General features: G+C 74.2%; 196 protein-coding genes, 3 rRNA genes, 5 pseudogenes and 3 riboswitches (1 of these 207 running past the window's edge). Of the genes and pseudogenes, 75 read left to right on the top strand and 129 right to left on the bottom strand.

The features are described 5' to 3' along the window. Window positions 1-26: 26 nt before the first annotated feature. From STTU_RS29540 to STTU_RS29530, 3 genes are all read left to right on the top strand, one after another. Entirely contained in the window at window positions 27-665 is a 639-nt protein-coding gene (locus tag STTU_RS29540) for a ClpP family protease (RefSeq protein WP_043256691.1), read from the top strand. 4 nt (window positions 666-669) lie between these two features. Next, window positions 670-1020, top strand: a complete 351-nt coding sequence (locus STTU_RS29535; protein ID WP_007829764.1) for a hypothetical protein — start codon at window positions 670-672, stop codon at window positions 1018-1020. Between the two features lie 451 nt (window positions 1021-1471). Beyond that, window positions 1472-1647, top strand: a riboswitch (cyclic di-AMP (ydaO/yuaA leader). Between the two features lie 3 nt (window positions 1648-1650). Continuing rightward, the gene (locus tag STTU_RS29530; RefSeq protein WP_007829760.1) at window positions 1651-2127 is read left to right on the top strand and encodes a C40 family peptidase; all 477 of its coding nucleotides are present in this window, start codon (window positions 1651-1653) and stop codon (window positions 2125-2127) included. Between the two features lie 142 nt (window positions 2128-2269). Here STTU_RS29530 and STTU_RS29525 read toward each other — a convergent pair whose 3' ends face one another. Beyond that, window positions 2270-2716: an ATP-binding protein gene (locus STTU_RS29525; RefSeq protein WP_007829759.1), complete on the bottom strand. Its 447-nt coding sequence runs from the start codon at window positions 2714-2716 to the stop codon at window positions 2270-2272. A gap of 220 nt (window positions 2717-2936) precedes the next feature. On the opposite strand from STTU_RS29525, the gene STTU_RS29520 reads away from it, so the two are divergent. The 6 genes from STTU_RS29520 (at window position 2937) to mug (ending at window position 9137) form a co-directional block, all read left to right on the top strand. Beyond that, window positions 2937-3365, top strand: coding sequence for a GNAT family N-acetyltransferase (locus STTU_RS29520; RefSeq protein WP_007829757.1), 429 nt, complete (start codon window positions 2937-2939; stop codon window positions 3363-3365). Window positions 3366-3592: 227 nt separating this feature from the next. Further along, window positions 3593-4927 carry a hemolysin family protein gene (locus tag STTU_RS29515; protein ID WP_007829755.1) on the top strand — a complete coding sequence of 445 codons (1335 nt, stop codon included), beginning with the start codon at window positions 3593-3595 and terminating at the stop codon, window positions 4925-4927. Beyond that, complete coding sequence (locus STTU_RS29510; RefSeq protein WP_043256689.1) at window positions 4924-5952, top strand: hemolysin family protein; 1029 nt, start codon at window positions 4924-4926, stop codon at window positions 5950-5952. The genes STTU_RS29515 and STTU_RS29510 overlap by 4 nt, the downstream gene beginning before the upstream one ends. Before the next feature lie 139 nt (window positions 5953-6091). Next, window positions 6092-6928, top strand: a complete 837-nt coding sequence (locus STTU_RS29505) for an SGNH/GDSL hydrolase family protein (protein ID WP_007829753.1) — start codon at window positions 6092-6094, stop codon at window positions 6926-6928. 177 nt (window positions 6929-7105) lie between these two features. Then, the gene (gene purB, locus STTU_RS29500; protein WP_007829752.1) at window positions 7106-8539 is read left to right on the top strand and encodes an adenylosuccinate lyase; all 1434 of its coding nucleotides are present in this window, start codon (window positions 7106-7108) and stop codon (window positions 8537-8539) included. Between the two features lie 52 nt (window positions 8540-8591). Next, window positions 8592-9137 carry a G/U mismatch-specific DNA glycosylase gene (mug, locus tag STTU_RS29495; RefSeq protein WP_007829751.1) on the top strand — a complete coding sequence of 182 codons (546 nt, stop codon included), beginning with the start codon at window positions 8592-8594 and terminating at the stop codon, window positions 9135-9137. A gap of 8 nt (window positions 9138-9145) precedes the next feature. On the opposite strand, the gene STTU_RS29490 is transcribed toward mug, so the two are convergent. The 3 genes from STTU_RS29490 to STTU_RS29480 all read right to left on the bottom strand — a co-directional run bounded on the left by STTU_RS29490 (window position 9146) and on the right by STTU_RS29480 (window position 11393). Further along, the gene (locus tag STTU_RS29490) at window positions 9146-9583 is read right to left on the bottom strand and encodes a hypothetical protein (protein ID WP_007829750.1); all 438 of its coding nucleotides are present in this window, start codon (window positions 9581-9583) and stop codon (window positions 9146-9148) included. 92 nt (window positions 9584-9675) lie between these two features. Next, entirely contained in the window at window positions 9676-10413 is a 738-nt protein-coding gene (locus STTU_RS29485) for an ABC transporter permease (RefSeq protein WP_007829748.1), read from the bottom strand. 50 nt (window positions 10414-10463) lie between these two features. Further along, window positions 10464-11393 carry an ATP-binding cassette domain-containing protein gene (locus STTU_RS29480; protein WP_007829746.1) on the bottom strand — a complete coding sequence of 310 codons (930 nt, stop codon included), beginning with the start codon at window positions 11391-11393 and terminating at the stop codon, window positions 10464-10466. A gap of 107 nt (window positions 11394-11500) precedes the next feature. Between STTU_RS29480 and STTU_RS29475 the strand changes: the two genes are divergently transcribed. From STTU_RS29475 to STTU_RS29465, 3 genes are all read left to right on the top strand, one after another. Continuing rightward, window positions 11501-12721 carry a sensor histidine kinase gene (locus STTU_RS29475; protein WP_007829738.1) on the top strand — a complete coding sequence of 407 codons (1221 nt, stop codon included), beginning with the start codon at window positions 11501-11503 and terminating at the stop codon, window positions 12719-12721. Further along, window positions 12718-13377 carry a response regulator transcription factor gene (locus tag STTU_RS29470; RefSeq protein ID WP_043256688.1) on the top strand — a complete coding sequence of 220 codons (660 nt, stop codon included), beginning with the start codon at window positions 12718-12720 and terminating at the stop codon, window positions 13375-13377. Before STTU_RS29475 ends, STTU_RS29470 begins: the two co-directional genes overlap by 4 nt. A gap of 252 nt (window positions 13378-13629) precedes the next feature. Further along, window positions 13630-14784 carry an ROK family transcriptional regulator gene (locus STTU_RS29465; RefSeq protein WP_007829735.1) on the top strand — a complete coding sequence of 385 codons (1155 nt, stop codon included), beginning with the start codon at window positions 13630-13632 and terminating at the stop codon, window positions 14782-14784. Between the two features lie 206 nt (window positions 14785-14990). Here the strand turns inward: STTU_RS29465 and STTU_RS29460 are convergent, their stop codons facing one another. Beyond that, window positions 14991-15743 (bottom strand): GntR family transcriptional regulator, encoded by a 753-nt coding sequence (locus STTU_RS29460; protein ID WP_007829733.1) that lies wholly within the window; start codon window positions 15741-15743, stop codon window positions 14991-14993. Between the two features lie 310 nt (window positions 15744-16053). Here STTU_RS29460 and STTU_RS29455 point away from each other — a divergent pair, with 310 nt between their 5' ends. Continuing rightward, on the top strand, window positions 16054-16590 hold the full coding sequence (locus STTU_RS29455) for an AAA family ATPase (RefSeq protein ID WP_007829731.1): 537 nt from the start codon (window positions 16054-16056) through the stop codon (window positions 16588-16590). 79 nt (window positions 16591-16669) lie between these two features. Here STTU_RS29455 and STTU_RS29450 read toward each other — a convergent pair whose 3' ends face one another. After that, a complete protein-coding gene (locus STTU_RS29450; RefSeq protein WP_007829728.1) occupies window positions 16670-17188 on the bottom strand; it encodes a MarR family winged helix-turn-helix transcriptional regulator in 519 nt (172 codons plus the stop codon). An 86-nt stretch (window positions 17189-17274) separates the two neighbouring features. Between STTU_RS29450 and STTU_RS29445 the strand changes: the two genes are divergently transcribed. Further along, on the top strand, window positions 17275-17739 hold the full coding sequence (locus STTU_RS29445; RefSeq protein WP_007829726.1) for a Rid family hydrolase: 465 nt from the start codon (window positions 17275-17277) through the stop codon (window positions 17737-17739). 313 nt (window positions 17740-18052) lie between these two features. Beyond that, complete coding sequence (locus STTU_RS29440; RefSeq protein WP_043256687.1) at window positions 18053-20017, top strand: sigma-70 family RNA polymerase sigma factor; 1965 nt, start codon at window positions 18053-18055, stop codon at window positions 20015-20017. A 19-nt stretch (window positions 20018-20036) separates the two neighbouring features. Here the strand turns inward: STTU_RS29440 and STTU_RS29435 are convergent, their stop codons facing one another. Beyond that, window positions 20037-20762 (bottom strand): MerR family transcriptional regulator, encoded by a 726-nt coding sequence (locus STTU_RS29435; RefSeq protein ID WP_007829723.1) that lies wholly within the window; start codon window positions 20760-20762, stop codon window positions 20037-20039. Window positions 20763-20803: 41 nt separating this feature from the next. Here STTU_RS29435 and STTU_RS29430 point away from each other — a divergent pair, with 41 nt between their 5' ends. From STTU_RS29430 to STTU_RS29420, 3 genes are all read left to right on the top strand, one after another. After that, a complete protein-coding gene (locus STTU_RS29430; RefSeq protein ID WP_043256686.1) occupies window positions 20804-21265 on the top strand; it encodes a DUF6194 family protein in 462 nt (153 codons plus the stop codon). A 100-nt stretch (window positions 21266-21365) separates the two neighbouring features. After that, the gene (locus STTU_RS29425) at window positions 21366-22019 is read left to right on the top strand and encodes a TetR/AcrR family transcriptional regulator (RefSeq protein WP_007829718.1); all 654 of its coding nucleotides are present in this window, start codon (window positions 21366-21368) and stop codon (window positions 22017-22019) included. A gap of 92 nt (window positions 22020-22111) precedes the next feature. After that, window positions 22112-23119, top strand: coding sequence for a zinc-binding dehydrogenase (locus tag STTU_RS29420; protein ID WP_043257842.1), 1008 nt, complete (start codon window positions 22112-22114; stop codon window positions 23117-23119). A 71-nt stretch (window positions 23120-23190) separates the two neighbouring features. On the opposite strand, the gene STTU_RS29415 is transcribed toward STTU_RS29420, so the two are convergent. Continuing rightward, window positions 23191-24852: an alkaline phosphatase D family protein gene (locus STTU_RS29415; protein WP_007829716.1), complete on the bottom strand. Its 1662-nt coding sequence runs from the start codon at window positions 24850-24852 to the stop codon at window positions 23191-23193. 131 nt (window positions 24853-24983) lie between these two features. Further along, window positions 24984-25493: a GNAT family N-acetyltransferase gene (locus STTU_RS29410; RefSeq protein WP_043256685.1), complete on the bottom strand. Its 510-nt coding sequence runs from the start codon at window positions 25491-25493 to the stop codon at window positions 24984-24986. A 329-nt stretch (window positions 25494-25822) separates the two neighbouring features. Between STTU_RS29410 and STTU_RS33615 the strand changes: the two genes are divergently transcribed. Then, window positions 25823-26443: a LuxR C-terminal-related transcriptional regulator gene (locus tag STTU_RS33615; protein ID WP_234019335.1), complete on the top strand. Its 621-nt coding sequence runs from the start codon at window positions 25823-25825 to the stop codon at window positions 26441-26443. A 276-nt stretch (window positions 26444-26719) separates the two neighbouring features. Here the strand turns inward: STTU_RS33615 and STTU_RS36280 are convergent. From STTU_RS36280 to STTU_RS29385, 5 genes and pseudogenes are all read right to left on the bottom strand, one after another. After that, window positions 26720-27271, bottom strand: a pseudogene (locus STTU_RS36280) (ATP-binding cassette domain-containing protein); the annotation flags it as partial. An 896-nt stretch (window positions 27272-28167) separates the two neighbouring features. Next, window positions 28168-29910, bottom strand: coding sequence for an ATP-binding cassette domain-containing protein (locus tag STTU_RS29400; RefSeq protein WP_007829706.1), 1743 nt, complete (start codon window positions 29908-29910; stop codon window positions 28168-28170). Window positions 29911-30048: 138 nt separating this feature from the next. Then, window positions 30049-30180, bottom strand: a complete 132-nt coding sequence (locus STTU_RS29395) for a SapB/AmfS family lanthipeptide (RefSeq protein WP_010272359.1) — start codon at window positions 30178-30180, stop codon at window positions 30049-30051. Between the two features lie 69 nt (window positions 30181-30249). After that, window positions 30250-32943, bottom strand: coding sequence for a class III lanthionine synthetase LanKC (gene lanKC, locus STTU_RS29390; RefSeq protein WP_007829704.1), 2694 nt, complete (start codon window positions 32941-32943; stop codon window positions 30250-30252). A 203-nt stretch (window positions 32944-33146) separates the two neighbouring features. Continuing rightward, the gene (locus STTU_RS29385; RefSeq protein WP_007829702.1) at window positions 33147-33593 is read right to left on the bottom strand and encodes an SRPBCC family protein; all 447 of its coding nucleotides are present in this window, start codon (window positions 33591-33593) and stop codon (window positions 33147-33149) included. Between the two features lie 129 nt (window positions 33594-33722). Here STTU_RS29385 and STTU_RS29380 point away from each other — a divergent pair, with 129 nt between their 5' ends. Together STTU_RS29380 and STTU_RS29375 are read left to right on the top strand one after the other, a co-directional pair. Further along, entirely contained in the window at window positions 33723-35114 is a 1392-nt protein-coding gene (locus STTU_RS29380; RefSeq protein ID WP_063894624.1) for a GNAT family N-acetyltransferase, read from the top strand. Between the two features lie 240 nt (window positions 35115-35354). After that, window positions 35355-37037, top strand: a complete 1683-nt coding sequence (locus STTU_RS29375) for a DUF885 domain-containing protein (RefSeq protein WP_007829700.1) — start codon at window positions 35355-35357, stop codon at window positions 37035-37037. 61 nt (window positions 37038-37098) lie between these two features. On the opposite strand, the gene STTU_RS29370 is transcribed toward STTU_RS29375, so the two are convergent. Next, on the bottom strand, window positions 37099-37569 hold the full coding sequence (locus STTU_RS29370; RefSeq protein WP_043257840.1) for a rhodanese-like domain-containing protein: 471 nt from the start codon (window positions 37567-37569) through the stop codon (window positions 37099-37101). A gap of 93 nt (window positions 37570-37662) precedes the next feature. Here STTU_RS29370 and STTU_RS29365 point away from each other — a divergent pair, with 93 nt between their 5' ends. Next, the gene (locus STTU_RS29365; RefSeq protein WP_007829695.1) at window positions 37663-38133 is read left to right on the top strand and encodes an Lrp/AsnC family transcriptional regulator; all 471 of its coding nucleotides are present in this window, start codon (window positions 37663-37665) and stop codon (window positions 38131-38133) included. A 21-nt stretch (window positions 38134-38154) separates the two neighbouring features. Here STTU_RS29365 and STTU_RS29360 read toward each other — a convergent pair whose 3' ends face one another. Together STTU_RS29360 and STTU_RS29355 are read right to left on the bottom strand one after the other, a co-directional pair. Then, entirely contained in the window at window positions 38155-41160 is a 3006-nt protein-coding gene (locus tag STTU_RS29360) for an AAA family ATPase (protein ID WP_043256683.1), read from the bottom strand. Beyond that, a complete protein-coding gene (locus tag STTU_RS29355; RefSeq protein WP_043256682.1) occupies window positions 41157-42317 on the bottom strand; it encodes an exonuclease SbcCD subunit D in 1161 nt (386 codons plus the stop codon). The genes STTU_RS29360 and STTU_RS29355 overlap by 4 nt, the downstream gene beginning before the upstream one ends. A 308-nt stretch (window positions 42318-42625) precedes the next feature. On the opposite strand from STTU_RS29355, the gene STTU_RS29350 reads away from it, so the two are divergent. Beyond that, entirely contained in the window at window positions 42626-43495 is an 870-nt protein-coding gene (locus STTU_RS29350) for an alpha/beta hydrolase (protein WP_043256681.1), read from the top strand. A gap of 380 nt (window positions 43496-43875) precedes the next feature. Here STTU_RS29350 and STTU_RS29345 read toward each other — a convergent pair whose 3' ends face one another. From STTU_RS29345 to STTU_RS35985, 7 genes are all read right to left on the bottom strand, one after another. Then, window positions 43876-45225: an NtaA/DmoA family FMN-dependent monooxygenase gene (locus tag STTU_RS29345; protein ID WP_007829679.1), complete on the bottom strand. Its 1350-nt coding sequence runs from the start codon at window positions 45223-45225 to the stop codon at window positions 43876-43878. A 27-nt stretch (window positions 45226-45252) separates the two neighbouring features. Then, window positions 45253-46458 (bottom strand): LLM class flavin-dependent oxidoreductase, encoded by a 1206-nt coding sequence (locus STTU_RS29340; protein ID WP_007829677.1) that lies wholly within the window; start codon window positions 46456-46458, stop codon window positions 45253-45255. Between the two features lie 115 nt (window positions 46459-46573). After that, complete coding sequence (locus STTU_RS29335) at window positions 46574-47296, bottom strand: GNAT family N-acetyltransferase (RefSeq protein ID WP_007829675.1); 723 nt, start codon at window positions 47294-47296, stop codon at window positions 46574-46576. A 52-nt stretch (window positions 47297-47348) separates the two neighbouring features. Further along, window positions 47349-48371, bottom strand: a complete 1023-nt coding sequence (locus STTU_RS29330; RefSeq protein ID WP_043257838.1) for a transporter substrate-binding domain-containing protein — start codon at window positions 48369-48371, stop codon at window positions 47349-47351. 92 nt (window positions 48372-48463) lie between these two features. Beyond that, window positions 48464-49279: an amino acid ABC transporter ATP-binding protein gene (locus STTU_RS29325; RefSeq protein ID WP_043256680.1), complete on the bottom strand. Its 816-nt coding sequence runs from the start codon at window positions 49277-49279 to the stop codon at window positions 48464-48466. After that, a complete protein-coding gene (locus STTU_RS29320; protein ID WP_043256678.1) occupies window positions 49276-50298 on the bottom strand; it encodes an amino acid ABC transporter permease in 1023 nt (340 codons plus the stop codon). Before STTU_RS29320 ends, STTU_RS29325 begins: the two co-directional genes overlap by 4 nt. A gap of 329 nt (window positions 50299-50627) precedes the next feature. Beyond that, entirely contained in the window at window positions 50628-50759 is a 132-nt protein-coding gene (locus STTU_RS35985; RefSeq protein WP_007829670.1) for a hypothetical protein, read from the bottom strand. A gap of 168 nt (window positions 50760-50927) precedes the next feature. On the opposite strand from STTU_RS35985, the gene STTU_RS29315 reads away from it, so the two are divergent. Continuing rightward, window positions 50928-51329, top strand: coding sequence for a DUF6153 family protein (locus STTU_RS29315; RefSeq protein ID WP_007829665.1), 402 nt, complete (start codon window positions 50928-50930; stop codon window positions 51327-51329). A 121-nt stretch (window positions 51330-51450) separates the two neighbouring features. Then, on the top strand, window positions 51451-52065 hold the full coding sequence (locus tag STTU_RS29310) for a DUF305 domain-containing protein (RefSeq protein WP_007829663.1): 615 nt from the start codon (window positions 51451-51453) through the stop codon (window positions 52063-52065). A 247-nt stretch (window positions 52066-52312) separates the two neighbouring features. Here the strand turns inward: STTU_RS29310 and STTU_RS29305 are convergent, their stop codons facing one another. Beyond that, window positions 52313-52942 (bottom strand): TetR/AcrR family transcriptional regulator, encoded by a 630-nt coding sequence (locus STTU_RS29305; RefSeq protein ID WP_199785050.1) that lies wholly within the window; start codon window positions 52940-52942, stop codon window positions 52313-52315. A gap of 161 nt (window positions 52943-53103) precedes the next feature. On the opposite strand from STTU_RS29305, the gene STTU_RS29300 reads away from it, so the two are divergent. Both STTU_RS29300 and STTU_RS29295 read left to right on the top strand, forming a co-directional pair. Beyond that, window positions 53104-53664, top strand: coding sequence for an NAD(P)H-dependent oxidoreductase (locus STTU_RS29300; RefSeq protein WP_007829660.1), 561 nt, complete (start codon window positions 53104-53106; stop codon window positions 53662-53664). A gap of 155 nt (window positions 53665-53819) precedes the next feature. Then, window positions 53820-54425 carry an HD domain-containing protein gene (locus STTU_RS29295; RefSeq protein WP_007829658.1) on the top strand — a complete coding sequence of 202 codons (606 nt, stop codon included), beginning with the start codon at window positions 53820-53822 and terminating at the stop codon, window positions 54423-54425. Between the two features lie 52 nt (window positions 54426-54477). On the opposite strand, the gene STTU_RS29290 is transcribed toward STTU_RS29295, so the two are convergent. After that, the gene (locus tag STTU_RS29290) at window positions 54478-55107 is read right to left on the bottom strand and encodes a YigZ family protein (protein WP_007829656.1); all 630 of its coding nucleotides are present in this window, start codon (window positions 55105-55107) and stop codon (window positions 54478-54480) included. An 88-nt stretch (window positions 55108-55195) separates the two neighbouring features. Here STTU_RS29290 and STTU_RS29285 point away from each other — a divergent pair, with 88 nt between their 5' ends. After that, a complete protein-coding gene (locus tag STTU_RS29285; protein WP_043256674.1) occupies window positions 55196-55606 on the top strand; it encodes a CoA-binding protein in 411 nt (136 codons plus the stop codon). Here the strand turns inward: STTU_RS29285 and STTU_RS29280 are convergent. Both STTU_RS29280 and STTU_RS29275 read right to left on the bottom strand, forming a co-directional pair. Beyond that, window positions 55603-56166: a YbaK/EbsC family protein gene (locus tag STTU_RS29280; RefSeq protein ID WP_007829643.1), complete on the bottom strand. Its 564-nt coding sequence runs from the start codon at window positions 56164-56166 to the stop codon at window positions 55603-55605. The genes STTU_RS29285 and STTU_RS29280 overlap by 4 nt on opposite strands. A gap of 10 nt (window positions 56167-56176) precedes the next feature. Further along, window positions 56177-56821 (bottom strand): TetR/AcrR family transcriptional regulator, encoded by a 645-nt coding sequence (locus STTU_RS29275; protein WP_007829641.1) that lies wholly within the window; start codon window positions 56819-56821, stop codon window positions 56177-56179. A gap of 110 nt (window positions 56822-56931) precedes the next feature. Between STTU_RS29275 and STTU_RS29270 the strand changes: the two genes are divergently transcribed. After that, window positions 56932-57684, top strand: a complete 753-nt coding sequence (locus STTU_RS29270) for an SDR family NAD(P)-dependent oxidoreductase (RefSeq protein WP_007829639.1) — start codon at window positions 56932-56934, stop codon at window positions 57682-57684. A gap of 35 nt (window positions 57685-57719) precedes the next feature. Here the strand turns inward: STTU_RS29270 and STTU_RS29265 are convergent, their stop codons facing one another. From STTU_RS29265 to STTU_RS29250, 4 genes are all read right to left on the bottom strand, one after another. Further along, on the bottom strand, window positions 57720-58301 hold the full coding sequence (locus STTU_RS29265) for a helix-turn-helix domain-containing protein (RefSeq protein WP_043256671.1): 582 nt from the start codon (window positions 58299-58301) through the stop codon (window positions 57720-57722). A 78-nt stretch (window positions 58302-58379) separates the two neighbouring features. Beyond that, window positions 58380-59168 carry an acyltransferase gene (locus tag STTU_RS29260; protein WP_007829635.1) on the bottom strand — a complete coding sequence of 263 codons (789 nt, stop codon included), beginning with the start codon at window positions 59166-59168 and terminating at the stop codon, window positions 58380-58382. 99 nt (window positions 59169-59267) lie between these two features. Further along, window positions 59268-59792 (bottom strand): gamma carbonic anhydrase family protein, encoded by a 525-nt coding sequence (locus STTU_RS29255; protein ID WP_009063158.1) that lies wholly within the window; start codon window positions 59790-59792, stop codon window positions 59268-59270. After that, window positions 59789-60685, bottom strand: coding sequence for a DedA family protein (locus STTU_RS29250; RefSeq protein WP_007829631.1), 897 nt, complete (start codon window positions 60683-60685; stop codon window positions 59789-59791). The genes STTU_RS29255 and STTU_RS29250 overlap by 4 nt, the downstream gene beginning before the upstream one ends. Window positions 60686-60928: 243 nt before the next feature. Here STTU_RS29250 and STTU_RS29245 point away from each other — a divergent pair, with 243 nt between their 5' ends. Beyond that, window positions 60929-62170: a hypothetical protein gene (locus tag STTU_RS29245; RefSeq protein WP_007829630.1), complete on the top strand. Its 1242-nt coding sequence runs from the start codon at window positions 60929-60931 to the stop codon at window positions 62168-62170. Between the two features lie 75 nt (window positions 62171-62245). Beyond that, the gene (locus tag STTU_RS29240; protein ID WP_007829629.1) at window positions 62246-63592 is read left to right on the top strand and encodes an MFS transporter; all 1347 of its coding nucleotides are present in this window, start codon (window positions 62246-62248) and stop codon (window positions 63590-63592) included. Here the strand turns inward: STTU_RS29240 and STTU_RS29235 are convergent, their stop codons facing one another. After that, window positions 63593-64441 carry a spermidine synthase gene (locus STTU_RS29235; RefSeq protein WP_007829628.1) on the bottom strand — a complete coding sequence of 283 codons (849 nt, stop codon included), beginning with the start codon at window positions 64439-64441 and terminating at the stop codon, window positions 63593-63595. 139 nt (window positions 64442-64580) lie between these two features. Here STTU_RS29235 and STTU_RS29230 point away from each other — a divergent pair, with 139 nt between their 5' ends. From STTU_RS29230 to STTU_RS29220, 3 genes are all read left to right on the top strand, one after another. Next, the gene (locus STTU_RS29230; RefSeq protein WP_007829627.1) at window positions 64581-65324 is read left to right on the top strand and encodes a TVP38/TMEM64 family protein; all 744 of its coding nucleotides are present in this window, start codon (window positions 64581-64583) and stop codon (window positions 65322-65324) included. A 183-nt stretch (window positions 65325-65507) separates the two neighbouring features. After that, window positions 65508-66380 carry an undecaprenyl-diphosphate phosphatase gene (locus STTU_RS29225; RefSeq protein WP_007829625.1) on the top strand — a complete coding sequence of 291 codons (873 nt, stop codon included), beginning with the start codon at window positions 65508-65510 and terminating at the stop codon, window positions 66378-66380. A 247-nt stretch (window positions 66381-66627) separates the two neighbouring features. Then, entirely contained in the window at window positions 66628-66810 is a 183-nt protein-coding gene (locus STTU_RS29220; protein WP_007829623.1) for a hypothetical protein, read from the top strand. A gap of 63 nt (window positions 66811-66873) precedes the next feature. Here the strand turns inward: STTU_RS29220 and STTU_RS29215 are convergent, their stop codons facing one another. The 3 genes from STTU_RS29215 to STTU_RS29205 form a co-directional block, all read right to left on the bottom strand. After that, on the bottom strand, window positions 66874-67197 hold the full coding sequence (locus tag STTU_RS29215; RefSeq protein WP_009063171.1) for a transcriptional regulator: 324 nt from the start codon (window positions 67195-67197) through the stop codon (window positions 66874-66876). Beyond that, the gene (locus STTU_RS29210) at window positions 67194-67682 is read right to left on the bottom strand and encodes a hypothetical protein (protein ID WP_007829618.1); all 489 of its coding nucleotides are present in this window, start codon (window positions 67680-67682) and stop codon (window positions 67194-67196) included. Before STTU_RS29210 ends, STTU_RS29215 begins: the two co-directional genes overlap by 4 nt. 144 nt (window positions 67683-67826) lie before the next feature. Then, the gene (locus tag STTU_RS29205) at window positions 67827-68468 is read right to left on the bottom strand and encodes an HAD family hydrolase (RefSeq protein WP_007829616.1); all 642 of its coding nucleotides are present in this window, start codon (window positions 68466-68468) and stop codon (window positions 67827-67829) included. Window positions 68469-68878: 410 nt separating this feature from the next. On the opposite strand from STTU_RS29205, the gene STTU_RS29200 reads away from it, so the two are divergent. Next, complete coding sequence (locus STTU_RS29200; protein WP_202531790.1) at window positions 68879-70411, top strand: DHA2 family efflux MFS transporter permease subunit; 1533 nt, start codon at window positions 68879-68881, stop codon at window positions 70409-70411. A 282-nt stretch (window positions 70412-70693) separates the two neighbouring features. On the opposite strand, the gene STTU_RS29195 is transcribed toward STTU_RS29200, so the two are convergent. Together STTU_RS29195 and STTU_RS29190 are read right to left on the bottom strand one after the other, a co-directional pair. Beyond that, a complete protein-coding gene (locus STTU_RS29195; protein WP_043256666.1) occupies window positions 70694-71608 on the bottom strand; it encodes a Gfo/Idh/MocA family protein in 915 nt (304 codons plus the stop codon). Between the two features lie 153 nt (window positions 71609-71761). After that, complete coding sequence (locus STTU_RS29190; RefSeq protein WP_007829609.1) at window positions 71762-72142, bottom strand: VOC family protein; 381 nt, start codon at window positions 72140-72142, stop codon at window positions 71762-71764. A 116-nt stretch (window positions 72143-72258) separates the two neighbouring features. Here STTU_RS29190 and STTU_RS29185 point away from each other — a divergent pair, with 116 nt between their 5' ends. Then, entirely contained in the window at window positions 72259-72705 is a 447-nt protein-coding gene (locus tag STTU_RS29185) for a hypothetical protein (protein WP_043256664.1), read from the top strand. A 14-nt stretch (window positions 72706-72719) separates the two neighbouring features. Here STTU_RS29185 and STTU_RS29180 read toward each other — a convergent pair whose 3' ends face one another. The 5 genes from STTU_RS29180 to STTU_RS29160 form a co-directional block, all read right to left on the bottom strand. Then, window positions 72720-73634: an ROK family protein gene (locus tag STTU_RS29180; RefSeq protein ID WP_007829605.1), complete on the bottom strand. Its 915-nt coding sequence runs from the start codon at window positions 73632-73634 to the stop codon at window positions 72720-72722. A 53-nt stretch (window positions 73635-73687) separates the two neighbouring features. Next, the gene (locus STTU_RS29175; protein WP_043256662.1) at window positions 73688-75448 is read right to left on the bottom strand and encodes a dipeptide ABC transporter ATP-binding protein; all 1761 of its coding nucleotides are present in this window, start codon (window positions 75446-75448) and stop codon (window positions 73688-73690) included. Beyond that, a complete protein-coding gene (locus STTU_RS29170) occupies window positions 75445-76344 on the bottom strand; it encodes an ABC transporter permease (protein WP_043256660.1) in 900 nt (299 codons plus the stop codon). Before STTU_RS29170 ends, STTU_RS29175 begins: the two co-directional genes overlap by 4 nt. Then, the gene (locus STTU_RS29165; protein ID WP_007829600.1) at window positions 76341-77300 is read right to left on the bottom strand and encodes an ABC transporter permease; all 960 of its coding nucleotides are present in this window, start codon (window positions 77298-77300) and stop codon (window positions 76341-76343) included. The genes STTU_RS29170 and STTU_RS29165 overlap by 4 nt, the downstream gene beginning before the upstream one ends. Before the next feature lie 166 nt (window positions 77301-77466). After that, a complete protein-coding gene (locus STTU_RS29160; protein ID WP_007829599.1) occupies window positions 77467-79266 on the bottom strand; it encodes a peptide ABC transporter substrate-binding protein in 1800 nt (599 codons plus the stop codon). Between the two features lie 329 nt (window positions 79267-79595). Here STTU_RS29160 and STTU_RS29155 point away from each other — a divergent pair, with 329 nt between their 5' ends. The 3 genes from STTU_RS29155 (at window position 79596) to STTU_RS29145 (ending at window position 83268) form a co-directional block, all read left to right on the top strand. Then, window positions 79596-80843 (top strand): ROK family transcriptional regulator, encoded by a 1248-nt coding sequence (locus STTU_RS29155; protein ID WP_007829597.1) that lies wholly within the window; start codon window positions 79596-79598, stop codon window positions 80841-80843. A 107-nt stretch (window positions 80844-80950) separates the two neighbouring features. Further along, on the top strand, window positions 80951-82483 hold the full coding sequence (locus tag STTU_RS29150; protein ID WP_007829588.1) for a M81 family metallopeptidase: 1533 nt from the start codon (window positions 80951-80953) through the stop codon (window positions 82481-82483). Continuing rightward, window positions 82480-83268, top strand: coding sequence for a copper homeostasis protein CutC (locus tag STTU_RS29145; protein ID WP_043256655.1), 789 nt, complete (start codon window positions 82480-82482; stop codon window positions 83266-83268). The genes STTU_RS29150 and STTU_RS29145 overlap by 4 nt, the downstream gene beginning before the upstream one ends. A 171-nt stretch (window positions 83269-83439) precedes the next feature. Here the strand turns inward: STTU_RS29145 and STTU_RS29140 are convergent, their stop codons facing one another. From STTU_RS29140 to STTU_RS35730, 7 genes and pseudogenes are all read right to left on the bottom strand, one after another. Next, complete coding sequence (locus STTU_RS29140) at window positions 83440-83958, bottom strand: GNAT family N-acetyltransferase (protein WP_043256653.1); 519 nt, start codon at window positions 83956-83958, stop codon at window positions 83440-83442. 110 nt (window positions 83959-84068) lie between these two features. Then, the gene (locus tag STTU_RS29135) at window positions 84069-84500 is read right to left on the bottom strand and encodes a hypothetical protein (protein WP_007829585.1); all 432 of its coding nucleotides are present in this window, start codon (window positions 84498-84500) and stop codon (window positions 84069-84071) included. 93 nt (window positions 84501-84593) lie between these two features. After that, window positions 84594-85277 carry a uracil-DNA glycosylase gene (gene ung / locus STTU_RS29130; RefSeq protein WP_009063192.1) on the bottom strand — a complete coding sequence of 228 codons (684 nt, stop codon included), beginning with the start codon at window positions 85275-85277 and terminating at the stop codon, window positions 84594-84596. Window positions 85278-85533: 256 nt separating this feature from the next. Further along, window positions 85534-86298 carry an SDR family oxidoreductase gene (locus tag STTU_RS29125; protein WP_007829568.1) on the bottom strand — a complete coding sequence of 255 codons (765 nt, stop codon included), beginning with the start codon at window positions 86296-86298 and terminating at the stop codon, window positions 85534-85536. A 22-nt stretch (window positions 86299-86320) separates the two neighbouring features. Further along, window positions 86321-87082, bottom strand: a complete 762-nt coding sequence (fabG, locus tag STTU_RS29120) for a 3-oxoacyl-ACP reductase FabG (protein ID WP_007829566.1) — start codon at window positions 87080-87082, stop codon at window positions 86321-86323. 240 nt (window positions 87083-87322) lie between these two features. Beyond that, entirely contained in the window at window positions 87323-87673 is a 351-nt protein-coding gene (locus STTU_RS35735; protein ID WP_324607910.1) for a DUF3037 domain-containing protein, read from the bottom strand. Window positions 87674-87736: 63 nt separating this feature from the next. Beyond that, window positions 87737-88543: pseudogene (locus STTU_RS35730) on the bottom strand (HipA family kinase); the annotation flags it as partial. A 77-nt stretch (window positions 88544-88620) separates the two neighbouring features. Between STTU_RS35730 and STTU_RS29110 the strand changes: the two are divergent. Beyond that, window positions 88621-90879, top strand: a complete 2259-nt coding sequence (locus tag STTU_RS29110; protein ID WP_007829562.1) for a S9 family peptidase — start codon at window positions 88621-88623, stop codon at window positions 90877-90879. 75 nt (window positions 90880-90954) lie between these two features. Continuing rightward, window positions 90955-91386, top strand: a complete 432-nt coding sequence (locus STTU_RS29105; protein ID WP_007829560.1) for a Rieske (2Fe-2S) protein — start codon at window positions 90955-90957, stop codon at window positions 91384-91386. 131 nt (window positions 91387-91517) lie between these two features. Here the strand turns inward: STTU_RS29105 and STTU_RS29100 are convergent, their stop codons facing one another. Further along, window positions 91518-92855 (bottom strand): aminotransferase class I/II-fold pyridoxal phosphate-dependent enzyme, encoded by a 1338-nt coding sequence (locus tag STTU_RS29100; RefSeq protein WP_043256651.1) that lies wholly within the window; start codon window positions 92853-92855, stop codon window positions 91518-91520. Between the two features lie 81 nt (window positions 92856-92936). Here STTU_RS29100 and STTU_RS29095 point away from each other — a divergent pair, with 81 nt between their 5' ends. Then, window positions 92937-93599: a pyridoxamine 5'-phosphate oxidase family protein gene (locus tag STTU_RS29095; protein ID WP_007829558.1), complete on the top strand. Its 663-nt coding sequence runs from the start codon at window positions 92937-92939 to the stop codon at window positions 93597-93599. A 72-nt stretch (window positions 93600-93671) separates the two neighbouring features. Here the strand turns inward: STTU_RS29095 and STTU_RS29090 are convergent, their stop codons facing one another. The 4 genes from STTU_RS29090 to STTU_RS29075 form a co-directional block, all read right to left on the bottom strand. Continuing rightward, window positions 93672-94604, bottom strand: a complete 933-nt coding sequence (locus STTU_RS29090; protein WP_043256649.1) for a DMT family transporter — start codon at window positions 94602-94604, stop codon at window positions 93672-93674. Between the two features lie 307 nt (window positions 94605-94911). Next, the gene (locus STTU_RS29085; protein WP_043256648.1) at window positions 94912-95946 is read right to left on the bottom strand and encodes an EamA family transporter; all 1035 of its coding nucleotides are present in this window, start codon (window positions 95944-95946) and stop codon (window positions 94912-94914) included. 120 nt (window positions 95947-96066) lie between these two features. Next, entirely contained in the window at window positions 96067-96747 is a 681-nt protein-coding gene (locus STTU_RS29080) for a Clp protease N-terminal domain-containing protein (protein ID WP_007829555.1), read from the bottom strand. Window positions 96748-96925: 178 nt separating this feature from the next. Then, a complete protein-coding gene (locus tag STTU_RS29075; protein ID WP_234019425.1) occupies window positions 96926-97687 on the bottom strand; it encodes a PadR family transcriptional regulator in 762 nt (253 codons plus the stop codon). A 421-nt stretch (window positions 97688-98108) separates the two neighbouring features. Here STTU_RS29075 and STTU_RS29070 point away from each other — a divergent pair, with 421 nt between their 5' ends. The 4 genes from STTU_RS29070 (at window position 98109) to argG (ending at window position 104379) form a co-directional block, all read left to right on the top strand. Then, window positions 98109-99167, top strand: a complete 1059-nt coding sequence (locus tag STTU_RS29070; protein WP_043256645.1) for a phosphotransferase — start codon at window positions 98109-98111, stop codon at window positions 99165-99167. A gap of 98 nt (window positions 99168-99265) precedes the next feature. Beyond that, window positions 99266-100189: an aminoglycoside phosphotransferase family protein gene (locus STTU_RS29065; RefSeq protein WP_007829552.1), complete on the top strand. Its 924-nt coding sequence runs from the start codon at window positions 99266-99268 to the stop codon at window positions 100187-100189. Between the two features lie 148 nt (window positions 100190-100337). Continuing rightward, window positions 100338-102719: an ATP-binding cassette domain-containing protein gene (locus STTU_RS29060; protein ID WP_007829551.1), complete on the top strand. Its 2382-nt coding sequence runs from the start codon at window positions 100338-100340 to the stop codon at window positions 102717-102719. A 193-nt stretch (window positions 102720-102912) separates the two neighbouring features. Continuing rightward, a complete protein-coding gene (gene argG, locus STTU_RS29055) occupies window positions 102913-104379 on the top strand; it encodes an argininosuccinate synthase (protein ID WP_007829550.1) in 1467 nt (488 codons plus the stop codon). 173 nt (window positions 104380-104552) lie between these two features. Here the strand turns inward: argG and STTU_RS29050 are convergent, their stop codons facing one another. Further along, the gene (locus tag STTU_RS29050) at window positions 104553-105353 is read right to left on the bottom strand and encodes a CPBP family intramembrane glutamic endopeptidase (protein WP_007829549.1); all 801 of its coding nucleotides are present in this window, start codon (window positions 105351-105353) and stop codon (window positions 104553-104555) included. A gap of 323 nt (window positions 105354-105676) precedes the next feature. On the opposite strand from STTU_RS29050, the gene STTU_RS29045 reads away from it, so the two are divergent. Beyond that, window positions 105677-107443, top strand: a complete 1767-nt coding sequence (locus tag STTU_RS29045) for a substrate-binding and VWA domain-containing protein (protein WP_007829547.1) — start codon at window positions 105677-105679, stop codon at window positions 107441-107443. Between the two features lie 177 nt (window positions 107444-107620). Here STTU_RS29045 and STTU_RS29040 read toward each other — a convergent pair whose 3' ends face one another. Then, window positions 107621-109114, bottom strand: coding sequence for a hypothetical protein (locus tag STTU_RS29040; RefSeq protein WP_007829546.1), 1494 nt, complete (start codon window positions 109112-109114; stop codon window positions 107621-107623). Between the two features lie 533 nt (window positions 109115-109647). Between STTU_RS29040 and STTU_RS29035 the strand changes: the two genes are divergently transcribed. Both STTU_RS29035 and STTU_RS29030 read left to right on the top strand, forming a co-directional pair. After that, the gene (locus tag STTU_RS29035) at window positions 109648-110244 is read left to right on the top strand and encodes a hypothetical protein (protein WP_007829543.1); all 597 of its coding nucleotides are present in this window, start codon (window positions 109648-109650) and stop codon (window positions 110242-110244) included. Between the two features lie 255 nt (window positions 110245-110499). Then, window positions 110500-110703: a DUF5999 family protein gene (locus STTU_RS29030; RefSeq protein ID WP_043257834.1), complete on the top strand. Its 204-nt coding sequence runs from the start codon at window positions 110500-110502 to the stop codon at window positions 110701-110703. Between the two features lie 112 nt (window positions 110704-110815). Here the strand turns inward: STTU_RS29030 and gcvP are convergent, their stop codons facing one another. Further along, window positions 110816-113701 (bottom strand): aminomethyl-transferring glycine dehydrogenase, encoded by a 2886-nt coding sequence (gene gcvP, locus STTU_RS29025; RefSeq protein WP_007829537.1) that lies wholly within the window; start codon window positions 113699-113701, stop codon window positions 110816-110818. Between the two features lie 189 nt (window positions 113702-113890). Further along, window positions 113891-113989: riboswitch (glycine riboswitch) on the bottom strand. Between the two features lie 143 nt (window positions 113990-114132). Between gcvP and STTU_RS29020 the strand changes: the two genes are divergently transcribed. Continuing rightward, a complete protein-coding gene (locus STTU_RS29020) occupies window positions 114133-114504 on the top strand; it encodes a PRC-barrel domain-containing protein (RefSeq protein ID WP_010271087.1) in 372 nt (123 codons plus the stop codon). A gap of 47 nt (window positions 114505-114551) precedes the next feature. Here STTU_RS29020 and STTU_RS29015 read toward each other — a convergent pair whose 3' ends face one another. From STTU_RS29015 to STTU_RS28955, 13 genes are all read right to left on the bottom strand, one after another. Beyond that, the gene (locus STTU_RS29015) at window positions 114552-115937 is read right to left on the bottom strand and encodes a DNA polymerase IV (RefSeq protein WP_106432180.1); all 1386 of its coding nucleotides are present in this window, start codon (window positions 115935-115937) and stop codon (window positions 114552-114554) included. A gap of 154 nt (window positions 115938-116091) precedes the next feature. After that, on the bottom strand, window positions 116092-116706 hold the full coding sequence (locus STTU_RS29010; RefSeq protein WP_234019334.1) for a MerR family transcriptional regulator: 615 nt from the start codon (window positions 116704-116706) through the stop codon (window positions 116092-116094). A gap of 192 nt (window positions 116707-116898) precedes the next feature. Continuing rightward, entirely contained in the window at window positions 116899-117372 is a 474-nt protein-coding gene (locus tag STTU_RS29005; protein WP_007829529.1) for a bifunctional nuclease family protein, read from the bottom strand. A 137-nt stretch (window positions 117373-117509) separates the two neighbouring features. Next, entirely contained in the window at window positions 117510-118265 is a 756-nt protein-coding gene (locus STTU_RS29000) for a MerR family transcriptional regulator (protein ID WP_420713568.1), read from the bottom strand. An 18-nt stretch (window positions 118266-118283) separates the two neighbouring features. After that, complete coding sequence (locus tag STTU_RS28995) at window positions 118284-119108, bottom strand: FHA domain-containing protein (protein ID WP_007829515.1); 825 nt, start codon at window positions 119106-119108, stop codon at window positions 118284-118286. Between the two features lie 189 nt (window positions 119109-119297). Beyond that, window positions 119298-120191, bottom strand: a complete 894-nt coding sequence (locus tag STTU_RS28990) for a DUF881 domain-containing protein (protein WP_007829514.1) — start codon at window positions 120189-120191, stop codon at window positions 119298-119300. 7 nt (window positions 120192-120198) lie between these two features. Further along, window positions 120199-120531: a small basic family protein gene (locus tag STTU_RS28985; RefSeq protein ID WP_008749169.1), complete on the bottom strand. Its 333-nt coding sequence runs from the start codon at window positions 120529-120531 to the stop codon at window positions 120199-120201. Further along, a complete protein-coding gene (locus STTU_RS28980; RefSeq protein WP_043256640.1) occupies window positions 120528-121481 on the bottom strand; it encodes a DUF881 domain-containing protein in 954 nt (317 codons plus the stop codon). The genes STTU_RS28985 and STTU_RS28980 overlap by 4 nt, the downstream gene beginning before the upstream one ends. Window positions 121482-121693: 212 nt before the next feature. After that, complete coding sequence (locus STTU_RS28975) at window positions 121694-124189, bottom strand: mannose-1-phosphate guanyltransferase (protein ID WP_009063252.1); 2496 nt, start codon at window positions 124187-124189, stop codon at window positions 121694-121696. Between the two features lie 67 nt (window positions 124190-124256). Continuing rightward, window positions 124257-124865: a CDP-alcohol phosphatidyltransferase family protein gene (locus STTU_RS28970; RefSeq protein WP_007829510.1), complete on the bottom strand. Its 609-nt coding sequence runs from the start codon at window positions 124863-124865 to the stop codon at window positions 124257-124259. Between the two features lie 171 nt (window positions 124866-125036). After that, a 5S ribosomal RNA gene (rrf, locus tag STTU_RS28965) occupies window positions 125037-125153 on the bottom strand. A gap of 101 nt (window positions 125154-125254) precedes the next feature. Further along, window positions 125255-128379, bottom strand: a 23S ribosomal RNA gene (locus STTU_RS28960). A 312-nt stretch (window positions 128380-128691) separates the two neighbouring features. Next, window positions 128692-130220, bottom strand: a 16S ribosomal RNA gene (locus STTU_RS28955). The 16S, 23S and 5S rRNA genes sit together here, the layout of an rRNA operon. Before the next feature lie 663 nt (window positions 130221-130883). Here STTU_RS28955 and STTU_RS28950 point away from each other — a divergent pair. Together STTU_RS28950 and ptsP are read left to right on the top strand one after the other, a co-directional pair. Further along, window positions 130884-131333, top strand: coding sequence for a PTS sugar transporter subunit IIA (locus STTU_RS28950; protein ID WP_007829508.1), 450 nt, complete (start codon window positions 130884-130886; stop codon window positions 131331-131333). Between the two features lie 62 nt (window positions 131334-131395). Continuing rightward, window positions 131396-133066 carry a phosphoenolpyruvate--protein phosphotransferase gene (gene ptsP / locus STTU_RS28945; RefSeq protein ID WP_043256638.1) on the top strand — a complete coding sequence of 557 codons (1671 nt, stop codon included), beginning with the start codon at window positions 131396-131398 and terminating at the stop codon, window positions 133064-133066. Window positions 133067-133106: 40 nt separating this feature from the next. Here ptsP and STTU_RS28940 read toward each other — a convergent pair whose 3' ends face one another. Next, window positions 133107-134081, bottom strand: a complete 975-nt coding sequence (locus STTU_RS28940; RefSeq protein ID WP_052862433.1) for a hypothetical protein — start codon at window positions 134079-134081, stop codon at window positions 133107-133109. A 109-nt stretch (window positions 134082-134190) separates the two neighbouring features. Continuing rightward, entirely contained in the window at window positions 134191-136170 is a 1980-nt protein-coding gene (locus STTU_RS28935) for an acetoacetate--CoA ligase (RefSeq protein ID WP_007829499.1), read from the bottom strand. A gap of 562 nt (window positions 136171-136732) precedes the next feature. Here STTU_RS28935 and STTU_RS28930 point away from each other — a divergent pair. Next, complete coding sequence (locus tag STTU_RS28930; RefSeq protein ID WP_234019333.1) at window positions 136733-138871, top strand: TIM-barrel domain-containing protein; 2139 nt, start codon at window positions 136733-136735, stop codon at window positions 138869-138871. 9 nt (window positions 138872-138880) lie between these two features. On the opposite strand, the gene STTU_RS28925 is transcribed toward STTU_RS28930, so the two are convergent. Further along, window positions 138881-139441 (bottom strand): NUDIX domain-containing protein, encoded by a 561-nt coding sequence (locus tag STTU_RS28925; RefSeq protein WP_043256634.1) that lies wholly within the window; start codon window positions 139439-139441, stop codon window positions 138881-138883. A 73-nt stretch (window positions 139442-139514) separates the two neighbouring features. Next, the gene (locus STTU_RS28920; RefSeq protein WP_007829477.1) at window positions 139515-140342 is read right to left on the bottom strand and encodes a M15 family metallopeptidase; all 828 of its coding nucleotides are present in this window, start codon (window positions 140340-140342) and stop codon (window positions 139515-139517) included. A gap of 107 nt (window positions 140343-140449) precedes the next feature. Between STTU_RS28920 and STTU_RS28915 the strand changes: the two genes are divergently transcribed. Continuing rightward, window positions 140450-140815, top strand: coding sequence for a DUF962 domain-containing protein (locus STTU_RS28915; protein ID WP_007829475.1), 366 nt, complete (start codon window positions 140450-140452; stop codon window positions 140813-140815). Window positions 140816-140860: 45 nt separating this feature from the next. Here the strand turns inward: STTU_RS28915 and STTU_RS28910 are convergent, their stop codons facing one another. From STTU_RS28910 to STTU_RS28895, 5 genes and pseudogenes are all read right to left on the bottom strand, one after another. Continuing rightward, a complete protein-coding gene (locus STTU_RS28910) occupies window positions 140861-141457 on the bottom strand; it encodes a GTP-binding protein (RefSeq protein ID WP_007829473.1) in 597 nt (198 codons plus the stop codon). Between the two features lie 86 nt (window positions 141458-141543). Continuing rightward, complete coding sequence (locus STTU_RS35725) at window positions 141544-141858, bottom strand: DUF742 domain-containing protein (protein WP_406709503.1); 315 nt, start codon at window positions 141856-141858, stop codon at window positions 141544-141546. A gap of 165 nt (window positions 141859-142023) precedes the next feature. Beyond that, window positions 142024-142179 (bottom strand): annotated as a pseudogene (locus tag STTU_RS36275) (DUF742 domain-containing protein); the annotation flags it as partial. A gap of 12 nt (window positions 142180-142191) precedes the next feature. Then, window positions 142192-142635: a roadblock/LC7 domain-containing protein gene (locus tag STTU_RS28900; RefSeq protein ID WP_010277239.1), complete on the bottom strand. Its 444-nt coding sequence runs from the start codon at window positions 142633-142635 to the stop codon at window positions 142192-142194. Then, window positions 142632-145331: a nitrate- and nitrite sensing domain-containing protein gene (locus tag STTU_RS28895; RefSeq protein ID WP_043256632.1), complete on the bottom strand. Its 2700-nt coding sequence runs from the start codon at window positions 145329-145331 to the stop codon at window positions 142632-142634. Before STTU_RS28895 ends, STTU_RS28900 begins: the two co-directional genes overlap by 4 nt. Before the next feature lie 522 nt (window positions 145332-145853). Between STTU_RS28895 and STTU_RS28890 the strand changes: the two genes are divergently transcribed. Next, window positions 145854-146507 (top strand): hypothetical protein, encoded by a 654-nt coding sequence (locus tag STTU_RS28890; RefSeq protein WP_043256629.1) that lies wholly within the window; start codon window positions 145854-145856, stop codon window positions 146505-146507. Here STTU_RS28890 and STTU_RS28885 read toward each other — a convergent pair. From STTU_RS28885 to STTU_RS28865, 5 genes are all read right to left on the bottom strand, one after another. After that, window positions 146435-151357, bottom strand: coding sequence for a hypothetical protein (locus tag STTU_RS28885; RefSeq protein WP_007829463.1), 4923 nt, complete (start codon window positions 151355-151357; stop codon window positions 146435-146437). The two genes, STTU_RS28890 and STTU_RS28885, sit on opposite strands and share 73 nt — an antisense overlap. Before the next feature lie 139 nt (window positions 151358-151496). Next, the gene (locus tag STTU_RS28880) at window positions 151497-152390 is read right to left on the bottom strand and encodes a hypothetical protein (protein WP_007829461.1); all 894 of its coding nucleotides are present in this window, start codon (window positions 152388-152390) and stop codon (window positions 151497-151499) included. A 97-nt stretch (window positions 152391-152487) separates the two neighbouring features. Continuing rightward, window positions 152488-154038, bottom strand: a complete 1551-nt coding sequence (locus STTU_RS28875) for a hypothetical protein (protein ID WP_007829459.1) — start codon at window positions 154036-154038, stop codon at window positions 152488-152490. A 310-nt stretch (window positions 154039-154348) separates the two neighbouring features. Beyond that, window positions 154349-155701, bottom strand: a complete 1353-nt coding sequence (locus STTU_RS28870) for a YhgE/Pip domain-containing protein (RefSeq protein WP_007829455.1) — start codon at window positions 155699-155701, stop codon at window positions 154349-154351. Further along, the gene (locus tag STTU_RS28865; RefSeq protein WP_234011102.1) at window positions 155701-156429 is read right to left on the bottom strand and encodes an ABC transporter ATP-binding protein; all 729 of its coding nucleotides are present in this window, start codon (window positions 156427-156429) and stop codon (window positions 155701-155703) included. The genes STTU_RS28870 and STTU_RS28865 overlap by 1 nt, the downstream gene beginning before the upstream one ends. Before the next feature lie 257 nt (window positions 156430-156686). Here STTU_RS28865 and STTU_RS28860 point away from each other — a divergent pair, with 257 nt between their 5' ends. Beyond that, window positions 156687-157001, top strand: a complete 315-nt coding sequence (locus tag STTU_RS28860) for a hypothetical protein (protein WP_043256625.1) — start codon at window positions 156687-156689, stop codon at window positions 156999-157001. Window positions 157002-157256: 255 nt separating this feature from the next. Here STTU_RS28860 and STTU_RS28855 read toward each other — a convergent pair whose 3' ends face one another. Then, a complete protein-coding gene (locus tag STTU_RS28855) occupies window positions 157257-158678 on the bottom strand; it encodes a hypothetical protein (protein WP_007829450.1) in 1422 nt (473 codons plus the stop codon). Window positions 158679-159104: 426 nt separating this feature from the next. Continuing rightward, on the bottom strand, window positions 159105-159470 hold the full coding sequence (locus STTU_RS28850; RefSeq protein ID WP_037934480.1) for an ankyrin repeat domain-containing protein: 366 nt from the start codon (window positions 159468-159470) through the stop codon (window positions 159105-159107). Between the two features lie 406 nt (window positions 159471-159876). On the opposite strand from STTU_RS28850, the gene STTU_RS28845 reads away from it, so the two are divergent. Further along, window positions 159877-160071: a hypothetical protein gene (locus STTU_RS28845; RefSeq protein WP_009063303.1), complete on the top strand. Its 195-nt coding sequence runs from the start codon at window positions 159877-159879 to the stop codon at window positions 160069-160071. Between the two features lie 113 nt (window positions 160072-160184). Further along, window positions 160185-161819, top strand: coding sequence for an ATP-binding protein (locus STTU_RS28840; RefSeq protein ID WP_007829447.1), 1635 nt, complete (start codon window positions 160185-160187; stop codon window positions 161817-161819). 38 nt (window positions 161820-161857) lie between these two features. Here STTU_RS28840 and STTU_RS28835 read toward each other — a convergent pair whose 3' ends face one another. Beyond that, complete coding sequence (locus STTU_RS28835; protein WP_043256623.1) at window positions 161858-163459, bottom strand: PLP-dependent aminotransferase family protein; 1602 nt, start codon at window positions 163457-163459, stop codon at window positions 161858-161860. A gap of 98 nt (window positions 163460-163557) precedes the next feature. Between STTU_RS28835 and STTU_RS28830 the strand changes: the two genes are divergently transcribed. The 4 genes from STTU_RS28830 to STTU_RS28815 all read left to right on the top strand — a co-directional run bounded on the left by STTU_RS28830 (window position 163558) and on the right by STTU_RS28815 (window position 167085). Further along, window positions 163558-164205, top strand: a complete 648-nt coding sequence (locus tag STTU_RS28830; RefSeq protein WP_007829445.1) for a YczE/YyaS/YitT family protein — start codon at window positions 163558-163560, stop codon at window positions 164203-164205. Between the two features lie 25 nt (window positions 164206-164230). Further along, window positions 164231-165010: a glycerophosphodiester phosphodiesterase gene (locus STTU_RS28825; RefSeq protein ID WP_007829444.1), complete on the top strand. Its 780-nt coding sequence runs from the start codon at window positions 164231-164233 to the stop codon at window positions 165008-165010. 31 nt (window positions 165011-165041) lie between these two features. Next, entirely contained in the window at window positions 165042-166424 is a 1383-nt protein-coding gene (locus STTU_RS28820) for an MFS transporter (protein WP_007829443.1), read from the top strand. Between the two features lie 286 nt (window positions 166425-166710). Continuing rightward, a complete protein-coding gene (locus STTU_RS28815; protein ID WP_008749015.1) occupies window positions 166711-167085 on the top strand; it encodes an RNA polymerase-binding protein RbpA in 375 nt (124 codons plus the stop codon). A 96-nt stretch (window positions 167086-167181) separates the two neighbouring features. On the opposite strand, the gene fxsA is transcribed toward STTU_RS28815, so the two are convergent. The 4 genes from fxsA to STTU_RS28795 form a co-directional block, all read right to left on the bottom strand. Then, the gene (gene fxsA / locus STTU_RS28810; protein ID WP_043256621.1) at window positions 167182-167694 is read right to left on the bottom strand and encodes an FxsA family membrane protein; all 513 of its coding nucleotides are present in this window, start codon (window positions 167692-167694) and stop codon (window positions 167182-167184) included. 160 nt (window positions 167695-167854) lie between these two features. Then, a complete protein-coding gene (locus STTU_RS28805) occupies window positions 167855-168679 on the bottom strand; it encodes a polyprenol monophosphomannose synthase (RefSeq protein ID WP_043256619.1) in 825 nt (274 codons plus the stop codon). Between the two features lie 657 nt (window positions 168680-169336). After that, the gene (locus tag STTU_RS28800) at window positions 169337-170974 is read right to left on the bottom strand and encodes an amidohydrolase (protein WP_007829439.1); all 1638 of its coding nucleotides are present in this window, start codon (window positions 170972-170974) and stop codon (window positions 169337-169339) included. 132 nt (window positions 170975-171106) lie between these two features. Beyond that, complete coding sequence (locus STTU_RS28795) at window positions 171107-171547, bottom strand: Lrp/AsnC family transcriptional regulator (protein ID WP_007829438.1); 441 nt, start codon at window positions 171545-171547, stop codon at window positions 171107-171109. A 262-nt stretch (window positions 171548-171809) separates the two neighbouring features. Between STTU_RS28795 and STTU_RS28790 the strand changes: the two genes are divergently transcribed. Next, window positions 171810-172259 (top strand): hypothetical protein, encoded by a 450-nt coding sequence (locus tag STTU_RS28790; protein WP_007829437.1) that lies wholly within the window; start codon window positions 171810-171812, stop codon window positions 172257-172259. A 168-nt stretch (window positions 172260-172427) separates the two neighbouring features. Continuing rightward, window positions 172428-172877, top strand: a complete 450-nt coding sequence (locus STTU_RS34770) for a hypothetical protein (RefSeq protein ID WP_158678812.1) — start codon at window positions 172428-172430, stop codon at window positions 172875-172877. Here the strand turns inward: STTU_RS34770 and STTU_RS28785 are convergent. Next, window positions 172840-174012, bottom strand: coding sequence for an acyl-CoA dehydrogenase family protein (locus STTU_RS28785; protein ID WP_007829433.1), 1173 nt, complete (start codon window positions 174010-174012; stop codon window positions 172840-172842). The genes STTU_RS34770 and STTU_RS28785 overlap by 38 nt on opposite strands. A gap of 313 nt (window positions 174013-174325) precedes the next feature. Next, window positions 174326-175690 carry a peptidase C39 family protein gene (locus tag STTU_RS28780; protein ID WP_007829422.1) on the bottom strand — a complete coding sequence of 455 codons (1365 nt, stop codon included), beginning with the start codon at window positions 175688-175690 and terminating at the stop codon, window positions 174326-174328. 392 nt (window positions 175691-176082) lie between these two features. Between STTU_RS28780 and STTU_RS28775 the strand changes: the two genes are divergently transcribed. Together STTU_RS28775 and STTU_RS28770 are read left to right on the top strand one after the other, a co-directional pair. Beyond that, on the top strand, window positions 176083-176631 hold the full coding sequence (locus STTU_RS28775; RefSeq protein ID WP_043257827.1) for a uridine kinase family protein: 549 nt from the start codon (window positions 176083-176085) through the stop codon (window positions 176629-176631). 502 nt (window positions 176632-177133) lie between these two features. Next, window positions 177134-179026, top strand: a complete 1893-nt coding sequence (locus tag STTU_RS28770; protein ID WP_043256618.1) for an AAA family ATPase — start codon at window positions 177134-177136, stop codon at window positions 179024-179026. 59 nt (window positions 179027-179085) lie between these two features. Here STTU_RS28770 and STTU_RS28765 read toward each other — a convergent pair whose 3' ends face one another. The 10 genes and pseudogenes from STTU_RS28765 to ribD form a co-directional block, all read right to left on the bottom strand. Next, on the bottom strand, window positions 179086-180216 hold the full coding sequence (locus tag STTU_RS28765; RefSeq protein ID WP_043256616.1) for a hemolysin family protein: 1131 nt from the start codon (window positions 180214-180216) through the stop codon (window positions 179086-179088). Continuing rightward, entirely contained in the window at window positions 180213-181538 is a 1326-nt protein-coding gene (locus STTU_RS28760) for a hemolysin family protein (protein ID WP_043256614.1), read from the bottom strand. Before STTU_RS28760 ends, STTU_RS28765 begins: the two co-directional genes overlap by 4 nt. Before the next feature lie 234 nt (window positions 181539-181772). Then, window positions 181773-182219 carry a PH domain-containing protein gene (locus STTU_RS28755; protein WP_007829415.1) on the bottom strand — a complete coding sequence of 149 codons (447 nt, stop codon included), beginning with the start codon at window positions 182217-182219 and terminating at the stop codon, window positions 181773-181775. Window positions 182220-182330: 111 nt separating this feature from the next. Further along, a complete protein-coding gene (hisG, locus tag STTU_RS28750) occupies window positions 182331-183179 on the bottom strand; it encodes an ATP phosphoribosyltransferase (RefSeq protein ID WP_043256613.1) in 849 nt (282 codons plus the stop codon). Between the two features lie 154 nt (window positions 183180-183333). Then, the gene (locus tag STTU_RS28745; protein WP_008749003.1) at window positions 183334-183606 is read right to left on the bottom strand and encodes a phosphoribosyl-ATP diphosphatase; all 273 of its coding nucleotides are present in this window, start codon (window positions 183604-183606) and stop codon (window positions 183334-183336) included. A 100-nt stretch (window positions 183607-183706) separates the two neighbouring features. Further along, on the bottom strand, window positions 183707-184192 hold the full coding sequence (gene ribH, locus STTU_RS28740; protein WP_009063338.1) for a 6,7-dimethyl-8-ribityllumazine synthase: 486 nt from the start codon (window positions 184190-184192) through the stop codon (window positions 183707-183709). Continuing rightward, window positions 184182-185587 (bottom strand): annotated as a pseudogene (locus tag STTU_RS28735) (bifunctional 3,4-dihydroxy-2-butanone-4-phosphate synthase/GTP cyclohydrolase II). The gene ribH and the pseudogene STTU_RS28735 overlap by 11 nt, the downstream one beginning before the upstream one ends. Then, window positions 185584-186237, bottom strand: a complete 654-nt coding sequence (locus STTU_RS28730) for a nicotinamide mononucleotide transporter family protein (RefSeq protein ID WP_007829406.1) — start codon at window positions 186235-186237, stop codon at window positions 185584-185586. Before STTU_RS28730 ends, STTU_RS28735 begins: the two are co-directional and overlap by 4 nt. Then, a complete protein-coding gene (locus STTU_RS28725) occupies window positions 186237-186857 on the bottom strand; it encodes a riboflavin synthase (protein ID WP_007829404.1) in 621 nt (206 codons plus the stop codon). The genes STTU_RS28730 and STTU_RS28725 overlap by 1 nt, the downstream gene beginning before the upstream one ends. A gap of 1 nt (window position 186858) precedes the next feature. Beyond that, complete coding sequence (gene ribD, locus STTU_RS28720; protein WP_043256609.1) at window positions 186859-187953, bottom strand: bifunctional diaminohydroxyphosphoribosylaminopyrimidine deaminase/5-amino-6-(5-phosphoribosylamino)uracil reductase RibD; 1095 nt, start codon at window positions 187951-187953, stop codon at window positions 186859-186861. A gap of 156 nt (window positions 187954-188109) precedes the next feature. Continuing rightward, a riboswitch (FMN riboswitch) is annotated at window positions 188110-188240 on the bottom strand. A 114-nt stretch (window positions 188241-188354) separates the two neighbouring features. Here ribD and STTU_RS28715 point away from each other — a divergent pair. Continuing rightward, window positions 188355-189251 carry an RNA polymerase sigma-70 factor gene (locus tag STTU_RS28715; protein WP_311676900.1) on the top strand — a complete coding sequence of 299 codons (897 nt, stop codon included), beginning with the start codon at window positions 188355-188357 and terminating at the stop codon, window positions 189249-189251. 88 nt (window positions 189252-189339) lie between these two features. Here STTU_RS28715 and STTU_RS28710 read toward each other — a convergent pair whose 3' ends face one another. Next, window positions 189340-190626 (bottom strand): ROK family transcriptional regulator, encoded by a 1287-nt coding sequence (locus tag STTU_RS28710; RefSeq protein WP_007829398.1) that lies wholly within the window; start codon window positions 190624-190626, stop codon window positions 189340-189342. A gap of 145 nt (window positions 190627-190771) precedes the next feature. Between STTU_RS28710 and STTU_RS28705 the strand changes: the two genes are divergently transcribed. Next, complete coding sequence (locus tag STTU_RS28705; RefSeq protein WP_052862556.1) at window positions 190772-191965, top strand: MFS transporter; 1194 nt, start codon at window positions 190772-190774, stop codon at window positions 191963-191965. A gap of 72 nt (window positions 191966-192037) precedes the next feature. On the opposite strand, the gene STTU_RS28700 is transcribed toward STTU_RS28705, so the two are convergent. Further along, window positions 192038-192502, bottom strand: a complete 465-nt coding sequence (locus STTU_RS28700) for an acyl-CoA thioesterase (protein WP_007829394.1) — start codon at window positions 192500-192502, stop codon at window positions 192038-192040. A 291-nt stretch (window positions 192503-192793) separates the two neighbouring features. Between STTU_RS28700 and STTU_RS28695 the strand changes: the two genes are divergently transcribed. Then, a complete protein-coding gene (locus tag STTU_RS28695) occupies window positions 192794-194209 on the top strand; it encodes a uracil-xanthine permease family protein (protein WP_009063357.1) in 1416 nt (471 codons plus the stop codon). 68 nt (window positions 194210-194277) lie between these two features. Here the strand turns inward: STTU_RS28695 and STTU_RS28690 are convergent, their stop codons facing one another. Further along, window positions 194278-195462, bottom strand: a complete 1185-nt coding sequence (locus STTU_RS28690) for a glycoside hydrolase family 6 protein (RefSeq protein WP_043257823.1) — start codon at window positions 195460-195462, stop codon at window positions 194278-194280. 263 nt (window positions 195463-195725) lie between these two features. On the opposite strand from STTU_RS28690, the pseudogene STTU_RS28685 reads away from it, so the two are divergent. Then, a pseudogene (locus tag STTU_RS28685) lies at window positions 195726-196436 on the top strand (DUF5995 family protein); the annotation flags it as partial. 43 nt (window positions 196437-196479) lie between these two features. On the opposite strand, the gene STTU_RS28680 reads toward STTU_RS28685, so the two are convergent. The 5 genes from STTU_RS28680 to STTU_RS28660 form a co-directional block, all read right to left on the bottom strand. After that, window positions 196480-198171, bottom strand: a complete 1692-nt coding sequence (locus STTU_RS28680) for a flavin monoamine oxidase family protein (protein ID WP_007829379.1) — start codon at window positions 198169-198171, stop codon at window positions 196480-196482. 29 nt (window positions 198172-198200) lie between these two features. After that, window positions 198201-199058 carry a carbon-nitrogen hydrolase family protein gene (locus STTU_RS28675; protein ID WP_007829378.1) on the bottom strand — a complete coding sequence of 286 codons (858 nt, stop codon included), beginning with the start codon at window positions 199056-199058 and terminating at the stop codon, window positions 198201-198203. An 82-nt stretch (window positions 199059-199140) separates the two neighbouring features. Beyond that, window positions 199141-200064 (bottom strand): peptidoglycan recognition protein, encoded by a 924-nt coding sequence (locus tag STTU_RS28670; protein WP_043256606.1) that lies wholly within the window; start codon window positions 200062-200064, stop codon window positions 199141-199143. 99 nt (window positions 200065-200163) lie between these two features. Continuing rightward, window positions 200164-200601: an Lrp/AsnC family transcriptional regulator gene (locus STTU_RS28665; RefSeq protein WP_007829376.1), complete on the bottom strand. Its 438-nt coding sequence runs from the start codon at window positions 200599-200601 to the stop codon at window positions 200164-200166. Window positions 200602-200611: 10 nt separating this feature from the next. Further along, window positions 200612-202027: an amino acid permease gene (locus tag STTU_RS28660; protein WP_043256605.1), complete on the bottom strand. Its 1416-nt coding sequence runs from the start codon at window positions 202025-202027 to the stop codon at window positions 200612-200614. A gap of 341 nt (window positions 202028-202368) precedes the next feature. On the opposite strand from STTU_RS28660, the gene STTU_RS28655 reads away from it, so the two are divergent. From STTU_RS28655 to STTU_RS28645, 3 genes are read left to right on the top strand one after another with little or no spacing between them, the layout of a single operon-like run. Next, the gene (locus tag STTU_RS28655) at window positions 202369-203820 is read left to right on the top strand and encodes a PP2C family protein-serine/threonine phosphatase (protein ID WP_007829374.1); all 1452 of its coding nucleotides are present in this window, start codon (window positions 202369-202371) and stop codon (window positions 203818-203820) included. Next, window positions 203817-204290, top strand: coding sequence for an STAS domain-containing protein (locus STTU_RS28650; protein WP_043256603.1), 474 nt, complete (start codon window positions 203817-203819; stop codon window positions 204288-204290). Before STTU_RS28655 ends, STTU_RS28650 begins: the two co-directional genes overlap by 4 nt. Next, entirely contained in the window at window positions 204290-204682 is a 393-nt protein-coding gene (locus tag STTU_RS28645; protein WP_007829370.1) for an ATP-binding protein, read from the top strand. Before STTU_RS28650 ends, STTU_RS28645 begins: the two co-directional genes overlap by 1 nt. Window positions 204683-204744: 62 nt before the next feature. On the opposite strand, the gene STTU_RS28640 is transcribed toward STTU_RS28645, so the two are convergent. The 3 genes from STTU_RS28640 to rpe form a co-directional block, all read right to left on the bottom strand. Beyond that, a complete protein-coding gene (locus STTU_RS28640) occupies window positions 204745-206187 on the bottom strand; it encodes a GuaB1 family IMP dehydrogenase-related protein (protein WP_007829360.1) in 1443 nt (480 codons plus the stop codon). 359 nt (window positions 206188-206546) lie between these two features. Beyond that, window positions 206547-207587, bottom strand: coding sequence for a sugar-binding transcriptional regulator (locus STTU_RS28635; protein WP_007829359.1), 1041 nt, complete (start codon window positions 207585-207587; stop codon window positions 206547-206549). Between the two features lie 266 nt (window positions 207588-207853). Beyond that, window positions 207854-208540, bottom strand: coding sequence for a ribulose-phosphate 3-epimerase (gene rpe, locus STTU_RS28630; RefSeq protein WP_007829358.1), 687 nt, complete (start codon window positions 208538-208540; stop codon window positions 207854-207856). Window positions 208541-208685: 145 nt separating this feature from the next. Between rpe and STTU_RS28625 the strand changes: the two genes are divergently transcribed. Beyond that, a complete protein-coding gene (locus tag STTU_RS28625; RefSeq protein WP_007829357.1) occupies window positions 208686-209252 on the top strand; it encodes a dihydrofolate reductase family protein in 567 nt (188 codons plus the stop codon). A gap of 103 nt (window positions 209253-209355) precedes the next feature. Here the strand turns inward: STTU_RS28625 and STTU_RS28620 are convergent, their stop codons facing one another. Together STTU_RS28620 and fmt are read right to left on the bottom strand one after the other, a co-directional pair. Beyond that, complete coding sequence (locus tag STTU_RS28620; RefSeq protein WP_043256601.1) at window positions 209356-210801, bottom strand: RsmB/NOP family class I SAM-dependent RNA methyltransferase; 1446 nt, start codon at window positions 210799-210801, stop codon at window positions 209356-209358. A 136-nt stretch (window positions 210802-210937) separates the two neighbouring features. After that, window positions 210938-211870: a methionyl-tRNA formyltransferase gene (fmt, locus tag STTU_RS28615; RefSeq protein ID WP_043256599.1), complete on the bottom strand. Its 933-nt coding sequence runs from the start codon at window positions 211868-211870 to the stop codon at window positions 210938-210940. Between the two features lie 345 nt (window positions 211871-212215). Between fmt and STTU_RS28610 the strand changes: the two genes are divergently transcribed. Further along, entirely contained in the window at window positions 212216-212743 is a 528-nt protein-coding gene (locus tag STTU_RS28610; protein WP_007829352.1) for a hypothetical protein, read from the top strand. A gap of 58 nt (window positions 212744-212801) precedes the next feature. Here STTU_RS28610 and STTU_RS28605 read toward each other — a convergent pair whose 3' ends face one another. From STTU_RS28605 to STTU_RS28550, 12 genes are all read right to left on the bottom strand, one after another. After that, window positions 212802-214955 carry a primosomal protein N' gene (locus STTU_RS28605; RefSeq protein WP_007829350.1) on the bottom strand — a complete coding sequence of 718 codons (2154 nt, stop codon included), beginning with the start codon at window positions 214953-214955 and terminating at the stop codon, window positions 212802-212804. A gap of 112 nt (window positions 214956-215067) precedes the next feature. Then, window positions 215068-216291: a methionine adenosyltransferase gene (gene metK, locus STTU_RS28600; RefSeq protein ID WP_007829349.1), complete on the bottom strand. Its 1224-nt coding sequence runs from the start codon at window positions 216289-216291 to the stop codon at window positions 215068-215070. A 269-nt stretch (window positions 216292-216560) separates the two neighbouring features. Beyond that, window positions 216561-217763, bottom strand: a complete 1203-nt coding sequence (coaBC, locus tag STTU_RS28595) for a bifunctional phosphopantothenoylcysteine decarboxylase/phosphopantothenate--cysteine ligase CoaBC (RefSeq protein ID WP_043256597.1) — start codon at window positions 217761-217763, stop codon at window positions 216561-216563. A gap of 170 nt (window positions 217764-217933) precedes the next feature. Further along, complete coding sequence (gene rpoZ / locus STTU_RS28590; RefSeq protein WP_008748975.1) at window positions 217934-218206, bottom strand: DNA-directed RNA polymerase subunit omega; 273 nt, start codon at window positions 218204-218206, stop codon at window positions 217934-217936. 29 nt (window positions 218207-218235) lie between these two features. Continuing rightward, a complete protein-coding gene (gene gmk, locus STTU_RS28585; RefSeq protein WP_009063391.1) occupies window positions 218236-218832 on the bottom strand; it encodes a guanylate kinase in 597 nt (198 codons plus the stop codon). Window positions 218833-218917: 85 nt separating this feature from the next. After that, entirely contained in the window at window positions 218918-219241 is a 324-nt protein-coding gene (locus tag STTU_RS28580; protein WP_007829338.1) for an integration host factor, read from the bottom strand. 438 nt (window positions 219242-219679) lie between these two features. Then, a complete protein-coding gene (gene pyrF, locus STTU_RS28575) occupies window positions 219680-220516 on the bottom strand; it encodes an orotidine-5'-phosphate decarboxylase (RefSeq protein ID WP_043256595.1) in 837 nt (278 codons plus the stop codon). Next, window positions 220513-221622, bottom strand: a complete 1110-nt coding sequence (locus STTU_RS28570) for a quinone-dependent dihydroorotate dehydrogenase (RefSeq protein ID WP_007829332.1) — start codon at window positions 221620-221622, stop codon at window positions 220513-220515. The genes pyrF and STTU_RS28570 overlap by 4 nt, the downstream gene beginning before the upstream one ends. 121 nt (window positions 221623-221743) lie before the next feature. Then, window positions 221744-225058 (bottom strand): carbamoyl-phosphate synthase large subunit, encoded by a 3315-nt coding sequence (gene carB, locus STTU_RS28565; protein ID WP_043256593.1) that lies wholly within the window; start codon window positions 225056-225058, stop codon window positions 221744-221746. Further along, entirely contained in the window at window positions 225051-226196 is a 1146-nt protein-coding gene (gene carA / locus STTU_RS28560) for a glutamine-hydrolyzing carbamoyl-phosphate synthase small subunit (RefSeq protein ID WP_043256592.1), read from the bottom strand. The genes carB and carA overlap by 8 nt, the downstream gene beginning before the upstream one ends. Then, window positions 226193-226798, bottom strand: a complete 606-nt coding sequence (locus STTU_RS28555; RefSeq protein ID WP_043256591.1) for a hypothetical protein — start codon at window positions 226796-226798, stop codon at window positions 226193-226195. Before STTU_RS28555 ends, carA begins: the two co-directional genes overlap by 4 nt. Continuing rightward, window positions 226795-227747: the 3' portion of a dihydroorotase gene (locus STTU_RS28550; protein ID WP_043257813.1), read on the bottom strand. Its footprint extends 334 nt past the window's final position; only the last 953 of its 1287 coding nucleotides appear in the window; the start codon falls outside the window, past its right edge — the gene reads right to left on this strand; the stop codon is at window positions 226795-226797. The genes STTU_RS28555 and STTU_RS28550 overlap by 4 nt, the downstream gene beginning before the upstream one ends.

Genomic DNA, 227747 nt, shown 5'->3' with positions numbered 1-227747 from the left:
TCGTCCGCGTCCCAGGAGGCCCCGCCTTGCAGCCCACCGACCGGTCCCCTCTCGCTCGTCACGTGCTCCCCGAGTTCACCGAGCGCACCAGCTACGGCACACGCACTCTTGACCCGTACTCACGACTCCTGGAAGGTCGGATCGTGTTCCTCGGCACCCCGCTGGACGACACGGCGGCGGCGGACCTGGCGGTACAGCTCATGCACCTCGAATACGCGGACCCCGATCAGGACATCTCCCTCTACCTCAACTGCCCCGGCGGCGAGTTCACCGCGCTGACCGCCGTGTACGACACGATGCGGCACCTGTCGTGCGACGTCGCGACGTACTGCCTCGGGCAGGCCGTCTCCGTGGGCGCGGTCCTGCTCGCCGGCGGGGCGCCCGGCAAGCGCGCGGCGCTGCCCGGGGCGCGGATCGTGCTGCGGCAGCCGGAGCTGCCCGAGGGGATGCGGGGGCAGCCGAGCGATCTGGCCGTGTGGGCCGAGGAGTTGGCGCGCGAGCGGCGGACGACGGAGCGGCTGCTGGCCGCCGGCACGGGGCGGACGGAGGAGGAGGTGCGCGGCGACATGGAGCGCGACCTCGTCCTGACGGCGGAGGAAGCGGTGACGTACGGGATCGTCGACGCCCTCGCGGACCGCCGCGCGCCGCACTCCGGGCCCAGGTGAGCGCGTGGTGCCGCCCGAACTCCCGCCACTGTCCGCGCTGACCCGTGCCGAGGGTGAACTCGTCGACCACTACCTCGCCACCGCCGAGCTGCTGGGCCGGGTCAACCCCGCGCGCGGTGACGACACGTACGCGGCCCTGCGCGCCGCCCAGGCGCTCGTCGCCGAGGTGACGCGACTGCGGGACGCGCTGGCGCTGATGCACGCGCGCGGCGAGACCGCGCTGCACCGGGCCACGCTGGAGCGGGCCTTGCGCGTCCTGGACGGGGAACGCCGGGCGGGACGGGTCGCCGTGCCGCCGCCCGAGGAGGCCGGGGCGGGCGGCGAGAGCGGGGAAGAGGGCGGGCGGGGGCGCTGAAAGAGCCCGCGGGGGCGCGGGGAAGGCGCGTCAGCGCGGGCCGTTCGCGGTGCGCGCGCGGGGCGTGAAGTCCGCGCGGGACGGCGCATGACCCTTCTTAACCCTTCACATGCATGCGCTCCGCGACCCTTCGTGTCCGCTGCGCGACGCGCGGCGGCCGAACGGAGGACCCCCCAATGACGTACGCCTGAGTCGGCGTCACGTCGCCCGCGGTTGCCCTCGCGGTCCGCGTTCCGCCGCGCCCGCACAGCGTTTGCGCTGGTCGAGGGCTCGCCCCTCGCGACTGGAGTCCCGTCCGACCCCCTTTCGCCACCCGATCGCCATACGGGTGACTAACCTCACATAAGCCGGTTTTCATTCGGAATCCGGCGCTGTCGTGCGTCAAGATCGCTCCCGACGACAAGCCCCCGCCGCAGCGGCGGGGCGGTCCGGGCGGACGCCGAGTCCCGCCGCCGCCCGGACGCCAGGTCGACACGGAGTGGATCGGCGGGAGTGGAGGACCCGAGCACGGCGGGTCGGGCCCGGTAACGGGCGCCGGTCCTTGGGGTGAAGCCGCGTGAGCGGCCGGGCATCTTCGCCAGTCCGAACCCGACAGGTCACCCTTCACAGGCGGTTGACGAAGGGTTACGCATGCTGGTGCGCAATCGAGTTCCCGTCCTGCTCTCCCGGACCGGCGCGGTGTCGGTCCTCACCCTCGCCGCCGTGGGCGGCACCGTCCTCGTCCCCGGCGCCTCCGGGGAGGCCTCGGCCGCCGTCCGGATCTCCACGAAGGCCCTCAAGGTCGCGGCGTCCAAGAAGGGCGCCCCCTACCGCTGGGGCGCGAAGGGTCCGCATCGCTTCGACTGCTCGGGCCTGACGCTCTATTCGTTCAAGAAGGCGGGCAAGTCCCTGCCCCGCACCGCCCAGGCGCAGTACAACCGGACCCGGCACGTGTCGGCGGGCAAGCGCACCAAGGGCGACCTGGTGTTCTTCCGCTCCGGCGGCAGCATCTACCACGTCGGCATCTACGCCGGGAAGAACAAGATCTGGCACGCCCCGAAGACGGGAGACGTGGTCAAGCTCGAAAAGATCTGGTCGAAGCGGGTCTCGTACGGACGCGTGCGGTAGGCGTCGGGCGCGCGCGGGACCGTGCGTGTGTCGTGGGCTCGGGCTCGTGAGCACGGCGTTCGTGGGCTCGGGCTCGTGAGCGCGGGGGTCGCGGGCCCGGACTCGTGAGCGCGGCTCGTGAGCGCGGGCTCGTGGATGGGGCTCAGTCCTCCGGCACGACGCCCGCGCGCGCCGGTCGCCAGGGCAGGGCGACCAGGACGGTCTTGCCGCCCTGGGGCGTCGGCACCACGGACAGCCTGCCGCCGTTCTCCGCCGTGAGGAAGCGGATGATCGCGAGACCGCGCCCGTTGTCCTGCTGGACGGCGGCCGGGAGGCGGCGCGGCGGCCGGGGATGGGAGTCGGTGACCCCGACGCGCAGGAGTTCGTCCCGGTCGAGCGAGACGGTGACAGTGAAGAAGGGGGACCGCCCGTCCGTGTGCAGGACGGCGTTGGTGACGAGTTCGGAGACGATCAGGCGCACCGCGTCGGCCATGTCCGCCCGCGCGGGCAGTCCCCATTCCGCGAGGAGCGCGCAGACGAAGGCGCGCGCCTCGCGGACCGAGGCGGCGTCGCTCGGCAGCGTGGCGGAGGCTTCCTGATGATCGGCCATGACGACCTGCCCCTTTCCACCGGGCGCCCGAACGGCGCACCGGGTCGGTGGTTCGCGACAGCCTGCCACCAGCGAGGGGCGCCCTCCGAGGACTGTGCGCCACTGTCGCCCGAAGCGGTGAAGCCTGCTACGGCCGAGCGGATTCCGGGGTACGCGGCGCGCCGTCCCGCCTCGCGAAAACCGGGTGCCCGCGACGCGTGCCGCCTGCTTGGCTGCTCCCATGAGCACACCTGACGACCTGCGCATACGCCACGCCGAGCCCGCCGATGTCGCGCCCGTCCTCGCCTTCTGGCGCGAGGCGGCCGAGGGGACGAGCATCAGCGACGACACCGCGGGCGTCGGCCGCCTCCTCGACCGCGATCCCGAGGCGCTGCTCCTCGCCGAGCGTGACGGCACGCTCGTCGGCACGGTGATCGCGGGCTTCGACGGCTGGCGCTGCTCCGCCTACCGCCTCGCCGTCCACCCCGCGTACCGCCGCCAGGGCATCGCGACGGCGCTCCTCACCGCGATGGAGGACCGTTTCGCCGCGCTCGGCGGTCGCCGCGTGGACGCGATGGTCCTGGAGGAGAACACGCGCGCGCACGGCGCGTGGGGCGCGGCGGGGTACGTGCGGGAGGAGCGGTGGCGGCGCTGGGTGAAGCCGGTGTGACACGACCCGTCGCGACCCCGCCCCGGCTTTCCGCCGACGGCCGCCCCTTCCCCTTCGCTTTGCTCTTCCTTTACTCTTGCGTGACCGGTCCTTTTCGATCCGCGAATCGTGACCCTCCGCGAGCCCTCTCGCGGGGTTCCCAGCGAAAGGTGTGAGCGTCCGCCCATGGGCGAGCCTCCCAGTCCGCGCTCCGGCGCGATTCCCTTCTCCGCCTCCGGAGGGGTCCGGTGACGGAACTCCTCCTCCTCGGCCTCGCCGTTCTCCTCGCCCTCGCCTGCGGTGTCTTCGTGGCGGCCGAGTTCTCCCTCACGACCGTCGAGCGCGGGGCTCTGGAAGCAGCCGCGCGGCGCGGTGAGCGCGGCGCCCGGCACGCCCTCGCCGCCGTGCGACGGCTCACCTTCCAGCTCTCCGGGGCCCAGCTCGGGATCACGGTGACCAACCTGGTCATCGGGATGTTGGCCGAGCCCTCGGTCGCCAAGGTGCTCTCCGGGCCGCTCGGCGCGCTCGGGCTGCCCGCCGGGGCCGTCACGGTGCTCGCCCTCGTACTCGGCACGGCACTGTCGACCGCCTTCCTCATGGTCGTCGGCGAACTCGTGCCGAAGAACTGGGCGATCTCCGCCCCGGAGCGTGTCGCGCGCGCCGTCGCCGGGCCGCTGCGCCTCTTCTCCTTCGTGCTCCGCCCGCTGATCACACACCTGGACACGACCGCGAACCGCGCCGTGCGCCGCCTCGGCCTGGAGCCGGCGGAGGAGATCGCCCCGGCACGCGGGCCGCGGGAACTCGCCGCGCTCGCGCGGCACTCGGCCCGCGCGGGCACGCTTCCGGCGGGGACGGCCGAGCTGTTCGTGCGCACGCTCGGACTCGGCGCGCTCACGGCGGGCGCCGTCATGACGCCCCGCGTCGACGTCGTCGCCGTCGCGGCGGGCGAGCCCGCCGCGCGCGTGCTCACCGCCGCCCGCCGCACCGGCCTCTCGCGCTTCCCCGTGCACCGGGGCGACGGGCTCGACGAGGTGTGCGGCACCGTGCACGTCAAGGACGTCCTGGCGCTCCCGCCCGCCGCGCGCGCGGCGACACCGGTCCGCGCCCTGCTCGCGCCGCCCGTCCTCGTCCCCGCGACCCTGCCCGTGGACCTGCTGCTCGACCGGCTCAGCGGTGCCGGGGCGATGGCGCTCGTGATCGACGAGTACGGCGGCACGGCCGGGCTCGTGACCCTGGAGGACGTCGTCGAGGAAGTCGTCGGCGAGGTGCGCGACGAGCACGACCCGCGCGCCAGGCCCGCGCTGGTACGGGCCGGGAGCGAGGGCGACCGCGCGGTGTGGGCCGCCGAGGGCTCCCTGCGCGTCGACCGGCTCGCGGGGCTCGGGCCCGCACTCCCCGAGGGCCCGTACGAGACGCTGGGCGGCCTCGTCACCGCCGAGCTGGGGCGGGTCCCACGCGCCGGGGACACCGTGCGCGTCGCCGGGTGGGAGCTGCGGGTCGACAGCGCCGACCGGCGGCGCGCCGGGCGCGTACGTCTCCTCGCACCTGCCCCGGACGCGCGGACGAAGGAGCTGAGCCGGTGATCGCGCTGCAACTGCTCATCGGTCTCGCCACGCTCGTGGCGAACGCCTTCTTCGTGGGCGCCGAGTTCGCGCTCATCTCGGTGCGGCGCGCACAGGTCGAGCCGCGCGCGGAGGCCGGGGAGAGGCGGGCGCGCCGTGTGCTGTGGGGCCTGGAGCACGTCTCCGGGCTCATGGCGGCGGCACAGCTCGGCATCACGCTGTGCACGCTGGTGCTCGGCATCGTCGCCGAACCGGCGATCGCGCACCTCCTGGAGCCCGGCTTCGACGCCGTGGGCCTGCCGCACGGGCTCGTGCACCCGGCCGCGTTCGTCGTGGCGCTCGCGCTCGCGACGTACCTGCACATGCTGCTCGGCGAGATGATCCCGAAGAACGTGGCGCTCGCCGACCCCGTGCGCGCGGCGCTGTGGCTCGGTCCGCCGCTCGTGGCGCTCACGCGGGCGCTCGGCCCGGTGATCGCCGGGGTCAACGCGGTGGCGAACGGGGTGCTGCGGCTGCTGCGCGTCGAGCCGAGGGACGAGGTGGCGGCGGCGTTCTCGGACGAGGAGCTGGCGCGTCTCGTGGGCGACGCGCACGCGGCGGGGCTGCTCGACGCCCGTTCCGGGCGGCGGCTGCGGGACGCGCTGGCGCTCGGCCGCAGGCCCGTACGGGACGTGGCGATCCCTCCGGACCGCCTCGTGACGGCACCGCTCGGGACGACACCGGACGGGCTCGTGGCGCTCGCCGCCGCGTCCGGGTACTCGCGCTTCCCCGTCGCGGACGCGGACGGGCGGCCCCTGGGCTACCTGCACGTCAAGGACGCGCTCGGCCCGCGCCCCGCCGACCTCCCCTTCGCCCCGCGCGAGCTGCGGCCCCTCCCCCGCCTCGCGGCCGGGACCCCGCTCGACGAGGCGCTGACCGCGCTGCGCGCCCAGGGCGCCCACCTCGCGGCGGTCACGGCCCCGGACGAGGGGCTCGTGGGCCTCGTCACGCTGGAGGACGTCCTGCGGGAGCTGATCGGCAGGGGGACGGAGCCGGTGGCGGCCTGAGCGGCGGGCGGCAGCGGCCCGGTACGGGGCGGAGGCGACCGGTACGGGCTGTACCGGCCCGAGCGGCGGTACGGGTCGTGAGCCCTGCCGCCGCCGGGCTCGCCCCGTCCCCGTACCGGCCGGTACGATCGCACTCGCCATGTCGATCAATGCCACCTACACCAGCCTGGTCGCCGTCGGGGACAGCTTCACCGAGGGCATGTCGGACCAGTTGCCCGACGGGTCCTACCGGGGGTGGGCGGACCTGCTCGCCGCCCGCCTCGCGACCCGTGCCCCCGGATTCCGGTACGCCAACCTCGCCGTGCGCGGCAAGCTCATCGAGCAGATCGTGCGCGAACAGGTCGGGCCCGCCGCGAAGATGGGCGCCGACGTCGTGACCCTCGTCGGCGGCCTCAACGACACCCTGCGCCCCCAGTGCGACATGGGCCGGGTGCGGGGGCTGCTCGAAGAGGCGGTCGAGACGCTGGCGCCGAGCTGTAAGCAATTGGTGCTCATGCGCAGCCCGGGGCGTCAGGGCCCGGTGTTCGACCGCTTCCGGCCGCGCATGGAGGCGCTGTTCGCGTGCATCGACGAACTGGCGTCCCGGCACGGCGCGTTGGTCATCGACCTCTACGGCTCGGCGGCGCTCGGCGACCAGCGGATGTGGGGCGTCGACCGCCTGCACCTGACCGACGAGGGGCACCGCAGGGTCGCGGAGGCCGTGTGGCAGGGGCTCGGCCAGGCCGCCGAGGACGACTGGACCAGCCCGCTGCCCGCCCCCGTACCCCCCTCGTGGCTCCGGCGCCGCGTCGCCGACGTGAGCTTCACGCGGGCGCACCTGCTTCCCTGGATCGGCCGCCGCCTGACCGGCCGCTCCTCCGGCGACGGCCGCTCGGGCGCGCACTTCAGCCCCGAACACGGCGAGGGCTTCTGGATCACACCCGCCGACCCCGCGAACCCGGGGCCCGTGACGGGCTGGCGACGGCTGGAACCCTGATCCCTCGCCCCCTCCGCGAGGGAGGGGGTGCGAGCAGGGTCCGGGCGACGGTCGCGCGCGTCGCTCCCCGCCCGGCCGAGGGGCACAACTGCTCGGGACCCCGGGGCGGTCTTGGAGCTTCCTCCGAACATGACCGGCGCGGCTACCTGCGGGAACCGCCAAGTAGACTGCGACCTCGTGACTGCGAAGCCCCGTATCCCCAACGTCCTGGCAGGCCGCTACGCCTCCCCCGAGCTGGCCGAGCTCTGGTCGCCCGAGCAGAAGGTGAAGCTGGAGCGCCGGCTGTGGATCGCCGTGCTGCGCGCCCAGCGCGACCTCGGCATCGAGGTGCCCGAGGGGGTGGTCGAGGACTACGAGCGCGTCCTCGACACCGTGGACCTCGCCTCGATCGCGGAGCGCGAGAAGGTCACCCGGCACGACGTGAAGGCCCGCATCGAGGAGTTCAACGCCCTCGCCGGGCACGAGCACGTGCACAAGGGCATGACCTCGCGCGACCTCACCGAGAACGTCGAGCAGCTCCAGACCCGTCTCTCCCTCGAACTCATCAGGGACCGTGCCGTCGCCGTCCTCGCGCGGCTCGGCAAGCTCGCCGGGGAGTACGGCGAGCTGGTCATGGCCGGGCGCTCGCACAACGTCGCCGCGCAGGCCACGACGCTCGGCAAGCGCTTCGCCACGGGCGCCGACGAACTGTTCGTCGCCTACGGGCGGGTCGAGGAGCTGCTGCGCCGCTACCCGCTGCGCGGCATCAAGGGCCCGGTCGGCACCGCGCAGGACATGCTCGACCTGCTCGGCGGCGACGGCGAGAAGCTCGCCGAGCTGGAGCGCCGCATCGCCGCGCACCTCGGTTTCGGCGAGGTCTTCACCTCGGTCGGCCAGGTCTATCCGCGCTCGCTCGACTACGAGGTCGTCACGAGCCTCGTGCAGCTCGCCGCCGCGCCTTCCTCGCTCGCCAAGACGATCCGGCTCATGGCGGGCAACGAGCTGGTCACCGAGGGCTTCAAGCCGGGCCAGGTCGGCTCCTCCGCGATGCCGCACAAGATGAACACCCGCTCCTGCGAGCGTGTCAACGGCCTCATGGTGATCCTGCGCGGCTACGCCTCGATGACCGGCGAGCTGGCGGGCGACCAGTGGAACGAGGGCGACGTCTCGTGCTCGGTCGTGCGGCGCGTCGCGCTGCCCGACGCGTTCTTCGCGCTCGACGGCCTCCTGGAGACCTTCCTGACCGTGCTCGACGAGTTCGGCGCCTTCCCGGCCGTCGTCGCGCGCGAACTCGACCGCTACCTGCCCTTCCTCGCCACGACCAAGGTCCTCATGGGCGCGGTGCGTGGCGGCGTCGGGCGCGAGGTGGCGCACGAGGCGATCAAGGAGAACGCGGTCGCGACGGCCCTGGAGATGCGCGAGAAGGGCGCCGAGCGCAACGACCTGCTCGACAAGCTCGCCGCCGACGAGCGCCTGCCGCTCGACCGCGACCGGCTCGCGGCCCTCATGGGCGACCCGCTCTCCTTCACGGGCGCGGCCCGCGACCAGGTCGCCGCCGTCGTCGCGCGCGTCGAGGCCGTCGTCGCCGAGCGCCCCGAGGCCGCCGGCTACACCCCGGGCGCGATCCTCTGAACCGCCACGCCGAGCGCTCACCGTCCGCCCTCCGGGCCGGGCGGTGAGCGCGGTGCGTTTCACGCCCGAGGAGCTGGAGGCGGCGCGGGGCAAGCTGCTCCCCGACGTCGTGGCCCCGGGGCTCCGCGTGCTGTTCTGCGGCATCAACCCCGGCCTCCTGTCGGCCGCGAGCGGCCACCACTTCGCCCGTCCGGGCAACCGCTTCTGGCCCGCGCTGCACCTCTCGGGGTTCACGCCGCGCCGCCTGCGCCCCGACGAGCAGGGCGAGTTGCTGTCGTACGGGCTCGGGATCAGCAATGTCGTCGAGCGGGCGACGGCGCGGGCCGGGGAGCTGAGCGCGGAGGAGTTCCGTGCGGGCGGTGCGGCGCTCGCCGCGAAGGTGGCGCGGCTGCGGCCCGCGTGGCTCGCCGTCGTCGGGATCACCGCGTACCGTGCGGCGTTCGACGCGCCGAAGGCCGTGATCGGGCCGCAGGAGGAGCGCGTGGGCGGGGCGCGGGTGTGGGCGCTGCCCAATCCGAGCGGGCTCAACGCGCACTGGTCGCTCGCGGCGATGGCGGAGGAGTTCGGGCGGCTGCGGGAGGCGGCGGAGAACGCGTGACGGGACCCTCAGGGAGGGTCCTCCGTCGTCGTGAAGGCGATGAGGGCGAGTGGGAGGCCGGGACCGTGGTGGGCCGTGCCGATTCCCGTCCAGCGGCCGGCGCGGCGCCACAGGTGGAGGTCGGGGACCGTGTGGACGAGGTGGTCCCACGGGGCGGGGAGCGGTGCGTCCCCGGCGCGCAGCGCGGCGCCCGCGAGGGCGAAACGGTCGGGCGGGCCCCAGCCCCGCACCGTCAGGAGGAGTGAGAGCGCCTCGCGTTCAGAATCGAACTGGTCTTCGAACACCGTGTGGGCGGCCTCGCCCTCACTCCCCGTCGGGGCGAGGAGCAGGGTCACGAGGTGATGGCGCGGTCCCGAACTCTCGTACCCCAGGGGTGAGTTCGTTTCCGGGAACGGCAAGGCGCACAGGGACTCGATGGTGTCGAGGTGCTGGGCCGTGCCGCTCATGCGTTCCAGTAAACCGGGCGGCCGTACACCCTCGTACGGCGGGCCCCCGCACCTCCCGTACGCGGGGGCCCACGCGCCTCCGCGCGTCCTCCTCAGACGTCGCGCCCGCTCAGCCGCCGCCACCCCGCGCCGAGCGCGAGCAGCGTCCACAGGGCGAGGACCCCGAGCCCCGTCCACGGGCCGAGCGGTCCGTCCGACGGGTGGGCCCGCAGCACGAGCTGTCCGGCCGTCGCGGGCAGGAAGCGGGCGACTCCGCCGGCCGAGTCGCCGACGACGAACGGCAGGACGAAGAGCACCGCGAGGGTGAGCGAGAGCGTCGCGACGCCGTGTCGCAGCCACGTCGCGACGCCGCTCGCGAGGAGACCGACGAGCGTGAGGTAGAGGGCGCAGCCGATGACGGCGCGCCAGGCCGTGGCGTTCCCCGGGCCGACGGCGGCATCGCCCGTCGCGAGGCGCGCGCAGACGCTCGTGAGGATGCCCGCGAGGAGACCGGCGAGGAACAGGTGGGTCCCCGTGGTGAGCGTCCGCGCGGCGTAGGCACGGCCGCGCCGGGGCACGGCGAGGAGCACGTGGGCCCCGCCGTCGCCCGCGAGCTGGCCCGTCACGACGAGAGTGCCGAAGGCGAGCGCGGTGAGCTGGCCGAACATGACACCGAAGAAGGCGTCGTAGAGGCCGTCGCCGCCGCCGGAACCGGCGGGGAGGAAGGCCACCGCCGCGGTGAGCAGGGGGACGAGGGCGAGCCCGAGGCGCAGCGAACGCAGCGTGCGGGTGCGCAGCCGTTCGGCGCGCACGGCGGCGCCGAACGGGGAGAAGGCGGTCGGGGTCGTCATGCGGGTCTCCTGGGTGGTGGGGGTACGGGGTCGGGGCGGGCGGGCACGGCTCAGCCCTCGGCGGGCGGGCCCTGCCGCCCCCGGTGCGCTCCCGTGCCTTCGGTGAGCGCGAGGTAGGCGTCCTCCAGACCGGCTTCCTCCGCCCGCAGTTCGAGGACCCCGAGTCCTTCCGCCGCGGCGATCGCGCCGACCTCCTCGGGCCGCGCGCCCGGCACGCTCCACGCCCCTTCCTCGCCCGGCACCACCTGGTGGCCCCGCACGCGCAGCGCCTCGGCGAGGCATTCGCCGTCGGTGCTGCGGAAGCGCACGACGCGGGCGGTGCGGTCGGCGAGGAAGGCGTCGAGCGGCTGGTCGGCGAGGAGCAGGCCGCCGCCGATGACGAGGAGGCGGTCGGCGTACCGCGCGGTCTCGTGCATGAGGTGGCTGGAGACGAGCGCGGTGCCGCCCGCGGCGGCGTGGTCGCGCAGGAGTCCGCGCAGCCAGAGCATGCCCTCGGGGTCGAGTCCGTTGGCGGGCTCGTCGAGGACGAGCACGTCGGGGTCGCCGAGGAGCGCGGCGGCGATGCCGAGGCGCTGGCGCATACCGAGCGAGTACGTGCCGGTGCGGCGCCCCGCGACGTCGGTGAGGCCGACCCGGTCGAGCACCGCGTCGACGCGGGCGGCGGGGATGTCGTTGCTCGCCGCGAGGACCCGCAGGTGGTCGCGGGCGGAGCGGCGGGGGTGGGCGGCGTCGGCGTCGAGGAGGGCGCCGACGCGGCGGAGCGGGGCGGTGAGAGCGGCGTAGGGGCGGCCCGCGACGAGGGCGGTGCCGGAGGAGGGGCGGGCGAGGCCGAGCAGGAGCCGCAGGGTCGTGGACTTGCCGGAGCCGTTGGGGCCGAGGAAGCCGGTGACCTGCCCGGGGGCGAGGGAGAAGGTGAGGCCGTCCAGGACGCGGCTCCCGCCGTACTCCTTGGTGAGTTGGCGTACGTCGATCGCTGTCATGCCCCGAGCCTCGCGGCCGGACCCCCGCCCCCGCCTCCCCCGTCGAGGGGGACCGTCTCCCCCGCACGGGGGAGCCGCGGCGGGAGCGCGCGGGCGATGATGGCGGGGTGAACGCGACCGCCGTCCTCGCCCCGCCCCGGCGCCCGGCCCATCCCGCCCGCACGCCGGCCGCCGCCGCGCGACCGCTCGCCCGCTCCGTCACGTACACGCGGCTGCTGCACCTCGTGATCGTGAACGCCGTGCCCGCGGTGCTCATCTTCGTCACGGGTGGCTTCCCCTCGGCGATGGTGGCGACGGCCCTGTTCCTGCTCGCGGCCGGGCTCGTGCCGGCGATGCGGACGGTGGAGGGCGTGCAGGCGCGGCTGCTCTTCGTACGCGGCGAGGGGGCCGGGCACGTGGGCGAGCGGGCCTCGGCGGGGTGGGGGGACCGGCTGCGGCTCGTGGTGTGGCTGGAGGTGCGGCTCGTCCTCGGCCTGGGTGTGTCGATGCTGTGCGTGTGGCTGCCGACGCTGACGGAAGTCTCCTGGGGCGGCGGTGTGCCGTCGGCGCTCCGCTTCCTCCCCCCGGCGCGGGACTGGTGGGCGTGGCTGTCGCCGCTCCCGCTGCTCGCGCTGTACGGCGTGGTCGTGGGCGCCGGGGCGCTCATGGCGCGGCTCGCCGTGCCCCTGCTCGGGCCCTCGCGCGCCGAACGCGTCGCGGCGCTGGAGGCCCGCACCGAGGAACTCCTCGAACGGACGCGTCTGGCACGCGAGTTGCACGACTCCATCGGGCACGCGCTCACGGTGGCCGTGCTCCAGGCGGGCGCGGCGCGCGCCGCGGGGGACGCGGCGTTCACGGAGCGGGCGCTCGGGGCGATCGAGGAGACGGGGCGGGCGGCGCTGGAGGACCTGGAGCGGGTGCTCGGGGTGCTGCGCGAGCCGGAGAGCGCGGCGCGCGGCAGGCCCGGACTCGACCAGTCGGAGCGCCTGTTCGCCTCGGCGCGGGGTGCGGGCGCCGAGGTGGCGGTACGGGTCGAGGGCGCCCTCGACGCCGTGCCGGGCCCCGTCTCGCGCGAGGCGTACCGCATGACGCAGGAGGCCCTGACGAACGTGCTGCGGCACGCGGGCCCGGTCCGCGTCGATGTCCTGTTCCGCGTCGAAGAGGGCGTCCTGACACTGGACTTCGGCAACCCGCTGCCCGCCGACGCCCCGCCGTTCCCCGGCGGCGGCACCGGCATCCGCGGGCTGCGCGAACGCGCGGGCGTCCTCGGCGGCACGGCGACCGCGGGCGCGGAGGGCGGCGCGTGGCACGTCCGTGTGCGGCTGCCGCTCGGGGAGGCCGCGCGATGACGCTGCGGGTGCTCCTCGTCGACGACGAACCGCTCGTCCGGGCGGGACTGCGGGCCGTGCTGGAGGCGCAGCCCGACCTGGAGGTGTGCGGGGAGGCGGGGGACGGCGCGGCGGTCGTGCCGCTCGTGCGCGCGCTGCGCCCCGACGTCGTGGCGATGGACGTGCGGATGCCGCTCATGGACGGGATCGGGGCGACGCGCGCGGTGCTCGCGATGGCGGGGCCGCTGCCGAAGATCCTCGTCGTGACGACGTTCGAGAACGACGCGTACGTGTACGACGCGCTCCGGGCGGGCGCGGACGGCTTCCTGCTCAAGCGGGCCCGCCCGGCGGAGATCGTGCACGCGGTGCGGGTCGTCGCCGCCGGGGACTCGCTGCTCTTCCCCGCCGCGGTACGGCGCCTCGCGGACCAGCACGGCGGGCGCGCCCCCGCACCGTTCCCCGGGCTCACGGGGCGTGAGGGCGAGGTCCTGCGGCTCATGGCGCGCGGCCTGTCGAACGCGGAGATCGCCGCACGGCTCGTGGTGGGCGCGGAGACGGTGAAGACCCACGTCAGCGCGGTTCTCGCGAAGCTCGGGGCGCGGGACCGCACACAGGCGGTCGTCCTCGCGTACGACTCGGGGTTCGTGGCGCCGGGGAGTACGGAGGCGGAGGAGTGACGGGGCGGGCCGGTGCGGGAGGCGGACAGGCGGGCCGGTGCGGGAGGCGGGCGGGGAGCCGACCGAAAGGTGGGCCCGGCAGGCGGTTCCGGACAAGTGACCCCGCATTGGTCCGTACCTTCGCGACCCTGGTACGGACCTGCTCCTCCCCCCAGGTCACAAGGCCCGTACGGTCCCGACTCCCCCGCCCCCGAGCGGCGCTCCGCCTTGTACGATCCGGCCACACAGGGTGCGAGCGGGAAGGACGGGGACGTGGGGCGGCTGACCGGTGGTGATCCCTCTCTGCTGCGGCGGATCAACTCCGCCGTGGTCCTCGACACGCTGCGCGGCGGCCGGCCCCGCACGCTCACCGAGATCGCGCGCCTGACGGGGCTGTCGCGGCCCACCGTCGAGGGCTCGGTGGACGATCTGACCGCCGCCGGGCTCGTCGTCGAGACGGCCGCGGACGCGGGCGCGCGCAAGCAGGGCCGCCCGGCCCGCCTGTACCGCTTCCGCGCCGAAGCGGGGCACCTGCTGGGCCTGGAGATCGGCCCGCACCGCGTCGCGGCGACCGTCTCCGACCTGGAGGGCCGCGAACTGGGCACGGCCGCGCGCGAGGTCGAGGAGTCGGCGGGCGCCGACGACCGGATCGAGCGGCTGCGCGCGACGGTCGGCGAGTTGCTGCGGCGCACGGGCGTCGCCCGGGACTCGCTGCGCGCCGTGGGGGTCGGGAGCCCGGGGATCGTCGAGGCGGACGGCACGATCCGCCTGGGGACCGCGCTGCCGCAGTGGACGGGGCTCAGGCTCGGGGAGCGGCTGCGGCGTTCGTTCCGCTGTCCCGTGCTCGTCGAGAACGACGCGAACGCCGCCGCGCTCGCCGAGCACTGGCAGGGTGTCGCGCGCGGCAGCGACGACGTCGTCGTGGTCCTCGCGGGGCTGAGTCCGGGCGCCGGCTCGCTCATCGGGGGGCGGCTGCACCGGGGTTTCGGCGGGGCCGCCGGGGAGATCGGCGCGCTGCACCTGCTGGGTCAGGAGGCGACGCCCGAGACGCTGCTCTCGACGACGGGCCGCCCGCTGCACCCGCTCGACGAGCGGGCCGTGACCGAGGTGTTCGCGCTCGCCCGCGAGGGCGACGACCAGGCGCGCGCGGCCGTGGACCGCTTCCTCGCACGGCTCGTGCACGACGTCGCGGCGCTCGTGCTCGCGCTCGATCCCGAACTCGTCGTGATCGGCGGCTGGGCGGCGGGGCTCGACGGCGTACTGGAGCCGCTGCGGCAGCAGTTGGAGAAGTACTGTCTGCGCACCCCGCGCGTGGAGCTGTCCGGGCTCGGGGAGGCGGCGATCAGGACGGGGGCGCTGCGGCTCGCGCTCGACCACGTGGAGAAGGAGCTGTTCGCCGTGGAGAGCACGGTGTCGGCGCGGTCCTGAGCGGCCGGGCGGCGCGGTGGTACGGGTACGGGGCCACGCTCGGGTGTGCGCGGCCTGGCGTCGCGTTGGAACGGGTACGGGGCCACGCTCGGTCCTGAGCGGCCGGGCGGCGCGGCGGTACGGGTACGGGGCCGCGCTCGGGTGTGCGCGGCCCCGTGCCCGTGCGGGCGTGCTGGGGCGTGCTGCCGCCGTGACGGTGCCTCGTGTCAGGAGGCGCGGCGGGCCGGGGCGATCTCGACGCCCGCGCCGTCGGCGCCGAAGGTGAGGCGGCAGGTGTCCGCGCGATAGGTCGCGACGGAGACGGCGGCGGTGCCGCCCTCGGCGAGGAAACGGGTCGTGACGAGGAGGACGGGCGAGCCCGGGAGGCGGTCCAGGCGGCGGGCGTCCTCGGCCCCGGCCGAGCCGAGTTCCACGGCGCGGTCCTCGCCCTCGGGGTCGAGGTGGCCCAGTTCGCGCAGGACGGCGCGGGCGCGCGCGGTGCCGCCGGGGGCGTCGATGGCGCTGAGTCCGGGCACGGAGGCGGCGGGGACGTAGAGGAGTTCGGTCGCGACGGGCAGGGCCTCGTCGAGGCGGACGCGGGTGAGGACGTGCACGGGTTCCTCACCGGTACCGAGCAGCTCGGCGACGGCGGCGGGCGGTACGGCGCGGTGCGCGTCGCGGGCCTGCCAGGGGTCGCACGGGGCGCCCGGCCAGTTCTCGCGGCTGCTGCCGACCTCGACGCCGACGCGCGGCGGGGCGACCGTCGTGCCGACGCCCCGGCGGCGCTGGAGGCGGCCCTCCAGCTCCAGTTGTTCGAGCGCCTGGCGGAGCGTGGCGCGGGCCACGCCGAAACGGGCGGCGAGTTCACGCTCGTTGGGCAGCACCTCGCCCACGGTGAACTCGTGATCGAGCGCTTCGCCGATGACCGTCTTGAGATGCCGGTACTTCGGCTCCGGCACCGTGTGCAGCCTGGTCCCCACCCTGTCCTCCGCCTTCGCCGTGTGCCTCGTGCCGTGTGCCGTACCCGGTACCGCGCCCGGCGCGCGCCTCGCGGGCCGGGAGCTTTACGCGGACTTCTTTATTAAAGGTTGTTGCACTATCCGACTCTGGCGAGAGTAGGCCCGCCCCCACCCTTGGTCAAGACCAATCATCGACGGCTCTCCCATGGAGCGGTCAGATCCCGGCAAAGGGTTCATCAGGTGTTCGTGAATCGCTCGTTCCGGGGGTTTTCGCGCCACAGGAGAGCGGGAGTTCGCCCGTCTGAGAGGCTGCTCGCCAGGAGGTGGGGCGATGACGGAACCGGTCCTCGTGACGGTGCGGGGCAACAGCGCGAGCGGGAAGAGCACGCTCGCCGCGGGGCTGCGGGAGCGGTACGGGAGGGGACTCGCGCTCGTGGCGCAGGACGTGCTGCGCCGGGAGGTGCTGCGGGAGCGGGACGTGCCGGGCGGGGCGAACATCGATCTCATCGCGCTCACCGCGCGGCACGCTCTCGCGCACGGCTTCCACGTCGTCGTCGAGGGCATCATGGCGAGCGCCCGCTACGGCGCCATGCTGACCGCCCTCCTCGCGGAGCACCCCGGCCCGAAGGCGAGTTACTACCTGGACGTGCCCTTCGACGAGACGCTCCGCCGCCACGCGGGCAAGGCGATCGCGGGCGTCGTCACGGAGGCGGACCTGCGGAGCTGGTACCTGCCGCGCGACCTGCTCCCCGGCGGCGTCGAGACGGTGATCCCGGCCGCGTGCGGGACGGCGGAGGCGGCGGACCTGGTGTTCCGGTACTCGGGCCTCGCGGCGGCCCGGCGCGAAGGAGGACCCGCTTCGCCCTAGCCGTCCCGGCGCGAGTCCAGGCCCTCCACCGCGCGGGGGACCACCCCACGCCCTCCGCCGGGCGAGCGGGCCCCACCGGTCAGTTCGCGGCGCCGAGGTCGGAGGGCCGGGTGCGCAGCTTGGCGGAGATCCGGGCCAGGGCGCGCCGGTCGGCGGGGCCGAGCGGGTCGAGGACGAGGGCGCGCACCGAACGGAGGTGGGTGGGGGCCGCCGCGACGACCCGGGCGAAGCCCTCCTCCGTGAGGGCGGCGATCGTGATGCGGCCGTCGTCGGGGTCGGGGTGGCGCTCGACCCAGCCGCGCTGCTCGAAGCGCTTGACGACATTGGAGAGGCGCGAGAGGGATCCGCTCGTGAGGTAGGCGAGCTCACTCATCCGCAGGCGGCGGCCCGGTGATTCAGAGATGTGGCTGAGGGTCAGGTACTCGAAGAGCGTGAGCCCGGCCGCGCGCTGCAGCGGCGCCTCCAGGCGGCCCGGCAGCAGCAGGATGAGGGAGATGAGCCCCGTCCACGCCTCCTTCTCGTCGGCCGACAGCCAACGCGGCTCCTCGGCGGGCTCCTCACCCTCGTCCGGGAGCGGTCGGCTGGTCATGCCGGTCATCGTAGCAAGCAGGTCTTTACTTCACACGTGAACTTTCCTCGTGCTAGTTTCACTTCACGCGTGAACCGATCGAGAGGAAGAGTCCCATGCCTGCCGACACCACGGCCGACGCCACGCCCCCGTTCGCGAGCCCCGCGCCGGAGTTCTTCGTCACCCCCGGCTACGGCCCGAATCTGCTGCGCGAGCTGCGGTACAGCCAGGCGGTGCGGGTCGGGGACCGCGTCGACATCTCGGGCCAGGGCGGCTGGGACGACGCCTTCGCCTTCCCCGAGTCGCTGGAGGACGAGATCGTCCGCGCCTTCGACAACGTCGCCCGTACCCTCGCCGAGGCGGGCGCCGACTGGCGCGACGTCATCGCCGTCGACTCGTTCCACGTCCCCACGGCCGCGGACTCGATCGGCGTCGAGCACAACCGGGTCATGGTCGAGCAGTTCCGGGCCCGGATGGGCGAGCGCGCGCCGATCTGGACGCAGCTCGGCGTATCGGCCCTGGGCGCCCCGGGGATGCGCGTGGAGATCCGCGTGACGGCGCTCGTGCGGCGCGAGGAATGATGTACGGGACCTGACGCGGACGAGCCGCCCCCCCCCCCCCCCCCCCCCCCGCCCCACCCCTGGGCCCCTGGGCCCCTGGGCCCCTGGGCCCCTGGGCCCCTGGGCCAAGCCCCCGCACCACCGGACCGCCACTCCGCGGCGCCCGGCCCGGCACCCGTGCCGTCCGCGCGCTGGCTTTTCCGGGCGGAGTACGGGATTTTCCTTCTCCCGGGTCTTTTCCGTTGTCCCGGGGCCCGGCGCTCCGTCTCCCAGTCGGGGCGGCACGGCCGGAGTGCCGCCCAGGCTTGGGTACAGCGCGTGAAGGAGCAGCCAGATGCGGGAGACCGGTCACAGCGGGCCCGGGGCCGGGACAGTGCGTGCCGCCAGGGCCGGGGACGCGGCGGCGCTCGACCGGCTGCTCGCCGAGAGCCTGCCCCTCGTCTACAACGTCGTGGGCCGCGCGCTCAACGGGCACAGCGACGTCGACGACGTCGTGCAGGAGACGCTGCTCCGCGTCGTGCGCGCGCTGCCCCAGCTCCGGGACGAACACGCCTACCGCTCCTGGCTCATGGCGATCGCGGTACGGCGCATACGCGACCGGGAGCGGGCCCTGCGCGCGGCCGGGCAGCACCTCGCCGACTGGGAGAGTGCCGCCGACGTGCCCGATCCCGCCGCCGATTTCGTGGGCCTGACCGTGCTGCGGCTCGGGCTCACCGACCAGCGCAGGGAGATCGCCGAGGCGACCCGCTGGCTCGACGGCGACGACCGCGCGCTGCTCGCGCTGTGGTGGCTGGAGGAGACCGGCGAGCTGGAGCGTGCCGAACTCGCCGAGGCGCTCGGCGTCTCGCGGCGCCACGCGGCGGTCCGGGTGCAGCGCATGAAGGAGCAGGTGGAGACCGCCCGCACCGTCGTGCACGCGCTCGCGCGGCGCGGAGAGTGCGCGGAACTCGACGGGCTCCGCGGCGGCTGGGACGGGACGCCCTCGCCGCTGTGGCGCAAGCGGATCGCGCGGCACGTGCGCAGCTGCGCGCGCTGCGGCGACGGCGGGCGGCTCCTGCCGATGGAACGGCTTCTCGCCGGTCTGCCCCTGCTCCCGCTGCCCGCCGCGCACGCGCCGCACCTGCTCGGGTACGGAGCGGGGAGCACCTCCGCGCCGCCGCACACCCCCACCGGCCACCCCTCCCCCGCCGCCCCGACGGCGGGCCCGCGCACCGCTCCGCCCTCCCCCCGGCGGGGCGGTGCGCACCGGGGCCCGCGCACGGCGGCGCGGCTCTTCCACGGCCCGGTCGGGATCGGCGCCGCCGCGGCGGCCGTGGCCGCCGCCGTCGCGACACCGTTCCTCCTCGGCGTCGGCGAGGAGCCCGCCGGCGAGTCGGTCCGCGCCGCCACCGCGCCACGCTCCGCGCCCGACACCCCCGTGCCGTCGACCACTTCGCCCAGCCCCTCCCCGAGCCCGTCCCACTCGGCGAAGCCCTCCCCCTCGCCCCGTGCCACCACGAAGAAGAGCCCGGCGCCGGTGCGACAGGCCGCGCCCTCCCGCGCCCCCGGGACCGCGGTCGTGGCCTCGGCGCGCAAGGGCGTCGGGGTGTGGGACGCGCCCGGCGACGAGCAGGGGCTCGCCGCCTCGGGGGCGCGCTGGTACTACACGTGGTCGGCGAGTCCGCGCGGGATCGTGGACTCGGGCGCGCCCGGCTTCGTCCCGATGATCTGGGGCGAGAAGAACACCGACGACGCGACCCTCGCGACGGCGCGCGCCAACGGCCCCTACCTGCTCGGCTTCAACGAGCCGGACATGGGCGGGCAGGCGAACCTGTCCGTCGAGCGGGCCCTCGACCTGTGGCCCAAGCTCATGGCGCACGGCAAGGTCCTCGGCAGCCCGGCCGTCGCCTACGGCGGGGACACCCCCGGGGGCTGGCTCGACCGCTTCATGACGGGGGCGCGGGAGCGCGGCTACCGCGTCGACTTCGTCGCCGTGCACTGGTACGGGGGCGACTTCCGCACCGAGGCGGCGGTCCAGCAGCTGCGGACGTACCTGGAGGCGGTGCACCGCAGGTACGGGAAGCCGGTGTGGCTCACCGAGTTCGCGCTCACGGACTTCTCGCAGGGCGTCCGCTTTCCCGCCCCGGCCGAGCAGGCGGCGTTCCTCTCCTCCGCGACGAGGATGCTCGACACCTTGCCCTGGCTCCAGCGCTACGCCTGGTTCGGGCTCCCCTCCGCCGCCGGGGAGGCGAACACCGGCCTCTACCGCCCGGACGGCTCCTGGACAGAGGCCGGGCAGGCGTTCCGCACGGCCAGGTGAGGGGGCGGCGCGCGCGCTCTCAGGCGGGCGGACCCGTCTCCTCGTGCGCCCGTGTCACCACCTCCGCCACGTCCGATCCCGCCCGCAGCAGTGCCAGCATGCGCGTGCCCAGGTGGTCGAGGCGGGCCGACAGGAGGCGGGCGGCCTCCTCGGCCCCGTCGAAGCGGTCCAGCGCCGCGAGGAGTGCACGCACGCGCGGGATGCCGTGGCCGGCGGCGCGCAGGACGGCGACGACGCGGGCGGCCCGGATCGCGGGCTGGGCGTAGCGGCGGGCGCCGTGGGAGGTGACGCGGTCGGGGGTGAGCAGTCCCTCCTGTTCCCAGAAGCGGAGCGTGGAGGGGCGCACGCCGAGGGCGGCGGCGAGCTGGGTGATCGTCATGGCGTCGTCGTCGGGGTCCGTGCCCTCCGCGCGGAGGGCACGGACCGCTTCCAGGGCGCGCAGCGTCTCCCCGCGGGCGCGGGCGAGATCCGCGTGCGCCGCGCCGACGGCCGCCGCAGCCTCGGCGCACGGCGCGGTGCGGGCCTCGGTGAGGAGACGGCGGGCCGCGACGGGGCCGAGGGCGTGGGCGAGATTCCGGTAAGCGCGCAGGGCGTGGATGTGGACCTCGGACCACTCGCGGTAGCCGTTCGCGGCGCGCGGCGCGGGCGGCAGCACACCGAGTCGTTCCAGGTCACGGACCTGCTGGAACGAGTAGCCGGAGCGGCGGACCAGCTCGGCGGTGCGCAGCGGCGCCGCGTCCTTCATCGGTGAACCCCACAGAAGCACTCGAAGGTCATGCTCGAACCATGAGTATCGAGCACATCCTCGCGGCCGTGCGCCGCCTCGACGGCGCCCTCGTGGTCGTCGCGGGCCCCGACAGCGGCTTCCCGCCGCTCGCCCACGGCGACGCCTTCTTCTTCCACGCGCCGGACGGCCACGTCCCCGCCCGCACCCAGCCCTACGGCACGGTCATCACCAAGGACTACCCGGGCGACAGCTCCTCGCGCCTCGACGCCCCCGGGCGCCACCGCGTCAACGTGCGCGCGGGCCGCCTCGCGACGCGCCGTCACGCTCCCGGCGACACCGCCGACCCCGCCGCCGACCCCGCCGCCACCGACGTCTTCTTCCCGCACCCGCTCTACGGGGCGCAGGGCTGGCTCAGCGTCGTGAACCCCGGCCCGCGCACCACGGACACTCTCCTCGGGCTCCTCCGCACGGCTCACGAAGCGGCACGCGCCCGGCACGAGCGCCGCGCCGGACCGCGCTAGCCGACGCCTCACCCGGCCGCCGCGAAACCGCCCGTACCAGGAGAGCGGGGTCACACCCGCCCCTTATTGAGTCCGACTCACTAAGAGGTACGGTGGTCGTATGAACGCCAAGGAGAACACTCCGGACCCGGACCGTACCGTCCGGCCGGTACGGCGTCGGCTCGGCGCGGACGAGCGCCGGGCCGCGCTGCTCGAAGCGGCCCACGCCGCCTTCCGCACCCGGGCGTACACCGAGGTCTCGGTCGCCGAGATCGCGCACGCCGCGGGGGCCTCGGAGGCCCTCGCGCACCGCTACTTCGGCAGCAAGCCGGCGCTGTACGCCGCGATGGTCACCGACGGGCTGCGCGAACTGCTCGCGCGGGACGCGGCATGCGACGCGGACCCCGGCCCGGAGCCGGACGGTTGGGCCCGGCTGCGCGCGAGCCTGCGCGTCTACCTCGGCTTCATCGCCGAGGGCGCCAACGGCTGGGCCACGCTCCTGCGCGCCCCCGGCTCCGTGCCGCCCGAGGCGCTCGCCGAGCGCGACCGGGGCAGGGCCGTCTTCCACGAGCGCGTGACGACGCGCCTCGGCCTCGACGCCGAGGACCCCGCCGTGCGCCTCGTCGTGGACGGCTACCTCGCCTACGTGGACAACGCCTGTCTGCGCTGGTGGGAGGCCGGCTGCCCCGAGGAGCTGCGGAGCCCGCTGGTCGAGAGCGCCGTGGGCGCGCTCACCGGGGCACTGGCCGCGCTCGGCCCCGTACCGGAGCCCTAGTTCCGGAACCCCGGGACCGGCTCCCGGAAACCACCGCACCCAGACCCCCCTGGATCTCCCCCGCTTTCCGCACGTCAGGACAGGTGATCGGCATGCTCGCCGGACGACTTCACATCCCTTCCCGCACCCTCGCCGTCAAGGAGGTGCCCACCCCCGAGCCCGCCGCCGGGGAGGTGCTCGTCAAGGTCGAGGCGGCGGGTGTCTGCCTCTCGGACGCGCACCTCGTCGACGGCACGCTCACGCCGCTCTACCTCCCGGGCGACGAGGTCACGCTCGGGCACGAGGTCTCCGGGACCGTCGCGAAGCCCGGCGCGGGCGTGACCGGCTGGGAGCCGGGGCAGCGCGTGCTCCTCCAGGCCGGTGAGCACCGCGACGGCGCCGTGTGGACGCGCGGGGTCGACTACGACGGCGGCTGGGCCGAGTACACCGTGGCCACCGCCGGGACGTTGCTCGCGATCCCCGACAACGTCTCCTTCGAGGAGGCGGCGATCATCCCCGACGCGGTCTCCACCCCGTGGGCCGCGATCACGACGACCGGCGACGTGCGCCCCGCGCAGCCGGTGGGCGTGTGGGGTGTCGGCGGCCTCGGCGCGCACGGCGTCCAGTTGCTGCGCGCGATCGGCGCGGCCCCCGTCATCGCCGTGGACCCCTCGCCCGAGGCCCGCGAGCGGGCGCTCGCCTTCGGCGCGGACCTCGCGCTCGACGCGGCCGACCCCGAGCTGCGGCAGAGGATCCGCACCGCGACGCGCGGCGCCGGTCTCGCCGCCGCCTTCGACTTCGCGGGTGTCCCCGCCGTGCGCGAGCAGGCCATCACGTGCCTCGCGCCGGGCGGCCGTCTCGTCCTCGTGGGTCTCACCAACAAGCCCCTGACGATCCCCGACGGCACGGCCTTCAGCTACTTCCAGCAGCAGATCCTCGGCCACTACGGCTCCTCGGACGTCCACGTCGACCAGCTCGTGCGGCTCGCCGCGCTCGGCCGTCTCGACTTCGCGCGCTCGATCAGCGAGGTCCTGCCGCTGAGCGAGGCCCCGAAGGCCGTCGACCGCCTGCTGCGCAAGACGGGCGGCCCGGCCCCCGTGCGGCTCGTCCTCAAGCCGTGACGTCCGCCGCGCTTCGGGCGTGACGCGGGTCCCGGTGCGTGGAGGACGGCACGCACCGGGCCCCCTTGTGCCTACTGACCGACGAGCCCCGGCCTCAGCACCCGCGTGTACAGCACCCGGCCGCCCTCCTCGCGGAGCCGGACCGTCAGCTCGCCCGAGTGCCCGTCGATGCTCACCTCGCCGTAGTTGGGCGGGAGTTCGGCCGGGGAGACATTGGCGCGCGTGGGCGCCTTGAGGAAGGTCTGGCGGGGGCCGAAGGTGCCGTCGAGCGGGACGCTCGGGAAGCCGCCCGCCGAGAGCGGCCCCGAGACGAACTCCCAGAACGGCGCGAAGTCCTTGAAGGCGGCCCGCTCGGGCGCGTAGTGCTGCGCCGAGGTGTAGTGCACGTCCGCCGTGAGCCACAGCGTGCCCGTGACGCGGGCGTGCTTGATGTGGCGCAGGAGTTCGGCGATCTGGAGTTCGCGGCCGAGCGGGGCCCCGGGGTCGCCCTGGGCGACGGCCTCGAAGTCCGTGGCGCCGTCCGCGACGACGAGGCCGAGCGGCATGTCCGCCGCGATGATCTTCCACACAGCCCGGGAGCGCGACAACTCGCGCTTGAGCCAACTCAGTTGGTGCGCGCCGAGGATGCCCTGCGGGTCGTCGACCTGGCGGTTTCGGGAGTTGGGGTCGCGGTAGGTGCGCATGTCGAGGACGAAGACGTCGAGCAGCGGGCCGTGGCGCAGGACCCGGTGCACGCGTCCGTCGGGGTCGCCCGGAGGGAGCGTGCCGATCGGGAAGTACTCGGAGAAGGCCCGGCGGGCGCGGGCGGCGAGGACGTCGATCCGCTTCTCGGTGTAGAGCGGGTCGTCGAGGATCTGGCCCGGGTACCAGTTGTTGCGCACCTCGTGGTCGTCCCACTGGGTGATCTGCGGGACCTGGGCGTTGAAGCGGCGCAGGTGCGCGTCGAGGAGGTTGTAGCGGAACGCGCCCCGGTACTCGTCGAGGCTCTGCGCGACGGCGGACTTCGCCTCGGTCGTGAGGTTGCGCCACACCGTGCCGTCCGGGAGCGTCACGCTCGGCTGGATCGGCCCGTCCGCGTAGATCGTGTCGCCGCTGCACAGGAAGAAGTCCGGGTCCAGGCGCGCCATCTCCTCGTAGACGCGCCAGCCGCCCCGGTCGGGGTTGATGCCCCAGCCCTGGCCCGCGATGTCGCCCGACCACAGGAAGCGCACGCCCGCCGAGCGGCGCGCGGGGACGGTACGGAAGGTCCCGGTGAGGGGCCGCGAGGCGCGGCGGGGGTCGTCGGGGTCGGTGAGCGTGACGCGGTAGTGGATCTGCTCGCCCGGCGGCAGGCCGTGCAGGGCCGTGGTGCCGGTGAAGTCGGTGCCGGGGGTCAGGAGCGGGCCGCGCCAGCGGCGGGCGCCGCGGAAGGACTCGGTCGCCGCGGTCTCGACGGTCATCACGGCGGGGCGGTCGCTACGGGCCCAGATCACCCCGGAGCGCTCGCCGACGTCCCCGGCCTGCACGCCCCAGTCGGCGGCGGGCCGCCCGGACCAGGCACGCGCGGGCGCGCGGCCCGCCGCCCGCGCGCTCCCCGCGGCGAAGGCGGGCACGGCGAGCCCGGCGGTCGCGAGGGCGCCTCCGGCGAGCAGCGACCTGCGGGCGGGGCCGCGGGACGCCGGGCCCTCCGGGGACGCGGGCCCACCGGAGACGGGGACTCCGGACGCGTCGTTCGGGCGGACGGCATCGCTCATCGCTTGCTCCTCCTCGGGGGCGGCCTGTCGGTACCGGCCGCAGTGTGCCCGCCACTGCCCCCACGGGCGCCGGGGCGTGCGGGGGAACGGAGGGTGAACTTCTCCCGGAGGGCGAGCGCGCGGCGAGGGTGTCAGCCCGTCAGGTGCCGTACGTGCAGGTGCCCGTCGCGCGGAAAGGCGGGCGGGAACGCGGGCAGGACGCGGCTGAAGACGTACCCGCTCTTCTCCGCGACGCGGCACGAGGCGGTGTTGTCCTCCTGGTGGAGCAGGCGCAGCTCGCACAGGTCGGTCTCGTCGCGGACGTGCGTGGTCAGCGCGCGCAGCGCCCGGGTCGCCACTCCCGTGCCCCGCGCGGCCCCGGCCGTCCAGTAGCCGACCTCGCCGGGGCCCGCGGCGGGGGTCTTGAGCACGAGGTGGCCGACCAGGCGCGGCGCCGCCCCCGCCGTCTGCGCGCGTATCGCGAAGCCCTGGCGCTCCCCCGCGGCACGGCCGCGCGTCTCGGCGGCCAGCCACTCCCCCGGCGCGCCGGGGAGAGGGAAGACGTCGGCCAGTTCCTTCAGGTCGGCGGTACTCCAGGGGCGCAGGCGAAGGGCCGGGGCGGTGGCGGTCGCGGGCACGGCGAGCGGCGGGAGGGGCATCATGCCCCGCACGCTAGCGGCACGGCCCGCCCCCAAGTGGCCCGGCCCGGACGGTCCTTCCTCCTCGTCGCACAACGCGCGCCCCCTCGCCGTTACGCACCCGAGCCCTCCTGCCCCCGCGCCCCCTCACCACCGCAACACCCGAACCCCCTCGCTCCCTCGGAACCCCAGGGGGCGCACGGGGCGCGCGCTTCGCGCCCTCGCGCGCCGCGCTCGCCTCGCTACGTTCCGGCCAATGCGTGGCTATCGCGCACGCGGGGGCACCCGCTCCGGTGAACTGATCGGTACCGGGCGGGAGCCGCCCCGGTCACACGAAGCCAGGGGAGTTCCGGGTGCCGCTTCGCACGAACATATTGCTGGTGCACGAGATCCCGCTCTGGCGGGTCGCGCTGCGGGCCCTGCTGACGGCCGGCACGGATCTGCACGTGGAGACGGCGGGCCCCGGCGAGGTGGGACGCGCGGCCGGGACGTGTCCTCCCGACGTCTACGTCCTCGACCTCGACTGTCCGGGTTCCCTGGGACTGCTCACGGAGATAGAGGCCCTTCGCTCCGGCCGCGCGGCGGAGGACGCGGGCTCGCTCGTCATCCTGACGAAGGGCGAGCGGCCCGGGGACCTGCGCCGCGCCTTCCACGCGGGCGCGGGCGGGTACGTGGACAAGTACGGCGAGACCGGGGACCTCGCCGCCGTGGTGCGCAAGGTCGCCGCCGGGGGGCGGCACCTGGACGAGACGCTGGCCTTCGGTCTGCTCCGGGTGGCCGAATCTCCGCTGTCGGACCGGGAGCTAAGCGTCCTCGGGCTCGCCGCCGAGGGCGAGTCGGTGGCCGGGATAGCGGGGGGCCTGCACCTCGCGGCCGGCACCGTCCGCAACTACCTCGCGGCCGCGATCCGCAAGACCGGCGCGCGCAACCGGCTGGACGCCATCCGGCTGGCCAAGGAGGCCGGCTGGCTGTGAGGCGGGGGGCGCGAAGGCTCCCGTCAGCTCACGGAAGAGGGCGGAGCGCGCGGCCAGTTCGCCCGGCGTGCCGCAGTCGGTGCGGGCCCCGTCGAGCAGCAGCACCCTGGTGGCGCGCGCTGCGGTCGCGGGGCGGTGCGCGACGAGTACGAGTGTCGTGGCGGGCCTGGCGGCGAGCGCGCGCTCGGCGCGCAGTTCGGCGTGCGGGTCCAGGTGGCTCGTGGCCTCGTCGAGCACGAGGAGCGGGGCGGGCGAGAGCCAGGCGCGGGCGAGCGCGACGAGCTGGCGCTCCGCGGGCGAGAGCCGGTCCGGCCTGACCGGCGCGTCCCAGCCCCCGACGGCCGCCAGGACCGCTTCGAGACCGATCGCCCGTGCCGCTGCCGCGAGTGCCGCCTCGTCGGCGTCCGGGCGCAGGTAGGCGACGGCCTCGCGGAGCGTGCCCGCGGGGAGGTACGCCTGCTGCGGGGCGAGGGTGCGGAAGAGCCCGGGATCGGTGTCGCCGGGTGGGCGCCCGTGCCAGAGGACTTGGCCGTCCGTGGGGGCGCGGACCCCCGCGAGGAGCGCGGCGAGCGTCGACTTGCCCGCTCCGCTCGGGCCGATGACGGCGAGCCGTTCCCCGGGGTCGAGGACGAGGTCGAGGCGGTCGAGCACCGGGCGCGCCCCCGGCCCGTACGCGTACGAGACCCCGCGCAGCGCGAGGAGGGGTCCCCGGGGGGCCGGGGTGGGGGCAGTGGGGCGGCGCGGTGCGGCGGGCAGCGGCGGGGGCGGGACCGCGAAGCGGTCGAGGACGACGAGGAGGCGTCCTCCGGCGGTGCCGAGCGCGGTCATGAGCGACTGGAGCGCGGGGAGCAGCGCTTGCGAGAGGTACGCGAGCGCCCCGACGAGTTCCCCCGGGGTGAGGCCGCGGCGCAGCAGCCAGGGCGCCGCCACGAGGAGCAGCAGGGGGGGTACGCGGCCGGCGAGCGCGAGCGCGAGGACGCGTACCGCCGACCACCGCGCGAGGGACCGTGCGGCGTCCGCCTGGCGGGCGGCGACGCGCGCGGCGTGCGCGGCGACGAGGGCGCTTCCACCGGTCGCCGCGAGGTCGCGCAGGCCGGAGGCGGCGTGCCCGGCGAGCGCCGCGTACTCCTCGTCCGCGCCCAGGAGGGCACGCTGCCGTGACGCGGTCGGCACGAGGGTGAGGAGGAAGAGCACGAGCCCGAGGACGAGGGGCGGGAGCAGGACGAGGAGCAACGGCGGGGCGAGCGCGGCGAGTCCGGCGAGTGCCCCGGCCGTCGTGAAGACGAAGGACCGCAGCGACAGCACGAGTCCGGCCCAGCCGTCCCTGGCGATCTCGCTCTGATGGGTGACGCGCGAGACGGCCGCGGTACGGGCCCGCTCGGGCAGCTCTCCGCGCAGCGCGGCGCCGAGGGCCCCGGCGACCGCGCGGCGCACGAGCCCGTCGCGCAGCGGCTCCACGAGTGCGGCGAGCCCGCGGAAGACGCCGCTCTGCGCGGGCCCCGCCGGGAGGGCGGCGAGCGCCGCGCCCCCGAGCCACGCGAGTCCCGTCCCCGTGTGCCCGGCGAGGAACCCGGCGTCGAGCGCGCGGGCGAGGGCGTACCCGCTCGCGAAGGTCTGGGCGGACTCGACGAGCGACCAGCCCGCGAGGCGGAGGAGGTCCCGGCGGCGTTCCCTCAGGTAGGGACGCGCGGCGCGGCCGACACGGGCCCACGGGCCCTCCCCGCTCAGCACGCGAGTCCGCCCTGGTCCGCGCCGGCGGGCCGCGCGGCCGATCCCCCCGTGAAGACCTCGCGGTAGGCGGCGTCCTGCCACAGCTCGGCGTGCGGGCCGCAGCCGCGGACCCGTCCGGCGTCGAGCCACAGGACGCGGTCGGCGCGGGCCGCGACGGCGGGGCGGTGCGTGACGTGCAGACGCGTGACGGGCAGGCGGGCCACGTGCCGGTGGACCTCCCGCTCGGTCAGCGTGTCGAGTGCCGAGGTGGCGTCGTCCAGGACGAGGAGGCGGCCCGGGTGGGCGAAGGCGCGGGCGAGGCCGAGGCGTTGGTGTTCGCCTCCGCTGAGCGGAGCGGCGTCGACAGGGGTCGCGTAGCCCTCGGGCAGGGCCCGCACGAAAGCGTGCGCCGCGGCGCCTTGCGCCCCGGCGCGCACCGTGGCGCCGTCCGCGCGCGCGGCGCCGAAGGCGAGGGCGTCGCCGATCGTGTCGCCGAAGAGCACGGGCCGTTCGAAGGCGTAGACGGCGGCGCGGCGCAGCGCCCCGGGGTCGAGGTCGCGCAGGTCGGCGCCGTCGAGGAGCACGCGTCCGGCGCTCGGGACGACGAGGCCCCCGGCGACGGCCACCAGGTGGGACTTGCCCGCGCCCGAGCGCCCCACGACCGCGAGGTACTCGCCCGCGACGACGTCGAGATCGATGCCGCACAGCACGTCGGCGCCCTCGCGGCGCAGCCCCACGCCGCGCAGGGTGAGCGCCCCGCCGCCGGGCGGGAGCGGCGCGCTCCCCGAGGGCGGGGCGCAGAGGGCGAGCAACGGCGTGAGCCGTCCGGCGGCGGCGCGGCCCCGCGCGAGCGCGCCGAGAGCGCCGGTGACCGTGCCGATGCCCACGGCGAGGGCCGTGTAGCGGGTGACCGCGACGAGCGCGCCGACGTCGAGGGCCCCGGCGGCCAGCCGCAGCCCGGCCACCGCGAGGACGAGGACGGTGAGCAGCGGCAGCAGGACCCCCGCGCGCCCCGCGGCCCGCCCGTACAGGAGCCAGGTCGTGCGCCCGTGCGCGGCGAGTTCGGCGAGGGGCGCGGTGACGCGGGCGAACTCGCGGCGCGCGGTGCCCGCGGCGCGCACCGTCTCGGCGCCCTCCAGGACCTCGGTGAGGCGGGAGGCGAGAACGGCCTGCGTGTGCTGGTAACGGGCGCCCGCCTCGGCGGTCCCGGTCGTGAAGACCCGCAGCAGCACGGCGACGGCGGGGAATCCGGCGAGGAGGGCCAGACCGGTCCACAGATCGGTGAGGAGGACGCCCGCGAGGCCGCCGAGCGGCAGCAGGACCGCGGGGACGGCGGTCGCGAGGGTGACGGGCACGGTCGCGGCCTCGGCGGTGTTCGCGGTGAGGCGGGTCGCGAGGTCACCGGGGCGCGGCAGGTCCCGGTCGTCGGGCGCGGCGGCGAGGACCCGGCCCAGGAGGAGGCCGCGCAGGCGGGCGGTGCGGCCGGCGCTCGCGGCACCGCCGAGCGCGGCCACGGCGGCGTCGAGCAGGACCTCCGCGGCGGTGAGCACGAGGCAGAGCCGGATGCCGGTCCACGGCACGGGGCCCCCGGCGACGAGCCGCGACAGTGTCGAGCCGAGCAGCGCGGGCAGCGCGAGGGCGGCGAGCGCCGCGCCGAGGGAGCAGAGCAGGACGGCGAGGGGAGCGGGGGCGCGGGGCGTGAGCGCGAGCGCGGTGAGCGGCCGGGGTGTCCGTTTCTCCGGGCGGATGGGTGACACGCGGGGTCCCTCCTGGACGGCGGGCGGCGCGCGGGAAGGCGGGCGGAGTTCCCCCAGGGGGTGCGCGGCGCGGTACGGCGACGGGGCACCGGCCGCCTGGCGGCCGGTGCCCCGTGCCTCACTCCGGGCGGGGCTGCGTCACGGGGTGCAGAGGGTGACGCTCAGGGAGCTGTACTCGCAGATGAGGAGGCTCACCTGGCTGCCGGTGGCGATGTCCTGGAAGCCCTCTTCCTCGGGGGTCTCCATCACCTGAAGGTCGAGCAGTGCCATGGCACGGTTCCTTTCGGAACGGGGCCGGGCGACAGCGAGGAGCGGTCCGCCGTCCGGCCGGTGGAGTGATCACCTGATGGTGGCTCCGGCCCCCGGGTGGGGGCCGTCTGTGGGCCGCGGTGGCGGCAGGAAGGGCAGCGTGAACCGGGCGGGGTCCGGTCCGTACGCGCTGCCGAGGGCGAGCAGGCAGCCCGCCGTCCCGGTGGCGAGGTCCATCGAGAGCCGAAGGAGCTGTTCGCCGGGGAAGGCGAGGCCGTCCGCGTGGGGCAGGGCCTGGTGGGCGAGGAGGGCGCGGTGGTGCTCGATGACGCGGCGCCGCCCGAGGGGGTCGCCCGCCGGGGTGCGGGCGAGGTGCAGGATGAGCCCCGCGACGCCCCGGAAGAGACCCGGCTGGATGTAGAAGCGGGAGGTCGCCGCGCGGCGCAGCGGTGCGCGGTGGGCGGCGAGCGGGTCGGCGGGCCGGTGGACGAGGTAGTCGTCGAGGACCATCGCGAGGCCGGCGCTGCCGCCGCCGAGGTAGGGCATGGTGCGTCTGCCCTCCACCACGAGGAGGGTCTCGTCCTCCCCGGGGCGGCAGTGCGCGAGGTCCAGGCGCAGCGCGGTGGCGGCGAGGTCGAGGAGTCCGGTGTCGCCCGTCCGCTCGTAGCGTCGGACGAGGAGGAGCGCTGCTCCGGAGGCGCCGTGGAGCAGCCCGGCCCGGCTGCCCGCCGGTCTCTTCTCCCGCGCCGCCGCCTCGCGCACCGAGTGGGCGACGGCTTCGGCGCAGCGCGCGGCGGCGGCGCGCAGGCGTGCCGCTTCCGCGCTGTCCGCGTGCGCGGCGAGCGTGTCGAGGACGAGGGCGATCCCGGCCTGTCCGCCGTGCAGGGAGGGAGGCAGCGCGTGCAGGGGTTCCCGGGCGACGAGCGCGGCGAGGTCGAGGGCTTCCTGGGTGTGGCCGAGGCGGTCGAGGGTCCAGGCGATCCCGGCGAGTCCGTCGTAGAGGCCGCAGGGGGTGCCGGACGCGGGTTCCTTCGTCCGCGCGAGCAGCCACTCCTCGGCCTCGGGACAGCGCTCGCCCGCCGCATGCAGGGCGTGCAGCACGCCCGCCGTGCCGTAGCCGAGGCTCGCGCCCCCGGCGGGGGAGGCGAACTGCGCGATGTCGCCGGGGAAGCAGCGGTCGGCGCGGTCGGGGGTGCGCGAGGCGAGCAGCGCGCGGACGAGCAGGTCGCGGGCGCGCGGCCAGGAGCTGAGGGAGACCGGCTCCGGGCGTGGGGCGGGGGACCCCGGGGCCGGAGGTGCGGGGAGGGCGGAGCGCGAGGCCGTCGGCGCGGGGGCCTCGGGGTCCGCGGGTCCCGCGTTCGGCGGGCCCTCGATCTCCCGTACGGCGGCGTCGAGCGAGGCGCGCGGTACGGGGAAGATCTCCGCGACCGCGTCGGCGAGGCGCGCGGCGTGGGCGCGGTCCAGGCCGAAGAGCGTCGTGAGCGGGAGGTGGAGGGCAAGGCGCAGGCAGGCGAGGGCGTAGGTGTCCACGGCCTGTCCGGTGCGGTCCCGGGGCGCGGCGAAGGCGGGGTTGGCGACGGTGGGCCGGGCCGCCTCGGACGTGAGGGAGGCGGCCTCGAAGTCGAGCAGCACGACGCGCTGTTCGTCCTCGCTCACCATGACATTGCTCATGTGCAGATCGCCCATGACCACTCCGCGCGCGTGGATGTCCGCGACGGCGTCCGTGACGAGCCGGTGCATGCGCTCGGCCCACGCGGCGTGTGCGGCGAGCGCCTCCTCGCCGGGTGCGGAGCGCGAGAGCGGGAAGCGGCGGGCGAAGAGGGTGTTGAGCGTCGTGCCCGGCACGAAGTCCATGACGAGGAAGCGGTGCTCGCCCACCGTCAGGTGCTCGTGCACGGCGGGCACGCAGTCCAGTCCGGCGAGTCCGCGCAGCACGTCCTCCTCGTGCGTCAGGCGGGCCACGGCGTCGGTGCCGTCCGCGGCGAGCCCGGCGTGGGGGCGCGCCTCCTTGAGGACGAGGCGGCGGTCCGTGCGCGGGTCCTTGGCGCGGTAGACGCCGCCGCCGTTGGAGAAGTGCAGCGCGCCCTCGATGTCGTACGGGATGCCGTCGGCGCCCGCCGCGGAGCGTGCCGCGAGGTGCGGGGCGAGGAAGGCGGGCGGGGTGACCCAGGCGGGGACGGCGAAGACGGGCCCGCGCGGATCGGGGACGAGAGCGCCGCCCGGGTCGGCGATGGCGGGCACGGGGAGGCCGTCGGGTCCGGGGCAGAAGCGCGGCGCGAAGGCCCCGTAGCGCACGTGCACGGGTCCCTCGCCGAGTCGCAGGTCGCTGAGGATGTACGGGCCGGGCTCGCCGTCGAGCGCGGCGGCGAGGTCGCGGCACAGGGGCTCGAAGTCCTCGGGGACCGGCGGGTAGAGGGTGAGGAACTTGCCGCTGCCCGCGCGGTCCGCGTACTTCCCGTTGCGCAGGAGCAGGAGCGTGCGGGTGGGCACGAACTTGAAGGGGACGCGGCGGGCGAAGCAGAGCCGGGCCGTCGCCGCGAGGACGCGGGGAGCCGCGTCGAGACTCGCCGAGACGTGGATCTTCCAGCCCTGCGGCGGTACGTGCGCACCGGCCGGGGCCAGCGAGCGCCAGTCACCGCGCCGCGCCTCCTCCCAGCCGGGCGGTACGGTGCCGAGCGCGGTGGCGTACTCCTCGGCGTCCGGCAGGGCGGCGGTCCGCGCGTGGTGCGCCGTGTCGTAGAAGAGAGGATGCGCGGCGGCGTACGCGGCGTACTCGGGGTTCACGCGGGACCTCCCTCGGTGCGGTGCGGGCCACCGGAACCGGCGGCGCGATCGAGATTCGCACGCCACGACGGCGGTGGGCAGTGCCCGTTGTCACCAGTGCGGGCCCGGTCCCGCACGCCCGCGACGTGCTTCCCGCACCTGCCGCGCGCGGGCGGGGGCGGGCGGCGGGCGCGCGGAACGCATATGCCGCGTGTGCGGACCGCTCATTCCCCGTCCGCCACCAGCAGCCGGTCCACCGCCCGTCCGAAGACCGCCGCGGCCACGCGCCGTGTCACGGGGTCCGCCGCGCGCGGGAGCCCGCGCAGGCCGAGGTCCTCGGTCCAGCGGACGCGGCAGCCCGTCGCGAGCGGCAGGACCTCGACGAGGGCCCAGCCCGTGAAGACCCGCCCGCGCTTGTCGAGACGGCAGGCCCCGGGCGTGTCCGTGCCCGGGGGCCGCCACTCGGTGACCTCCATGGGGTCGTCGAAGCCCAGGCGGCCGATACGGGTCCTGGCGACGAAGACGGTGCCGAGCCCGCCGCCCGGGGGGCCGCTGCGTACCCGTACCGCCGTGAGGGGGGCGACGCGCCCGTGCCGGCGCCAGTCGGTGAGCAGGTCCCAGGCGCGTGCCGCCGGGAGCGTGCTGCCGCGCTCGATCACGAAGAGAGCCAAGAGGGTTACCTTTCCTTGCTTTCCCGGACGCAACGGAACAGATCCATGCGTTCCGGATCGGAACGATACTTAACCGATCAGTCACAAAGCGTTCGTTGTCACGCAACACCCGTGCCCGAGGCTGAGCCCATGAATGCTGAGACCTCTGTGCACAAGGCGGCCCCGCGTCCGCGCCACTGGCGCCGCGAACTCGTCGAGCTGGCCGCGCTCTTCACCGCCGTCGCCGTCGCCGACGCGGTCGCCAACACCGTCGCGCACGGACCCGGGGGCCCCGAGCTGCTGATCACCTCGGCGGTACTGCTCGCCGCGACCGCCGGTTTCCACGTGTGGTGGTCACGCCGCCACGGGCACGCCCCTCCCCCGCTCGATACCGGGACCGGTGCGGAACCGGTCACCCGGGAGGGCGGCGGCGCGACCGCCCTGTGGCGGATGCGCACCACCGTGCGCGACGAGCCCGGCTCGCTCGCCGCGCTGTGCGGGGCGCTCGCGCGGCACCGCGTGGACATCCTCAGCCTTCAGACGCACCCGCTCGCCGAGGGCACCGTCGACGAGTTCTCGCTGCGCGCGCCCGCGAGCCTGGAGGCGGGCGCGCTGACCCGGGCGGTCGCCGCCGCGGGCGGCAGCGGTACGTGGATCGAGCGCGCGGACGCCCACGACCTCGTGGACCCGCCCGCGCGCATCCTGCACCTCGCCACGCGCACCGCCCTCGACCCGGCCGAGCTGCCGCGCGCGCTGCGCGAACTCCTCGGCCGCTGCGCGATCCGCTCGCTGCCCGCGGGGAAGGCGGCGCGGGGCGCCGAGGGCATCCACGACGGCGAGGGCGGTCCCGGCACCGTCCTGCGCCTGCACACCCCCGAAGGAGACGTCGTCACCGCCGAGCGGGCCTACCTGCCCTTCACGCCCACCGAGTTCGCGCGCGCCCGCGCGCTCCTCGCCCTCGACGCGCGTCTCGGTCCCCGCCTCCCCGGCGGCGCCGAGGTGTACACGCTGCCGCGCGGCGAGGCCGTGACGGTCGAACGGGCCGGGCAGGGCGACCTGGACGAGGCGAGGGAACTCCACGCCCGCTGCTCCCCCGCGACGCTCGCCCGCCGCTACCACGGCCCGGTGCGCGACGCCGATCGCTACCTCGCGCACCTGCTCAGCCCCCGGCACGGCCGCACCCTCGCGGCGCGGACCGCCTCCGGGCGGCTCGTCGCGCTCGGGCACCTGTTGTGGGACGGCGAGGAGACCGAGGTCGCGCTGCTCGTGGAGGACGCCTGGCAGCGCAAGGGCGTCGGCTCGCGGCTCCTCGAACGGCTCGTCGCGATGGCCGCCGAGGCGCGGGCCGACAGCGTGTACGCGGTGACCCAGGCGTCCAACACCGGGATGGTCGCCGCGATGCGCGGCCTCGGGCTGCCGCTGGACTACCAGATCGAGGAGGGCACGCTCGTGATCACGGCGCGCCTCGCGGGGTACGTACCGGACGCGGCCGAACACGTACGCGTACGGGGCACTGCGGGCGAGGGGCACGGGCGGGCCTGAAACCCCCGGCCCGCGCGGCCCCGTACCGCTCGCGCGGCCTCCGGCCGTCTCGCCCGCCCCGCGCGCCCGCGAGGCCCCCTCCCGGCCGAAAACGGGTCCCGGACACCACCGCCCGGGGCCCGTTTACGTGCGAGAACAGCCGCTTTCACCCCCTGTGTTTCGGCAATCCGTCCGGAAACCGGACGCCCCGGGGCCGCCATCCGGATGACATCCCCCGCCGTCAGGTACCAAGATGAGCGCATGCCAGAGACCAAGACCCCGCTGCCCCGCGAGGTCGCCGACGCGTACGTCGACGACCTCGTCGCCCTCGACCCGATCACCGGTACGTACCTCGGTGTCGCCGAGAGCGCCACGCGGCTGCCCGACTTCTCCCCCACCGGGGCCGAGGCGTTCGCCGCGCTCGCCCGCACCACCCTGGACCGGCTCGCCGAGGCCGAGCGGGCGCCGGGCGCCGACAGCGACATCGAGCGGCGCTGCGCCCGCCTGCTGCGCGAGCGTCTCACCGCCGAACTCGCCGTCCACGAGGCGGGCGAGCACCTGCGCACCGTCGGCAACATGAACACCCCCGCGCACCCCGTGCGGGACATCTTCACGCTGATGCCGACCGCGAGCGAGGACGACTGGCGGGCGATCGCCGCGCGGCTGCGCGCCGTCCCCGCGGCGCTGGAGGGCTACCAGGAGTCGCTCGCGCTCGGCCTGGAGCGCGACCTGCCCGCGCAGCCCGAGCCGACCGCGACCTTCGTCGAGCAGCTCACCGAGTGGGCGGGCGAGGGCCGCGGCTGGTTCGAGGACTTCGCCGCCGCCGGGCCCGAGACGCTGCGCGCCGAGCTGGACGAAGCCGCGCGCGGCGCCACGGCCGCCGTCGTCGCACTGCGGGACTGGGTGCGCGACACGTACGCGCCCGAGATCGCCGACGCCCCGGCCGTCGTGGGCCGCGAGCGCTACGCGCGCTGGGCCCGGAACTTCAACGGCAGCGACCTGGACCTGGACGAGGCGTACGCGTACGGCTGGTCCGAGTTCCACCGGCTGCTCGCCGAGATGCGCACCGAGGCCGAGAAGGTGCTGCCCGGGGCGGCGACCCCGTGGGTCGCGCTCGCGCACCTCGACGAGCACGGCACGCGCATCGAGGGCGTCGAGGAGGCCCGCCAGTGGCTCCAGAGCCTCATGGACGAGGCGATCGAGCAGCTCGACGGCACCCACTTCGAGCTGGCCGACCGGGTCCGCAAGGTCGAGGCGTGCATCGCCCCCGCCGGGAGCGCGGCGGCCCCGTACTACACGGAGCCCTCGGAGGACTTCTCGCGTCCGGGCCGCACGTGGCTGCCCACGATGGGCGAGACGAGCTTCCCCGTCTACGACCTCACCTCGACCTGGTACCACGAGGGCGTTCCCGGGCACCACCTCCAGCTCGCGCAGTGGACGCACGTCGCCGACAGCCTCTCGCGCTACCAGGCCGGCATCGGCATGGTCTCGGCGAACGTCGAGGGCTGGGCGCTGTACGCCGAGCGCCTCATGGACGAGCTGGGCTTCCTCGACACGCCGGAGAAGCGCCTCGGCTACCTCGACGCGCAGATGATGCGCGCGGTCCGCGTCATCATCGACATCGGCATGCACCTGGAGCTGGAGATCCCGGCCGACTCGCCCTTCCACCCGGGCGAGCGCTGGACCCCGGCCCTCGCGCACGAATTCTTCGCCGCGCACAGCAGCCGCCCCGCCGCGTTCGTCGCGAGCGAGATGATCCGCTACCTCTCGATGCCGGGTCAGGCCATCGGCTACAAGCTCGGCGAGCGTGCCTGGCTCACCGGCCGCGCCAACGCGCAGAAGGCGCACGGCGACGCGTTCGACGCGAAGAAGTGGCACATGGCCGCCCTCTCGCAGGGCTCGCTGGGTCTCGACGACCTGGTGGAGGAGCTGTCGCGGCTCTGAGCGGCTGACGCGGCGTACAGGGAGGGGCGGGGACCGGCCGGGTCCCCGCCCCTCCGCGCGTTCAGCAGCCGCAGTCGTCCGTCGCGAGCGGGGCCGTGAGGCGGTCCGCCGGGTCGCGGCGCGTCACGGCGGGCGCGGTCCCGGTCTCGTACGGGAGTCCCTCGCGCGCCCAGTACTCGAAGCCGCCCATCAATTCCTTGACCCGGAAGCCCTGTTCGGCCAGGACGAGGGCCGCTCGCTGGGCGCCGTTGCAGCCCGGCCCCCAGCAGTGGACGACGACGGGCACCCCGGGGTCGAGGCCGTGCGCGCCGGTCGCGAGGACGGCGGTGGGCAGGTGGCGGGCGCTCGGGATGCGGCCCTGGTTCCAGGCGTCCTCGGAGCGGGTGTCGACGAGGACGAAGCCGGGGTCGCCGTCGCGGGCCAGCACGGCGGCCACGTCGGAGACGTCGGCGGCGTGCGCGAGGAGGGCGCGGAAGTGGGCGGCGGCCGTGGCGGGTTCGGCGAAGGCGCCGAGTGCTGGGGTGGTCTGCATGGCGTCAACGGTACGGAGCGGGGGCGGCCCGTCACAGGCGGACATCCCGGCTCCGGCTCGCCTTCACCGGGGAAACCCTGGTATATCGGCACCATGACCACGTATTCCTCCGGCCCCTTCTCCCCCGACGCCACCGACTGGCGGCTGCTCGACGCGCTCCAGCGGGACGGGCGGGCCTCGTTCGCCGAGCTGGCGCGCGAGGTCGCGATGTCGCCGAGCGCGGTGACGGAACGGGTGCGGCGCCTGGAGGAGGCGGGGTTGGTGCGCGGGTACACGGCGGTGCTCGACCCGGAACGGCTCGGGCTCGGGGTGCTCGCCTTCGTACGGCTGCGATACCCGACGACGAACTACAAGCCCTTCCACGACCTCATGGCCGTCATGCCGCAGGTGCTCGAAGCGCACCACGTGACGGGCGAGGACTGCTTCCTCCTGAAGGTCGCCGCCCGTTCGATGCGGGACCTGGAGACGCAGGTGGGGCGGATCGGGACGCTCGGTGCCGTGACGACGAACGTCGTCTACTCCTCGCCCCTGCCGGGCCGGGCGCTGCGGGCCCCGGAGGGGTGAGCGGTGCCGTGCGGCGGGTCCTCAGAATCCCCGCTCCCGCACCGCCGAGCCCGCCCGGCCCTTGACGACCTCCAGTTGCGCGGGCACGCGGCGGCGCAGTTCGCCGACGTGGCTCACGATGCCGACGCAGCGCTCGCGCTCGCGCAGTCCGTCGAGGACGTCCATGACCTCGTCGAGAGTCTGCTCGTCGAGGCTCCCGAAGCCCTCGTCGATGAAGAGCGTGTCGAGCCGCACCCCGCCCGCCTCGTCGGTGACCACGTCCGCGAGCCCGAGCGCGAGGGCGAGCGACACGTAGAAGGTCTCGCCGCCCGACAGGCTCGCGGTGTCGCGCTCGCGCCCGGTCCACGCGTCGACGACGTGCAGGCCGAGCCCGGAGAGCTTGCCGCGCGCCGCGCGGTCGTCGGAGTGGACGAGCGTGTAGCGGCCCTGCGACATACGGGCGAGGCGCGTCGTCGCCGCCGCCGCGATCTGCTCCAGGCGCGCGGCGAGCACGTACGACTCCAGGCGCATCTTCCGCTCGTTGCGCTTCGCGCTCCCCGTGGCGAGGTCGGCGAGTCCGCTCACGAGCGCGTGCCGGGCGCGCAGCGGGCCGAGTTCCCCGACGCGCGCCGCGAGCGTGGCGGAGAGGCTCCGGAGCGCGGTGGCACGGGTCCGGGCGGCGTCGTGCGCGGACGCGGCGGTACGGGCCGCCGCCTCGGCCGCGCGGGCGTGGGCCGCCGCCGGGCCGGGCGCGGCGGGCGGCTGCGCGGCGGCTTCGGCGACGGCGTGTTCGGCGAGCGCGAGGTGGACGGTGTGGGCCTCGCGGGCGTGGGCCTCGGTGCGTGCGCGCAGCTCACGGGCCTCGGGCTCGGGGAGCCTCGCCGCCGCGGCCCGGGCGGGGGTGTCGAAGCGGGCGGTGAAGGCGGCGTCGGCGAGGCGCGCGTCGGCCTCCTTGAGCCGGTCGGCCGTCGTGGCGACGGAGCGTACCGCTTCGGCGGCCCCGGCGAGGAGGCGTGCGCGTCCTTCGAGGTGGCGGGCGCGGTCGGCGACGCTCGCGAAGTTGCCCCGCGCCTCGGCGGCCTCCGCGCGGAGCCGGCCCTCCTCTGCGTCGAGCGCTTCGCGCGCGCTCGTCCGGGCCGCGGCGCGCGTGACCGCCGCCTCGCGCGCCCCGGTGCGGCGGGTGTGCTCGCGCTCGGCGCGCTCCTCGGCGTGCAGGGCCTCGGTGAGGCGGGCGGCCTCGGCGTGCGCCGCGGCGAGGTCGCGGTCGAGCGCGGACTTCTCGGCGGCGAGGGCGGCGAGGGGCGCGTCGCCCGCCGCCTCGGCCGCGGCGTCGCGCTGTGCGGCGAGCGTCCGGGCGTGGGCGGTGGCCTCGCTCGCGGCCGTCTCCGCGCGGCGGTAGGCGGTCTCGGCGGCGTCCTCGGCGGCCCGGTCGGTGTGCCGTGCGGCGCGCCCGGCGGGCGCGGGGTGCTCCGTGGCCCCGCACACGGCGCAGGGGGCGCCGGGGGCGAGCTGCGCCGCGAGTTCGGCGGCGATGCCGTCGAGGCGGGCCTCGCGCGCGTCGAGCCAGGCGGCGCGGCACGCGTCGCGGCGGGCGCGGGCCTCCGCCTCGGCGGTCTCGGCCCGCGCGTGCTCCGCCGCCAGTTCCCCGTACCGGCGGGCGGCGGCGAGACGGCGCGCCACGGGCTCGGCGCGCCCGGTGAGTTCGGCGGCGCGGGTGGCCGCGTCCCGGGCCCCGGCGACGCGGGCGCGCAGCTCCGCGCGGCGCTCGGGCCAGGCGTCGAGCCACTGCTCGTCCTCGGCACGGGCCTGCGCGTCGGCGCGGTCCTCGCGGTCCACGGCGTCGCGTTCCCGTACGAGTTCCCGGAGACGTTCCTCGGCGCGGCGGGCGGAGGCGAGCGCGCCGCGTGCTTCGTCCTGCCGCCGGGCGGCCTCGGCGAGGCCCGCCGCATCGGCCTCGGCGTGCTCGGGCGGCAGGGTCGCGCGCAGGCGGCGCTCGGCGGCGAGCGCTTCGGCGTGGGCGGTGGCCGCCGCGGCGCGCAGGTCGAGCGCGGGGGCGACGGTCCCGGCGCGGCGCGCGGCGTCGAGCCGGTCGAGGTCCGCGCGGTGCGCGGGCTCGCGCGCGGCGAGCGCGTCGGCGCGGGCGCGGGCCTCGGCGTACCGGCGCTGGAGGGCGGCGAGTTCGCGGACGCGGTCGTGCGCGGCCGAGGCGGCGTGATGGGCGGCCTCCGCGCCCTGGTGGCGCAGGCGCGCGATGTCGAGCAGTTCACGGGCGTGCGCGCGGGCGAGCGCGGCGTGGGTGAGGACGAATTCGGGCAGAGCGGGGTCACCGGCCGCCGGGGGCTGGCCGGGGGCCTCGTCGCGGGGCGGCGCGGCGGCCTGGGCGATGCGGTGGTGGAGCGCGAGGAGGTCGCTGTCGGCGTGCCGCACCGCCTCGTCCGTCTCGGCCTTGCGCTCGCGCAGGTGGGTCTCGATCTCGAAGAAGCGGCGTGTGTCGAAGAGCTGGCGCAGCAGGAGCGCGCGGTCGGCCGTGTCGGCGCCGAGGAAGCGGGCGAACTGCCCCTGCGGGAGGAGGACGACCTGGCAGAACTGTTCGCTGCTGAGGCCGAGGAGCTGCCTGATCTCCTCGCCGATCTCCTGGTGGGTGCGGCTCAGCCCGGTCCAGCCCCGCGCCGGGTCGTGGGCGCGGAGCGTGGTGAGGGCCTTCTCGGTCGTGGTGCCGGTGCCGCGTTTCTTGGCCCGTACGAAGGGGGGCTGCCGGGTGATCTCCAGGCGGCGGCCCGAGACGGTGAAGTCGAGCGTGACGGAGGTGCGGGTGCCGGGGGCCGCGTGGTCGCTGCGCAGCTTCTCGCCCTGCGCGGAGACGCCCTGCCGGTGGCCGGGGACGACGCCGTAGAGCGCGTAGCAGACGGCGTCGAGCAGGGACGTCTTGCCCGCTCCCGTCGCGCCGTGCAGGAGGAAGAGACCGGCCTCGGCGAGGCGGTCGAAGTCGACGGTCTGGGTCCCGGCGAAGGGACCGAAGGCGGTGACGGTGAGGCGGTGGAGTCTCATCGGCGGGCCTCCGTGGCCTGGGTCTCCAGGCGTACGGCGTCCACGGCGGCGCGCAGCACGGCGCGCTCCGCCTCGCTGGGGGCCTCGCCGCGTACGTGGGCGACGAAGTCCTCGGTGATCTCGTGGTCCCCGCGCCCCTGGAGGCGGCGTGCGTAGCTGCGCCCGTCCGGCTCGGGCGGGCGCTCGGGCGCGAAGACGAGGCTGAGCAGGTGCGGGAAGCGGACGGCGAGCCGCGCCATCGGTTCGTCCGGCCGTACGGAGTCGGTGAGCGTCGCCTCGACCCACGCGTCCTCGTGCGGGGTGTGCGCGGGGTCGGCGAGGAGTTCTCCGAGCGTGCCGCGCAGGCGGGCGAGAGGGCGCGGGACGGGGCAGTCGACGCGCTCGGCGGTGAGGGCGCCCGCGCCGTCCAGGTCGATCAGCCACATGCTCTTGCGGTGGTCCGCCTCGGAGAAGGAGTACGCGAGCGGGGAGCCCGAGTAGCGCAGCCGCTCGCCGAGTGCCTGGCTGCCGTGGAGGTGGCCGAGCGCGACGTAGTCGATGCCGTCGAAGAGCGCGGCGGGCACGGCGCTGACGCCGCCCACGGTGATGTCGCGCTCGCTGTCGCTGGGGGCGCCGCCGGTGACGAAGGCGTGCGCGAGGACGACGGAACGGGTGCCTTCGGGGCGGGTCGCGAGGTCGGCGCGGACCCGGTCGAGCGCGGCGCCGAGGACGCCCTCGTGATCGGCGGGGGCGGCGAACTCGTCCTTGACGAGCCCCGGTTCGAGGTAGGGCAGCCCGTAGAAGGCGACCTCGCCGTGCGCGTCGCGCAACACGACGGGCTTCCCGCACTCGGCGGGCCTGGTCCGCAGGTGGACCCCGGCGCTGCCGAGCAGCCCGGCGCCGACGCCGAGGCGCCGCGCGGAATCGTGGTTCCCCGGGATGAGCACGGTGGGCACGCCGAGCGCGGCGAGCCGGTGCAGCGCCTGGTCGTACAGCTCGACGGCGGGCAGCGAGGGCACCGCCCGGTCGTACACGTCCCCGGCCACGACGACGGCCTCGACGTCCCGCTCCCGCACCGTCGCCACGAGGTGGTCGAGGAAGGCGGCCTGCGCGTCGAGCAGCGACACCCGGTGCAGCGAGCGCCCGAGGTGCCAGTCGGAGGTGTGCAGAATCCTCAACGCCGCCCCTTTGCCCGTCCGTTCACCCGTACACCACCACGCGCACCGTTCCCGCCGCACCCGACGGCCACCTGAAACCTCACGCCCGACAGTCTGCCACCCGGCGGAGCGCGGCTCGCACGCCGTTGTCGAGAGCGACCGTTTCAGGCGTTGCGGGACTTTTCGGGCCGGGCCAGAGCCCGCATGTCCCCATACCGGGTCGCGAAGGGATCTTCTTCGTTCCCCCCACCCACCACCACCGTCGATGCGGAAACGTGCTGACGCCACGCGACCTTGAAGGCGAGGACACTCCCGGACAGGGTGTGCGCATGGTCGCTCCCACCGTTCCCGCCCTTCCCACCTTCGTCCTGGTCCACGGCGCCTTCGCCAACTCGTTCTCGTTCGCACCCCTTCAACGCGAACTCGCCCTGCGCGGGCAGCGGTCGCTCGCCGTCGATCTCCCGGGGCACGGCTTCGGCGCGACGTTCCCGCTCGGGTACCAGGCCCCGCAGGACGCGGCGGCGCTCGCGGGCGCGGCGGGGCTCATCAAAGGCGTGACGCTCGCGGACAACGCGGCGCATCTCGTCGGGGTGCTGGAGCGGGTACGGGAGCACGGGCCCGTCGTCCTCGTCGCGCACAGCCGGGGCGGGGCGACCGTGACCGCGGCGGCGAACGCGCGGCCCGACCTCGTCGACCTGCTCGTGTACGTGTCCGCGTGGTGTCCCGTGGACCTGCCGGTGGGCGACTACTACGGCGAGCCCGAGATGGCGGGCGTCGATCCGGCGGCATTCGCTCCCGCGGTCGCCGGGGACCCCGCAGCTCTCGGCGTCCTGCGGGTCAATTTCCGTACCGCGAAGCCGGAGGCACTCGCCGCCTTCAGGGCGGCCTTCGGGGCCGACCTGAGCGACGACGAGCTGCTCGGCTTCCTCAACACCTTCCAGCCCGACGAGAGCCTGGACGCCGGCACACCGGACGACCGGGCACGGGCCGAGACCTGGGGGACGGTCCCGCGCGCCTTCGTCCGTCTGGCGGAGGACGCGAGCATCCCCCTCGCCATGCAGGACCGCATGATCCGCGAAGCGGACACCCTCACCCCCGGGAACCCGACGAAGGTCCGCACCCTCCCGGGCAGCCACCTGCACTGGCTGGTGCGTCCGGCCGGGGCGGCGGCGGTGCTCACGGAGCTGGCAGGGGGATGACGGCGATCAGGGCGGCCGGTGCGCGCGTCCCCCCGCGCAACGCGGCGGGCCGGGGCGCCGGCGCATCGCGCGACCGGCGCCACGTCGTGCGGGGCCGCGCACGAGCCGGGGCCGCGCACGGGGCGGGGCCACGGCGACGGGAGTCCCGCCACCGTGAGCGGTGGGGTGCGAAGGCCCGGCCCGGGGCGAGACCACGCGGCACTCGCACCGCACGGCCCATCCGCCCCGGGCGCAGGCGACACCAGCCCCTTCCGGTCCGGCCCCGCCTCCGAGCCCCGGCCGCCCGCTTCCGCTCCCGCTCCGAGGAGGCGGGCCCCGGGCACCCCCCGTACCCGTGCCCGGGGCGCCTCCTCCCCTCACTCGTCCGGCTCCCGGTCCTCCTACGCGTCCGGGTGGGCCAGCCCCAGGTGCTCCCGCAGCGTCGTCCCCTCGTACTCGTCGCGGAAGACCCCCCGTTCCTGGAGGAGCGGGACGACCTGGGCCGCGAAGGTGTCGAGGCCGCCGGGGCTCACGTGCGGGGCGAGGATGAAGCCGTCCGCGGCGTCGCGCTGGACGAGGTCGTTGATCGTCGCGGCGATGGTCTCCGCCGAGCCGATGAAGGTCTGGCGGGCGGTGATGTCGATGACGAGTTCGCGGATGGACAGGTTCTTCGCCTCGGCGCGCTCGCGCAGTTCGCGGGCGATCTCGCGCGGGTCGCGGTGGTGGCGCGTGGTCGAACGGCCCTGGGCGAGGGTGTGCTCGCCGGGGACCGGGTCGATGTCGGGGAGCGGGCCCTCGGGGTCGTAGCCGGAGAGGTCCGTGTTCCACACGTGTTCGAGGTGGCGCAGCGCGGTCTGTCCGCTCACCTGCTTGAGGCGTATCCCGTGGGCGAGTTCGCGGGCCTCTGCGTCGGTGTCGGCGAGGGCGAAGGTGGCCGCGGGCAGGATGAGGAGCTGGTCGGGGGTGCGGCCGTGGCGGGCGAGGCGGCCCTTGACGTCGCGGTAGAACGCCTGGCCGGCCTCCAGGGTGTCGTGGCGGCTGAAGATCGCGTCGGCCTCGGCGGCGGCGAACTCGCGGCCCTCCTCGGAGTCGCCAGCCTGGAAGATGACGGGACGGCCCTGCGGGCTGCGGGGGACGTTGAACCGGCCCTGGATGTCGAACTGTTCGCCGTGGTGCGCGAAGGCCCCGGCCCGCGCGGTGCGCAGGAAGGTGCCGGAATCCGGGTCGGCGGCGATCTCGTCGCCGTGCCAGGAGTCGAATAGTTCGTGCGCGGTCGCGAGGAACTCCTTGGCGCGCGCGTAGCGTTGCTCGCGGGGCAGGAAGCCGCCGCGCCGGAAGTTCTCGCCGGTGAAGGCGTCCCAGGAGGTGACGACGTTCCACGCGGCGCGCCCGGCGGAGAGGTGGTCGAGGCTCGCGAACTGGCGGGCCACCTCGTAGGGCTCGTTGAAGGTGGAGTTGATGGTGCCGGTGAGGCCGACGTGCGTCGTGACACCGGCGAGGGCGGCGAGGACCGTGAAGGTGTCGGGGCGGCCCACGACGTCCAAGTCGTAGATTTCCCCGGCCTGTTCGCGCAGCCGCAGCCCCTCGGCGAGGAAGAGGAAGTCGAATTTGGCGCGCTCGGCGGTCTCGGCGAAGTGGACGAAGGAGTCGAAGTCGATGTGGCTGCCGGAGTCCGGGTCGCTCCACACGGTGGTGTTGTTGACGCCGGGGAAGTGGGCCGCCAGGTGGATCTGCTTGAGCGGGGTGCTCATGGAAGGGTTCCTCTCCGGGGCAGGGCGTCAGGCCGTCGCGTAGCGGTTGGCGGGGTGGGCGTCGAGCCCGAGGTGGCCGCGCAGCGTGGTGGCGGTGTAGGCGGTGCGGAAGGCGCCCCTGCGCTGGAGTTCGGGGACGAGTCCGCGCGTGATGCCGCGCAGGTCGTGGCCGAGCACGGCGGGGCGCAGGCGGAAGCCGGTGAGCCCGGCGGCCTGCCAGTCGGTGAGGAGGTCGGCGAGTGCGGCGGGCGTGCCCGCGAAGATCTCGGCGTCGCTCGCGCAGGGCTCTCCGGCCAGGGCGTCGAGCGCGGCGAGGCGTTCGGCGGCGCGGCCCTCTTCCTCGTCGACAAGGACCACCAAGTCGCCGAAGACGTGCAGGGGTTCGTCCGCGCGCCCGGCCGCCGCCCGCTCCGTACGGATCTCCTCGACGATCGCGCGCGCGTCCTCGGCGCTGCGCGGCGTGACGTAGCCGACGTCGGCGGAACGGGCGACGAGGCGGTAGGGGATGGTCTGGTGGGCGAGGGAGGTGACGAGCGGCTGCCCCTGCGGGGGGCGCGGGGTGATGGAGGGGCCCTTGACGGCGAAGTGCGGGCCCTCGAAGTCGATGTAGTGGAGTTTGTCGCGGTCGACGAAACGACCGGTGGCGGCGTCGCGGATCTCGGCGTCGTCCTCCCAGCTGTCCCACAGGCGGCGCAGCACCTCGACGTGGTCGGCGGCCTCGTCGAAGAGCGCGGAGACGATCGACTGCCCCTCGGGGGACTGGAGTTCGCCGAGCGTGAGGGGGGCGAGGGTACGGCGTCCGAAGTGCCCGTACTCCTGCGGGCGGGCGGATATCCGGACCCGTACCCCGGCGCGTCCCTTGCTCACGTGGTCGAGCGTGGCGATCGCCTTGGAGAGGTGGAAGGGCTCGGTGTGCGTGACGACGGCGGTCGGTACGAGGCCGAGGTGCCGCGTGAGCGGGGCGACGCGGGCCGCGGTGAGGACGGCGTCGAGCCGGCCGCGCACCTGGTCGGTGCGGTCGTCGGGCCCTTCGAGGCGGCTGGACTGGAGCGAGAGCGCGTCCTCGAAGGTGGCGAAGTCGAGCAGTCCCGCCTCGGCCTCGCGCACGAGGTCCACCCAGTAGCGGGCGGTGAACAACTCCCCCGGTCGGGCGCCCTGTTCGCGCCAGGCGGCGGGGTGCCAGCCGGCTCCGTCGAGGGCGACGGCGAGGTGGAGCGGAGGTGTGTCGGACATGCTGGGGCCCTTCCGGTCGGTCAGGGGTGGGACGGCGGTACGAGGCCGTACGGGGCGGGGCGCCCACGCGGCGGGGCGCCCCGCGGGGGCGGCCGGCCCGGTCGCCCCCACGCGCTCAGGCCGCCGCGGGCGTCCGTACCGCGAGGAACGTCGTGCGCCTGCGCAGCGTGAAGCCGATCGACTCGTACAGCCGGATGGCGTTCGTGTTGCTCGCCGCCGCGTGCAGGAACGGGGTCTCGCCGCGCTCGCGGATGCCGTGCGCGACGGCCCGTACGAGCCGCGTCGCGAGGCCCCGGCCCCGGAAGCCGGGGTCGGTGCACACGGCGCTGATCTCGGTCCACCCGGGCGGGTGCAGCCGCTCGCCCGCGAGGGCGACGAGACGGCCCTCCTCGCGGATGCCGAGGTAGGTGCCGAGCGTCACGGTCCGCTCCTTGAAGGGCCCTGGTTTGGTCCGGGCGACGAGGTCGAGGATCTCCTCGGTGTCGTCCGTGCCGAGCCGGACGGCCTCGGGAGCGGGCTCGGAGCGCAGCGAGGTGGCGACGAGCTGGACGCCCTGGCCGTGCTCCAGGACCTCCCAGTCGCCCGGCGCGCCGGGCGCGCCGTTGACGAGGGCGACCGTGCCGGGGCCGAGGAGTTTCGCGAGGTCCGCCCACGCGGCGGGGTCCTCGGGGTCGGTCAGCGCCGTGAAGGCGGCGACGTCGGCGGGGTAGCGGGCGGCGCCGCCGAGGCGCTCGGCGAAGACGGCGTGGGGCCCGGTGAGCGCCGCCCAGGCGGGGTTGTCGAGGAGATGGGGGCTCGCGGGGACGGGGGAAGGGGCCGGCTGGACGCTGGTGGCCATGGTGCGGTTCTGCTCCTGTGAGGTGTGGGGTGCTTCGTACGGGTCCAGGACATCAGGAGTCGCTGAGGGGGAGCCCCGGCGGGTTGATCTCGCTGCGCTCGACGGCCTCGTCGGAGAGGTTCCAGGTGGCGAGCCACTTCGCGTACTCGCCGTTGTCGATGAGGTGGTTGATCGCCCCGGCGAACGGCTTCGCGAGGCCGCTGCCCTTCTTCGACGTGGCGGCGATGAGGCCCTGGAGTGCGGAGCCCGCGCCCGAGTAGGTGCCGGCGCTGCGGGTCGCGCGCGGGGTGCCCTCGGTGGTGCGGGTGTGGTAGGCGATGGCCGGGTTGGGGCCGAGGTAGGCGTCGATCTTCTTGCCGCTGAGCGCGAGGTAGGTGCTGTTGAGGTCCGGGTAGTGCTTGACGTCGAGCTTCTTGCCCTGCTTCTTGAGCTGCCGCTGCCAGTTGAGGAGGATGCGCTCCTGGTTGGTCCCGGAGCTGACGGCGACGGTCTTGCCCGCGAGCACCTTGTAGTCGCCGGTGAAGGTCCAGCTCTGGGACTTGTCCGTCTCGAAGGCGAGGTTGTCCTGCCGGTAGGAGGCGAACTCGTACTTGCGCTTGCGCTCCTCGGTGTCCGTGACGTTCGAGAAGGCGGCGTCGACCTTCCCGCTGTCGATGCCGAGGAACATGTTCTCCCACGTCGACTTGCGGATCACCGGCTTGAGGCCGAGGGTCGCCGCGACGAGGCGGCCGAGGTCGGACTCGGAGCCCGTGACGGTCTTCTGGTCGCTGCCGATGAAGTTGAGCGGCGGCGAGCCCGCGGGCAGCACACCGACACCGATGACGAGTTCCCCCTTGTCCTTGATCTCCTTGGGGAGCTGGGCGCGCAGCGCGTCGACCACGGGCGCCTTGAGCGTCGTGGGCTTCGCCGCGCCGTTGGAGAGCCCGCCGATGGCGACCTCGCCCTTCGCCGTCCCGGCCACGGCCGCGGCGGGCTCGGCGTCGTCGCCGCAGGCGGTGAGCGCGGCGGCGAGCGGGACGAGGGCGAGGGCGGCCAGCAAGGCGGTGCGGCGGTGGCGGCTGCGGGGCGTGGGCATGGCGGCGGGGTCCTTGTCGGTGAGGGTGGTGGGTACGGGGGCGGGTGGGCGGACGACGGGTGCGCGGCCCTCGGGGCGGGCGCGGCGTTCCGTCACAGCACCCTGCGGAGGAAGTCGCGCGTGCGCGGGTGGGACGGGTGGTCCAGGACCTGGGCGGGCGGGCCCTGTTCGACGACGCGGCCCTCGTCGAGGAAGACGACGTGGTCGGCGACCTCGCGGGCGAAGCCGATCTCGTGGGTGACGACGACGAGCGTGGTGCCGCTCGTGGCCAGGTCGCGGATGACGTCGAGGACTTCGCCGACGAGTTCGGGGTCGAGCGCGGAGGTGGGCTCGTCGAAGAGCACGACTTCGGGGCGGAGCGCGAGGGCGCGGGCGATGGCGACGCGCTGCTGCTGGCCGCCGGAGAGCTGGCGCGGGTAGGCGCCCGCGCGATCGCCGAGCCCGACGCGGGCGAGGAGACCGCGGGCGACCTCCTTCGCCTCCTCCTTGCCGAGTCGCCCGGTCGCGACCGGTGCGGCGGCGACGTTGTCGAGCACGGTGAGGTGCGGGAAGAGGTTGAAGTTCTGGAAGACGAAGCCGATCCGGCCGCGCTGGGCGAGGATCGCGCGTTCGCTCAGCTCCTTGAGCCGTCCCTTGTGCCGCCGCACGCCGATGAGTTCACCGGCGAGCCGGACGTGCCCGGCCTCGGGCTTCTCCAGGTGGTTGACGACGCGCAGGAGCGTCGACTTGCCGGAGCCCGAGGGGCCGAGGACGACGGTGACCTCGCTCCGGCGCACGGTCAGGCTCACGCCCTTGAGGACCTGCTGCGCCCCGTACCACTTCTGCACCTCGTGGATCTCGACGGCGGGCGGGACCCGCGGCGCGGGCTCGGCCGCGCTCTCGGCGGGCGTCGTCGCGGTGGTGCTCACAGCGCGGCCTCCTTGCGGGCGCGGGCGCGCAGGTCGCGGACGGACGCGCGCAGTTTCTGGAGCGGGGTCGGCGGCAGGGTGCGCAGGGCGCCGCGCGAGGAGCGGCGTTCCACGTAGAACTGCGCGATCGAGACGAGGCTCGTCAGGAGCACGTACCAGACGGTCGCGACGAGCAGGAGCGGCACGATGTCGCCCGGGTAGGTGGAACCGAGGCTCTGCACGGAGCCGAAGAGGTCGAGCAGCGAGACGTAGAAGACGAGCGAGGTGCTCTTGACCAGGCCGATGAGCTGGTTGACGTAGCCGGGCACGATGGCGCGCAGGGCCTGCGGGAGGACGATGCGCAGGAACTGGAAGCGGCGCGGCAGGCCGAGCGCCGCGGCGGCCTCGTGCTGGCCCTGGTCGACGGAGAGCAGCCCGGCGCGCACCACTTCGGCGGCGTAGGCGGCCTCGTTGAGGCTCAGTCCGATGACGGCGATCGCCATGTCCGTGGCGAGGCGGCTCTCGTCGAAGGTGAAGAAGGCGGGGCCGAAGGGCACTCCGAGGCTCAGGGTCTGGTAGAGCGCGCTGAAGTTGTAGAGGAAGAGCAGCAGCACGATGAGCGGTGTGGAGCGCAGCAGCCAGATGTACGTCCAGCTCACCGCCCGCAGGACGGGGCTGCGCGAGAGCCTGCCGAGGGCGAGCACCACTCCGCCGAGCAGGCCGAGCACGGCGGAGAGCGCCGTCACCTCCAGGGTGATGAGGAGCCCGTCGAGGATCGTGGGCCGCAGGAACCAGTAGGCGAAGCGGTCCCACTGGTAGAAGGGGTTCGTGACGAGCCCGTGGACCACCTGCGCGGCGAGCACGAGGACGAGGGCGGTCGCGAGCCAGCGCCAGGGGTGGCGCAGCGGGAGGACACGCTCGGCGAGGGGCGGCCCGGTGGGCCCCGGCTCCTCCGCGCTCGTGGGTGGTTGATCCCGTGTCAGCGGTACGGGCTCGGGTGGGCGGACCGGGGTGACGGCGGACCCGGGCGGTTCGCTCATAGGAGGCTCCTGCGGGAGGGCAGCGACGCGTGCCGGGGGGCGGACGCGCGCGAGGGCAGCGCCACCGGCGCGCGGCCGGTGTGCGGGGAGGAGGGCGGGACCCGGCGACGGCCCGCCGCGCGGGCGCGGGGCGGGGGTACCGGGATGGCGCGGGGTGCTGAGGCGGTACGCGGGCGCCTCGGGCGGTACGGGGCGGAGCGGCGTTCGGGCCGGTCGGCCCCGTGACCGCGCGAGCGGTCCGGGCACTGGTGGTCCGGGCGGGACGCGACCGGTGCGGCCGGAGGGCGGCCGGTCGGTCGCGGGGGCCGGTCAGCAGCGCGGGCGCGGGCTCAGCCGGAGAAGCGCGCGGGGCGCGGGAGACACGGACACAGGGCGCTGTTGACGCGCAGCAGGTCGACGGGACGATTGAGGAAGGGCGCGAGGCGACCGCGGTGCCGGGAGACGGCGGACTGAGCCGGCATCGCCGATCACCTTCTTCCCTCGCTCGTCGTTGTCGTCTGCGGCGTAAGGTAGGCAGCCCGGCACGGGACTGTCAACGGGGCCCCGCATCGTGGACAACTCCGCGCCGCGAGCCGCCGGTTCGCGGGACACGCGGCGCCTTCCCGACGGGTGGCGGGACAGCCCGTACGATGACCGCCGTGTCCCGTCCCCTCCGCCGCGCGCTCCACGGTCCTCCCGTGCTGCTGCTCGCGGTGCTGCTCGGGCTCCTCGCGATGCACGGCCTCCCGGGTGCCGTGCCGCACCCGGCCGCGACGCGGCCGTCCCCCTCCGGGGCGACGGGACACCACGCGTTCGCCCAGGGAGCGCACCGCTCCCCCGCCGCCTGTCCCGAGGAATCCCGCGGGCACCTCGCCCATGCCGACGCCACCTGCGCGGCGGCCGGTACGGCGGGCACGTACACACCGCCCGCGCCGGGGAGCGCGCCGCTCCTCACCGCTCCGCCCGCGTGCGGGGCCGCGGGGGCCGTGACCGGCGAGGGGGCCTGCCGGGCGCCCCCGGACCTCTCCCGACTCCAACTCCTGCGGATATAGGCCGGATTCAGGCGGCGGCACACCCTCACGTGGCTCGCCGCTCCCCCGCCCGTACCCGAAGGAACCCCGTACACCGCACGCCATGGGCCATGCCCGGCGTGCGGGAAGGAGTCGTACCCCCATGCACCAGGCACACCACGCGCACCACGCCGCCCGACGTCTCACCGCCCTCGCGCTCGCCGCGACGGCCGCGCTCGCCCTCGCGGCCTGCGGGGCGGAGGGCAGCGGGCACGCGGGACCGCGAAACCACGGCGCGGACGCGGACCCGGCCCTCCACAACACGGCCGACTCCGCCTTCGCGCGCGACATGATCCCGCACCACCGCCAGGCCCTGGAGATGACGGACCTCGCCGCGGGCCGTGCCTCTGCCCCGGCCGTGCGCAACCTCGCTACGGAGATCGCGAAGGCGCAGCGGCCGGAGATCGCGACACTCGAAGGGTGGCTCGGCTCGTGGGGCGAGCAGGTGCCCGGCGCGATGCGCCACTCCGGCGGGCACACCATGGCGGGGATGATGAGCGAGGCCGACATGAAGGGCCTGGAGAAGTCCCGGGGCGCGGCCTTCGACGCGGCGTTCCTGCGGCTCATGACCGCCCATCACGAGGGCGCCGTGACGATGGCGCGGACCGAGAGCGAGCGGGGCGCGAACAGCGCGGCGAAAGCGCTCGCGCGGCGGATCGTGGCGACGCAGAACGCGGAGATCGCGACGATGCGGAAGCTGAGCGGCGAGCTCACGTGAGGGAGAGCGGCGGGCTCGCGTGAGGGAGAGCGGCGGGCTCACGTGAGGCCGAGCGGCGGGCGCGCGTGAGGCCGGGCGGCGGGCCGGAGTCGGGCTCGGGGCCGCCGCCCCCGACCTCAGGGCTCCGCCGCTCCCCGCCTCGGGACACCGGGGCCGCCGCTCCCCCGCCTCCGGGCGCCGGGGCGGCGGCCCTCACCGACCCGGCACTCACCGACCCGGCCCCCGGCGTCGCGGCGCTCGCCGAGTCTCAGCCGGTGTCCAGCAGGCGCTCCACGAGGTCCCGCCACCCCGCCTCGATCCGCTCCCGGCTCACCCCGCGCTCGGTCAGCAGGTGGTGCACGAGGACCGCGTCGACCGAGGCGAGCAGGGTGTGCGCCTGGAGGAGCGTGTCCCCCGTGCTGCCCGCCTCGCGCAGCAGCATCGCGAGGTGGGTCTCGCGCAGGCGGGTCGCCGGGATCGCGTAGGCGCGCTCGGGGTCGTCGCGGGTGGCGCGCACGACGTCGTAGAACGACCGGTCGTGCGCGATGAGGGCGGGACCGAAGGCGAGCAGCCGCTCGCGTGGCGGGGCGTCGGGCCCGAGCGGCGGCGGGCCGCTCAGGAAGGCGGCCTGGAGCCGGGACTCGCGGTGGTCGAGGAGGGCGGCGAAGAGGCCCGCACGGCTGCCGAAGCGGCGGAAGACGGTGCCCTTGCCGACCCCGGCGGCGGAGGCGACGGCCTCCATCGTGAGGCGCTCGGCGCCGCACGAGTCCATGAGGGAGGAGGCGGCGTCGAGGAGCAGCCCCTTGTTGCGTACGGCATCGGCGCGCAGCCCGGGGGCGGGGGCCAGCACCGGCAGCCCGTTCCCGCTCTCCACGGGGGGCCGATTGTTGCGCGTCATGAACTCACCGTAACGCTTGCGGCCAGAAGTGGACCCCGGTCCGCATAAGTGTTACAACTTTCAACGGACCACGGTCCGCTTAGTCGCGGCCCCTCCCCCGAGGGGCAGTGCCACATATCTGTGGTCATACCACGTGCCACCTCCCTTTTCAGGAGTTCCCCATGTCCGTCCGCATCCTCGCCCTCGTCGGAAGCCTCCGCGCCGGCTCCCACAACCGTCAGCTCGCCGAGGCGGCCGTGCGCCACGCCCCCGAGGGCGTCGAGGTCATCGTCTTCGACGGTCTCGCCGAGGTCCCGTTCTACAACGAGGACGTCGACGTGGTGGGCCAGGTCCCCGCCTCCGCCACCAAGCTGCGCGAGGCCGCCGCGTCCGCCGACGCCTTCCTGCTCTTCTCGCCGGAGTACAACGGCACCATGCCGGCCGTCCTCAAGAACTCCATCGACTGGCTGTCCCGCCCGTACGGCGCCGGTGCCCTCAGCGGCAAGCCCGTCGCCGTCGTCGGCACCGCGTTCGGCCAGTACGGCGGCGTGTGGGCGCAGGACGACGCCCGCAAGGCCGCCGGCATCGCCGGTGGTGTGGTCCTGGAGGACGTCAAGCTGTCCATCCCCGGCTCCGTGACCCGCTTCGCCGAGCTGCACCCGGCCGACGACACCGAGGTCGTCGACGGCCTCGTGAAGACGCTCGCCTCGGTCGCCGCGAAGGCCACCCCGGCCGCCGTCTGACCCCGGCCCCCACGCGCCCGGCCCCCGCACACGGCGGGAGCCGGGCGCGCAGCCGTGCATCCGTCCGGCACGCACGGGATGCTCGCCGCCACACCCGGCCGACACCGCATCGGGGTGCCGGGGCGAAGCCCCCGCCGCGCGACTACGCTCACCCCATGCGTCTCCCCACCCCGGACCAGATCGACGACCTGCACAAGCGCTATGCCGCGACCCCCGACGCGTACGCGACCGTGCGCCGGCACTGCGGGATCGTGTGGCGGATCGCGGAGGGGCTCATCGCCGCCTCGGGCGCCGACGTGGACGCGGATCTCGTACGGGCGGGCTGCCTGCTCCACGACATCGGCGTCCACCGCCTCGACGAGGACGCCGAGCAGGGCGAGCTGGGGCAGGGCCACTACATCCGCCACGGCCTCCTCGGCCACCGGCTGCTCGCCGCCGAGGGCTGGCCCGAGGGCCTGTGCCGCTTCTGCTCCTGCCACACGGGCGTCGGCCTCACCCGCGCCGACATCGAGACCCAGCACCTCCCGCTGCCCCCGGGCGACTACGTGGCGCGCACCGACGAGGAGCGCCTCGTGATGTACGCGGACAAGTTCCACTCCAAGTCGCGCGGCGGTCGCTTCCACACGGCGGACGGCTACGCGCGCCTCGTGACCCGCTTCGGCCCCGGCAAGGACGAGGACTTCGCCTCGCTGCGCGCCCAGTTCGGCGAGCCGGACGTGGCGGCCCTGTCGGCGGAGTTCGGCGACCCGGTACGGGACTGAGGACGGCGGGCGGGAGCGCCGGCCGGGAGCGAGCGGCGTCCGGAGCCCCCGCTCACACCTCCCCGTACGCCTCCCCGCCCAGCGTCAGTTCCGCCGTGCCCGCCGTCGCGTCCGCGAGCCACGCCCGGAAGGCGTCCAGTTCGGTGCCGGGGATGCCGAGGTCGATGCTGACCCGCTCCCCGTACCGCACCTCGCGCACCGAACGGCCCGTCGAGCGCAGGTCGTTCTCGATCTTCCCGGCGCGCTGGTGGTCGACGGTGACGGTCGCGAGGCGGTAGCGGCGGCGGGTGACGGTGCCGAGGCGGTCGAGCGTCTCGCCGACGACCCCGCCGTACGCGCGGATGAGGCCGCCCGCGCCGAGCTTGACCCCGCCGTAGTAGCGCGTGACGACGGCCGCGACGTAGCGCAGCTCGCGCCGCGTGAGCATCTGGAGCATGGGCACGCCCGCAGTGCCGCCCGGCTCCCCGTCGTCGCTCGCCTTCTGCACGGAGGCGCCGGCGCCGAGCACGTACGCCCAGCAGTTGTGGCTCGCGTCGGCGTGCGCGGCGCGCACCCGCGCGAGGAACGCCTGCGCCTCGTCCTCGTCGGCGACCGGGGCGAGGGTGCACAGGAACCGGGACCGGTTGATCTCGGTCTCGTGACTGCCCTCCCGGGCCAGGGTGAGGTACGCGTCCTGAGGCATTGCCCCAGCGTATGCGGCGTGCGGGAATCGCTCGCGGCGGGTGGGTGTTGCCGCTCACGGAGTCATTCGCGAGCGCGGGAGGTGCCGGATGTACGGCGACGACGGGACGGTACGGGAGATCCTGACGGGGACCGGTGACACATGGGCCGTGGTCGGGCTCTCGAACAACACCTCGCGCGCCGCGTACGGCGTGGCCCGGGTCCTCCAGCAGTTCGGCAAGAGGGTCGTCCCCGTCCACCCCAAGGCGGAGACCGTCCACGGCGAACAGGGCTACGCGAGCCTGGAGGACGTCCCCTTCCCGGTGGACGTGGTCGACGTCTTCGTCAACAGCGCGCAGGCGGGCGCGGTGGCCGACGCCGCCGTCGCGAAAGGCGCGAAGGCGGTGTGGTTCCAGCTCGGCGTGATCGACGAGGCGGCCTGCGCGCGGACGCGGGAGGCGGGCCTGGCCATGGTCATGGACCGCTGCCCCGCCATCGAGATCCCCCGCCTCGACGCCTAATCCACCGCGACGCCCAGCCCCTCCACGACGACCGCCCCCGGGAGCTGCGCGAACGCCTTGCCGGGGACGAGGAGCTTGCCGCGGCGCCGGCCGCTGCCGACGAGGACGTAGGGGAGGTCGGTGACCGCGGCGTCGATCAGGAGGGGCCAGTCGTCCGGGAGGCCGACCGGCGTGATGCCGCCGTACTCCATGCCCGACTCGCTCGTCGCGAAGTCCGTCGCGGCGAACGACGCCTTGCGCGCGTCCAGTTGCTTGCGCACGACGCCGTTGACGTCGACGCGCGTGTGCGAGAGCACGAGGCAGGCGGCGTGCCTGCGGGCCTCGCCGCGCCGTCCCGTGACGATGACGCAGTTCGCGGACGCCTCCAGGAGTTCGCGCCCGTAGTGCGCGACGAAGGCGGCGGTGTCCGCGACCTCGGGGTCGGTGTCGACCCAGTACACCTCTTCGGCGGGCACGGGTCCCGCCCAGTGGCGTACCGCGCGGGCGACGGGCTCGACGAGGACGTCGAGGGCCTCGGGAGCGGTACGGACGTCGGTGAAGTTCCCCAGAGGTGCGCGCATGGGCGGCACGTTATCCCACAGCGCCGGGCGCTTCGCCCCGGTCCGCCGCGCAGTGGACGATGCTCGCCGCCTGCTCGGGCCGCAGCGGTGGAGCGGGAAGCGGTGTGGCCGCGCTCCGCCTCAGTCCGTCGCACATGAGGGCCAGGTGCCGCCGCCACGCCTCGGGGGCCACACCGGCGGTCGCCTCGATCGTGCGCGCGACGGACCAGGTCACGAAGGCCAGGTCCTCCGTGACGAAATCGGCGCGCAGAGCGCCCGCACGCTGGGCCGCCGCGACGAGTTCGCCCATGAGCGTGTAGCCGCGGCGCAGTTCCTCCCCCGGGACCAGCTCGGCGAGGCCCGACGCGCAGTACTCGTTGAAGCCCTTGTCCGCCGCCTGCAACAGGCAGAGACGTTCGAGGAAGTACGTGAACCCGGCCCAGGCGTCCGGCATCTCCAGGGCCCGCTCCGCCGAGCGCACCACCGCCTCGGTGTGCTCGGCGTAGACCGCGAGAGAGAGCGCCGTCCGGTCGGGGAAGCGGTTGTAGAGCGTGCCGATGCTGACCCCCGCCCGCCGCGCGACCTCGCTCAGCGGCACGTCGAGCCCGCGCTCGGCGAAGAGCGCGCGCGCCGCTTCCAGCAGCTTCTCCCTGTTCAGCCGGGCGTCCTTGCGCATGGCGCCATCCTAAGGCGGCACGAAGTTGACGCCCCCCTCAAGTTATGGCTACCTTCGATGCAAGTTGAGGTCTGCCTCAACTTGCTCGGATGGCAGCGAGGAGCAAACACATGGATCACGGCACGGGACAGGACGCGGAGAGCGTCACGGGCGGCGGCGAGCTGCTGGCCGTCCTCGGCGTCGGGCCGGGGCTCGGCATGTCGATGGCCGAGCGCTTCGGCGCCGAGGGCCACGACCTCGCCCTGGTCTCCCGCTCGGCGGCACGGCACCCCTCCTACCGCGCCCGCCTCGCGGAACGCGGGATCGGCTCCCGTACGTACGCCGCCGACGTCAACGACCCCGAGGACCTGCACCGGGTGCTCGCCGAGATCCGGGCCGCGCAAGGGCCGGTGGGGGCCGCCTGGTTCGGGCCCGCCTCGACGGAGGGCCCGGCGATCGCGCCGCTCCCGGACGCCGGCCCCGAGGCCCTGCTCGCCCCGGTGCGCGCACTGCTCGCACCGCTCCCCCAGGTCGTGCGGGAGCTGGTGCCGGACATGGTCGCGCGCGGTCGCGGCACGCTGTTCTTCGGCGTGGGCGGCAGCGGCCTCGTCCCCACCCCCGCGCTCGGCACCCTCGCCCCCGCCTCGGCCGCCGCGCGCATGTACGTACTGACGCTCGCCGAGACCCTCGGGGAGAAGGGGGTGCACGTCGCGGCGCTCACCATCGGCGGTGTGATCGCGCGCGGCGACATCCATCGCTCCCTCGTCGCGCAGCCGGGACTGCTCGACGCCTTCGGCACGCTCGACCCCGACGACATCGCCGCCGCCGCGTGGGAACTGCACCGGGAGAGGGACCGCCACGGGCTCGTGTTCGGCCCGGCCTGACCGCCCGCATCCCGGATTCGCCGGGCAGTGGCGGGTCAGCCCCCCGGCTTCTCGTACGGGACCGAGACCGCCATCGTCGCCTCGGTGACGGTCGCGCCCTCGTTGCGGTACGCGTGCGGGGCGTCGGCGGCGAAGACGGCGCCGCTGCCCGTGGGGACGCGGTGGCTCTCCTCGCCGACGACGAGGGTGAGTTCACCGGCGGTGACGTGCAGCAGCTCCCGGGTGCCCGCGGGGTGTGCCTCGGAGGAGTGCGCCTCGCCCGGCGCGAGCCGCCACGTCCACAGCTCCAGCGGCCCGGGGGCCTCGGTGCCCGCGCGGAGCACGCCGCTGCTGCCCGCCCCGGTGCGCCACAGCACCACGGCGTCCTCCTCGGGCACGATCCGCACGCGCGGCCCCGGGACCTGGTCGAGCAGCGTGGGGATGCTGACGCCGAGCGCGTCGGCGACCTTCACGACGGTGCCGAGGCTCGGGTTGGTGCGGGCCTGCTCGATCTGGACGATCATCCCCCGGCTCACCCCGGCCCGCGCCGCGAGCGCGTCGAGCGTGTGCCCGCGCTCGGTGCGCCAGTGCCTGACGTTGCGCGCGAGCGTACGGGTCAGCGCCGCGAGATCCGCCACCGGCCTCCACCTCCTCCACCGCGGGGCCGCGAGGACGGCGGCGCCGGGACACCGCACTGTAGCGAGCGCGCGCGGCCCTCAGTCCCGCTCCCGTTCCGCGAGCCGCTCGAGGCCCGCGAGCTGCTCGGCGTCGAGCGAGGCGAGGGCGGCGAGCTGGGCGGCGCTCGCCCCGCGCGGGAGGGGGACGGGCGCGGGCGTGCGCAGCGGCGGCTGCCAGCCCGTGGCCTCGTCCCAGCGGCGTACGACGCGTGCGGGCGCCCCCGCGACGACCGCTTGGTCGGGCACCGTGCCCCGTACGACGGAACCGGCGGCGACCACGACGTTGCGGCCGAGGTGCGCGCCGGGCAGTATCACGGCGCCCGTGCCGATCCAGGAGCCCGCGCCGATCGTGACCGGCGCACGGCGCGGCCACTGCTTGCCGACCGGCTGGTGCGGGTCGTCGTAGCTGTGGTTGGTCGAGGTGACGTAGACGTACGGGCCGAGGAACGCCTCGTCGCCGATGGTGACGGGCGCGTCGGCGACGACGTGGCTGCCCCGGCCGAGGACGACGCCGTCGCCGAGGCTCAGGACGGGGTCGGGGCCGAGCGTCTCGCCGGGTCCGAGCGGCAGCATCCCCGCGGTGAGGGTCACCTGCTCGGCGATGATGCAGTGCGCGCCGAGGCGTATCCAGCGCTCGTTGAAGATGGTGCCCTGCGGGAAGGCGAGCCGGGTGCCCTCGCCGATCGCGCCGAAGCGCAGCCGCCCGTGCGCGTGCGCGGTGACGGCGCCCGCCTCGCGCAGCAGGCGCCAGCCGGTCTGCGCGGCGCGGTGCGCGAGGGCGCGCGGCCAGTGGGCGGGCGGGGGCAGAGGCTTGCGGTTGCGCGGCACGGACTTACCGTACTCACGAGTAGCCTCGGGGGAACGGCCGGGTTCTGTGATCTTCGTCCCGGCGCGCAAGTCGAAGCTTCGCCCGGCGTGCGGGTCCGCTCAGCGGACCTCGGCGGCGTGGGTCTTCGCGAGATCGCGGTACACGGCGGCGTTGAGCATGATGCCCTCGCGCTCCTCGGGGGTCAGCTCACGGCGCACCTTGGCCGGGACGCCCGCGACGAGGGAGCCCGGCGGCACCTCCATGCCCTGCGGGACGAGGGCCTGCGCGGCGACGAGGGAACCGGCGCCGATCCGCGCCCCGTTGAGGACGGTGGCGCCCATGCCGACGAGGACGTCGTCCTCGACGACGCAGCCGTGCAGGACGGCGTTGTGCCCGACCGAGACGCCGCTGCCGACGCGGACGGGGAAGCCGGGGTCGGCGTGGACGGTGCAGTTGTCCTGCACGTTGCTGCCCCGGCCGATCGAGATGCTGTCCGCGTCCCCGCGCAGCACCGTGTGGTACCAGACGCTCGCCTCCGCCTCCAGGCGGACGGCACCGAGGACGACGGAGGTCGGCGCGGTGAAGGCGGCGGGATCGACCTCGGGGGAACGGCCCCCCACGGGGGAGACGAGGGCGTCGGTCATGCGGGGGTCTCCTGGGTCTTCCCGGACTCGGCGGCGGGCGGGGCGACAGGCGCGGCGGTGGCGGACTCGGCGGCAGGCGGGGCGGTGGGTTCGGCGGTCGCTGCGGACTCGACGGTCGCGGCGGGCTCGACGGTCGCGGCGGCCGTCCCGGCCGTGGTGGCCGTCCCGGCCGTGGTGGCCGGCTCGGCGGCGGCGGGCGCGCTGGCGGCCGTCGCGGTCCCTGTCACCCTCGTACCGGCTTCCGCTCCGCCCGCTCCGCCGAGGATCTTCTCCGCCGCCTCGCCCCTCGCGCGCTGCTTGGCCGCGCGGCGCTTCATGAGGAGGAGCGAGAGGGCGCCGACGAGGAGGGCGGCGAGGAGCGCGAGCCAGGAGAAGCGGCTCAGCCACTCCTCGGCGACCTTGCCCAGCGTGTAGACCACGGCGGTGGTGCCGCCCGCCCAGGCGATGCCGCCGAGCAGGTTGGCGATGAGGAACTTCCAGTACGGCATGTGCAGGACACCCGCGATGGGGCCGGCGAAGATGCGCAGGAGGGCGATGAAGCGGCCGAAGAAGACGGCCCACATGCCCCAGCGGTGGAAGGAGCTCTCGGCCGCCTCGACGTTCTGCGCGCTGAAGTGCTTGGGGAACCGCTGTTCCAGCTTGGCGATGAGCGGGCGCCCGCCCTTGCGCCCGATCGCGTACCCGATCGAGTCGCCGACGACGGCCCCCGCGACGGCGCAGGCACCGAGGACGTACGGGTTGATGTGGCCGTGCTGCGAGGCGAGCACGGCGGAGGAGACGAGCACGACCTCACCGGGCAGCGGGATACCGAGGCTCTCGACGCCGATCACCGCCGCGACGACGATGTACACGGCGATGGGCGGGACGGTCTCCAGCCACTCCTGGACGTGCACCCTGTTGCCTCCCAGACACTTCGCGCGCGACTCGCGCGGATCACGCGGACACTTCACGCCGCTCGCGCCGCGGCCGGCGCGCGTGCGCACGGCGGGCAGCCTACTGGATGAGACAAACGTGAGAAGACGTCCGGGTGTTCCCGCCGGGAGGGCCGCCGAAGACCCCGCCCGCGTGTCACGACCCGGTCTCGCCGCGCCCTCCCCCGTGGCGCGCATCACGCGCCGCCGCCTAGGGTCTCGCTCATGTGGCCAGACGAAAAGCCGCCAGGGGGCGAGCACCATCCACGGATACCGCAGGACGGTCCGTGGCAGCAGGACGCGGGACAGACCGGACAGCCGGACCGGACCGGGCAGCCGGGACAGGGAAGCGGCGGGTACGGGCAGCCGCGACCCGGCCCCGAGGGCGGGTACGGGCAACCGCAGCCCGGCCCGGGCGGTGGCTACGGGCAGCCCGTCCCCGGCCCGTACGCCCAGCAGGGCCCGTACGGACAGCAGCCGAACACGCCGCCGGGCCCGTACGGACAGCAGGGCGGCTACGGGACTCCCGGGCCCTACCAGCAGCCGGGCCCGTACCAGCAGCCCGCCTACGGGTACCCGCCGCAGCAGCCGCCCTACGGCACGGTCGGCGCGGGTGGGCCCGGTGACGGCGGCGGTGGCGGCGGGAAGAACAGCAAGCGGACGACCGTGATCGTCGCGGTCGTCTGCGCCGTCGCCGTCCTCGCGGCGGCCGGGGGCACGGCCGCGTACGTCGTCGACAAGAGGGACGACAAGAAGACCGTGGCCGACGACGGCAAGAAGTCGCCGTCCCCGACCGCCTCCACGCGCGTGCCGAGCCCCACGCCGACCCCGTCCTCGCGCAACACGGGCCGGGAGGAGCCGACGATCCCCGGCTGGCAGGTGGTCGCCAACCCGAAGTTCGGGACGGTCTTCGAGGTGCCGGCGGACTGGGAGGTCGAGCTGGCCGACGCCAGTCGCGGCTACGAGTGGGAGGACAAGGAGGAGACCACCGGCTACGGCTCCGTCTCCGTCAACCGGCCCGCGTACTACAAGTCGGACTGGTGCAGCTACGTCGACAAGAAGGACGGGAAGCAGGACCTGTCCCTCGGCCTCGTCGGCACCCGGGGCGAGCAGGGCGCCAAGAGCACCGACGAGGCCGCCGAGACGCGCGTGCCGTGGTGGGTGTACGGCGGCTTCACCTATCCCGACAAGAAGACGATGAAGCAGGAGAAGGCGAAGCCGTACACGACGAAGTCCGGGCTGACCGGGAGCGTGGCGCGGGCCTGGTCGGAGAACAACCCCAAGACGCACAAGTGCGCGAGCGACGGGAAGGCGATCGTCTTCGCCTTCAAGAACGGCGCGGGTGACTACGTGAGCTGGGACCTCAGCGGGCCCAAGGGCGTCGCCGGGGAGGTGCCCGAGGAGCTGGTCCAGCGCATCCTGAGCACGGTCCGCCTGACGAAGACCGCGCCCAAGAAGATGGACTGAGGGCGGGGGCGGCGGAATCCCGCGGGGCGTCGGGAGGAATTGCCAGGGGGTCCCACCTGCGGGGATAGTCTCCGCGTGAGCACTACACCCCCCACCTCCCCGGCCCCGGGGACGCCCCGTTCCCCGGGGCGCCGGCCCGAGTGGGCCGGACGCAACTACACGCTCCTGACGGCCGCGGCCGTCGTGAGCAATCTCGGGAGCCAGGGCGCGCTCATCGCGAGCGCGTTCGCCGTGCTCGGCGCGGGCGGCGACAGCGGGGACGTCGGGCTCGTGGCCGCGGCGCGCACGCTGCCGCTCGTCGTCTTCCTGCTCGTGGGCGGCGCGCTCGCGGACCGGCTGCCCCGGCACCACGTGATGGTCGCGGCGAACAGCCTCAACTGCGTCTCGCAGGGGCTGTTCGCCGTCCTCGTGCTCACCGGGCACGCCGAACTGTGGTCGATGATGCTGCTCGCCGCGCTCGGCGGCACGGGCACCGCCTTCTTCTCGCCCGCCTCCGAGGGGATGCTCCTCGCCTCCGTGCGGGGGCCGCAGGCCAGCCGCGCCTTCGCCTTCTACCGCGTCGCGATGCACGGCGCGGGGATCGGCGGTGCCGCGCTGGGCGGCGCGCTCGTCGCCGTCATCGGGCCCGGCTGGGTCCTCGCGGTCGACGCGGCGGCCTTCGCGGCGGCGGGGGCGCTGCGCGCGCTGCTCGACGTCGAGAAGATCCCGCGGCGCGAGGGCGACAAGGTCTCGCTCCTGCGGGATCTGCGCGAGGGCTGGCAGGAGGTGATCGGGCGCTCGTGGCTGTGGTCGGTCGTGCTCCAGTTCGCCGTGGTCAACGCCGTCGTCGGGGCCGCCGAGGCGGTGTACGGGCCGCTCGTCGCCGAGGAGCACCTCGGCGGCCCGGGGCCCTGGGGCACGGCGCTCGCCGGGTTCGGCGCGGGCACGCTGCTGGGGGCGCTCGCCATGACGCGGTGGCGCCCCGCGCGGCCCCTGCTCGCGGGCACGCTGTGCGTCCTGCCGCTCGCGCTGCCCTCGGCGGCGCTCGCCGTGCCGCTGTCGGCCGTGGGGCTCTTCGTGGTGATGTTCGTGAGCGGGACGTGCGTCGAGGTCTTCGGCGTCTCGTGGATGACGGTGCTCCACCAGGAGATCCCCGAGGACAAGTTCTCGCGCGTCTCCTCCTACGACTGGCTCGGCTCGATCGCGATGCTGCCGCTCGCCACCGCGATCGCCGGGCCCGTGGAGTCGGCGGTGGGGCGCTCGGCGGCGCTGTGGGGCTGCTCGGGGCTGATCCTGCTCCTGACGCTCGCGGTGCTGTGCGTACCGGAGGTCCGGAACCTGCGCCGCGCGCCCGGGGCGGCGGCCGTGCCGGTGCTCCCGGCGCCGGAGGAGGGCCTGCCGGAGACGGTGACGACGCCGGGCGGCGAGCGTCCCGGGGCCTGATCAGCCGACCTGGAAGGTGCCGCCCGGCGGGAGCGGGGACGGGGTGCTCTCGCCGTCGCGCACGGGGCGCGCGGAGCCCCGTAGCGCCTCGATGGCGTCGCGCTCCTCGACGAGGCGGGCCGGGAAGGCGTCCTGGGCGCAGCGGCGGGCGAGTCCCCCGGTCGGGAGCGGCGCCGTGGAGGCGAGGACGACGACGTTGCCGAAGCGGCGCCCGCGCAGCACGGCGGGCTCGGCGAGGAGCGCGAGGTGGGCGAAGGCGGTGCCGAGGGTCGCGAGCTGGGCGCCGAGGAAGGCGAAGGGCGCGGAGTCGGCGAGGTTGGCGAGGTAGAGGCCGCCGGGGCGCAGGACGCGGGCGGCCTCGCGCGCGTACCCGGTGGTGGTGAGGTGCCCGGGGACGGAGGAGCCGCCGAAGACGTCGGCGACGAGCACGTCCGCCCGGTCCGCCGCCGCCCGCTCCAGCCACGCCCGCGCGTCCTCGACGTGCACGGCTGCCCCCGGCACCGGGGGCAGCACCTCGTCGACGAGCGCGGCGAGGCCCCGGTCCGCCTCGACGACGTCCTGCCGGGACCCGGGCCGGGTGGCGGCGAGGTACCGGGGCAGGGTGAGCGCGCCCCCGCCGAGGTGGACGACGTCGAGTGCCGCGCCCTCGTCCGCGGCGAGGTCGAGCGCGTGCCCCATCCGCCGGGTGTACTCGAACTCCAGGTGAGTGGGGGCGTCGAGATCGACGTACGACTGCGGGGCCTCGTCCACCGTGAGCAACCAGGCCCGCGCCCGGTCCACGTCGGGCAGCAGCCGCGCGACACCGTGGTCGACGGCACGGCGGACGGGAAGGGGTTCGGGAGAGGTCACGGGGCCATTGTGCCGCCCCCGGGGCCCGTGGTGATGAGTCCCTCCGGCGCCTGAGGGGCGGGGCCCGGGGCACAGCCCCGCGAGGCCGGGCCCGGCACCGGGGGACCACTCACCCCGCCCATTCGGTTACGCTCCCCAAATGTTCGACGAAGTCGAAATCCGCCCCGCTCGCGGAGTACGGCTGCTGTTCTCGCCGTGGGCGCGCCTCGCTCTCCTCCTCGCCCTTCTCGGCACGGGCGCCGCCCTCCTCCTGAGCCACGACCCCCGCGCCCTTCTCACCGGCACGCTCTCGCACCAGTTCACGGGCGGTGCCGCCGTCGCCGCCTTCGCCCTGGCCTACGGCGTCTGCACGGCGGCCTTCGTGCCACGTCCCGTGCTCAACCTGCTCGCCGGAGCGCTCTTCGGGAGCGGCTTCGGGCTCGGTGCCGCGGTCGCCGGTTCGGTGCTCGGCGCGGGACTGGCCTTCGGGCTCGGCCGCGTCCTCGGCCAGGACGCGCTGCGCCCGCTGCTGCGGACGAGATGGCTGCGCGCGGCCGACGGCCAGCTCAGCGAGCACGGCTTCCGCACGACGCTCGCGCTGCGCCTCTTCCCCGGGCTCCCCTACTGGGGCGTCAACTACTGCGCCGCGGTGGCCCGCACCCGGTGGCTGCCGTTCCTGCTGGCCACGGCGATCGGCGTCGTGCCGAACACGGCGGCGTACGTCATCGCGGGCAGCCGGGCCGCAACGCCGGGCTCACCGGTCTTCCTGCTGGCGGTGGGTTTCGTCGTGGTGACGGCGCTCGCCGGGGGCTGTGTCGGCTGGCGGCGCAGGCACCGGATGGGGGGCGACGACGCGGCCGGCGAGGAGACGCCCGAGCTCGTCGGCGCGAGCGGCAGGCGTTGACACCCCATTGGCCCACGCTTCGGCTCGCGTTCACCTGTCCGTACCCTCTCGTGCCCTACGCTCACCGCGACCGGCGCATGATCGTCTCTCCCTCCCCGGGCCCTACGGCGGCGGCGGTCCACCACCTCCGGCCGGGGCCGCTTCCGGTCCCGTACCTGACAACTGTGGGACGGCTGCGCGTTCATGTCTTGGTTCGAATCCTTCATTCTCGGTCTGGTCCAGGGCCTGACCGAGTTCCTCCCGATCTCGTCGAGCGCGCACCTGCGGCTCTCCGCGGCCTTCGCGGGCTGGCACGACCCGGGAGCGGCGTTCACCGCGGTCACCCAGATCGGCACGGAGTGCGCGGTGATCCTGTACTTCCGCAAGGACATCGGGCGCATCATCACCGCGTGGTTCAGGTCCCTGACCAGCCGTGAGGCCCGCGCCGACCACGACGCGAAGATGGGCTGGCTCGTGATCGTCGGCTCGATCCCGATCGGCGTGCTCGGCATCACGCTCCAGGACCAGATCGAGGGCCCGTTCCGCGATCTGCGGCTCATCGCGACGACGCTCGTCGTCATGGGGCTCGTCCTCGGCTTCGCGGACTTCCTCGCGGCGCGCGACGAGAACGGCGGCAGGCACCGCGCGGGCGGTCAGCGCAAGACGCTCGACGACCTCGGGGTACGGGACGGGCTCATCTACGGCTGCTGCCAGGCGCTCGCCCTCGTTCCCGGCGTCTCCCGCTCGGGCGCGACGATCAGCGGCGGTCTGCTCATGGGCTACACGCGCGCCGCGGCGGCGCGGTACTCGTTCCTGCTCGCGATCCCCGCCGTGCTCGCCTCGGGGATCTTCGAGCTGAAGGACGCGGGCGAGGGGCACGTGTCGTGGGGGCCGACGCTCTTCGCCACGGTCATCGCGTTCGTCGTCGGGTACGCGGTCATCGCGTGGTTCATGCGTTACATCAGCCACCGCAGCTTCCTCCCCTTCGTGATCTACCGCATCGCGCTCGGCCTCGTGCTCTTCGGTCTCGTGCAGAGCGGGGCCCTGAGCCCGCACGCGGGCGAGTCGGCGGGCTGAGCCACGCCGGACGGGCCGAGGGGCGCCGACGCGGTACGCGCCGCGTCGGCGCAGGTCAGCGGGGGTGCGCGGCTGAGCGGTGAGGACACGGGCGGTGAAATGAGGCCGAGATCACAAAAGCCGCCCACAAAGGGGCGTTTGAGGGGTGATCAAGCAGGTCAGGAGGGTCGCACACACCGCGCTCCGAGGCCACGAACGGTGCCGACGAGGCAGCGGTCCGTCACCTTCACCCCCTAGGCTGGGACACATGTCCGCCAATCCACTCACTCCCGCTCAGCCCGCCCGTTCCGCCGCCGCCGTCAACGAGGAGATCCGCAGCCTGTGGCTGCGCGCGGGCGGCCATCTCACGGCGGAACAGCGCGTCGAGTACGAGCGGCTCATCACCGAGTGGGCCGCGGCGGTACGGCGCGAGGTCGTCCCGGCGGCCTGAAGCGGGGCCCGGTCCGCCGTCCACCCCCTCGCCCGGCCCCGCGACCCCCCTCTCCCGCGGCGCTCACGCCTTCCCGCGCACCGCTCCCGCCCGCCGCGCGCTGTACGCCAGCGCGCGCAGCCCCTCCAGGTGCGCCGCGAGCGCCCGCCGCCCCTCGGCGGTGAGCGAGAGCCACGTCCGCGGCCTGCGTCCCGCGTACCCCTTGCGCACCCGTACGTACCCGGCCTCCGCGAGCGCCGTCGCGATGCGGCTCACGCTCGCGTCCGAGAGCCCCGCGTAGTCCCGTACCGCACCGAACTCCGCCTCGGCGCAGCCGGAGAGGAAGGCCGCGACGGTGAGCCGGGTCGGGTGCTGGAGGTGCGGGTCGAGCCCGTCCGGCGTCGTCATCCGGCGTCCGCCGCGCGCCGTGCCGCGCGCGCCCGCGCGTCGTGCAGGGCCGTCTGCGTCCACAGCGTCGCGCCGAGCAGGGCGCCGGAGGCGAGGGCCCCCGCGGTCCTGCCCAAGGGCGGCGCGAGGAGCCAGCCCGCCCCGTACAGCGCCGCCTGCACGAGCGTCGGCGTCAGGCGCTCCCACGTGCTGCCGCCGTCCCCCGGCCACGCGAGGACGCGCGAGCGGCGTACCGCGACGTAGTGGACGACCACGAACGCGGCGGCGAGGACGCACAGGAGCGCGCCCGTGAGGTCACCGGCGCGCGCGGGCCAGGGGGCGCCACCGAGCGCGAAGACCGCCGCGCCGAGCACTCCGCGCGCGGGGGCGAACCAGCGCGGCCACGGCTGCGGCAACGGCTGCGGCGCCGCACTCCCCGTCCGCCCGGCGAGACGGAGCGTCCGCTCCGCGTACGTCGTCGTCCCCGGCTCCGGTCCGTTCGGCACCGCGTCTCCCCCTGGTCGTCGTGTGCTGCCCGTCTCTCCAGGCTGGCACATACTTTTGTGTGCCAAAAGCATTTCGGCGTAAGGGAGTTGTCCCGCTGTGACGGGCAAGCGGTGCGGAAAGCGTGACGGCCGGGGCGGGGGGCGTCACGCGCGCAGCGCCGCCTCCAGGCGGGTCAGCGAGTCGACGCTCCAGTCCACCGCCGCCCGCACCGTGGCGTCCTCCGCCCACCAGTGCCCCCAGGGCCCGCGGCGCAGGTGGGCGACGCGGAGGCCCGCCGCCTTGGCGGGGAAGACGTCGTGCGCGGGGTGGTCGCCCACGTAGACCGTCTCGGCGGGCTCCGTGCCCGCCTCCTTCAGCACGCGCGCGAAGAAGTCCGGCGAGGGCTTGGCGAGTCCCCACTCCTCGGAGGTGGCGAGGAGGTCCACGGGGAGATCCAAGTCGCGCAGGAGCTGGCCCGCGCGAGCGGTCTGGTTGCCGACGACGAGGACACGGTGGCCGCGCTCGCGCAGCGCGGCGAGAGCCGGGCGCACGTCGGGGTAGAGGTCGCTCTCGTCGAGGTACTCGCCCCTGCCCACGACGTCGCGCGCCTGCCGGGCCCCGGCGACGTCGATGCCGGGGCGCAGCAGCCGCAGCGCGTCGTCGTGGTCGCCCCCGGCCGCCACCGCGGCGCCGACGAGCGCGGAGACCGTGTGCCTGGGCACGCCCAGCCAGTCGGCCCAGCCCGCCCAGTACCGGTCGTCCTTGACCAGGGTCTCGCCGATGTCGAACACGATCGTCTCGTTCATCCGCGCAGCGTACGAGCATCGGCGCGGCGCACGGCCCAAGCGCGCCGCCCGCCGGTGACACGCCGTACGGCCGGGTGCGTGGGCGGGCCGGGGACGGGCCGGGCGACGCGCCCATTCCCCCAAGAGAAGGTAAAAAAACGAAACAGTTTCGTTCACCACGCGAAGCCCTCGACACCCCTCCCGGCCCCGTTGAGCTGCGTATTCCCGATATTCCACGTCAATGCGGGTGACGCGCATCTCAATGCACGCGAGGCAAGCTGTTGGAAGCGGCTCGACGGAGCCCTTACGGTTGTGTACGAAACGGTTTCGTTTCCAGGTGGCCCGCTCACGGGCCCCGCAGTCCCGCGCCGCCCCACCGGCGCACCCACCGTCCCGTCAGCGTTTCCCGACGCGCCCTGGAGCACCAGTCCATGAGTGAATCCACACAGACCCTCGGTCAGCCGGTGGACCGGTCGCCGGCTCCCACCGGCACATCGGCGGCCACCCGCGAGAAGTCCGCGAACCACCGTTGGTGGGTACTGGGTGTCATCGCCCTGGCCCAGCTGATGGTCGTCCTGGACGCGACCATCGTCAACATCGCCCTGCCCTCGGCGCAGAAGGCGCTGGAGTTCAGCGACGGCAACAGGCAGTGGGTCGTGACGGCCTACGCCCTCTCCTTCGGCAGCCTCCTGCTGCTCGGCGGCAGGCTCGCCGACCTCCTCGGCCGCAAGACCGTCTTCCTCACCGGCGTCGTCGGCTTCGCGGGTGCCTCCGCGCTCGCCGGCGCCGCGCAGAACTTCGAGGTCCTCGTCACGGGCCGCGTCCTCCAGGGCGTCTTCGGGGCGCTCCTGGCCCCGGCCGCGCTCGCGCTGCTCAACACGACCTTCACCGACGCCAAGGAGCGCGCCCGCGCCTTCGGCATCTACGGCGCCATCGCGGGTGCGGGCGGCGGCATCGGCCTGCTCCTCGGCGGGGTGCTCACCGAGCACCTCAGCTGGCGCTGGACCCTCTACGTCAACCTGATCATCGCGGTGTTCGCGCTGATCGGCGGTCTGGTCTTCCTCAGCCGCAGCACCGTGAAGGACCGGCCCAAGCTCGACCTGCCGGGCACGCTCCTCGCCTCGGCCGGGCTCTTCGGCCTCGTCTACGGCTTCTCGAACGCGGAGACCCACGACTGGTCCTCGCCGATGACGTGGGGCTTCCTCTCCGGCGCGGCCGTCGTGCTCGCCGTCTTCGCCTGGTGGCAGACCCGCAGCTCGCACCCGCTGCTCCCGCTGCGCGTCCTCGCGGACCGCGACCGCGGCGCCTCGTTCATCCTGGTCGCGATCTCCAGCATGGGCATGTTCGGCGTCTTCCTCTTCCTGACGTACTACCTGCAGGCTTCGCTGGGCTTCACGCCGGTCAAGACCGGTCTCGCCTTCCTGCCGATGATCGGCGCCCTGATGGTGACGGCCCAGCTCTCCACCAACCTGCTGCTGCCCCGGGTCGGGCCCCGGCCGATCGTCCCGGTCGGCCTGCTGATGGCCTCCGGCGGTCTCGTCTGGATGACCGGCCTCGACCTCAGCAGCACCTACGCGGCCAACGTGCTGCCCCCGCTGATCCTCATGGGTCTCGGCCTCGGCCTCGTCATGCCGCCCGCGATGAGCCTCGCCACGAGCCGCATCGCGGTGAAGGACGCGGGCGCGGGTTCGGCCGCGGTCAACACGATGCAGCAGGTCGGCGGCGCCATCGGCACCGCGCTGCTCAACACGCTGGCCGCGAGCGCCGCGACCAGCTACCTCGAAGGCAGGAAGCCGAGCCCCGGCGTCCTCGCCCAGGCCCAACTGGAGAGCTACTCGACCGCGTACTGGTGGTCGGCCGGCTTCTTCGCCGCGGGCGCGATCATCGCGGCGCTCATGTACCGCAGCGGTCGCCCCGACCTGAGCACCGGCGACGGCGAGAGCGCGCCGACGGTGCACATGTGACACCCCTCCCGGTGCCGGAGGCGACCCCCTCCGGCACCGGGCCACCCACTCCCCGGGCGCGCATGAGCGGGCCTGCCCGGGGACCACGCCGGAAGCCACGTGGGGACGGAGGCCCAACCGGCGGCCTGGTCCGGGCACCCGAAGCGGCATCACGCCGCGGGGGTGTCCGGGCCTTTCGGCGTAGGGCCCGGCCGACGGGGCCCCGGCGGGGTGCGCACGCGGGACGCGAGGACGTACGCGGGACGCGAGCCCCCGTTCGCGAGCCCCCCGCCCGTGCCGCCCTCAGCCCCGTGCCCCCGCCTCCTCCGCCGCCAGCACGACCCGCTCGCACAACTCGTGGGTCTCCAGGGCGTCGCGCGCGCTGAGCGGGGCGCCGCTCGCGACCGCGTCGAGGAAGGCTTCCACGCACTGCTCGATGCCCCGCTGGCGGGCGACCGGCGTCCAGTCGCCCCGGCGGCGGACGGTCGGCTGGCCCCGGTGGTCGGTGATCTCCGCGAGGTCGCGCACGACGCGCTTGCTGTCCTGCCCCGAGACCTCCAGGACCTCCTCCGTCGAACCGCTCACGCGGTTCATGATCCCGAGCGCGGTGAAGCCAGGACCGGCGAGCTGGAGCACGACGTGCGCGAGGAGGCCGTCCTCGCTCGCGCGGGCGTGCACGCGCACCTCGTCGGGAGTGCCGGGGACGAGGAAGCGGAGCGTGTCGACGACGTGGACGAAGTCGTCGAGGACGAAGGTGCGGGCGCGCTCGGGAAGGCCGTGCCGGTTCTTCTGGAGCACGATCAGGTCGCGCGGGTGCTCCAGGCACTGGGCGTAGCCGGGCGCGTGACGGCGGTTGAAGCCGACCATGAGCGGGACACCGCGCTCCTCGGCGAGGTCCACGACGCGCCGCGACTCCTTCAGCTCGTACGCGAGCGGCTTGTCGACGTACGTGGGCACCCCCGCCTCCACGAGCCGGGTCACCAGCTCCGGGTGCGCCGGCGTCGCCGCGTGCACGAGCACCGCGTCGGGGCGCGCGGCGAGCACGCCTTCCAGGTCGGTGTGCAGGCGCTCGCGCGATACGTGGTACTGGGCGCCGAGCCGGTCGAGGGTCGCCGGGTTCCGCGTGCACAGGTGCAGTTCCGTGTCCGCCCGGGTCCCCAGCACCGGCAGGTACGCCTTCTCGGCTATGTCCCCGAGCCCCACGCACGCGATCTTCACGGCACCGCCCTTCCGCCACCGCCCGCGCGGGCCGGATGCCCGCCGCTCCGGGCGCGCTCGCAGCATAAGCGGGCGGGGGACGGTGCGCGCGGGCGGGCGTGGCCATGCCACGCCCGTGCCCGGTACGGGTTCCCTCCTGGCGGCGTGGCGCGGTCAGTGAGCGAGCCCGGCCGCCGCGCGCGTCGCCGCGTCGAACTCCACGTACTCGATGACCGCTCCGCCCACGTGCCGTACGACGAGGTTGCGGCCCGTCGGGGCGGCGCGGGGCGGGGCGAGGATCTCGGCGCCCTCGCGCGCGGCGCGGTCGAGCACCGGGGTGAGCGCGTCCACGACGACGGTGGCGTGCGTGGCGCGGACGGGGGCGAGGGCTTCGGGCGAGCCCGCGAGGAGCAGGAAGCCGCCGATGACGGCGAGTTCGATGCCCCGGTGGGAGAAGCGCAGTCGGGGTTCCTCGCCGGTCAGGGCGCGGAAGGCGGGGAGTGCGGCGTCGAGGTCGTCGACGTAGCTGCGGGCGAAGGTGGCGAGCACGGTCATGGGGCCACTGTGCCGCGCGTCAGCGCCCGCGCGTCCACCACCCCACTCGTCCGGTGGACTTCGGGCCCCTCGGCTTGGTGCGGCGGGGCGCGGCTCCGCACAGTGGCGGGGTGCGAATGACGAGAACCGCCACCGGGGTCCTGCTCGCCCTCGCGGGCGCGGTGCTGTCCGGGTGTGTGAGCGTGCGTGAGACGGCGAGGGAACCGGCGGAGCCCGCGGCGCGGGCGAGCCTCGCGGTGCCGGGCGCGCTCACCGCGTCCACGACACCGCTGCCGAGTCCCCGCTCCCGCCGGGGGTCCCACTCGGCGGGGCACCGCGAGGACCCGGCACCGCCCCAGCCGGCCCCTCCCCCGCCCCGCGCGGCACCGACCCGCGCCCACACGCCGCCCGCGGCGCCCCCGGCGCCCCCGCGCCGCGCCGCCCCGCACCGCGAGCAGCGCGAGGCCAGGCCCTCGGCGAGGGGGAACGGGGGCGGTGGCGTGTGCGCCCTGGGCCGTACGTACGGCGGCTGGCCCGCCGACAGCCCGCAGGCGCGGATCTGCCGGGACGCGTACGGCGGTTGAGGGGCGCGGGCGTGTCAGGCCCGCAGCGCCGCCGACAGTTCCCCGCGGGCGCGCGCCGCCGCGCCGACGGGGACGGCGTCGGAGGCGAGCGCCGCGCGCACGAGGCGCACCGGGTGCCCGCTCACCGGCGGTTCGGCGGCGAGGGCGGCCAGGACGACCGGCTCCAGGAGCGGCCAGGCACCGCTGACGCCGCCGCCCACGACGACGGTCGTGAGGTCGACGACGCCCGCCGTGATCACGACGGCGCGCGCGATGCCCCGCCCGGCGGCCTCGTAGACGGCGCGCGCGTCCTCGTCCCCGTACGTGGCGGCCTCGTACACCTCGCGGGCGGTGAGGCGCCGCCCGGTGCGGTCCGCGTACCTGGCGCCGATGGACCGGCCCGACGCGAGCGTCTCCAGGTGGCCGCGTCCGCCGCACGTGCACGGCAGATCGCCGAAACCGGGGATGTGGCCGATCTCGCCCGCCGCGCCGTGCGGACCGGGGAAGAGGGTGCCGCCGGTCCAGAGGGCGCCGCCGACGCCGGTCCCGAGGGTCATCCCGAGCACGTCGCTCTCGCCGCGCACGGCACCCGCCGAGACCTCCCCCATGAGGAAGGCGTTGACGTCGTTGTCGAGGAAGGCCGGGACGCCGAGGGCCGTCTCGACCGCTTCCGTGACGGCGAATCCGGCCCAGCCGCGGAAGGAGTCGCTCGCGACGAGGATGCGCCCGGTCGCGGGGTCCACGACGCCGGCCGCGCCGACCCCGGCGCCGACGAGCCGGCCCGGGGTGCGGGCCAGGAGCGGGGCGAGCGCGCCGAGCGCGGCGCCCGTCATGGCGTGGCCGCCCTCGCGCGCGGGCGTCGCGACCTCGGCCCGGGTGAGGACGGTCAGGTCGTCGGCGCACACGACCACCTGGGTCGTCGTGCCGCCGATGTCGATGCCCGCGAACAACGGCCGCGCGGGATCGGGGGCCGTACGGGCCCCTGTGGGGGGAACGGGGTGGGTCACGCCTGTGCCTCCGAGCGGCCCGCGGCGAGCGTGGCCAGGCGGTCGGCCCGGCGGGCGCGCTGCACCGCGGGGTCGGGCACGGGCACGGCTGCCAGCAGACGGCGGGTGTAGTCGGTCTCCGGGTGCAGCAGCGTCGTCCCCGTACTGCCCTGCTCCTCGACGCGGCCCGCGCGCATCACGACGACGCGCTGCGCGAAGTGCTGCACGACGGCGAGGTCGTGGGAGACGAAGAGGCAGGCGAAGCCCAGTTCCTCCTGGAGTTCCGTGATGACGTCGAGCACCGCTTCCTGCACGCTCACGTCGAGCGCGCTGGTCGGTTCGTCGGCGACGAGGAGGCGCGGCTCCAGGACGAGGGCGCGGGCCAGGCTGACGCGCTGGCGCTGGCCGCCGGAGAGTTCGCGGGGCGCGCGCCGGGCGACCTCGCGCGGCAGCCGGACCCGTTCGAGCACGGCGGCGACCTTGGCCTGGCGGTCCTTGGCGGACAGTTCGCGTCGGTGGACCCTGAGCGGTTCGGCGACGCACTCGCCGACGGTCATGCGCGCGTCGAGCGAGGCCACGGGGTCCTGGAGGACGACGCCGATGCCGGAGCGCAGGGCCCGGCGGGCGCGGCCCCTGGTGCGGCCGAGGTCGGAGCCGAAGAGGGTGACGGTGCCCGAGGTGGGCGGGATGAGGCCGAGTGCGACGCGCGCGGCGGTGGACTTCCCGGAGCCCGATTCGCCGACGAGGCCGAGGGTCTCGCCGGGGCCGACGTGGAGCGAGACGCCGTCGAGGGCGCGTACGGCGGCCTTGCCGCGGCCGAAGACGACGCTGATGTCGGTGAGTTCGGCGACGGGGGCGGGGGCTTCGGGGGTGCGCGCGGCGCCGGTCGGCTCGTCCCGTACCGCCTCCGGCTTCCGCTGAGCGGCCTCGGCCCGCTCCTCCGCCACCGCTTCGGCGACGGAGAGCCGGGGCACGGCGGCGAGGAGCCGCCGCGTGTAGTCGTGACCGGGGCGCAGCAGGACGTCCTCGACGGGGCCCGTCTCGACGATCTCGCCCCGGTACATGACCGCGACGCGGTCGGCGAAGTCGGCGACGACGCCCATGTTGTGGGTCACGAGCAGTACGCCGGTGCCGGTGTCGACAGCGAGGCGGCGCAGGAGGTCGAGGATCTCGGCCTGCACGGTGACGTCGAGCGCGGTGGTCGGCTCGTCGGCGATCAGCAGGCCCGGCTCGTTGGCGATGGCCATGGCGATGACGACGCGCTGGCGCTGGCCGCCGGAGAGCTGGAAGGGGTAGGCGCGGGCCCGGTTCTCCGGGTCGGGGATGCCGACGCGGCGCAGGAGTTCGACGGCCTCGGCGGCGGCCTCCTTCGCGGAGACCTCGCGGTGGTTGCGGATCACCTCGCTGATCTGGCGGCCGATCCGGGTGAGCGGGTCGAGTGCGGTGGCGGGTTCCTGGAACACCATCGAGACGCTCTTGCCGCGCAGCGCGGCGAGCGCGGAGTCCGGGGTGCCGACGACCTGGGTACCGGCGACGACGGCGCTGCCGGTGGCGCGGGCGTTGGTGTCGAGGAGACCCATCGCGGCGAGCGCGATGGTCGACTTGCCGGAGCCCGACTCGCCGACGAGGGCGAGGGTCTCGCCGGGGGCGACCTGGAGGGACACGCCCTTGACGGCCGGTACCTCGCCGGTCTCGGTGGTGAAGACGACGCCGAGGTCGTCGAGTGCGAGTACGGGTCCCGGCGCGGGGCGTCCGGGAGCCTTGGTGGTGGCGCTCATCCGCGTCCCCTCACATCGAAAGCGTCGCGGAGCCCGTCCCCGATCGCGTTGAACGCCCACACCACCACGATGATGGCCAGGCCGGGCGGCAGGATCAGCCACCAGTAACCGGAGTAGGCGGCGGTGAGCCCGGCCGAGAGCATGCCGCCCCAGTCGGTCTGCGGCGGCTGGACGCCGAGTCCCAGGTAGGAGACGTAGGCGACCAGGAGGATCGCGTCGGCGATCTGGAAGGTCGCGGCGACGATCACGGTCGAGACCGAGTTGGGCAGGATGTGCCGCAGGATCGCGCGGCCGTGCGTGCCGCCGATGGCGCGCAGGGTCAGGACGTAGTCCCTGTTCTTCAGGGTCAGTGTCTCGGCGCGGACGAGGCGGGAGGGCACGAGCCAGGACACGAGCCCGAGGATGACGACGAGGCCGCTCAGTCCCGGCGTGGTGATGGCGGAGACCACGAGGAGGATGAACAGCGCCGGGATGGCGATGCCCGCGTCGACGACGCGCATCATGAACGCGTCGATCCAGCCGCCCGCGTACCCGGCCGTCGCGCCCCACAGCGTGCCGATCACGGTCGCGAGGACACCGGCGGCGAGGCCGACGATGAGGGAGACCTTGCCGCCGTACATGAGGCGCCCGAGTTCGTCGTGGCCGACGGCGTCGGTGCCGAGCCAGTGGGCTCCGCTCGGGGACTGGTTGACCTGGTCGAGCAGCGTGTGGGTCTGGTCGGTGGAGTACACGAGCGGACCGATGAAGCAGAACAGGAAGAAGAGGACGACGAAGACGAGGCCCACGACGGCCAGTCGGTTGCGCAGGAAGCGGCGGACCGCGAGCCTGGCGCCGGAGGTCTCGCCGGGCGCGGTGGCGGTGCCGGGGACCTTGCCCGGCTGGATGACGGCGCTCATGCCCGTCCTGCCTTCACTCGGGGGTCGATGACCCGCTGGACGATGTCGGCGAGCAGGGTGCCGACGACGGTCGCGACCGCGATCACGAGGACGCAGCCGAGCAGGACCGGGTAGTCGGACGCCTGGGCAGCGGTCCAGAACAGCAGGCCCATGCCCGGGTAGTTGAAGAGCTGTTCGACGACGAGGGCTCCGCCGAAGAGGACGGGTACGTAGTAGCCGAGCATCGCGACGACGGGCGTCAGCGAGTTGCGGAAGACGTGGCGCCACAGGATCGCGCGGGAGCGGGAGCCGCCCGCCCTGGCGGTGCGCACGTAGTCCTCGGAAAGATTCTCCAGGGTCGCGGCGCGCATGTAGCGGCTGAAGACGGCGATCATCGACGCGGCGCCCGCGATCACGGGGAGCACGAGGGCCTGCGGGTCGGAGAAGACCTGGCCGAGCGTCTCGCCCTGCGGGGCCTGCGAGGGGAGCCAGCCGAGGCCCTGGCTGAAGACCAGCACCAGGATCAGCCCGAGGAAGTAGACGGGCGTCGAGTAGGCGATGAAGCTCACCGTGGTGATGACGTAGTCGACCGGCTTGTTGCGGCGCACCGCCTGCCACATGCCGAGCGGGACGGCGAGGACGAGGCCGAGGAGTGCGGAGAGCACGGTGAGGACGAGGGTCTTCGGCAGGCGCTCGGTGATGAGCTGCGACACGGGCTCGTTGAGCGTGTAGGAGGTGCCGAGGTCGCCGTGGAGGAGCTGGCCGAGGTAGTAGAAGTACTGGACGGGCAGCGGCTTGTCGAGGCCCTGCTCGTGGTTGAAGTGCGCGATCTGCTGCGCGGTGGCCTGGGGCCCGAGGATGCCGCGCGCGGGTCCGCCGGGCAGGGCGTGCAGCAGGCCGAACACGACGATCGTCACGATGACGATCACCGCGAGGGCCTGGAGGACGCGTCTGATCAGGTACGAGGAAGTGCTCATGTGTTCTTCCGGTCGCCTTCGTCTCTGGGGGGCGCGCTGGCGTCACCGGGGGCAGGGGCGGCGTCGCCGCCGCGTGGGAGCCGACGGGGAGGGGGTGCGGGGGCGAGGGTGCGTGCGGGCCCGGGGCGGCCTGGCGGCCGGGCGGGCCCGCACGCACCGACCGGGTCTACTTGGTCCACTTCCACATGGCGGGGTGGAAGTTGGCGAGGGAGTCCTGCGCGAAGCCGCCCAGTCCTGCCTTGACCACGGAGATCTGGTAGTCGGGCTCGGGGAGCCAGACCACCGGGAGGTCCTTGGCGAGGGCGGCGCTGTACTTCTGCACGGCCTCGTCGGAGGAGGAGGTGGTGGTGGCGGAGACGAGCTTGTCGACGGCGGGGTTGGAGTAGCTGCCGAAGTTGGAGCCGCCGCCGCTCGCGAAGAGGGAGTCGCCGCTCGGGTAGGCGGGGAAGTACCAGCTGCCCGCGGTGCCGAAGAACGAGAGCTGCCACTTGCAGCCGGAGTCACCGGCCTTGCACTGACCGGCCTGCGACAGCACGGAGTTGACGGGCGCGGTCTTGATGTCGAACTTGATGCCGGTCTTCGCGAAGGAGGACTGGAGCGCGCTCATCATGTTGTCGGTGACCGTGGAGCCGGACTGCGACAGGACCTGCATCTGGAACTTGGTGCCCTTGTCGACGCCCTTGCCGCACTGGTCGTCGCCCGTGCCGGGGTTGGCGCAGACGAGGCTGCCGCCCTGCTTCGTCCAGCCGTGGTCGGTGAGGAGCTTCCTGGCCTTGGCGGTGTCGAAGGGGTACGGGTTGTTCTTCTGCTCCGGCGACACGAAGGACGAGGTCTGGCCCTGCGGGATCGGGCCGTAGGTCTGCACGGCGGTGCCGTTGTAGACGACCTTGGACAGGCTCGCCTGGTCCACGGACATCTGGATCGCCTGGCGGGCGTACAGCTGCTTGAAGACCGGGCCCATGGCGGGGTTGTTGAAGTTGTACGGCATGTACGTGATCGCCCAGCCGGTCCACGGCTTCAGCGTGTAGCCCTTGGCCTTGAAGGCCGCTTCCTGGCCGAGGTCGGTGGCGTTGATGTAGCCGTAGTCGACGGTGCCGGAGCGGAGCGCGTTCACCTCGGCGTCGGTCGTGGTGAACGGCAGCAGGTTGACGTTCTTGATGTTGGCCTTGCCGCCGCCGTCGTACTTGGGGTTGGCGGTGAGCTGGACCTTGCCCGCGGTCGTGAAGGTCTTGAGGGTGTACGGGCCGCTGACGGTCTTCCAGAGCGGGTCGCTCGCGTAGCCCGAGATCTTCTTGGCCGCGCCGTTGAGGTACGACCAGACCTTCTTGGCGCCCGCGGTGTCCCGGTCCTGGTCGGAGACGGTGCCCGCGTCGCTGGTCTTGTCCCACACGTGCTGCGGCATGGGGCGGATCATGCTCAACTCGTTGGCGAGCATCCACTGCTGGTTGTACGCCTTGTCGAAGGTGAGGGTGAAGTGCGTCGCGTCGACGGTCTTGAAGGAGGTCCAGTTGTCGGGAGCCTTGCCCGGGCTGTAGCTCGCCCAGTCCTCCTTGTCGGCCTTGACGAGGTTGTACCAGAACTCCACGTCGCGGGAGGTGACGGGCTTTCCGTCGCTCCAGTGCCGGTCGCCGAGGGTGATCGTCACGCTCTTGCTGTCGGCGGCGAACTTCGCGTCGGTGGCGAGCGAGTTGTCCTTGTTCCAGCCGACCTTGCCCGCGGAGCCGTCGTACGCGACGAGCGGTTCCCACAGGGACTGGGATATGGACGAGTTGTTCGTGTTGAGGTGCGAGGCGGTGCCGACGGGGAGAATCCAGTTCGGCGTGAAGTTCGCGGGCAGCGCGTAGTTGATGGTGTCCGAGGACGACGAGCCGGACGAAGAGGTTCCGCCGCCGGAACACCCGGTGAGCAGTGCGCCGGTGGTGACGGCGGCACCCGCGACCAGGGCCCAGCGGCGGCCGGCCGCCATGCGAGCAAGGGACATGACTCTCCTCAGGTGAAAGGACCCGCATTCGTCCCGGCAGTCCGGGTCGGCGCCGCGGGGTCGGCGCTGTACGGCGACAGTCAACGACGGACTCGCCGAACAAACAAACAAGAATTAGTAAAAAGTAAGTTTCTGCGATTCCGAAGAAAGTCCCGGGCACCCAGCCATCCTCACCCACTTGGTGCTTATGTCCTGATTCGATCCCCCTTTGCCTCACTCAACAGCTCGTCAACTTTCTCCACGGAGTTGTCCTCCGCGCTTGTCGCGGGCGTACTGTCTCCGTCACACCCACCATTGCGGAAGTAACTTCGTACATGACTGAAATAAGTGCACGGGACCGCAAGGCCGTCAAGGGCGTGTCCACGAAGGGCGCCGCGGCCAAGGGCGCGCCCACCCTCGCGGCACGGGTCCTCGAACTCGTCGCCTCCGGGCAGGCGTCGTCCCGCGCCGAACTCGCCGGGCTCCTCGGCGCGGCTCCCTCCACCATCTCCCTCACCGTGGCCCAGCTCGTCGAGCGCGGACTCGTCGCCGAGGAGGGCACCCAGTCCTCCACGGGCGGCCGTCCGCGCAAGGTCCTGCGCGTGGGCGGCCACGACGAGTACGCGGTCGCCGCGGACGTCGGCGGCAGGCACGCCCGGATCGGCGTCGTGCTCCCGGGCGGCGGACTGCGCGAGGTCGCGAACGTCCCGTTCGAGATCGACGACGGCCCGGAGACGGCCCTGCCGAGACTCGCCGAGCACCTGGAGGCGCTCGCCGCCGCCCGAGGTCGCGCCCGGCTCCGCGGCGTCGGCCTCTCCCTGCCCGGCCCCGTCGACGCCGCCGCGGGGGCCGTCGTCCTGCCCTCGCGGATGCCGGGCTGGAACCGCTTCCCCGTGGCGGACTGGCTGGAGGAGCGCTTCGGCGTCACCGCCGTCGTCGACAACGACGCCAACTGCATGGCGGTCGGCGAACAGAGTGTCCGGCCCGCCGGACACCGGCAGTCGATCATGGTGAAGATCGGCTCCGCGATCGGCGCCGGTGTCATCGCCGACGGCCGCCTCTACCGGGGCGCGACCGGCGCGGCCGGGGACATCACGCACATCCGCGTCGACGCGGGCGGCGCCGACGTCCCCTGCTCCTGCGGCAACACCGGCTGCCTGGAGACGGTCGCCTCGGGCGCCGCCCTCGTGCGCATCCTGCGCGAGCGCGGCCTCGACGTCACGAGCACCGAGGACGTCGTACGGCTCGCGGGCGACGCCGACCCGGAGGCGACCCGCGCGGTCCGCCGGGCGGGCGACCACCTCGGCCAGGTCCTCGCCGCCAACGTCAACTTCTTCAACCCGGACGCCGTCTACCTCGGCGGCATCCTCTCCACCCTCGAACCCTTCGTCGCCGCCGTGCGCGGACAGCTCTACGAGAGCTGCCACCCGCTCGTCACCGAACACCTCACCATCGAGCGGGCCTCGCTCGGCGCGGACGCCGGACTCGTCGGCGCCGGGCTCTTCGCCCTCCAGCGCGCCCTGGCCCGCGCGCTCGGCGAGGCGGGCGGCATCGTCCCCGTACCCGCACCGGCCAGGGGCTGACGCCCGCGCACGACCCCGAGCAGGAGCGCGGCTCCCCGGCCCGGAGCAGCCGGCCGGGGCGCCCGCCCCTCCCCACCGCCCTCACCCTCCGTACGAGGAGCCACGCCATGTCCCAGAGCAGCACCGCCCGCACCGCACTCGACCGCCCGGTCATCGCCGTCGCCGGGCTCGGCATCGAGTCCTCCACCTTCTCCCCCGCCCGTACCGAGGCCCCCGCCTTCCACCCCGCGCGCGGCACCGCGATATTCGACCGGTACCCCTTCCTCGCCCCCGGCGCGCCGCTGCGCGAGGCCGCCGAGTGGCACGGCGCCCTGGTCGGCAAGTCGCTGCCCGGCGGCACCGTGACGGCCGCCGCGTGGCAGGCGCTCACCGACGAACTCGTGGAGCGCCTCGCCGCGCTGCCCGCGCTCGACGGCCTCTGGTACGACATCCACGGCGCGATGACCGTCGAGGGCGTCGACGACGCCGAGGCGGTCCTCCTGGAGCGCATCCGCGCGACCGTGGGCCCCGACGTCGTCGTCTCGACCTCGATGGACCTGCACGGCAACGTCTCGCGCGCGCTCGTCCACCGCAGCGACCTGATCACGTGTTACCGGATGGCCCCGCACGAGGACCACATGGAGACCAAGGAGCGCGCGGTGCGCAACCTGGTCGGCCTCCTGACGACGGGCGCGCCCCGCCCCGTCAAGGCGTGGGTCCCCGTCCCCGTCCTCCTGGCGGGCGAGCAGACCTCGACCCGCATCGAGCCGGCGAAGAGCGTGTACGCGGCGGTCGACGAGGTCGAGGCCGCCGAGGGCGTGACGGACGCCGCGATCTGGGTCGGCTACGCCTGGGCCGACGAGCCCCGCAACCGCGCCGTCGTGGTCGTCACGGGCGAGGACACCGAGGCGGTCGCGCGTGGCGCCGAGCGCCTGGCCCGGGGTTTCTGGGACGCGCGCGCCGACTTCGACTTCGTCGCGCCGACCGGGACGTACGACGAACTCCTCGACGAGGCACTCGCGTCCGAGCGGAAGCCGTACTTCATCAGCGACACGGGGGACAACCCGACCGCGGGCGGCGCGGGCGACGTCACGTGGGGCCTCACCCGGCTCCTGGAGCGGCCGGAGTTCCAGAAGGAGGACGGGCCGACGGTGATCTACGCCTCGGTCCCGGGGCCCGCCGCGATCGACACCGCCGTCGCCGCCGGGGTCGGCGCGACCGTCACCGTCACGGCGGGCGCCGCCGTGGACGACCGGCACGCGGGACCCGTCACGCTCACCGGCGTCGTCCATGCCATCCGCCACGGCGACCGCGACGCCGAGACCGAGGTCGTCGTCCGGGTGGGCAGCGTGTACGCGATCCTCACGAGACTCCGCAAGCCGTACCACCACGAGCACGACTTCACGGACCTGTCGCTGGACCCCCGCTCCGCCGACATCGTGATCGTCAAGATCGGGTACCTGGAGCCGGAACTGTTCGCCATGTCGAACGGCTGGAAGATGGCGCTCACGCCCGGCGGCGTCGACCAGGACCTCGTACGTCTCGGTCACCACCGCATCAGCCGCCCGATGTTCCCCTTCGACCGCGACATGGCCGACCCGGACCTCACGGCCCGCATCATCCCCGCCTCCGACCAGGCCCTCACCGGGACCGAGGAGTGAGCGCCGGTCAGTCCCGTCCCACGCTGGAGATCGCGGTCACCTCGGCGGCGGGCGCCCGCGTCGCCCGCGACCACGGGGCGGACCGTGTCGAACTCTGCACCGGCCTGGAACTCGGCGGCCTCACCCCTTCGGCCGCGCTCGTCGAGTCGGTCGCCGCGGTGGGGACGCCCGTGCAGGTCCTGGTGCGCTGCCGGCCCGGGGACTTCGTCCACGACGCCGAGGAGATCGCCCTCATGACCGCCGAGGTGCGGTCCGTGATCGCCTCGGGGGCGCGCGGCGTGGTGATCGGCGCGCTCACGGCGGAGGGCACGCTCGACGTCGAGGCCGTCGCCAGGCTGCGCGACGCCGCCCGGGAGGCGGACCCGGCGGCCGAGGTGACGCTGCACCGCGCGATCGACGTGGCGGCGGACCCGGTCGGCACGGCCGCGCTGCTCCCCGCGCTCGGCCTCACCCGGGTCCTGACCTCCGGCGGCGCACCGGCCGCGGGGCAGGGGCTCGACCGGCTCGCCGCGATGGTCGCGGCGGCGCCGGGCGTGCGGGTGATGGCGGGCGGCGGGGTACGCCCCGCCGACATCCCGGCGCTGCTCGCGGCGGGTGTCGACGCCGTCCACCTCTCGGCCAAGCGCCGCGCCCCGGTCCGCGGCGGCGCCGCCTGGGTGCCGCTCGGCGTCTCCAGCGCCTCGGCGGAGCAGGACACGCACTTCGTCACGGACGCGGGGGTGGTGGCCGAGGCGCGCGGGGCGCTCGACCTGGCGGCGGAGGCGGCGGTCTCTCCCCACCCGTGAAAGGCCCGGGTGGCTCCGCGCGGCGGAGAGCGCGGGGCCCCCGCGCGGACGAAAAGCCCTGGTGACCCGGGTTCGTCGTGCTCACCACGAGGCTTGGGCAGTGGGGGCGCCAGGGGGGCGGTGCGTGAACGGAACGGTACGTGAACGGGACGGTACGTGAGCGGGGCCGGCTCAGCCCGCCGGCACCCGCCGCGTCAGCTCCCCGCGCCACTGCTCGGCGCCCCACTCGTGGAACCGCTTCACCTCGGTGAAGCCGAGCCGTGCGGCGAGGCGCATCGAGCGGGTGTTGGCCGTCTGGATCGTCACCACCACCGGCTCGCCGGGCCGTTCGGCCGCGCACCAGGCGAGCGCCGCCGCGCACGCCTCGGTCGCGTAACCGCGCCCCCATACCCGGGGCAGGAAGAGGTAGCCCAGCTCGGTGGCCCCGTCCTCGCGGCGGTCGAGCGTCACCGCGCCGATCATCTCCTCCTCCGCCGTGACCACGAAGAAGCCGGGGCGCTGTCCCGGCACGGCGGGCATCGCCGCCTCCAGCTCCGCGCGCGGTCTCGCCCCGCCCTTGTACGTCCCGACCTCCTCCGAGGAGAACAGCGCGACGAACGCCGCCCGGTCCCGTGCCTCGGAGGCACGGAGCACGAGGCGTGCCGTCGCTGTCGGAGCGGGGGGCCAGTCGGTGGAGGCGGGTGCTGTCATGAGCGGCAGGCTAGCGCCGCCCCCGCCCGCCGTGGGCCGGTACGGCCGAGCCCCCCGCGTGCACCGCGGGCGCCCGAGGCCCCGACCGCACGTCCCGCCGCGCGCGAGACCTACGCCCCCAGCCGCTGTCCCAGCCGGATGATCGCCGCCCGCACTCCATCCGCGTACGGCCCCGCGGTCAGCGCCTCGGCCGCCTCGCGGGCCCGGACGAGATGGGCGCGGGCCTCGCTCGTACGCCCGGCGCGGGCGTAATCGGCGGCGAGGGCGAGGCGGAGGCGGGGCAGCAGGGAGCGGTTGCCGGGCCCGGCGGCGCGCAGCGCGGTGAGGTCCCAGTCGAGGCGGCGGGCCGGGTCGTCCTGCGCCTCGGCGAGGTAGTGGGCGAGGGCGCAGCGGTGCGGGCCCGGGCCCGGGGGCAGTTCCTCCCACAGCGCGAGGAGCCGTGCGCGGGCCTCGGCCCTGTCCCCCGCGTGCAGCAGCAGCGCGGCCTGCCCGATCCGGGTCGCGACCGCGCGGTCCCTCGTGTCCTCGTGCCGTCCCCGCACCCGCCGCCTCCGCTCGCCGCCCGTACCGTCGCCGGGCGGGCGGCGGTACGGGCACGCTAACGGCAGCCCGGCCCCGGGCGGCTCAGGCGGGGCTCAGCCCAGGTCGGGGATACGCCAGTCGATCGCCTTGTGGCCCTGCGCGGCGAGCGCCTCGTCGATCTGCGTGAAGGGGCGCGAACCGAAGAACTTCTTCGCCGAGAGCGGGGAGGGGTGCGCGCCCTTCACGACGACGTGCCGCTCGGTGTCGATGAGGGGCAGCTTCTTCTGCGCGTAGGCGCCCCACAGCACGAAGACGGCCGGGTCGCGGCGCGCCGAGACGGCGCGGATGACGGCGTCAGTGAACCGCTCCCAGCCCTTGTTCTTGTGGGAGTTCGCCTCGCCCTCGCGGACGGTGAGGACCGCGTTGAGGAGCAGGACGCCCTGCTCGGCCCACGGCATGAGGTACCCGTTGTCGGGGACGGGGATGCCCAGCTCGGCGTGCATCTCCTTGTAGATGTTGCGCAGGGACGGCGGGACGCGGACGCCCGGCCGGACGGAGAAGCACAGGCCGTGGCCCTGGCCCGCGCCGTGGTAGGGGTCCTGGCCGAGGACGAGGACCTTGACGTCCTCGAAGGGGGTCGCGTCGAGCGCGGCGAAGACCTGCTCCTGCGGGGGGTAGACCGGGCCCGCCTCGCGTTCGGCGGCGACGAAGGCCATCAGCTCGGCGAAGTAGGGCTGCTCCAGCTCCTCGCCGAGTACGCCGCTCCAGGACGCGGGCAGCGGGGCGGCAGGGGTCACGGTCACGTCAACAACCTCCGGGGGTGCGCTCGGTACGTCACCGAACCTACCGGGAGGCACTGACAACGCCGCCCCGAGGCCGTTCCCCGGGCGGAAGCCGCGCCCGCCCCCGTACGGCCCGCGCACGGAGGCAGGCGGCCCCGGGGACGGCCCTCGCAGCAGGGCCGGCGCATCCGGGACGGCCCTCGCCCGAGGGCGGACGCACCCCGGACAGCCCGGCGCCCGCTCTCCGGCCGCCCCGCGCCGCGTTCCCGGCTCAGCCCACGCCCGCGTTGAGGAAGATGCCGCCGTCCAGGACGAGCGTCTGGCCGGTGATCCAGCCGGAGCGGTCCGAGGTGAGGAACTCCGCGGCGCCGCCGATGTCCTCGGGGACGCCGAGCCGGCCGAGTGGGTACGAGGCGGCGACCTCGGCCTCGCGGCCCTCGTACAGCGCCTCGGCGAACTTCGTCTTGACGACGGCCGGGGCGAGCGCGTTGACCCGTACCTTCGGCGCGAACTCGTGCGCGAGCTGGAGGGTGAGGTTGACCATGGCGGCCTTGCTCATCCCGTACGCGCCGATGAAGGGCGAGGCGGAGACCCCGGCGAGCGAGGCGATGTTGACGATCGTCCCGCCGTGCTCCCGCTGCCAGGCCCGCCACGTCCGCTGCGCGAAGCCGAGCGCGGAGAGCACGTTGGTGTCGTACACCTTGCGGGCCACGTTGAGGTCGAGTTCGGCGAGCGGGCCGAAGACCGGGTTGGTGCCCGCGTTGTTGACGAGGTGGTCGACGCGGCCGAACGCCTCCATCGTCGCGGCGACGGCGGCGGCCTGGTGGGCCTCGTCGTGCGCCTTGCCCGCCACGCCGATGACGCGGTCGGAACCGAGGCGTTCGACGGCCTCCTTGAGCGCCTCCTCGCCGCGCCCGGTGATGCACACGCGGTCGCCGCGGGCCACGAGGGCCGCCGCGATGCCGTAGCCGATGCCCCGGCTGGCCCCGGTGACGAGGGCGACCTCTCCGGAGTCCGGCCGCTGCTGCTCAGTCATCTGGTGCTGTCCTTCCGGGTGTTCAGTTGAGCGGGCCGCCGGCCACGTACAGGACCTGGCCCGAGACGAAGCCGGCCGCGTCGGCGGTGAAGAAGGCGACGGCGTTGGCGATGTCCTCGGGGTACCCGACGCGCTGGACCGGGATCTGCGAGGCGGCGGCCTTCTGGAAGTCCTCGAAGCCCATGCCGACGCGCTCGGCGGTCGCGGCCGTCATGTCGGTCGCGATGAAGCCGGGGGCGACGGCGTTCGCGGTGACGCCGAACTTGCCCAGCTCGATGGCCAGGGTCTTCGTGAAGCCCTGCATCCCGGCCTTGGCCGCCGAGTAGTTGACCTGCCCCCGGTTGCCGAGCGCGGAGGAGCTGGAGAGATTGACGATCCGGCCGAACTTCGCGTCGACCATGTGCTTCTGCACGGCGCGGGCCATGAGGAAGGCCCCGCGCAGGTGGACGCCGAGGACGGTGTCCCAGTCGCTCACGCTCATCTTGAAGAGCAGGTTGTCGCGGAGCACCCCGGCGTTGTTGACGAGGATCGTCGGGGCGCCCAGCTCCTCGGCGATCCGCGCGACGGCGGCCTCGACCCGCGCCTCGTCGGAGACGTCGGCGCCGACCGCGAGGGCCTTGCCGCCCGCGGCGGTGATCTTCCCGACGGTGTCCTCGCAGGCCGCCTCGTCGAGGTCGATGACGGCGACGGCGCGGCCCTCCTCGGCGAGGCGGACGGCGGTGGCCGCGCCGATTCCGCGCGCCGCACCGGTCACGACGGCTACGCGCTGCTCGGTGGTGGACATGTGGTGTTCTCCTCGTCCCTGGGGGAAACCTCGACGCCCGGTACGGCGGGGCCGCGGGGGCTCTCGCACGGCGGGCTCCTCACACTACCGCGCGCGAATGAGCGACCGCTTAGTACCTTGGGTGGAAGTGACGCTAGAAGGCGTGGCACCGGGTGTCAACGGGCCGGGCTCGCGGCGGCGTGTGATCCCTCTCGCGCGGCCCGGGGCGGACGGCCGCGCGGGGGCCGGGAAACGGCCCGCTCAGGGAACGAGCCGCTCCAGCAGCCGGTCCAGCTCCGCCCCGGGCGCCCGCGTAAGGCCGGTGTGCACGGGGCCCGGCTGGAGGAGGGCCGAGCGCGGTGCCACGAGCCAGCGGAAACGGCGGCCCGCGTCGTCGCCCGCCGCGCCGCCCGCCCCGCTCCCGCCGCCGCACACCGCTTCGACCGCGCGGAGGAGCGCGGCGGCGCCCTCGGCGTCGGCGTCCGGGTCGAGGCCGCGCAGCCGCGCCGGGTCGAGGCGCGTGCGGGCCGCGACGAAGCCGGTGGCGCGCTGGTAGACGACGACGCCCGCGTTCACGTACTCGCCGCGGTCGACGCGCGGGACGAGGCGCAGCGCCGCGTACTCGAAGACCTGCGGCGTGCCGGTCCCCGGCGCGGGCGGTACGGGCGCGGGGGCGCCCTCGCCGGGCCGCCGCCAGCCCGAGGCGGGGACCGGCGGGGCGGGGGGCTCCTCGGGGAGATCGATGCGCGCGGAGAGGCCGTCGGCGCGGCGCAGGAGCGCGTCCACGTACGCGCGGCGCACCTCGTCGGCCGACGCGAAGCCGCGCTCGCCCTCCAGCCACGCCCCGGGGACCTCGGCGAGGATGCCGGTGAGCAGGTCCTCGGTGACGAGCGGCGCCAACTCGGCCTCGGCGGAGGCCAGATCGGGGGCGAAGGGGGCGAGGACGTGGTCGCGCGCGTCGTAGCGGCGCAGCGCGGAGGCGGCGGCGGTGGGCCAGTTGTGCTGCCAGATCATCGTGGCGCCGTGGTCGATGAGCCACAACTCCCCCACCTGGACGAGGAGGTTGGGGTTGCGCCAGGAGCGGTCGACGTTGCCGACGAGCGCGTCGAACCACAGCACGCGCCCGGCCTCGTGCGGCTCCACGGCGTACGCGAGCGGGTCGAAGCCGAGCGCGCCCGCGAGGTAGCCCATGCCGAGGTTGAGCCCGCCGCTGCCCTTGAGCAGCCCCTGCACCTGCTCGTCGGGCTCGCCGAGGCCGATGACCGGATCGAGGTCGAGCGCCCGGAGTGCGGGCACGCGCAGCCCGAGCCGTGCGGCGAGCAGGCCGCAGACGGTCTCGGCCACGAGCGTCTTGCGCCCCTGCCCGGCCCCGCTGAACTTCAGCACGTACAGCTCCCCGTCCGCGGCCTCGACGAGCCCGGGGAGGGAGCCGCCTTCGCGCAGCGGGGTCAGATAGCGGGTCACGGCGGCTTCGGTGAGCATGTAACGCAGGTTATCGAGCGGCGGGCCGGGCTCGTGCGCGGCTGACAGCCGCAGGCACCGTGTGCCTAGAGTGCCCCATGACTCCCACCCCTCCCACCAAGGCACAACTGCGCGCTTTTCCCGAGCAATTCGCCCGTTCCGCCCGCTTTTCGCGCGGCCGTCCGCACTCCTTCTCCGTCGCGGACGACGGCCGTCGCGTCCTGTTCCTGCGCTCCGCCTCCGGCACGGACGCGGCGCCACGCCTGTGGCTCCACGAGACCGGGCCGGCCGCCGAACGACCCCTCACCGGGGCCGGGATCACGGCGTACACCGCCGACGCGCGGGCGCGGCGCGTCGTCGTCGCGCTCCCGGGCGGCACCCTCGCGGCCCTCGACACGGGCACGCCCGGCCCGCCGCGCCCGCTGCCGGGGATACGTGACGCGAAGGCGCCGCGCCTCGCGCCGGGCGGGGAGCGGCTCGCGTTCGTCAGGGACGGCGCGCTGCACGTCGTGCGGTGGCCGGGCGGCGAGGGCGCGGTGCTGTGCCTCGTCGCACCGGAGGGCCCGGACGTCACGTACGGGCTGCCCGACCTCGTGGCGCGCGGCGAGATCGGCCGGGAGGAGGGGTACTGGTGGGCGCCCGACGGCGCGACGCTGCTCGTCGCCCGCACGGACGAGAGCGGCGTCGCGCGCCGCTGGCTCGGCGACCCCGCGCACCCCGAGCGGCCCCCGCGCGCCCTGCGCTACCCGGCGGCCGGCACGGCGAACGCGGTCACGAGCCTGCACCTGGTCGCGGCGGACGGCGGCGGCGTCCGGCCGGTCGCGCTCCCCGGGCGTGCGGACGAGGGGCACCCGGAAGCGCCGTGGCACGCCCCCGCGTTCGAGTACCTGACGGCGGCCGGATGGGACGCGCACGGCCCCTGGGCGAGCGTGCAGACCCGGGACCAGCGCACGGTGCGCACGCTCGCGCTCGACCCCGCCGACGGCTCCGCGCGCCCGCTCGCCGAGGAGCACGACCCGTACTGGGTCTCCCTGCTGCCCGGCGCGCCCCTGCGCACGGACGCGGGCACCCTCGTCACGGCGCGCGTCCTCAGCGACGGCACGCGCGGCCTCGCGGCCGGGACGGCGACGACCCCGGAGGGGCTTCAGGTGCGCGAGGTGCTGGGCGCGCGCGGCGAGGAGGTGCTGCTCCGCGCGAGTACGGACCCGACGGAGGTCCACGTGTGGGCGTGGACGCCGGGCACCGCGCCCACACGGCTGAGCGGCCCCGGGCCGGGCGTGTACGAGGGCGCGGCGGGCGGCCGGACGCTGGTCCTCGACGGGCTCGGCCCGGAGGGCCGCACGGTACGGGTCACGGGGCGCGCGGGCGGTGCGGCGGCCGTGGACGGCACGGCGGGCAAGGATCGCGCGGACGGCGCGGCGGTCGCGGACGGCACGGGCGGCACGGGCGGCACGGGCGGCGCGGTGGCGTCCCGTACCGCCGTCCTCCGTTCCCTCGAAGAGATCCCCCTCGTACTCCCCCGCCCCCGCCACCTGCGCCTCGGTTCCCGCGCGCTCCGCAGCACGCTGTACCTGCCCTCGTGGCACACGCCAGGGACCCCGCTGCCCGTGCTCCTGAGCCCGTACGCGGGGCACGGGCTGGGGCTCGTGGTGCGGGCGCGGACGTGGTGGGCGGCGGTCGCGCAGTGGTTCGCCGAGCACGGTTTCGCGGTGCTGATCACGGACGGGCGCGGGACGCCGGGGCGCGGCGCTCCCTGGGAGTACGCGATCCACGGCGACCGGCTCACGGCCGCGCTCGCCGACCAGGCCGACGCCCTGCGCGCGGCGGCCGACGCGTACCCGGACCTGGACCCGGGCCGGGTCGGCATCCGGGGCTGGTCCTACGGCGGCTACCTCGCCGCCGCGGCGGTCCTGCGGCACCCGGAGACCTTCCACGCGGCGGTCGCGGGCGCCGCGCCGAGCGACCGGGCCCTCTACCACACGCACTGGGAGGAGCGGTTCCTCGGCGATCCGGCGGTGCTGCCGGAGGGGTACCGGGCCTCCTCGCTCCTCGACGACGCGCCGCGCCTGCGCCGCCCGCTGCTGCTCGTGCACGGCCTCGCCGACGAGAACGTGAGCCCGGCGCACATGCTGCGGCTCTCGGCCGCGCTGCTCGCGGCGGGCCGTCCGCACGAGGTGCTGCCGCTGTCCGGGGCGGGGCACGGCGTGGCGGGCACGCCGGTCGCCGCCGCGCTGCTGCGGCACGAGGTGCGGTGGCTCGGCGCGGCGCTGGGCGTCGCGGTGGAGGACCGGCCGGGGGAACGGCAGGAGGCCGGTCGGCCCCTGCCGACCGGTGAGGCGCGGCAGGGCGGACAATAGGGGCGGGCGTGCCCGGCGCGCCCGCCCCGTACCCGTGTCGCTTCGCGCGTCCTCGTGTCCCGGAAGGGAACCCGTATGACCGTCCTCCACCCCTCCGGCTCCGGCGCCTCGCGCCGCACCATCGTCGCCGCGGCGGGGGCCAGCGGCCTGGCCGCCCTCCTCGCGGCCTGCGGCGGCTCCTCCTCGGGCTCCAGCGGCAAGGGCTCGTCCGGGGGCCACGGCACGACCCTCGGCAGCACGGCCGACATCCCGGAGGGCGGCGGCAAGATCTTCACGGACGAGAAGGTCGTCGTGACCCAGCCGTCGAAAGGCGAGTTCAAGGCGTTCACGAGTGTCTGCACCCACGCGGGCTGCCAGGTCGCCGGGGTCTCGGGCGGCACGATCAACTGCGCGTGCCACGGCAGCAAGTTCTCCATCGAGGACGGCTCGGTGAAGCACGCCCCGGCGACGTCACCGCTGGAGGAGCTGAAGCTCGACGTCACGGGCGGGAAGATCAAGCTGGCCTGAGGCGCGGGGCGCCTCGGGCCCCGGTCGCGTGCGCGAGGACCCCGCCCCGCGCACGGGACCGCGGCGCCCCTCACACGTACGTCCTCGGCTGCCCCGTCCCACCGCCCCCGCGCACCGGACCGCGCCGCCCCTCACACGTACGTCCTCGGCTCCCCCGTCCCCTGTCCCACCGCCCGCGCGAGCGCGTCCGCGAGTGCGTCGAGCGCGGGCGCGTCGAGTCCCGAGACCGTGACGCGGACGCCGGGGCCCGAGGCGAGGCGGAAGCGGGCGCCGGGGGCCGCGGCCCAGCCCTCGGTGAGCAGGCGGGCCACCGCCGCGGTCTCGTCGGGGACCGGGACCCACACGTTCATGCCGCTGCGACCGCGCGCGGGCACGCCGTGCGCGGCGAGCCGCCGGAGGACGGCGGCGCGCCGCGCCTCGTAGGCGGCGGCGACGCGTACGGGATCGACCGCGCCCGTACGCCACAGGTGGGCCAGGGCGCGCTGGCTCAGGTGGCTCACCCAGCCGGGCCCGAGCCGCTGCCTGCCGCGCAGCCGGTCGAGCGTCACCTCGTCCCCCGTGAGCACGGCGATCCGCAGATCGGGCCCGTACGCCTTGGCCGCCGAGCGGACGAAGGCCCAGTGCCGCGTCGTGCCGGCGAGCGGCACCGGCGGGCCCGCGACGATGCCGTGCCCGTGGTCGTCCTCGACGAGCAGCGTTTCCGGGTGCGCGGCGAGCAATTCCCGCAGCAGGGCGGTGCGTTCGGCCGTGAGCACCGCGCCCGTGGGGTTCTGGGCGCGCTCGGTGACGACGAGGGCGCGGGCCCCCGCGCCGAGCGCGCGCGCCACGTCGGCGGGCACGGGCCCGTCCTCGTCGACACCGACGGGGACGGCGCGCAGCCCGAGCGCGGGCACGAGGTCGAGGAGACTGCCCCAGCCCGGGTCCTCGACGGCGACGGCGTCACCGGGGCGCAGGTGGGCGCCGAGGACGCGCTCGATCGCGTCGAGCGAGCCCGACGTGACCGCGAGCGGCCCGTCCGGCACCCCGTCCGCGGCGAAGGACGCACGGGCGAGCGCGGCGAGGGAGGGGTCGAGGGGCGCGTGCCCGTAGAGCACCGGGTCGGCGTCACCCGCCGCCGCGGCCTCGGCGAAGGCAGGGGCGAGCGCGGGCAGGAGCGCCACGTCGGGGTTGCCCGAGGCGACGTCCCGGGCGCCGGGCGGCACGGCGATCCGCGCGGCGTCGCGCGAGGTCGTGGCCGGGCGCGCCCGCACCCGGCTCCCGCGCCGTCCCGCCGTCTCGATGACGCCGCGCTCGCGCAGCGTGCGGTAGGCGGCGGCGACCGTGTTCGCGTTCACGCCGAGGTCCGCGGCGAGTTCACGCATCGGCGGCAGCACGTCGCCGGGCCCCAACTCCCCCCGTCCGACGGCTTGTTCCACGTCAGCGGCGATATCAGCGGCACGCCGCCCGGAAATCCGATACTCTCCTAGCACAAACAGCAGTTTGTACTAGTGCAATCGATTACGCAAGTCGTCCCACCGTGAACCGCGTGTCCGCAGCGAGGAGAGACCCGCATGACCACCGAGCCCGCCGAGCCCTACGGCCCCACGCCCCGCACGAAGCCCACCCGCTCCCCCGAGCGGGCCCGCTACGACCGGCCGACCGTGCACGCGATACTCGACAGCGCCTACCTCTGCCACCTCGGCTACCTCCGCGAGGGCGCGCCCGTGGTCCTGCCGACGCTCTACGCGCGGCGGGGCGAGACGCTGTACGTGCACGGCTCCACCGGCTCGCGCCCGCTGCGCTCCGCACGCCAGGACCCCGGGCTCGCGGTGTGCCTCACGGTGACGCACGTCGACGGCCTCGTCCTCGCCCGCTCCGCCTTCCACCACTCCATCAACTACCGCTCGGTCGTGGTGCAGGGCACCGCCCGCCAGGTGACGGACGAGGACGAGAGGCGCACGGCGCTCGACGCCATCGTGAACCAGGTCGTCGCGGGACGCGCCGCCGACTCGCGCCCCGCGAACGCCAAGGAGCTGGCCGCGACCGCCGTCCTCCGCCTCGACCTCGACGAGGTCTCCGCCAAGCTCCGCACCGGCGGCCCCAACGACGAGCCCGAGGACCTCACCCTCCCGTACTGGTCGGGCGTCGTCCCCGTCCGGCAGACGTACGGCACCCCGGAACCCGCCGCCGACCTGGCCCCGTCGATCCCGCTCCCGGAGTACCTGAGCCGCTGAGGCGGTCAGAGCCGCTGAGGCAGTACGGGGCGGGGACGGCCTCCGGCAGCGGGCCGCCCCCGCCCCGTACCCCTACTCCCCCGCCCCCCGTTCCCGCACCGCGAGTCCCGCCACCGCCGCGAGCAGCAGTGCCACGCCCAGCGTCGTGGCGCCCGTGACCCGCTCGCCGAGCAGCAGGACCGCGATGACCGCCGCGCTCACCGGTTCGAGCAGCATGATCACGGAGACCGTCGCCGAGCGGACCACGGCCGCCCCCGCGAAGTAGAGGACGTAGGCGAGCGCGCTCGGCACCCCGGCGAGGTAGCCGAGGAGCAGGAGCGTGGTGCCGAGTTCCGCGCCGCTCCCCGGCAGCGCGCCCTCCGCGAGGGCGAAGGGCAGCAGGACGAGCGCCCCGACGCCGAAGGACCACGCCGTCGTCGTCACGGCGTCGCCCCCGCCCCCCGCGAGCGCGGCGCCGCGCGTGAGGAGGGTCAGCGCGGCGTACGAGACGCCCGAGGCCAGCGCCCACAGCACCCCGGCGGGCCGTACCGTCGCCCCGCCCCCGCCGAGCACCAGCACGGCGAGCCCCGCGAGCGCGCCCGCGACGGCGAGCACGCCGCTCGCGCCGAGGCGTTCGCCGAAGCCGAGGCGCGCCCCGAGCGCGATCAGGACGGGACCGCAGCCGAGCGCGACGACGGTCGCGACCGCGAGTCCCGTGTCGCGCACGGCGAGGAAGTACGTGGACTGGAAGACGGCGAGCACGAGCCCCTGCGCGAGCGTCCGCGCGAACCCGCCCCGCACCCGGGCGGCGGGACGGGGACGGCGGGAGGCGGGCCGCAGGGCGAGCGTCGCGAGGAGCAGCGCGAGCCCGCCGACATAGCGCCAGAAGGAGAGCGCGAGCGGGCCGAGCCCCGAGGAGCGGTAGAGCAGCGCGGCGGCGGCACCCGCGGTGCCCCAGGCGAGCCCGGCGAGCGTGAGGAAAAGCAGGCCGCGCCCCACGGGGCGGCCTGAGACGGCGTACGACACGAGAAGGTTCTCCGCGAGAAGTCAGAGCGTGCCCGGGGCGCCGGAGCGGCGCGCCGGGGACTTCTGCGGGCAGCGCGAGGGACGCCCGCGCCCCACGTCGTACGGGGGCGGAACGGCCGGTGGCCTCAGCCCGCGCTCAGCGGGCCGGAGGCGGGAGAACGAGCGCTCGCGCGTACACGGTGGTCACCCTAGGGCGCGGCGGGGGCGGCCGTACAGCCGAGGACCGGGCGCCGCTTCCGCTCCGCCGGGGACCGGGCACCCTCGTGGCCCCCGTGCCCCCGCCGCCGCGCACCCGGCCGCGCGGCCGTCAGCGCGCGTCCGGGAGTTCCGCGCGTGTCTCCAGGGGTACGGTGCCGCCCTCCGCGACCGTGCGGGCCTCGCCCCTGCCCGCCGGGGTCGCCGTCTGCGCGACGAACGCGCCGACGAGGACCACGCATCCGCCCGCGAGCTGGGGCGGCGAGAGGTGTTCGCCGAGCAGCACCCACGCGAGCACGGTCGCCACGACCGCTTCCAGGCACGCCACCACGACCGCGACCTGCGGCGAGAGACCGCGCACCGAGACCACGCCGGTCGCGTAGGCGACGACGGTCGCGACGAGCACGATCCAGGCGAGCAGCAGGAAAGCGGCGACCGGAGTCCCGTCCATCTCCGCGCGCCCGCCGAGCACACTCCAGTCCATGCCCCAGGGCCGGGCCACGAAGGTGAGGACGACGGCGCCCACGAGCAGCCCGTAGGCGATGACGCCGAGCGGCGACGGCGGCTCCTGCGCGGGTCCGGTGCGCCCGGCCGGCTCCGCCGGGCTCGCGGGCTCCGTCCCGTGGTCCGAGAGGACGAAGTAGCCGACCTGGCAGCAGGCGGCGCCGAGCGCGAGCAGCAGACCGAGCGCGTCGAAGCGCAGCCCCGCCCACACCTCCACGACGCAGGCGAGCCCGCCCACGGCGAGCACGACCCCCGCGGTCGCCGCCCGGCTCACGGGCCGGCGCTGCACGAACCGCACCCAGCCGAGCACGAGCGCGGGCGCCAGGTACTCGACGAGCAGCGCCACGCCGACCGGGATACGGGAGATCGCGGCGAAGTAGCACGCCTGCACCCCGGCGACCGCGAAGAGCCCGTACCCGAGCAGCAGCGCCGGACGCGTCCTCGGCAGCGCGCGGTGCCGCCACGCCACGGGGAGCAGCACGAGCGCCGCGCCCGCGACCCGCAGCCACACGACGTGCAACGGGTCGAGCCCGGCCTCGATGAGCGGCTTCGCCGCGACCCCCGAGCCACCGAAGGCGAGCGCCGACACGAGCGCGAGCCCCAGACCCACGCCCTTGCGTCCCCGCGTCCCCGTCCCGCTCATCGCCCCGCCCCTCCCGCCCGCGCCCCCTCGGCCCCGGCGAACGGGGACATCATGACAGGAGCCGTCAGGTGCGTCACGCGCTTCGGTACTGACGGGGCGAAGGAGCTGCGACGGACGCTCCTACGGTTCGTGGTGCCGGGCGCGCAGGTCCGATACGTCGAGGGGACGTACGTACTCGTCGCCCTCGCGGTGAGCGGGCTCATGCCCCTGGCGGTGGCCGGACTCGTCCGTCTCGCGGTGGCCGGGCTCGCGGTGACCGGGCTCGTCCGTGTCCAGCGCGGCCGGCAGCGACTCCGGTTCCGCGCCCGCGTCGCGCAGCAGTGCGACGGCACGGCACCCGGGGTCGGCGGCGAGGGCGGCGAGGAGGTCGACGGGGCGGGGGGCGTTGGTCCCGCCACGGGTCGCCGCGCGTTCGCGGGCCCGGTCCATGGCGAGGCTCGCGGCGGGGGACCAGCCCGCGTGCCCGAGCACGGGCAGGCCGCCGGAGTCCTCGACGGTGCCCTGCCAGCGCAGCCCGTACCCGATGCTGCGCTGCACGAGGAGCCCGAGGAGGCGGGCGAGGTGGGGGCGGAGGACCTCGCGGCAGCGCGGGTCCTCCTGGAGAAGGGAGTGGAGCAGGTGTGCGGTGTCGACCTGCTCGTCGCCGTCGCGCACGGCGCGGCGGCGGGCACCGGAGACGACCCCCGCGAGGGTTCCGCTCAGCCCCGCCGCGGGGTCCGGGGCGGTGTCACGGGGGCCGGGTACCGACGAACTGCGACGCTGCACGTTCTCCACTTCACCACGGAGCCGCCGCCCGATCATCGGCGGACGGGACTGTTCCCGCCTCCCGCACAGGGTGGGGCTTTTGGCCTGCTCCCTCCTCCTTGCGGAGGAGATGGCTCCCTCGCCCGGCGGAGACGGGAACGGCGAAGGGCCCCGCGCACTCTCACCTGTACGGGGCCCTTCGCCGGGCGTGCGCACGGGACCTCGGCCCCGGCGCTCAGCCACCGGAGGGGCGCTCGCCCGCGGCGTCGTCCTCGCCGCGGCCCGCGTCCTTCCCCGTGCCCGCCGAGTCCGCGGTGCCCTCCGGCTCCCCGTCCTCGGCGAGGATGAGGTAGAGGCGCTTGCGGGTCTCGTTGAGCACGGCGACGGCGCGGTCGCGCTGCTCCTTGCTGCCGGTCTTCCAGACCTGCCCGAAGGCTTCCATGAGCCCGAACCCGGCCTGGCGGATCTCGCCGAGGGCCTCCCAGTCGACGCCCTTGCCGGCCTCCTCCCAGGGGGCCTCGGGCCCCTCGTCGGCGGCCGTGCGGCCTTCGTCGGTGAGCGCGAAGAGCTTCTTGCCGCCCTCGCTGCGACTGACGATGAGGCCCTCGTCCTCCAGGAGCTGGAGGGTCGGGTAGACCGAACCGGGGCTCGGCTTCCAGGCGCCGCCACTGCGCTCGGCGATCTCCTGGATCATCTCGTAGCCGTGCATCGGACGGTCCTTGAGCAGCGCGAGGATCGAGGCACGCACATCACCGCGCCGCGCCCTCCCCCGCCGCCCGCCGGGACCACCGGGCCCGAAACCACCGGGCCCACCGAAACCACCGGGCCCACCGAAGAACCCGCCGAAGCCACCGGGACCACCACGGCCCCCGTGACCGGGCCCGAACGGCCCGAAGGCGGCTCGCCGCCCGTCGTGCTCCCCGTGCCCGCGACCGCCGCCGTGATGACCGCGCCCACGCGCCTCTCCCATGTCACGCATCGCGCGCATGGCCTGCATGCCGTTCTCGAAGTCGTGTCCGTAACCACGCATGACACTCACTCCTTCTCTCTGTCTCACCACGCCCCCGAACACCGGAGACGTATCGCGATCTGTTCGCGATGCCTCAACGATATATCGCAACAACATCGAAGGCAAGCCCTTGAAGGAGAGGGAGGGGGAGAGAAGGCGTCCCAGCGGCCCGATGACCGGCCGCGCGGCCCGGTTCCTTTCGGCGCGCGCGGCCGGGAGGCGCGCTCTCCCGGCCGGCAAGGTCCTGTCGGCACCGGGTCCCGACGGACGGCAAGGTCCCGTCGGCACCGGACTCCGACGGACGGGAGGACGGCCGCCGCCGGACCCTCCCGAGGGAGGAACGGCGTGACCGCGGCGGGGCGGGGCACAGCCCGCCGCGTCGTCCCCGGCCACCGCTTACGCTCCTCGCATGACACGCCAACTCCCCTTCGACGAGAAGCTGCTGTCCACCGTGGGCACTCCAGGATCGGCCGAGCTCCTGGACAGCAGTCCGCGCTCGCACGTGTGGCGGGTGCGCACGGTGGACGGACGCCTCGTGGTCGTCAAGCAGATCGCCGACGGCGGGGACAGGGGCGCCGACGCGGACACGCGCTTCGCCCGCGAGGTCGCGGGGCTGCGCCTGGCGGGCCGGGCGACACGGCCCGCCGTGGCGCCCGCCGTGCTCGCCACCGACCCGTCCGCGCGGGTGCTGGTCCTCGACCACGTGGACGACCTCGGGCGGACGGACGACTGGATGCCCGGGTACGCCGGGTCGCTCGCCCGGCTCCACGCCCTGACGGGCCCCGCCGACGCCGGAGCACTCCCGGCCGCCCCGGGCCCCACGGCCGACGACGCGGAGTCCTTCCTCGCCCTGGCCAGGGCGCTCGACGTCCCCGTACCGTCCGCCGTTCCCGGGGAACTCGCCGGTCTCCTTGAGCGACTGGACCCCGCACCGCACCACGCGCTGCTGCACGGCGACCCCTGCCCCGGCAATGATCTGCGCACCGCGGACGGCGTCCGCTTCGTGGACTTCGAGCGAGCCTCGCTCGGCAACGGCCTGACCGAACTCGCCTACTTCCGCATCGGTTTCCCCACCTGCTGGTGCGCCCTGTCGGTCACCGGGACCCCGCTCGCCGAGGTCGAGGACGTCTACCGGTCCACCTGGCGCGACCTCACCGGGACGGACGTGCCCGGCGACCTCGCCGACGCGTGCGCCGGCTGGCTCGTCCAGGGCGACGCGCTGGTCGAACGGGCTCACCGGGGCACGGCCGACCAGCTCGCCCGGATACCCGCCGAGGACTTCGCGTGGGGCGAGGTCTCCGCTCGCGAGCGGCTCGTCCACCGCCTCCATGTGGTCGCCGGGATGACGCGCGACCACGACCACCTGCACGCCTTCGGACGCCTCAGCTCCGCCGTGGCCGGCCGCCTGCTCGCCCGCTGGCCGAAGCTGCGGCCCCTGCCCACGCAGGAAGCCCGCCCCTGGTACTGAGTCCGCCCCCGGCACCGCCCCGTCGCACGGCTACGCCGTCGCCCGCCGGGGAGCCGCGGGCCGGAACCGTCCCCGGGTCCTGGCCCGTCCTCACCGGCATGACTTCCCCGGACACCGCCACGGCCCCGCCCGACATCACCGAGGGCCTCCTCAGGCACCTCGTGCGCGAGCGTTTCCCGCACCTGGCGGAGCTCCCGATCCGGCTCGGCGCGCGCGGCTGGGACTACCAGGTGTGGCGCCTGGGCGAGGAACTGGCGCTCCGGGTGCCCTGGGCGACGCGGCGCGCCGACGAACCGCTGCGCGACGAGTTGGCGTGGGTGCCCGCGCTCGCCGGCCGGCTGCCGCTGCCCGTACCGCGCCCGCAGGCGATCGGGGAGCCCTCGGCCCGCTTCCCGCACGCGTGGATGCTCACCACGTGGGTGCCGGGCGAACCCGCCGACCACGCCCCGGCGACGGACGGGCGGGCCACGAGCACCGCGCTCGCCGCCTTCCTCCTCGCCCTGCACCGCCCCGCCCCCGCCGGAGCGCCCGCCGGGCGCTTCGGGCGCGGCGCCCCGCTCGCGGGCGCCGCCGACGGGCTGCCGCACGGCTTCACCGAGGCCGTGGAGAAGGGCCTGCTCACCGAGCCCGACGCCGTCCGCGCCGTCTGGGAGGACGCGCTCGCCGCTCCCGAGTGGGACGGGCCCGCCCTGTGGCTCCACGGTGACCTGCACCCGGCCAACGTCGTCACGACGGACGGCGTCCTGAGCGGTGTGATCGACTTCGGCGACCTGTGCACGGGCGATCCCGCCTGCGACCTCGCGGGCGCCTGGAGCATCCTGCCCGATGGCGCGCTCGGTTCCTTCCTCGACGCCTACGCCCCCGACCCCGCCCTGCTGCGCCGCGCGCGCGGCTGGGTCGTGGCCCGTTCCGTCGGCGCCCTGCACGTCGCCGACGCCGGGGAGCACGGCCGCCCCGGCGGCAAGACCTCCTGGGGCCCTCCGGCACGCGCCGCGCTGCGCCGCGTGATCGCGCCCGTGTGAGACCCCCGTGCCGTACGGGCCGGGCCGCGCCGAGCCCGCTCGCGCGGCCGGTGGCGCGCAGCCGCGGGCGGGCCTTGTCGGTGCCCACCCGTAGGGTCGGCAGGACCGGCCCCGCGCCACCCCGCCCCCGTACGGACGGAGTTCCCGCATGACGCAGTCCCGCACCGCCGCGACACCCGCGCCCGCCGACAGCCACGAGCTGATCCGCGTCGTCGGCGCGCGCGAGAACAACCTCAAGGACGTGAGCGTCGAGATCCCCAAGCGGCGCCTCACGGTCTTCACGGGTGTCTCGGGCTCGGGCAAGAGCTCCCTCGTCTTCCACACCGTGGCGGCGGAGTCCCAGCGGCTCATCAACGAGACGTACAGCGCCTTCCTGCAGGGCTTCATGCCCAACCGCGCGCGCCCCGACGTCGACGTGCTCGACGGGCTGACCACCGCGATCGTCGTCGACCAGCAGCGCCTGGGCGGCGACCCGCGTTCCACGGTCGGCACCGCGACCGACGCGTACGCGATGCTCCGCGTCCTCTACAGCCGCCTCGGCTCCCCGCACATCGGCGGCCCCGCGGCCTTCTCCTTCAACACGGCGAGCGTCGAGGCGAGCGGCGCGCTCAAGGTCGGCAAGGAGCACGCCCGCGCCGAGAAGGTCACCTTCCACCGCACGGGCGGCATGTGCCCGCGCTGCGAGGGCCGGGGCACGGTCACGGACATGGACCTCGCGCAGCTCTACGACGCGTCGAAGTCCCTCGCCGACGGCGCCCTCCTCGTCCCCGGCTACAAGGCGGGCGGCTGGAACGCGCGGCTGTACACGGAGTCGGGGCTGTACGACGCGGGCAAGCCGATCGCCCGGTTCACCGAGCGCGAGCTGCACGACTTCCTGTACCGCGAGCCGACCCGCATGAAGATCGCGGGCATCAACATGACGTACGAGGGCCTCGTGCCGCGGATCAGGAAATCCATGCTCGCCAAGGACCGCGAGTCGATGCAGCCGCACATCCGCGCCTTCGTCGACCGTGCCGTCACCTTCACGACGTGCCCGGAGTGCGGGGGCTCGCGGCTGAGCGCGGAGGCCAGGTCGGTGAAGGTGGCGGGCAAGGGCATCGCCGAGCTGTCCGCGCTCCAGATCAGCGACCTCGCCGCCTGGCTCGCGAAGCTCGACGAGCCCTCGGCCGCGCCGCTGCTCTCCGCGCTGCGGCAGGTGCTCGACTCCTTCGTGGAGATCGGTCTCGGCTACCTCAGCCTCGACCGCCCGGCGGGCACGCTCTCGGGCGGCGAGGCGCAGCGCGTCAAGATGGTGCGCCACCTCGGCTCCTCGCTCACCGACGTCACGTACGTCTTCGACGAACCCACGGCCGGGCTGCACCCGCACGACATCCAGCGCATGAACGAACTGCTGCTCCGGCTGCGGGACAAGGGCAACACGGTCCTCGTCGTGGAGCACAAGCCGGAGACGATCGCGATCGCCGACCACGTCGTGGACCTCGGTCCCGGCGCGGGGGCGGCGGGCGGCGAGATCGGCTTCGAGGGCACGGTCGAGGGGCTGCGCGCCTCGGACACGACGACGGGCCGCCACCTCTCGGACCGCACCCCGGTCAAGGAGGAGGTACGCAAGCCGAGCGGGAGCCTGGAGATCCGCGGCGCCCGCACGCACAACCTGCGGGACGTGGACGTCGACATCCCGCTCGGCGTACTCACGGTCGTGACCGGCGTCGCGGGCTCCGGCAAGAGCAGCCTCGTGCACGACTCGCTGCCGCCGGGCACGGAGGCCGTCACCGTGGACCAGAGCCCCATCAAGGGCTCGCGGCGCAGCAACCCCGCCACGTACACGGGACTGCTCGAACCGGTGCGCAAGGCGTTCGCGAAGGCCAACGGCGTCTCGCCCGCGTTGTTCTCCGCCAACTCCGAGGGCGCCTGCCCCCACTGCAAGGGCGCGGGCGTCGTCTACAGCGACCTCGGGATCATGGCGGGGGTCGCGGTGACGTGCGAGGTGTGCGAGGGGAAGCGGTACGAGCCGGGAGTCCTCGCGCACCGGCTCGGGGGCCGCGACATCAGCGAGGTCCTCGGCATGACGGTCGACGAGGCCGGCGCCTTCTTCGCCGAGGGCGAGGCCCGCACCCCCGCCGCGCACCGCGTCCTGACCCGGCTCGCCGAGGTCGGCCTCGGCTACCTCCGCCTCGGCCAGCCCCTCACCACGCTCTCCGGCGGCGAGCGCCAGCGCCTCAAGCTCGCCACGCACCTCGGCGCGAAGAAGGCCCCCGCCCTCTACGTCCTGGACGAACCGACCACGGGCCTCCACCTCGCCGACGTCGCCCAGCTCCTCGCCCTCCTCGACCACCTGGTCGACAACGGCACCTCCCTGATCGTCGTCGAACACCACCAGGCCGTCATGGCCCACGCGGACTGGCTCATCGACCTGGGCCCGGGAGCGGGCCACGACGGAGGAGAGATCGTCTTCGAGGGCACACCGAAGGAGCTGGTGGCGACGGGGAAGACGCTGACGGCGGAGCATTTGCGGAGGTACGTGGCGCGCTGACGCCGGGTACGGAAAGCAGCCCCCCGGCGCTTGCGAAACCGAGGTGCGAAAAATCAGCCCCTCCGGCGCTTGAGGAGCGGGGCCCGGGGCGGAGCCCCGATCTTTCCGTCGGCCGGGACCGGGGCAGAGCCCCGGAGTCCCGGCCCCGGGGATCGGATTTGCATAACCATGCGCGTCAGCGCATACTCTCCCTATGTCCAAGGTCCTCACATCCCTGCCCGCCGGCGAGCGCGTCGGCATCGCCTTCTCCGGCGGTCTCGACACCTCCGTCGCCGTCGCCTGGATGCGCGACAAGGGCGCCGTCCCCTGCACGTACACCGCCGACATCGGCCAGTACGACGAGCCGGACATCGCCTCGGTCCCGGGCCGCGCCAAGACGTACGGGGCCGAGGTGGCCCGTCTCGTCGACTGCCGCGCGGCCCTCGTCGAGGAAGGACTCGCGGCCCTGTCCTGCGGCGCCTTCCACATCCGCTCCGGCGGTCGCGCGTACTTCAACACGACCCCCCTGGGCCGTGCCGTCACCGGCACGCTGCTCGTGCGGGCGATGCTGGAGGACGACGTCCAGATCTGGGGCGACGGCTCGACCTTCAAGGGCAACGACATCGAGCGCTTCTACCGCTACGGGCTGCTCGCCAACCCCCACCTGCGGATCTACAAGCCGTGGCTCGACGCCGACTTCGTGACCGAGCTGGGCGGTCGCAAGGAGATGTCGGAGTGGCTCGTCGCCCACGACCTCCCGTACCGCGACAGCACCGAGAAGGCGTACTCGACGGACGCGAACATCTGGGGCGCGACCCACGAGGCGAAGACGCTGGAGCACCTGGACACGGGCGTCGAGACGGTCGACCCGATCATGGGCGTGCGCTTCTGGGACCCCGAGGTGGAGATCCTCCCCGAGGACGTCACGATCCGCTTCGACCAGGGCCGCCCGGTGGCGATCAACGGCAAGGAGTTCGCCAGCGCCGTCGACCTCGTCATGGAGGCGAACGCGATCGGCGGCCGGCACGGCCTCGGCATGTCCGACCAGATCGAGAACCGCATCATCGAGGCGAAGAGCCGCGGCATCTACGAGGCGCCCGGCATGGCCCTCCTGCACGCCGCCTACGAGCGCCTCGTCAACGCGATCCACAACGAGGACACCCTCGCCCAGTACCACAACGAGGGCCGCCGCCTCGGGCGCCTCATGTACGAGGGCCGCTGGCTGGACCCGCAGGCGCTCATGGTCCGCGAGTCGCTGCAGCGCTGGGTCGGCGCCGCCGTCACCGGCGAGGTGACGCTGCGGCTGCGGCGCGGCGAGGACTACTCGATCCTCGACACCACGGGTCCTGCCTTCAGCTACCACCCGGACAAGCTCTCCATGGAGCGCACCGAGGACGCCGCCTTCGGCCCCGTCGACCGCATCGGCCAGCTCACCATGCGGAACCTCGACATCGCCGACTCGCGCGCCAAGCTGGAGCAGTACGCGGGCCTCGGCCTCATCGGCACCGGCTCCGGCGAGGGCACTCCCGCGCTCGGCGCGGCCCAGGCCGCCTCGACCGGCCTCATCGGCCGGCTCCCCGAGGGCGGCGCCGAGGCGATCGCCGCGCGCGGCGAGACCACCGCGCTCGACGGCGACGAGGAGATGCTCGACCGCGCGGCGATGGAGTTCGGCACCGACTGAACCGCGGGCGGCGATCCCACCGCGCGTGGCGGCCGGACCGCGGAGAGCGGCTGAACGGCCGCCACCGCTGAACGGCCTTCACCGCCACCGCGGTACGTACGAGGAGGGGCCCGGCGCACCATGCGCCGGGCCCCTCCCGCGTGCGCTCCCCCTTCCCGCGCCGCTCCCCGCCCTCAGCCCGTCGGCAGCCAGTCCACCCGGCCCGCGAGCAGCGCGAAGCCGACGAAGGCGCCGATGTCGAGGAAGGAGTGCGCGACGACGAGCGGCCCCACCCGCCCCCACCTGCGGTACAGAAGCACGAAGAGCACGCCCATCGCGAGGTTGCCGAAGAAACCGCCGATGCCCTGGTAGAGGTGGTAGGAGCCGCGCAGTACCGAGCCGGCCACCAGCGCCGCCATCGGGCTCCACCCCAACTGCCCCAGCCTGCGCAGCAGATAGCCCACGACGATGACTTCTTCGAGCACCGCGTTCTGCACCGCGGAGAGCACCAGGACCGGGTACTTCCACCACACGGCGGGCAGCGCCTCGGGCACCACCGTGAGATTGAAGCCGAGGCCGCGCGCCCCGAGGTAGAAGGCGATGCCGACGCTGCCGACCACCGCCGCGACCACGGCGCCGCGCCCGAGATCGCTCCAGGGCCTGCGCAGGTCGAAGCCGAGATCCCGGCCGCTCGCCCGCTCCCGCGTCAGCAGGTGCAGCACGAGCGCCACAGGGACGAGCGCGCTCGCGATCCCGAAGAGCTGCCACGCGAGATCAAGCCACGGACGGCCCGGCGCGGCCGAGGCGTTCATCGTGGCGGCCTGGTCCTTGAGACCCCCGGGGCGGGTCACCGAACCGATGAAGCTGATCAGCGCGGAAACGCCGCTCGCGCCGAGCGAGAGCGCGAGGACGAGCAGCGTCTCGTTACGGAAAATTCGTCTCGCGGGCCCTTCGTCGGGAAAAGTTCCGGCCACCAGGCCCTCCTCAACGGGCACAGCTGCCTCCAGTTGACCGATCCTGCCTCATCACCATCATCGCCCGGCTAAGGTGCCGACCGAGCCTCAGGGCTCGCACGCACTTCCGAGGTTCGCGCCGGCGCTCCACCCTCACCGCCGCGCGGACCCGTCCGGCGCCTCGCCGGGCCGCCTCCAGGGGATCACGAGTCCCTGTGGGATCACGGGGTCCCGCGCGGCCGGGCGACCGCCCCCGTTCCACCGCACGAGTCAGCACGCGCACGACGGAGACAGCACGTGTGGCGTCGGCGGGCTCCCCACAGCCGCCGCGCCTGAGAGCGAGAAGGAAGAAGGGCACCACCGGTATGGGACGTCACAAGGTGACCGGGGAGGACCACGGCACCCGCGGCAGCACGAGGGGCCGCGGCCGGGGCAGAACGGTCGCGCTGGCCACGATCCTCGTCGTGGCGGTCGTCGCCGGGACGGGCATCGCGGTGCGCGGCGGCCTGATACCCCTCGGGGGGAGCTGCGCGGACGACGCGATACGCCTGAAGGTCAGCGCGTCCCCCGACATCGCGCCCGCCCTGCGTGCGGCGGCCGACTACGCCAAGGAGCACGAGGTCACGTCGGACGGGAACTGCCTGGACGTTCGGGTCACCTCCGAGGACTCCTCGAAGGTCGCCGAGCGCGTCAAAGCGGGCAAGGACCCCGGCTTCCATGCCTGGGTACCCGACGCGAGCATGTGGGTCGACCAGGCGAACTCCGGGGGAAACTCCGCGCGGGTCTCCCCGACCGGCGCCGTCGCCTCGACCCCCGTCGCCGTCGGGATGACCGAGAAGGCGGCGAAGAAGCTGGGCTGGCCGAAGAAGACGTACTCGTGGGCGGAGCTGGCCGCCGCCGGTTCGCAGGGGGACGCCCTGCGGCTCGGCAGCGCCGACCCCGCGCGCAGCGCCACGGGTCTGCTCGCCCTCACCGAAGTCGCCGGCCAGGCCGGAAAGGCCGAGGGCGGCAGCGCGCAGGTGGCCGCGGCGGCGAAGATCCTCGCCGAGCGCACCGTCGACAGCGACACGCAGTTGCTCGACACCCTCGCCCGCGACGACTCCGGCGCCGAGGCGGGCAACCCGAAGCGCAACGACGCCCTGATCCTCACCGAACAGCGCGCGTACACGCGCAACAAGGAGAGCGACCGCGAACTCGACCTCTTCTACCCGGAGGGGGGCTCCCCCGCCCTCGACTACCCCTACGTCGTCCCGGACAACACCGAACTCAGCACGGAGCAGAGCCGGGCCGCCGTCCGCTTCATGACCTTCCTCAACGAGAGCCACGGGCAGCGCCTGCTGCGCGCGGACGGCTTCCGCCCCGAGGGCGGCGAGGCCGACGCGGAGGTCGCCGAGGCGGCCGGGGCGCGGGCGCCGCAGCCGTACACCTCGCCCACCGCCGAGCCGCCCTCGGCGAAGGCCCTCCAGGAGACGCGCGGGATGTGGACCATCACGGTGCAGAGCGCGCGGCTGCTCGTCGTCGTGGACTCCTCGCCCTCGATGGCCGAACTCGTCCCGGGGCGCGGGCAGAGCCGGATGGACGTCACCAAGGCGTCCCTGCTCCAGGCCCTCGCGCAGTTCACGTCGGCGGACGACATCGGCCTGTGGGAGTTCTCGACCCGGCTCGACGGCGACCGCGACTACCGCGAACTGGTCCCCACCGACCGGCTCGGCGCCCGCAAGGGCGAGGGCGTGACGCAGCGCGACAAGCTCACCGCCGCCTTCGGGGCGCTCCAGCCGCAGACCGGCGGCGCGACGGGCCTGTACGACACGACGCTCGCCGCGTACCAGCAGGCGAGCAAGGGCTACGCGGCGGACAAGTTCAACGCCGTCGTGCTGCTCACGGACGGCACCAACGAGGACCCCGGCTCACTCACCCGCGGCGCCCTCCTCACGAAGCTCAGGGATCTCGCCGACCCCGCCCGCCCGCTCCCCCTCGTGGCCATCGCCGTCGGCCCCGAGGCGGCGGGGGACGACGTGAAGGCGATCGGCTCGGCCACCGGTGGCTCGGGCTTCAAGGTCGACGACCCGGCCCAGATCCACGAGGTCATCAACAACGCGATCGTGGAGGCCGGGAGCAAGCAACAGCACTGACCGCCGCCCCGCCCGTCCCCCTCCCCACGCCCGCGCGATACCGACCGTTCTCCCTCACGCGGAACGGCGGCTCGCCTGCCCCACCGCGGGTGGACGTCCCGCACGGGGCGCGGCTCCCCGGCCGACGGCTGGGGGAGAGGGACGCGGCCGGGCCCGCCACCCCGGGCGAAGGCGCCCTCAGCCCCGTACCCCCCACAGGTGCACCGGCTCGTCCGCCCGGCTCAGCTCCGCGTACCTCCGCGTCATCGCCGCCAGCGCGTCCCCCCGCTCCAAGCCCCGCTCCCGCCCCGCCCGGTACGAGGCCACCTGCCACGAGGCCCCGTTCACCCGGCGGCGGCACCGCTCCTCGATCACCCCGAGGTACAGGTCCCTGTCCGCCGGGTCGACCCCCCAGGCGTCCAGCCCCTGCGCCGCGAGCGGCAGCAGTTCCTCGCGCACCAGCGTCACCGCGTCCACCTCGGCGAGCCCCCCGCGCCCGCGCCGGGGCCAGCGCAGCCGCGCGTCGATCCCGTGCCGGCACGCCTCCTCGAAGTTGCGCTCCGCCTCGGCGAAGGGCAAGCGCGTCCACACCGGCCGGCTCTGCACGGCGAGCGTGCGGACGAGTCCGTAGTAGAAGGCGGCGTTGGCGACGACGTCGGTGACCGTGGGCCCGGCCGGCAGGACGCGGTTCTCGACGCGCAGGTGCGGCGTACCCTCGGCGACACCGTAGACGGGCCGGTTCCAGCGGTAGACCGTGCCGTTGTGGAGACACAGCTCGCCGAGGCCGGGCACCCCTCCCCCGTCGATGACCTTCTGCGGGTCCTCGTCGTCGAAGATCGGGAGCAACGCCGGGAAGTAGCGCAGGTTCTCCTCGAAGAGTTCGAGCGGCCCCTCGATCCACCGCTCCCCGAACCAGGTACGCGGTCGCACGCCCTGCGCGACGAGTTCGGGCGGGCGGGTGTCGGTGGCCTGCTCGAAGAGCGGCACGCGCGACTCGCTCCACAGCTCGCGTCCGAAGACGAAGGGCGCGTTGGCCCCGACGGCGATCTGCACCGCCGTCACCGCCTGGGCCGCGTTCCACACCCCCGCGAACCGCTCCGGCGTCACTTGCAGGTGCAACTGCACGGAGGTGCAGGCGGCCTCCGGCATGATCGAACCGGTGGTGCAGGAGAGGTGCTCGGGGCCCTCGATGTCGAGGCTGAAGTCCTCGCCCCGCGCGGCGACGATCTGCTCGTTGAGCAGGGTGTACCGGTCGACGGCGGAGAAATTCGCCTCCACCAGGTGTTCCTGTCCGAGCGTCGGGAGAATACCGATCATCAATACGCCCGCGTCCCGCTGCGCGGCCTGCCGGTGCGCGTAGGCGAGACCCGTGCGGAGTTCTTCGGCGAGCTGGTCGAGGACCCGGCCGCCGAGGCGGTGCGGGGCGATATTGACCTCAAGGTTGAACATTCCCAGCTCGGTCTGGAAATCCCGGCTCGCGATGCGTTCGAGCACTTCCCCGTTGACCATTCGGGGGAGACCGTCGGGACCCGCGAGATTGAGTTCGATCTCCAGGCCCATGAGGTTCTTGGGGCGGTCGAAGCGCCCTTCCCGCAGAAGTCGCTCCAGACCGTCCAGACACTGCCGCAACTTCGCCCGGTAGCGTCGGCGGTCGGACAGGTCGAATATGCCCGCCACGACCTTCTCCCCCATCGAACGTCCCCTCCAGGATGGGCGGCCGGGTGCTCCGGCCACGAGGTCCACGGTGGATGATGCCCCGGCCCGCTGATCCGTAACGCCCCGCGGACGGCTCATTGCGGATAGGCTGTCCGCCACCCCCGTACGGCACATTCCAAGGGCATGGCCGGGCAAAGCGAGGCGCGCGCCGGGATTCACGGATCTTTTCCGTCCGCAGGATCTTCCGGCGGATCTCCCGGCGGCCCTGGTGAATATCGCCGACGACTACCGGACGACCACGCCGAGGGCACATGCCGAGGTCACTGGCGCAGTACCCGGGAAATCAAAGGTGAAACCTTCACGGAAAAGACCTGATAGTGACTTGCCCGCAATAAGCGCGACAGCTAGCGGAAACCCCGGGCGAACACGCATCGTATAAACTCTGCGCACGAGGTGGAGAGTTGGCGCTTGCGCGCCGGGAGTCGAGAGCATCCTCCGTGGCACGCGAGCGGACAGCGCCGTCGTACCGCCCGCTCCACCAGCCTGTCGCACGAGAGAGGCTCCCGCCCATGCCCCTGCACCTTCCGCCTGCCCCCGCGGCCGGCCTGCGCAGCGTCCGCACCGCCCTGGCATCGCCGACCGCCGTCCACGAGGCCCCCACCCCCGCGCTGCGCACCGCACGCGGCCCGCTCATCGCCGAGCCGGGCCTTCCGGTGCACGTCCTGGACCCCACCGCCCCCCGCTCGGCGGGGCGCACCCGCCTGAACTCCTGGCGCTTCACCGTTCGCAACGGCGATCGCCCGCTCGCGGTCGGTGAGGCGCGGCTGACGGCGGACGGGTGGACCTTCTCGCACTTCTTCGAGGGCCCTTACGTCAACGCCGCCGACCGGGCCATGCACGAGGCGGACGCCCTGAGCACCCCGTACCAGGCGCGGCTGCTCTCCGTCCCCGCCCTCTACATGCTCATGCTGTGGCTGCACACCGATGTCGCCGACATGTCCGCGGAGAGCGCGCTCGGCGAGCAGGACCTCCTGGTGCCGCTCGCCCCGGCCCCGCCCGGCTTCACCGCGTACCTGCCGCTGCGCGCCGCGCAGTTCCTGCCCGTGCTGGAACGGAGGCTGGCCCCTCCGGCGTCCCCCGCCGGACTGCTCGACAGCCTCGCCTGAGGACGGCCCGGTTCGCCGTAGTCCTCGCGGACTACGGCGAACCACCCGAACGGGCAAGGCCGTTCAGCGAACCGCCCGCACGGGTGAAGCGTCCTTGTCCGAGGAGGCCCGCTCTCGCGAAATCCCTGCGGCAGCGGCCTCCCGGGGGAAGACTTGCGACCAGCAACCGATACGGGGGATGCGGTCATGACCATCGAGGAACCCACCGGCCTCACGAGCCGGCCGAGCCCCACGAGCCAGCGAGAGACCGGAACCATGTGCCAGCACCAGCCACCCTGCCCCACCGCCCTCTCCGCCGACCGGGACGCCGCCCTGCCGGTGGCCCACCACCCGGAGCAGGGCTGGAGTCTGCTGTGCAACGGGGTCCTGCTCTTCGAGGACACCGGCGAAATCCTCCCGGACGGCAGCGTCATCGCCCCGCACCGCCCGGCGGCGGACACGGTGACGACGGCGGCCTGAGCCGCCCGGACGGACCGGACGCACGGCGCGGGGCCGGTACGGAGAGACGATCTCCGTACCGGCCCCGCGTTTCCCATGGGGGGAGTCGAGCGCCCTCGGGGGGCGGACCGGCTCAGTCCTCGTAGGCGTCCAGCGGCGGGCAGGAGCACACGAGGTTCCGGTCGCCGAACGCCTGGTCGATCCGGCGCACCGGCGGCCAGTACTTCGTCGTCGGGTCGACGTGGCCCGGGAAGACGGCCTCGGCGCGCTCGTAGGCGTGCTCCCACTCCCCCGCGAGCGCCCGCGCGGTGTGCGGGGCGTTGCGCAGCGGGTTGTCCTCGGCGGGCCACGTACCGGCCGCGACCTTCTCGATCTCGGCGCGAATGGCGATCATCGCCTCGCAGAAACGGTCCAGCTCGGCGAGGTTCTCGCTCTCGGTCGGCTCGATCATGAGCGTCCCGGCGACCGGGAAGGACATCGTCGGGGCGTGGAAGCCGTAGTCGATGAGGCGCTTGGCGATGTCGTCGACGCTGACGCCCGTGGTCTTCGTCAGCTCGCGCAGGTCCACGATGCACTCGTGCGCGACGAGCCCGGCGGGGCCGGTGTAGAGCACGGGGAAGTGCGGCTCCAGGCGCTTGGCGATGTAGTTCGCCGAGAGCACGGCGACCTGCGTGGCCTCCTTGAGCCCCTCGCCGCCCATGAGCCGCACGTACGCCCAGGAGATCGGGAGGATGCCCGCGGAGCCCCACGGCGCGGCCGAGACCGGGCCGACCCCGGTCTCGGGCCCCGCCGCCGGCTGGAGCGGGTGGTTGGGGAGGTACGGGGCGAGGTGCTCGCGGACGCCGATCGGGCCGACGCCGGGGCCGCCGCCGCCGTGCGGGATGCAGAAGGTCTTGTGCAGGTTGAGGTGCGAGACGTCGCCGCCGAAGTGGCCGGGCCGCGCGAGGCCGACGAGGGCGTTGAGGTTGGCGCCGTCGATGTAGACCTGGCCACCGGCCTCGTGCACGGCCGCGCAGACGTCGGCGACGTGCTCCTCGAAGACGCCGTGCGTCGAGGGGTACGTGATCATGAGCACGGCGAGTTCGTCGCGGTGCTTGTCGATCTTGGCGTGGAGGTCGTCGAGATCCACCTCGCCGTCCTCGGCGGTCTTGACGACGACGACCTTCATCCCGGCCATGACGGCGGACGCGGCGTTGGTGCCGTGCGCCGAGGAGGGGATGAGGCAGACGGTACGGGCCGTGTCGCCGTTCGCGCGGTGGTAGCCGCGCACCGCGAGCAGCCCGGCCAGCTCGCCCTGGGAACCGGCGTTCGGCTGGAGCGAGACCCTGTCGTACCCGGTGACCTCGGCGAGCCGCTCCTCCAGCTCACGGATCAGCTCCAGGTACCCCTGCGCCTGCGAGACGGGCACGAAGGGGTGCAGGGAACCGAACTCGGGCCAGGTGACGGGCTCCATCTCGGTCGTCGCGTTGAGCTTCATCGTGCAGGAGCCGAGCGGGATCATGCCCCGGTCCAGGGCGTAGTCCTTGTCGGAGAGCGAGCGCAGGTAGCGCAGCATCGCCGTCTCGGAGCGGTGCGCGTGGAAGACCGGGTGGCTCAGGTACGTGCTCGTACGGCGCAGCGCCCCGGGGAGCGCGTCCTCCGCCGAGGCGTCGAGCGCCTCGATGTCGGCGCTGACGCCGAAGGCGGCCCAGACGGCGGCGAGGCGGGCGCGGTCGGTGGTCTCGTCGCAGGCGAGCGAGAGCGTGTCCGCGTCCACGCGGTAGAGGTTGACGCCCTGCTCGCGAGCGGCGGCGAGGATCGCGTCGGCGCGGCCGGGGACGGTCACGGTGAGGGTGTCGAAGTACTCGCCGTGGGCGACGGCGACGCCCCCGGCGCGCAGCCCGGCGGCGAGCAGGCTCGCGTAACGGTGGGTGCGCTCGGCGATCGCGCGCAGTCCGTCCGGGCCGTGGTAGACCGCGTACATCCCGGCCATGACCGCGAGGAGGACCTGCGCGGTGCAGATGTTGCTCGTCGCCTTCTCGCGGCGGATGTGCTGCTCGCGGGTCTGGAGGGCGAGGCGGTACGCCTTGTCGCCGTCCGCGTCCACGGAGACGCCGACGAGGCGTCCGGGCAGGCTGCGCGCGTGCGCCTCGCGGACGGCCATGTAGCCCGCGTGCGGGCCGCCGAAGCCCATCGGGACACCGAAACGCTGCGTCGTGCCGACGGCGATGTCCGCGCCCAGTTCGCCGGGCGGGGTCAGCAGGGTGAGCGCGAGCAGGTCGGCGGCGACGGTGACCACGGCGTTGACCGCGTGCGCCTGCTCGATGACGGGGCGCAGGTCCCGTACGGCCCCGGAGGCGCCCGGGTACTGGAGGAGGACGCCTGTGACGCCGCCCTCGGCGTACTCGGCGGGCAGGCCCTGGGACAGGTCGGCGACGACGACCTCGACGCCCGTCGGCTCGGCGCGGGTGCGCAGCACGGCGACGGTCTGCGGGAAGGTGTCGGCGTCGACGAGGTAGACGCCCTTCTTGACCTTGCCGACGCGCCGCGAGAGGGCCATCGCCTCGGCCGCGGCGGTGCCCTCGTCGAGCAGCGAGGCGCCCGAGGTGGGCAGCCCGGTGAGGTCGGCGACCATCGTCTGGAAGTTGAGCAGCGCCTCCAGGCGGCCCTGCGAGATCTCCGGCTGGTACGGCGTGTACGCGGTGTACCAGGCAGGGTTCTCCATGACGTTGCGCAGGATGACCGGCGGCGTGAAGGTGCCGTAGTAGCCGAGGCCGATCATGGAGTCCACGACCTCGTTGCGCCGGGCGAGGGCGCGCAGTTCGGCGAGGACCTCGGCCTCGGTGCGCGCGGCGGGGAGCTGGAGCGCCTCGGCGGAGCGGATCACCTCGGGCACGGCGGCGGCGGTGAGTTCGTCGAGCGAGCCGAAGCCGACCTGGGCGAGCATCTTCGCCCGCGCCTCGGCGTCGGGCCCGATGTGGCGCTGGGCGAAGGGAGTGCCCTCTTCCAGCCGGGTCAGCGGGGTGCGGTGGACGGTCATCTGCGGGGGCCTCCTGGTCGGCGCGACCTGCACCGGATACCACCTGCGGGTACCCGGACGGCCTCCCCCTCTGTCATCCGGACCTGAGAGCTTCACCTTCACGGACGCACGCGCCCGCGCAGGCTTGCACCGTCGGTGAGGACCGACGCCCCGCGTACCCGCCGGACGCGTCCTGCTTTCCAGAGTGACCTCACCCGCGCGGTACAGGGGCCTGAGAGATTCCGGGGAGGATTTGCTCCTTCGGCGTCCCCGGTGTCGAGCTCCGGGGCACTCTCCCGCACAGGGTCAGCAGCCAATGGCCAGCGTACCAGCGGCGCGCCGGGCGGGTCAGGGGCGGCGGGGCGCCGAGTGGCCGCCGGAGCGGAAGTGCCTTTACGTAGGGGTACGAGCCCTACGGCCCCGCAGCGCGGGCGCCGACACCAGGAGGTGCCGTGGAGACCGATATCGACCCGCACGCCCTGATCGGTCGCAAGGCGGTGGACCACGAGGGTGCCCGGATCGGCACCGTGGACGAGGTGTACCTCGACGACGCCACCGGAATCCCCGAGTGGGCGGCGATACGCACCGGCCTCTTCAGCAGGGACGCCTTCGTCCCCCTGGAGCCGAGCCGGCTCGTCTCGGGCGTCCTGCGCGTCCCCTTCGCACGCGCCCTCATCAAGGACGCGCCCGACTTCGGCGTGGGCCGCCACCTCTCGCCGCAGCAGGAACTCCAGCTCTACCGCCACTACGGCCTCGACGCGAACCCCCCGGAACCGCACGAGGACGTCGAGTTCGGGAGCATCGCGGGCCGCGAGGACGCCTGAGGGCCCCGCTCCCCTGTCGATTCCCGGCCACCTTCCGGCACCAGCGTCTACGGCACCCCCGCCGCCCCCGGCCGCACCTCGCCCGTGCCCGTGCCCCGCACCAGCGGAAGCGGTTCCCCCGCGCTCAGCTCCGGGTCGTCGACGGCGAAGGTCCGTACGCGCCCCGGGCGCTCGTCGTACGGCGTCTCGAAGCGCACGGTGACCCGCCCGAGCCCGCTGCCCTGCACCCAGCCGGGCCCGTGCTCCGTGTGCACGACGTCCTGGCCCGGCCGCCACCGCGGCGCGGGCGGCACTGACGGCACGGGCACGGGCGAGGTCACCCGGAGCGGTTCGGGGGCCAGGGCGAGGGGTTCCTCCCCCGCCGTCGTCCGCGCGAACAGCACCTCCTGCGTGAAGTCGGCGAGCCCGGAGACACCGACCCCGAGCAGCCGCACCCCGCCCGTCGTGTCCACGAGTTCCAGGAGCCGCGCCGCCGCCTCGCGCACGACGGCCGGGTCGTCGGTCGGCGCGCGCAGCGTCTCGGAGCGTGTGAGCGTCGAGAAGTCGTACCGGCGGACCTTGAGCACCACGGTCCGCCCCGAGCGCCCGCTCGCCCGCAGCCGCCCCACGCAGCGGTCGGCGAGCGCGGCGACCTCGGCCCGTACCCGTACCCGGTCGTGGATGTCCAGGTCGTACGTGTCCTCGACCGAGACCGATTTCCCCTCCCGCTCGGCGACGACGGGCCGCTCGTCGTGCGCGAGCGACATCGCGTACACCCCCGCGCCGTGCGCCTTCCCGAGCAGCCGTACGAGTTCGTCCTCGCCCGCCTCCGCGATCTCCCCGATCGTGCTGATCCCGGCCCTGCGCAGGTGGTCCCCGGTGGCGGGGCCGATCCCGGGCAGCACCCGCACGGAGAGCGGCGCGAGCAGCTCGCGCTCGGTGCCCGGCTCGATCAGCACGAGCCCGTCCGGCTTGGCCCGCTCGGAGCCGATCTTCGCGAGCATCTTCGACGCGGCGAGCCCCACGGAGCCCGTCAGCCCCGTCCGCGCCCTGATGTCGGCCCGCAGCCGCTCCCCCACCGCGCGCGCCGTCCCCGCGTCGAAGGCCACGCCACCGGCCTCCAGGTCGACGAACGCCTCGTCGAGGCTCAGCGGCTCCACGAGCGGCGAGAGCGCCCCGAGCAGCTCCATTACCTGCTCGCTCACGCTCCGGTAGAGCGTGAAGCGGGGGAAGAGGTAGGCGGCGTTCGGCGCGAGGCGGCGCGCCTGCGCCGTGGGCATCGCCGAGTGCACCCCGAAGGAGCGCGCCTCGTACGACGCGGTGGAGACGACGCCGCGCGGACCGAGCCCCCCGACGACGACCGCCTTCCCGCGCAGGCTCGGCTTCGCCGCCTGCTCGGCAGCGGCGAAGAAGGCATCCATGTCGAGATGCAGCACGGTCGGGGCACGTCTCACACCCCCATGCTCGCGCACCCCACTGACAACGCCCGGTACGGAAGGCCGGGGACACGAGGAAGGCGGGAACAAGGGGCGGAGACAGACATGGGAGAGGCGGGCGGCCACCCGGCCGCCCGCCTCCGCTCCGCGAGGTCCTGCGAGGTCCCGGTCCTCACACCGCCCGGTTGCGCCGCCGCGCCGCGAGTTCGTCCCCGGCGGCCTCGCCGCCCCGGATCACCGTCTCGCCCTCGTCGACCCGCTCACCGTGCAGCTGCGCGAGCGCCGCCTCGACATCGCGCTGCACGACCCCCACGGCGATACCGAAGATGCCCTGGCCGCCCTGGAGCAGCTCCACGACCTCCTCGGACGACGTGCACTCGTAGACCGTCGCCCCGTCGCTCATGAGGGTCATCCCCTCCAGGTCCTTCGGATCGCGGTGGCGCAGGTGCCGCACGGTGCCGCGGATGTTCTGGAGCGCGACCCCGGTGTCGAGAAAGCGCCGCACGATCTTGAGGACAACGACGTCGTGGAAGCTGTAGAGGCGCTGGGTCCCCGAGCCCTGCGCGGCGCGCACGCTCGGCTCCACGAGCCCGGTGCGCGCCCAGTAGTCGAGCTGGCGGTACGTGATACCGGCCGCCACGCACGCCGTCGGCCCCCGGTATCCCACCGCGGGCGCGGGAACGACCGCCTGCGGCCCCGGTCCACCCCCGCGCAGCGGCAGGGGAGCCTCGCCGTTCGGGCGTCGCCCGGGGACGCCCCCCACCCTGCTGTCGCCGCTGCTTCTCACGCCGACCTCCGTCCTCGACCTGGCACATGACGGTAGGCAGTCACCCGGGGTGCGTCAACGATCGCCACGCTGGGCACGCCGGGTGATATTCCCCTGGAGAGTGGTTTGCCGCGCGGTTCGCCGGGGTAAGGCTAGCCGAATGCCCGCTCGTCCCCCGGTCCCCGGCGGGGGATCGGGGGCCCGGAGCGGGCCTCACTGGCTGTTGGTCCCGAAGTCCTCGGGAGAGATCTGGTCGAGGAACTCGCGGAACTTCTCCACCTCGTCCTCCTGCTCGTCGGGGATCGCGATCCCCGCGCTGTCGAGCAGTTCCTCCGCACCGTAGATCGGCGAGCCGGTGCGCAGCGCGAGCGCTATGGCGTCGGAGGGACGAGCGCTGACCTCGATACCACTGGCGAAGACGAGTTCCGCGTGGAAGATGCCGTCCTTGAGGCCGGTGATACGGACCTCGGTCAGCTCTTGACCGACGGCTTCGAGCACGTTCTTGAAGAGGTCGTGCGTCAGCGGCCTGGCAGGGGTCATCCCCTGCTGGGCGAAGGCGATGGCCGTCGCCTCGCCGGCACCGATCCAGATGGGAAGGTACCGGTCGCCTCCCACTTCTCGCAGGAGCACGATCGGCTGGTTGGAGGGCATTTCGACCCGGACACCTACGACGTCGAGCTCATTCACACACCAACCCTAGGTCGTCCCCGGCCGGTTTGGGTAGTCGGGGGCGTACGAGCAGGGACGCACAGGGCCGAAAGGCGCACATCACACGGGGAAACCCGCGAACGGACCGGGTCCGCGCCCCGCCGGCCCGGCCTCGCTCAGGACCGCAGGTCGAGAGCCAGCTCGACCAGCGCGCTGTGCAGCCCCGTCGCCAGGTCGGCCAGCTCGCGGGTGCGTTCCTCCGCCTGCGCCCGCGTCTGCGGGTTGCGGTGGCGGACGAGGGGGGCGACCACCTGTTCGACGAGGCCCGCCTCGCGGTCGGCGGCGGCCTTGGTCGCCCGCAGATGCCGGGGCTCGATGCCGTGCCGCCCCAGCTCCGAGACGAGCCGGGCGATCCGCACGAGGCGGGCGTCGTAGTGCCCGTCGGGGAGCGGGGCGACGAGGCCGTACGACTCCCAGTCGGTCAGCTCCGCCTCGTCCACACCGGCCGCGGCGAGCAGTTCGGCGCGGCCGAGGCGGCTCACGGTCACCTCGTCACGCGGTGGGGGTCCGCTCTGCCGCCCGACGAGCGGTGCCGTCGGGCGCTCACCGCGTTCGACGGCGTCCAGGTACTCGCGGATCGCCTTGAGCGGCAGGTAGTGGTCGCGCTGCATCCGCAGGACGTGGCCGAGGCGCTCCACGTCGCGCGGGGTGAATTTCCGGTACCCGGAGGGGGTGCGCTGGGGCTCGATGAGCCCCTCGGCCTCCAGGAAGCGGATCTTGGAGATGGTGACCTCGGGGAACTCCTCGCGGAGGATGTTGAGCACCGCCCCGATACTCACCGGACGGGTCCGCCCGGCAGCGGTGCCCGTCGGGCGAGTCCGCTCGGCGGCGGTGCCGTCAAGACCGGCACCGCCCCTCGCTCTGTCCACCATGGCCCCTGCTCTCGCGGGTCAGAGTGCCTGCTGGCTCGCGTAGAAGACCAGCCGGTACTTGCCGATCTGCACCTCGTCGCCGTTGGCGAGCACGACCGAGTCGATGCGCTCACGGTTGACGTAGGTGCCGTTGAGACTGCCGACGTCCGCGACGGTGAAGGTGCCGTCGGCCTCGCGCCGGAACTCCACGTGCCGCCGGGAGACGGTCACGTCGTCGAGGAAGATGTCGCTCTGCGGGTGACGGCCCGCCGTGGTCAGCTCCCCGTCGAGCAGGAAGCGGCTGCCCGAGTTGGGGCCGCGCCGCACGATCAGGAGCGCCGAGCCGAGCGGCAGGGCGTCCACGGCCGCCTGGGCCTCCGGCGAGAGCGCGGGCAGCGCCGTCTGTCCGGTGGCCTCGGGGTCGTACGCCTCAAGACCCGAGATGGAGATGGTCGACGTGGTCTCCGAGGCACGCTCGGGCACCGCGCCGGGGCGCAGCGGGGCCCCGCAGTTGGAGCAGAAGCGGCCCGTCTGTGGGTTCTGATGACCGCACCTGCCACACACCAGAAAGCCCATGGACGAGTCCTCCTGACCCTGCTGTCCCGCGGAAGCGTTCGGCGCATACGAGTCGCGGGCGAACCCTCCACCCGTACTTGAGGTTGACGGTTCCCCGAAACCTATGCGGCCCGCGGTGGCCGGGTCAACAGCCGACGCGCCCTGTCCACCCTGCGTACCACCAGCCGGACCAGCGACTTCGTCACGGAACAGCGGGCGCTCCCCCTCCTCGCCGGGACGGGCGCGGTGCCGCGCGGCGGCACCGTCCTCGCGCTTGCTCCTGCCGAACAACTTCGAAAAAAAACTCACGGGCGATTCCCCTTGACCGAAACAGACCCGCCCGTGGGGCAGGACGAACCCTCATTGCTCTCACTGACTGTCCGGGACATCTCCACGAGGCCCACGACCACCGGACAGTTTTCCCTACGCGCCGGTCTGACGACGCGTCGACCCCCCGCTTCCTCCTGCCCTCGCACGGTAATCGTCATGCGCACCGCTTCACCGCGAGGACGACTGAGCGTAATCGGGCGTCTTCGCGGGCCGCAAGGCGTCCACGACGATCTTCTTCTCCTCCTGCACCACGACGGTGGCCTGCTCCTTCTCCAGAGTCTGCACGACCCCGCCCGGGATGCTGAGCGCGGGCGTCAGGTCCTGCGACTTGCCGATGACCTTGAACCGGAACGGCGCTTCGACCTTGTGCCCGTCGATCCGCACGCTCTGGCCCTCGTCGGTCAGATACGTGCTCGCGACGACCCGGACGTCACCGATCTGGATGGCTTCGGCACCCGCCGCGCGCAGCTCCTGGATGGTGTCGAGGAGCATGTCGGCCTTGACCCGGTGCTTCGGGTCGTCGACCGTCACCGTGATCCCGGGGCCCTGCGCGGCCACCGTGCCGGCCAGGATGCCGAGCTGGCGTTCCTTCTCCACGGTCTGCTTCCGCGCCTCCTCCGCCTGGTCCGAGCTGTTCTCCAGCTCCGTGCGCTGGCCCTCCAGACTCTGCTTCTCGTCTTCCAGACGCTGAGTACGGTCATCCAGTTCATCGAGGATACGAACAAGATCTTCCTGACGTGCCCCGCGCAGCGCGCTGCTGTCGTTGTGGGAGCGCACCTGGATGGCGAGACCGAGGCCGAGGACGAAGAGCAGCAGCGCGACGATGAGCTGCGCGCGGGTGACGCGCGGCGGCCACAGACCCTTGACGAGCCGCTGACGGCCCGTCAGGGCCTTACCGTCCCCCGCGGGGGTGCGCGACGGCTCCGGGCGCGCCTGGGCGTGCTGTCCTCCCGTGCGCCGCTCGTCACCGCCGTCGGCCTGGGGCCGCGGCCGCTCCTCGGGCAGTTCGCGGGACCGCTCCTGCGGCAGTTCGCCGGGGTGCTCGTCGGGCGTTTCGCTCATGGTGCGCTCACGCCCTGAACACGTGTCGGCGGATCGCTGCCGCGTTGGAGAAGATGCGGATGCCGAGGACGACGACGACTCCCGTGGAGAGCTGGGCGCCGACGCCGAGTTTGTCGCCGAGGAAGACGATGAGCGCGGCGACGACGACGTTGGAGAGGAAGGAGACGACGAAGACCTTGTCGTCGAATATGCCGTCGAGCATCGCGCGCAGGCCGCCGAAGACGGCGTCGAGCGCCGCGACGACGGCGATGGGCAGATAAGGCTCGACGACGGCGGGCACCTCGGGGCGGACGAAGAGGCCCACCACCACCCCCACGACGAGGCCCAGTACGGCGATCACGATGTGCCCTTCTCTGCTGGATTCGCTGTGTACGACTGCGTCTTCGGCTGTGCCCCGGGCTGCTTACCGGCCGGCGCGTCCGGCCGGGCGGACCGCACCCGTACCGCCGGAGCCGCGGGAACTCGCAGGGAGTCCTCGGCGGAGAGCTTCACCCGGATGTCGTAGTCCTTGTGGAGGCGGTTCAGGTACTGACCGTCCACGCTCCGCCCGAACCGGTCCTTCAGCCGCGGTCCGTCCCCGAGGGCGAGGACCGTGTACGGCGGCGCGAGCGGCTTGTTGTCGACGAGCACGGCCTCCCCGGCCGCGCGGATCGCCGAGAGCGCCGTGAGGCGCTGCCCGTTGACCGCGACGGCCTCGGCGCCGGACTCCCACAGGCCGTTGACGACGCGTTGCAGATCGCGGTCCCGTACGCGCCCGATGTCGGAGAAGTCGGTGGTCTGCCGGGGGCCGTCGCCGGTGCTGCTCTGCGCGGAGGCCGCGTCGTCCACGACGAGCCGCACCCCGGGGCCCTGTGCCGCGCTCGCCCCGGAGAGCAGGCCGAGCAGCCGCACCCGGTCCGTGCCGTTGTCCTTGAGCGCCGCGTCCTGGCGGCGACCGACCTCGTCGCGCAGGGACTCGACGTGTTTCTCCAGGCGGTCGGCCGCGTCGCTCTCGTCGTTGATGCGGTCGATGAGTTCCTCGCGCTCCTTGGCGAGCACCGGGGCGCTCTCCCGCGCCTGCGAGGCGCCGACCGTGACGACGAGGGCGGCGAGAACGAGACCGAGACCGAGGAGCAGCCGCCCGCGCAGGGTGCGCGGGAGTCCCGCAGCTCCTCCTGCCGCGCGTTTGCGGGCGGCGGCCTCGGCGTACCCGTCGTCGAGGCTGTGGTCCATGACGTTCGTCAGCAGCGACATGGAGGCGTCCGGGCGCCGGGAGGGGGCGCCGCCTCGGGTGGGGGGCTGCTGCGACATGCCGCACATCGTCGCATGTCGGGGGCCGTTCCTCCGAATGGCCCCACCGGCGATGCGCCCGGGTGTCCTCTTTCACCCGCAAGAGTGAGTCCCGGCCCGCCCCACCGGGCTGTTCACGAGGTGTCAGTGCGTGCCGGAACGACGGCGGAGGCCGCACGACGCCCGGGACGCCTCGCGTCCGGGTGGTGCGGCCTCCGCCGGGTGCGGCTCCGTCAGTTGCCCGCGCTGTCCACGACGCTCGCCCACTCGTCGAGCAGCGCCTGCGCCGACTCGTCGTCGGGGCCCTCGGCCCACAGGTGGGTGACCGCCTCGGCGGGGTCGGGGAGGACCATGACCCAGCGTCCGTCGGACTCGACGACGCGTACCCCGTCGGTCACGTCGACGGACCGCCCCGCCGCGGCCTCGACGACGGTCCGCATGACGAGCCCCTTGACCGCCCAGGGAGTGGCGAGGTCGCGCTTGATGACGTGGGCCCGGGGGATGCGCGCGTCGATCTGGCTCAGGGTGAGCTGGGTGCGGGCGACGAGCCCGATGAGCCGTACGAAGGCGGCGGTGCCGTCGAAGACGCTGCTGAACTCGGGGATGATGAAGCCGCCCCGGCCGTCCCCGCCGAAGATCGTGCCGTCCTCGCGGCCCACCCGGGTGAGGTCGTCGGGCGAGGTCATCGTCCACTCGACCTGGGTGCCGTGGTAGGCGGCGACCTGCTCGGCGATCCGGGTCGTCGTCACCGGCAGCGCGACGCGCCCGCTGCGCCGCTCGGCGGCGACGAGGTCGAGCATCACGAGCAGCGCGCGGTCGTCCTCGACGATGCGCCCCTTCTCGTCGACGAGCGAGAGCCGCTCCCCCACCGGGTCGAAGCGCACCCCGAAGGCGGCTCCGGCGGAGGCCACGATCTCACCGAGCCGGACCAGGCCCGCGCGCCGCGTGTCGGCGGTCTCGGTGGGCCTGGACTCGTCGAGCCCGGGGTTGATGGTGAGCGAGTCGACGCCGAGCTTGCCGAGCAGGCTCGGCAGTACGAGCCCGGCGCTCCCGTTGGACGCGTCCACGACGACCTTGAGCCCGGATTCGCTGATGCCGCTGGTGTCGATGTTGCGGAGCAGCGAGCCGGTGTAGGAGTCGAAGACGCTGGAGGGAAAGTGCAGGTCGCCGATCTCGCCGGGGAAGGCCCGGCGGTACTCCTGGCGGGCGTAGACGCGGTCGAGCTTGCGCTGGCTGGCCTGGGAGAGGTCGGCCCCGTTCCCGTCGAAGAACATGATGTCGACGGAGTCGGGCACGCCCGGGGTGGTACGGATCATGAGGCCGCCCGCGCTGCCGCGCGCGGTCTGCTGCCTTGCCACGGGCAGGGGCACGTTCTCCAGGTCGCGTACGTCGATGGCGCTCGCCTGGAGCGCGGAGATCACGGCGCGCTTGAGGGCGCGGGCGCCGCGGGAGTGGTCGCGCGCCGTAGTGACCGTGGAGCCCTTCTTGAGCGTGGTGGCGTAGGCACCGGCGAGGCGGACGGCGAGTTCGGGGGTGATCTCGACGTTGAGAATCCCGGAGACGCCGCGGGCACCGAAGAGGTGCGCCTGGCCGCGTGACTCCCAGATGACGGAGTTGTTGACGAAGGCGCCGGCCTCGATGGTCTTGAACGGGTAGACCCGCACATTGCCCTGGATGATCGATTCCTCGCCGACGAGGCACTCGTCGCCGATGACGGCGCCGTCCTCGATGCGGGCCGCGCGCATGATGTCGGTGTTCTTGCCGATGACGCAGCCGCGCAGGTTGCTGTGCTCGCCGATGTAGACGTTGTCGTGGAGGACGGCCTTGTGGAGGAAGGCGCCGCTCTTGACGACGACGTTGGAGCCCACGACGGTGTGCTCGCGCAGCTCGGCGCCGGCCTCGACCTTGGCGTAGTCGCCGATGTAGAGGGGTCCGCGCAGCACGGCGTCCGGGTGGACGTCGGCTCCTTCGGCCACCCAGACGCCGGGGGAGATCTCGAAGCCGTCGAGTTCGACGTCGACCTTGCCGTCGAGCACGTCCGCCTGGGCCTTGACGTAGCTCTCGTGGGTGCCGACGTCCTCCCAGTAGCCCTCGGCGATGTAGCCGTAGACGGGCTTGCCTTCCTTCATGAGCTGCGGGAAGACGTCACCGGACCAGTCGACGGAGGTGTCGGCCTCGACGTAGTCGAAGACCTCGGGCTCCATGACGTAGATCCCGGTGTTCACCGTGTCCGAGAAGACCTGTCCCCAGGTCGGCTTCTCCAGGAAGCGCTCGACCTTTCCCTCGTCGTCGACGATGGTGATGCCGAATTCGAGCGGATTGGGGACCCGGGTGAGGCAGACCGTGACGAGGGCGCCTTTTTCCTTGTGGAAATTGATGAGGTCGGTCAGGTCGAAGTCGGTGAGCGCGTCGCCGGAGATGACAAGGAAAGCGTCGTCCTTGAGTGCCTCCTCGGCGTTCTTCACACTCCCCGCCGTGCCGAGCGGCTTCTCCTCGTTGGCGTAACTCAGCTCCATACCGAGTTCTTCGCCGTCGCCGAAGTAGTTCTTGACCAGCGAGGCCAGGAATTGCACGGTGACGACGGTCTCGGTGAGACCGTGCCGCTTGAGCAGCCGCAGCACGTGCTCCATGATCGGCCGGTTGGCGACCGGGAGCAGTGGTTTGGGCATGCTGGAGGTCATGGGGCGAAGCCGGGTGCCCTCACCACCGGCCATCACAACGGCCTTCATATCGGGAGTGTCCTCCTCGAAGAGACGGATCGAATACCGAACAGGCCGCCTCTTCAGGAGAACGGCTTCAGTCGGCCGTGGCCGCCGCCTTGATGACCCGGCGGACCTGCACCACGTACAAGATTCCTGCCCACCAATACAGAGTTGTACCCCATCCTGCGAACGCCCATCCGAAAATCGCCGCCAGCGAGGCGAGCCATCCGCTTCCGTCACTGAGCAGCAGCAGCGGGAAGGCGTACATCAGGTTGAACGTAGCCGCCTTCCCGAGAAAGTTCACCTGGGGCGGCGGGAATCCGTGCCTGCGCAGGATCAGCACCATGACAGCGAGAAGCAGCTCACGGGCGAGGAGGACGCAGGTGACCCAGAGCGGAAGAATCTCGCGCCAGGTGAGGCCGACCAGGGTGGACAGGATGTAGAGCCGGTCGGCCGCAGGGTCGAGTACCCGGCCGAGGCTGCTGATCTGGTTCCACCGCCGGGCGAGTTTCCCGTCGAGGTAGTCACTGATTCCGCTCAGTGCGAGTACGAGGAGTGCCCAGCCGTCGCTCTTCGGCCCCCCGAACTCCGGGCGGAGAATCAGCCACAGAAACAGCGGAACGCCGACAAGCCTCGCCGCGCTGAGGATGTTGGGAATGGTGAGTACCCGATCCGTCTGGACCGCGGTCTCCTGGACCTCCACCCGGGGGCCTCCTGAGGGGAACCGTCAACAGTGCAGCCCGACTTTACCGGGTGGCCCGGGTGGCACCGCGCGAGGGGTCCCGCTCCCGGCGGGGCGGCACCGGCCGGCCTGCCCGTGAACGCGGAAAAGCCCCGCACCAAGTGAATGGTGCGGGGCTTCCCGACAATAATTGTTCGGCGGCGTCCTACTCTCCCACAAGGTCCCCCTTGCAGTACCATCGGCGCTACGCAGCTTAGCTTCCGGGTTCGGAATGTAACCGGGCGTTTCCCACGCGCTATGACCACCGAAACACTATAAAACCGTCAACCACCCCGCCACACCGCACAAAAGGCGGGGGCAGTGTGTGGTTGTTCGTGGTTTCAGAACCAACACAGTGGACGCGAGCAACTGAGGACAAGCCCTCGGCCTATTAGTACCGGTCAACTCCACCCCTTACAGGGCTTCCATATCCGGCCTATCAACCCAGTCGTCTACTGGGAGCCTTACCCTCTCAAGGAGGTGGGAATACTCATCTCGAAGCAGGCTTCCCGCTTAGATGCTTTCAGCGGTTATCCCTCCCGAACGTAGCCAACCAGCCATGCCCTTGGCAGAACAACTGGCACACCAGAGGTTCGTCCGTCCCGGTCCTCTCGTACTAGGGACAGCCCTTCTCAATATTCCTACGCGCACAGCGGATAGGGACCGAACTGTCTCACGACGTTCTAAACCCAGCTCGCGTACCGCTTTAATGGGCGAACAGCCCAACCCTTGGGACCGACTCCAGCCCCAGGATGCGACGAGCCGACATCGAGGTGCCAAACCATCCCGTCGATATGGACTCTTGGGGAAGATCAGCCTGTTATCCCCGGGGTACCTTTTATCCGTTGAGCGACGGCGCTTCCACAAGCCACCGCCGGATCACTAGTCCCGACTTTCGTCCCTGCTCGACCCGTCGGTCTCACAGTCAAGCTCCCTTGTGCACTTACACTCACCACCTGATTACCAACCAGGCTGAGGGAACCTTTGGGCGCCTCCGTTACTCTTTAGGAGGCAACCGCCCCAGTTAAACTACCCATCAGACACTGTCCCCGATCCGGATCACGGACCCGGGTTAGACATCCAGCACGACCAGAGTGGTATTTCAACAACGACTCCACAACCACTGGCGTGGCCGCTTCACAGTCTCCCACCTATCCTACACAAGCCGAACCGAACACCAATATCAAACTGTAGTAAAGGTCCCGGGGTCTTTCCGTCCTGCTGCGCGAAACGAGCATCTTTACTCGTAATGCAATTTCACCGGGCCTATGGTTGAGACAGTCGAGAAGTCGTTACGCCATTCGTGCAGGTCGGAACTTACCCGACAAGGAATTTCGCTACCTTAGGATGGTTATAGTTACCACCGCCGTTTACTGGCGCTTAAGTTCTCAGCTTCGCCAACCCGAAAGTCAGCTAACCGGTCCCCTTAACGTTCCAGCACCGGGCAGGCGTCAGTCCGTATACATCGCCTTACGGCTTCGCACGGACCTGTGTTTTTAGTAAACAGTCGCTTCTCGCTGGTCTCTGCGGCCACCCCCAGCTCACACTGCAAAAGTGATCACCAAGCGTGGCCCCCCTTCTCCCGAAGTTACGGGGGCATTTTGCCGAGTTCCTTAACCATAGTTCACCCGAACGCCTCGGTATTCTCTACCAGACCACCTGAGTCGGTTTAGGGTACGGGCCGCCATGAAACTCGCTAGAGGCTTTTCTCGACAGCATAGGATCATCCACTTCACCACAATCGGCTCGGCATCAGGTCTCAGACTATGTGCCAGGCGGATTTACCTACCCAACGTCCTACACCCTTACCCCGGGACAACCACCGCCCGGGATGGACTACCTTCCTGCGTCACCCCATCACTCACCTACTACCAGCCTGGGTCACCGGCTCCACCACTCCCCTCAACTCCGAAGAGATCAGGGCGGCTTCACGGGCTTAGCATCACTGGATTCAATGTTTGACGCTTCACAGCGGGTACCGGAATATCAACCGGTTATCCATCGACTACGCCTGTCGGCCTCGCCTTAGGTCCCGACTTACCCTGGGCAGATCAGCTTGACCCAGGAACCCTTAGTCAATCGGCGCACACGTTTCTCACGTGTGAATCGCTACTCATGCCTGCATTCTCACTCGTGAACCGTCCACCACTCGCTTACGCGGCAGCTTCACCCGGCACACGACGCTCCCCTACCCATCACAGCCTCCGTTGGGGACGTTCACGCTGCAATGACACGACTTCGGCGGTACGCTTGAGCCCCGCTACATTGTCGGCGCGGAATCACTAGACCAGTGAGCTATTACGCACTCTTTCAAGGGTGGCTGCTTCTAAGCCAACCTCCTGGTTGTCTCTGCGACTCCACATCCTTTCCCACTTAGCGTACGCTTAGGGGCCTTAGTCGATGCTCTGGGCTGTTTCCCTCTCGACCATGGAGCTTATCCCCCACAGTCTCACTGCCGTGCTCTCACTTACCGGCATTCGGAGTTTGGCTAAGGTCAGTAACCCGGTAAGGCCCATCGCCTATCCAGTGCTCTACCTCCGGCAAGAAACACACGACGCTGCACCTAAATGCATTTCGGGGAGAACCAGCTATCACGGAGTTTGATTGGCCTTTCACCCCTAACCACAGGTCATCCCCCAGGTTTTCAACCCTGGTGGGTTCGGTCCTCCACGACCTCTTACAGCCGCTTCAACCTGCCCATGGCTAGATCACTCCGCTTCGGGTCTTGAGCGTGCTACTACAGCGCCCTGTTCGGACTCGCTTTCGCTACGGCTTCCCCACACGGGTTAACCTCGCAACACACCGCAAACTCGCAGGCTCATTCTTCAAAAGGCACGCAGTCACGAGACACCAGCAAGCTGATGTCCGACGCTCCCACGGCTTGTAGGCACACGGTTTCAGGTACTATTTCACTCCGCTCCCGCGGTACTTTTCACCATTCCCTCACGGTACTATCCGCTATCGGTCACCAGGGAATATTTAGGCTTAGCGGGTGGTCCCGCCAGATTCACACAGGATTTCTCGGGCCCCGTGCTACTTGGGAATAACGCAAGTGAGCCACCACAATTTCAGCTACGGGGGTCTTACCCTCTACGCCGGACCTTTCGCATGTCCTTCGCCTATCATGATGGTTTCTGACTCACCCAGCCGCCGGCAGACGACTGAAGCGCAATCCCACAACCCCGTACATGCAACCCCTGCCGGGTATCACACACATACGGTTTGGCCTCATCCGGTTTCGCTCGCCACTACTCCCGGAATCACGGTTGTTTTCTCTTCCTGCGGGTACTGAGATGTTTCACTTCCCCGCGTTCCCTCCACACTGCCTATACATTCAGCAGCGGGTGACAGCCCATGACGACTGCCGGGTTTCCCCATTCGGACACCCCCGGATCAAAGCTCGGTTGACAGCTCCCCGGGGCCTATCGCGGCCTCCCACGTCCTTCATCGGTTCCTGGTACCAAGGCATCCACCGTGCGCCCTTAAAAACTTGGCCACAGATGCTCGCGTCCACTGTGCAGTTCTCAAACAACGACCAACCACCCATCACACACCACTCACGCGATGCTTCACTGGGGTCGGCAAGAAGGCTAGCCATACGGCCGTACCCTCAGACACCCAACAACGTGCCCGGCACCCTCCATCCCCCTGAACCCACGTTCCACGCCGAAGCAGTACTAGTGACCCAAGAATCAGAGAGTGCCGAATAGTCAACGTTCCACCCATGAGCTAACCACCGTCGAACATTCGCCGACGTTATGGCTCTGGACCCCACCGGCCGAAACCGAGAGAGTCAGATGCTCCTTAGAAAGGAGGTGATCCAGCCGCACCTTCCGGTACGGCTACCTTGTTACGACTTCGTCCCAATCGCTGGTCCCACCTTCGACAGCTCCCTCCCACAAGGGGTTGGGCCACCGGCTTCGGGTGTTACCGACTTTCGTGACGTGACGGGCGGTGTGTACAAGGCCCGGGAACGTATTCACCGCAGCAATGCTGATCTGCGATTACTAGCAACTCCGACTTCATGGGGTCGAGTTGCAGACCCCAATCCGAACTGAGACCGGCTTTTTGAGATTCGCTCCACCTCGCGGTATCGCAGCTCATTGTACCGGCCATTGTAGCACGTGTGCAGCCCAAGACATAAGGGGCATGATGACTTGACGTCGTCCCCACCTTCCTCCGAGTTGACCCCGGCGGTCTCCCGTGAGTCCCCAACACCCCGAAGGGCTTGCTGGCAACACGGGACAAGGGTTGCGCTCGTTGCGGGACTTAACCCAACATCTCACGACACGAGCTGACGACAGCCATGCACCACCTGTACACCGACCACAAGGGGGCGACCATCTCTGGCCGTTTCCGGTGTATGTCAAGCCTTGGTAAGGTTCTTCGCGTTGCGTCGAATTAAGCCACATGCTCCGCTGCTTGTGCGGGCCCCCGTCAATTCCTTTGAGTTTTAGCCTTGCGGCCGTACTCCCCAGGCGGGGCACTTAATGCGTTAGCTGCGGCACGGACAACGTGGAATGTTGCCCACACCTAGTGCCCACCGTTTACGGCGTGGACTACCAGGGTATCTAATCCTGTTCGCTCCCCACGCTTTCGCTCCTCAGCGTCAGTATCGGCCCAGAGATCCGCCTTCGCCACCGGTGTTCCTCCTGATATCTGCGCATTTCACCGCTACACCAGGAATTCCGATCTCCCCTACCGAACTCTAGCCTGCCCGTATCGACTGCAGACCCGGGGTTAAGCCCCGGGCTTTCACAACCGACGTGACAAGCCGCCTACGAGCTCTTTACGCCCAATAATTCCGGACAACGCTTGCGCCCTACGTATTACCGCGGCTGCTGGCACGTAGTTAGCCGGCGCTTCTTCTGCAGGTACCGTCACTCTCGCTTCTTCCCTGCTGAAAGAGGTTTACAACCCGAAGGCCGTCATCCCTCACGCGGCGTCGCTGCATCAGGCTTTCGCCCATTGTGCAATATTCCCCACTGCTGCCTCCCGTAGGAGTCTGGGCCGTGTCTCAGTCCCAGTGTGGCCGGTCGCCCTCTCAGGCCGGCTACCCGTCGTCGCCTTGGTGAGCCATTACCTCACCAACTAGCTGATAGGCCGCGGGCTCATCCTGCACCGCCGGAGCTTTCCACCACCAAGGATGCCCAAGGCAGTGAGTATCCGGTATTAGACCCCGTTTCCAGGGCTTGTCCCAGAGTGCAGGGCAGATTGCCCACGTGTTACTCACCCGTTCGCCACTAATCCCCGCCCGAAAGCGGTTCATCGTTCGACTTGCATGTGTTAAGCACGCCGCCAGCGTTCGTCCTGAGCCAGGATCAAACTCTCCGTGAATGTTTTCCCGTCATCGGGAGACACCACGAGAGCGGAACCGGGAGAGGAATAATCTCCCAGGTTCACAGCGTCCTCGCTGTGTTTATTTCAAAGGAACCTCAACCTCAGGCCATGAAGACCATCGGTCGGGGTATCAACATATCTGGCGTTGACTTTTGGCACGCTGTTGAGTTCTCAAGGAACGGACGCTTCCCTCGTACTCACCCTCTCGGGCTTTCCTCCGGGCGTTTTCCCTTCGGTATTCGGTATTTCGTGTTTCCGACTCTACCAGATCCTCGCGGACCCGATTTCCTCGGTGCCTTCCGGTTCCCGGCCCGACCTTTCGGCCTTTCCGTTTCCCTTTCGGCGTTTCCGACTCTATCAGTTCCTTTTCGCTGTTCTGACCGGGGCCTCGGACATGAGGGTTCCCCGCCGGAATGAAAGGGATTCGACTTCATCGGATTACCTGGAACTGCCGCCTCGTGAGGCGTGCCCGGTCCCAGGCAGGATGACGACTGTACAGCTCTGCTCCCTACGGGTGCAAATCGATTCCGCGGTGCCCTCGCGAGGACGCCTCGGCCCGGCCCGCTCAAAACGGCACAGACGGTGACTTAGTCTGACGATCTCCGTGCCGTTCCCGCCCAGTGGGGCGGCCCAGGACCTCGCCGCCCAGGGAGGCAAGTCATGACCGTCGTGACCTCACCGCTTGCTGGTACCGCCATCGGACTCGCGAACGTCCCCGACCCGGTCTTCTCCGGTGCCATGGTCGGCCCGGGAACGGCCGTCGACCCCGAACGGAAGCCGATCGAGGCCGTCGCCCCCGTCGACGGCGTGCTCGTCTCCCTCCACCCGCACGCCTATGTCGTGGTCGACGAGCAGGGCCACGGCGTCCTGACCCACCTCGGCATCGACACCGTGCAGCTCAACGGGGAAGGCTTCGAGTTGCTCGTCAGCAAGGGGGACACCGTGCGGCGGGGGCAGGCGCTCGTGCGCTGGGATCCCTCGGCCATCGAAGCGAAGGGCAAGTCACCGGTCTGTCCCGTCATCGCCCTGGAGGCGACGATGGACGCGCTCTCCGATGTGCGGGAGAGCGACGCCGTACAGCCCGGCGACACACTCTTCGGCTGGGAGTGAGGGCCGCGGGGCGGTACGGGCAGGGGACGGGCACGGAACCCGAGCGAGCGGAGACGGTGGGCATGGAGACGAGGCTGCGGGGCGTCGGGGTGAGCCACGGGGTGGCGATCGGCGCGGTACGGCACATGGGCACGGCGGTACTCGAACCGCCGGCCAAGCAGATCCCCGAGCAGGAGGCCGAGCGCGAGCAGGCCCGTGCGCGGCAGGCCATGGACGCCGTCGCCGCCGACCTGACCGCGCGCGGTCACCTCGCCGGGGGCGAGGCGCAGGACGTCCTGGAGGCCCAGTCGCTCATGGCGCAGGATCCCGAACTCCTCGCCGACGTCGAGCGCAGGATCGCCGTCGGCTCCACGGCGGAACGCGCCGTCTACGACGCCTTCGCCTCCTACCGCGCACTGCTCGCGGGAGCCGGCGAATACCTCGCCGGGCGCGTCGCCGACCTCGACGACGTGCGCAATCGCATCGTGGCGCGACTCCTCGGTGTGCCGATGCCAGGGGTTCCCGACAGCGACGAGCCCTATGTACTCGTCGCCCGGGACCTCGCGCCCGCCGACACGGCGCTGCTCGACCCGGCACTCGTGCTCGGCTTCATCACCGAGGAGGGCGGCCCGACGAGCCACAGCGCCATCCTCGCCCGCGCCCTCGGCGTACCGGCCGTCGTGGCGCTCCCGGGCGCGACGGAACTCGCCGAGGGGACGACGGTGGCCGTGGACGGGAGCGCCGGGGAGGTGTTCGTCTCCCCCGGGCCGCGCAAGCGCGAGGAGTTGGAGGCCCTGGCCGCCGAGCGGAAGGCGGCCCTGGCCGCGAGCACGGGTCCCGGCGTCACCTCGGACGGCCACCGGGTGCCGCTGCTCGCCAATATCGGGGGGCCCTCCGACGTGGCCGCCGCCGTCGAGGCAGGTGCGGAGGGGGTGGGGTTGTTCCGTACCGAGTTCCTCTATCTCGACGACAGCGAGCGGGCGCCCTCCGTGGAGCAGCAGACGGCGGTGTACCGCTCCGTGCTGGAGGCGTTCCCGGACCGGCGGGTCGTGGTCCGCGTCCTGGACGCGGGCGCGGACAAGCCGCTGGCGTTCCTCCACCCCTCGGACGAGCCCAATCCCGCGCTGGGTGTGCGGGGGCTGCGGGCGCTCCTCGACCGTCCCGAGGTGCTGCGGGACCAACTGACCGCGCTGGCGAGTGCGGCCGAAGGACTCCCCGTGCACCTGGAGGTCATGGCTCCGATGGTGGCCGACCGGGCGGACGCGCGGGCCTTCGCCGAGGCGTGCCGGGCGGCGGGGCTGCACGCGAAGTCCGGGGCCATGGTGGAGATTCCCGCCGCCGCGCTGCGGACCGGGGCGATCCTGCGGGAGGTGGAGTTCGTCTCGCTCGGCACCAACGATCTCGCCCAGTACACCTTCGCGGCGGACCGGCAGGTGGGCGCCGTGGCCCGCTGGCAGGACCCGTGGCAGCCCGCGCTGCTCGATTTGATCGCCGCCTCCGCCCGTGCGGCGGCCGAGGCGGGGAAGACGTGCGGGGTGTGCGGCGAGGCCGCGGCCGATCCGCTCCTCGCGTGTGTGCTGACGGGGCTTGGCGTCACCTCCTTGTCGATGAGTCCCACGGCGCTCCCCTACGTCCGTTCCACCCTGGCGAAGTACACGCGCGCCCAGTGCGAGCGGGCGGCGGGCGCGGCGCGGGCCGAGGACGGGGCCGAGGAGGCGCGGCGGGCGGCGGGGGCCGTGCTCTCCGGCGAGTAGGCGGTCGCCGGAGAACCGCGGCCTCATGCGTGTGCGTGGTTCATTCCTGTGCGTCCTCCCCGTCGCGGCCGTGGTCGTGAGAGGGAGTGCGCGGGGGCGTCAGGACGGGCGCCGCGCGGTAGTCGACGCCCGGCTCCGGCGGGATGGGCTCGCCGGTCTCGGTGTCCGTGCAGTAGGCGTCGAAGACCTCGGCGGCGGTGAGGGGGCGCAGGGTGTGCTCGCGCAGCCGCCAGCCGCGCACGGCGTCACTGGCGTCGGGTCCGCTCGTGCGGGCGACGAGCCCGCAGGGCAGCCCCGCCGCGAGTGCGGCGGCGAGAACGGTGGTGAGGTCCAGGGCCGCGGACTCCTCCGGGTGCGGCCACGTGCCCGGGACCGTGTCGATGTCGAACTCGGCGAGAAGGGGGCCCGCTTGCGTGCTCGTACTGCACACCAGGTGGTGGCGGCCCGCGCCGAGGGCGTGGCAGGCCGCCGTGAGCAGTTCCGAGGCGCGGTCGAAGGCGGCTCTCGCGAGGATCTCGCCGCACTCCTCGCAGCGTCCCGCCGCGTCGAGGAGTTCGCCCGCGTAGGCGAACGTGGCCCGGCGCAGAGCGAGGTGGGCGAGGTCGGGCAGGAGGTCGGCGAGGGGACGGCCCTCGTACGGCAGGGTCGCGCCGGTCTCGACGAGGTGCTCGGTGAAGCGCTGTCGGCTCTCCGGGACACCGGGGTCGAGTCCTGAGCCGGCGCAATAGGCCGCGTACTCCTCGGGGTCGAGGAGACCGACGCGGGTGCGGCGGCCCCCTGTCCTGCGGGATCTGAGGACCGTGTCGACGGAGTCGAGGTACTGCGTGTGGTCGTGGAAGCGGGGGGCTCCGTAGCGGGTCATGCCGTGGTAGTCCTCCTCCTCCGCGAGGAGGGCGAGGGCGCCGACGAGTTCGCGGTCGACGCGGTCGAGCCGCCGGCCGTGGCGGTCGGGGCGGGGGCGGTGCGTTGGCGGGCCATGGGGGCCTCCTGGTGCGTCGTCGAGGCGCTCCCTCACGGAGTGCCTTCACTTGATCGCACACCGTAGGCGGCGGCACTGACAACGCCCCTCGGCGACCGTCGCGGGCCCGCCGCCCCGGGGCTGTTCCGGGGCGGCGGCGAGCGATTCAGGAGTGTGCGCGCCCCAAACGTTCATAGCCGCGCAGGAGTTCCACATCGTCAACCGAGCCGGGGTTGACTGCCTTCTCCAGAGGGGTTCCCTGCAGCAGTCGCTTGACGGGGACCTCCAGGCGCTTGCCGGTGAGGGTGTGCGGGATCGCCGGTACCGCGATGACCTCGTCCGGTACGTGGCGCGGGGACAGCTCGGTGCGCAGTGCGGTGGCGAGACGGGTGCGGAGGGCGTCGTCGAGCACGGCGCCCTCGGCGAGCTGGACGAAGAGGGGCATCCAGTAGCCGCCGTCGGGCTGTTCGACGCCGACGACGAGCGATTCGCGGATCTCCGGGAGCCGTTCGACGACCTCGTAGATGTCGGCGGAGCCCATGCGGACGCCGCCGCGGTTGAGGGTCGAGTCCGAGCGGCCGTGGATGATCACGGAGCCGTGTCCGGTCAGGGTGATCCAGTCGCCGTGCCGCCAGACGCCGGGGTAGGTGTCGAAGTAGCTGTCGTGGTAGCGAGTCCCGTCCGGGTCGTTCCAGAAGCGGATGGGCATGGAGGGCATGGGCCGGGTGACGACGAGTTCCCCGACCTCGTCCACGAGCGGCCTGCCCCCGGGGTCCCATGCCTGGAGGTCGACGCCGAGGGCGGGGGCCTGGAGTTCCCCGATGTGCACGGGGAGGGTGGGGACGGCTCCGGCGAAGCAGCTGCACACGTCGGTGCCGCCGCTGACGGAGGCGATCCACACGTCCTCCCCCGCCTCGTCGTGGAGCCAGCGGAAGCCGTCCGGGGGCAGCGGGGAGCCGGTGGTGGCGACGCAGCGGACGCGGCTGAGGTCGAAGTCGCGGGCGGGGTGCAGGCCCGCCTTGCGCGAGGCCATGACGTAGGCGGCCGAGGTGCCGAAGAGGGTCGCGCCCGTGGTCTCGGCGACGCGCCACTGGGCGGCCGTGTCCGGGAAGGCCGGGCTGCCGTCGTACAGGACGAGGGTCGATCCGGTCAGGAGGCCCGAGACGAGGAAGTTCCACATCATCCAGCCGGTGGACGTGTACCAGAAGAAGCGGTCGCCGGTGCTCAGGTCGCAGTGGAGTCCGAGCTGTTTGAGGTGTTCGACGAGGATGCCGCCCTGGGACTGGACGATCGCCTTCGGCAGTCCGGTGGTGCCGGAGGAGTAGAGGACCCACAGGGGGTGGTCGAAGGGGACCTGTTCGAAGACGGGCTCCTCGTCGCCGGCGACGACGTCGGCCCAGGTCTCGGCGCCCTCGGGGGCGGGGGTGCCGAGAAGCGGGACGTGGACGAAGGTGCGGACGGTGGGAAGTTCGGCGCGCAGTTCGGCGACCACGTCCGTACGGTCGTGCTCCTTGCCCCCGTAGCGGTAGCCGTCGACGGCGATGAGGACGACGGGTTCGACCTGGCGGAAGCGGTCGAGGACGCTGCGGGCGCCGAAGTCGGGGGCGCAGGAGGTCCAGACGGCGCCGACGGCGGCGGTGGCGAGGACGGAGACGATGGCCTGCGGGACGTTGGGCAGGTAGCCGCTGACGCGGTCGCCCGGCCGCACTCCCCGCGCGCGCAGGGCCGCGGCGAGGGAGCCGACCTGGCGGCGCAGTTCGGCCCACGTCATCGGCTCGGGGCCGTGGGTCTCGTCGACGTGCAGGAGGGCGGCCTCGCCCGCGAGGAAGGGCTCCTCGGCGGTGCGCAGGGCGTGTTCGGCGTAGTTGAGGCGGGAGCCGGTGAACCAGCGGGCGCCGGGCATCGAGCGGTCGGCGAGCACGTCCTCGTACGGTGTCGAGAAACGGACGTCGAACCACTCGGCGACGGACTGCCAGAAGGTGTCGAGGTGCTCGACCGACCAGCGGTGCAGGGCCGGGTAGCCCCCCTCGGCGGGGGCGCCGTGGTGCTCGGCCGCCCAGGTCTGGAACCGGGTGACGGCGGCGCTCGCCGCGCGGTCCTGTCCTGGTTCCCACAGGGGCTGGGGCGGCTGGGCTGCGGTGCTCACGGGGCGGCTCCAAGGGGCGGTACGCGGCGGCTGTGCCGCGTCGGGGTCGGTGAGGGGCCCGGTGCCGGCCTCGGCGGACCGCGCCGGGCCGGCGGACCGGGCGCTGCGAAGGACGATGCCACGGACGCGGTCCCGGCACCAGGGTGGGAGAGGGACGAGGTGCTGGTGGGAAGGGGTGCCGCGGGACATGGACAACAGGGGGCCGGTGTGCTCCGGCACGTGGGACGGCTGGTCGTGCGGAGGGTTTTCCGCCAGGTGGGAGGACGGGGCCCCCGGGGAGGTCGTACGGGTTTTCGGGGCGCTCGGCGAGGGTTGGGTGGCGTGGGGAGGACACCTGAGTGAACGGACGTCGAACGAGGTCACCGGTCGGCCGGGTGGATGACACCCTTGCTTCATGATCGCTCGTGACCTGGTGCGTTGGCTGACGGCTGCGCGGGGAGACGACGCCGGTGGCGGCCGGTCCGGCGCGCTGTCGCCGGGAGTCGCTCGACGGCCGGTACGGGGCGGGCGCGCGGCGTGTCGCGGGGGTGGGGTGGCGCCGGTGCGGGCGCGGGTGCCAGGGGTGCTGACGGCGCTGGAGCCCGCGCCGGGGGGCGGTCTCGTGCGGTTCGCGCGCTCGGAACTGTACGTCCGGGTGACGGTGCGCGGGGCGCTCTTCCTGGGCTGGGACGGTGCCGCGCCGCTGCCCTCGTACGCGTTGACGGGTGCGGAGGCGGTGGCGCCGGACGAGCGGGTCGTGCTGGAGCCGGACACCGAGGGCGGGGTGCGGCTGGTCTCGGAGCGGCTCGGCCTGACGGTGGCGCGGGACGGCACCGTGGAGGTGCGGACCCCGGGCGGCGTGATGTTGCGCAGGCAGGCGCCGCCGCGGTGGTGGGAGGCGGCGGGGTCGGTGCGGGGCGGCGGGCGCTGGGTGTCGCGCGCGGAGGTGGCCGCCGACGCCGTGTTCCTGGGCGCGGGGCGGGACGGGGCGGTCCTGGCGGAGGGCGCGTACACGGTGGGCGGGGTGCGGCCCGGTCTGCGGATGCCGGTGCAGGTGGTGCAGGCGGACGCGGGGTGCCATCTCGTCTTCCACGACGCGGAGGAGGAGGGGGAATGGCTGCTGCGGCCCGGCCGGGAGGGCGCGGGTTCGGGGCATGACCGGGTGGGGGTCGCGGAACTGCGGATGAGTGGGGGCCCGGTGCGGTCCTGGGTCGTGGTCGGCTCGCCGCAGCGGCTCGCCTACGGCTGGGCCTCGCTGACAGGGGCTCCGGTGCCGCCGCCGGGGGACGCTCTGGGCGGCGCGGGGCGGGAGCTCGTGGTGGTACGCGGCGGGGGCGCGCCCGGGGCGGTGGAGGGGTGCCTGACCACGGGGCGGAGGCGCGGGTTCGGCGGGGGTGCGGGGCCCGGGGGGCGGTTCGGTGGGAGCGGGGAGGTGACGCGGGGGTTCGGCGCGGGCGCGGGGCTGACTCGGGGCTTCCGCTCGGGCGCGGGGCTGACGCGGCGGTTCGGCGGGGACGGGGGGCTGACGCGGCGGTTCGGCGGGAGCGCGGGCCGGGATGCGGGGCCCGGGGTGCCGGAGTGGACGGACTCGGAGGTGCGGGCGCGGGAGGGTGAGCGGTACGTCGCGCTCGCTGGTCAGGGACGGCACGGCTTCGTTCACTCGTTCGAAGGAATGGGGGGCGTTCTGGAACTGTGCAGGGCTCGGGCTGTGTTCCACTCATTGCGCGGGGCCTTCCCCGGCGAGCGGCCCTTGCAGCTGGCGGTGGGCGTGTGGGCCGGGCAGCAGCGGTACGGCGGGGTGTGCCTGCCGGGCCCCGAGGCGGGCGACTGGGCGGAGTTGCCGCGCGCGGTGGAGCGGGTGCTGGGGCTGGGACTGTGCGGGGTGCCGTTCTGCGGGCCGGGCGTGCCGGGGACGGGTGACGGCGGGCGAGGCGCGCGGGGTGGGGAAGTGCGGACACCCGGAGTGCGGACACCGGGAGTTCGAACGCGCGGGGTGCGGGCGTCAGAGGTGAGGAGGTCGAAGGGAAGCCTTTCGGACGAAGGCGTGGAATGGGCGGTGCGGTGGGAGCAGTTGGTGCGGTGGTTGCCGTGGAGTGATGGGGCGGAGGGAGGGAGTGCGGGAGGGGCCGCTTCGGGCGAGCGCGAACGGTGGGGTCCCTATTGGACGACGCTGGCGCGGCACGCGGGTTTGTGGGGCGGCCCGTGGGTGCGCCCGGTGTGGTGGTTCACGCCGGAGGACCGGGCGCTGCGCGGGGTGGGCGACGCGTTCCTGGTGGGCGAGGCGCTGTTGGTGGCGCCGGTGTGCGAGCCGGGAGTACGGAGCAGGCGGGTGCGGCTGCCGAAGGGGCAGTGGTACGACACGGCGACGGAGGTGGTGTACGAGGGGGAACGCACGGTCGAGGTCGCGGCACCGCTCGACCGGGTCCCGGTCCTGGTCCGTGCGGGAGCGGTGGTCCCGGTGCGGGAGGCGGGCGACACGGTACTCGACGTGTGGGCGCCGCTGCCGGAGAGCGGGCCGGGAGCGGGGTTGTACATCCCCGACGAGGAGGGGGGCTGGTCGCCTCCCCTCGTCGAGCGGTACACGAGCAGGCTGGGGGCGGACGGGGAGGTGGTCGTGGAGCGGAGCGGAGGTCCGGGCGCGGGACCGGGCGGGGCGTCGGCCGCGGGACGGCCCGTGCGGGTGAGGGGCTTGGGGGCCGCGGAGGCGGTGGGGCCCGCGTGAGCGCGGGGGTTACTGGTAGCGGCCCTCGAACCAGGCGCGGACGGCGAGGGTGTGGAGGGGGAAACCGAGACGGGCCGGCTCGCGCAGGATGTGGCGGCCGTCGGTCTCGTCGGTGGGGACGGAACTGGGGAGTTCGGCGGCGGGACGGGTCGGCAGGACGCCGAAGAGGAGGAGGTGGCCGTCGGGCGAGCTGAGGGCATCGGCGAGGCGGACGTCCCGTGATTCCGCGTCGATGCCGGTCTCCTCGCGGAGTTCGCGTACGACGGCGTGGCGCCAGTCCTCGGCGTGGTCGACGAAGCCGCCGGGGAGGGCGACCGTGCCCTTCGCGGGTTCGATGGCACGCGTGATGACGACGAGTCCGGTACCGGCGCGGTCGTACACGGGCTGGAGGGCGACCGCGACCGGCAGCGGGTTGCCGTAGGCGGTGGCTCCGCAGACGGCGCAGGTGCGCGGCCAGGAGCGGGCCTCGGCGTAAGGGGCCCCGCAGCTCGCGCAGTGCGAGTAGGGCTGCGGACCGGCGGGGGCCGGGGCATCGGCGGAGCCGTCGGGGTGGGAGTGGGTCCGGGACACGCGCGGACTTTATCCGATCCCTGGGGTGAGGGTGACAGGAGGGTGTGGGCGGGTCCGGGGAGTTGAGGGGGTGTCAGTGGTGGGAGGTCAGGGAGCGGCGGCTGACGGGGAAGTCGAAGTAGGTGTCGGGGTACTGCTCGGGCTGGTGGGTGAAGTGCCACCACTCCTCGGGGAGGTTGGTGAAGCCCTCGTGTTCCAGGGTGGTGGTGAGGAGGTCGCGGTGGGCGCGCTGGACGCCGGTGATCCGGGGATCGTCGGTGTGGGCGAGGGTGTCGAAGCAGTCGAAGCCGGTGCCGGTGTCGACGGCGGCGTCGGGGAAGCGCTCGGCCTTGGGGCCGTAGCAGGAGGTGAGGGTCTCGCCGGGGACGTAGGGGCGGGTGGGGTGCGCGGGGAGGCGGACGAAGCTGAGGTCGAGGGTGGAGCCGCGGCTGTGGCCGGACTTCTCCGCGATGTAACCGTCGGCGAAGAGACGGGTCTTGTCGACGCGGGGGTAGAACTCCGCCTTCATGCGCTGGTCCGAGAGGTCCTCTGCCCAGCGGACGAAGTGGTCGACGGCGCGTTGGGGGCGGAAGCAGTCGTACACCTTCAGCGAGTAGCCACGGCGCAGGAGGTGGCGCTGGGCGCGGTGGAGGGCCTCGGCCGTGGAGCGGGTGAGGAGGCAGAGCGGCTGGGTGTAGCCGGTGACGGGGACGCCGGTGAAGTTGTGGGGGGTGGCGTAGCGGATGTCCTCGATGATCGTCGGATCGATGTCGCGGAGTTCCACGAAGGAGGTGGGGGCCTTTGGGTCGCGGTGGGGGGTGCGGGGGGTCGGGGACGCCTGGGCGGTGACGGTCGCGAAGGTGAGGGAGAGGAGGACGGCGAGGAGGAGGGAACGGAGCGCTGTGGGGGTGCGTCGTCTCATGGGGTACGGGTTTAGCAGTGGGGGGCGGGGATTCCCAGGGGGCGCCCGCGGATCGCATACGAGCGGGGGCGTTCCGTACGGCCCGGGGAGCCGTTACCGTGCCCGGTATGAGCGACGAGGCGCGGGAGTTCGGGAGCTACGAGGAGTTCTGGCCGTACTACGTGGCCATGCACTCCAGGGCGGCGACGCGCTGGGTGCACCTGGCGGGCACGCTGACGGGGCTCGCGGTGAGCGCGTACGGGCTGGCGCGGGGGCGGCCCAGGTATCTCGCCGCGCTGCCCGTGATCGGCTACGGGACCGCGTGGCCGGCGCACTTCCTCATCGAGCGGAACAACCCGGCGACCTTCGGGCACCCGGCGTGGTCGCTGAGGGGGGACGCGGCGATGATCCGGATGATGCTCGCCGGCCGGGACGCCGAGCTGGGCGAGATCGCCCGGAAGTGGCTCGCGGAGCACCGTACGACCGGCTCCTGAGCCGCCGCCGGAGCGGCGCTCCGGCTCGGTCCGCGCGGTGCCGGTTCAGTGGGCGGTGTGGCTCTCGCGCTGGGCCACGGCGTGGCGGCGGGCGTGTTCGACGACCTCGATGAGGACCGCTTTGACGGAGTCGCGGGCCCGGGCGTCGCAGGGCACGAGGGGAACGTGCGGGTCGAGATCGAGGGCGGCGCGGATCTCGGTGAGCGGGTGGTCCTCCGCTCCGTCGAAGCGGTTGACGGCGACGACGAAGGGGATGCCGCGCCGCTCGAAGTAGTCGACGGCCGCGAAGGAGTCCGCGAGGCGGCGGGTGTCGACGAGGACGACTGCGCCGAGCGCGCCCTGGGCGAGTTCGTCCCACAGGAACCAGAAGCGGTCCTGGCCCGGGGTGCCGAAGAGGTAGAGGACGAGTTCCTCGCGCAGGGTGATGCGGCCGAAGTCCACCGCGACCGTCGTGGTGCGCTTCTGCTCGACCCCGCGCATGTCGTCCACCGGGCGGGACGCCTCGGTGAGGATCTCCTCGGTGCGCAGCGGCCTGATCTCGCTGACCGCGCCGACGAGGGTCGTCTTGCCGACCCCGAACCCCCCGGCGACGAGGAGTTTGAGGGTGAGCGGCCGGTCGGTCCGGCCACTGAGGGCGTTCATTCGGTCTCTTCTCCTGCGGCCCCGCCGGGCGGCGGGCGTGGGGGGGTGGACGGGGGGTGCGCGAGGCGGCGGCGGGCGCCGCTTTCTCACAGGGCGCGCAATCCTTCGATGACGTCCCGCAGCACGCTCTCGTCGGGGAGTTCGGCGGGGGGCACGGGGCGGGTGACCGTGACGAGCTCGGCTTCGGCGAGGTCGCTGACGAGGACCCGGACGACGCCGATCGCGAGGTCGAGTCCCGCGGCGATCTCGGCGACGGACTGCGGGGCGCCGCCGCACAGGGCGAGGATCTCGACGTGCTCGGGGGTCAGCAGGGCGTCCTGCTCGGGAGGGAGGGGCCAGGGAGGGGCGGCGGGGGCGGTTGTCGCGGCGGACTCCCCCGGGTCCGCGCCGCCGGTCCCCACGTCCGGGCCGGTGCGGACCCCCACGTCCGGGCCGGTGCGGACCCCCACGTCCGAGCTGGTGCGGACCCCCTCGTCCGGGCCGGTGCGGGGGCCGCCGCCCCTGTCCGCCGCCGTGCCGCGCGGTCGGTCGGGTTCCCGCGCTCCGGCCGGTCCGCCCGGTCCGGGGTCACCGGGGGGCGGAACGGCGGAGACGAGGGCGATGAGGTCGAGCCGGTGGCCGCCGGTGGCGCTCGTGCGGCCCCGGGTCATCGCGTAGGGGCGTACGACGGGTCCCGCCTCGTCGTCGTACCAGCGGGCTGTCTCGTGACCGGCGTCGCTCATCATGGCCTGCCTCTATCCCCCGGCGGAGATGTCGGTGCGGGGGGCCTGGCCGAGGTGGACGCCGACCCGCTTGACGAGGAGCGTCATCTCGTAGGCGATCTGGCCGATGTCCGCGTCGGGTCCGGCGAGGACGGCGAGGCAGCTTCCGTCGCCCGCCGCCGAGACGAAGAGGAAGGCGTCGTCGAGTTCGACGAGTGTCTGCCGGACGCTGCCCGCGTCGAAGTGGCGTCCGACGCCCTTGGCGAGGCTGTGGAAGCCGGAGGCGACGGCGGCGAGGTGTTCGCTGTCCTCGCGGCTGATGTCCTCGGACATCCCGGTGGGCAAGCCGTCGCTGGAGAGGATGATCGCCTTGCGGATGCTGGCGACCCGGGCGACGAGGTCGTCGAGCAGCCAGTTGAGTTCGTGGGTGCCACCGGGGGCTCCCGGAGTTGACGCGGCGGTCCTTGGCGCAGTCATCGACCGTCCCTTTCCGGAGTGTTTCCTTGCGCTGTGCTGTGCGGGGCGGGCCCGGTGGCTTCCGGTCCGTCCTCGTCCTCGGTGGCGCGGGCCCGGGCGGGCCCGGCGTCCGCCGCGGCTTCCTCCTCGCGGCCCCGGAGCCAGCCCCGCTGGAGCGAGGCCATCCGGGTCCGTACGGCGTCCGCGTCCCGCTCCGGTTCGGGCCCGGTGGGCGCGCTCGGCTCGGGCTGCTCGCGCAGTTGGCGGGCGAGGCTTGCCTGTCGTACGCGGCGGGGCAGGCCCGTGGGGCCCCCGGCGGGGGCCGCCTCGGCCCCCGTACCGCCCCCGCCCCGCCCTGCGGGCGAGGTGCCCGACGCGTTCCGTTCGGTCTCTGCCGGAGCGCTCGCGGGCGCGGGGGCGCTCGCCGACGCCGTCCTCGCACCTGGCCTCGCGCCGGGCTTCTGGCCGGACGTGTCACCGGACCCGTCGCCGGACGTGTCACCGGCCCTCTCGCCGGTCCGCGCGCGGGGGCGGCGGGACGGGAGCGCGCCGGGGGCCGGGGTGGGGCGGCTGTGCTCGGCGTCGGGCTCGGGCGCCTCGTCCGCCTGCGCGTGGTCGCCGACCGGGCGGCCGTGCGAGGTGACGAGCTTGGGCACCGGACGGCGGGGCAGCGCGCCGAGCTGGGTGAGCGGGCCGCGCGGTCCCTCGTCGGCGCCCGCGGGCACCGGCTCCCGTACCGCCGTGCGCCCCGGCGCGGCGACGGGGGCCTCCAGTTCGACGGGCCCGTCCGGGGAGACCGCGGGGAGACCCGCGCCGTCGGTACCGGGCACGTCGGTGAGGAGCTTCTCGGGCAGGACGACGACAGCGGTCGTGCCACCGTACGGGGAGGGCTGGAGCGAGACCTTGACGCCCTGGCGGCGGGCGATGCGGCTCACGACGAAGAGGCCGAGCCTGTCGGTGTCGGAGAGCTCGAACTCGGGCGTCTCGGCGAGGCGCTGGTTCGCCGCGAGGAGCGCTTCCTTGGTCATGCCGAGGCCGCGGTCGTGGATCTCCAGGAGGAAGCCCTGGCCGACGCGTTCGCCGAGCACCTGCACGGCGGTGTGCGGCGGCGAGAACACAGCGGCGTTCTCCATGAGTTCGGCGAGGAGGTGGGTGAGGTCGCCGACGGCCGCGCCCGTGACGGCGACACGGGGCAGGCGGCGCACCTCGACGCGTTCGTAGTCCTCCACCTCGGAGACGGCCGCGCGCACGACGTCCATGAGCGGCACGGGGCGGCGCCACTGGCGGGCCGGGGCGGCGCCGGAGAGGATGACGAGGCCCTCGGCGTGGCGGCGCATACGGGTCGTGAGGTGGTCGAGGCGGAAGAGGTCGGCGAGTTCGTCGGTGTCCTCGGTGCGGCGTTCCATCGTGTCGAGCAGGGTGAGCTGCTTGTGGAGCAGGACCTGACTGCGGCGGGCGAGGTTGACGAAGACCTCGGAGACGCCCTTGCGCATGTCGGCTTGGCGCACGGCGGCCTCGACGGCGGCGCGCTGGAGCGTCTCCAGGGCCTGGGCGACCTGTCCCATCTCGTCGCGGTCGTGGGCGAGACGCGGCGCCTCGGTCTCGATGTCGATCTCCTCGCCCGCGGCGAGCCTGCGCATGACCTCGGGCAGGCGGACCCCGGCGGTCTCGTTGGCGCGGCGGCGCAGCCCGGAGAGGTCGCGGACGAGGGAGCGACCGATGCGCACCGAGAGGTAGAGGGAGAGGAGCAGCGCGACGAGGCCGAGGAAGCCCGCGCCGCCGGTACGGAGCAGGACGCCGTGCGCGTACGGGGTCACGGCGTCGCGGTAGGCGCTCTCGATCGCGTCGTCGCGCGCGGCGAGGTCGGCGAGGACCTTCGTGGCGGCCTTGGTCCACGTCGCGGCGTCGACGACGGCCACGGCGCTGGGTGTCGACTGGCTGACCCCGTACTCGGCGTCGGTGAGGACGGAGGTGCCGGGCTTCTTCCAGTACGCCTCGAAGTCCTTGCGTTCCTCGTCGGGCAGCAGGGCGAGGTTGGTGTCGTAGAGCAGTTCGCGCTGGGCGATGAGGTCGGAGACCTTCTGGATCTCGTCGCGGCCGAGGCGGTGCCCGGTGAGGGCGGCGCTTACTACGGCGTCCTCCTGGGTGAGGAGTTCGCGGGCGCGGTCGACGCCGACGACCCCGCGCCCCCGCTTGTCGAGCGCGACGTCCTTGACGGAGCGCAGGTCGGTGAGGAAGCCGAAGCAGGGCTCGACGAGGTCGGAGTAGAGCTTGAGCGCGGAGGTGCGCGAGAGGCGGTTGTCCTCGGCGCTGCGGCGCAGCGCGGTCAGGTCCGTGAACGAGCCGACGAGGGCATCGAGTTCGCGGCGCGATGTGGCGTTCATGCGGTTGCGGAGGCCGTTGTCGCGGGCTACGCCGCGGACCTTCTCGACCGCTTCGTCGGTGGTGGAGTAGCTGCGGCGCATCGCCGCGAACACGTCGGAGCCGCGCGGGTCGGCGAGGTAGACGAGGGTGCGGGTGCGTTCCTGCTGGAGGGCGCGGGTCGCTTCCTTGACGGGCTGGCCGGCGCGGTCGATGAGCCGGCTCACGCCGAGGACCTGGTACGCCTCCTGGCCGCTGATGACGGTCGCGTAGGCCCAGACCACGCCGAGTGAGAGGAGGGGCACGAGCAGCAGGGCCACGATCTTCCGGCGGATGGATTTCCCGCGAAAGCGCATGGTGTCGTCCCCCTGTGGTGTCCCCGTCGGCCGGTTCCCGAGGCTCCGCCCACCGCCGGTGGACGGGTCGGGCGCCCGCTCCCGGGCCGTGCGCGCCGCTGGGCGCGAGCGGCCACGGGCGGCCCCTGCGGGGGCGCGCGCGTGCCTCGTGAATCGGCGTGACTCTACTACTGCCTCAGCTACAACTCGAAGACATGTCCGGATAGTTTTCTTGTTGAGGGGGTACGGGGCGGCTTTCACCACAGGGTGCGGAGTCGCGCGGACGGTACGCGCGGGGGCATCGCGGGACGGCCCGGTGAATTCCGGCGGATCAGGGGTCAATCACGGGCGAGGGGAGGAAACCCTCGCGGGTACTTCTTCGTCTGTAGGGGTGGGAAGCGGGCCGGTGCCCGCGTGGTCCCGCGCGCGTGTGCGGCCCCTCGGGGCCGACTAAAGCGGCGTGGGGCGGGCAGCGAAAAGGAGAGCCGCTCGTGTCCCCCGGGTGGTGGTCCGTTCGGCGAGTGGTGGGGAGTTGGCTGCGTGATGAGCACCGTGGAGCGCGGTATCGAGGACGAGAGGCGGACGGCGGAGCGCGCCGCCGCCGGGGAGCCGGCCGCCTGGGAGACCCCGCTGCCGCAGTGGAGCATCGAGGAGTACGGCGAGGAGGCGGCCGAGGACGCGGACTTCGCGCGGCGGCGGCGCGAGGCGGTGCGGCGGGACTCCTTGTGGAGGGAGGAGCCCGCGGTACGGCGCCGCCTCCCCGACGCGGTGCGCACCTCGGCGGTCCGGGCCGTCATCATCGTGGCGCTCACGCTGTGCCAGGCGGTGACCGCCTTCCTGTGCACGCTCGCCGGTTCCTGGCTCGCCTTCCCGATGGTGCTGAGCAGCGTGGCGAGCACGGTGGTGGCGACGTGGGGCGTCCTCGACGTGTGGGTCACCCGGCAGGTGTGGGTGCAGCGCAACGGGGTCGTGTCCCAGCCGGGCAGCACCGCGCGGCAGTTGCGCAGGGAGCGCCGCCAGGCGCTGAAGGCGGCGAGGCTCGCGGCGCGGGCGGAGCGGCGCTCCGTCACCGAGCCCCCCTCGCCCCGTACCGCCGCGACGCCGCCCGCTCCCGGCGCTCCCGCTCAGGAGGCGGGCCGCTCCCCCCGTTCCGCCTCCGGCACGGCCGGGCGCGGGACGGACGCGGCGGCGGCCTGAGAGCCGGGGCCCCCGACGGGGTCGGGCGACTCGGCACGCTTCCGGGAACGGGGGGCGGCGTCCCGCGAGCGCTCCGCAGACTCCTGCGGACGCGAGGCACGTCTCTCCTGGCGGTCCGCGGACTCCTGCGAACGCTCGGCGGGTTCCTGCGCACGCTCGGTGGGTTCCTGCGGGCGCTCGAAGAAGCGCGTGGCCTGGATCTGGGCGTGCACTCCCTCGGCGTCCGGCTCCTTGGGCAGGCCGGGGCGCAGGTGCTCCTCGACGCTGATGTACTTCAGCCCGGCCCGCAGGTCCGCGTCGTTGCGCAGCCGGATGACGAGCGGGAACTCGGAGAGCGCCGTCGTGTCGAAGAGCCCGGTCGTGTAGAGGAGCTGGACGCCGAGCGCGTCGGCCACGGCCCGCTGGAGTTCGAGCAGGTACGTGGCGTTGGCGCGGCCGATGGGGTTGTCGAGGAAGAGCGTGCCCGCGTGGCGGCGCCTGTCGTGGCCCCGGTCGTTGGAGCGCAGCGCCGCCATCGTGCAGTACAGCGCGATCGCGGCGGTGAGCAGCTGCCCACCCGAGAAGACGTCGCCCATCTGGCCCACCGGCACGCGTTCCGCGCGCAGTACCGCGTCCGGCTTGAGGATCTCGACGGCGATGCCGCGTGGTTCCAGGGCGGCCTGTACGCCGCGCAGGAGCAGGCTCATGCCGTCGCGGCGCAGGTCGGCGTTCTTGCGGACGGCGGCGCGGGTGGCCTCGTCGATCACCTCGCCGAGCCGTTCGGTGAGGCTCGCGTGATCGGGTTCGTCGAAGCGGATGCGGAGGAACTCCTGGCCCGACCACTCCCCCAGCCCCTCGGGCAGGCGGGAGAGGCGCTGGGCGGCGCGGAGCGTGGCGAGCGAGGACTCGACGAGGCCCCGCAGTCGGTCGACGATCGAGTCGCGGTTGCGTTCGAGCTGTTCCAGTTCGTCGGTGAGGACCCGCAGGCGGGGGGCGAACGCCTCGGCCCAGCGGGCCGCGTGCTCGGGCAGCGCGGCGGCGGGCAGTTCCCTGATCTGCTGACGCGCGAGGGTGCGAACCTGCTCGTAACGCGTGGAGTTGGCGTGCCGGACGAGGATGTCGCTCGCCTCGCGGACGGCGGCATCGGCCGCCGCGAGGTCGGCGGCGCAGCCGCGCAGTGAACGGCGGGCCTCGGCGGTGGCGGTACGGGCCTCGGTGAGCGTTCCCGCGAAGGGCTCGGTCTCCTCGGGCGCCGGGGTGCCGGGCTCGGTTTCGGTGCTCTCGCGGGCGAGGTTGTCGCGGAGCAGGTCGCGCAGGAGCGCCGTCGTCTCCTCGAAGCCCGCCGCCGCCTCTTCCGCCGCGCGGTGGTCGTGGCCAAGGGCGGTGTGGGTCGCGCGGGCGGCGTCCAGGGCCTCGGCGCGGGCGGCGAGTTCGGCGCTCGCGGTGCGCAGGAGAGTCTGGGCCTGCTCGGCGTCGGCGGGGGCGAGGTCGTCGGGGAGCGCGGTGTGGGCCTCGCCCTCCTCGGGGGCGAGGCGTTCGGCCTCGCCGCGCAGCCGGCCGAGCTGTTCGCTCGCGGCGTTGGCGCGGGCCTCCAGCATCTGCACGAGTTCCTCGGCGCGCCCGGCGGCGGCCTGCCGCGAGGGCCCGTCCGCGCCGTCGGGGCCTTCGAGGAGGCCGGAGGCGCGGGTGCGGACCTTGTTGCTGAGGCGTTCGAGTTCGGCGAGGGCGGAGGTCTCCTCGCTCTCGGCGCGGGCCTGTTCGGCGCGCAGGTCGGCGCCGACGCCGACTTTCTCGTAGAGCTGGGACGCCGCGCGGTACGCCTCGCGCAGGGTGGGCAGGGCCGCGCTGCGGGCCTCGTCGGAGGGGGCGGGCAGTTCCTCGGGGGCGCCCGCGATCTCGGCGCGTTCGGCGCGCAGGGTGCGGGCGGTGCGGCGGGCGTCGTCGGCGGCGCGCTGGGCGGCGCGGCGGTCCTCGTCGGCGGCGCGGGCGCGTTCGAGGCAGGTCTGGGCGCGGGCCTCGGCCTCGGCGGCCTCCTCGGCGAGTTCGCGCAGGCGGCTGGTCCACCGGCCGCGTTCGCGCAGGCGGTGGGCGAGTCCCGCGAGGGCGTCGGCGGCGCGGCGGGCGCGCTGCGCGGCCTCGCCGCGTTCCTCGCGGGCGAGGGCGGCGGCGCTCGCGGTCTCCTCGGTCTCGACCCGGTGGGCGCGGGCCTCTTCGAGGGCGGCTGCGGCCTCGGTCGCCGCGGTACGGGCTTCGGCCGCCGCGGCGGCGAGTTCGCCGAGCCGTCCGGCGGGGCAGCCGGAGCGCCAGGAGCCGAGGCGGGCGCCGAGTTCGCGGTCCTTGCCGAGGCGGGCGGCGAGGGTGCGGATCTCCTCCTCGCGGGCGGTGGCGCGGGCGCGCAGGTGCTGCCGCTCCTCGTCGGCCGCGTTCTCGTCGTGCATCGCCGGGTTCGGCGGGACGAGGAAGACGGACTCCTCCTCGTCCGCGTCGCGCGGGGAGGGGGCGAGGAGGGCCGAGGAGGTGCCCACGGCGACGGTGGAGCGGGGCAGCAGGGCGGCCTGGGCGAGGACTTCGCGGGCGCGGCGGTGGGTGCCCGGGTCGGTGATGACGACGCCATCGACGAGTTCGGGGCGGGCCGCGAGGACGCGGTGGTGCTCGGCGGGGTCGACGGACTGGGCGAGGTAGCGCCAGCCGGGCAGGGCGGGGATGCCCTGTTCGCCGAGGTACTCGACGGTGGCGAGGACGTCCGGGCCCGGGGGCAGGAGCCCGCCGTCGCCGAGGGCGCCGAGGATGCGGGCGTCGTCCTGGGCCGCCGTGCGCAGGGCGAAGAGGCGGCGCTCGGCCTCGGTGACGGCGTCGTCGAGGAGGGTGCGCAGGGTCTCGGCGCTCTGGTCGAGCGTCTCGGCGTCGAGCCCGGCGGGGGTGCTGTGCCCGGCGTCCGTGAGGGGGTCGGCGCCCGCGCCTGTCCCGTCGTCCGCGCCCGTGCCGCTGCCGGGGCCGCGCTGCTGGGGCACCGCGGTGCCGCTCGCGGTGGGGAGGCCCAGGAGGGCCGCGAGGCGGTCCTCGCGGGCGAGGCTCGCGGCGGTGGCGTACTCGGCCTGGTGGGCGAGTTCGGCGGCGCGCGCGGCGTCCGAGGCGCGGGCGGCGGTGAGTTCGGCGCCGGACGCGGTACGGGCCGCCTCGGCGGCCTCGTCGGAGGCGTGGGCCGCGCGCCTGCGGGCCTCGGCCCAGGCGGCGGTGGCCTCCTTCTCGGCGTCGCTCGCGGCGAGCGCGGCGCGGGCCGGGTCGGCGTCGGGCGAGGAGCCGTCGAGCCAGCCGGCCCGTACGGCCTCCTCGGTCTCCTGCTCGACTTCGGCGAGGCGCTGGCGCAGGTGCCCGGCGTCGCTGCGGGCGCGCTGGGCGTCGGTGGCCGCCGCCGTGGCGTCGCGGTGGGCGCTCTCGCCCGCGGACTGGAGGTGTGCGGAGCGCTCCTCCTCCTCGGTCGCGTGGCTCTCGGCGCGTTCGGCGGCGTCCTGGAGGGCGCGGACGAGGTCGGCGGCGGCTGCCGCGCGGGCGGCGAGCGCGGGCGCGGCGTCGCGCTCGGCCTCGCGGATGGCGGTGGCGACGCGCGCCGAGCGGTCGGCGGCGGCGCGGGCGCGCAGCACGGTCTCGGCGGCCTGCCACGCGGAGTGCAGGGTGCGGGCCTCGGTGAGTTCGCGGCGCTGGGCCGTCGCGGCCTTCTCCCCGGCGGCGAGGGCGAGCGAGGCGTGCCGGTAGGCGAGTTCGGCGGCGACGAGGGCGGCGCGGTCGCGGGCGGTGCCCGCCTCGGTGACGGCTTCGGCGGCGGCGCCGAGCCGGCCGGACAGCTCGGCGGAGCGGGTGCGTTCACCGGCGGCGCGCGCCGCGAGGCGGCGGCCGAGCGCGCGGGTGCGGCGGGCGGCGGCGCCGTGGATGTCGCGGGCGCGTTCGCGGTGCGCGGTGGCGTCGACGATGCGGCCGAGGAGGTCGACGGAGCCCGCGGTGAAGTCGCGTTCTGCGAGGAGTTCGGAGCGGCGGCCGAGCTTGCCGCCGAAGTTGTGGACGAGGTCGGCGAGGCCGTCCGTGTCGCGGGTGTCGGTGACGGCGCGCAGCAGGAGGTCGGTGAAGTCGGAGTCCTTCTTGACCGCGAAGAGCCCGGCGGCCTCGCCCTCGTCGGCGTTCATCTCGCGCTGGTAGCGGAACAGCTCGGGGTCGAGGCCGAGTTCGCCGAGGTGCTCGGTCCAGCGCTCGTGGGTCTCCTCCCAGTGCACGTCGAGGTGGGTGTAGAACTTCCCGGCCTCGACGAGTGCGTCCCTGAAGCCCTTCATGGTGCGGCGGCGGCCCCGCGCGGCGGAGATGCCCTCGGCGATCGGGCGGACCGCGTTGGACTCGGCGACGGGCAGCGAGTCGAGGCTGAGGCCGGGGCCCGGCCGGAAGGAGTACCACGCCTCGGCGAATTTGCGCGGGTCGTTGGAGACCTGGCGACCGCGCCACTCGCTGACCTTGCCGACGACGACGCACTCGCCGGTCCGCGTGTGCTGCCACTCCAGGACGACGTGGCCGCAGTCCTCGGCGAGCAGGAACTTGCGGAGCACGCCGGAGCTGGCGCCGCCGAGGGTGTTGCGGTGGCCGGGGAGCATGACCGAGAAGATCAGCTTGAGCAGGACGGATTTGCCGCCGCCGTTCTCCAGGAAGAGGACCCCGGCGGGGGCGGGCCTGCGGGGCGGTCCGCTGGGTTCGTCCGCGAAGAACTCCGTCTGGGTCGGCGCGGGTTCGGGGACCGGGGCGCCGACCGAGCGCAGATCGAGCACGGTGTCGGCGTACCGGGCCCCGGCGGGGCCGATCGAGTAGAGGCGGACCCGGGACAGCTCGTACATGGTGCGGACTTTCGGCAGCGGTGGAGTGGCGACAAGGGAAGTATCGACCGGGATCGGGCGGTCGGGACCATCTCGGTCAGCGGACGGGGTGACGTGGCGGCGGGCCGCCCGCCACGGTGGCGTGCCCCGGGACGGCCCGTCACCCGTGGAAGGGGAGCCCGGCCTCCGCGACGAGGTCGAGGTCGTCCGTGTCCTCGGCCGGGACGAGGCTCGGGCTGCCGTCGCCGACGGGGACGACGCCGAGTTCGAGGAGTTCGGCCATCGCGGCGGAGCCCGCGAGGTCGCGCACCTGGAGCTGGTAGCGCGGAGTCGTGCGGTAGGTGCCGCCGCCGTCGTCCCCGGTGCGCTGGAGGAAGCCGGAGTCGGTGAGGAAGCCGACGGCCTTGGCGACGATGCCGGTCGTGGACCCGGCGAGGCGGCGGGCGTCCTTGGTGGCGCCCGTGGCGCTGCGGCGCGCCCAGACCCGCCAGGCGGCTTCGAGCCCCGGGGCCTCGGTGGCGGGGTCGGTGTTCTCGCCCGCGCTCTCGGCGCGCTCCTCGATGCGGCGGCACGCCTGCCGGACGAAGGCGTCCACGCCGTTGACGCTGATCCGTCCGATGTAGCCGTCGTCGGCGAGGTCCTCGGGGCGCGGGAAGGCGAGCGCGGCGACGCTGAGGTGGGCGAGGCCGTGCAGGAAGCGGTCGGCGGTGTCCGTGGAGGCGCGGCGCGCGTACTCGCCCATGCGGACGGCGAAGACGGAGTCCTCGGCCGCGGCGGTGGCCATCCCCGCGCGTGCGGAGACTTCGAGGACGACGAGGCCGAGCCCGGTGGCGACGGCGTCGGCGAGGCGCGCGAAGGCGGGGTCCTCGCGGTAGCGCCGCAGCAGGGCGGTGTACTCGCCGTCGCGGGCGGGCTGGAGCTTGGGCTGGAGGCCGAAGGCGACGAGCCGGGCGGCGTCGGCGGCGTCGGCCGGGGTGACAGGCGCTGCCGCCGCGGAGCGCGGCTCGGCGGCCTGCTCCTCGCCGTACGGGGGTTCTGCGGCGTACTCGGTCACGGTCGTGCTTCCTTCGGGGACGGGACTGCGGCGCGGTGTGCGGGGGAGGTACGGGGCCGGGCCGCCGTCGCGGCGCGGCCCGGACGGACGCCTTCGCTCATGAGGCCGCCTCCGTCGCCGCGCCCGCGGCCTCCAGGAGCGCGGTGCCGACGATGAGGTCGGCGCCGCCGAAGTCGGGGTCGTCGAGTTCCGTGCCGTCGTCCACGGCGAACAGGACGCCGGGCTCGCCCTGGCGGTGCGCGGTGCCGACCGGTGGGCTCGCGGCGTGGAAGGCGAGGAGGGTGACGAGGCGGGCGAGTTCCCGTGCCTCGTGGTCGCCGCCGCCGTTCTCGCGGGCCTTCCCGCGGGCCTCGGCGAGCAGCCCGGAGAGCCGGCGCGGGGCCTCGGGTTCCAGGCGGAGCAGCCCGGTGGCGAGGGCGAGTTGTTCCTCGCTGAAGCGGCTGTCGTCGGGGGTCGCCACGAGGTCGGGCTCGGGCAGCTCGGCGCCGAGGTGCTCGCGCTCGGCGGGCGGGGTGAACAGCAGCTCGACGAGGTCGCCGACGCGTACGGCCCCGGGGGTGCGCAGCCCCGTACCGCGGGCGAACCACGCGTCCGTGACGCGCAGCGCGTCCTCGACCGGGAGAGCGATGACGGGCGCGAGGAGCTGCCCGTACAGGTCGAGCCCCGGGCGTCCCGAGTGGTCGGCGAAGGCTTGCCGGTCCTGCTCGGCGCGGAAGAGCGGGCCTGCTTCGAGGAGGCGGGACTGGAGCTGGGTGTGGCGGCGGATGCAGTCCTTGACGATGTCGACGAGTTCGGCGGCGCGGCGCTTGTTCTCGGGCTCCTCGGACTCGTCGCGGGCCTTGCGGATGTTGGTGAGGATCGCGTTCTCGTGCCGGTAGCGGTCGGCGACGTGGCCGAGTGCTTCGTCGATGAGGTCGGGAACGGTGTGCAGCCAGTCGACGGCGCGGACGTCGCGGCGCGTGGACTCCAGGGCGCGGCGCAGCGATTCGGCGTACTGGACGGTGCGGTAGCGGGCCTGTTCGGCGGCGAGTTGCGCGTCGGCGAGGCGCCCCCGGCTGATGAGGACCTCCAGCTTGACCTCGGCGGCGATCTGCGCGCTCGTCACGTCCGTGTCGAGGGCGCCGACGAGGACGTTGACCGCCTCGTCGGTCGCGCGCAGAAAGACGGTGCCTCCGGCGGCGGGGACCTCCTCGATGAGCTTGAAGTCGTAGTCCCGGCGCACGTAGCTGCCGTCGGGCGCGAAGGTGCCGTAGACGGCGCGGAATCCGCGGTCGGCGCTACCGACGTTGATGAGGTTCTCCAGGACCCAGCGGGCGACCCGTTCGTGCTCGGCGACGGGACGTCCCGGGGCCTGCGCGCCGACCCTCGGCAGGAGTCTGGCCACTATCTGCTCGTGGTCCGCGCCGGTGTCGAAGTCCATGTGAAGGGTGACGAGATCGATCGCGGCGAGGGCGACCTCGGCCATCGCGTAGCGCGTGTACTCGCCCGCGAGGTTGGCCTTCCGGGTGTCGAGGTCGTGCAGGGGCGCGGTGCAGGCGAGGGCGCGCAGGCGACGGGCGAGTCCTTCGTCGGCGGCGGGGCCGGGAGCGGGGCGCGGGCCCGCGCTGAGCTGCGCGTAAGCGGGTTCCGGGAGGGCGGGCGAGGTCACGGGGAACAGCGTAGAGGGTGGGGGCGACAACGGTGTATCGCGGGGCGTTGCGCAGAAGGCGCCGTTTCGCCCGGTTGGGCCCCGGGGCTCCGCCCCACCCCGGCCCCCGCTCCTCAATATCCCCCAGCCTTCGGCCGGGAGGAGCCCGAGAGGGGCTTGATTCCGGCGTGCGCGGGATTTTCGGCCTGCGCGGGCTTTTGGGCGTGCGCGGGCTTTTGGGCGTGCGCGGGCTTTTGGGCGTGCGCGGGCTTTTGGGCGTGCGCGGGCTTTTGGGCGTGCGCGAGATTTTTGGCCGCCCTCATCCCCGCCCTCAGAACTGGATCTCCGGTTTCAGGCGGCTCATGCTCCAGCGCCGCCTGCGCGCCAGCACCAGTCCCGTCGCGAGCAGCGCCGCCGCCCCGTACGCCGCCAGGACGCCGAAGGAGAGGCCCAGCGTGGAGCCCTGGCCGCCGGAGATGGTGACGCGGAGGCCGTCGACGAGGTAGGTCATCGGCATGACGGGGTGCAGGGCGCGGAAGAAGGCCGGGGTGGTCTCGACGGGGTAGAGGCCGCCGCAGGAGGTGAGCTGGAGCATCAGCAGGACGAGGAGGATCAGGTCGCCCGTGGAGCCGAGGAGCGTGCGGAAGAACTGGGCGAGGGCGACGAAGGAGAGCGCGGCGAGGCACACGAGGGCGACCAGGAGCCAGGGGCTCTCGGCGTCGAGGTCCAGCCCGAGTTGGACGACCGCGTACAGGACGAGGCCCCCGAGGACGCCGAGGAGGGCGGTGGGCAGCCAGCCCGCGAGGGTCGCCGTCGCCGGTCTGCCCTCGTCGACGGCGCGCGGGTTGTAGGGGCGCAGCACGAGGTAGCCGACGAGGCCGAAGACCCACAGCGCGATCGAGAAGAAGAACGGGGTCATGCCGCGGCCGTAGAGGTGTGCGGGGTGGAGGTTGGCCGAGGTGACGTCGACGGGCGAGGCGAGGAGCCGGGCTTGTTCCTTCGCGGCCTGGCCCTCGGGGGCCTGGGGGACGGCGGAGGAGAGCTGGGCGAGCTGCTGGGAGAGCTTCTGGAGCCCCGGCCCGGTCGCGGAGGGGTCTCCGGACTGCCCGGCGAGTTCCTTCGCGGAGTCGGCGGACTTGTCGAGTCCGTCCTTGAGTTCCTTGCCCTGCCCGAAGACCTGCCGGAGTTCGACCTCCTGGGCGGCGGCGGAGAGCTGGTTCTGGAGTTCGAGGCGTGCCTGGTCGGCGGCTTTGCCGATGATGAAGCCGTTGGCGTCGTTGAGTTCGAGGTGGACGGTGGCGCGGCGCGGTTTCCGGCTCAGGCTGCTGGCGAGGTCGGCGCTGAAGCCGCGCGGCACGGTGACGGTGAAGAAGTAGTCGCCGGTCCTGAGCTTGTCGCGGGCGGTGGCGGCGTCGCTCGTGTGCCAGTCGAAGTTCCCGCTCTCGCGCACGGCCCGGACAAGGCGCGCGCCGCCGTCGACGGTGCGGCCCTGGACCTCGACGGGCTTGTCCTCGTTGACGATCGCGACGGGGACGCGGTGCAGGAGTCCGTACGGGTCCCAGTTGGACCACAGGTAGAGCGAGCCGTAGAGCAGCGGGACGAGCGCGAGCACCCACGGCACGAGGCGTGAGAGCGGGCCCCGGAAGCGGCGGAATTCGAGCTGGGCGAGGCGCAGGACGCGCATCACGGCCTCCTCGCGGCGTCGGCGGCGGCGGTCCTCGGGGACAGGGTGGTGTACGCGGCGAGCGGGACGGCCCAGTCGGGGGGCGGGGGTGCGGCGGCGGTCGCGAGCACGGTGATCCCGGCCCCGGCGAGCCGGGCGAGGCGCAGCCACACCTCGCGGAGGTCGGTGCCGCCGAGCCCGGCGTCGACGTCGTCGACGAGGACGGCGGGGCGGCGTGCGGCGACGGCGAGGGCGACGGCGAAGAGGAGTCGGTCGCGGGCGGGGAGGCGGCCCACGACGGTGCGGGCGGGGGGTGCGCAGTCGAGGAGTTCACCGGCCGCTTCGAGGGTCGCCGTGCTGAACGTACGCGTGGTCGCGGCCCGTTCGGCCCGGTGCTCGTGGACCGTCCACTGCGGTACGAGAGCGACACCGGGTGTGGCGCGGGCGAGGGCGGAGTGCCGGAGCGGGTCCACGGGCGTGTCCCCGAGCCGGGCGGTGACGGTGCCGCCGCTGGTGCGGAAGCGGCCCCCGAGCGCGAGGAGCAGGCTCGTGCGCCCCGTACCGCCCTGCCCGGCGACGACGGTGAGCCCGGCGGGCCGGACGAGGAGGTCCACGCCCTTGAAGACGGTCCCGAGCGGCCCGCGCGCCCGCAGCCCGCGCGCCTCGATCTCCAGCCCCTCGCCGTCGTTGACCAGCGCGGTCGGGACCCCTGGCGGCACCTGCCGCGCGCCCTCGCCGTCTCCCGGCATCTCCGCCACCGCCGACCACCCCTTCTGCTCCGACCGGCCGCCACCCTGGCGCGCGAGCGGGGCGGGGCGCGGCAACGACGCTGCGGGGCGGGGGCGGATCACCCGGTCGGGGGCGGGCCGGGTGGCGGGCCTGCCTTGGGCGACGTGTCCGGTGGCGCGGCCCCTGACCCGTGGGCCGGGTCGCCTTCCGGCACCCGTTGTCAGACCCCCGTGGCATGCTCGGCGCAGCCGGATCGAGCAGGTCGTGGGGGGCAGTCATGAGTGTGCGTCAGTACCGGGCGGTCAGTGGGAGCGGGCGGGTCGACGATCCGTCGGAGGAGGCGCTGTTCCGGATGGTCAGCGGGCTCGAAGGGGCGCGGAGCGGCTTCGTCGTGCTCGCTCCCGAGGAGCCCGATCCGCGGTGGTGGGCGGCCGTGAGCCGGCTCGGGGACGGGCGGTACGAGGTGGTGCGGCGCGAGCGGGTGCGGGGCGGCCCGGAGATCAGCGTGACGCGTGACGCGCAGGGCCTGGTGCGGGAGCTGACGGGGTGGGCGGGGGCGCGGGGGGCGGTGCGCGGCGGCTCGTCAAGCTGACGCGGGCGGGCCGGGCGCCCCGCCCACCGTGACCGCCGCCGGGCGGGAAGCCCCGCCCCTCGTCGTACGCGCGCGAGCGGCCGTGCGAGCGGGCGCGGCGTGTCGGGCCCGGCGGGTCACACCGGTGCGAGGTGCGGGGGCCACTGCGCGATGCCCCGGGCCGGCGTCGCCCGGCGGCGGCCTCGCCGAGCGGGCGCGGCGCCTCCGCCGTGCCGGCGGGCCGGGCCCCGGCGAGGGAGCGCTCCGCGAAGTCCCTCACGCCGCCGCCGTGTCCGGGCCGATCCGGCCGCGTACGGCTGTCTGCACCTCGTCCTCCTCGGCCGGGTCGGCGGCGAGGCGGCGGAGCTGGGTGACGACGCGGCTGTCGGCGGTCTCGGCGTGGCGGGCGCCGAGTTCGCGCGTGGACTCCTCGCAGTCCCACAGGCATTCGACGGCGAAGCCGGCCGCGAAGCGCGGGTCGATGGCGGCGAGGGCGCGGGCGGCGCGGCCTCGCAGGTGCGAGGAGGAGGTCTCGCGGTAGACGTGGCGGACGACGGGGGCGGCGCAGACGATGCCGAGCCTGCCGGTGCCGTCGAGGAGCGGGGCGAGGGCGGGGTCGGCGGTGCCCTGGTCGCGTACGGCGGTGCGGAGGGCGGTGAGGACGAGGTGCGTGTCGCGGGTCGCGCCGCGCAGGGCGAGCAGTCGTCCCGCGGCGGCGCCGAGCCTGCCCGGGGCGCGGGCGAAGTCGCGGGCGCGTTCGACGGCGGCGACGGAGGGGGTGCCCTCGAAGAGCGCCGCCGCCGTGTCGGCGACGAGCGAGGACGTGCTCGCGGTGGCTTCGGCGAGCAGGTCGAGGGCGAGCGGGTCGGCGCTGTCGCGCAGGTGGCGCAGTGCGGCGAGGCGTGGCGCGTCGGCGCCCTCGCGTGCCGTGGCGAGGAGCAGTTCGCGGTCCTCGGGTCCGGCGACGGCGGCGAGGCAGCGGGCGGCGGGGGCGTGCAGGTCGTTCCCGTTCTCCTCCAGGCCGCGCCGGGCCCAGTCCAGGATCTCGGGGACGCTCCAGCCGGGCCGCGGCCCGGTGGGGGTCAGTTGTCGCTGCCAGCGGTCGAAGGAGCCCCGTTCGAGGGCGGCGCGGACGCGTTCGGCGTGGGGTGAGGCGGGGTCGGAGGCCCACAGGTGCCAGGGGCGCGGCTCGTAGGCGCCGCGCGCTGCGGCGGTGAGTTCGGCCTCGCCCTCGGGGGTCTCGGAGAAGCGGGCGAGGACGGGCGCGGCGAGGGTGCGCAGGGCGCGGTCGTCCTCGCGGACGGCGAGTTCGTCGAGCGCCCAGGCCCAGTTGGCGCCGCTCGCCACGTACCGGCGCAGCAGCGCGAGCGCCTCGGGGCGTCCGTAGGAGCCGAGGTGGCCGAGGACGGCGAGGGCGAGTCCGGTGCGGGACTCCTCGGGGTCGAGGAGGTCGTCGGCGCCGAAGAGGTGGTCCTCGATGCCGCCGAGGGGGCCATCGAGTTCGCGGTAGAGGCGTGCGTAGTAGAGGGAGCGGTTCTCCAGGTGCCAGTCGCCGCGCGGGTCCTGGCGGACGCACGTGTCGAGGGCCGCGAGCGCTTCCTCGCGGGGGGCGGTGAGGGCGTGCAGGGTGCCGTCGCCGCGCCCGCGCTGGAGCAGGCCGAGCAGGGTGCCGCTGGGCGCTATGACCGGATCGAACATGACAGGGGCCTCACATCAAGCTGTGGGTACGAACGGGGGGCGGACGGTCACCTGTGGCGCCGACACGTCCGTGGACCCGTCGTGTGCCGCTTGCGCTCAGCCATCTTCCTCTGCCTCTCGATCGGTGGCCCGGGGCGGGCCTTTGCGCGGCCCGGGCGGTGGGCCACTTCTTCCCGTGGCGTCCGGACCCGAACCATGTGGCCATGATGGCGCAGGCGTCGATGCTCAGGCGAGCGCATTTACGGCGGGGGGACAAAACGCGCGGAAACACCCCGGGATTCCGGGCGTTCGCGCAGGTGGGAGCGGTGGGGCGGGCGTTGACACCGGGGCCGCGCGCGGGGGGCGGCGGGGGTGACCCGGGGGCGGGTGGGCGCCTCATCTGTCGCGCGGGCCCCACCCGTGGGGGTGGAGCGGGTGCCCGCGAGGCTAGGCCGCTCCGAAGCGGGCGAGCAGGTCGTGCTTCCCGAAGATCGCGGCCGTGTCGACGGCGGAGGGGCTGCCGGCGCGGGGGTCGGCGCCGGCCGCGAGGAGCGCCTCCATCACCTCGTCCTCGCCCTTGAAGACCGCGCCCGCGAGCGGGGTCTGGTGGCGGTCGTTGGGCCGGTCGGGCTCGGCGCCGCGCTCCAGGAGCGCGCGGACGGTCGCGGGGTGGCCGTGGTAGGCGGCGAGCATGAGGAGCGTGTCGCCCTTGTCGTTGGCGAGGTTCACCGGGACGCCCGCGTCGACGTAGGCGGCGAGCGCTTCCGTTTCGCCGGAGCGGGCGAGGCCGAAGAGGCGCGTGGCGAGTTCCACGACCTCCGGGTCCGGCGCCTCGGGGGTGCCCGCGGGGTGGGGCTCCGGGTGCTCGTCCTGGGTCGTTCCGGGAGTGGGGTTCACGGGGTGGCCGCCTTGCGGGAGGGGGAGGGGACAGGGCAGCTCACCCGGCCCGGCGGACCCTGCCGCCGTCCGGGTGAATCGCCAGCGTACTGCCCTCAGGCGTACACGAGCCGAGGGGCGCCGGGCAAAGATCGACGCGGACCGGCGAGGCGCGCAATCAGGGGGCGGGGAGAGGTTCCGCGGCGGCCGGGGCAGGGGGAACCCCGCACGACATAAAGACGAAATGAGCGCTTGATCACTCATTTGCACCTTTTGTCGTATAGATACATGCTGTGAGCCTGGAAGAACTCATGGTGACTGTCCCCTCAACCAGGAGAACCTCATGATCCTGTCCATCTCCGGCGTCATCCTGCTCGGCATCATCGTCTTCCTCTTCTGCCGGAAGGACGGCCTGAAGCCGATGCACATGGTCGTGTGCGCCCTCTTCGGCTTCTACCTCGCCGGTACGGCGATCGCCCCGAGCATCAAGGCCGGGGGCGCGAGCCTCGCCTCGCTCCTCGGCGGCCTGAAGTTCTGAGGCGCCGCGCCCGCTCCCGCACGCCGGGGCCCAGGTCCCGGCGTGTTCCCCGTGCGCGGCGCCGCGCACGGCCCGGCCGGCAGTCCTCCGTACGACTCTCCAGGAGACCCGACGTGGTGCAGCGACCACTCCCCCGCATCCTCCGCGACGGCGGCGCGTCCCTCACGCGCGGCCGGGACCTGGCACGTTCGGCGGCGGACGGCGCCTCCGACGTCCTGCGCCCCCTGATCGTCCTGTCCCGGGGCCTGGTCCGGCTCCTCGCCGCGGGGCGCCGCCGCTGGACCGCGACGCCCAGGGAGCGGCGCGGGGCGCTGCTCTTCCTCGCCGCCGCGGCCGTCCTCGCCGTGGCGCTCGCGCCGTACGGGCCGGTCTCCGCGCTCGTCGCCGTGCTCGCCGCCGCCGCGTGGCTGGGCCGCGACCGGGCGCGAGCGCCCGAGGAGAGCGGACCGAGCGAGGAGCAGGCGGCGCGCCTCGCCTCGCTGTACGAGGCGCTCGTCCCGTACTTCTCCGTGCCCGAGGCCCCCGAGCCGCTCTACGCGCACGGCGGCGAGTGGCAGCGGGCGCTCAGCGACTTCGGCTTCGACGAGCGAGGGCGGCTCGCGGCGCTCACGGTCGCCTACCCGGCGTACTTCGCGGACGGGGACCCGGAGTCGCGCGCGCGGGTCGAGCGGCTGCTCCACGCGAAGTGCGGGCGGGGCCGCGAGTACCACTTCGCGTGGGACGAGGAGGCGAACCGGCTCACTCTCACCGCGCTCCCGCCGCTGCCCACCGACATCCCCGCGCAGCCCTTCGTGACGAGTCCGGGCGAGGTGGTCCTCGGGCTCACGGACGCGCTCGCGGTGCGGCGCACGGTGCCGCTCGTGGACGCGGGGGGCGCGGCGCTCGACGTGCCGCCCGTGGTGTGGCGCACCGGTGCGCGCTCGCCCGAGCCGCACCTCCTGGTCGCCGGGCGTCCCGGGAGCGGGACGAGCACGCTGCTGCGCGCGATCGCGCTCCAGGCGCTGCGCGGCGGTGACGTGCTCGTCGTGGACGGCGGCGGGACGGGCGACTACACGTGCTTCGTGGGGCGCGACGGGGTGCTCGGGGTCGAGTGCGGACTCACGGGAGCGCTGGGCTCCCTGGAGTGGGCCGCGCGCGAGACGGAGCGCAGGCTCGTCGCCGCGAACCGGGCGCGGCAGGCGGGCGAGGCCCCGCCCGAGGACGTGCGCCGGCCGCTGTGGGTGCTCGTGGACCGGCCCGCCGTGCTCGGGCACCTGGCCCGCGCGGAAGGGCTCGCCGACCCGCAGAGCCACCTGCGGGTCCCGCTGCGGCACGGCAGGGCGGCGCAGGTCACGGTCGTCGTGGCCGAGCAGTACGACTGCCTCGACGGGCTCGACCCGGTGGTCGCCCAGTACGCGAAGGCGCGCGTCGCGCTCGCCCCGGCCGGCGCGCGGCAGGCCGCGGAGATCCTCGGCGCGGCCCCGCAGTCCGCCCCGGCGGGCGAACTGCCCCCGGGACGCGGGTACGCCCGGCTCGGCACGGGCCCCGTCCTGCGCCTCCAGGTCCCGGCGACCCCCGACCCGTACGACGACTCGGCGGCCGACACCCACCGCGAGGCGGTCCTCGCGCTCCTCCCGCGCCGCGGCGGCTCCGGCCTCGCGAAGCAGGCGGGCCCGGCGGGCGAGGAGGTCCCGGTCGAGACGGCGGGTGCGGAGCCCGACGAGGAGCCGACGACGCAGCCGGTGCGGGTGTCGGTGGCGGACGCCTGAGCGCGCGGGGGCGGCGGTCCGGGGCGGGCCGCGCCCCCTCAGGCGATCAGCCCCCGCTGCACCGCCGTGTGCGCCCCCGCCCCCGCCCGTACGAGGGCGGTCGCGCGGGCCAGGCGGTCGGCGGCCTCCCCGGCCAGGGCGCCGCCGACGGTGAAGGGGAGGCGGAGGTAGCCCTCGAAGGCGCCGTCGACGCCGAAGCGGGGGCCCGAGGGGACCCGTACGCCCGCCTCCTCGCCCGCCGCGGCGATGCGCGAGCCCGAGAGGCCGCCCGCGCGCACCCACAGGGTCAGGCCGCCGCGCGGCACCGTGAACTCCCAGTCGGGCAGCCGCTCGCGGATCGCCGTCACGAGCGCGGCGCGGTTCGCCGCCGCCTGCGCGCGGCGCAGCGCGACCGCCTCCTCCCAGCCGCCCGTCGTGAGGAGCCAGTTGAGCGCGAGCTGTTCGAGCACGGGGGTGCCGAGGTCGGCGTACGCGCGGGCCGCGACGAGCCGTCGGACCGTCTCGGGCGCCGCCCGTACCCAGCCGATCCGCAGCCCCGCCCAGAACGCCTTGCTCGCCGAGCCGACCGTGATGACCGTCGAGCCCGCCGGGTCGAAGGCGCACACGGGCCGGGGCATCGCGCCCGGCGCGTCGAGGTCCGCGTCGAGCCGCAGCTCGGCCATCGTCTCGTCGACGAGCAGCACCGTGCCCGCCGCGCGCGCCGCCGTCGTGAGCGCGCGGCGGCTCTCCTCGTCGGCGAGCGCGCCCGTCGGGTTGTGGAAGTCGGCGACGACGTACGCGAGCCGGGGCACCGCCTCGCGGAGCACCTGCCGCCAGCGCGCCACGTCCCAGCCGCCGGTCCCCTCGGCCATCGCGACGGGCACGAGGCGGGCGCCCGCGTCGCGCAGGAGCTGGAGGATGTTGGCGTAGCTCGGGGACTCGACGGCGACGCGTTCGCCGCGCGGCGCGAAGAGGCTGATGATCGCGTCGGTCGCGCCCATCGCGCCGGTCGTGACCATGATCTGCTCGGGCATCGTCGGGACGCCGCGCGCGGTGTAGCGCTCGGCGATGGTCTGGCGCAGCGCGGGCAGCCCCGCCGGGTAGTCGCCGTGGGTCAGGGCGTACGGCGGCAGCGCCTCCGTGGCGCCGCGCACGGCCCGGGTGAGCCAGGGCTCGGGGGCGGGCAGCGACGCGTACCCGAGGTCGATGAGCTGCCCGGCGCGCTCGGGGGGCAGCGGGCCGAGACCACGCGCGGGCAGCGGGGCCCCGGCGGGGAAGGCGATCCAGCTCCCCGCGCCGCGGCGGGACTCCAGGAAGCCCGCCTCGCGCAGCGCCTCGAAGGCCGTGGCGACGGTGGTGCGGCTGACGGCGAGGGCGCTCGCGAGTTCCCGCTCGGCGGGCAGCCGGGCGCCGACCGGGACCCTGCCCTCCAGGACGAGGACCCGGATGCCGTCGGCGAGCGCCTGGTAGGCGGGGGTGTGCCGGGCACGCTCACGGCCGCTCCCCCGCGCGACCCGGTTCGCCCCGGCGATCCCGTTCCTCCCGGCGGTCGTGGCCGCCTCGCTCGTCCCGCCGCCGTCCGCGCCCGCCGTGTCCCGCTGCGAGGCGAGCAGCCGGGCCAACTGGGCCGGTCGCATGACCGCGATACCCCGCTCCGCCATCGAAATCAGTCCACTTCTCTCCGATTGGCCCTGTTGAGGACCCTGCCACGGCTTCCAGGGTGGCACGGACCAGTCCACTCCGATATCCCGGGGGCCTCATGACCACCGCTTCCCCGCCGCGGGCCGCCGCCTCGCTGCCGCGCCGCCTCGTCCATCTCTACGCGGGGCTGCTCCTCTACGGCTTCAGCGACGGGCTCCTGGTGCTCGCGGGCCTCGGTGTCGAGCCGTGGAACCTCTTCCACCAGGGGATATCCCGCCGCACGGGGCTGAGCATCGGGACGGTGGCGATCATCGCGGGGGCGCTCGTGCTGCTCCTGTGGTGGCCGCTGCGCCAGCGTCCCGGGCTCGGCACCGTGTCGAACGTCTTCCTCGTCGGCCTCTCGATGGACTGGACGCTCGCCGTCCTGCCCTCCGCGCACTCCTGGCCCGCGCGCACCGGCCTGCTCCTCGCGGGGATCGTGCTCAACGGAGCGGCCACCGGCCTCTACCTCTCGGCGCGCTTCGGCCCCGGCCCTCGCGACGGCCTGATGACCGGGCTGCACCGGCGCACGGGCCGCTCGCTGCGACTGTGCCGGACTTTCGTGGAGGCCGCGGTGGGCCTCGTCGGCATCGCGCTCGGCGGGACGCTGGGGATCGGCACCGTCCTGTACGCGCTGACGATCGGCCCCCTCGCGCAGTTCTTCCTCGGCGTCTTCGCGCTCCCCGCCACCCGCCCCGTCCCGCCCCCGGACCCCGCGCGGGCATGATCACGCGCGGTGCCATACTGCGCGCGTGAACACCCCGGCCGCTCCCCCGCACCCGTTCCTCGACCACCCGCTCCCCCTGGCCTTCGCCCATCGCGGCGGCGCGGCGGACGGCCTGGAGAACACGGAGACGGCGTTCCGGCGCGCGGTCGGCCTCGGGTACACGTACCTGGAGACGGACGTCCACACGACGGCCGACGGGGAACTGCTCGCCTTCCACGACGCGACGCTCGACCGTGTGACGGACAGCCGCGGCGCGCTCGCGGAACTGCCGTGGGCGGCGGTGCGCGAGGCGCGCGTGGGCGGCACGGAGCGGGTGCCGCGCTTCGCCGACCTCCTGGACGCCTTCCCCGCCGCGCGCTGGAACGTGGACGTCAAGACGGAGTCCGCGCTCCGGCCGCTCATCGAGCTGATCCGGCACCGGGACGCCTGGGACCGGGTCTGCCTCGGCTCGTTCAGCGAGCGGCGGGTCGCGCGGGCGCGGCGGCTCGCGGGGCCCCGGCTCGCCACCTCGCTCGGCACCGGGGGCGCGCTCGCGGTGCGCCTGCGTGCCTGGGGCCTGCCCTGCGTCCCGCCGCGCGGCGCGCTCGCCGCGCAGGTGCCCGTGCGGCACGGGCGGCTGACCGTCGTCGACCGCTCCTTCGTCCGGAGCGCGCACGCGCGGGGACTCCAGGTGCACGTGTGGACGGTGAACGAGGAGGCGGAGATGGAAAGGCTCCTGGACCTCGGTGTTGATGGCATCATGACCGACCACATCGAGGCGCTGCGCACGGTGCTGCGGGCCCGGGGGCAGTGGCCGGAGTCCTGAGGGCGCGCGCGGGACGAGGCGAGGGAGCGGGATGGGCGCGGAGACCGCGGGGGCGATGATCGCCACGGGGGCGGCGGACGAGGCGGGGGCGCGCAAACGGGAGCAGCGCGGCTGGTACTTCTACGACTGGGCCTGCTCGGTGTACTCGACGAGCGTGCTCACGGTCTTCCTCGGCCCGTACCTCACCGAGGTGGCGAAGAGCGCGGCCGACGCGGACGGTTACGTGCACCCGCTGGGCCTGCCGGTGCGCGCGGGCTCCTTCTTCGCGTACAGCGTCTCGCTCTCGGTGATCGTCTCGGTCCTGGTGATGCCGCTCGCGGGCGCGCTCGCCGACCGTACGGGCCGCAAGAAGCCGCTGCTCGGGGCCGCCGCCTACCTCGGCGCCGCGGCGACGGCCGGGATGTTCTTCCTCGGCGGGGACCGCTATCTCCTCGGCGGGGTGCTGCTCGTCGTCGCGAACGCCTCGATCGCGGTCTCGACCGTCGTCTACAACGCCTTCCTGCCGCAGATAGCCGCGCCGGACGAGCGCGACGCGGTCTCCTCGCGCGGCTGGGCCTTCGGGTACGCGGCGGGGGCGCTCGTCCTCGTCCTCAACCTCGTCCTCTATCTCGGGCACGACTCCTTCGGCGTGAGCGAGTCGACGGCGGTGCGGATCTGCCTGTCGTCGGCGGGCCTGTGGTGGGGCGTGTTCACGCTCGTCCCGCTGCGGCGGCTGCGCGAGCGCCCGGCCGCGGCGGCGGGCGCGGGCGGCGTCGGGGGGAGCTGGCGGCAGCTCGGCGCGACGCTCAAGGACATGCGCCGCCGCCCGGTCACGCTGTGGTTCCTGCTCGCGTACCTCCTCTACAACGACGGCATCCAGACGGTCATCTCGCAGGCGTCCGTCTTCGGCTCCGAGGAGCTGGGGCTGAGCCAGTCGACGCTGATCGTCGCGATCCTGCTCGTGCAGGTGCTCGCCGTGGCCGGGGCGCTCGGGATGGGGCGGCTCGCGTTGCGGTACGGGACGAAGCGGACGGTGCTCGCCTCGCTCGGTGCCTGGACGGTCATCGTCGCCTGCGGCTACTTCCTGCCCGCCGGGGCCCCCGTGTGGTTCTTCGTCCTCGCCGCGGGCATCGGGCTGATCATGGGCGGCAGCCAGGCGCTCTCGCGCTCGCTCTTCTCCCATCTGGTGCCCGCGGGCAAGGAGGCCGAGTACTTCTCCGCGTACGAGATGAGCGACCGCGGCATGAGCTGGCTCGGCCCGCTGCTCTTCGGGGTCACCTACCAGGTCACGGGGAGCTACCGGGACGCGATCATCTCGCTGGTGATCTTCTTCGTGCTCGGTTTCGGCGTGCTGCTGCGGGTGCCGCTCGCGCGTGGGATGCGCGAGGCGGGGAACACCGTTCCCGAGGGCGTGGCGGGCCGTTCCCTCGCCTGAGGACGATCTGCGCGGATTTCGCACGGGGGCACGAAGGGCGGTAGTGTACGCGTTTGACCATCCGGATGTACCGTTCCTGCGCCTCTGAACAGCGAAGACAGCCCCAGATTTTCGGTGCGTACGTCGCCAGATGTGACAAAGCGGGCACTGGTGGGTAGAAATGGGGCGGCTACGACGGCGACGCTTTGACCCTGCACGGGAATCTTCACCGCCGACCGGACGTTGACCGGATGACGACGACAGCGACGACTGTCCTGTGGGCGAGCAAGCCCGGGAGGCACGATTCATGAGTGAGCGAGCGCTTCGCGGCACACGCCTTGTGGTGACCAGCTACGAGACGGACCGCGGCATCGACCTGGCCCCGCGCCAGGCCGTCGAATACGCATGCCAGAACGGACACCGCTTCGAGATGCCGTTCTCGGTCGAGGCGGAGATCCCCGCGGAGTGGGAGTGCAAGGTGTGCGGTGCACAGGCACTCCTTGTCGACGGGGACGGGCCGGAGGAGAAGAAGACCAAGCCCGCGCGCACGCACTGGGACATGCTCATGGAGCGGCGTACGCGGGAGGAGCTGGAGGAGGTCCTGGCCGAGCGCCTGGCCGTCCTGCGTTCCGGTGCGATGAACATCGCGGTGCACCCGCGCGACAGCCGTAAGTCCGCCTGAGTCCTGGGCGGCGGGTTCGCCGTACACAAGGGCCGTGGGCCGGACACCTCCGAGGTGTCCGGCCCACGGCCCTTCGCCGTACCCCGCGCGGGGAGTTCAGGGGGCGAGGGGCGGGCGCGAGCCCCCGTCCTCGTCGCGCGGCTTCGTCGGGGTGTCCTCGTGGACGACCTCGCCCCGCACGACCTTGCCGTCGGGGCGCTGGGTACGGGCCCGGGTGTACGCGGTGCCGAAGGCGCCGCCCGTCGCCTCGTCGAGCTTGCGCTGCATCGCGCGCTCGACGCGGCGCGAGAGCGCGCCCCGTATCCCGGGGACGAGGAGGACGAGCCCGGCAACGTCGGAGAGCAGCCCGGGGATCATGAGGAGCAGCCCGGCGAGCATGAGGAAGCCGTTGCCCTCGGCACGGCCTTCGGGGACCGCTTCCGCGGCCGGCTGCTGGAGGGTCCGGGTGAGCGCGCCGAAGGCCCGGCGGCCCGCGCGCTTGACGACCGCGCCGCCGCCGATGATCCCGGCGGCGAGCAGCACGACGACCACGAGGCCGCCGGCCGCCTCGCCGACGAGGATCAGCAGCCAGATCTCGATCACGATCCAGGCGGCGACCCCGAGGGGCAGCCATCTGCGGAGGCCGCTGCGGGTGGCGGGGGCGGGGGTGTGCTGGGCGTCATACGTCCAGTGTGCCCTTGAAGGGGGGCGGGGGCGTGGCTGGGCCTCGCCCCGGGTCCGATCCCGCGCCGGGCCGGCCTCGCGGGGGCTCCGCCCCGGACCCCGCTCCTCACACGCCGGAGGGGCTCGATCTCTCTGTCTCGGGAGCGGACGGCTTCACCCTTCCGAGCGCCTTGTCGACCCGGGAGGTGACACCCCAGGCCGTCACGCGCCACAGGGCCTCGGCGACGATGTTGCGGCTCATCTTGCTGCTGCCCAGTTCGCGTTCGACGAAGGTGATGGGCACCTCGACGACGCGGTAGCCGGAGCGGACGGCGCGGCGGGCCAGGTCGACCTGGAAGCAGTAGCCCTGCGACTCGACGTGCGCGAGGCCGAGGCCGCGCAGGGTCGCGGCGCGGAAGGCGCGGAAACCGCCGGTGACGTCGCGCAGCGGGACATCGAGCAGGAGGCGGGAGTACGTGGAGCCGCCGCGCGAGAGGAGTTCGCGGGACTTGGGCCAGTTGACGACGCGACCGCCCGCGATCCAGCGGGAGCCGAGGACGAGGTCGGCGTCGCGCAGGGCGGTCAGGAGCCGGGGAAGCTCCTCGGGCTGGTGCGAGCCGTCCGCGTCCATCTCGACGAGGACGTCGAAGCCGTGGTCGAGGCCCCAGGCGAAACCGGCGAGGTAGGCGGCGCCGAGCCCTTCCTTGCCCTTGCGGTGCAGCACCTGGACGTGGTCGTCCTCGGCGGCGAGTCCGTCGGCGAGCGCGCCCGTGCCGTCCGGGCTGTTGTCGTCCGCGACGAGGACGTGCGCCGCGGGCACCGCCTCGCGCGTCCGGCCGACGATCGCCCGGACGTTCTCCGCCTCGTTGTACGTCGGGATGATCACCAGTGCCTCGCCCAGTGGCGGGCGCTGTCCGTTCCGGCTGCCCGGCAGACCCTCGCCTGCGTTCACTGCTGCCCCTTACGTGCCGATCCGTGCGAGTGACCACCTTAGTTGCCCACACGGGCGCGCGTGGCCACGGCGGCGACACGGGGAGGCGGGGGCGGGATACGACGACCACACGTCCGGGGGATGCGCGGGGCGAGGCTGACGCGGGCGTGCGGGAGCGCTGCGGATGAGGGCCCGGCGCCCTTCGGGCCGGCCAGGGACCCGCTGGCTGCGGATCGACCGTGAACCGTTGTCTACTGAGCGGCCGGGCCCCACCCGGGTCACACCGTCCCCCACGCCACTGGCGGGGAGGGACCCCTTCCTCGTACGAATCGTTCCCGTGTCCGGTGGACGCGGACGCTGGACCTGGCTCGCGTGGGGAGGAACTCCGGCGCGTTCCCCCCGTGGCCCAGTCGCGCCCAGCGGATGCGCGGGACGTCGCCGATCGGTTGTCCGGTGGTGGACCCGGCCGAACCTACCCGCCGACCGCCGCACCCTGTCAACACCCGTGGCCCCGGGGCCCGGGCGGAGTGTCGCGCGATCCCGCAGGTCAGCGGCGAGCCCCGGGGCCGCCGGGAGCCGGTGGGCCCCGCAGACCGGGGCCCGTACGGGCACCGGGGCACATCACCCCAGCGGCCGTACGCGCCGCCCCGGGTCCACCCGGACGGCCCCGCCGTGCCCTCAGGCCCCGGCCCGGAAGACCTCCCGGCCGCCCACGACCGTCACGAGACACTCGGGAAGGGGGCCGCCCGGGGTGAGGTCCGGCAGGCCGGGGGTGCCGGAGCGGGGGTCCGTGGACCAGCGGGCGACGCGGTCGTCGGGGGCCTGCACGACGAGGGCGCCCGTGCGCCAGACGGCGTAGTCCGCGGGGGCGCCGGGGACCAGCGTGCCCGCGTCGTCGCGGCCGGCGGCGCGCCAGCCGCCGCGCGTGTGGGCGGTGAAGGCGGCCCGTACCGAGACGCGGTGCTCGGGCGTGTGGTGGAAGGCCGCGGCCCGCACCGCGCCCCAGGGGTCGAGCGGGGTCACCGGGGCGTCCGAGCCGAGCGCGAGCGGGACACCGGCCCGCAGGAGGGCCGCGAAGGGGTTGAGAGTCCGGGCCCGCTCGACGCCGAGCCGCGCCGCGTACATGCCGTCCTCGCCGCCCCACAGCGCGTCGAAGGCCGGCTGCACCGAGGCGGTGAGGCCGAGTTCGGCGAAGGCCGCGATCGCGTCGGCGTCGAGCATCTCGGCGTGCTCCACGCGGTGGCGCAGCGCGCGCACCCGCTCCAGGCCCGTCTTCTCGGCCGCCGCGCGGAAGCCCGCGACGACCGCGCCGAGCGCCGCGTCCCCGATCGCGTGGAAACCGGCCTGGAGCCCGGCCTCGGTGCACGCCGTGACATGCTCGGCGACGGCCTCGGCGTCGAGGTAGGGGGTGCCGCGGTGACCGCTCGCCCCGTCCTCGTACGGCGTGTGCAGGCACGCGGTGTGCGAGCCGAGCGCGCCGTCGGCGAAGAGGTCGCCCGCCGCGCCGCGCGCGCCGAGGGCGCGGACCCGCTCCGCGTCCCGCTCCCCCGCGACCGCCTCGGCCCAGTAGCCGACGACGCGCGGCCCGTTGCCCTCCTCCGCGAGGCGCAGCAGCCCGGTGAAGTCCTCCTCGTCGGAGATCTCCGGACCGCCGCACTCGTGGACCTGCCCGATGCCGCGCGAGGCCGCGTGCGCGAGCGCGGTGCGCTGCGCCTCCTCGCGCAGCGCGGGCGTCACCGCGCCGTACGCGGCGGCGCGGACGGCGTGGTGCGCGTCGGCGGTGAGGGGGGCCTCGGGGTGGTGGCCGCGCAGGGTCGCGGCGTGCGGGACGAGGTCGAGGAGCGCGGTGGTGACCTGCGCGGAGTGCACGTCGATGCGCGAGAGGTAGAGCGGGCGGCCCCCCGTGGCGCGGTCGAGTTCGGCGCGCGTCGGGGGACGGCCGCCGGGCCAGCGCGACGCGTCCCAGCCGTGGCCGAGCAGGACGCGGTCCCCGGCGCGGGTACGGGCGTGCGCCGCGACGCGGTCGAGCGCCTCCTCCAGGCTCGTGGCCTCGCTCAGGTCGAGCCCGGTGAGGGCGAGTCCGGTGCCGGTCGCGTGCACGTGCGCGTCCACGAACGCCGGGGTGACGAGGGCGCCTTCGAGGTGGACGACCTCGTCGACGCCGTCCGCGAAGGCGTCCGCCGCGCCTTCGGAGCCGACCCAGGCGACGTGGCCGCGCTCGACGACCATGGCGGTCGCGAAGGGGTCGGCGGGGCTGTGCACCTCGCCACCGCGGAGCAGGACGGTGGGGGGTGGCGGGGGTGTCGTGCGGTTCATGGGGACAGTGTGGCGCGTGCGCATGGGGAGCGGGTGCGGCGGGGCGGCCCTCCGGGGACGCCGCCCGCCGGGGGTTGCGCCACGCCCACCCGTACCGCCCCCGCGGAACGCGTGCCCGCGGCGGAACACGTGTCAGATGTGCGGGGGCCTGGACTCGTACGGGGTGGAGAGGACGACCGTCGTGCGGGTGGAGACGCCGGCCAGGGAGCGGACCCTGGCGAGGAGGTTCTCCAGGTCGTAGGGACTCTGGACGCGGACCTTGAGGATGTAGTTCTCGTCGCCCGCGACGCTGTGGCACGCCTCGATCTCCTCGACGGGGGCGAGGCGTTCGGCGATGTCGTCGGGGGCCGAGGGGTCGAAGGGCTTGACGGAGATGAACGCCGTCATGGCGAGGCCGACCGCCTCCGGGTCCACGACGGCCGCGTACCCGCGGATCACGCCGCGCTGTTCGAGCCGCCGCACCCGCTGGTGCACCGCCGAGGTGGACAGGCCCGTGGCCTTGCCCAGGTCGGTGTAGCTCATCCGCCCGTCAGCGACGAGCAACCGCACGATCTGCCGGTCGAGGTCCTCCATGCCGCTGAACCTACCGCCCGGGGCAGGCTCTGGACAGGCACGGGTGCCTCGTCTCGCACCGTGGACAGCGCGGGCGCGCATGCCCCCGTACGCCCCCCGAACGCCTCCTCACCCCCACTTTCACACCCTCGTGTGACGAAGACCACACCCGGGGAGCCGTGTCCGCACAGGTGTCGCGATTACCGGGGGTGGCCCGGGGGAAGTGCTTGCTGTGGTCGAGGCCGCAGCGCCTTGTCGGCCCACCCGAGGGGGAGAAACCCGAATGCAGAATCCCAAGCGGTCCAGCCGCGCCCGTGCCGCCCGCCGCCAGCTCGCCGAGCCGCCGGCCCCGGAGGGCGTCGAACCCGTCGAGTCCGCCGAGGAGGACGAGTTCGACGCGTACGACACCTTCGAGATCTACCGGGTCGTGTGCCCGGACTGCGCCCAGCCCATCGCGCTGCTCGCGGACGAGGACGTCCTGCCGGAGCACGCGCTGTGCGCCTCGCCGTGGAACCCCTTCGGGCTCACCGTCTGCGCCGGTACGGGACGCGCCGCCGCGAGTGCCCGCCCGGCCGACGAGGGCGGCGCCGAGGAGCAGGAGATCGGTGTGCTCCTGACGCTCCCGCAGGGCCTGGACTGGCGCACACAGCCCTTCTCGCACGTCGGCGGCCCCGGCTCGCGCCCCATCAAGGCCCCCCGCCGCCCGCTGAGCGCCTACCACCGGGCCGCCTGAGGCCGCACCCGCCCCGCGGCACCCGTGCCGCGCTCCCGACCCCGGTGCCGCACCGCCGGGGCGAGTCGTCCCGCCCGGGGCACCCGCCGGGTTCCCCGGGCACGGCCAGAACACATGCGCGAACCGCCACTCCGGTGACCCGGCCGCGCGCCCCGCGTTGGGCCGGGCATGACGTCCCCTCACCCGCCCCTGGACCAGCCCAGCGGGCGGCGCCGTCAGCCGGAGGCGCCGACCCACGGCTACGCGCTGCTCGCCCCGCCGCGCGAGAGCGCGAGACCCCGTACCGCCGAGCCGCGGCCCGCGCGCGCGGATGTCCCGCCGCCCCCGCGCGCGGGTGCCTGGGTACGCGCCGACGCGGCCCCCTCGCGCCGTGAAGAATCGGTTCGGCACGGCACGTACCCGCCGGGTCCGCAGCGACGCGCCGGCTTCCGGCCCCCGGGCCCCGGCCCCGGTCCCGCGGACGGCCAGGACCCGCCCATCTACCGCGCCCTGCTCGCCCGCTGGGCCGAGCGGGGGGCGGCGCTCCCGCTGGGCGGGGACGCGGAGTGGGAGCGCCTCGCGGCCCCGCCCGTGCCCTGGTTCAGCGGCCCTCGGGACCGAGCAGGTGGCGGCCGATGACCATGCGCTGCACCTGGTTGGTGCCCTCGACGATCTGGAGCACCTTCGCCTCGCGCAGGTAACGCTCGACGGGGAAGTCGCTCGTGTAGCCGTAGCCGCCGAAGACCTGCACGGCGTCCGTGGTGACCTTCATGGCGTTGTCGGTGCAGAGCAGCTTCGCCATCGCCGCCTGGCGTGCGTAGGGCAGTCCGGCGTCCTTGCGGCGCGCCGCGGCGAGGTAGAGGGCGCGCCCGGCCTCGACGGCGGTGGCCATGTCGGCGAGGAGGAAGCGCAGGCCCTGGAAGTCGCCGATCGCGCGGCCGAACTGGCGCCGCTCGGCGGCCCAGTCGAGCGCGGCGTCGAGCGCCGCCTGGGCGAGGCCGACCGCGCAGGCCGCGATGCCGAGGCGGCCCGCGTCGAGGGCGTCGAGCGCGAGCGAGAAGCCCTCGCCCTCCGCGCCGATGCGGCGTTCGTCGCCGACCCGTACGCCGTCGAAGTGGAGCTGCGCGGTCGGGGAGCCCTTGAGGCCCATCTTCCGCTCGGGCGGGGCCGCGCTCAGTCCGGGCGCGTCGGCCGGGACGAGGTAGGCGGTGACGCCCTTGGCGCCGGGGCCGCCGCTGCGCGCGAGGACGGTGCAGAAGTCCGAGACGCCGCCGTGCGTGATCCACGCCTTCGTTCCGCTCAGAACCCAGTCCCCGCCGTCGCGGACGGCCTTCATGCTGAGCGCGGCGGCGTCGGAGCCCGCGGTGGGCTCCGAGAGGCAGTACGAGCCGAGCAGGCCGCCGCCGAGCATGCCCGGGAGCCAGGCGGCACGCTGCTCCTTCGTGCCGTGGAGGGCGAGGGCGTGGCAGGACAGGACGTGCACGCTGACGCCGATGCCGACGGTGAGGCGGGCCGAGGCGAGTTCTTCGAGGGCCTGGAGGTACACGCTGTAGGGCTGCTCGCCGCCGCCGTACTCGGCGGCATACGGCAGGCCGAGGAGGCCCGCATCGGACAGGAGCCGCAAGGCGGCGCGCGGAAAGGTGCCGCTCTCCTCCTCGGCCGCCGCGTGCGGGGCGATCTCCTTGCGCGCGATGTCGCGCACGAGAGCGATCAGTTCCCTGGACTCCTCGGTGGACAGGTCCCGTTCGACGGACCGCCGGATGTCTGCGGGCATGCGTGTCATCCCTCCCTGTGGGGCGCGGGCAGCGCTCACCAGGGGTGGAGGCGGCGCTGCCTCGTAAGTGCCCGTACCGCGCGCCCGCCGCGGGTCTCGCGGGGGCGCGTCCCCGCCGGTGGAACCGGACGGGATGTGGCCGGGCGGTCGCAGTATGCCGGAAGAATCGCCGCACGTCACCGGTGCCTTTGACGCCCGGAACCGCCGCGCGGGCGAGGGCGGTTCGGCCCCGTACGCGGGCGAGGCGCGCCCGGGGGCCGGGCGCGCCTCGTACCGCCGGGAGCGTGCCGGGGCGCGCCCGCCACGCCCGCGGTCAGCGCACCCCGACCGCCGCGAGGGCCTTGCGCTGGCGCGGACTCGGCTCGGCGGGGAAGTACAGGTAGCAGACCCCGCCCGTGCCGCTCGCGTCGGCGCCCGTGGCGGTCTTGCGCTTGGTGCGCAGCCAGATCGTTTCCCACTCGGCGCGCTGGTAGACGCGCCGCACGGCGGCGTCGTCCGCGGAGGCGGGGTCGTTGGCGATGACGTCCCCGTCGGCGGTGAAGCCGATGACCGTCATGAGGTGGCCCGACGTGCCGTACCCGGCGCCGGTCAGCTCGGTCTTGAGGAAGGACTGCGAGGTGATGACCGGGATGCCGGCGGCGACGAGCGTCTCGATGTCGGTGAGCGAGCCGAGGCGGGTCACGACGCCCTGGAGGTCGGGGTACGTCGCGGCGTAGGCGGCGTTGAAGGGCCAGTTGCCGCAGCCGTCGTACTGGTAGTCGAAGGTCTGCCTGGCCGCGTTGCACACCTGCGGGTCGGCGTAGGAGGGGTCGACCCACGCGAGCTGTTCGGCGCTCGGCCTGCGGCCCCAGTACTCGATGATCATCTGCGAGGAGGTGGGGCTGCACCACGCCTCGCCGCCGTTGTCGTACTGCGGGTACTGCCCGGCGTGGATCTCCTGGGAGTAGCGCGGGACGGGGAGTTCGGCCGTGAGCCCCGGCGTGGAGGCGGGCACGGTGTAGCGGTCGGGCACGTCGGAGCCCATCGCGCCGAGGCGCCAGACGGTGGGCGCGGGGCCGGTGCCGGGACGGCGGTAGAGGCTCAGGCGCAGGCGGTACGAGGCGAGGCGGAGCCCGGAGGCCGCGTCGTCGATGGCGAAGGTGTCGGTCCACACGCTGCTGCGCCCGTCGCCCTGGTCGTCGACGGAGGTGCGGCGGATGTCCCGCTCGGGGTCGTCCCCGGCCGTCCAGCGGCCCATGACGTACCACGGGGTCTCGGCGCCGTCCGAGTACGTGCCCGACAGCTCCACCTCGATCCAGGTGCCGGTGGGGGTGCGGGCGTTCCAGGAGGCGATGACCTCGGTCGCGGGGACCGTGAGGCGGTGGCGCGGCGAGGTCCAGCGCGCGTACTCGTAGCGCGTCGTGGTCCCGAGGTGCGGGTCGGCGTAGTCGCGCTCGCCGATGGCGTGCGCGAGGGTCAGGCCGGGGCGGCGCCCGGCGAGGACGCGGACGCCCTCGGCGCGGCCCGCGCGCCAGTCGGCGGCGCTCGTGAAGCCGTGGTACTCGGCTGTTCTCGCCGGGGCGGCGTGGTGCCCGCGGCCGGTGCGGGGCGCCGCGAGGGCGGGGCCGGAGGCGGCGGCGCCCGCGGCGACGGCGACGGCCGCGGTGAGGACGGTGCGACGGGATGTGGAGCCGGTCATGGGCGGGGGTCCCCCATCTGTGTGGGTCCATCTCGGTGGTCGGTGCGGCCCGCCGTACGGGCGCGGAGCTGGGGAAGGCCCGGACGGACAGGTGCACGTCAGGGGCCACTATCACCCCCGGGGACCCTCGGGACCAGCTTTTCCGGCTCCGGTGCGGGCACCAATATTGGCCTGGACCTCTGAGGGGTACGGGGCTGCTCCGAGCGGCGGAACGGACGGGCCCGCGCGGGGCTCCCCGCGCGGTGGGGCGCGAGAGGCGCGGGGCGGGTGGTGGAGTGCGTGCGCCCCCGGCGCGCGCTCCCCGTAGGCTTGCCGCCGTGAACGCCCAGGACGAGACGGCGAAGCCGTCCGACCCCCCGTCCCCGGCCGCCGACGGCGCCGTCAGCGCGGCCGTGCTCGCGGAGCGGCTGCGCGGCCTCGCTCCGTCCTGCGGCCCCGTACGGCTCGTCGGGATCGACGGGCACGCGGGCTCGGGCAAGTCGACGCTCGCGCTCCGGGTCGCGGAGGCGCTCGGCGGAGTGCCCGTGCTGCGCCTGGACGACTTCGCCTCGCACGAGCACCCCTTCGGCTGGACGGGCCGCTTCGCCGCACAGGTGCTCGAACCCTTCGCGCACGGGGAGTCCGCCGTCTTCCGGCCGTACGACTGGCACGCGCGCCGCCCGGGGCGCACCCGTACCGCCGCCCCGGCGCCCGTCGTGCTCGTCGAGGGCGTCGGGGCGGGGCGACGGGCACTGCGGCCGTGGCTTTCGCTGCTGTGGTGGATGGATCTGGCCAGGGAGGCGGCCTGGGAACGCGGGCGCGAAAGGGACGGTCCTGACCTCGCGGACTTCTGGGACGGCTGGGAGCGGGCGGAGGCCGCGCACTTCCGCGCCGACCCGTCCCGCCCCTTCGCGGACGCGCTGGTACAGGAGTGCGGCGAGGGGTACGTGCTGCGGAAGTGAACCGGGACGGAGCGCGCGACCCCCTCTTCGGTGACGGAGCGTCAACCTCCGCCGACGAAGCGGAAAGAAGCCGAAAGCAGCCCCCGTGACTTCCCCGGAGCGTCTTGACCCGGGGCCCGCCCTGGTCTTACGTTCACGGTGTGCGGCCCGGCGGGCCGCACCGCAGACACGAAGCCCCCGGTTGTTCCCCCGTGACCGGGGGCTTCGTTCTGTCCCGCACCCCCCGCTTTAGGCCCACTTGACGCATTCGTCCACTCACGGCGAGTGACCGTCCGTGGACGCCTCCCCGTGCGCCCCGTGCGCCCGGCGCTGCCTCCGCGGCGCCCGCGACACCCTTCGGCCGGACACGTCCCCGCAGGTACGATGCCGCAGTGCGGCCCGTCCCCTGGCGGGCGGCATCCGCACGGGGGAGCAAGAGCCGCTCGCGGCGCGGCGGTTCGGCCGCGCGGCCGACGGCGGGTCCGGCGGCAAGGCCACGGGGGCACGGTTTGTGGGGGACGTGATGGACTTCGGCACGCACGGCGCACCGGGCCCGGCCGATCTCGCCTGGTTGCGCGGCGTCGACGCCTACACGATGGGCGCGTATCCACAGGCGGAGGAGGAGTTCCGCACCGCGGTGCGCCTCGATCCGGGCATGGCGGACGGCTGGCTCGGCCTGCACGCCCTGCGCATCGACACCCCGGCCGCGCTGCTGCGCATGTTCCAGCACCGCGACCGATTCGGCGAGCAGCGCGCCAGGCACCGGCGCCCGCTCAACTCCTGGTACTGGCTGGGCTGGTGGGTGCAGCCGGTGCTGGAGACGACGCGCGACCTGCTGCTCGCGCACGCCTCGCACTGGCTCGACGGGCGCCATGTCCCCGACCTCGACCGGGCACTCGGCGCGCTGCCGCCGCCCGAGAGCGACCGGCAGGTGCGCTTCCTGCACGCCTGCCGCGCCTATCTCGTGAAGGACTGGGAGCAACTGGCCCGGCACACCGATCCCCTGCTCGACGACCCGCTCCTCGGCATCGAGGCAGGGCTCTTCGGCGGGATGGCACGGGTCCGCCTGGAGATGTACGGGCAGGCGGAGCCGCTGCTCTCGGCGGCGCTCATGCGCTGCCGCAGCGAGCAGCCGCAGCGCAAGGAGCTGCGGTACTGGCTGGCGCGGGCCCGCGAGGGCAGCGGGCGCAGCGCGGCGGCGCTGCCGCTGTACCGCGCGGTGCACCGGGTCGACGCGGGCTTCATGGACACGGCGGCGCGGCTCGCCGCGATCTCCGAGGGCGACGGCTACCAGGACCTCGCCTCGCCGCTCGACTACGCGGCGGTGAGCCTGGGCGGCGCGGGCCAGGACACGGCGGCGGCGCGGGACGGCGGCGAGCCGCTCTTCGGCCCGGACCCGGCCGCGGCCGAGCCGCCGCACCTGGGCGGGGAGCCGCCGGTCGGCGGCCCCGCCGACGACGTGCGCGAGAAGGCGGTGCTGCCCGCGCAGCCCGGCCCGCAGCGGATGCCCGCGGGACCGGCCGATCCCGCGCTCCTGGAGGCGGCGCTCGCCGAGCTGGAGCAGATGGTCGGCCTGGAACCGGTGAAGCGTCAGGTACGGGCGCTGTCGGCGCAGTTGAACATGGCGCGGCTGCGCGCGGAGCAGGGCCTGCCGGTGCAGCCGCCGAAGCGGCACTTCATCTTCTCGGGCCCCTCGGGCACCGGGAAGACAACGGTCGCGCGCATCCTCGGACGGGTCTTCTACGCGCTGGGGCTGCTCGGCGGGGACCACCTCGTGGAGGCGCAGCGCTCCGACCTCGTGGGCGAGTACCTGGGGCAGACGGCGGTCAAGGCGAACGAGCTGATCGACTCGGCCCTCGGCGGGGTCCTCTTCGTCGACGAGGCGTACAGCCTCTCCAACTCCGGCTACGGGCGCGGGGACGCGTACGGGGACGAGGCGCTGCAGGTGCTCCTCAAGCGCGCGGAGGACAACCGGGGCCACCTCGTGGTGATCCTCGCGGGCTACCCGGAGGGCATGGACCGGCTCCTCGCCGCCAACCCGGGGCTCGGTTCGCGCTTCACGAGCCGCGTCGACTTCCCCTCGTACCGCCCGGCGGAGCTGACCCGCATCGGCGAGGTGCTGGCGAGCGCGAACGGGGACCACTGGGACGAGGAGGCGCGCGAGGAACTCGCCTCGATCGCGGGGCACGTCGTCGAGGAGGGCTGGATCGACGAGCTGGGCAACGGCCGCTTCCTGCGCACGCTGTACGAGAAGTCCTGCGCCTACCGGGACCTGCGCCTGATGGGCTACCCGGACCCGCCGAGCCGCGACGACCTCGCGACGCTGCGCCTGCCGGACCTGATGCAGGCGTACGGGGAGGTCCTGTCGGGGCGCAGCCCGGGGCCGCACGAGCCGACCGCCGAGGACGACTTCTGAGGCACGGGCACACGTGTGCCGCCGCCCCGGTCCGGGAACGGCGGCACACCGTGCGGGGCCTAGCCGGTCAGGGCCTCCTCGCCGGGGCCGGGCTGCCGCTGGACCGTGACGGGCTCGACCTGCACGCGGGCGCGCGTGGGGGCGGTCGCCCGCCCGGGTTCCGGGAGGCGGTGGGCCGGGTCGGTGACCTCGCCGACGAGGAGTTCGAGCGCGTCCTCCAGCGTGACGAGGCCGAGGACACGGCCGCTCGCGTCGGCGACCTGCGCGAGGTGCGTCGCCGCGCGGCGCATCACGGTGAGGGCGTCGTCGAGCGGCAGCTCGGCGCGCAGCGTGATCATGCGGTGCCACAGGCGCTGCGGCACCGCGCGGTCGGGCTCGTCGAGGTCGAGCACGTCCTTGACGTGCAGGTATCCCATGAAGACGCCGCCCGTGCCGAGGACCGGGAAGCGGCTGTAGCCGGTGGCGACGGTCAGCTCCTCGATGCGGCGCGGGGTGACGGCGGGGTCGACCGTGACGAGCTGGGAACGGTCGAGGAGGACGTCGGTGACGGGGCGGGTGCCGAGTTCGAGCGCGTCCTCCAGGCGTTCCTGGGCCTCCGCGTCGAGCAGTCCCGCCTGGCCGGCGTCCTCGACGAGGTGGCTGAGCTGGTCGCTCGTGAAGACGGCCTCGACCTCGTCCTTCGGCTCGACGCGGAAGGCGCGCAGGACGAGCCTGGCGCACGCGGCGAGGAAGAGGGTGACGGGGCCGCAGACGCGGGCGAAGGCGATGAGCCCCGGTCCGAACCACAGCGCGGCCTTCTCGGGCGCCGCCATCGCGAGGTTCTTCGGGACCATCTCGCCGATGACGAGGTGGAGGAAGACGACGAGGAGCAGCGCGATAACGTAGCCGAGCGGGTGCACGAGCCCCTCGGGCAGGTGCGCGGCGGTGAAGAGCGGCTCCAGGAGGTGCGCGACGGTCGGCTCGGCGACGGCGCCGAGGGTCAGGGAGCACAGGGTGATCCCGAACTGGGCCGCCGCCATCATCTTCGGCAGGTGTTCGAGGCCGTGCAGGACCCGGCGGGCGCGCGCGGAGTCCGCCGCGAGCGGCTCGATCTGGCTGCGCCGTACGGAGACGAGGGCGAACTCGGCGCCGACGAAGAAGCCGTTGGCGAGGATCAGGACGGCGGCGAGGAGGAGTTGCAGCACGCTCATCGGGCCGCCTCCAGGACGGGCGCGGTGCGCACGAGGCGGACGCGCTCGGCGCGGTAGTGGCCGACCTGGCGCACGTCGAGCCGCCAGCCCGGCAGCTCGGCGCGGTCGCCGGGGGCCGGGATGCGGCCGAGCAGGTCGGCGACGAGGCCCGCGACGGTCTCGTAGGGGCCCTCGGGGACGTCGAGGCCGATGGCGCGGAGCTGGTCGACGCGGATGCCGCCGTCGGCCTCCCAGGCGGGGCGGCCGTCCTCGGCGGGGAGGGCGGCCAGCTCGGGCAGGTCCTGCCCGTCGTGCTCGTCGCGCACCTCGCCGACGACCTCCTCGATGATGTCCTCCAGGGTGACGACCCCGGCGGTACCGCCGTACTCGTCGATGACGACGGCCATCGGCTGCTCGGTGCGCAGGAGCGCGAGCAGGGTGCGCACGGGCATCGTCTCGGGGACGCGCAGCGGGGTGCGGGCGATGCGGCTGACGGGGGTGCGCAGCCGCTCGTGCGAGGGCACGGCGAGCGCGTCCTTGAGGTGGACGGTGCCGGTGATCTCGTCGATGCGCTCGCGGTAGACCGGGAAGCGCGAGAGGCCCGTGGCCCGGGTGAGGTTGACGACGTCCTCGGCGGTGGCGGAGGACTGGAGGGTGCTGAGCCGCACGCGCGGGGTCATGACCTGCTGGGCGGTGAGGTCCTCCAGCGAGAGGGTGCGCACGAAGAGGTCGGCGGTGTCCTTCTCCAGGGCGCCCGCGAGCGCCGAGTGCCGGGCGAGGGAGACGAGTTCGCCCGGAGTGCGGGCGGAGGCCATCTCGTCGGCGGGCTCGACGCCGAAGCGCCGTACGAGGCCGTTCGCGGCGGTGTTGAGGAGCGCGATCACGGGGCGGAGCAGGCGCGCGAAGGCGTACTGCGGCCCGGCGACGAAGCGCGCGACCTGGAGCGGCTTGGCGACGGCCCAGTTCTTCGGGACCAGCTCGCCGATGACCATCTGCACGGCCGAGGCGAGGAGCATGCCGAGCACGACGCAGACGCCCGGCGCGGCGGCCTCGGGCAGACCGAGCGCGGTGAGCGGCTCTTCGAGGAGGTCGGCGAGCGCCGGTTCGGCGAGCATGCCGACGACGAGCGAGGTGACGGTGATGCCGAGCTGGGTGCCGGAGAGCTGGAAGGAGAGTTCCTTCAGGGAGCGGGCGACGGCGCCGGCCCGGCGGTCCCCTGCCTCGGCGGCGCGCTCGGCCTCGGCGCGTTCCACGGTGACGAGCCCGAACTCGGCGGCGACGAAGAAGCCGTTGGCGAGAATGAGCAGGAAAGCCGCCCCGAGGAGCAGCAGTGATGTGGTCATGCCGCCGCCTCCGTGCCGTGAGGGAAGGGGGCGGCGCAAGTACTACCGGACGATCCGTCCATTGCCGGAGAGGTTCACTCCTCTATTCGATGGGTCACCCGCGCCGGAAGGGGCGCGGGCGGCGGCGGCACTCGGCGTGTGCCGCCCTACCAGATTAATCACGATGCGGCCGTGACGGGCAGGCCCGTGGGCCCGGATCGCTCCGGGCCGCGGCAGGGCGTGCGGTCGGGGCGCTCAGTCGTGTACGGGGGCGTGCGCGTCGACGAGCGCGCTGAGGGCCCTGGCGTCGCTGACGGCCTTCTCGCGGGCGAGACCGGGCTGGATGCCGAGCACGGGCAGGCTGGTGCCGTCGCTGAGGTCGAGGAAGGCCCAGGGGTCTCCGCCGCGCAGCGTCACCCGGACGATCTGCGCCCAGCCGAGGGTACGGCGCGTGGTGAGGTTCACGACGGTCACGCCGTCGGCGGTGGCGACGACCTTGGGGCGCGCGAGGAGGAAGCACACCCCGGCGAGCAGCACGGCGGTGAGCACGAAGCTCGCCGCCTCCCCGCCGCCGATCCCGAGCAGGAAGGCGATCGCCGTGATGACGACGAAGATCCCGATCCCGCACCCGATGAGGATTCCGCGGGTGAGGGAAGGCCGGAAGGTCGCCGGAAGCGGAACGGTGGCGGCGGGGGCGCTCATGCGGGGTACTCGTCTTTCAGGGGAGAACTGGCGCTGCGAGCATACGGCACCGCAAATCCGGCCCCTCCGGCTTTTGAGAAGCGGGGTGCCGGGCGGAGCCGCGCGATCCGGTCAGAGCCGGCAGGCGTGAATCGCCGTCGTCAGGATGGCGCGCGCGCCGAGCCCGTACAGGTCGTCCATGACCTGCTGCGCCCCCTTCGTCGGCACCATCGCCCGCACCGCCACCCACCCTTCGTGGTGCAGCGGCGAGACGGTCGGCGACTCCAGCCCCGGCGTGAGCGCCACCGCCCGCTCCAGGTGCTCGACGCGGCAGTCGTAGTCCATCATCACGTAGCCGCGGGCGACGAGGACGCCCTGGAGGCGGCGCAGGAAGCGCTGCACGCGCGCGTCGTCGGTCTCCGCGCCGGTGCGGCGGATGACGACGGCCTCGGAGGTGAGGATCGGTTCGCCGATGACTTCGAGGCCCGCGTTGCGCAGCGACGTGCCCGTCTCGACGACGTCGGCGATGACCTGGGCGACACCGAGCTCGATGGCGGTCTCGACGGCGCCGTCGAGGTGGACGACGGAGGCGTCGATCCCGGCCTCTTCGAGGTGCTTGGCGACGATGCCCTCGTACGAGGTCGCGATGGTGAGCCCGGGGAAGTCCTCGGGGCCCTTCGCGGTGCCGGGGCGGGTCGCGAAGCGGAAGGTGGAGCGGGCGAAGCCGAGCGGCAGGATCTCCTCGGCGTCGGCGCCCGAGTCGAGGAGGAGGTCGCGCCCGGTGATGCCGATGTCGAGACGGCCCGCACTCACGTAGAGGGCGATGTCGCGGGGGCGCAGGTAGAAGAACTCGACCTCGTTGGCCGGGTCGACCAGGACGAGTTCCTTCTGCTCGGTGCGCTGGCGGTAGCCGGCCTCATGGAGCATCGCCGACGCAGGTCCGGCGAGGGAACCCTTGTTGGGCAGGGCGATGCGCAGCATGACGGTGACGTCCTTCTGTGGGTGACAAAGGGGGGCGGGCCCGCTTCGGGCGGACCGTGTCGAGTGAGCCCGCTTCGCGCGGATTCGTTTCGGGTGGGCCCGCTTCGCGCCGGAACGCGGGGGCCGTGCGGGAGAAGGGGAGCGGGAGTGCGGCTCAGAGGTGCGCGTAGACCTCGTCGAGGGAGATGCCGCGCGCGACCATCATGACCTGCACGTGGTAGAGGAGCTGGGAGATCTCCTCGGCCGCGGCGTCCTTGCTCTCGTGCTCGGCGGCCATCCAGACCTCGGCGGCCTCCTCGACGACCTTCTTGCCGATGGCATGGACCCCCTTCTCCACCAGTTCGGCGGTGCGGGAGGTGGCCGGGTCGGCGTGCGCGGCCTTGTGCTGGAGCTCGGAGAACAGCTCTTCGAAGGTCTTCTGGGACATGGTTTCCTCACCATACGCGCCGCGGCGGCCCCGGAGCGAAGCCGGGGCCGCCGTCTCTCATCATGCGGACGCGTACGTCTCGTGACGGCGCGGGGGGGGCTCAGCGCCAGGGCTCGACGACGCCGCGCAGCACGGTCGCGGTGGCGACGGCGGCGGTGACGGCCTCGTGGCCCTTGTCCTCGGTGGACCCGGGCAGGCCCGCGCGGTCGAGCGCCTGCTCCTCGGTGTCGACGGTGAGGACGCCGAAGCCGACGGGGACGCCGGTGTCGACGGCGACCTGGGTGAGGCCCTGGGTGACGCCCTGGCACACGTACTCGAAGTGCGGGGTGCCGCCGCGCAGGACGACGCCGAGAGCCACGACGGCGTCGTAGCCGCGCGAGGCCATCGCCTTGGCGGCGACGGGGAGTTCGAAGCTCCCGGGGACGCGGAGCAGCGTCGGCTCGCTGATGCCGAGCTCGGCGAGCGCGCGCAGGGCCCCGTCCGTGAGGCCCTTCATGATCTGCTCGTGCCACTGCGAGGCGATGACGGCGACGCGGAGGTCGCCGCAGTTCTTGACATTCAGCTCGGGTGCGCCTTTACCGCTCACGCGCTGCTCCTCGGTAGATGGGTTCGATGGGGATGTACGGGTGTCCGGTCACTGCTGGGCGCAGGTGGCCGGGGCCTGGTCGAGCCAGGGCAGGTCGTGGCCCATGCGGTCGCGCTTGGTGCGCAGGTAGCGGAGGTTGTACTCGCCGGCCTGGACGGGCATGGGTTCGCGGGCGAGGACGGAGAGGCCGTAGTGGGCGAGGGCCTCGCTCTTGTCCGGGTTGTTGGTGAGCAGCCGCAGCGAGCGCACGCCGAGGTCGTCGAGGATGCGCGCCCCGGCGCCGTAGTCGCGGGCGTCGGCGGGCAGGCCGAGTTCGAGGTTGGCGTCGAGGGTGTCGCGCCCGCGCTCCTGGAGTTCGTACGCGCGCAGCTTGGAGAGCAGCCCGATGCCGCGTCCCTCGTGGCCGCGCAGGTAGACGACGACGCCGCGGCCCTCCTCTGTGACGCGCCGCATGGAGGCTTCGAGCTGCGGACCGCAGTCGCAGCGCAGCGAGCCGAAGACGTCGCCGGTGAGGCACTCGGAGTGGACGCGGACGAGGACGTTCTCGCCGTCGCCGATGTCCCCGTGGACGAGCGCCACGTGCTCGACGCCGTCGGCGGTGGAGCGGTAGCCGTACGCGGTGAAGTCCCCGTACGCCGTGGGGAGGCGCACCTCGGCCTCGCGGCGCACGACGGGCTCGGCCTCCAGGGGCGCGGCCTCGATGTCGCGGCGGTAGGCGATGAGGTCGGCGATCGAGATGATGCTCAGCCCGTGCTTGCGGGCGAAGGGGACGAGTTCGGGCAGGCGCAGCATGACGCCGTCCTCGCCCGCGATCTCGACGATGGCGCCCGCGGGGCGCAATCCGGCGAGGCGGGCGAGGTCGACGGCGGCCTCGGTGTGGCCGTTGCGCGTGAGGACGCCGCCGGGGCGGGCGCGGAGCGGGAAGACGTGCCCGGGGCGGACGAAGTCGTCGGGCTCGCTGCTCGCGGTGGCCAGGAGGCGCAGGGTCGTGGCGCGGTCGGCCGCGGAGATGCCGGTGGTGACGCCGTGCTCGCGGCTCGCGTCGACCGAGACGGTGAAGGCGGTGCCCATGGACTCGGTGTTGCGGCGGACCATCTGGGGCAGGTCGAGGCGGTCGAGCTCGGGGCCTTCGAGGGGCGCGCAGATGAGGCCGCGGCACTCGCTCATCATGAAGGCGACGATCTCGGGGGTCGCCTTCTCCGCGGCGATCACGAGGTCGCCCTCGTTCTCGCGGTCCTCGTCGTCCACGACGACGACGGGGCGGCCCGCGGCGATGTCGGCGACGGCGCGGGCGACGGGGTCGAGGGCGAGGGAGAGTTCCTCCTCGTGCGGCCAGGGGCCCTCGTGGGGGGTCCAGGGGGTGCTGCCGGGCGTGGGTTCGTGGCTGCCGCTCATGCGGGGGCTCCTTCCGGGGCGACTTCCGGGGCCGCGTTCGCGCGGGAGCGCAGCCACCAGTCGCGCAGGCCCCACAGGACGAGCGCGAGGTAGATCACGTAGACGAGGCCGGAGAAGGCGAGCCCGCTGGTGAAGGCGAGCGGGACGCCGACGACGTCGACGAGCAGCCAGGCGGCCCAGAACTCGACGAGTCCCTTCGCCTGGGCGACCATCGCGGCGAGGGTGCCGACGAAGATGTAGGCGTCCGGCCAGGGGTTCCAGGAGAGGTCGGGCACGGCGACGAAGAGGCCGCCGACCGCGAGGGTGCCGAGCGCGGTGCCGCCCAGGAGCAGTCCGCGTTCGCGCCAGGTGGCGAAGCGCACGGCGAGGCTGCCGTCCTGCGCGGCCCTGCTGCCCTTCGTCCACTGCCGCCAGCCCCACAGGGCGACGACGATGACGAGGAGCTGTTTGCCGACGCCTCCGCTGAGGTGCGCGGAGAGGTAGGCGGCGACGAGGACGACGCCGGAGAGGAACTGGGCGGGCCAGGTCCACACGGAGCGGCGCCAGCCGAGGGCGAGGGCGAGCAGGCCGATGGTGTTGCCGACCGCGTCGGACCAGATGACGTGCTGTCCGAAGACGGTGAACGCCTCGGCGTTGAGCTGGTCGAACATCACCCCTCCTGTGCGGGCTGTTCGGGGGCCGTCCCGTACCGGAGCATCCGCTCGACGTACTTCGCGAGGACGTCGACCTCCAGGTTGACGGGCGCGCCCGGCTGCTTGTGGCCGAGCGTGGTGAGGGCGAGCGTGGTCGGGATGAGGCTCACGCTGAAGGTGTCGTCGGTGGCCTCGACGACGGTGAGGCTGATGCCGTCGACGGTGATGGAGCCCTTCTCGACGACGTAGCGGGCGAGGTCGCCGGGCAGGGAGACGGTGACGAGTTCCCAGTGCTCGGAGGGCTCGCGGCGCAGGATCGTCCCGGTGCCGTCGACGTGGCCCTGCACGACGTGCCCGCCGAGGCGACCGCCCACCGGGGTGGGGCGTTCGAGGTTGACGCGGGAGCCGGGGGCGAGGGCGCCGAGGCTGGAGCGCTTGAGTGTCTCGGCCATGACGTCGGCGGTGAACTCGGCGCCCTCGTGCTCGACGACGGTGAGACAGACGCCGTTGACGGCGATGGAGTCGCCGTGGCGGGCGCCCTCGGTGACGACGGGGCCGCGCAGCCGGAAGCGGGAGGCGTCGGCGAGTTCCTCGACGGCGACGACTTCACCCAGTTCTTCGACGATTCCGGTGAACACTTCAGCGCTCCTTGGGTGCGGTGGTGGGAACGGCGGTGATCCGCAGGTCGGGCCCGAGCCGCGTGCTGTCGCGCACGTCGAGCCGCAACGCGGCGGTGAGGGTGGGGATTCCCGCGTCGGTGAGGGCGGCGGGCCCGGCGCCGAGCAGGACGGGGGCGAGGTAGCCGACGACGCGGTCGGTGTACCCGGCGGCGACGAAGGCCCCGGCGAGGCGGGCGCCGCCCTCCAGGAGGACGCCGCGCACGTCGCGGGCGTACAGGGCGGCGAGGAGCGCGGTGAGGTCGAGCCCGCCGCGCGCGGCGCGCGGCAGACGCAGCAGCTCGGCGCCGTGGGCGGGCGCCGGGGCGTCGTCGGCGAGGGCGACGAGGGTGGGCGCGGCGTCGTCGAGGACGCGCGCTCCGCCCCGTACCGCCGTGCCCTCGGTGTCGAGGACGACGCGCAGCGGCTGGGGCGCCCCGGGGATGCCGCGGACGGCGAGGTGGGGGTCGTCGGTGCGGGCGGTGCCGGAGCCGACGAGGACGGCGTCGCACGTGGCGCGCAGGCGGTGGACGTCAGCGCGGGCCTCGGGCGAGGTGATCCAGCGGCTCGTGCCGTCGGCGGCGGCGGTGCGGCCGTCGAGGCTCGCGGCGTACTTCCAGGTGACGTGCGGGCGGCCGAGGCGGGCCGCGGTGAGCCAGGCGGCGTTGACGTCGGCGGCCTCGCGCTCCAGGAGGCCGTGCTCGACGTCGACGCCCGCGGCGCGGAGGGTGTCGGCCCCGCCGGTGGCCTGGTCGGTGGGGTCGGCGACGGCGTGGACGACGCGGCGGACACCCGCCTCGATCAGGGCGCGCGAGCAGGGGCCCGTGCGGCCGGTGTGGTCGCAGGGTTCGAGGGTGACGAGCGCGGTGCCGCCCCGGGCCCGCTCCCCCGCCGCGCGCAGCGCGTGGATCTCGGCGTGGGGACCGCCCGCGCGCTGGTGCCACCCGCGGCCCGCGACCTCGCCGGAGGCGTCGAGCACGACGCAGCCGACGACGGGGTTGGGGCGGGTGCGGCCGAGGCCGCGGGCGGCGAGGGCGATCGCCTCGCGCATGGCGGCGGTTTCGGCTGCGGTGGCCACCGGGTCCTCCTGCCTCTCGGGCACGGACTCCGGGGCGCTGTCGCGAGGACAGGCTTGGTACGGGCGCACACGGGCAGAGGGAACGCCGGACGCGGACCGGGGGACGCCGACGTGCGGCGGCCCGGCCTACGGCGGCGCACTGCTGCGTGCGACCCGCCGCGCACTGCCTCCCATCCGGACTTTCACCGTCGGTCCAGGAATTCCACCTGGTCAACCGCTCGCTGGAAGCGAGCGGGTCGCGGACTGTAACCGCCGGTTCGGAATTACACCGACCCCGGAGTGCGCTGTTGCTGGTACGCGCACCAGTGTGCCACGCCGGGAAGAGGAGCGCGGGGTGGGATGACTCACAGCGAGTTCGGGATTACGGGACGCGGGGACCGCGCGGTGGCACGCTGTGCGCTGTGATCACGGATTCTGTACGGGAGTTCGAGACGGAGCGGCCCCGCTTGTTCGGGCTCGCCTACCGGATGCTGGGTTCGGCGCAGGAGGCCGAGGACGTGGTGCAGGACGCGTACCTGCGCTGGGCGGGCACGGACCGCGCGGCGGTGCGCACGCCCGGCGCCTGGCTCACCACGACGGTGACGCGTCTGTGCCTGACGGTGCTCGACTCGGCGCGCGTGCGCCGCGAGCGGTACGTGGGCCCGTGGCTGCCGGAGCCGGTGCTGACCTCGGGCGGGGCGCTCGGGCCGATGGAGAGCGCGGAGCAGCGGGAGGAGGTGTCCTCGGCGCTGCTGCTCCTGCTCGAACGGCTGAGCCCGCCGGAGCGCGCGGTGTACGTGCTGCACCACGCCTTCGGCTACGGGCACCGCGAGATCGCCGGGATACTCGGCCTCTCCGAGTCGGGTGCCCGCCAGCACCTGCGGCGCGCGCGGGCGCGGCTCGCGGAGGAGCGGGCCAGGTACGCGGTGGAGAGCGAGCGGCAGCGGGCCCTCGTGGAGACCTTCCTCGCCGCCTCACGCGCGGGCGACGTGAGCGAGCTGGTGTCGCTGCTCGCCGAGGACGTGAGCTGGTGGTCGGACGGCGGCGGCAGGGTCCCGGCGGCCCGGAAGATCGTCGTGGGCCGCGAGCCGGTGGCGGGGCTGATCCGGATGGCGCTGGAGAAGTGGCTCGTGGACGCGGAGTTCCGGCCCGCGCAGATCAACGGGGCGCCCGCGCTGCTCTTCTTCGCGGACGGGCGGCTCGGCGGGGTCATGGAGGTCTCGGGCGGGGCGGAGGGGATCACGCAGATCCGGGCGGTCCTGAACCCGGAGAAACTGGGCTATCTGGCCGAGCAGTTGGGGGCCGGGGAGGCGAGCTGACGGGGGCCGGGGGCAGCCGCCCGGCTTCCGGGCCGGGCGTCGCCGCCCGCCGTCCGAGCCGGGGACGTGAGCCCCCTCCCCCGCCCCCTCACCCCCCGAACAGCTCCTGCTGGGCGTGGTCCAGCGCCATCAGCAGCGCGCCTCGCAGGACCGCCCCGCCCCCCAGCGCCGTCGGGCGCACCTCCGTCGCCAGTGGGGTGAGGCGGGCGAGGCGGCGCGCGACGCGGGCGGCCAGGACCGCGCCGCCCGCGCGGCCCGTCTCGCCGCCGAGGAGGACGCAGCCGGGATCGAGGATCGCGACGACGGAGGCCGCGCCGAGGACGACCTGGTCGGCGAGGGCGTCGAGGAAGGCGTCCGCCCGGGTCCGTACCGCCGTCGCGGGTGACTCCGTGTCGCGGACCGCGCGCCGGACGAGGGCGGCGGCGGGCGGTTCGTGCGGGGCGGGGGCCGCCACCAGCCCGTGCGCGGCGGCGAGTTCCTCGATCGCCGCCGACGAGGCGAGGGAGTGGTAGCCGCCCTCGCAGCTGTCCCGCCCGGGGAGCACCCGCGTGCCGGGGACGGGGAGGAAGCCGATCTCGCCCGTGCCGCCCGAGGCGCCCCGGCGGAGCGCGCCGTCGAGCACGACCGCCGCGCCGACGCCGTGGCCGAGCCAGAGGAGCACGAAGGTGTCGCGGTCGCGGGCCGCGCCCGCGCGCAGTTCGGCGACGGCGGCGAGGTTGGTCTCGTTCTCGACCAGGACGGTGCCCGCGAAGCGCTCGCGCAGGACGGGCACGAGCGCGCGGTGCCAGGGCGGCAGCCCCGAGCTGTCGCGCAGCTCGCCCGTGCCCGGCGTGACGAGTCCGGGCGCGCCGACGCCCACGGCACGCAGTTCGGGGACCCCCGCGCGGGCCGCCGTGTCCGCGAGGAGGTCCACCGCGCGGGCGACGGCCGCCCCGGTGCTCGCGGCGGGGTCGACGGGCGCGGAGGACTCGGCGAGGGTCGCGCCGAGCAGGTCCGTGACGAGCACGGAGACGCTGTGGGTGCGCACGTCGAGCCCCGCGAGGTGGGCGCGGTCCGCGACGATCCCGTAGATCCGGGCGTTGGGGCCGCGTCTGCGCTGTTCCGAGGCGCCGACGACCTCGATGAGCCCGGCGGCCCCGAGCCGTTCGACGAGGTCGGCGACGCTCGGGCGGGAGAGCCCGGTGAGTTCCTTGAGGCGCGCGGCGGTGAGCGGGCCGTGCTCCTGGAGGAGGCGCAGCGCGAGCCGGTCGTTGAGGGCGCGGGCGGTGCTGGGCGAGGCGGGCGCGGGGCGCTTCGCCTCCCCGGGCAGGTCCGATACGTGTGTCGAGGCGGTCACGGGCTGGTCCCCCTTCCCTCGCGGGTCGGCCTGCATCATAATCATTCACTATCAGGAAGGCTTCCTGATAGTTTCACGTCTGGCACACAGGAAGTGTTCGACAGCCCTCCGCACCAGCGGTGCGGCGCGGTGCGGGAGGGGCCACATGAGCGAGACGGCGGGAGAGCGGGCCACGGGCGCCGCGATGGCGGCGGCCGGGGGCGCGGGCGCGGTCCCGGCCGGCGGTTTCGACCGGGGGGCGGTGCGGCGCGCGCGCTGGGCGATCGCCGCGGTCTTCTGCGTGCACGGGAGCGTGACGGGCTCCTTCGCGACCCGGGTGCCCTGGATCAAGGACCACGCGGACCTCGGGGCGGGGCAGCTCGGTCTCGCGCTCGCCTTCCCCGCGCTCGGCGCGGCGCTCGCGATGCCGCTCGCGGGCCGGATCAGCCACCGCCTCGGCTCGCGGACCGCGCTGCGGCTCCTGCTCGCCGGGTGGACGCTCGCCCTCGTCCTGCCCTCGCTCGCGCCGAACCTCGCCGTGCTGTGCCTCGCGCTCTTCGTGTACGGGGCCTGCTCGGGCATGTCGGACGTCGCGATGAACGCGCTCGGCGTCGAGACGGAGAACCGCTGGGGCAAGTCGATCATGTCGGGACTGCACGGCATGTGGAGCACGGGGGCGCTGCTCGGCTCGGCGGCGGGGACGCTCGCCGCGCACCTGGGTTCGGACGCGCGGCTGCACCACCTCGTGACGGCGCTCGTGCTGACGGCGGCGGGGCTCGTGCTGTGCCGGTGGGTCCTCGACCTGCGCAGCGAGGAGGACGAGCCGGCGCCGCCGCGCTTCGCGCTGCCGCCGCGTTCGGCGCTGCTCATCGGCGCGGTGGGTTTCTGCGCGGTCTTCGCGGAGGGCGCCAGCCTGGACTGGTCGGCGGTCTTCCTGCACGGCGAACTCGACACGTCGGCCGGGATCGCCGCCGCGTCCACGACGGCGTTCACCGCGACGATGGCGCTCGCGCGCTTCGCGGGGGACGGGCTCGTGGACCGCTTCGGCGCGAGGCGTGTGGTGCGGGTCGGCGGGGTGATGGCCACGGCGGGCGGTCTGCTCGTGGTCCTCGCGGGGAACCCGGTGGCGGCGATGGGCGGCTTCGCGCTCATGGGCCTCGGCATCGCCGTCGTGGTGCCGCTGTGCTTCGCCGCCGCGGGGCGCAGCGGACCGAACCCGAGCCAGGCGATCGCGGGTGTCGCCACGATCACGTACACGGCGGGACTCATCGCCCCCTCGGCGATCGGCGTGGTCGCCGACGCGACGAGCCTGGTCGGCTCCTTCGTCCTGGTGACGGTCCTCGCCTTCGGCCTCGTGGCGGGCGCGAACGTCCTCAGGGCGGCGGGCCGCAAGGGCTGAGGCGGGGGCGGGACGGGTACGGGGCGGACCGCACGCGGAGTCCGCCCCGTACCCGTCCCGCCCCCGGGCCGCTCACGCCGCCCGCAGCAGCGCCCGCGCCTTCGCGCGGAAGTCCTCGCTCCACGGGCGGGGGCGCAGCGTGTCGGGGTCGAGGCGGACGAGGACGCGGTGGCCGCGGGCGTGGGTGACGATGCCGTCCGCCGAGCAGTAGCGGAAGCCGTAGGTGAGCCCGGTGGTGCCGAGGCGGTCGAGCCAGAGGTGGACGGCGTACTCGCCGGTGAGGGTGACGGGGTTCTCGTAGCCGATGGTGAACTCGCGGACGGCGTTGCAGGCGTCCGCGGCCTCGTGCCAGTCGCCGCGGTAGGCGAGGCCGTGCTCGCGCCAGTACGCCGTCCAGGCCCGTTCGACGAGGAGCGGGTAGCGGCCGTTGTGGAGCAGGCCGAGCGCGTCGAGGTCGTCGAAGTGCACGTACGAGGGGACGAGCACCCCGTACGGGAGGGGGCCGGTTTCGGCCGGGGCGGGGGCTGCGAGCGACATGCGGGAGCGCCTGTTCTGCCAGGGAATCGAACGCTTCATCGTAAGCGGGCGTCAGACGCCGCCCACCAGCGGGTTTACCTCGACAAGCGCCCCCTTGCGGCCACTCCTCCCCCACTCCCGGACGCCTCCCCCACGGCGCGCGGGGCCCCGCGCCGCGTACCGCGCATGGCGCGAAGGCACCCTTACCTGCCATTAACATGTGCCGGAATCCGGTACGGGAACATCCGTGCGGTCCGTCGCGTGTCCGGCTCGTGCACCGGCGGGGACTGAGGCGACGAGGAGCGAGAACAGATGGACTTCGGCGTGCGCTGGAAACTGCACGGGGACGGGCGGACCCCGGCCCCGGGTGCCGTGGTCCGGCCCGACGAGCGGCTGAGCTGGCCGCGCACGATCGGGCTCGGCGCGCAGCACGTCGTCGCGATGTTCGGCGCGTCCTTCGTCGCCCCGGTACTCATGGGTCTCGACCCGAACCTCGCGATCATGATGTCCGGCGTCTCGACGGCGATCTTCCTGCTCGCGACGCGCGGCAAGGTGCCGAGCTACCTCGGCTGCTCGCTCTCCTTCGTCGGCGTGGCGGCGGTGATCCGCGCCCAGGGCGGCTCCAGCGCGGTCGTGACGGGCGCGGTCTTCGCCGTCGGCGTGCTGCTCTTCCTCGTGGGGCTCGCGGTGCGGCACTTCGGGGCGCGGATCATCCACGCGGCGATGCCGCCGGTGGTGACGGGCGCGGTCGTGATGCTCATCGGCTTCAACCTGGCCCCTGTCACGGCGTCCACCTACTGGCCGCAGGACCAGTGGGTCGCGCTGCTCACGATGCTCTTCACGGGGCTCGCGGTCGTGTGCCTGCGCGGCTTCTGGTCGCGGATCGCGATCTTCCTGGGGCTCGTCTTCGGGTACGTCGTCTCGTGGGGCTTCGACCGGATCTTCGGCCGTATCCACTCGGCGGACGGCAGCGGCAAGACCGTCGACCACTGGCGGCTGAACCTGGACGCGGTGGGCAAGGCGGACTGGATCGGCCTGCCCGACTTCCACGGACCGCACTTCCAGTGGTCGGCGATCCTCGTCGCGCTGCCCGTCGTGATCGCGCTCATCGCGGAGAACGCGGGGCACGTCAAGGCGGTCGGCGAGATGACGGGCGAGAACCTGGACGGCAAGCTCGGCACGGCGATCTCGGCGGACGGCTTCGGCTCGATGCTCTCGACCGCCGTGGGCGGCCCGCCGAACACGACCTACTCCGAGAACATCGGCGTCATGGCGGCGACGCGCGTCTACTCGACGGCCGCGTACTGGGCGGCCGCCGGTTTCGCGCTCCTCTTCGGCCTGTGCCCCAAGTTCGGCGCGGTCGTCGCGGCGGTGCCCGGCGGGGTGCTCGGCGGGATCACCGTGATCCTCTACGGCATGATCGGGCTGCTCGGCGCGCAGATCTGGCTCAGCGCCAAGGTCGACCTGCGCAATCCGCTCAACCTCGTGCCGACGGCGGCGGGCATCATCATCGGCGTCGGCGGCGTCTCGCTGAAGATCTCGGACAACTTCGAGCTGAGCGGCATCGCGCTCGGCACGCTCGTGGTCATCACCGGCTACCACGCGCTGCGGGCCCTCGCGCCGGCCCACCTCAAGACGCAGGAGCCGCTGCTCGACTCGGGGACGTCGTCGTACGACACGTCGGAGGCGGGCGACGGGCGGTCCGCCGAGGCCCGCAAGGGCGAGTAGCGCGAGCGGACGGAGGGCGGCCCCGTACGGGAACTCGTACGGGGCCGCCGTCCGTCCCGGGGGCGCCCTCATCCCCGGACGAGCGCGTAGGCCGCCTCCGGGCTGAAGGTGCCGGGGGCCGCCGTGCAGCCGTCGGACTCGCCGGGGAGCTTCACCCACAGGTAGGCGTCGATGCGCGCCTGCCCGGTGCGCAGGGTCGGCGGGGTGCCGAGGGCGCGTCCGGCCGGGTCGCACCACGCGCCGCCGGGCGGGGCGCCGTTGCCGTTGCGGCTCGTGTCGACGACGGCGCCGAGGCCGGGCGGTCCGCCGAGCGCGTCGAGCACGGCGCGGGCGTAGGCGGTCTCGTCGGCGGTGCGGTGGAAGTGGGAGACGTTGGTGAAGATCCCGTCCCCGGCACGGGCCGCGCCCGCCTGCCGCAGGAGGGCCGCGGCGCGGTCCGGCTCCAGCCAGCCGGAGTGCCCGGCGTCGAAGTAGACGCGGGTACGGGGCCCGGCGGCCTTGAGGACCCGCGCGGCGCGCTCCAGCGAGGCGAAGCGGGCGGCGCGGTCCGCGGCCGGGAGGCAGTCGGACTGGGCGATCGCGTCCGGTTCGAGGATCACGATGTTCTCACCGTCGCCGAGGCCGCGCGCGAAGCGCGTGATCCAGTCGTCGTACGCCGCGAGGTCGGGCGCCCCGCCCTGCGAGGCACCGCCGCAGTCCCGGCCGGGAACGTCGTACGCGACGAGGACGGGCACGGCGTCCGCGCGCGCGGCGGCGCGCGTCACGGCGGTGACGCGCGCGGTGATCGTCCCGGGGCTGTGGTCGGCGAACCAGACGGCGGCGGGGCGGCGCGCGATGCCGTCCTCGATGGCGTCGGCGCGCGGGTCGGCCGGGTGGTCATCGACCCAGTCGGCCACCTGCGAGTCGGGGAAGCGGAAGAGCCTCCCCGCACCCGCCCCCGCCCCTGTCCCGCTCGCGGCGCTCTTGCCGTCGCCGTCCGGCCCCGCGGGCGACGTGGGCGCGCCCGGGAGCGCGGAGGGGCCCGCCGCGGGGGTGCGGGACGCGGGGGCGGCGCGCGAGGGGGCGGGTGCCGTCGTACGGGGCGAGGGGGCGCGGGACGGCAGGGTCGCCGCGGGGGACGAGGGCTCGGGGGCCACGGCGAGGGAGGGCGCGGGCGCGGTGGCCACGCGTTCGCCGCCGTGCTCCCCGCCACCCGCCGTGAGCAGGCCCGTCAGGCCGCCCGCGAGGGCGACGCAGGAGGCGGCGGCGACCATCGCGCCGCGCAGCGGCGCCGGGGCCCCGCGCGGGGCCCCGCCCCTGCCGGGCACGCCGGGCGCCGGGCCGCCGGGCGCGGGCCCGCCCCGCCCGTACCGTCCCTCGCCCCGCGAAGAGCCCCCTCCGTACCGCCCGGTGCCTCGCCCGTTTCCCGCCCACGTGTCCTCCTCCCCCGCCGCGCCCCGTCCCCCGTGTCCCCCGATGCGGGGACGTGCCCGGCACGGCGGCACGCGCCACAGGCTAGGGCTGCGAGCCTGCTCCCATGGGCCACTCCTCGCAGCCGACCGAAGTGCTCGGCGGCGCCGCGCGCCGCGTCGACGCGGGAGTGGACGGTGTCCTCGCCCGGATACGGGGGCTCGGGGCCGGGTGGCCGGAGCGGGACGGCGTCGCGGTCTTCCACCGGGTCTACACGCGCGTCACGGAGGAGGTCGGGCACCTCGTGGACCGGGGCGGATTCCCCGACCGGCGGGCCGCCGTGACGCTCGACGTGCTCTTCGCCGAGCGGTACCTGGACGCCGTCGAGACCTTCGAGCGGGGCGGGCGCGCCCCCGCCTGCTGGCGACCGCTCCTGCACGCCCGCGACCGGCGCGGCGTACGTCCCGTGCAGTTCGCGCTGTGCGGCGTCAACGCGCACATCGGGCACGATCTCGCGCTCGCCGTCGTGGACACCTGCCGTACGCTCGCCTGCGCCCCCGAGGACCTGCGCGACGAGTTCGATCAGGTCGGGGAGCTGCTCACGGCGCTGGAGGAGCGTGTGCGCGAGGACCTCATGCCGGGCCCCGACTTCCTCGAACGCGCCGAGCCGCTCACGCACCTCGCGGGCGCGTGGAGCATCGAGCGGGCCAGGGAAGCCGCGTGGGTGACGGCGCGGGCGCTGTGGGCGGTGCGGGGCCTGCCGGTGGTGGCGGAGGAGATGCGGGGGCGGCTGGACGCGGGCGTCGGGCACGTGGGGCGCCTCCTGGTGACGCCCCTCGTGCCCGTGCGGCTCCGCCGAGGCGCCCGTCCGCCGGGCGGTGTCAGTCCTCCGGCAGCTCCACCGGCGCCAGTTCCTCGAAGCGGTCGCCCGGCCCGGGGTTCGTCGGGTCCGTCGTGCCGCCGAGGTGGCGCATGACGCCCCACACCGCGTTGAGCGCCGTCTGCACCGCGCCCTCCGCCCAGCCCGCCGTCCAGGAGATGTCGTCGCCCGCGAGGAAGAGGCCGCGGCGGTCGGCGGGCAGGTGCTCCTGCGCGAAGTGCGTGAACAGGCGGCGCTGGTAGCGGTAGTGGCCGGGCAGGTTCGCCTTGAAGGCGCCCATGAAGTACGGCTCGTCCTCCCAGGAGACCGTCACCGGGTCGCCGATGATGTGCCCCCGGATGTCGACGTTCGGGTAGATCTCGCCGAGCGACTTCAGCATGACCTCCATGCGCGCGTGGGCGCTCAGCGGCAGCCACTTGAGGCTGTCGTCGCACCACGTGTACGAGAGGCAGATCGCGGCCGGGCGGTCCGGGCCGTTGTCGAGGAGGTAGGTGCCGCGCGTCATGCGGTCGGTGAGCGTCATCGACATGACGTCGCGGCCGGTCGCCGGGTCCTTGTCCTTCCAGAAGGGGCGGTCGACGGGCACGAACAGCTTGCTGGACTCCATGTAGTGGGTGCGCTCGATCGCCGTCCAGTGGTCGATCGGGAAGAGGTCGTCGTCGCAGGCGATCTGCGAGAGCAGCATCCAGGACTGCGCGGTGAAGACGGCGGCCTTGTACGTGCGGATGCGGCCGTCCGCGTCGGTCACGGTGATCCTGTTGCCCGCCGTGCGGTGCAGCCGGGTGACGGCGGGGCGCGGGGTCCCGCCGTGCAGCGAGGAGAGCGAGGTGCCGCGCGGCCAGTGGACGAGCTTGTCCGGCTCGCGCTCCCACAGCCGCAGCGGGAGCTGCTGGCTGCCGCCCTTGATGCCCCGGTGGTGGTCGTCGGCCTCGGTGTAGACGACGCGGAGTATCTCCAGGATCGAGTTGGGGAAGTCGGTGTCCCAGCCGCCCGTGCCGAAGCCGACCTGCCCGAAGATCTCGCGGTGCCGGAAGGAGGCGAAGGCCGGGGACTGGCAGAGGAAGCCGTAGAAGGTCTGGTCGTCCAGCTCGCGCACGAGCCGCCCCCACAGCTCGCGGACGCGCGGGACGTCGCGGCTGCGCAGCGCCTCGTTCATCGCCGTGTGGTCGGCGCCCTCCTCCAGGCAGCGGCGCCACGCCTCGGCGACGTCCCGGTAGACCTGCGGCAGGTCCTCGATGGTGCGCGCGTAGTGCGACTCTCCCTTGAGGTCGACGACGGTGGACGGCGTGACCGGCGCGAGGGGGTTCGGGAAGTCCTCGGTCTCCAGTCCGACGAGGTCGATGTAGTGCTGGAGCGCGGTGGAGGAGGGCGGGAAGCGCATCGCGCCGAGTTCGGCGGTCAGCTCCGGGTCGCAGCCGTCGAAGCCGACGGTGCGCAGCCGGCCGCCGAGCTGGTCGGCCTCGTAGACGACGGGGCGCAGGCCCATCTTCATCAGCTCGTAGGCGGTGACGAGGCCGGAGAGGCCGCCGCCGATGACGGCGACCTCGGTGCCGTGCTCGGTGGCGGGGACCTGGCCGAGCCCGGCGGGGTGCGCGAGGTGCTCGTCGTAGGGGAAGGGGAAGTCCGGGCCGCACATGGTGATGGGCGGGCGCGCGTCGCCGCCGGGCACGGCGGTGGGCACGGTGGAGGTCATGCGGGGGCTCCCAGGGTGATGCGAGGGGGTCAGCGGTAGAGATCGGTGCGCCGGTCGGCGAGGTACGGGTTGGCCGCGCGCGAGGCGGCGAGGAGCGCCGGATCGGCCTCGGCGAGCAGCAGTTCGGGGCCCGCCCCGGCGCGCGCGGGCGCGGTCCCGTCGGGCGCGGCGAGGCAGCTCAGCCCGACGAAGTCGAAGCCGCCCTCGGGCCCGGTGCGGTTCACGTAGGCGATGTGGAGCTGGCTCTCGAAGGCGCGCACGGGCACGAGGGAGCGGGCGACGAAGTCGTACGGGGCGAGCAGCGCGGTCGGCACGAGCAGCACCTCGGTCCCGGCGTCGGCGTGCGCCCGCACGTTCTCGGGGAACTCGACGTCGTAGCAGATCAGCACCCCGAGCCGGACCCCGCGCAGCTCCGCCTGCACGACGGCGCGGTCGCCCGCCGTGAAGACGGCCCGCTCGTACGGGCCGTAGAGGTGCGTCTTGCGGTACGCGGCGAGCGGGGCGCCGTCCGGGCCGACGAGGAGCGCGGAGTTGTACGTGGCGGAGCCGGCGCGCTCGGGGTAGCCGGCTAGGACGGCGAGGCCGTGGCGGCGGGCGAGGGCGCCGAGTTCCGCCGCGGCCTCGGCCTCCTCCAGGGCGAGGGCGGCCAGCGGAGGCGCGTCGGGCGTGGACCGGCTGCCCGCGACACCCGCGTCCGGAGAGCGGTGCTCCGGCGCGTACCCGCTCAGGAACAGCTCGGGGGCGACGAGGAGGTGCGCGCCGGAGGAGGCGGCGCGGGCCGCGAGCGCGTCGAGCGCGTCGAGGTTGGCACGGACGTCGCCGGGGGTGCCCGAGGACTGGGCGAGCGCGAGGCGCAGGGGCGGCGCGGGCGGGACGGAAGGGGACATGCGGGGCCTTGCGGGAAAAGGGGCCGGGACGCCTAGACGCTACGGGCGCCCGGCCCGGCGCAACAAGACACCATCGACGCCGTCATCGCGGCAGGATCTTGCGTCTGCGGGCCCCTGAGCGGTGATTCGTTGCGCCGGGCTCCCTGCGGGGTTCCATCGGGGGTCCGGGGACGCCTCCCTGCCCCCGGTCGGCGGTCTCCGGGCTCCGCGAGGCACCCTGCGCGGCGAGGAGTTTCGCCTTGCCCTGGAGCTTGAGGGCGGCCCGCCGGAACTCCGGCAGCAGGTCCATGAGCGCCTGCCCGGGGCAGTCCGTCTCGTACGCCTCGATGTGGCCGAGGACGGTGGGGAGGTTGACGGAGGTGTCCTTCGGGAAGCGGGACTTGCTGTTGGTGGAGACGAGCTGGGTGCGCGCGGACGGGCTGATCTCGGTGAGGCCGAGCTTCCACGCGATGATCCGCTCGATGGAGCGCCGCATGGGCGCGGGCACGGGGACCCCGGCGGTGTACGTGCCGATCGCGGCGATCCCCGTCGTGCCCTTGTTGAGGCCGACCGTGTGGGCGCCGATGACGGGCCTGTCGACGCCGCCGAGGCGGCCCTCGAAGATCGTGCCGCAGCGGTCGACGAGGAAGTTGTAGCCGATGTCGCCCCAGCCGCGCGCCGTCGCGTGGGCCTGGTAGATGTCGCGGACGTAGGAGGCGCTGTCCGCGCAGGAGTAGCCGTTGGGCGTGTCGGTGTGGTGGATGACGATGGCGCGCACCGAGTCCGCGTAGTGCGGCTTCTGGTCGAGCAGGCGCGGATCGGCGCCCCACTTCGCCCGGCTCACGAAGCGGGGGCGCAGCGCCGCGGCGGCCGGGGGCGGGGTGCTCGCCGCCCGCTCGCTCCCGGTCTCGCGGTGTCCCCCGCCGCCGCTGTCGAAGGCCCCGGAGAGCGCGAGACCCAGCACGACGGCCGCCACCACGAGGACCGCGGCGGCGGCGACAAGAGCGGAACGAGGCTTCGTGATCATCTCCCGACCACCTTGCGCGCCCGCATCGGCTCCGGCGCGCATTAATGGTCCGAGAGTGAACAAAACCCCCCGAAAAGAGGCCGGGAGGGCGTGCGGGGCTCAGCCCGCGCGGCGCAGCAGCGGCGAGAGCACGAGCACCGACTTGGTCCGCTCGACGAAGGGCTCGCCCGCGATCCGCTCCAGCACCCGCTCGAAGTGCTCCATGTCGGCGGCGAAGACCTGCACGACGGCGTCCGCCTCGCCGGTCACGGTCGAGGCGGAGACGACCTCCGCGTAGCCTTCGAGACCCTTGCGGATCATCTCGGGCGTCGTCTGCCTGCGGCAGTACAGCTCGATGAGTCCCTCGGTGCGCCGCCCCCGTACGGCGGGGTCCACGCGCACCGTGAAGCCCTGGATCGCGCCGCTCGCCCGCAGCCGGTCGACGCGGCGTTTGACGGCGGGGGCGGAGAGCCCCACGCGCTGCCCGATGTCGGCGTAGCTGCGCCGTGCGTCCGAGGTCAGCTCCCGCACAATCCGTTCGTCGAGTTCGTCGAGCACCGTGCTTCGTTCACTTCTTCTCGGGGGGTGTGGCGGTGGCGAGCCGGGAGTGCCGGACGCCGTACCCGAAGTAGACCACGAGGCCCAGGATCATCCAGCAGCCGAAGACGAGCCAGGTCACGGGCGACAGGCTCGTCATGAGCCACAGGCACAGCCCGAGCCCCACGGCGGGCAGGAGGGGCGAGAGGGGGACGCGGAAGGTGCGTCGCATCCCCGGCCTGATCCGGCGCAGCACGACCACGGCGACGTTGACGAGCCCGAAGGCGAAGAGGGTCCCGATGCTCGTGGCGTCGGCGAGCTGACCGAGCGGGACGACGGCGGCGAGCAGCCCGCAGAACGCGGCGACGAGCAGCGTGCACGCGCGCGGGGTGCCGCTCGCGGCGTGGACGCGCGAGAAGACGCGGGGGACGAGGCCGTCGCGGGACATCGCGAAGAGGATGCGCGTCTGCCCGTACAGCACCGTGAGGACGACGGAGGCGATGGCGACAACGGCGCCCAGCGAGAGCAGGACGGGCCACACGTCCTGCCCGGTGAGGTCGCGCGTGATCCCCGCGAGGCTCGCCTCCGAGCCCGCGAAGTCGCGCCAGGGACGCGCCCCCACGGCGACGAGCGCGACGAGCACGTACAGCGCCGTGACGAGCCCGAGCGAGAGGATGATCGCGCGCGGCAGGTCGCGCCGCGCGTCGCGCGCCTCCTCGCCCGCCGTCGACGCGGCGTCGAAGCCGATGTACGAGAAGAAGAGCGTGCCGGCCGCCGCGCTGATCCCGCTGACGCCGTACGGGGCGAAATCGGCGAAGTTCGCCGAGCGGAAGCCCGTGACGCCGATGCCGCAGAAGAGCAGGAGCGCGGCGATCTTCACGCACACCATGACGGTGTTGGCGCGCGCCGACTCACGGGCGCCGCCGAGGAGGAAGGCGAGGGCGAGGAGCACGACGGCGAGCGCGGCCACGTTGACGACGCCACCGTCCCCCGGAGGGGCCGAGAGCGCGGCGGGCAGCGTGACGCCGAGGGTGCCGTCGAGGAACTCGTTGACGTACTGGCCCCAGCCGACCGCGACGGCGGCCACCGAGACCCCGTACTCCAGGATCAGGCACCAGCCGCACACCCACGCGACCAGCTCCCCGAGCGTCGCGTAGGCGTACGTGTACGAGGACCCGGCGACGGGGATCGCGCCCGCGAGCTCGGCGTAGCTCAGCGCGGAGAAGAGCGCCGTGAACCCCGCGAGGACGAAGGAGACGACGACGGCGGGCCCGGCCTTGGGCACCGCCTCGCCGAGCACGACGAAGATGCCGGTGCCGAGCGTCGCGCCGACGCTGATCATGGTGAGCTGCCACAGGCCCAGCGAGCGGCGCAGGCCGCTGTCGTCCCCACCGAGCCGGTCGACGGGCGTGCGGCGGGCCAGGGCGGCCGCTTCGGGCAGGGGCACAGGGGCTCTCCTCGGGTGAAGCGAGCGGCGCAGGCCGCTGTCGTCCCCACCGAGCCGGTCGACGGGCGTGCGGCGGGCCAGGGCGGCCGCTTCGGGCAGGGGCACAGGGGCTCTCCTCGGGTGGGAACGCGGGGCGCACTCGCGCAGGGGGACGGTACGGCGCCGGGGGCGGCCCGCCGCCGAAGGCGCTCCGTGGTGCCGCGAAGGCACCCCGCGGTACCGTCCACGCGCGCCGCCCTCGCCCGAAGGCGCTCCGCGGTCCTCCGAAGGTGGGAGCATGGAGGCGAGAGGCGCGGGGTAGCCGCTGACGCGGGTCAGTCGCCGAAACGGGAAGAAGTCGGGTGAGCGAGAAGGTGAGCGAGACGAGCGGCGGCGAACAGCACACGGCCGGTACCCGCGCACGGGTGCCGGCCTCGCGGCGCGCCGCGCACGGCCCGCGTTCCACGCACCGCTCGCTGCCGGAGCTGGAGGACGCCCTGCGGCTGCTCGCCCAGGAGTGGCGGCTGCCCGTGGAGCTGCGCGGCAGGCTCACGCAGTCGGTCGCGGCGCTCGCCGGACCGCCGCTGCGCGAGGGCCGCAGCGTGACACTCGCGGCGCGGCGCGGGGCGCGCGAGCTGACGGTCGAGCTGCGGCCCGCGGCGGTCGCCCCCGACGAGACCCCGGCGCTGCCTCCCGAGGCCGCCGGTCGCGGCGCCCGCTGGCGCCTCACCCGCCCCTGCGAGGAGGACCCCCGCGAGGAGGACGCCCACGAGGAGGACGCCCACGGGGAAGGCCCCCAAGAGGAGGGCCGACGTGAGGGTGACACCCGCGAGAAAGGCGCTCGTGAGGACGGTCCCCGTCGGAAGTCCCCCCGCGAGGAGGACGCCGACGACAAGGCCCCCCACGCGGGCGACAGCCCCGCGGGCGGGGCCGCCGCGGGGAGCGCGCGCGAGCTGCTGGCCGAGGAGCTGCGCGAGGCGCGGGCGCGGATCGCCGAGCTGACCGACGACCGGCAGCGGCTCACGCAGGAGCTGGCCGAGACGAACAGCGGCGTCCTCGCCCTCTACGTGCAGCTGGAGGAGCGCGACGAGCAGTTGCGGCGGGCGCACGGGCAGATGCTCCGCGAGCTGGAGGACGCGCTGCGCCCACCGCCCGTCGCCGTCCCCGGCCTGGAGATGGCGATCCACTACGCGCCCGCCGACACGGACGCGCCGACCGGGGGCGACCTCTACGACTGGTTCCGGCTGCCGGACGGCACCGTGCACATCACGGTCGTGGACGCGCTCGGGCACGGTGTGACGAGTACGCGCAGCGCGCTCAACGTGACGCACGCGGTGCGCACCCTCGCCCTGGAGGGCCACCCCCTCGGCCAGATCGTGGCCCGTACGGACGAGATCCTGCTGCCCTTCGACCGCGAGCTGATGGCGACGGTGCAGCTCGTGCGGATCGACCCCGTGACCGGCGTCGTGCGCATCGCGAACGGCAGCCACCCCCCGGCGCTCGTGGCGCGGGCGGGCGGCGCGACGGAGTACCTGGAGGTGCGCGGCAGGGGCATCGGCTACCCGCTCCCCGGCAGCGAGCGCGTGCGCGAGGACGCGCTCGGCCCCGGGGACCTGCTCGTCCTCTACACGGACGGTCTCACCGAGTCGCGCCGCGACCCGCGCGACGGCGAGCGCCGCCTCGCCCTCGCCGCCGCGCGGCACCGGGGGCTGCCCACCGAGGAGGTCCCCGGCGCGCTCGCCGCCGAGATGCACACGGTGATCCTGCACCCCGACGACACCCTCGCCCTGACGGTTCGGAGGACCGGCGCATGAACGACCCCCTCGCCGGTACGGAACCGGCGCCCGCGGAACCGGCGCCCGAGGTGCCCGACCCCGTCGGGACGCGGCCGGAGCCCGTGCTCCCCGCCGCCGAAGGGCCCCCCGCCACCACGCGCCCCGCCGAAGCACCCCCCGCCGAGGGCCCCGTGCGCCTGCGGGTCGCGCTGAGCGAGCGCCCCGAGCGGGTGCTCGTCGAGATCGACGGGGTGCTCGACTACGAGACCGAGGGCCGCCTGCGCGGCGCGCTCGACGGGGTCGCGGCGAAGCCGGGACGGCGCTTCGTGCTCGACCTCTCGCGCGTCGGCTTCCTCGACTCGGGCGGGATCGGCGCCCTGCTCGCGATACGCCGGGGCCTGCTCTCGCGAGGCGCGGAACTCGCCGTCACGGAGGTCTCCCCGATGGTCGCGCGGCTGCTGCGGATGACCGGCCTGGACGAGGTGCTGCTCCCAGGGACCGGCTGCTGATGCCCGCGACGCCGCGCCTGCTCGTCCTGGAGGGCCCGCACGTGAGCAGTGCGGCGGCCAGGGAGGCCGCGAGCGGATTCGTCGCCGGGGTGTGCCCGTGGGCGGATGTCGAAGCGGTCGTTCTGGTCGTCGCCGAACTCGTCGCGAACGCCTCGCGCCACACCGAGGGCCCCTGGCGCCTGTCCCTGTGGGCCTACCACGGCGAGCTGCGGGTCGGCGTGGAGGACACGAGCAGCACCCCGCCGGTCCCCCGCGCCCCGGACCTCGCGGGCGGCGGCGGCTTCGGCTGGCACCTGGTGCAGAAGCTCGCCGGGGGCGTGAGCGTCCTGCCGCTGCCCGAGGGCAAGCGCGTCGAGGCCCGTTGGCAGCGCGGGGGCTCCGAAGTGGCGTAGGAACGGGTACGGGACGGGGCGGCCCCCGTGAGGAGGGCCGCCCCGTCCCGTACTTCCCTGCCTCAGCTCCAGCTGGAGTGGAGCGGCTGGCCCTCCGCGTACCCGGCCGCACTCTGGATGCCGACGACGGCGCGCTCGGCGAACTCGGCGAGGTTGGCGGCGCCCGCGTAGGTGAAGGCGGAGCGGACCCCGGCGATGATCGAGTCGATGAGGTCCTCGACGCCGGGCCGCGCCGGGTCGAGGAACATGCGCGAGGTGGAGATGCCCTCCTCGAAGAGCGCCTTGCGGGCGCGGTCGTAGGCGGACTCCTCGGAGGTGCGGTTGCGCACGGCACGGGCCGAGGCCATGCCGAAGGACTCCTTGTACAGGCGCCCGTCGGCGGCCTGCTGGAGGTCGCCGGGGGACTCGTACGTCCCGGCGAACCAGGAGCCGATCATGACGTTGGAGGCACCGGCCGCGAGGGCCATGGCGACGTCGCGCGGGTGGCGGACACCGCCGTCGGCCCACACGTGGCGGCCGTACTTGGCGGCCTCGGCGGCGCATTCGAGCACGGCGGAGAACTGCGGACGGCCGACGCCCGTGGCCATCCGGGTCGTGCACATCGCGCCGGGGCCCACACCGACCTTGATGATGTCGGCGCCCGCCTCGACGAGGTCGCGCACGCCCTCGGCGGCGACGATGTTGCCCGCGACGATCGGGACCTGCGGGTCCAGGGCGCGCACGGCGCGCAGCGCGGCGATCATCGACTCCTGGTGACCGTGCGCGGTGTCGACGACGAGCGTGTCGATCCCGGCGTCGAGGAGCTGCTTGGCCTTGCCCGCGACATCGCCGTTGATGCCGACGGCGGCGGCGACACGGAGGCGGCCCGAGGCGTCGGTGTTCGGCGTGTAGAGGGTGGCGCGCAGGGCGCCGGTACGGGTGAGGATGCCGGTGAGGCGGCCCTCGGTGTCGACGGCGGGGGCGTAGCGCCGGTTGGCGGCGTCGAGCTTGTGGAAGGCGTCGCGCGGGGCGATCGCGTCGTCCAGCAGCAGGAGGTCGCGGGACATGACCTCGGAGAGCTGCGTGAAGCGGTCCACGCCGTTGAGGTCCTGGTCGGTGACGACGCCGACGGGGCGGCGCTCGGCGTCCACGACGACGCCCGCGTTGTGCGCGCGCTTGGGCAGCAGCGACAGGGCCTCGCCCACGGTCTGGTGGGGTTCGAGGACGATCGGCGTGTCCAGGACGAGGTGGCGCCGCTTGACCCAGGAGGTGACGTCGGCGACGACCTCGATCGGGATGTCCTGCGGGATGACGGTGAGGCCGCCGCGCCGGGCGACGGTCTCGGCCATGCGGCGGCCCGCGATGGCGGTCATGTTCGCGACGACGAGGGGGATGGTCGTGCCGGTCCCGTCGGGGGCCGCGAGGTCGACGGCCATCCGGGAGCCGACCGCCGAACGGCGCGGCACCATGAAGACGTCGTCGTACGTGAGGTCGTGGCTCGGCCCGAGGTCGTTGAGGAATCGCATTCTGGCTCTCTCACCTGCTGTTCGTCCGCTGCCGACAGTGGTCGGCGGGGTGGGGAGTATGCGCAGTGCGTGGCGGCCGGGCAGTGGCTCCTCTGTCCATTCTCGCTGATCAGAGGGGGCACTGACCAATGACGGCCACCGAGTGTGGAGCTTTCCCCGAAGCCGGGGGCGGTATGCGGGCGGCGGCGTGGTGGCTTCGTACGAGGTGCGGAACGCCGGTACGGAGGGGCGGGACGCCGGTACGGCGGCGCGCTGCCGGTACGGGGTGCCGCCGCGCCCCGTACGGCGCGAGCCGGGGCCGTACGCCGGAAGCCGGCCGCCCCGAGGGGTGACCGGCTTCCCTGCCGCGACCTCCGGACTCAGTCGTCCGGGTCGGCCCGGTCGAGTGCCGGGCGGGGCGGCTCGCCCGCCGTGAGGAGGTAGTCGGCGGCGGCCGTGTCCGTGACGAGGCTCGTGACGAGACCGGAGCGCAGGACGGCGTCGATCGCCGCCGCCTTGCGGTGCCCGCCCGCGATCGCGACGACCTCGGGGATACGCCGCAGCCGCTCCGGCTCGACGGTGATGCACCGCTCGCCGAGGTCGCGGCCCACGCGCCGCCCGCGCGCGTCGAAGAGGTGCGCGGACATCTCCGCCGCGACGCCGAGCGAGGCGTAGTGGCGGCGCTCCTCCTCGCCGAGCATGTCGTGCACGGTCGACACACCCGGCTCCCAGGAGCCGATCGAGACGGCCGCGACGGTGACCTTGTCGAAGTAGTCGAAGGCCCGCGAGATGCCGGTCTGGCTGCGCAGCGCGGCGGCGGTCGCCGGGTCGGGCAGCAGCATCGGCGCGTAGATGGGGTGCGCCTCGCCGCCGGAGACCTGCGCGGCGCGCCGTACCGCCTCGACGGAGCCGCGCTCGGCGGTGCCCGCGTCGTAGACCCCGGTGAGCTGCACGACGGTGCACGGGGGCAGCGTGTGCAGCGCGGTCGCCATGTGGATGGTGGAGCGTCCCCAGGCGAGGCCGAGGACGTCGCCCTCGTGGACGAGTTCGCCGAGGAGGTCGGCGGCGACCTCGCCGAGGTTCTCCGGGTCGGGCGAGTCGTCGGCCTCGGCCGGTGACTCCACCACGACGGCGTGCCGCAGCCCGTAACGGGCCCGCAGGGCGTCCGAGCGCTCGGCGTCGAGCTCGGCGGGGACGCGGATCTCGATACGGACGAGATCCCGGTCGAGGGCGGTCTCCAGGACCCGGGCCACCTTGAAGCGGCTGACGCCGAACTCCTCGGCGATCTGGATCTTGGACTTGCCCTCCAGGTAGAAGCGGCGGGCCATGGCCGCCGCCTGGACCAGCTCTGCGGGTCCCATCCGCATGGCTGCCCGACCCGCCGACATCGCGGACACGGCGCTCTCCTCACTGCTGTACATACTCCGGACTCGCCGTTCATCCTCGCAGACGCGGCGGTGCGTGCTCAGCCCCGCGGCGCCCGGTTCACGGAGCCGATGCCCAGTCGTATCCCGGTGTCCGCCCGGATCGATTCCCGGGCGGCGCCTTTCTCCTCTGTGTCCGGGTGTGCGGTCCCGGACGTGGTGTCCGGGACGCGGTCCCGGACGGCTCTCCTCTCGCGGCCCGGTCGCCGACCGGTCCCTCTCGCGGCCGGTCCCCGTGCGCGGGGCCCGGTGTCTCGCGCGGCTCAGGCGCCCGCGGCCCACCCGGCCTTCGCGTGCGCCGCCTCGGCCTGGCCGCGCAGGCCCCGTACCGCCGAGGCCGGGTCCTTCGCCCCGTAGACGGCGGAACCGGCGACGAAGACGTCGGCGCCCGCCTCGGCGCAGCGCTCGACGGTCTCGGCCGAGACGCCGCCGTCGACCTGCACCCACAGGTCGAGGCCGTGCTTGGCGACGAGCTGACGGGTGCGGCGGATCTTGGGCAGCATGATGTCGAGGAACGCTTGCCCGCCGAAGCCCGGCTCGACCGTCATGATCAGCAGCATGTCCAGCTCGGGGAGCAGGTCCTCGTACTGTTCCACGGGCGTCGCGGGCTTGAGCGCCATGGAGGCGCGGGCGCCCTTGGCGCGGATCTCACGGGCGAGGCGGACCGGCGCGGCGGCGGCCTCGGCGTGGAAGGTGACCGAGCCCGCGCCCGCCTCGACGTAGGCGGGGGCCCAGCGGTCGGGCTCCTCGATCATCAGGTGGCAGTCCAGCGGGGTGTCCGTGGCCTTCGCGAGCGCCTCGACGATCGGGGTGCCGAGGGTCAGGTTCGGGACGAAGTGGTTGTCCATGACGTCGACGTGGAGCCAGTCGGCGCCCTCGACGGCCTTGGCCTCGTCGGCGAGGCGCGCGAAGTCCGCGGACAGGATGCTGGGGTTGATCTGCACGGCCATGGCTCAAGCCTGCCATGGTTTCGTGCCGTGGCTCACACCCGGGCCCCTCTTGTCCCGCTTCGCCCCGCCGCGAGCCCGCGCGCCGATGAGTTTCCCGCGCCACGCTGGTCCTCAGGCCGTACACCCACGGACGGAAGGCTGGGCCATGCGGAAACTGGTCTACGGCATGAACATGACCCTGGACGGCTACGTCTCCGCGGTCGGCGACGACCTCGGCTGGAGCGGTCCGCCGGGCCGCGAGCTGTTTCAGTGGTGGCTCGACCACGAGCGGGCGACCGGCCTGTCGCTGTACGGGCGCAAGCTGTGGGAGACGATGAGTTCCCACTGGCCGACCGCCGACCGGCAGCCGGGTGTCACCCCGGCGGAGAGCGAGTTCGCAAGGATCTGGCGGGACACGCCGAGGGTGGTGTTCTCCTCGACGCTCGGCGAGGTCGCCGGGAACGCCCGGCTCGTCAGGGGCGACGCGGTCGCCGAGATCACCCGGCTCAAGTCCGGGGACGGCGGCCCGATGAGCATCGGCGGCGCGACGCTCGCCGGGGCGGCGATGCGCGCCGGGCTGATCGACGAGTACGTGATCGCCGCCCACCCGGTCCTGGTGGGCGGCGGCACGCCGTTCTTCACCGCGCTGGACAGCTGGGTGAACCTGCACCTGGTGGAGACGCGGACGTTTCCCGGCGGCGTGGTCCTGTCGCGGTACGAGACGAGGCGCTGAGCACGGGCGCCCCGCCGCCCCCGACGCGTGCCGGAGGTGCCTCACCCGGCCGTCGCCCGCGGGCTCCGGCCTCGAGGACCGGGACCCGCGGCGCGGCGCGCTCTCACGCGGTGCGTCGCAGCAGGGCGAGGTACATCGCGTCCGTGCCGTGCACGTGCGGCCAGAGCTGGAGGTCGGGGCCCTCGCCCGTGAGCGGGACCTCGGGGAGCAGCGCGGGGGCGTCGAGGAGTTCGGCGTCACCGCCCCACTCGTCGAGGATGTCCGCGACGACGGCGCGGGTCTCGGCGAGGTGCGGCGAGCAGGTCGCGTAGCCGACGACGCCGCCGACCCGCACGGAGCGCAGCGCCTCGTGGAGCAGCGCGCGCTGGAGCGGCGCGAAGCTGTCGAGGTCCTCGGGGCGGCGCCGCCAGCGGGCCTCCGGGCGGCGGCGCAGCGCGCCGAGCCCGGTGCACGGCACGTCGACGAGGACGCGGTCGAAGGTCCCGGGGCGCCAGGGCGGGCGGGTGCCGTCGGCGGTGACGACCTGGTACGGGCCCGGGGTGCCCGCGAGGGCGCGGGCGACGAGCCCGGCGCGGTGCGGCTGCTTCTCGGCGGCGACGAGACGCGCGCCGCGCTGGGCGGCGAGCCCGGCGAGGAGCGCGGCCTTGCCCCCGGGACCGGCGCAGGCGTCGAGCCACAGTGCGTCGCGGCCCTCGACGGGGGCCTTGGCGAGGGCGAGGGCGACGAGCTGGCTGCCCTCGTCCTGGACCCCGGCCTCGCCGTCGCGCACGGCGGGCACGGCGCCCGGCTCGCCGCCCTCGGTGAGCCGGACGGCGTACGGGGACCAGCGGCCCGGGAGCGCGCGCTCCTCGCCGAGCGCGTCGAGCAGCGCCTCGGCGTCGGTACGGCCGGGGCGGGCGACGAGGGTGACCTCGGGGCGTTCGTTGTCGGCGGTGAGGAGGTCCTCGATGCCGCCGCGCGGGCCGCCGAGCGAGTCCCACAGCGCGGAGACGACCCAGCGCGGGTGCGAGTGGACGACGGAGAGGTGTTCCTCGGGGTCGTCCTCGAAGGGCGGGGCGACCTCGGCGAGCCAGGCGTCGAGGTCGTTGCGCGAGATGCGGCGCAGGACGGCGTTGACGAAGCGCGAGCGGCCGTCGCCGAGGACGACGCGGGCGAGTTCGACGGTCGCCGAGACGGCGGCGTGCGTGGGGATGCGGGTGCCGAGGAGCTGGTGGGCGCCGAGGCTGAGCACGTCGAGCACGGGCGGGTCGACCTCGCGCAGCGGGCGGTCCACGCACGCGGCGATGATCGCGTCGTACGTACCGCGCCCGCGCAGCGTGCCGTAGACGAGTTCGGTGGCGAGCGCGGCGTCGCGCGCGTCGAAGCCGCCCTTCTCGCGGGCCTCGCGCAGGAGCGCGGGCAGGACGAGGTTGGCGTAGGCGTCGCGCTCGTCGACGGCGCGCAGGGCGTCGAAGGCGAGGACGCGGACGGGGTCCTTGCGCGGCGCCCGGTGCGGGCGGCCCCGGCGCCGGCTGCTGTCGGCGGGGGCCGCCACGGTCTGGTCGTTCAAAGGTGCGTGCTCCACTGCGTGCTGCGGGACGGCTGACTCTTCAGGGTACGGCCGCGCAACGGGTCCACACATGCCAGCCCCTCCGGCGATCGAGGAGCGGTGCGGGGTGGAGTCCCGCCAGCGCGGGCGGCGCGCCTCAGCGCCCCAGCGTCTCCCCCGGCGCGAGCCGGACCCCGCGCGCCCAGTCCGCCGCCCGCATCGGCTTCTTGCCCTGCGGCTGGATCCAGCCGAGTTCCACGGGGTGCGAGCCGGTGCCGGCGTGGACGCTGTTCTTGCCCGCGCGGATCTCGCCGGGCGCGAGGTGCGGGACCTCCGGGGCGAGGGCGAGCGAGACGAGCTTGAGGCGTTCGCCGCGGAAGAGGGTCCAGGGCCCCGGGGCCGGGGTGCAGCCGCGCACGACGCGGTCGACGCGCAGCGCGGGCGCCGTCCAGTCGACGCGCGCGTCCTCGACGGTGAGCTTGGGGGCGAGCGAGACGCCCTCGGCGGGCTGCGGCACCGGCTTGAGGCTGCCGTCCTCGATGCCGTCCATCGTGGCGGCGAGGAGCCCGGAGCCCGCGAAGGCGAGGCGCGTGAGGAGGTCACCGCTCGTGTCGGTGGGGCGGACGGTCTCGGTCACGGTGCCGTAGACGGGCCCCGAGTCGAGCCCTTCCTCGATGAGGAAGGTGGAGGCCCCGGTGATCTCGTCGCCCGCGAGCACCGCGTGCTGCACGGGCGCGGCGCCGCGCCAGGCGGGCAGGAGCGAGAAGTGCAGGTTGACCCAGCCGTGCGCCGGGACGTCGAGCGCGACGCGGGGCAGCAGCGCCCCGTAGGCGACGACGGGGCAGCAGTCGGGGGCGATCTCGCGCAGCCGGTCGAGGAAGGACTCCTCGCGCGGCCTCGCGGGCCGCAGGATCTCGATCCCGGCCTCCTCCGCGCGCTGCGCGACGGGGCTCGCGACGAGCCGCCGCCCGCGCCCCGCGGGCGCGTCGGGGCGGGTCACGACGGCCACCACCTCGTGGCGCTCCGAAGCGATCAGCGCGTCGAGCGCGGGTACGGCGACCTCCGGCGTCCCTGCGAACACAAGCCTCATGAATCCTGAACTTCCCTCACACCCCGGCCCGACAAGAGCCCCCATCCTAGGCACCGGCCCGGCCCTCGCTCGCGGGCGCTCGCCCCGTACGAGCCGTAAACCCCGCACATCCTGACGAAACGTCCCCAATTCCCCGCGCACTCGTGGTTAGCGGGGAGCGCGCGCGGCGACGTCCCGCGCCCTCCCCCGTGACCCCTTCCGGCGCGGCGCGTTGTCAAAGCAGCGTTGACCGTGGGCGGACGCAACGACCCGCCCAGGACGGCGTCCCCTCAGTCTCAGCAGTCCTTCCCTCACAGTCCGATGCGGGCCCGCGGGCCCGTCAACGCCGGTTCGAGAGGCTTGCACATGGCCGACCACGCCACCCACGACGCCCAGGCACGGGCCAGCCTGCACCTGTTGGTACGGGACATCGAGCGGGTCCGCAGGCAGGTGGACGCGCTCCGCACGCTCACCGCCCAGCTCGGCAACGTCTACCGTCCGCGCCGCACGGGACCCTCCACCGGTTTCGTGGTCTACGGGCGCGCTCCCGCCCCGACCGTGCGGCTCGCCCAGGAGCTGCGGGACAGCGTCGAGAGCCTCGTGACCGCCGCCGTCGACTTCGACCGCTCGCTCGGCTTCTCCTGGGATGCCGTGGGCTCGGCGCTCGGGGTGACGAAGCAGGCCGTGCACCGCAGGTACGGCACCCGCCGGGCCACCCCGGCGCCCGCCCCGGCCGAGGAGCACCCCGAGCGGGGACCCGCCGCCGTGCCGGAGCGTACGGCGACCCCCACCGTTCCCGCCGCCCGTGCCATGCCGACGCAGCCGACGGCGTCGCGCCAGGACGTGCGCGAGGAGCCGCGCCAGAAGGCGCTCCCCGGCCCGCGCCAGGCATAGACCCCTCCCCCGCCCCGTCCCCTGAGCCCCTTCCCTCCCCGGACCCGGGGGAAGGGGCTCAGCCGATGTCGGGCGGGTCGATGCGGACGAGCACCTGCTCCACCCCGGCCCCGCGCCGCGCCGTACGGGCCGCGCGGGCGGCCTTGAGGGCCTGCGCGAGGCGGGTGCCGCCGCCGAGCGGGACCCGGACGAGAGCCCGGTTCCACTGCTCCCCCGGCGGCGGGCCGCCCGGACGGCGCGGGCGGCCCGGCGGGGTGACGGGGAGCGGCACCGGGCCCAGGATCTCCGCCTCCGGGGGCAGTTCGGCCTCGGCGAGGAACGCGGAGACCGCCGTGGGCGGCCCGGAGACGGCGGCCATGCGCGAGACGGGCGGGAAGTGCCGCTCGGCCCGCTCCTCCAGCTCGCGCAGCGCGTGCCCCACGGGGTCCCAGCGCACGAGGGCCTGCACGGGCCGCAGCGTCGGCTCGGCGACGACCACGACGGTGCCGCCCGCGCCCTGCCCCCGGACCAGCGCCGCCGCGCCCAGCCAGCGGCGCAGCGCCTCCTCCTCGGCGCGCAGGTCGGGCCGCGCGAGCTGCGCCCAGCCGTCGAGGAGCAGCGCCGCCGCGTACCCGCCGTCAGCGACCGGTTCGGCCCCCGGTGTCGAGACGACGAGGGCGGGACCGCCGGGCACGGTGTCGAGCACCTGCTCGCGCCCCGAGGTGCGCACCGGGACCGCCGGGAAGGCGCGTCCCAGCTCCTCGGCGGTGCGGCGGGCGCCGACGACGCGTGCGCGCAGCCTGGCGCCCCCGCACGCCTCGCAGTGCCAGTCGGTCTCGGTGCGCCCGCACCAGCCGCACGTGAGCCGCTCGGCGTCGGGTGCCTCCAGAGGACCCGAGCAGTTCCGGCAGCGGGCGGGCTCGCGACAGCGGTCGCAGGCGAGGCGGGGCGCGTACCCGCGCCGCGGCACCTGGACGAGCACCGGGCCGTGCCGCAGCCCCTCGCGCGCGGTCTCCCACGCGAGCGAGGGCAACCGGGCGGCGCGGGCCGCGGGGTCGCGGGCTACCTCGGTGTCGCCGATCGTGCGCACGCGCGGGGCGAGGGCGCGGGTGGTGTCGCGCGGCGCGGCGAGCGGGTGCGCCCAGCCGCCGCGTACGAGCTGGGCGGCCTCGACGGTGCAGCCCACGGAGCCGAGCAGGAAGGCGGGGGCGGGCGGCCCCTCGGCACCGGCCTCACGGGTCGCCCGCAGGACGAGCACTTCGCGGGCGTGCGGCTGGGGCGCGTGGTCCTCGCTGTGGCCGCTGTCGCCGTCCTCCCACAGGGCGACGAGGCCGAGGTCGCGGACGGGGGCGAACATCGCGGCGCGGGTGCCGATCGCGGCGCGGACGGCGCCGCGGTGGACGGCGAGCCAGGAGCGGTAGCGCTGTTCGGGCCCGGCGTCGGCGGTGAGCACGGCGTGCTGTCCGGGGCCGACGAGCCGGGTGAGGGCCGCGTCGAGGCGGGCGGTGGTGCGGCCGTCGGGGAGGACGACGAGGGCGCCGCGCCCCGAGGCGAGGGTCGCCGCGACGGCGCGGGCCAGCTCGTCGGCCCACTGGGGTCCGGGCAGCGCGGTCCACACGGCGCGCGGGGACTCGCCCCGCGCGAGGGCCGCGAGGAAGCCGGGGCCCTGCGGGTAGCGCTCCCAGTCGCCGGGCCCGGGCGCGGGGGGCGGAGGCGGCGGGGCGGGCGAGGCGGCGGCCTCGGCCTTCGCGTGGCGGGGCGGGACGGCGAGCTGGAGGACGTCGGCGAGGCTGCCCGCGTAGCGCTCGGCGACCTGGCGGGCGAGCGTGAGGAGCGCGGGCGACAGGACGGGCTCGGGCGAGACGACCTGGGCGAGCGCGGCGAGCGGGCCCTGGTAGTCGGAGGTGGCGACGCGCTCGACGAGGAACCCGTCGACGAGTCCCCCGCCCTCCCTGCGCCCGCCCCGTACCTGGCCCTTGCCGGCCCCGAAGCGCACGCGCACCCGCACCCCGGGGCGGGCCTCGGCGTCGAGTTCGGCGGGCACGGCGTAGTCGAAGGTGCGGTCGAGGTGGACGACGCCCTTGTTGACGAGCACGCGGGCCACCGGCAGGTGCTCCGCCATGGCGGCGTCCCGCCAGGTGCGCGGCTTGGCGCGCGGCGGCCGTGCCTTGCGCACGGTCTCCCGGATCAGGGCCAGCTGCTCCGCCCCGTTCGGCTGATCGTCACTGCTCACGCCTTCAGATGTACCAGACCCCTCGGACAAGCGGATCGCCCGGACGGCCGAGCGGCCCGGCTCCCCCGCCACGACGGGGGACCCGGGCCGCGTACGGCGGAAGCGGCGTCGCCTAGAGGCCCGCGGCCTTCCGCAGCGCGTCCACGCGGTCCGTCTTCTCCCAGGTGAACTCCGGCTCCGGCCGGCCGAAGTGGCCGTAGGCGGCGGTCTTGGAGTAGATCGGGCGCAGCAGGTCGAGGTCGCGGATGATCGCGGCCGGGCGGAGGTCGAAGACCTCGGCGATGGCGTGCTCGATCTTGTCGACCTCGGTCTTGGCGGTGCCGAAGGTCTCGACGAAGAGGCCCACGGGCTCGGCCTTGCCGATCGCGTAGGCGACCTGAACCTCGCAGCGCGCGGCGAGACCGGCGGCGACGACGTTCTTCGCGACCCAGCGCATCGCGTAGGCGGCCGAGCGGTCGACCTTGGACGGGTCCTTGCCGGAGAAGGCGCCACCGCCGTGGCGGGCCATGCCGCCGTACGTGTCGATGATGATCTTGCGGCCGGTGAGCCCGGCGTCGCCCATGGGGCCGCCGATCTCGAAGCGGCCGGTCGGGTTGACGAGGAGGCGGTAGCCCTCGGTCTCCAGCTTGATGCCGTCGTCGAGGAGCGCCTTCAGCTCGGGCTCCACGACGAACTCGCGGATGTCCGGGGTGAGGAGCTGGTCGAGGTCGATGTCGGAGGCGTGCTGCGAGGAGAGGACCACGGTGTCGAGGCGGACGGCCTTGTCGCCGTCGTACTCGATCGTGACCTGGGTCTTGCCGTCGGGGCGCAGGTAGGGGATGGTCCCGTTCTTGCGCACCTCGGAGAGCCGCCGCGAGAGGCGGTGCGCGAGGTGGATCGGGAGCGGCATGAGGTCGGGGGTCTCGTCGCACGCGTAGCCGAACATGAGGCCCTGGTCCCCGGCGCCCTGCCGGTCCAGCTCGTCGACGGCGTCGCCCGCGGCGGAACCCTCGACCCGGCTCTCGTAGGCGGTGTCGACGCCCTGCGCGATGTCGGGCGACTGCGAGCCGATGGAGACCGAGACCCCGCAGGAGGCGCCGTCGAAGCCCTTCTTCGAGGAGTCGTAGCCGATCTCCAGGATCTTCTCGCGCACGAGCTGGGCGATCGGGGCGTACGCCTTGGTGGTCACCTCCCCGGCCACGTGCACGAGACCGGTGGTGATGAGGGTCTCGACGGCGACGCGCGAGGTGGGGTCCTCGCGCAGCAAGGCGTCCAGAATGGTGTCGCTGATCTGGTCAGCGATCTTGTCGGGGTGCCCCTCGGTGACGGACTCCGAGGTGAACAGGCGACGGGACACAACGCTCCCTGGGGTTGCAGCGGCTGCTGGCTGATCATGGGTGAACCGTCCGGGAGCTGCACCCGGGACGGTTCCCCGCCAGTTTATCGGTCACGCCGTGCCGCCGGTCGGGGTGTCTCGCCTTTCGGGAGCGCTGTGATCTGCGGCACCACGTCTGTCGGGGCATTGTCGGCTGCTGGCCACGCGGGGCGCCAGAGGCCGCGCCGCATTCGGCGGCCGGCTGTCGCACGACCGCAATACACGACAAGGCCCCGGGGCGCGGGCCCCGGTCACCCCAGTCGTGCGGCGACGAGGTCCCACACGGTGTGCGCGAGGCCCTCCTTCGGGCCGTAGGGCACCGGGGTCTCGCTGCCGTCGGCGCCGAGGACGACGGCCTCGCTGGACTCGGCGCCGAAGGTCTTCGTCTCGCCGACCTCGTTGACGACGAGGAGGTCGCAGCCCTTGCGGGCGAGCTTGGCGCGACCGTGCGCGAGGACGTCGTCGGTCTCGGCGGCGAAGCCGACGACGAGCTGGCCCGCGCGGGCGCGGTGGGCGGACAGCTCGGCGAGGATGTCGGGGTTGCGGACGAGGGCGAGCGGCTCGGGCTCGGCGTCGTCCTTCTTCTTGATCTTCCCGGTGGCGTACGTGGCGGGGCGGAAGTCGGCGACGGCGGCGGCCATCACGACGGCGTCCGCCTCGGGGGCGGCGGCGAGCAGCGCCTCGCGCAGCTCCGCGGTGCTCGACACGGGGACGACGTCGACGCCGGCCGGGGCGGCGAGCGCGGTGTTCGCGGCGACGAGCGTGACGCGGGCGCCCCGCGCGGCGGCGGTCCGCGCGAGCGCGTACCCCTGCTTGCCCGAGGAGCGGTTGCCGAGGAAGCGGACCGGGTCGAGGGCCTCGCGGGTGCCGCCCGCGCTGATGAGGACGTTCCGTCCGGCGAGGTCCTGGGGCGCGTCGGGGCGGGCGAGCACCTGGCGGCAGTACGCGAAGATCTCGGCCGGGTCGGGGAAGCGGCCCTTGCCGGTGTCGGTGCCGGTGAGGCGGCCGGAGGCGGGCTCGATGACGTGGACGCCGCGGCGGCGCAGGGTCGCCACGTTCTCCCGCGTCGCGGGGTGCTCCCACATCTCGGTGTGCATCGCCGGGGCGAGGACGACGGGGCAGCGGGCGGTGAGGAGGGTGTTGGTGAGGAGGTCGTCGGCGAGGCCGTGCGCGGCCTTGGCGAGGAGGTCGGTCGTGGCGGGCGCGACGACCACGAGGTCGGCCTCCTGGCCGAGGCGGACGTGCGGGACCTCGTGGACGCTCTCCCACACCTCGGTGCTCACCGGCTGCCCGGACAGGGCGGCCCAGGTGGCGGCGCCGACGAAGTGGAGGGCCGCCTCGGTCGGCACGACCCGTACCTCGTGGCCGCTCTCGGTGAGCCGCCGCAGCAGCTCACAGGCTTTGTACGCGGCGATCCCGCCGCTCACGCCCAGCACTACCCTCGGCTTCGTCACCGCTCACTCCCGGCTCGGTCGGGTACGCGTCCAGGAGCGCACCACCTGATCGCGGCGCCCGTGGTGTGCGCGCCGCGTGATCACTCTGACCCATCACACACCACGGGCCCGGCAGCGGTGCTGCCGGGCCCGTGGTGGAGGCCGTCCGGTCGCGCCGGACGGCCGGGGGCTCACTGGACCGGGTTCTCCGTGGCCTCGGAGGTGAGCAGGCCCGCGTTGATCTCGCGGAGAGCGATCGAGAGCGGCTTCTCGTGGACGTGGGTGTCCACGAGGGGGCCGACGTACTCCAGCAGGCCCTCGCCGAGCTGGGAGTAGTACGCGTTGATCTGGCGAGCACGCTTGGCCGCGTAGATCACGAGGCTGTACTTCGAGTCCGTGGCTTCGAGCAGCTCGTCGATCGGCGGGTTGATGATGCCCTCGGGCGTGGTGATGGAAGAGGACACGCTCTGCCTTCCGACGGGGGAAAAAGAAATCATGAGACGGATGTCAAGGCTAGCAGCTCGCGGGAGACGTCCTCGACCGCCGTGTTGACAAGGGTGACGTCGAACTCGGATTCCGCCGCGAGTTCGACCCGGGCGGCGGCCAGGCGGCGCTCGATGACCTCGGGCTCCTCGGTGCCGCGCCCGGTGAGGCGGCGGACCAGTTCCTCCCAGCTCGGCGGGGCGAGGAAGACGAGCCGCGCCTCGGGCATGGAGGCGCGCACGAGGCGGGCGCCCTGGAGGTCGATCTCCAGGAGGACCGGTTCGCCGCGCTCCAGTCGCTCGGTGACGGCGGCGCGCGGGGTGCCGTAGCGGTTGCCCGCGAACTCGGCCCATTCGAGCAGCTCACCGTTGGCGACGAGCTTGTCGAACTCCTCGTCCGAGACGAAGAAGTACTGCACCCCGTGCTGCTCCCCGGGGCGGGGCCTGCGGGTCGTGGCCGAGACGGAGAGCCAGATCTCGGGGTGTTCCTTGCGCAGGTGCGCGACGACCGTGCTCTTGCCGACCCCGGAGGGCCCTGAGAGCACGGTCAGCCGTGGACGAGCGTCCGGGGGTACTGCGGGGGACGTCCCCGGGGTTGAAGCAGCCATGAAGCGATTATTCCAGCCCCGGCAGGCTGCCGGGGACGGAGGTGCCGGAGTGCCGGGGACCGGGGCCCCCGGCACACCGGCGCGCTCAGGCCGCGGTGCTGCCGAACTCGCGCTCCAGGGAAGCGATCTGGTTGGAGCCGAGACCCCGCACGCGACGGCTCTTGGAGATGCCGAGACGCTCCATGATCTGGTTGGCGCGGACCTTGCCGACGCCGGGAAGCGACTCGAGGAGGGCGGAGACCTTCATCTTGCCGATGACGTCGTTCTCCTGGCCCTGCTTGATGACCTCGTGGAGGGAGGCACCGGAGTGCTTGAGCCGGTTCTTGACCTCGGCCCGCTCCCGGCGAGCCGCGGCGGCCTTTTCGAGCGCGGCTGCGCGCTGTTCAGGGGTAAGGGGCGGAAGAGCCACGCCTACGTCACCTCGGATGTCGAACTTGTCGGATACGGACCGGTGCGACCGCGGGCGGTCTCTCCACCGGGTGAGCGGGCGAACCGGAATCGGCGCTCGTCCGCTCTCGACGGAGACTAGCGGCACAGAGGGCCCGAGTCAGCGAGAACAGCGGAAAAGTCCAGGTCAGCTGAGGTTGGCGGGGATATTTAGGGCAAAACATGCCACTTTTCGGGGTGTGACGCCAAGATTTCCTGGCGCGGACACCGAAGTGCGGAGCCTCGGAAGCGGGAAATGAGGGCCCCCGGCACCGAAGTCGCAGGGCCCGGAGGGTGGATGGCGCGCCCCGCGCCCCTCCTTCCCCGCTCCCCGCGCCCTCGCGCCGGGAGCGCCGGGAGCGGCGCGGGGACGGGACCCGCTCGCGCCCCGGCCCCGCCCCCGCGCCCCCGCGCCCCGCCCTCAGGCGAGGGCTGTCCGGATCTCGTCGGTCAGCCGTTCCGCCGCCTCGCGCAGACCGGCCGGAGAGGGCCCCGCGCGCAGGATGCCGCGGCTCACGCTCGGCACGACGTTCCGCGCCTGCTCGCCGAAGAGCGCCGGGAGGTCGGCGGGGGTCGCGCCCTGCGCCCCGATGCCGGGGGCGAGGAGCGGCCCGTTGATCGCGAGGTCCGCCTCCGTGTGCCCCAGCGTCGCGCCGACGACCGCGCCGTACGAGCCGAGCGGGCTCGCCCCGGCGTTCTCGGCGGCGAGGTGGTCGAGCATGACCTGCGCGAGGCTGCGGCCGTCCGCGGCGCGCGCGCCCTGCACCTCGGCGCCCTCCGGGTTGGAGGTGAGCGCGAGGACGAAGACGCCCGCCCCGGAGGCGGCGGCGGCGTCGAGCGCGGGGCGCAGCGAGCCGTAGCCGAGGTAGGGCGAGACGGTGACGGCGTCCGAGAAGAGCGGCGAGGCCGGGTCGAGGTAGGTCGCGGCGTAGGCGGCCATCGTCGAGCCGATGTCGCCGCGCTTGGCGTCGAGCAGGACGAGCGCCCCGGCGGCGCGCGCGTCGGCGACGGCGCGTTCGAGGACGGCGAGGCCGCGCGAGCCGAAGCGCTCGAAGAACGCGGACTGCGGCTTGAGGACGGCGACGCGGTCGGCGAGGGCCTCGACGACGGTGTGGGTGAAGCGCTCCAGGCCCGCGAGGTCGTCGTTCAGGCCCCACTCGCGCAGGAGGGCCGCGTGCGGGTCGATGCCCGCGCACAGGGCGCCGCGGGTGTCCATGGCGTGGCGCAGGCGCGTGCCGAAGGGCTCGGGGGTGGTCATGCGCGGGCCTTCCGGGTGTCGGCGCCCACCGCTTCGGCGAGCGTGGCGTACGGGCTCGCGGCGAGGCGCGCCGCGAGGCCCTTCTTGATGCCCCGGGCCCAGAAGGGGCCCCGGTAGAGGAACGCGGTGTAGCCCTGGACGAGGGTCGCCCCGGCGAGGACGCGTTCCCAGGCGTCGTCGGCGGTGTCGACGCCGCCCACGCCGACCAGCACGAGGCGGTCGCCGACGCGCGCGTACAGGCGTCGCAGGACGTCGAGGGAGCGGGCCTTGACCGGCGCGCCCGACAGGCCGCCGGTCTCCTGGACGAGGGCGGGCGCGGAGCGCAGGCCGAGGCCCTCGCGGGCGATCGTGGTGTTGGTCGCGATGATGCCGTCGAGGCCGAGTTCGACGGCGAGGTCGGCGACGGCGTCGACGTCCTCGTCCGCGAGGTCGGGGGCGATCTTGACGAGGAGCGGCACGCGGCGGTCCGGGACCGCGCGGTCGGCCTCGGCGCGTACCGCGCCGAGCAGGGGGCGCAGCGCCTCGGTGGCCTGGAGGTCGCGCAGGCCCGGGGTGTTGGGCGAGGAGACGTTGACGACGAGGTAGTCCGCGTGGGCGGCGAGGCGGCGCGTGGACGCGACGTAGTCGGCGACGGCCTCCGCCTCGGGGACGACCTTCGTCTTGCCGATGTTGACGCCGACCGTCGTGCGCAGGACGGGGCGGCGCGCCGCGAGCCGCGCGGCGACGGCGGCGGAGCCCTCGTTGTTGAAGCCCATGCGGTTGATGACGGCGCGGTCGGCGACGAGGCGGAAGAGCCGCTTTTTCGGGTTGCCGGGCTGCGGCTCGGCGGTGACGGTGCCGATCTCGACGTGGTCGAAGCCGAGCATCGCCATGCCGTCGATGCCGACGGCGTTCTTGTCGAAGCCCGCGGCGAGGCCGAAGGGGCTGTGCAGGCGCAGGCCGAGGGCCTCGGTGCGCAGGTTCCGCGGGTGCGGGTCGAGCACAGCGGCGGCGAAGGTGCGCAGGACCGGGACGCGGGCGGCGAGGCGGATCCAGCGGAAGGCGAGGTGGTGGGCGCGTTCGGGGTCCATGCGCCGGAAGAGGAGGCGGAAGAGGAGTGCGTACACGGGAGGGTCCGTCCGGGTCGGCGGGGTGGCGGGGCGTCGGGAGGGCGGGGTGCGGGGCGGTGGGCATGGAGAGGGGGACACCGCCCGAAAAACGATGTCCCCCTCGTACCGCTTCAGGGACCTACGACTCCTCGCGGGCCGCCGTCAGGCGCTCCGCGTGCTCCTGGAGCGAGGCGACGCCCGTCGCGCCCCTGCCGAGCGCCTCGATGCCCTGGACGGCGGCGGCGAGCGCCTGGACCGTGGTGAGGCAGGGCACGGCGCGCGCGACGGCGGCGGTGCGGATCTCGTAGCCGTCGAGGCGCCCGCTGGTGCCGTAGGGCGTGTTGACGATGAGGTCGACGCCGCCCTCGTGGATGAGCTGGACGATCGTCTTCTCGCCCGCCGGGCCCTCGCCCTCGTACTGCTTGCGCACGACCGTCGCGGGGATGCCGTGGCGCTGGAGGACCTCGGCGGTGCCGGAGGTCGCGAGCAGTTCGAAGCCGTGCTGCGCGAGTTCGCGGGCGGGGAAGATCATCGCGCGCTTGTCGCGGTTGGCGACCGAGATGAACGCGCGGCCCTTGGTGGGCAGCGGCCCGTACGCCCCGGCCTGCGACTTCGCGTACGCGGTGCCGAAGACCGCGTCGATGCCCATGACCTCGCCCGTGGAGCGCATCTCCGGGCCGAGGACGGTGTCCACGCCGCGCCCCGAGGGGTCGCGGAAGCGCGACCAGGGCATCACGGCCTCCTTGACGGAGATCGGCGCGTCGAGCGGCAGCGTGCCGCCGTCCCCGGTGGCGGGGAGGAGCCCTTCGGCGCGCAGCTCGGCGACGGTCGCGCCGAGCGAGATGCGCGCGGCGGCCTTCGCGAGCGGGACCGCGGTGGCCTTCGAGGTGAAGGGCACGGTCCGCGAGGCGCGCGGGTTGGCCTCCAGGACGTAGAGGATGTCGCCGGAGAGCGCGAACTGGATGTTGATGAGCCCGCGCACGCCGACGCCCTTGGCGATCGCCTCGGTGGAGGTGCGCAGCCGCTTGATGTCGTAGCCGCCGAGCGTGATGGGCGGCAGGGCGCACGCCGAGTCGCCGGAGTGGATACCGGCCTCCTCGATGTGCTCCATGACGCCGCCGAGGTACAGCTCCTCGCCGTCGTAGAGCGCGTCGACGTCGATCTCGATCGTGTCGTCGAGGAAGCGGTCGACGAGGACCGGGCGGGAGGGGCTGATCTCGGTGGACTCCTCGATGTACGAGGCGAGCCGGGTCTCGTCGTAGACGATCTCCATACCGCGTCCGCCGAGCACGTACGAGGGCCGTACGAGGACGGGGTAGCCGATCTCGTCGGCGATGGCCTTGGCCCCGGCGAAGGTCGTGGCCGTGCCGTGCTTGGGCGCGGGCAGTCCGGCCTCGGCGAGGACGCGGCCGAAGGCGCCGCGGTCCTCGGCGGCGTCGATCGCCTCGGGCGAGGTGCCGACGATGGGCACGCCGTTGTCCTTGAGCGCCTGCGCGAGACCGAGCGGGGTCTGCCCGCCGAGCTGGACGAGGACACCGGCGACGGGCCCGGCCTGCTGCTCGGCGTGGACGATCTCCAGGACGTCCTCCAGGGTGAGCGGCTCGAAGTAGAGCCGGTCGGAGGTGTCGTAGTCGGTGGAGACGGTCTCGGGGTTGCAGTTGACCATGACGGTCTCGTAGCCGGCGTCGCTGAGCGCGAATGAGGCGTGCACGCAGGAGTAGTCGAACTCGATGCCCTGGCCGATGCGGTTGGGCCCCGAGCCGAGGATGATCACGGCGGGCTTCTCACGCGGCGCGACCTCGCTCTCCTCGTCGTAGGAGGAGTAGAAGTACGGGGTCCTCGCGGCGAACTCGGCGGCGCAGGTGTCGACGGTCTTGTACACGGGCCGCAGCGCGAGGGCGTGGCGGACCTCGCGCACGACGTCCTCGCGCAGGCCGCGCACGGCGGCGATCTGCTGGTCCGAGAAGCCGTGGTGCTTGGCCTCGGCGAGGAGTTCACGGGTCAGCTCGGGGGCCTCGGCGAGTTCGTCGGCGACCTCCTTGAGGAGGAAGAGCTGGTCGACGAACCAGGGGTCGATCCGGGTGTGGTCGAAGACCTCCTCGGGGGTGGCCCCGGCGCGGATCGCGGCCATGACGGTGTTGACGCGGCCGTCGGTGGGGCGCTCGGCGACGCGGAGCAGTTCGTCCTTGTCGCCGGTGGGCCCGGCGAAGTCGAACTGGCTGCCCTTCTTCTCCAGGGAGCGCAGCGCCTTCTGGAACGCCTCGGTGAAGTTGCGGCCGATCGCCATGGCCTCGCCGACCGACTTCATGGTCGTGGTGAGGGTGGAGTCGGCGGAGGGGAACTTCTCGAAGGCGAAGCGGGGGGCCTTGACGACGACGTAGTCGAGCGTGGGCTCGAAGGAGGCCGGGGTCTGCTCGGTGATGTCGTTGGGGATCTCGTCGAGCGTGTAGCCGACGGCGAGCTTCGCGGCGATCTTGGCGATCGGGAAGCCGGTGGCCTTGGAGGCGAGGGCGGAGGAGCGGGAGACGCGCGGGTTCATCTCGATGACGATGATCCGGCCGTCCTCGGGGTTCACCGCGAACTGGATGTTGCAGCCGCCGGTGTCGACGCCGACCTCGCGGATGATCGCGATGCCGATGTCGCGCAGGCGCTGGTACTCGCGGTCGGTGAGGGTCATGGCCGGGGCGACGGTGATCGAGTCCCCGGTGTGCACGCCCATGGGGTCGAAGTTCTCGATGGAGCAGACGACCACGACGTTGTCGTTGCGGTCGCGCATCAGCTCCAGCTCGTACTCCTTCCAGCCGAGGATGGACTCCTCCAGGAGGACCTCGGTGGTCGGCGAGAGGGTGAGGCCCTGACCGGCGATGCGGCGCAGTTCCTCCTCGTCGTGCGCGAAGCCCGAGCCGGCGCCGCCCATCGTGAAGGAGGGGCGGACGACGACGGGGTAGCCGCCGAGGGTGTCGACGCCGGCGAGGACGTCGTCCATGGAGTGGCAGATGACCGAGCGGGCGGACTCGCCGTGGCCGATCTTCTTGCGGACCTCCTCGACCACGCCCTTGAACAGGTCGCGGTCCTCGCCCTTGTTGATCGCCTCGACGTTGGCGCCGATCAGCTCGACGCCGTACTTCTCCAGCGTCCCCGCGTCGTGCAGGGAGATCGCCGTGTTGAGCGCGGTCTGCCCGCCGAGGGTCGGCAGGAGGACGTCGGGGCGCTCCTTGGCGATGATCTTCTCGACGTACTCGGGGGTGATCGGCTCGACGTACGTGGCGTCGGCGATCTCCGGGTCGGTCATGATCGTCGCCGGGTTGGAGTTGACGAGGATCACGCGCAGGCCCTCGGCGCGCAGGACGCGGCACGCCTGGGTGCCGGAGTAGTCGAACTCGGCGGCCTGGCCGATGACGATCGGGCCGGAGCCGATGACCAGGACGGACTGGATATCGGTGCGCTTAGGCACGCTGGCCCTCCATCAAAGACGTGAAGCGGTCGAAGAGGTACGCGGCGTCGTGCGGACCCGCGGCGGCTTCGGGGTGGTACTGGACACTGAAAGCGGGCCGGTCGAGGAGCTGGAGCCCTTCGACGACGTTGTCGTTGAGGCACACGTGGGAGACCTCGACGCGCCCGTAGGGGGTCTCGGAGACCTTGTCGAGGGGCGCGTCGACGGCGAAGCCGTGGTTGTGCGCGGTGACCTCGACCTTGCCGGTGGCGCGGTCCTGGACGGGCTGGTTGATGCCGCGGTGGCCGTACTTGAGCTTGTACGTGCCGAAGCCGAGCGCGCGCCCGAGGATCTGGTTGCCGAAGCAGATGCCGAAGAGCGGCGTGCGGCGCTCCAGGACCTCGCGCATGAGGGCGACGGGGTGCTCGGCGGTCCCGGGGTCGCCGGGGCCGTTGGAGAAGAAGACGCCGTCGGGGCTCACCGCGTAGATGTCCTCGGCGGTCGCCGTGGCGGGCAGGACGTGCACCTCGATGCCGCGCTCGGCCATGCGGTGCGGGGTCATGCCCTTGATGCCGAGGTCGATCGCGGCGACGGTGAACTTCTTGGTGCCGACCGCGGGGACGACGTACGCCTGCTCGGTCGCGACCTCGGCGGAGAGGTCGGCGCCCTTCATCTCGGGGGCCTGCCGGACCCGCTCCAGGGCCTCGGCGTCGCTCGGGAGCGACTCGCCGCTGAAGATGCCGACGCGCATCGCGCCGCGCTCGCGCAGGTGGCGGGTGAGGGCGCGGGTGTCGATCCCCGCGATCCCGACGACGCCCTGCTGGTCCAGTTCCTCGTCCAGGGTGCGCCGGGAGCGCCAGCTGGAGGGGCGCCGCGCGGGGTCGCGGACGACGTAGCCGGCGACCCAGATGCGGCGGGACTCGGGGTCCTCGTCGTTGACTCCGGTGTTGCCGATGTGCGGGGCCGTCATGACGACGACCTGGCGGTGGTACGAGGGGTCGGTGAGGGTTTCCTGGTAGCCGGTCATGCCGGTGGAGAAGACGGCTTCGCCGAAGGTCTCCCCCACGGCCCCGTAGGCGCGACCGCGAAAGACGCGGCCGTCCTCCAGGACGAGTACGGCAGCGGGCGTCTGCTGGCGCCCCTGAGTGGAGGTCGTCATCGTGCGGCGCCTTCCGTCGTGGTGGTCGGGTGGTTCTGCGCGTGGGTGCCGCTCGCGGCGTTGAGGGCGGCGACCCACGCGGGGTGCTCGGCGGCCCGTTCGGAGCGGAAGCCGGAGTCGATGAGGGTGTCCCCGTGGGCCCAGGTGACGACGAGGAGGCCGTTCTCGGTGAGGACCTTCCCGGCGATGCCCTTGTCGAGGCGGGCGCCGCGCAGGGCGGCGGCGGGGACGAAGAAGCCGGGGGCGCCCCGGCGCTCGACGGTGAGCCCGGCGGGGCGCAGGCTCAGCTCGGCGCGGCTGCGGGTGCCGAGGCCGTGCGCGACGATCCGGTCGAGCCACTGCCCGGCGGTCGTGGAGCCGTGGTACCTGCCGCTGAGCGTGAGGCTCGGCTCCGCGGGGTCCTCGGGGGCTTCGGGGAGCGCGGGCAGCCCGGACTGGAGGGTGCCGCGCCACTTCCAGCCCTCGCGCATGAGCCAGTACACGAGGGTGACGAAGAGCAGCAGTCCGACGATCCAGCCGACGCGGCCGGCCCAGTCGGTCACGTCGGCGGACTTCTGCCCGTCCGCGAGCAGGGTGTCCGCCGTGGCGGTGAGGTAGGTCACGCGAGGGTCCCGTCGACGAGGGTCGCGCGGCCCCGCAGGAAGGTGTGGGTGACGCGTCCCGGCAGGTCCAGGCCCCGGTAGGGGGTGTTCCTGCTGCGGGAGGCGAACCCGGCGGGGTCCACCGTTCCACGGTAGCCGGGGTCGAGCAGGGTCAGGTTCGCGGGCTCACCGGCGGCGACCGGGCGGCCGTGGCCCTCGAGGCGGCCGATGCGGGCCGGGCGGAAGGACATCCGCTCGGCGACGCCGGCCCAGTCGAGGAGGCCGGTGTCGACCATGGCGTGCTGGACGACGGAGAGCGCGGTCTCCAGGCCGACCATGCCCATCGCGGCGGCGGCCCACTCGCAGTCCTTGTCCTCCTGCGGGTGCGGGGCGTGGTCGGTGGCGACGCAGTCGATGGTGCCGTCAGCGAGCCCGGCGCGCAGGGCCCGGACGTCGGCCTCGGTGCGCAGCGGCGGGTTGACCTTGTAGACGGGGTCGTAGCCGCGGACCAGCTCGTCGGTGAGGAGGAGGTGGTGCGGGGTGACCTCGGCGGTGACGTCCCAGCCCTTGGACTTGGCCCAGCGGACGATCTCGACGGACCCGGCGGTGGAGACGTGGCACACGTGGAGGCGGGAGCCGACGTGGGCGGCGAGGAGGACGTCGCGGGCGATGACGGACTCCTCGGCGACGGCGGGCCAGCCGCCGAGGCCGAGTTCGGCGGAGACGACGCCCTCGTTCATCTGGGCGCCCTCGGTGAGGCGCGGCTCCTGCGCGTGCTGCGCGACGACGCCGCCGAACGCCTTCACGTACTCCAGGGCGCGCCGCATGATCACGGCGTCGTCCACGCACTTGCCGTCGTCCGAGAAGACCTTCACGGCGGCGGCGGAGTCGTGCATCGCGCCGAGTTCGGCGAGCTTCTTGCCCTCCAGGCCGACGGTGACGGCGCCGACGGGCTGGACGTCGCAGTAGC

Source organism: Streptomyces sp. Tu6071 (assembly GCF_000213055.1).
Classification (GTDB): domain Bacteria; phylum Actinomycetota; class Actinomycetes; order Streptomycetales; family Streptomycetaceae; genus Streptomyces; species Streptomyces evansiae.
Note: the sequence above shows the minus strand (reverse complement) of the source record. Positions and strands in the feature narration are given on the sequence as shown.

Coding starts and splice junctions, on each gene's coding strand:
- STTU_RS29450 (WP_007829728.1), bottom strand. CDS start 17,188: ATGACCGGCATGACCAGCCGACCGCTCCCGGACGAGGGTGAGGAGCCC.
- STTU_RS28870 (WP_007829455.1), bottom strand. CDS start 155,701: ATGCGCGTCCTGCGCCTCGCCCAGCTCGAATTCCGCCGCTTCCGGGGC.
- STTU_RS28950 (WP_007829508.1), top strand. CDS start 130,884: ATGACCGTCGTGACCTCACCGCTTGCTGGTACCGCCATCGGACTCGCG.
- STTU_RS28815 (WP_008749015.1), top strand. CDS start 166,711: ATGAGTGAGCGAGCGCTTCGCGGCACACGCCTTGTGGTGACCAGCTAC.
- STTU_RS28855 (WP_007829450.1), bottom strand. CDS start 158,678: ATGTTCGATCCGGTCATAGCGCCCAGCGGCACCCTGCTCGGCCTGCTC.
- STTU_RS28845 (WP_009063303.1), top strand. CDS start 159,877: ATGATCCTGTCCATCTCCGGCGTCATCCTGCTCGGCATCATCGTCTTC.
- STTU_RS28680 (WP_007829379.1), bottom strand. CDS start 198,171: ATGACCTCCACCGTGCCCACCGCCGTGCCCGGCGGCGACGCGCGCCCG.
- STTU_RS29445 (WP_007829726.1), top strand. CDS start 17,275: ATGCCTGCCGACACCACGGCCGACGCCACGCCCCCGTTCGCGAGCCCC.
- STTU_RS29070 (WP_043256645.1), top strand. CDS start 98,109: ATGACACGCCAACTCCCCTTCGACGAGAAGCTGCTGTCCACCGTGGGC.
- STTU_RS28635 (WP_007829359.1), bottom strand. CDS start 207,587: ATGTACAGCAGTGAGGAGAGCGCCGTGTCCGCGATGTCGGCGGGTCGG.
- STTU_RS29110 (WP_007829562.1), top strand. CDS start 88,621: ATGACTCCCACCCCTCCCACCAAGGCACAACTGCGCGCTTTTCCCGAG.
- STTU_RS29375 (WP_007829700.1), top strand. CDS start 35,355: ATGCCAGAGACCAAGACCCCGCTGCCCCGCGAGGTCGCCGACGCGTAC.
- STTU_RS29395 (WP_010272359.1), bottom strand. CDS start 30,180: ATGGCACTGCTCGACCTTCAGGTGATGGAGACCCCCGAGGAAGAGGGC.
- STTU_RS29330 (WP_043257838.1), bottom strand. CDS start 48,371: ATGCCCACGCCCCGCAGCCGCCACCGCCGCACCGCCTTGCTGGCCGCC.
- STTU_RS28640 (WP_007829360.1), bottom strand. CDS start 206,187: ATGCGATTCCTCAACGACCTCGGGCCGAGCCACGACCTCACGTACGAC.
- STTU_RS29205 (WP_007829616.1), bottom strand. CDS start 68,468: ATGAACGAGACGATCGTGTTCGACATCGGCGAGACCCTGGTCAAGGAC.
- STTU_RS29380 (WP_063894624.1), top strand. CDS start 33,723: ATGAATGCTGAGACCTCTGTGCACAAGGCGGCCCCGCGTCCGCGCCAC.
- STTU_RS29170 (WP_043256660.1), bottom strand. CDS start 76,344: ATGAGCGCCGTCATCCAGCCGGGCAAGGTCCCCGGCACCGCCACCGCG.
- STTU_RS28625 (WP_007829357.1), top strand. CDS start 208,686: ATGCGGAAACTGGTCTACGGCATGAACATGACCCTGGACGGCTACGTC.
- STTU_RS29410 (WP_043256685.1), bottom strand. CDS start 25,493: ATGATGCCCCTCCCGCCGCTCGCCGTGCCCGCGACCGCCACCGCCCCG.
- STTU_RS29085 (WP_043256648.1), bottom strand. CDS start 95,946: ATGAGCGGGACGGGGACGCGGGGACGCAAGGGCGTGGGTCTGGGGCTC.
- STTU_RS29045 (WP_007829547.1), top strand. CDS start 105,677: ATGGGACGTCACAAGGTGACCGGGGAGGACCACGGCACCCGCGGCAGC.
- STTU_RS29365 (WP_007829695.1), top strand. CDS start 37,663: ATGACCACGTATTCCTCCGGCCCCTTCTCCCCCGACGCCACCGACTGG.
- STTU_RS29415 (WP_007829716.1), bottom strand. CDS start 24,852: ATGAGCGATGCCGTCCGCCCGAACGACGCGTCCGGAGTCCCCGTCTCC.
- STTU_RS29485 (WP_007829748.1), bottom strand. CDS start 10,413: ATGACGACCCCGACCGCCTTCTCCCCGTTCGGCGCCGCCGTGCGCGCC.
- STTU_RS28730 (WP_007829406.1), bottom strand. CDS start 186,237: ATGTTCGACCAGCTCAACGCCGAGGCGTTCACCGTCTTCGGACAGCAC.
- STTU_RS29060 (WP_007829551.1), top strand. CDS start 100,338: ATGACGCAGTCCCGCACCGCCGCGACACCCGCGCCCGCCGACAGCCAC.
- STTU_RS28795 (WP_007829438.1), bottom strand. CDS start 171,547: ATGGAGGACCTCGACCGGCAGATCGTGCGGTTGCTCGTCGCTGACGGG.
- STTU_RS28780 (WP_007829422.1), bottom strand. CDS start 175,690: ATGACCGGCTCCACATCCCGTCGCACCGTCCTCACCGCGGCCGTCGCC.
- STTU_RS29310 (WP_007829663.1), top strand. CDS start 51,451: ATGCACCAGGCACACCACGCGCACCACGCCGCCCGACGTCTCACCGCC.
- STTU_RS34770 (WP_158678812.1), top strand. CDS start 172,428: ATGACGTCCCCTCACCCGCCCCTGGACCAGCCCAGCGGGCGGCGCCGT.
- STTU_RS29300 (WP_007829660.1), top strand. CDS start 53,104: ATGTCCGTCCGCATCCTCGCCCTCGTCGGAAGCCTCCGCGCCGGCTCC.
- STTU_RS28835 (WP_043256623.1), bottom strand. CDS start 163,459: ATGGCGGAGCGGGGTATCGCGGTCATGCGACCGGCCCAGTTGGCCCGG.
- STTU_RS28830 (WP_007829445.1), top strand. CDS start 163,558: ATGACCACCGCTTCCCCGCCGCGGGCCGCCGCCTCGCTGCCGCGCCGC.
- STTU_RS29295 (WP_007829658.1), top strand. CDS start 53,820: ATGCGTCTCCCCACCCCGGACCAGATCGACGACCTGCACAAGCGCTAT.
- STTU_RS29245 (WP_007829630.1), top strand. CDS start 60,929: ATGTGGCCAGACGAAAAGCCGCCAGGGGGCGAGCACCATCCACGGATA.
- STTU_RS29140 (WP_043256653.1), bottom strand. CDS start 83,958: ATGACAGCACCCGCCTCCACCGACTGGCCCCCCGCTCCGACAGCGACG.
- STTU_RS29075 (WP_234019425.1), bottom strand. CDS start 97,687: ATGCAGGCCATGCGCGCGATGCGTGACATGGGAGAGGCGCGTGGGCGC.
- STTU_RS29270 (WP_007829639.1), top strand. CDS start 56,932: ATGGATCACGGCACGGGACAGGACGCGGAGAGCGTCACGGGCGGCGGC.
- STTU_RS29290 (WP_007829656.1), bottom strand. CDS start 55,107: ATGCCTCAGGACGCGTACCTCACCCTGGCCCGGGAGGGCAGTCACGAG.
- STTU_RS29155 (WP_007829597.1), top strand. CDS start 79,596: ATGACTGAAATAAGTGCACGGGACCGCAAGGCCGTCAAGGGCGTGTCC.
- STTU_RS29030 (WP_043257834.1), top strand. CDS start 110,500: ATGTGCCAGCACCAGCCACCCTGCCCCACCGCCCTCTCCGCCGACCGG.
- STTU_RS29160 (WP_007829599.1), bottom strand. CDS start 79,266: ATGGCGGCCGGCCGCCGCTGGGCCCTGGTCGCGGGTGCCGCCGTCACC.
- STTU_RS28865 (WP_234011102.1), bottom strand. CDS start 156,429: ATGCCGGGAGACGGCGAGGGCGCGCGGCAGGTGCCGCCAGGGGTCCCG.
- STTU_RS29220 (WP_007829623.1), top strand. CDS start 66,628: ATGTCCGCCAATCCACTCACTCCCGCTCAGCCCGCCCGTTCCGCCGCC.
- STTU_RS28975 (WP_009063252.1), bottom strand. CDS start 124,189: ATGAAGGCCGTTGTGATGGCCGGTGGTGAGGGCACCCGGCTTCGCCCC.
- STTU_RS29480 (WP_007829746.1), bottom strand. CDS start 11,393: ATGACAGCGATCGACGTACGCCAACTCACCAAGGAGTACGGCGGGAGC.
- STTU_RS29345 (WP_007829679.1), bottom strand. CDS start 45,225: ATGAGCACCCCGCTCAAGCAGATCCACCTGGCGGCCCACTTCCCCGGC.
- STTU_RS29095 (WP_007829558.1), top strand. CDS start 92,937: ATGACCACCGAGCCCGCCGAGCCCTACGGCCCCACGCCCCGCACGAAG.
- rpe (WP_007829358.1), bottom strand. CDS start 208,540: ATGGCCGTGCAGATCAACCCCAGCATCCTGTCCGCGGACTTCGCGCGC.
- STTU_RS28645 (WP_007829370.1), top strand. CDS start 204,290: ATGCCCGCGACGCCGCGCCTGCTCGTCCTGGAGGGCCCGCACGTGAGC.
- STTU_RS29280 (WP_007829643.1), bottom strand. CDS start 56,166: ATGCGCGCACCTCTGGGGAACTTCACCGACGTCCGTACCGCTCCCGAG.
- STTU_RS28920 (WP_007829477.1), bottom strand. CDS start 140,342: ATGAGACGACGCACCCCCACAGCGCTCCGTTCCCTCCTCCTCGCCGTC.
- pyrF (WP_043256595.1), bottom strand. CDS start 220,516: ATGACCACCCCCGAGCCCTTCGGCACGCGCCTGCGCCACGCCATGGAC.
- STTU_RS29360 (WP_043256683.1), bottom strand. CDS start 41,160: ATGAGACTCCACCGCCTCACCGTCACCGCCTTCGGTCCCTTCGCCGGG.
- STTU_RS28915 (WP_007829475.1), top strand. CDS start 140,450: ATGAGCGACGAGGCGCGGGAGTTCGGGAGCTACGAGGAGTTCTGGCCG.
- STTU_RS29230 (WP_007829627.1), top strand. CDS start 64,581: ATGTTCGACGAAGTCGAAATCCGCCCCGCTCGCGGAGTACGGCTGCTG.
- STTU_RS29040 (WP_007829546.1), bottom strand. CDS start 109,114: ATGGGGGAGAAGGTCGTGGCGGGCATATTCGACCTGTCCGACCGCCGA.
- fmt (WP_043256599.1), bottom strand. CDS start 211,870: ATGAGGCTTGTGTTCGCAGGGACGCCGGAGGTCGCCGTACCCGCGCTC.
- STTU_RS28705 (WP_052862556.1), top strand. CDS start 190,772: ATGGCGGCGGCCGGGGGCGCGGGCGCGGTCCCGGCCGGCGGTTTCGAC.
- STTU_RS28755 (WP_007829415.1), bottom strand. CDS start 182,219: ATGAGCGCCCCCGCCGCCACCGTTCCGCTTCCGGCGACCTTCCGGCCT.
- STTU_RS28910 (WP_007829473.1), bottom strand. CDS start 141,457: ATGAACGCCCTCAGTGGCCGGACCGACCGGCCGCTCACCCTCAAACTC.
- STTU_RS29175 (WP_043256662.1), bottom strand. CDS start 75,448: ATGAGCGCCACCACCAAGGCTCCCGGACGCCCCGCGCCGGGACCCGTA.
- gmk (WP_009063391.1), bottom strand. CDS start 218,832: ATGGCTGCTTCAACCCCGGGGACGTCCCCCGCAGTACCCCCGGACGCT.
- STTU_RS29000 (WP_420713568.1), bottom strand. CDS start 118,265: ATGGTGGACAGAGCGAGGGGCGGTGCCGGTCTTGACGGCACCGCCGCC.
- STTU_RS29035 (WP_007829543.1), top strand. CDS start 109,648: ATGCCCCTGCACCTTCCGCCTGCCCCCGCGGCCGGCCTGCGCAGCGTC.
- STTU_RS28650 (WP_043256603.1), top strand. CDS start 203,817: ATGAACGACCCCCTCGCCGGTACGGAACCGGCGCCCGCGGAACCGGCG.
- gcvP (WP_007829537.1), bottom strand. CDS start 113,701: ATGACCGTCCACCGCACCCCGCTGACCCGGCTGGAAGAGGGCACTCCC.
- STTU_RS28980 (WP_043256640.1), bottom strand. CDS start 121,481: ATGTCGCAGCAGCCCCCCACCCGAGGCGGCGCCCCCTCCCGGCGCCCG.
- STTU_RS29285 (WP_043256674.1), top strand. CDS start 55,196: ATGTACGGCGACGACGGGACGGTACGGGAGATCCTGACGGGGACCGGT.
- STTU_RS29105 (WP_007829560.1), top strand. CDS start 90,955: ATGACCGTCCTCCACCCCTCCGGCTCCGGCGCCTCGCGCCGCACCATC.
- STTU_RS28770 (WP_043256618.1), top strand. CDS start 177,134: ATGGACTTCGGCACGCACGGCGCACCGGGCCCGGCCGATCTCGCCTGG.
- STTU_RS29425 (WP_007829718.1), top strand. CDS start 21,366: ATGAACGCCAAGGAGAACACTCCGGACCCGGACCGTACCGTCCGGCCG.
- STTU_RS29305 (WP_199785050.1), bottom strand. CDS start 52,942: ATGACGCGCAACAATCGGCCCCCCGTGGAGAGCGGGAACGGGCTGCCG.
- STTU_RS28695 (WP_009063357.1), top strand. CDS start 192,794: ATGGACTTCGGCGTGCGCTGGAAACTGCACGGGGACGGGCGGACCCCG.
- STTU_RS29315 (WP_007829665.1), top strand. CDS start 50,928: ATGACCGCCGTGTCCCGTCCCCTCCGCCGCGCGCTCCACGGTCCTCCC.
- STTU_RS28610 (WP_007829352.1), top strand. CDS start 212,216: ATGGCCGACCACGCCACCCACGACGCCCAGGCACGGGCCAGCCTGCAC.
- carA (WP_043256592.1), bottom strand. CDS start 226,196: ATGACGACCTCCACTCAGGGGCGCCAGCAGACGCCCGCTGCCGTACTC.
- STTU_RS29350 (WP_043256681.1), top strand. CDS start 42,626: ATGGTCGCTCCCACCGTTCCCGCCCTTCCCACCTTCGTCCTGGTCCAC.
- STTU_RS29335 (WP_007829675.1), bottom strand. CDS start 47,296: ATGGCCACCAGCGTCCAGCCGGCCCCTTCCCCCGTCCCCGCGAGCCCC.
- STTU_RS29065 (WP_007829552.1), top strand. CDS start 99,266: ATGACTTCCCCGGACACCGCCACGGCCCCGCCCGACATCACCGAGGGC.
- STTU_RS28675 (WP_007829378.1), bottom strand. CDS start 199,058: ATGTCCCCTTCCGTCCCGCCCGCGCCGCCCCTGCGCCTCGCGCTCGCC.
- STTU_RS28745 (WP_008749003.1), bottom strand. CDS start 183,606: ATGTCCCAGAAGACCTTCGAAGAGCTGTTCTCCGAGCTCCAGCACAAG.
- STTU_RS29530 (WP_007829760.1), top strand. CDS start 1,651: ATGCTGGTGCGCAATCGAGTTCCCGTCCTGCTCTCCCGGACCGGCGCG.
- ptsP (WP_043256638.1), top strand. CDS start 131,396: ATGGAGACGAGGCTGCGGGGCGTCGGGGTGAGCCACGGGGTGGCGATC.
- STTU_RS29470 (WP_043256688.1), top strand. CDS start 12,718: ATGACGCTGCGGGTGCTCCTCGTCGACGACGAACCGCTCGTCCGGGCG.
- STTU_RS29340 (WP_007829677.1), bottom strand. CDS start 46,458: ATGTCCGACACACCTCCGCTCCACCTCGCCGTCGCCCTCGACGGAGCC.
- STTU_RS29430 (WP_043256686.1), top strand. CDS start 20,804: ATGAGTATCGAGCACATCCTCGCGGCCGTGCGCCGCCTCGACGGCGCC.
- STTU_RS28790 (WP_007829437.1), top strand. CDS start 171,810: ATGCAGAATCCCAAGCGGTCCAGCCGCGCCCGTGCCGCCCGCCGCCAG.
- hisG (WP_043256613.1), bottom strand. CDS start 183,179: ATGCTGCGCATCGCCCTGCCCAACAAGGGTTCCCTCGCCGGACCTGCG.
- STTU_RS28895 (WP_043256632.1), bottom strand. CDS start 145,331: ATGCGCTTTCGCGGGAAATCCATCCGCCGGAAGATCGTGGCCCTGCTG.
- STTU_RS28885 (WP_007829463.1), bottom strand. CDS start 151,357: ATGTACGAGCTGTCCCGGGTCCGCCTCTACTCGATCGGCCCCGCCGGG.
- STTU_RS29255 (WP_009063158.1), bottom strand. CDS start 59,792: ATGACCGACGCCCTCGTCTCCCCCGTGGGGGGCCGTTCCCCCGAGGTC.
- STTU_RS28670 (WP_043256606.1), bottom strand. CDS start 200,064: ATGATCACGAAGCCTCGTTCCGCTCTTGTCGCCGCCGCCGCGGTCCTC.
- STTU_RS29080 (WP_007829555.1), bottom strand. CDS start 96,747: ATGATCGGGCGGCGGCTCCGTGGTGAAGTGGAGAACGTGCAGCGTCGC.
- STTU_RS29215 (WP_009063171.1), bottom strand. CDS start 67,197: ATGACGACGCCGGACGGGCTCGACCCGCACCTCCAGCACCCGACCCGG.
- STTU_RS29525 (WP_007829759.1), bottom strand. CDS start 2,716: ATGGCCGATCATCAGGAAGCCTCCGCCACGCTGCCGAGCGACGCCGCC.
- STTU_RS35985 (WP_007829670.1), bottom strand. CDS start 50,759: ATGCCGGCTCAGTCCGCCGTCTCCCGGCACCGCGGTCGCCTCGCGCCC.
- STTU_RS29165 (WP_007829600.1), bottom strand. CDS start 77,300: ATGAGCACTTCCTCGTACCTGATCAGACGCGTCCTCCAGGCCCTCGCG.
- STTU_RS29370 (WP_043257840.1), bottom strand. CDS start 37,569: ATGCAGACCACCCCAGCACTCGGCGCCTTCGCCGAACCCGCCACGGCC.
- STTU_RS28860 (WP_043256625.1), top strand. CDS start 156,687: ATGAGTGTGCGTCAGTACCGGGCGGTCAGTGGGAGCGGGCGGGTCGAC.
- STTU_RS29190 (WP_007829609.1), bottom strand. CDS start 72,142: ATGACCGTGCTCGCCACCTTCGCCCGCAGCTACGTCGACGACCTCGAC.
- STTU_RS28990 (WP_007829514.1), bottom strand. CDS start 120,191: ATGAGCGAAACGCCCGACGAGCACCCCGGCGAACTGCCGCAGGAGCGG.
- STTU_RS29455 (WP_007829731.1), top strand. CDS start 16,054: ATGACGGAACCGGTCCTCGTGACGGTGCGGGGCAACAGCGCGAGCGGG.
- STTU_RS29320 (WP_043256678.1), bottom strand. CDS start 50,298: ATGAGCGAACCGCCCGGGTCCGCCGTCACCCCGGTCCGCCCACCCGAG.
- STTU_RS28785 (WP_007829433.1), bottom strand. CDS start 174,012: ATGCCCGCAGACATCCGGCGGTCCGTCGAACGGGACCTGTCCACCGAG.
- STTU_RS28820 (WP_007829443.1), top strand. CDS start 165,042: ATGGGCGCGGAGACCGCGGGGGCGATGATCGCCACGGGGGCGGCGGAC.
- STTU_RS29435 (WP_007829723.1), bottom strand. CDS start 20,762: ATGAAGGACGCGGCGCCGCTGCGCACCGCCGAGCTGGTCCGCCGCTCC.
- STTU_RS29185 (WP_043256664.1), top strand. CDS start 72,259: ATGACGAGAACCGCCACCGGGGTCCTGCTCGCCCTCGCGGGCGCGGTG.
- STTU_RS29275 (WP_007829641.1), bottom strand. CDS start 56,821: ATGCGCAAGGACGCCCGGCTGAACAGGGAGAAGCTGCTGGAAGCGGCG.
- STTU_RS28690 (WP_043257823.1), bottom strand. CDS start 195,462: ATGGTCGCCGCCGCCTCCTGCGTCGCCCTCGCGGGCGGCCTGACGGGC.
- argG (WP_007829550.1), top strand. CDS start 102,913: ATGTCCAAGGTCCTCACATCCCTGCCCGCCGGCGAGCGCGTCGGCATC.
- STTU_RS29420 (WP_043257842.1), top strand. CDS start 22,112: ATGCTCGCCGGACGACTTCACATCCCTTCCCGCACCCTCGCCGTCAAG.
- STTU_RS28890 (WP_043256629.1), top strand. CDS start 145,854: ATGAGCACCGTGGAGCGCGGTATCGAGGACGAGAGGCGGACGGCGGAG.
- STTU_RS29440 (WP_043256687.1), top strand. CDS start 18,053: ATGCGGGAGACCGGTCACAGCGGGCCCGGGGCCGGGACAGTGCGTGCC.
- STTU_RS29150 (WP_007829588.1), top strand. CDS start 80,951: ATGTCCCAGAGCAGCACCGCCCGCACCGCACTCGACCGCCCGGTCATC.
- STTU_RS29200 (WP_202531790.1), top strand. CDS start 68,879: ATGAGTGAATCCACACAGACCCTCGGTCAGCCGGTGGACCGGTCGCCG.
- STTU_RS28710 (WP_007829398.1), bottom strand. CDS start 190,626: ATGATGCAGGCCGACCCGCGAGGGAAGGGGGACCAGCCCGTGACCGCC.
- STTU_RS29520 (WP_007829757.1), top strand. CDS start 2,937: ATGAGCACACCTGACGACCTGCGCATACGCCACGCCGAGCCCGCCGAT.
- STTU_RS28900 (WP_010277239.1), bottom strand. CDS start 142,635: ATGACTGCGCCAAGGACCGCCGCGTCAACTCCGGGAGCCCCCGGTGGC.
- STTU_RS29505 (WP_007829753.1), top strand. CDS start 6,092: ATGTCGATCAATGCCACCTACACCAGCCTGGTCGCCGTCGGGGACAGC.
- STTU_RS28765 (WP_043256616.1), bottom strand. CDS start 180,216: ATGAGCGTGCTGCAACTCCTCCTCGCCGCCGTCCTGATCCTCGCCAAC.
- STTU_RS29225 (WP_007829625.1), top strand. CDS start 65,508: ATGTCTTGGTTCGAATCCTTCATTCTCGGTCTGGTCCAGGGCCTGACC.
- STTU_RS28800 (WP_007829439.1), bottom strand. CDS start 170,974: ATGAACCGCACGACACCCCCGCCACCCCCCACCGTCCTGCTCCGCGGT.
- STTU_RS29125 (WP_007829568.1), bottom strand. CDS start 86,298: ATGACTGAGCAGCAGCGGCCGGACTCCGGAGAGGTCGCCCTCGTCACC.
- fabG (WP_007829566.1), bottom strand. CDS start 87,082: ATGTCCACCACCGAGCAGCGCGTAGCCGTCGTGACCGGTGCGGCGCGC.
- STTU_RS28700 (WP_007829394.1), bottom strand. CDS start 192,502: ATGTCGCTCGCAGCCCCCGCCCCGGCCGAAACCGGCCCCCTCCCGTAC.
- STTU_RS29490 (WP_007829750.1), bottom strand. CDS start 9,583: ATGAGCGGCACGGCCCAGCACCTCGACACCATCGAGTCCCTGTGCGCC.
- STTU_RS28760 (WP_043256614.1), bottom strand. CDS start 181,538: ATGACCACATCACTGCTGCTCCTCGGGGCGGCTTTCCTGCTCATTCTC.